234 protein-coding genes, 4 tRNA genes and 2 pseudogenes (2 of these 240 cut by a window edge) are annotated in these 219016 nt (G+C 73.0%); 116 read left to right on the top strand and 124 right to left on the bottom strand.

The window, feature by feature from the left end:
• The 3 genes in view from FGI33_RS13945 to FGI33_RS13935 are tightly spaced (each overlapping or abutting the next) and all read left to right on the top strand, a layout consistent with a single transcriptional unit that may run on beyond the window.
• Positions 1-462: the 3' portion of a DMT family transporter gene (locus tag FGI33_RS13945; protein ID WP_237582034.1), read on the top strand. The gene continues 516 nt to the left of window position 1, outside the view; the window shows 462 of its 978 coding nt (coding positions 517-978); its start codon lies off the left edge, out of view; its stop codon occupies positions 460-462.
• On the top strand, positions 459-848 hold the full coding sequence (locus FGI33_RS13940) for a YidH family protein (RefSeq protein ID WP_119435767.1): 390 nt from the start codon (positions 459-461) through the stop codon (positions 846-848). Before FGI33_RS13945 ends, FGI33_RS13940 begins: the two co-directional genes overlap by 4 nt.
• Positions 845-1201 (top strand): DUF202 domain-containing protein, encoded by a 357-nt coding sequence (locus FGI33_RS13935; protein ID WP_204585433.1) that lies wholly within the window; start codon positions 845-847, stop codon positions 1199-1201. The genes FGI33_RS13940 and FGI33_RS13935 overlap by 4 nt, the downstream gene beginning before the upstream one ends.
• 57 nt (positions 1202-1258) lie before the next feature.
• On the opposite strand, the gene FGI33_RS13930 is transcribed toward FGI33_RS13935, so the two are convergent.
• Entirely contained in the window at positions 1259-2149 is an 891-nt protein-coding gene (locus FGI33_RS13930) for a carbohydrate kinase family protein (protein ID WP_237582033.1), read from the bottom strand.
• Entirely contained in the window at positions 2142-3194 is a 1053-nt protein-coding gene (locus FGI33_RS13925) for a LacI family DNA-binding transcriptional regulator (RefSeq protein ID WP_119434861.1), read from the bottom strand. The genes FGI33_RS13930 and FGI33_RS13925 overlap by 8 nt, the downstream gene beginning before the upstream one ends.
• A gap of 113 nt (positions 3195-3307) precedes the next feature.
• On the opposite strand from FGI33_RS13925, the gene FGI33_RS13920 reads away from it, so the two are divergent.
• From FGI33_RS13920 to FGI33_RS13905, 4 genes are read left to right on the top strand one after another with little or no spacing between them, the layout of a single operon-like run.
• Positions 3308-4408, top strand: a complete 1101-nt coding sequence (locus FGI33_RS13920; RefSeq protein ID WP_119434860.1) for a substrate-binding domain-containing protein — start codon at positions 3308-3310, stop codon at positions 4406-4408.
• A gap of 2 nt (positions 4409-4410) precedes the next feature.
• Positions 4411-5457, top strand: a complete 1047-nt coding sequence (locus FGI33_RS13915) for an ABC transporter permease (RefSeq protein ID WP_119434863.1) — start codon at positions 4411-4413, stop codon at positions 5455-5457.
• On the top strand, positions 5454-6251 hold the full coding sequence (locus FGI33_RS13910) for an ATP-binding cassette domain-containing protein (RefSeq protein WP_119434859.1): 798 nt from the start codon (positions 5454-5456) through the stop codon (positions 6249-6251). Before FGI33_RS13915 ends, FGI33_RS13910 begins: the two co-directional genes overlap by 4 nt.
• Entirely contained in the window at positions 6248-6541 is a 294-nt protein-coding gene (locus FGI33_RS13905) for a putative quinol monooxygenase (RefSeq protein WP_012039533.1), read from the top strand. The genes FGI33_RS13910 and FGI33_RS13905 overlap by 4 nt, the downstream gene beginning before the upstream one ends.
• Before the next feature lie 96 nt (positions 6542-6637).
• On the opposite strand, the gene FGI33_RS13900 is transcribed toward FGI33_RS13905, so the two are convergent.
• Complete coding sequence (locus FGI33_RS13900) at positions 6638-7390, bottom strand: SDR family NAD(P)-dependent oxidoreductase (RefSeq protein WP_119435252.1); 753 nt, start codon at positions 7388-7390, stop codon at positions 6638-6640.
• Positions 7391-7582: 192 nt separating this feature from the next.
• Here FGI33_RS13900 and FGI33_RS13895 point away from each other — a divergent pair, with 192 nt between their 5' ends.
• The 4 genes from FGI33_RS13895 (at position 7583) to FGI33_RS13880 (ending at position 11599) form a co-directional block, all read left to right on the top strand.
• Positions 7583-9658, top strand: coding sequence for a PhoX family protein (locus tag FGI33_RS13895; RefSeq protein WP_119435253.1), 2076 nt, complete (start codon positions 7583-7585; stop codon positions 9656-9658).
• Between the two features lie 135 nt (positions 9659-9793).
• Positions 9794-10141 (top strand): biopolymer transporter Tol, encoded by a 348-nt coding sequence (locus tag FGI33_RS13890; protein WP_237582032.1) that lies wholly within the window; start codon positions 9794-9796, stop codon positions 10139-10141.
• Between the two features lie 58 nt (positions 10142-10199).
• Entirely contained in the window at positions 10200-10805 is a 606-nt protein-coding gene (locus FGI33_RS13885) for a hypothetical protein (RefSeq protein WP_119434465.1), read from the top strand.
• Between the two features lie 56 nt (positions 10806-10861).
• Positions 10862-11599, top strand: coding sequence for a ZIP family metal transporter (locus FGI33_RS13880; protein ID WP_119434464.1), 738 nt, complete (start codon positions 10862-10864; stop codon positions 11597-11599).
• A gap of 40 nt (positions 11600-11639) precedes the next feature.
• Here FGI33_RS13880 and FGI33_RS13875 read toward each other — a convergent pair whose 3' ends face one another.
• On the bottom strand, positions 11640-12128 hold the full coding sequence (locus FGI33_RS13875; RefSeq protein ID WP_119434463.1) for a MarR family winged helix-turn-helix transcriptional regulator: 489 nt from the start codon (positions 12126-12128) through the stop codon (positions 11640-11642).
• Positions 12129-12306: 178 nt separating this feature from the next.
• Between FGI33_RS13875 and FGI33_RS13870 the strand changes: the two genes are divergently transcribed.
• Complete coding sequence (locus tag FGI33_RS13870) at positions 12307-14139, top strand: ATPase (protein ID WP_237582031.1); 1833 nt, start codon at positions 12307-12309, stop codon at positions 14137-14139.
• An 80-nt stretch (positions 14140-14219) separates the two neighbouring features.
• Positions 14220-15548 (top strand): MATE family efflux transporter, encoded by a 1329-nt coding sequence (locus FGI33_RS13865; protein ID WP_237582030.1) that lies wholly within the window; start codon positions 14220-14222, stop codon positions 15546-15548.
• 19 nt (positions 15549-15567) lie between these two features.
• On the opposite strand, the gene FGI33_RS13860 is transcribed toward FGI33_RS13865, so the two are convergent.
• The 4 genes from FGI33_RS13860 to FGI33_RS13845 all read right to left on the bottom strand — a co-directional run bounded on the left by FGI33_RS13860 (position 15568) and on the right by FGI33_RS13845 (position 18692).
• The gene (locus FGI33_RS13860; RefSeq protein WP_119435177.1) at positions 15568-16419 is read right to left on the bottom strand and encodes an aldo/keto reductase; all 852 of its coding nucleotides are present in this window, start codon (positions 16417-16419) and stop codon (positions 15568-15570) included.
• Positions 16420-16450: 31 nt separating this feature from the next.
• Positions 16451-17392 (bottom strand): methyltransferase family protein, encoded by a 942-nt coding sequence (locus FGI33_RS13855; protein ID WP_119435176.1) that lies wholly within the window; start codon positions 17390-17392, stop codon positions 16451-16453.
• Positions 17389-17904 (bottom strand): ASCH domain-containing protein, encoded by a 516-nt coding sequence (locus tag FGI33_RS13850; protein ID WP_237582029.1) that lies wholly within the window; start codon positions 17902-17904, stop codon positions 17389-17391. Before FGI33_RS13850 ends, FGI33_RS13855 begins: the two co-directional genes overlap by 4 nt.
• 68 nt (positions 17905-17972) lie before the next feature.
• Positions 17973-18692: a class I SAM-dependent methyltransferase gene (locus FGI33_RS13845; RefSeq protein ID WP_119435226.1), complete on the bottom strand. Its 720-nt coding sequence runs from the start codon at positions 18690-18692 to the stop codon at positions 17973-17975.
• Between the two features lie 37 nt (positions 18693-18729).
• Here FGI33_RS13845 and FGI33_RS13840 point away from each other — a divergent pair, with 37 nt between their 5' ends.
• Positions 18730-19257, top strand: coding sequence for a hypothetical protein (locus FGI33_RS13840; protein WP_119435227.1), 528 nt, complete (start codon positions 18730-18732; stop codon positions 19255-19257).
• 54 nt (positions 19258-19311) lie between these two features.
• Positions 19312-19872, top strand: coding sequence for a GNAT family N-acetyltransferase (locus FGI33_RS13835; protein ID WP_119435228.1), 561 nt, complete (start codon positions 19312-19314; stop codon positions 19870-19872).
• Here FGI33_RS13835 and FGI33_RS13830 read toward each other — a convergent pair.
• On the bottom strand, positions 19869-20387 hold the full coding sequence (locus tag FGI33_RS13830) for a GNAT family N-acetyltransferase (protein WP_119435229.1): 519 nt from the start codon (positions 20385-20387) through the stop codon (positions 19869-19871). The two genes, FGI33_RS13835 and FGI33_RS13830, sit on opposite strands and share 4 nt — an antisense overlap.
• Positions 20388-20565: 178 nt before the next feature.
• Between FGI33_RS13830 and FGI33_RS13825 the strand changes: the two genes are divergently transcribed.
• The 7 genes from FGI33_RS13825 (at position 20566) to FGI33_RS13795 (ending at position 26566) form a co-directional block, all read left to right on the top strand.
• The gene (locus FGI33_RS13825; RefSeq protein WP_237582477.1) at positions 20566-21525 is read left to right on the top strand and encodes a DMT family transporter; all 960 of its coding nucleotides are present in this window, start codon (positions 20566-20568) and stop codon (positions 21523-21525) included.
• Between the two features lie 9 nt (positions 21526-21534).
• Entirely contained in the window at positions 21535-22230 is a 696-nt protein-coding gene (gene nucS, locus FGI33_RS13820; RefSeq protein WP_119435737.1) for an endonuclease NucS, read from the top strand.
• Between the two features lie 55 nt (positions 22231-22285).
• Positions 22286-23002, top strand: a complete 717-nt coding sequence (locus tag FGI33_RS13815) for an HAD family hydrolase (protein ID WP_119435516.1) — start codon at positions 22286-22288, stop codon at positions 23000-23002.
• 113 nt (positions 23003-23115) lie between these two features.
• The gene (locus FGI33_RS13810; RefSeq protein WP_012039555.1) at positions 23116-23577 is read left to right on the top strand and encodes a MarR family winged helix-turn-helix transcriptional regulator; all 462 of its coding nucleotides are present in this window, start codon (positions 23116-23118) and stop codon (positions 23575-23577) included.
• Between the two features lie 70 nt (positions 23578-23647).
• Positions 23648-24517, top strand: coding sequence for a M56 family metallopeptidase (locus FGI33_RS13805; RefSeq protein WP_194675200.1), 870 nt, complete (start codon positions 23648-23650; stop codon positions 24515-24517).
• Positions 24518-24765: 248 nt separating this feature from the next.
• Positions 24766-25875: a VIT1/CCC1 transporter family protein gene (locus FGI33_RS13800; RefSeq protein WP_119403145.1), complete on the top strand. Its 1110-nt coding sequence runs from the start codon at positions 24766-24768 to the stop codon at positions 25873-25875.
• 61 nt (positions 25876-25936) lie between these two features.
• The gene (locus FGI33_RS13795) at positions 25937-26566 is read left to right on the top strand and encodes a HEAT repeat domain-containing protein (protein WP_119434917.1); all 630 of its coding nucleotides are present in this window, start codon (positions 25937-25939) and stop codon (positions 26564-26566) included.
• Here the strand turns inward: FGI33_RS13795 and FGI33_RS13790 are convergent.
• Positions 26563-27450, bottom strand: a complete 888-nt coding sequence (locus FGI33_RS13790) for an alpha/beta fold hydrolase (RefSeq protein ID WP_119434918.1) — start codon at positions 27448-27450, stop codon at positions 26563-26565. The two genes, FGI33_RS13795 and FGI33_RS13790, sit on opposite strands and share 4 nt — an antisense overlap.
• A 148-nt stretch (positions 27451-27598) precedes the next feature.
• Between FGI33_RS13790 and ectB the strand changes: the two genes are divergently transcribed.
• Positions 27599-28930, top strand: coding sequence for a diaminobutyrate--2-oxoglutarate transaminase (gene ectB, locus FGI33_RS13785; protein ID WP_204585406.1), 1332 nt, complete (start codon positions 27599-27601; stop codon positions 28928-28930).
• A 60-nt stretch (positions 28931-28990) separates the two neighbouring features.
• Here the strand turns inward: ectB and FGI33_RS13780 are convergent, their stop codons facing one another.
• Entirely contained in the window at positions 28991-29653 is a 663-nt protein-coding gene (locus FGI33_RS13780; protein ID WP_119456494.1) for a response regulator transcription factor, read from the bottom strand.
• Positions 29650-31500 carry a sensor histidine kinase gene (locus FGI33_RS13775; protein ID WP_237582028.1) on the bottom strand — a complete coding sequence of 617 codons (1851 nt, stop codon included), beginning with the start codon at positions 31498-31500 and terminating at the stop codon, positions 29650-29652. The genes FGI33_RS13780 and FGI33_RS13775 overlap by 4 nt, the downstream gene beginning before the upstream one ends.
• 135 nt (positions 31501-31635) lie before the next feature.
• Between FGI33_RS13775 and FGI33_RS13770 the strand changes: the two genes are divergently transcribed.
• On the top strand, positions 31636-33081 hold the full coding sequence (locus tag FGI33_RS13770; protein ID WP_237582027.1) for a CitMHS family transporter: 1446 nt from the start codon (positions 31636-31638) through the stop codon (positions 33079-33081).
• Positions 33082-33182: 101 nt separating this feature from the next.
• Here the strand turns inward: FGI33_RS13770 and FGI33_RS13765 are convergent, their stop codons facing one another.
• The 4 genes from FGI33_RS13765 to FGI33_RS13750 all read right to left on the bottom strand — a co-directional run bounded on the left by FGI33_RS13765 (position 33183) and on the right by FGI33_RS13750 (position 36895).
• The gene (locus FGI33_RS13765; RefSeq protein WP_119434872.1) at positions 33183-34646 is read right to left on the bottom strand and encodes a DUF2079 domain-containing protein; all 1464 of its coding nucleotides are present in this window, start codon (positions 34644-34646) and stop codon (positions 33183-33185) included.
• 119 nt (positions 34647-34765) lie between these two features.
• The gene (locus FGI33_RS13760; protein WP_119434873.1) at positions 34766-35866 is read right to left on the bottom strand and encodes a DUF3039 domain-containing protein; all 1101 of its coding nucleotides are present in this window, start codon (positions 35864-35866) and stop codon (positions 34766-34768) included.
• Between the two features lie 36 nt (positions 35867-35902).
• The gene (locus FGI33_RS13755; RefSeq protein WP_119434874.1) at positions 35903-36301 is read right to left on the bottom strand and encodes a helix-turn-helix domain-containing protein; all 399 of its coding nucleotides are present in this window, start codon (positions 36299-36301) and stop codon (positions 35903-35905) included.
• 162 nt (positions 36302-36463) lie between these two features.
• Positions 36464-36895, bottom strand: coding sequence for a DUF5997 family protein (locus tag FGI33_RS13750; RefSeq protein WP_237582026.1), 432 nt, complete (start codon positions 36893-36895; stop codon positions 36464-36466).
• A gap of 103 nt (positions 36896-36998) precedes the next feature.
• Between FGI33_RS13750 and FGI33_RS13745 the strand changes: the two genes are divergently transcribed.
• A complete protein-coding gene (locus FGI33_RS13745; protein WP_237582025.1) occupies positions 36999-38024 on the top strand; it encodes a LysR family transcriptional regulator in 1026 nt (341 codons plus the stop codon).
• 59 nt (positions 38025-38083) lie between these two features.
• Here the strand turns inward: FGI33_RS13745 and FGI33_RS13740 are convergent, their stop codons facing one another.
• Positions 38084-38815: an SGNH/GDSL hydrolase family protein gene (locus FGI33_RS13740; protein WP_119435109.1), complete on the bottom strand. Its 732-nt coding sequence runs from the start codon at positions 38813-38815 to the stop codon at positions 38084-38086.
• 125 nt (positions 38816-38940) lie between these two features.
• Here FGI33_RS13740 and FGI33_RS13735 point away from each other — a divergent pair, with 125 nt between their 5' ends.
• Complete coding sequence (locus tag FGI33_RS13735; RefSeq protein WP_119435108.1) at positions 38941-39261, top strand: hypothetical protein; 321 nt, start codon at positions 38941-38943, stop codon at positions 39259-39261.
• A gap of 17 nt (positions 39262-39278) precedes the next feature.
• Here FGI33_RS13735 and FGI33_RS13730 read toward each other — a convergent pair whose 3' ends face one another.
• Genes FGI33_RS13730 through FGI33_RS13710 form a run of 5 tightly spaced genes read right to left on the bottom strand, consistent with a single transcriptional unit; the run spans position 39279 to position 44556 of the window.
• Positions 39279-40175 (bottom strand): prenyltransferase, encoded by an 897-nt coding sequence (locus FGI33_RS13730; RefSeq protein ID WP_119435107.1) that lies wholly within the window; start codon positions 40173-40175, stop codon positions 39279-39281.
• Positions 40168-40536: a lycopene cyclase domain-containing protein gene (locus tag FGI33_RS13725; RefSeq protein ID WP_119435106.1), complete on the bottom strand. Its 369-nt coding sequence runs from the start codon at positions 40534-40536 to the stop codon at positions 40168-40170. Before FGI33_RS13725 ends, FGI33_RS13730 begins: the two co-directional genes overlap by 8 nt.
• Positions 40533-40877, bottom strand: a complete 345-nt coding sequence (locus tag FGI33_RS13720; RefSeq protein ID WP_119435105.1) for a lycopene cyclase domain-containing protein — start codon at positions 40875-40877, stop codon at positions 40533-40535. Before FGI33_RS13720 ends, FGI33_RS13725 begins: the two co-directional genes overlap by 4 nt.
• Positions 40877-43489 carry a phytoene desaturase family protein gene (gene crtI / locus FGI33_RS13715; protein WP_237582024.1) on the bottom strand — a complete coding sequence of 871 codons (2613 nt, stop codon included), beginning with the start codon at positions 43487-43489 and terminating at the stop codon, positions 40877-40879. The genes FGI33_RS13720 and crtI overlap by 1 nt, the downstream gene beginning before the upstream one ends.
• Positions 43486-44556 (bottom strand): polyprenyl synthetase family protein, encoded by a 1071-nt coding sequence (locus tag FGI33_RS13710; RefSeq protein ID WP_237582023.1) that lies wholly within the window; start codon positions 44554-44556, stop codon positions 43486-43488. Before FGI33_RS13710 ends, crtI begins: the two co-directional genes overlap by 4 nt.
• Before the next feature lie 44 nt (positions 44557-44600).
• Here FGI33_RS13710 and idi point away from each other — a divergent pair, with 44 nt between their 5' ends.
• Positions 44601-45167: an isopentenyl-diphosphate Delta-isomerase gene (gene idi / locus FGI33_RS13705; RefSeq protein ID WP_119402603.1), complete on the top strand. Its 567-nt coding sequence runs from the start codon at positions 44601-44603 to the stop codon at positions 45165-45167.
• A gap of 70 nt (positions 45168-45237) precedes the next feature.
• On the opposite strand, the gene FGI33_RS13700 is transcribed toward idi, so the two are convergent.
• Together FGI33_RS13700 and FGI33_RS13695 are read right to left on the bottom strand one after the other, a co-directional pair.
• Positions 45238-46116: a patatin-like phospholipase family protein gene (locus FGI33_RS13700; RefSeq protein WP_119402602.1), complete on the bottom strand. Its 879-nt coding sequence runs from the start codon at positions 46114-46116 to the stop codon at positions 45238-45240.
• A 131-nt stretch (positions 46117-46247) separates the two neighbouring features.
• Complete coding sequence (locus FGI33_RS13695; protein WP_237582022.1) at positions 46248-46802, bottom strand: MarR family transcriptional regulator; 555 nt, start codon at positions 46800-46802, stop codon at positions 46248-46250.
• Between the two features lie 77 nt (positions 46803-46879).
• Here FGI33_RS13695 and FGI33_RS13690 point away from each other — a divergent pair, with 77 nt between their 5' ends.
• A complete protein-coding gene (locus FGI33_RS13690) occupies positions 46880-48964 on the top strand; it encodes an MMPL family transporter (protein ID WP_237582021.1) in 2085 nt (694 codons plus the stop codon).
• A gap of 76 nt (positions 48965-49040) precedes the next feature.
• A complete protein-coding gene (locus FGI33_RS13685) occupies positions 49041-49793 on the top strand; it encodes an SDR family NAD(P)-dependent oxidoreductase (protein WP_119435453.1) in 753 nt (250 codons plus the stop codon).
• On the opposite strand, the gene FGI33_RS13680 is transcribed toward FGI33_RS13685, so the two are convergent.
• A complete protein-coding gene (locus tag FGI33_RS13680) occupies positions 49790-50413 on the bottom strand; it encodes a TetR/AcrR family transcriptional regulator (protein WP_119435454.1) in 624 nt (207 codons plus the stop codon). The two genes, FGI33_RS13685 and FGI33_RS13680, sit on opposite strands and share 4 nt — an antisense overlap.
• Before the next feature lie 60 nt (positions 50414-50473).
• Between FGI33_RS13680 and FGI33_RS13675 the strand changes: the two genes are divergently transcribed.
• Positions 50474-50956, top strand: a complete 483-nt coding sequence (locus FGI33_RS13675) for a DIP1984 family protein (protein ID WP_237582020.1) — start codon at positions 50474-50476, stop codon at positions 50954-50956.
• 219 nt (positions 50957-51175) lie between these two features.
• Here FGI33_RS13675 and FGI33_RS13670 read toward each other — a convergent pair whose 3' ends face one another.
• From FGI33_RS13670 to ald, 3 genes are all read right to left on the bottom strand, one after another.
• Positions 51176-51835 carry a DUF4190 domain-containing protein gene (locus FGI33_RS13670; protein ID WP_119433803.1) on the bottom strand — a complete coding sequence of 220 codons (660 nt, stop codon included), beginning with the start codon at positions 51833-51835 and terminating at the stop codon, positions 51176-51178.
• Between the two features lie 136 nt (positions 51836-51971).
• Positions 51972-52667: a DUF4190 domain-containing protein gene (locus FGI33_RS13665; protein WP_119433802.1), complete on the bottom strand. Its 696-nt coding sequence runs from the start codon at positions 52665-52667 to the stop codon at positions 51972-51974.
• 77 nt (positions 52668-52744) lie between these two features.
• Positions 52745-53860, bottom strand: coding sequence for an alanine dehydrogenase (gene ald / locus FGI33_RS13660; protein WP_119433801.1), 1116 nt, complete (start codon positions 53858-53860; stop codon positions 52745-52747).
• Between the two features lie 164 nt (positions 53861-54024).
• Between ald and FGI33_RS13655 the strand changes: the two genes are divergently transcribed.
• Positions 54025-54516 (top strand): Lrp/AsnC family transcriptional regulator, encoded by a 492-nt coding sequence (locus tag FGI33_RS13655; RefSeq protein ID WP_119433800.1) that lies wholly within the window; start codon positions 54025-54027, stop codon positions 54514-54516.
• 51 nt (positions 54517-54567) lie between these two features.
• Here FGI33_RS13655 and FGI33_RS13650 read toward each other — a convergent pair whose 3' ends face one another.
• A complete protein-coding gene (locus FGI33_RS13650; RefSeq protein WP_119433799.1) occupies positions 54568-54975 on the bottom strand; it encodes a nuclear transport factor 2 family protein in 408 nt (135 codons plus the stop codon).
• Complete coding sequence (locus tag FGI33_RS13645) at positions 54966-55793, bottom strand: MBL fold metallo-hydrolase (protein ID WP_119433798.1); 828 nt, start codon at positions 55791-55793, stop codon at positions 54966-54968. The genes FGI33_RS13650 and FGI33_RS13645 overlap by 10 nt, the downstream gene beginning before the upstream one ends.
• Positions 55794-55880: 87 nt before the next feature.
• Between FGI33_RS13645 and FGI33_RS13640 the strand changes: the two genes are divergently transcribed.
• Positions 55881-56759 carry an AraC family transcriptional regulator gene (locus FGI33_RS13640; RefSeq protein ID WP_182623253.1) on the top strand — a complete coding sequence of 293 codons (879 nt, stop codon included), beginning with the start codon at positions 55881-55883 and terminating at the stop codon, positions 56757-56759.
• Between the two features lie 44 nt (positions 56760-56803).
• On the opposite strand, the gene FGI33_RS13635 is transcribed toward FGI33_RS13640, so the two are convergent.
• Positions 56804-57217 carry a winged helix-turn-helix transcriptional regulator gene (locus FGI33_RS13635; protein WP_119433796.1) on the bottom strand — a complete coding sequence of 138 codons (414 nt, stop codon included), beginning with the start codon at positions 57215-57217 and terminating at the stop codon, positions 56804-56806.
• Between the two features lie 78 nt (positions 57218-57295).
• Between FGI33_RS13635 and FGI33_RS13630 the strand changes: the two genes are divergently transcribed.
• Positions 57296-58102 (top strand): NAD-dependent epimerase/dehydratase family protein, encoded by an 807-nt coding sequence (locus FGI33_RS13630; protein ID WP_119433795.1) that lies wholly within the window; start codon positions 57296-57298, stop codon positions 58100-58102.
• A gap of 21 nt (positions 58103-58123) precedes the next feature.
• Here the strand turns inward: FGI33_RS13630 and dcd are convergent, their stop codons facing one another.
• Positions 58124-58729, bottom strand: coding sequence for a dCTP deaminase (gene dcd, locus FGI33_RS13625; protein WP_015491456.1), 606 nt, complete (start codon positions 58727-58729; stop codon positions 58124-58126).
• Between the two features lie 81 nt (positions 58730-58810).
• Between dcd and FGI33_RS13620 the strand changes: the two genes are divergently transcribed.
• From FGI33_RS13620 to FGI33_RS13610, 5 genes and pseudogenes are all read left to right on the top strand, one after another.
• Positions 58811-58884, top strand: a tRNA-Gly gene (locus FGI33_RS13620).
• 188 nt (positions 58885-59072) lie between these two features.
• Positions 59073-59147 (top strand): annotated as a pseudogene (locus FGI33_RS15525) (hypothetical protein); the annotation flags it as partial.
• A gap of 159 nt (positions 59148-59306) precedes the next feature.
• Positions 59307-60338 (top strand): AAA family ATPase, encoded by a 1032-nt coding sequence (locus tag FGI33_RS13615; RefSeq protein ID WP_237582019.1) that lies wholly within the window; start codon positions 59307-59309, stop codon positions 60336-60338.
• Positions 60335-60967, top strand: coding sequence for an HNH endonuclease (locus tag FGI33_RS15520; protein WP_119433793.1), 633 nt, complete (start codon positions 60335-60337; stop codon positions 60965-60967). Before FGI33_RS13615 ends, FGI33_RS15520 begins: the two co-directional genes overlap by 4 nt.
• 17 nt (positions 60968-60984) lie before the next feature.
• Positions 60985-61836, top strand: coding sequence for a hypothetical protein (locus FGI33_RS13610; protein WP_147359309.1), 852 nt, complete (start codon positions 60985-60987; stop codon positions 61834-61836).
• A 145-nt stretch (positions 61837-61981) separates the two neighbouring features.
• Here the strand turns inward: FGI33_RS13610 and FGI33_RS13605 are convergent, their stop codons facing one another.
• Complete coding sequence (locus FGI33_RS13605) at positions 61982-62710, bottom strand: FadR/GntR family transcriptional regulator (protein ID WP_220453056.1); 729 nt, start codon at positions 62708-62710, stop codon at positions 61982-61984.
• 153 nt (positions 62711-62863) lie between these two features.
• Here FGI33_RS13605 and FGI33_RS13600 point away from each other — a divergent pair, with 153 nt between their 5' ends.
• Together FGI33_RS13600 and FGI33_RS13595 are read left to right on the top strand one after the other, a co-directional pair.
• Positions 62864-63382: a gluconokinase gene (locus tag FGI33_RS13600; RefSeq protein ID WP_119433792.1), complete on the top strand. Its 519-nt coding sequence runs from the start codon at positions 62864-62866 to the stop codon at positions 63380-63382.
• Positions 63383-63441: 59 nt separating this feature from the next.
• A complete protein-coding gene (locus FGI33_RS13595) occupies positions 63442-64842 on the top strand; it encodes a GntP family permease (RefSeq protein WP_119433791.1) in 1401 nt (466 codons plus the stop codon).
• A gap of 88 nt (positions 64843-64930) precedes the next feature.
• Here FGI33_RS13595 and FGI33_RS13590 read toward each other — a convergent pair whose 3' ends face one another.
• From FGI33_RS13590 to FGI33_RS13580, 3 genes are all read right to left on the bottom strand, one after another.
• Entirely contained in the window at positions 64931-65134 is a 204-nt protein-coding gene (locus tag FGI33_RS13590) for a hypothetical protein (protein ID WP_119433790.1), read from the bottom strand.
• Between the two features lie 217 nt (positions 65135-65351).
• A complete protein-coding gene (locus FGI33_RS13585; protein WP_119433789.1) occupies positions 65352-66185 on the bottom strand; it encodes a DNA-formamidopyrimidine glycosylase family protein in 834 nt (277 codons plus the stop codon).
• Positions 66186-66229: 44 nt separating this feature from the next.
• A complete protein-coding gene (locus tag FGI33_RS13580; protein ID WP_119433788.1) occupies positions 66230-67255 on the bottom strand; it encodes a hypothetical protein in 1026 nt (341 codons plus the stop codon).
• 262 nt (positions 67256-67517) lie between these two features.
• On the opposite strand from FGI33_RS13580, the gene FGI33_RS13575 reads away from it, so the two are divergent.
• From FGI33_RS13575 to FGI33_RS13565, 3 genes are all read left to right on the top strand, one after another.
• Positions 67518-68264 carry an SDR family oxidoreductase gene (locus FGI33_RS13575; protein WP_119433787.1) on the top strand — a complete coding sequence of 249 codons (747 nt, stop codon included), beginning with the start codon at positions 67518-67520 and terminating at the stop codon, positions 68262-68264.
• 41 nt (positions 68265-68305) lie between these two features.
• A complete protein-coding gene (locus FGI33_RS13570; RefSeq protein WP_119433786.1) occupies positions 68306-69334 on the top strand; it encodes a Gfo/Idh/MocA family protein in 1029 nt (342 codons plus the stop codon).
• 127 nt (positions 69335-69461) lie between these two features.
• Positions 69462-70013, top strand: a complete 552-nt coding sequence (locus FGI33_RS13565; RefSeq protein ID WP_119433785.1) for an NAD(P)H-dependent oxidoreductase — start codon at positions 69462-69464, stop codon at positions 70011-70013.
• 88 nt (positions 70014-70101) lie between these two features.
• Here FGI33_RS13565 and FGI33_RS13560 read toward each other — a convergent pair whose 3' ends face one another.
• The 3 genes from FGI33_RS13560 to FGI33_RS13550 all read right to left on the bottom strand — a co-directional run bounded on the left by FGI33_RS13560 (position 70102) and on the right by FGI33_RS13550 (position 72442).
• Complete coding sequence (locus FGI33_RS13560) at positions 70102-71277, bottom strand: zinc-dependent alcohol dehydrogenase (RefSeq protein WP_119433784.1); 1176 nt, start codon at positions 71275-71277, stop codon at positions 70102-70104.
• A 375-nt stretch (positions 71278-71652) separates the two neighbouring features.
• Entirely contained in the window at positions 71653-71979 is a 327-nt protein-coding gene (locus FGI33_RS13555; protein WP_119401232.1) for a hypothetical protein, read from the bottom strand.
• A 139-nt stretch (positions 71980-72118) separates the two neighbouring features.
• The gene (locus FGI33_RS13550) at positions 72119-72442 is read right to left on the bottom strand and encodes a DUF7882 family protein (RefSeq protein WP_119433783.1); all 324 of its coding nucleotides are present in this window, start codon (positions 72440-72442) and stop codon (positions 72119-72121) included.
• Positions 72443-72696: 254 nt separating this feature from the next.
• Between FGI33_RS13550 and FGI33_RS13545 the strand changes: the two genes are divergently transcribed.
• Positions 72697-72900 carry a hypothetical protein gene (locus FGI33_RS13545; RefSeq protein ID WP_119433782.1) on the top strand — a complete coding sequence of 68 codons (204 nt, stop codon included), beginning with the start codon at positions 72697-72699 and terminating at the stop codon, positions 72898-72900.
• Positions 72901-72919: 19 nt separating this feature from the next.
• Here the strand turns inward: FGI33_RS13545 and FGI33_RS13540 are convergent, their stop codons facing one another.
• Positions 72920-73135, bottom strand: a complete 216-nt coding sequence (locus FGI33_RS13540; protein ID WP_119433781.1) for a hypothetical protein — start codon at positions 73133-73135, stop codon at positions 72920-72922.
• Positions 73136-73243: 108 nt separating this feature from the next.
• Here FGI33_RS13540 and deoC point away from each other — a divergent pair, with 108 nt between their 5' ends.
• The gene (gene deoC, locus FGI33_RS13535; protein WP_119433780.1) at positions 73244-73966 is read left to right on the top strand and encodes a deoxyribose-phosphate aldolase; all 723 of its coding nucleotides are present in this window, start codon (positions 73244-73246) and stop codon (positions 73964-73966) included.
• The gene (locus FGI33_RS13530) at positions 73966-75261 is read left to right on the top strand and encodes a M18 family aminopeptidase (RefSeq protein ID WP_237582018.1); all 1296 of its coding nucleotides are present in this window, start codon (positions 73966-73968) and stop codon (positions 75259-75261) included. The genes deoC and FGI33_RS13530 overlap by 1 nt, the downstream gene beginning before the upstream one ends.
• 85 nt (positions 75262-75346) lie before the next feature.
• Here the strand turns inward: FGI33_RS13530 and FGI33_RS13525 are convergent, their stop codons facing one another.
• Positions 75347-76048 carry a DUF305 domain-containing protein gene (locus FGI33_RS13525; RefSeq protein ID WP_119435170.1) on the bottom strand — a complete coding sequence of 234 codons (702 nt, stop codon included), beginning with the start codon at positions 76046-76048 and terminating at the stop codon, positions 75347-75349.
• A gap of 55 nt (positions 76049-76103) precedes the next feature.
• Here FGI33_RS13525 and FGI33_RS13520 point away from each other — a divergent pair, with 55 nt between their 5' ends.
• The 3 genes from FGI33_RS13520 (at position 76104) to FGI33_RS13510 (ending at position 78076) form a co-directional block, all read left to right on the top strand.
• Positions 76104-76754, top strand: a complete 651-nt coding sequence (locus tag FGI33_RS13520) for a dienelactone hydrolase family protein (protein ID WP_119402458.1) — start codon at positions 76104-76106, stop codon at positions 76752-76754.
• A gap of 100 nt (positions 76755-76854) precedes the next feature.
• Positions 76855-77274, top strand: a complete 420-nt coding sequence (locus FGI33_RS13515) for a DUF4383 domain-containing protein (RefSeq protein WP_119402459.1) — start codon at positions 76855-76857, stop codon at positions 77272-77274.
• A 130-nt stretch (positions 77275-77404) separates the two neighbouring features.
• Positions 77405-78076 (top strand): hypothetical protein, encoded by a 672-nt coding sequence (locus FGI33_RS13510; RefSeq protein ID WP_237582017.1) that lies wholly within the window; start codon positions 77405-77407, stop codon positions 78074-78076.
• A 31-nt stretch (positions 78077-78107) separates the two neighbouring features.
• On the opposite strand, the gene FGI33_RS13505 is transcribed toward FGI33_RS13510, so the two are convergent.
• Positions 78108-79409 carry an ATP-dependent DNA helicase gene (locus FGI33_RS13505; protein ID WP_119402493.1) on the bottom strand — a complete coding sequence of 434 codons (1302 nt, stop codon included), beginning with the start codon at positions 79407-79409 and terminating at the stop codon, positions 78108-78110.
• 131 nt (positions 79410-79540) lie between these two features.
• Here FGI33_RS13505 and FGI33_RS13500 point away from each other — a divergent pair, with 131 nt between their 5' ends.
• Positions 79541-80560, top strand: coding sequence for a hypothetical protein (locus FGI33_RS13500; protein WP_119435028.1), 1020 nt, complete (start codon positions 79541-79543; stop codon positions 80558-80560).
• Between the two features lie 120 nt (positions 80561-80680).
• Positions 80681-81100, top strand: a complete 420-nt coding sequence (locus FGI33_RS13495; RefSeq protein WP_119435027.1) for a VOC family protein — start codon at positions 80681-80683, stop codon at positions 81098-81100.
• A gap of 28 nt (positions 81101-81128) precedes the next feature.
• Here FGI33_RS13495 and FGI33_RS13490 read toward each other — a convergent pair whose 3' ends face one another.
• The 3 genes from FGI33_RS13490 to FGI33_RS13480 are packed head-to-tail and all read right to left on the bottom strand — an operon-like array spanning position 81129 to position 84122.
• Positions 81129-81971 carry an ABC transporter ATP-binding protein gene (locus tag FGI33_RS13490; RefSeq protein ID WP_119435026.1) on the bottom strand — a complete coding sequence of 281 codons (843 nt, stop codon included), beginning with the start codon at positions 81969-81971 and terminating at the stop codon, positions 81129-81131.
• Between the two features lie 4 nt (positions 81972-81975).
• Positions 81976-83067, bottom strand: coding sequence for a FecCD family ABC transporter permease (locus FGI33_RS13485; protein WP_237582016.1), 1092 nt, complete (start codon positions 83065-83067; stop codon positions 81976-81978).
• A complete protein-coding gene (locus FGI33_RS13480) occupies positions 83064-84122 on the bottom strand; it encodes a FecCD family ABC transporter permease (protein ID WP_119435510.1) in 1059 nt (352 codons plus the stop codon). The genes FGI33_RS13485 and FGI33_RS13480 overlap by 4 nt, the downstream gene beginning before the upstream one ends.
• A gap of 94 nt (positions 84123-84216) precedes the next feature.
• Here FGI33_RS13480 and FGI33_RS13475 point away from each other — a divergent pair, with 94 nt between their 5' ends.
• Positions 84217-85221: an iron-siderophore ABC transporter substrate-binding protein gene (locus FGI33_RS13475; protein ID WP_119435509.1), complete on the top strand. Its 1005-nt coding sequence runs from the start codon at positions 84217-84219 to the stop codon at positions 85219-85221.
• A gap of 64 nt (positions 85222-85285) precedes the next feature.
• Here the strand turns inward: FGI33_RS13475 and FGI33_RS13470 are convergent, their stop codons facing one another.
• Positions 85286-85576, bottom strand: coding sequence for a transcriptional regulator (locus tag FGI33_RS13470; RefSeq protein ID WP_119401628.1), 291 nt, complete (start codon positions 85574-85576; stop codon positions 85286-85288).
• A complete protein-coding gene (locus FGI33_RS13465) occupies positions 85569-86252 on the bottom strand; it encodes a hypothetical protein (RefSeq protein ID WP_119434284.1) in 684 nt (227 codons plus the stop codon). The genes FGI33_RS13470 and FGI33_RS13465 overlap by 8 nt, the downstream gene beginning before the upstream one ends.
• Positions 86253-86427: 175 nt before the next feature.
• Here FGI33_RS13465 and FGI33_RS13460 point away from each other — a divergent pair, with 175 nt between their 5' ends.
• Entirely contained in the window at positions 86428-87054 is a 627-nt protein-coding gene (locus FGI33_RS13460) for a hypothetical protein (RefSeq protein ID WP_119434285.1), read from the top strand.
• Positions 87033-87701 carry a DUF998 domain-containing protein gene (locus FGI33_RS13455; RefSeq protein ID WP_119434286.1) on the top strand — a complete coding sequence of 223 codons (669 nt, stop codon included), beginning with the start codon at positions 87033-87035 and terminating at the stop codon, positions 87699-87701. The genes FGI33_RS13460 and FGI33_RS13455 overlap by 22 nt, the downstream gene beginning before the upstream one ends.
• A gap of 27 nt (positions 87702-87728) precedes the next feature.
• Here FGI33_RS13455 and FGI33_RS13450 read toward each other — a convergent pair whose 3' ends face one another.
• The 13 genes from FGI33_RS13450 to FGI33_RS13390 form a co-directional block, all read right to left on the bottom strand.
• A complete protein-coding gene (locus FGI33_RS13450) occupies positions 87729-89708 on the bottom strand; it encodes a bifunctional copper resistance protein CopD/cytochrome c oxidase assembly protein (RefSeq protein ID WP_119434287.1) in 1980 nt (659 codons plus the stop codon).
• Between the two features lie 122 nt (positions 89709-89830).
• Complete coding sequence (locus FGI33_RS13445; RefSeq protein WP_012039622.1) at positions 89831-90118, bottom strand: HU family DNA-binding protein; 288 nt, start codon at positions 90116-90118, stop codon at positions 89831-89833.
• Between the two features lie 131 nt (positions 90119-90249).
• Positions 90250-90555, bottom strand: coding sequence for a 30S ribosomal protein S14 (gene rpsN, locus FGI33_RS13440; protein WP_015491493.1), 306 nt, complete (start codon positions 90553-90555; stop codon positions 90250-90252).
• A gap of 2 nt (positions 90556-90557) precedes the next feature.
• Complete coding sequence (gene rpmG / locus FGI33_RS13435; protein ID WP_011187086.1) at positions 90558-90725, bottom strand: 50S ribosomal protein L33; 168 nt, start codon at positions 90723-90725, stop codon at positions 90558-90560.
• The gene (gene rpmB, locus FGI33_RS13430) at positions 90725-90961 is read right to left on the bottom strand and encodes a 50S ribosomal protein L28 (protein ID WP_015491494.1); all 237 of its coding nucleotides are present in this window, start codon (positions 90959-90961) and stop codon (positions 90725-90727) included. Before rpmB ends, rpmG begins: the two co-directional genes overlap by 1 nt.
• Positions 90962-91135: 174 nt before the next feature.
• Positions 91136-91582, bottom strand: coding sequence for a Fur family transcriptional regulator (locus FGI33_RS13425; protein WP_119434288.1), 447 nt, complete (start codon positions 91580-91582; stop codon positions 91136-91138).
• Positions 91579-92505 (bottom strand): metal ABC transporter permease, encoded by a 927-nt coding sequence (locus tag FGI33_RS13420; protein WP_119434289.1) that lies wholly within the window; start codon positions 92503-92505, stop codon positions 91579-91581. Before FGI33_RS13420 ends, FGI33_RS13425 begins: the two co-directional genes overlap by 4 nt.
• Entirely contained in the window at positions 92502-93365 is an 864-nt protein-coding gene (locus FGI33_RS13415) for a metal ABC transporter ATP-binding protein (RefSeq protein WP_119434290.1), read from the bottom strand. The genes FGI33_RS13420 and FGI33_RS13415 overlap by 4 nt, the downstream gene beginning before the upstream one ends.
• On the bottom strand, positions 93362-94309 hold the full coding sequence (locus FGI33_RS13410; protein WP_119434291.1) for a metal ABC transporter substrate-binding protein: 948 nt from the start codon (positions 94307-94309) through the stop codon (positions 93362-93364). Before FGI33_RS13410 ends, FGI33_RS13415 begins: the two co-directional genes overlap by 4 nt.
• Positions 94310-94377: 68 nt before the next feature.
• Positions 94378-95778, bottom strand: coding sequence for a dihydrolipoamide acetyltransferase family protein (locus FGI33_RS13405; RefSeq protein WP_237582015.1), 1401 nt, complete (start codon positions 95776-95778; stop codon positions 94378-94380).
• A 57-nt stretch (positions 95779-95835) separates the two neighbouring features.
• A complete protein-coding gene (locus tag FGI33_RS13400; RefSeq protein ID WP_119401940.1) occupies positions 95836-96801 on the bottom strand; it encodes an alpha-ketoacid dehydrogenase subunit beta in 966 nt (321 codons plus the stop codon).
• Between the two features lie 86 nt (positions 96802-96887).
• A complete protein-coding gene (locus FGI33_RS13395; protein WP_119434801.1) occupies positions 96888-98000 on the bottom strand; it encodes a thiamine pyrophosphate-dependent dehydrogenase E1 component subunit alpha in 1113 nt (370 codons plus the stop codon).
• Between the two features lie 9 nt (positions 98001-98009).
• The gene (locus FGI33_RS13390; protein WP_391510287.1) at positions 98010-99059 is read right to left on the bottom strand and encodes a pyridoxal phosphate-dependent aminotransferase; all 1050 of its coding nucleotides are present in this window, start codon (positions 99057-99059) and stop codon (positions 98010-98012) included.
• 121 nt (positions 99060-99180) lie between these two features.
• Here FGI33_RS13390 and FGI33_RS13385 point away from each other — a divergent pair, with 121 nt between their 5' ends.
• Positions 99181-99576 carry a phage holin family protein gene (locus tag FGI33_RS13385; protein WP_119434799.1) on the top strand — a complete coding sequence of 132 codons (396 nt, stop codon included), beginning with the start codon at positions 99181-99183 and terminating at the stop codon, positions 99574-99576.
• 8 nt (positions 99577-99584) lie between these two features.
• Here FGI33_RS13385 and FGI33_RS13380 read toward each other — a convergent pair whose 3' ends face one another.
• Both FGI33_RS13380 and FGI33_RS13375 read right to left on the bottom strand, forming a co-directional pair.
• Complete coding sequence (locus FGI33_RS13380) at positions 99585-100949, bottom strand: hypothetical protein (RefSeq protein WP_237582014.1); 1365 nt, start codon at positions 100947-100949, stop codon at positions 99585-99587.
• Positions 100946-101263: a hypothetical protein gene (locus tag FGI33_RS13375; RefSeq protein WP_119435183.1), complete on the bottom strand. Its 318-nt coding sequence runs from the start codon at positions 101261-101263 to the stop codon at positions 100946-100948. Before FGI33_RS13375 ends, FGI33_RS13380 begins: the two co-directional genes overlap by 4 nt.
• Before the next feature lie 131 nt (positions 101264-101394).
• On the opposite strand from FGI33_RS13375, the gene FGI33_RS13370 reads away from it, so the two are divergent.
• Entirely contained in the window at positions 101395-101922 is a 528-nt protein-coding gene (locus FGI33_RS13370; RefSeq protein ID WP_119401934.1) for a low molecular weight protein-tyrosine-phosphatase, read from the top strand.
• 13 nt (positions 101923-101935) lie between these two features.
• Entirely contained in the window at positions 101936-103318 is a 1383-nt protein-coding gene (purB, locus tag FGI33_RS13365; protein ID WP_119435184.1) for an adenylosuccinate lyase, read from the top strand.
• 84 nt (positions 103319-103402) lie between these two features.
• Here purB and FGI33_RS13360 read toward each other — a convergent pair whose 3' ends face one another.
• Together FGI33_RS13360 and FGI33_RS13355 are read right to left on the bottom strand one after the other, a co-directional pair.
• Positions 103403-103672 (bottom strand): hypothetical protein, encoded by a 270-nt coding sequence (locus FGI33_RS13360; protein WP_119435186.1) that lies wholly within the window; start codon positions 103670-103672, stop codon positions 103403-103405.
• Between the two features lie 2 nt (positions 103673-103674).
• Positions 103675-104349 carry a DUF308 domain-containing protein gene (locus tag FGI33_RS13355; RefSeq protein WP_237582013.1) on the bottom strand — a complete coding sequence of 225 codons (675 nt, stop codon included), beginning with the start codon at positions 104347-104349 and terminating at the stop codon, positions 103675-103677.
• A gap of 318 nt (positions 104350-104667) precedes the next feature.
• Between FGI33_RS13355 and ppgK the strand changes: the two genes are divergently transcribed.
• Together ppgK and FGI33_RS13345 are read left to right on the top strand one after the other, a co-directional pair.
• Entirely contained in the window at positions 104668-105552 is an 885-nt protein-coding gene (gene ppgK / locus FGI33_RS13350; RefSeq protein WP_119435711.1) for a polyphosphate--glucose phosphotransferase, read from the top strand.
• A gap of 46 nt (positions 105553-105598) precedes the next feature.
• A complete protein-coding gene (locus FGI33_RS13345; protein WP_237582012.1) occupies positions 105599-106714 on the top strand; it encodes a glycerate kinase in 1116 nt (371 codons plus the stop codon).
• 34 nt (positions 106715-106748) lie between these two features.
• On the opposite strand, the gene FGI33_RS13340 is transcribed toward FGI33_RS13345, so the two are convergent.
• Positions 106749-107966: a glycosyltransferase gene (locus FGI33_RS13340; protein ID WP_237582011.1), complete on the bottom strand. Its 1218-nt coding sequence runs from the start codon at positions 107964-107966 to the stop codon at positions 106749-106751.
• 203 nt (positions 107967-108169) lie between these two features.
• Here FGI33_RS13340 and FGI33_RS13335 point away from each other — a divergent pair, with 203 nt between their 5' ends.
• The 3 genes from FGI33_RS13335 (at position 108170) to FGI33_RS13325 (ending at position 110741) form a co-directional block, all read left to right on the top strand.
• The gene (locus FGI33_RS13335; protein WP_119434264.1) at positions 108170-108559 is read left to right on the top strand and encodes a MerR family transcriptional regulator; all 390 of its coding nucleotides are present in this window, start codon (positions 108170-108172) and stop codon (positions 108557-108559) included.
• 54 nt (positions 108560-108613) lie between these two features.
• Positions 108614-110239 (top strand): peptide chain release factor 3, encoded by a 1626-nt coding sequence (locus FGI33_RS13330; protein ID WP_086506173.1) that lies wholly within the window; start codon positions 108614-108616, stop codon positions 110237-110239.
• Between the two features lie 190 nt (positions 110240-110429).
• A complete protein-coding gene (locus FGI33_RS13325) occupies positions 110430-110741 on the top strand; it encodes a CHY zinc finger protein (RefSeq protein WP_315850418.1) in 312 nt (103 codons plus the stop codon).
• Between the two features lie 146 nt (positions 110742-110887).
• Here FGI33_RS13325 and dnaB read toward each other — a convergent pair whose 3' ends face one another.
• The 6 genes and pseudogenes from dnaB to FGI33_RS13295 form a co-directional block, all read right to left on the bottom strand.
• Positions 110888-112267 carry a replicative DNA helicase gene (gene dnaB / locus FGI33_RS13320; RefSeq protein ID WP_012039646.1) on the bottom strand — a complete coding sequence of 460 codons (1380 nt, stop codon included), beginning with the start codon at positions 112265-112267 and terminating at the stop codon, positions 110888-110890.
• A 454-nt stretch (positions 112268-112721) separates the two neighbouring features.
• Positions 112722-113174, bottom strand: coding sequence for a 50S ribosomal protein L9 (gene rplI, locus FGI33_RS13315; RefSeq protein ID WP_012039647.1), 453 nt, complete (start codon positions 113172-113174; stop codon positions 112722-112724).
• A gap of 11 nt (positions 113175-113185) precedes the next feature.
• Positions 113186-113449, bottom strand: coding sequence for a 30S ribosomal protein S18 (gene rpsR / locus FGI33_RS13310; RefSeq protein WP_012039648.1), 264 nt, complete (start codon positions 113447-113449; stop codon positions 113186-113188).
• Between the two features lie 36 nt (positions 113450-113485).
• Positions 113486-114037, bottom strand: a complete 552-nt coding sequence (locus FGI33_RS13305) for a single-stranded DNA-binding protein (RefSeq protein ID WP_119434265.1) — start codon at positions 114035-114037, stop codon at positions 113486-113488.
• 102 nt (positions 114038-114139) lie between these two features.
• A pseudogene (rpsF, locus tag FGI33_RS13300) lies at positions 114140-114484 on the bottom strand (30S ribosomal protein S6); the annotation flags it as partial.
• A 193-nt stretch (positions 114485-114677) separates the two neighbouring features.
• Positions 114678-116108 carry a CCA tRNA nucleotidyltransferase gene (locus FGI33_RS13295; protein ID WP_119434266.1) on the bottom strand — a complete coding sequence of 477 codons (1431 nt, stop codon included), beginning with the start codon at positions 116106-116108 and terminating at the stop codon, positions 114678-114680.
• 148 nt (positions 116109-116256) lie between these two features.
• Between FGI33_RS13295 and FGI33_RS13290 the strand changes: the two genes are divergently transcribed.
• The 6 genes from FGI33_RS13290 to FGI33_RS13265 all read left to right on the top strand — a co-directional run bounded on the left by FGI33_RS13290 (position 116257) and on the right by FGI33_RS13265 (position 124241).
• Complete coding sequence (locus tag FGI33_RS13290) at positions 116257-118488, top strand: DUF6049 family protein (protein WP_237582010.1); 2232 nt, start codon at positions 116257-116259, stop codon at positions 118486-118488.
• Positions 118489-118524: 36 nt separating this feature from the next.
• A complete protein-coding gene (gene murJ, locus FGI33_RS13285; RefSeq protein ID WP_119433760.1) occupies positions 118525-120153 on the top strand; it encodes a murein biosynthesis integral membrane protein MurJ in 1629 nt (542 codons plus the stop codon).
• Positions 120154-120310: 157 nt separating this feature from the next.
• Complete coding sequence (trxB, locus tag FGI33_RS13280; protein ID WP_119433761.1) at positions 120311-121348, top strand: thioredoxin-disulfide reductase; 1038 nt, start codon at positions 120311-120313, stop codon at positions 121346-121348.
• A 76-nt stretch (positions 121349-121424) separates the two neighbouring features.
• Positions 121425-121748, top strand: coding sequence for a thioredoxin (gene trxA, locus FGI33_RS13275; protein WP_012039655.1), 324 nt, complete (start codon positions 121425-121427; stop codon positions 121746-121748).
• A 173-nt stretch (positions 121749-121921) separates the two neighbouring features.
• Positions 121922-123244, top strand: a complete 1323-nt coding sequence (locus FGI33_RS13270) for an aminotransferase-like domain-containing protein (protein ID WP_119433762.1) — start codon at positions 121922-121924, stop codon at positions 123242-123244.
• A 43-nt stretch (positions 123245-123287) separates the two neighbouring features.
• Positions 123288-124241, top strand: coding sequence for a D-alanine--D-alanine ligase family protein (locus FGI33_RS13265; RefSeq protein ID WP_119433763.1), 954 nt, complete (start codon positions 123288-123290; stop codon positions 124239-124241).
• Positions 124242-124296: 55 nt separating this feature from the next.
• Here the strand turns inward: FGI33_RS13265 and FGI33_RS13260 are convergent, their stop codons facing one another.
• The 8 genes from FGI33_RS13260 to rpmH form a co-directional block, all read right to left on the bottom strand.
• A complete protein-coding gene (locus FGI33_RS13260) occupies positions 124297-125298 on the bottom strand; it encodes a ParB/RepB/Spo0J family partition protein (RefSeq protein WP_119433764.1) in 1002 nt (333 codons plus the stop codon).
• Positions 125298-126179, bottom strand: a complete 882-nt coding sequence (locus tag FGI33_RS13255) for a ParA family protein (protein ID WP_119433765.1) — start codon at positions 126177-126179, stop codon at positions 125298-125300. Before FGI33_RS13255 ends, FGI33_RS13260 begins: the two co-directional genes overlap by 1 nt.
• 148 nt (positions 126180-126327) lie before the next feature.
• Positions 126328-126963 (bottom strand): 16S rRNA (guanine(527)-N(7))-methyltransferase RsmG, encoded by a 636-nt coding sequence (gene rsmG / locus FGI33_RS13250; RefSeq protein ID WP_119433777.1) that lies wholly within the window; start codon positions 126961-126963, stop codon positions 126328-126330.
• Between the two features lie 628 nt (positions 126964-127591).
• Complete coding sequence (locus FGI33_RS13245) at positions 127592-128152, bottom strand: Jag family protein (RefSeq protein WP_119401140.1); 561 nt, start codon at positions 128150-128152, stop codon at positions 127592-127594.
• Positions 128149-129111 carry a membrane protein insertase YidC gene (gene yidC, locus FGI33_RS13240; protein WP_119433766.1) on the bottom strand — a complete coding sequence of 321 codons (963 nt, stop codon included), beginning with the start codon at positions 129109-129111 and terminating at the stop codon, positions 128149-128151. The genes FGI33_RS13245 and yidC overlap by 4 nt, the downstream gene beginning before the upstream one ends.
• 10 nt (positions 129112-129121) lie before the next feature.
• Positions 129122-129433: a membrane protein insertion efficiency factor YidD gene (yidD, locus tag FGI33_RS13235; protein ID WP_119433767.1), complete on the bottom strand. Its 312-nt coding sequence runs from the start codon at positions 129431-129433 to the stop codon at positions 129122-129124.
• Complete coding sequence (gene rnpA, locus FGI33_RS13230; RefSeq protein WP_119433768.1) at positions 129430-129771, bottom strand: ribonuclease P protein component; 342 nt, start codon at positions 129769-129771, stop codon at positions 129430-129432. Before rnpA ends, yidD begins: the two co-directional genes overlap by 4 nt.
• 3 nt (positions 129772-129774) lie before the next feature.
• Positions 129775-129912, bottom strand: coding sequence for a 50S ribosomal protein L34 (gene rpmH, locus FGI33_RS13225; RefSeq protein WP_012039665.1), 138 nt, complete (start codon positions 129910-129912; stop codon positions 129775-129777).
• Positions 129913-130389: 477 nt separating this feature from the next.
• Here rpmH and dnaA point away from each other — a divergent pair, with 477 nt between their 5' ends.
• The 10 genes from dnaA to FGI33_RS13175 all read left to right on the top strand — a co-directional run bounded on the left by dnaA (position 130390) and on the right by FGI33_RS13175 (position 141832).
• Positions 130390-131823 (top strand): chromosomal replication initiator protein DnaA, encoded by a 1434-nt coding sequence (gene dnaA / locus FGI33_RS13220; RefSeq protein ID WP_119433769.1) that lies wholly within the window; start codon positions 130390-130392, stop codon positions 131821-131823.
• A 548-nt stretch (positions 131824-132371) separates the two neighbouring features.
• Entirely contained in the window at positions 132372-133523 is a 1152-nt protein-coding gene (dnaN, locus tag FGI33_RS13215) for a DNA polymerase III subunit beta (protein ID WP_119433770.1), read from the top strand.
• Between the two features lie 20 nt (positions 133524-133543).
• Positions 133544-134431, top strand: coding sequence for a phosphogluconate dehydrogenase (NAD(+)-dependent, decarboxylating) (gnd, locus tag FGI33_RS13210; RefSeq protein ID WP_119401145.1), 888 nt, complete (start codon positions 133544-133546; stop codon positions 134429-134431).
• A 7-nt stretch (positions 134432-134438) separates the two neighbouring features.
• Complete coding sequence (gene recF, locus FGI33_RS13205; RefSeq protein WP_119433771.1) at positions 134439-135641, top strand: DNA replication/repair protein RecF; 1203 nt, start codon at positions 134439-134441, stop codon at positions 135639-135641.
• Positions 135638-136150, top strand: a complete 513-nt coding sequence (locus tag FGI33_RS13200) for a DciA family protein (protein WP_063070915.1) — start codon at positions 135638-135640, stop codon at positions 136148-136150. The genes recF and FGI33_RS13200 overlap by 4 nt, the downstream gene beginning before the upstream one ends.
• Before the next feature lie 188 nt (positions 136151-136338).
• The gene (gene gyrB, locus FGI33_RS13195) at positions 136339-138384 is read left to right on the top strand and encodes a DNA topoisomerase (ATP-hydrolyzing) subunit B (protein ID WP_237582009.1); all 2046 of its coding nucleotides are present in this window, start codon (positions 136339-136341) and stop codon (positions 138382-138384) included.
• 82 nt (positions 138385-138466) lie between these two features.
• Positions 138467-141154 carry a DNA gyrase subunit A gene (gene gyrA, locus FGI33_RS13190; RefSeq protein WP_119433772.1) on the top strand — a complete coding sequence of 896 codons (2688 nt, stop codon included), beginning with the start codon at positions 138467-138469 and terminating at the stop codon, positions 141152-141154.
• Positions 141147-141554 (top strand): DUF3566 domain-containing protein, encoded by a 408-nt coding sequence (locus FGI33_RS13185; RefSeq protein WP_011931227.1) that lies wholly within the window; start codon positions 141147-141149, stop codon positions 141552-141554. Before gyrA ends, FGI33_RS13185 begins: the two co-directional genes overlap by 8 nt.
• Before the next feature lie 48 nt (positions 141555-141602).
• Positions 141603-141679 (top strand) — tRNA-Ile (locus FGI33_RS13180).
• An 80-nt stretch (positions 141680-141759) separates the two neighbouring features.
• Positions 141760-141832 (top strand) — tRNA-Ala (locus tag FGI33_RS13175).
• Between the two features lie 160 nt (positions 141833-141992).
• Here the strand turns inward: FGI33_RS13175 and FGI33_RS13170 are convergent.
• Positions 141993-142619, bottom strand: coding sequence for a hypothetical protein (locus tag FGI33_RS13170; RefSeq protein WP_228503616.1), 627 nt, complete (start codon positions 142617-142619; stop codon positions 141993-141995).
• A gap of 121 nt (positions 142620-142740) precedes the next feature.
• Between FGI33_RS13170 and FGI33_RS13165 the strand changes: the two genes are divergently transcribed.
• Positions 142741-143280 (top strand): peptidylprolyl isomerase, encoded by a 540-nt coding sequence (locus FGI33_RS13165; protein ID WP_015488823.1) that lies wholly within the window; start codon positions 142741-142743, stop codon positions 143278-143280.
• Positions 143280-144143, top strand: coding sequence for a rhomboid family intramembrane serine protease (locus FGI33_RS13160; RefSeq protein ID WP_119433773.1), 864 nt, complete (start codon positions 143280-143282; stop codon positions 144141-144143). Before FGI33_RS13165 ends, FGI33_RS13160 begins: the two co-directional genes overlap by 1 nt.
• Positions 144144-144538: 395 nt before the next feature.
• Here FGI33_RS13160 and FGI33_RS13155 read toward each other — a convergent pair whose 3' ends face one another.
• Complete coding sequence (locus FGI33_RS13155; RefSeq protein WP_015488825.1) at positions 144539-144778, bottom strand: cell division protein CrgA; 240 nt, start codon at positions 144776-144778, stop codon at positions 144539-144541.
• Positions 144779-144884: 106 nt separating this feature from the next.
• On the opposite strand from FGI33_RS13155, the gene FGI33_RS13150 reads away from it, so the two are divergent.
• Genes FGI33_RS13150 through FGI33_RS13140 form a run of 3 tightly spaced genes read left to right on the top strand, consistent with a single transcriptional unit; the run spans position 144885 to position 146481 of the window.
• Positions 144885-145685 (top strand): class E sortase, encoded by an 801-nt coding sequence (locus tag FGI33_RS13150; RefSeq protein ID WP_119433774.1) that lies wholly within the window; start codon positions 144885-144887, stop codon positions 145683-145685.
• A gap of 2 nt (positions 145686-145687) precedes the next feature.
• Positions 145688-145846, top strand: a complete 159-nt coding sequence (locus tag FGI33_RS13145; protein WP_182623251.1) for a hypothetical protein — start codon at positions 145688-145690, stop codon at positions 145844-145846.
• Positions 145843-146481 (top strand): anthranilate synthase component II, encoded by a 639-nt coding sequence (locus FGI33_RS13140; protein ID WP_119433775.1) that lies wholly within the window; start codon positions 145843-145845, stop codon positions 146479-146481. The genes FGI33_RS13145 and FGI33_RS13140 overlap by 4 nt, the downstream gene beginning before the upstream one ends.
• 122 nt (positions 146482-146603) lie before the next feature.
• Here FGI33_RS13140 and pknB read toward each other — a convergent pair whose 3' ends face one another.
• The 7 genes from pknB to FGI33_RS13105 form a co-directional block, all read right to left on the bottom strand.
• On the bottom strand, positions 146604-148346 hold the full coding sequence (gene pknB / locus FGI33_RS13135; RefSeq protein WP_119433776.1) for a Stk1 family PASTA domain-containing Ser/Thr kinase: 1743 nt from the start codon (positions 148344-148346) through the stop codon (positions 146604-146606).
• A 134-nt stretch (positions 148347-148480) separates the two neighbouring features.
• On the bottom strand, positions 148481-150379 hold the full coding sequence (locus FGI33_RS13130; protein ID WP_237582008.1) for a protein kinase domain-containing protein: 1899 nt from the start codon (positions 150377-150379) through the stop codon (positions 148481-148483).
• Positions 150376-151827 (bottom strand): peptidoglycan D,D-transpeptidase FtsI family protein, encoded by a 1452-nt coding sequence (locus tag FGI33_RS13125; RefSeq protein WP_119434558.1) that lies wholly within the window; start codon positions 151825-151827, stop codon positions 150376-150378. The genes FGI33_RS13130 and FGI33_RS13125 overlap by 4 nt, the downstream gene beginning before the upstream one ends.
• Positions 151824-153221: an FtsW/RodA/SpoVE family cell cycle protein gene (locus tag FGI33_RS13120; protein WP_119434557.1), complete on the bottom strand. Its 1398-nt coding sequence runs from the start codon at positions 153219-153221 to the stop codon at positions 151824-151826. Before FGI33_RS13120 ends, FGI33_RS13125 begins: the two co-directional genes overlap by 4 nt.
• Positions 153214-154476 (bottom strand): PP2C family protein-serine/threonine phosphatase, encoded by a 1263-nt coding sequence (locus FGI33_RS13115; RefSeq protein ID WP_119434556.1) that lies wholly within the window; start codon positions 154474-154476, stop codon positions 153214-153216. Before FGI33_RS13115 ends, FGI33_RS13120 begins: the two co-directional genes overlap by 8 nt.
• Positions 154477-154480: 4 nt before the next feature.
• Entirely contained in the window at positions 154481-155065 is a 585-nt protein-coding gene (locus FGI33_RS13110; RefSeq protein ID WP_119402840.1) for an FHA domain-containing protein FhaB/FipA, read from the bottom strand.
• Entirely contained in the window at positions 155062-155793 is a 732-nt protein-coding gene (locus tag FGI33_RS13105; protein ID WP_119434555.1) for an FhaA domain-containing protein, read from the bottom strand. Before FGI33_RS13105 ends, FGI33_RS13110 begins: the two co-directional genes overlap by 4 nt.
• A gap of 176 nt (positions 155794-155969) precedes the next feature.
• Here FGI33_RS13105 and FGI33_RS13100 point away from each other — a divergent pair.
• Positions 155970-156056: transfer RNA gene (locus FGI33_RS13100), tRNA-Leu, on the top strand.
• Positions 156057-156134: 78 nt separating this feature from the next.
• Here the strand turns inward: FGI33_RS13100 and FGI33_RS13095 are convergent.
• Both FGI33_RS13095 and ykgO read right to left on the bottom strand, forming a co-directional pair.
• Complete coding sequence (locus FGI33_RS13095; protein ID WP_237582007.1) at positions 156135-156716, bottom strand: hypothetical protein; 582 nt, start codon at positions 156714-156716, stop codon at positions 156135-156137.
• A gap of 103 nt (positions 156717-156819) precedes the next feature.
• Positions 156820-156942 carry a type B 50S ribosomal protein L36 gene (ykgO, locus tag FGI33_RS13090; protein ID WP_011931244.1) on the bottom strand — a complete coding sequence of 41 codons (123 nt, stop codon included), beginning with the start codon at positions 156940-156942 and terminating at the stop codon, positions 156820-156822.
• Between the two features lie 44 nt (positions 156943-156986).
• Between ykgO and FGI33_RS13085 the strand changes: the two genes are divergently transcribed.
• Positions 156987-158060 (top strand): GTP-binding protein, encoded by a 1074-nt coding sequence (locus FGI33_RS13085; protein ID WP_237582006.1) that lies wholly within the window; start codon positions 156987-156989, stop codon positions 158058-158060.
• A gap of 138 nt (positions 158061-158198) precedes the next feature.
• Positions 158199-160013 carry a RecQ family ATP-dependent DNA helicase gene (locus FGI33_RS13080; RefSeq protein ID WP_119434820.1) on the top strand — a complete coding sequence of 605 codons (1815 nt, stop codon included), beginning with the start codon at positions 158199-158201 and terminating at the stop codon, positions 160011-160013.
• Positions 160014-160068: 55 nt separating this feature from the next.
• On the opposite strand, the gene FGI33_RS13075 is transcribed toward FGI33_RS13080, so the two are convergent.
• Positions 160069-161157 carry a Gfo/Idh/MocA family protein gene (locus tag FGI33_RS13075; RefSeq protein ID WP_119434819.1) on the bottom strand — a complete coding sequence of 363 codons (1089 nt, stop codon included), beginning with the start codon at positions 161155-161157 and terminating at the stop codon, positions 160069-160071.
• Entirely contained in the window at positions 161154-162014 is an 861-nt protein-coding gene (locus FGI33_RS13070; RefSeq protein ID WP_182478428.1) for a sugar phosphate isomerase/epimerase family protein, read from the bottom strand. Before FGI33_RS13070 ends, FGI33_RS13075 begins: the two co-directional genes overlap by 4 nt.
• A gap of 222 nt (positions 162015-162236) precedes the next feature.
• On the opposite strand from FGI33_RS13070, the gene FGI33_RS13065 reads away from it, so the two are divergent.
• Positions 162237-163733, top strand: a complete 1497-nt coding sequence (locus FGI33_RS13065) for a M81 family metallopeptidase (RefSeq protein WP_237582005.1) — start codon at positions 162237-162239, stop codon at positions 163731-163733.
• Between the two features lie 34 nt (positions 163734-163767).
• On the opposite strand, the gene FGI33_RS13060 is transcribed toward FGI33_RS13065, so the two are convergent.
• Genes FGI33_RS13060 through FGI33_RS13040 form a run of 5 tightly spaced genes read right to left on the bottom strand, consistent with a single transcriptional unit; the run spans position 163768 to position 169246 of the window.
• Positions 163768-165045, bottom strand: a complete 1278-nt coding sequence (locus tag FGI33_RS13060; RefSeq protein ID WP_237582004.1) for an ROK family transcriptional regulator — start codon at positions 165043-165045, stop codon at positions 163768-163770.
• Positions 165042-166049: an ROK family protein gene (locus FGI33_RS13055; RefSeq protein WP_237582003.1), complete on the bottom strand. Its 1008-nt coding sequence runs from the start codon at positions 166047-166049 to the stop codon at positions 165042-165044. The genes FGI33_RS13060 and FGI33_RS13055 overlap by 4 nt, the downstream gene beginning before the upstream one ends.
• On the bottom strand, positions 166046-166993 hold the full coding sequence (locus tag FGI33_RS13050) for a carbohydrate ABC transporter permease (RefSeq protein ID WP_237582002.1): 948 nt from the start codon (positions 166991-166993) through the stop codon (positions 166046-166048). The genes FGI33_RS13055 and FGI33_RS13050 overlap by 4 nt, the downstream gene beginning before the upstream one ends.
• Complete coding sequence (locus FGI33_RS13045) at positions 166990-167952, bottom strand: carbohydrate ABC transporter permease (protein WP_119435386.1); 963 nt, start codon at positions 167950-167952, stop codon at positions 166990-166992. Before FGI33_RS13045 ends, FGI33_RS13050 begins: the two co-directional genes overlap by 4 nt.
• Before the next feature lie 7 nt (positions 167953-167959).
• Positions 167960-169246 (bottom strand): extracellular solute-binding protein, encoded by a 1287-nt coding sequence (locus tag FGI33_RS13040; protein WP_119435387.1) that lies wholly within the window; start codon positions 169244-169246, stop codon positions 167960-167962.
• A 158-nt stretch (positions 169247-169404) separates the two neighbouring features.
• Here FGI33_RS13040 and FGI33_RS13035 point away from each other — a divergent pair, with 158 nt between their 5' ends.
• From FGI33_RS13035 to FGI33_RS13025, 3 genes are all read left to right on the top strand, one after another.
• The gene (locus FGI33_RS13035; protein WP_420022553.1) at positions 169405-170214 is read left to right on the top strand and encodes a copper homeostasis protein CutC; all 810 of its coding nucleotides are present in this window, start codon (positions 169405-169407) and stop codon (positions 170212-170214) included.
• Positions 170215-170469: 255 nt separating this feature from the next.
• On the top strand, positions 170470-171441 hold the full coding sequence (gene glsA / locus FGI33_RS13030) for a glutaminase A (RefSeq protein ID WP_119435595.1): 972 nt from the start codon (positions 170470-170472) through the stop codon (positions 171439-171441).
• 150 nt (positions 171442-171591) lie between these two features.
• On the top strand, positions 171592-171828 hold the full coding sequence (locus FGI33_RS13025; RefSeq protein WP_119435594.1) for a hypothetical protein: 237 nt from the start codon (positions 171592-171594) through the stop codon (positions 171826-171828).
• Here FGI33_RS13025 and FGI33_RS13020 read toward each other — a convergent pair.
• The 4 genes from FGI33_RS13020 to FGI33_RS13005 form a co-directional block, all read right to left on the bottom strand.
• The gene (locus FGI33_RS13020; RefSeq protein ID WP_237582000.1) at positions 171825-172865 is read right to left on the bottom strand and encodes an alpha/beta fold hydrolase; all 1041 of its coding nucleotides are present in this window, start codon (positions 172863-172865) and stop codon (positions 171825-171827) included. The genes FGI33_RS13025 and FGI33_RS13020 overlap by 4 nt on opposite strands.
• A 95-nt stretch (positions 172866-172960) precedes the next feature.
• The gene (locus tag FGI33_RS13015; RefSeq protein WP_119435612.1) at positions 172961-173350 is read right to left on the bottom strand and encodes a VOC family protein; all 390 of its coding nucleotides are present in this window, start codon (positions 173348-173350) and stop codon (positions 172961-172963) included.
• Positions 173351-173384: 34 nt separating this feature from the next.
• Positions 173385-173651: a hypothetical protein gene (locus FGI33_RS13010; protein WP_237581999.1), complete on the bottom strand. Its 267-nt coding sequence runs from the start codon at positions 173649-173651 to the stop codon at positions 173385-173387.
• An 82-nt stretch (positions 173652-173733) separates the two neighbouring features.
• Positions 173734-174567 carry an alpha/beta fold hydrolase gene (locus FGI33_RS13005; RefSeq protein WP_237581998.1) on the bottom strand — a complete coding sequence of 278 codons (834 nt, stop codon included), beginning with the start codon at positions 174565-174567 and terminating at the stop codon, positions 173734-173736.
• 92 nt (positions 174568-174659) lie between these two features.
• Between FGI33_RS13005 and FGI33_RS13000 the strand changes: the two genes are divergently transcribed.
• The 7 genes from FGI33_RS13000 to FGI33_RS12970 all read left to right on the top strand — a co-directional run bounded on the left by FGI33_RS13000 (position 174660) and on the right by FGI33_RS12970 (position 180566).
• A complete protein-coding gene (locus tag FGI33_RS13000; protein ID WP_119435288.1) occupies positions 174660-175214 on the top strand; it encodes a TetR/AcrR family transcriptional regulator in 555 nt (184 codons plus the stop codon).
• A gap of 186 nt (positions 175215-175400) precedes the next feature.
• The gene (locus FGI33_RS12995; protein WP_119435289.1) at positions 175401-176207 is read left to right on the top strand and encodes a sugar phosphate isomerase/epimerase family protein; all 807 of its coding nucleotides are present in this window, start codon (positions 175401-175403) and stop codon (positions 176205-176207) included.
• Complete coding sequence (locus FGI33_RS12990) at positions 176204-177313, top strand: Gfo/Idh/MocA family protein (RefSeq protein ID WP_119435290.1); 1110 nt, start codon at positions 176204-176206, stop codon at positions 177311-177313. Before FGI33_RS12995 ends, FGI33_RS12990 begins: the two co-directional genes overlap by 4 nt.
• A 96-nt stretch (positions 177314-177409) precedes the next feature.
• On the top strand, positions 177410-178141 hold the full coding sequence (locus FGI33_RS12985; protein ID WP_237581997.1) for an alpha/beta fold hydrolase: 732 nt from the start codon (positions 177410-177412) through the stop codon (positions 178139-178141).
• The gene (locus FGI33_RS12980; protein WP_220453111.1) at positions 178138-178863 is read left to right on the top strand and encodes a HEAT repeat domain-containing protein; all 726 of its coding nucleotides are present in this window, start codon (positions 178138-178140) and stop codon (positions 178861-178863) included. Before FGI33_RS12985 ends, FGI33_RS12980 begins: the two co-directional genes overlap by 4 nt.
• Before the next feature lie 22 nt (positions 178864-178885).
• A complete protein-coding gene (locus tag FGI33_RS12975; protein ID WP_237581996.1) occupies positions 178886-179842 on the top strand; it encodes a MerR family transcriptional regulator in 957 nt (318 codons plus the stop codon).
• 133 nt (positions 179843-179975) lie between these two features.
• Positions 179976-180566 carry a dienelactone hydrolase family protein gene (locus tag FGI33_RS12970; protein WP_119435078.1) on the top strand — a complete coding sequence of 197 codons (591 nt, stop codon included), beginning with the start codon at positions 179976-179978 and terminating at the stop codon, positions 180564-180566.
• 9 nt (positions 180567-180575) lie between these two features.
• On the opposite strand, the gene FGI33_RS12965 is transcribed toward FGI33_RS12970, so the two are convergent.
• Positions 180576-182069, bottom strand: a complete 1494-nt coding sequence (locus FGI33_RS12965; RefSeq protein WP_119435079.1) for an MFS transporter — start codon at positions 182067-182069, stop codon at positions 180576-180578.
• 82 nt (positions 182070-182151) lie between these two features.
• On the opposite strand from FGI33_RS12965, the gene FGI33_RS12960 reads away from it, so the two are divergent.
• Entirely contained in the window at positions 182152-182895 is a 744-nt protein-coding gene (locus tag FGI33_RS12960; RefSeq protein WP_119435080.1) for a TetR/AcrR family transcriptional regulator, read from the top strand.
• Positions 182896-182931: 36 nt separating this feature from the next.
• Here FGI33_RS12960 and FGI33_RS12955 read toward each other — a convergent pair whose 3' ends face one another.
• Together FGI33_RS12955 and FGI33_RS12950 are read right to left on the bottom strand one after the other, a co-directional pair.
• Positions 182932-183744 carry a hypothetical protein gene (locus FGI33_RS12955; RefSeq protein WP_237581995.1) on the bottom strand — a complete coding sequence of 271 codons (813 nt, stop codon included), beginning with the start codon at positions 183742-183744 and terminating at the stop codon, positions 182932-182934.
• Positions 183741-184244: a sigma-70 family RNA polymerase sigma factor gene (locus FGI33_RS12950; protein WP_237581994.1), complete on the bottom strand. Its 504-nt coding sequence runs from the start codon at positions 184242-184244 to the stop codon at positions 183741-183743. The genes FGI33_RS12955 and FGI33_RS12950 overlap by 4 nt, the downstream gene beginning before the upstream one ends.
• A 256-nt stretch (positions 184245-184500) precedes the next feature.
• Here FGI33_RS12950 and FGI33_RS12945 point away from each other — a divergent pair, with 256 nt between their 5' ends.
• Positions 184501-185214 carry a CHRD domain-containing protein gene (locus FGI33_RS12945; protein WP_237581993.1) on the top strand — a complete coding sequence of 238 codons (714 nt, stop codon included), beginning with the start codon at positions 184501-184503 and terminating at the stop codon, positions 185212-185214.
• A 5-nt stretch (positions 185215-185219) separates the two neighbouring features.
• Complete coding sequence (locus tag FGI33_RS12940) at positions 185220-185876, top strand: class F sortase (RefSeq protein ID WP_237581992.1); 657 nt, start codon at positions 185220-185222, stop codon at positions 185874-185876.
• Positions 185877-185926: 50 nt separating this feature from the next.
• Here FGI33_RS12940 and FGI33_RS12935 read toward each other — a convergent pair whose 3' ends face one another.
• The 3 genes from FGI33_RS12935 to FGI33_RS12925 form a co-directional block, all read right to left on the bottom strand.
• Positions 185927-186166, bottom strand: a complete 240-nt coding sequence (locus tag FGI33_RS12935; RefSeq protein WP_237581991.1) for a hypothetical protein — start codon at positions 186164-186166, stop codon at positions 185927-185929.
• 29 nt (positions 186167-186195) lie between these two features.
• A complete protein-coding gene (locus tag FGI33_RS12930) occupies positions 186196-186456 on the bottom strand; it encodes a hypothetical protein (RefSeq protein ID WP_119434222.1) in 261 nt (86 codons plus the stop codon).
• A 117-nt stretch (positions 186457-186573) separates the two neighbouring features.
• A complete protein-coding gene (locus FGI33_RS12925; protein WP_119434223.1) occupies positions 186574-187842 on the bottom strand; it encodes a hypothetical protein in 1269 nt (422 codons plus the stop codon).
• A 144-nt stretch (positions 187843-187986) separates the two neighbouring features.
• On the opposite strand from FGI33_RS12925, the gene pcp reads away from it, so the two are divergent.
• The gene (pcp, locus tag FGI33_RS12920) at positions 187987-188628 is read left to right on the top strand and encodes a pyroglutamyl-peptidase I (RefSeq protein WP_119434224.1); all 642 of its coding nucleotides are present in this window, start codon (positions 187987-187989) and stop codon (positions 188626-188628) included.
• Positions 188629-188682: 54 nt separating this feature from the next.
• Positions 188683-189075: a VOC family protein gene (locus FGI33_RS12915; protein WP_119434225.1), complete on the top strand. Its 393-nt coding sequence runs from the start codon at positions 188683-188685 to the stop codon at positions 189073-189075.
• Between the two features lie 24 nt (positions 189076-189099).
• Here the strand turns inward: FGI33_RS12915 and FGI33_RS12910 are convergent, their stop codons facing one another.
• Positions 189100-190488 (bottom strand): MFS transporter, encoded by a 1389-nt coding sequence (locus FGI33_RS12910; protein ID WP_119434226.1) that lies wholly within the window; start codon positions 190486-190488, stop codon positions 189100-189102.
• 72 nt (positions 190489-190560) lie between these two features.
• On the opposite strand from FGI33_RS12910, the gene FGI33_RS12905 reads away from it, so the two are divergent.
• Complete coding sequence (locus tag FGI33_RS12905; protein WP_119434227.1) at positions 190561-191337, top strand: phosphotransferase; 777 nt, start codon at positions 190561-190563, stop codon at positions 191335-191337.
• Here FGI33_RS12905 and FGI33_RS12900 read toward each other — a convergent pair.
• Both FGI33_RS12900 and FGI33_RS12895 read right to left on the bottom strand, forming a co-directional pair.
• Entirely contained in the window at positions 191244-191684 is a 441-nt protein-coding gene (locus FGI33_RS12900) for an NUDIX hydrolase (protein ID WP_119434228.1), read from the bottom strand. The genes FGI33_RS12905 and FGI33_RS12900 overlap by 94 nt on opposite strands.
• Positions 191681-192172, bottom strand: coding sequence for a MarR family winged helix-turn-helix transcriptional regulator (locus tag FGI33_RS12895; RefSeq protein WP_119434229.1), 492 nt, complete (start codon positions 192170-192172; stop codon positions 191681-191683). The genes FGI33_RS12900 and FGI33_RS12895 overlap by 4 nt, the downstream gene beginning before the upstream one ends.
• 238 nt (positions 192173-192410) lie before the next feature.
• Here FGI33_RS12895 and FGI33_RS12890 point away from each other — a divergent pair, with 238 nt between their 5' ends.
• The 3 genes from FGI33_RS12890 (at position 192411) to FGI33_RS12880 (ending at position 195128) form a co-directional block, all read left to right on the top strand.
• Positions 192411-193079, top strand: coding sequence for a hypothetical protein (locus tag FGI33_RS12890; RefSeq protein ID WP_119434230.1), 669 nt, complete (start codon positions 192411-192413; stop codon positions 193077-193079).
• Between the two features lie 97 nt (positions 193080-193176).
• Positions 193177-194223 carry a S26 family signal peptidase gene (locus tag FGI33_RS12885; RefSeq protein ID WP_119434231.1) on the top strand — a complete coding sequence of 349 codons (1047 nt, stop codon included), beginning with the start codon at positions 193177-193179 and terminating at the stop codon, positions 194221-194223.
• On the top strand, positions 194220-195128 hold the full coding sequence (locus tag FGI33_RS12880; protein ID WP_237581990.1) for a LamG domain-containing protein: 909 nt from the start codon (positions 194220-194222) through the stop codon (positions 195126-195128). Before FGI33_RS12885 ends, FGI33_RS12880 begins: the two co-directional genes overlap by 4 nt.
• 57 nt (positions 195129-195185) lie before the next feature.
• Here FGI33_RS12880 and FGI33_RS12875 read toward each other — a convergent pair whose 3' ends face one another.
• The 7 genes from FGI33_RS12875 to FGI33_RS12845 form a co-directional block, all read right to left on the bottom strand.
• Positions 195186-196169, bottom strand: a complete 984-nt coding sequence (locus tag FGI33_RS12875; RefSeq protein WP_119434232.1) for a nuclear transport factor 2 family protein — start codon at positions 196167-196169, stop codon at positions 195186-195188.
• 334 nt (positions 196170-196503) lie between these two features.
• Positions 196504-197196: a hypothetical protein gene (locus FGI33_RS12870; protein ID WP_237581989.1), complete on the bottom strand. Its 693-nt coding sequence runs from the start codon at positions 197194-197196 to the stop codon at positions 196504-196506.
• A gap of 144 nt (positions 197197-197340) precedes the next feature.
• A complete protein-coding gene (locus FGI33_RS12865) occupies positions 197341-197982 on the bottom strand; it encodes a TasA family protein (protein WP_237581988.1) in 642 nt (213 codons plus the stop codon).
• Positions 197982-198599, bottom strand: coding sequence for a signal peptidase I (locus FGI33_RS12860; RefSeq protein ID WP_237581987.1), 618 nt, complete (start codon positions 198597-198599; stop codon positions 197982-197984). The genes FGI33_RS12865 and FGI33_RS12860 overlap by 1 nt, the downstream gene beginning before the upstream one ends.
• Complete coding sequence (locus FGI33_RS12855; protein ID WP_237581986.1) at positions 198596-199372, bottom strand: sortase; 777 nt, start codon at positions 199370-199372, stop codon at positions 198596-198598. Before FGI33_RS12855 ends, FGI33_RS12860 begins: the two co-directional genes overlap by 4 nt.
• Positions 199373-199496: 124 nt before the next feature.
• A complete protein-coding gene (locus FGI33_RS12850; protein ID WP_119435571.1) occupies positions 199497-200195 on the bottom strand; it encodes a TasA family protein in 699 nt (232 codons plus the stop codon).
• A 143-nt stretch (positions 200196-200338) separates the two neighbouring features.
• Positions 200339-203737, bottom strand: a complete 3399-nt coding sequence (locus FGI33_RS12845; protein WP_237581985.1) for a DUF7507 domain-containing protein — start codon at positions 203735-203737, stop codon at positions 200339-200341.
• A gap of 400 nt (positions 203738-204137) precedes the next feature.
• On the opposite strand from FGI33_RS12845, the gene dnaK reads away from it, so the two are divergent.
• The 5 genes from dnaK to FGI33_RS12820 all read left to right on the top strand — a co-directional run bounded on the left by dnaK (position 204138) and on the right by FGI33_RS12820 (position 209500).
• Positions 204138-206009, top strand: a complete 1872-nt coding sequence (gene dnaK / locus FGI33_RS12840; protein ID WP_119401795.1) for a molecular chaperone DnaK — start codon at positions 204138-204140, stop codon at positions 206007-206009.
• A complete protein-coding gene (locus FGI33_RS12835; RefSeq protein ID WP_119435166.1) occupies positions 206006-206659 on the top strand; it encodes a nucleotide exchange factor GrpE in 654 nt (217 codons plus the stop codon). Before dnaK ends, FGI33_RS12835 begins: the two co-directional genes overlap by 4 nt.
• 120 nt (positions 206660-206779) lie before the next feature.
• A complete protein-coding gene (locus FGI33_RS12830) occupies positions 206780-207793 on the top strand; it encodes a DnaJ C-terminal domain-containing protein (protein WP_119435165.1) in 1014 nt (337 codons plus the stop codon).
• A gap of 19 nt (positions 207794-207812) precedes the next feature.
• Entirely contained in the window at positions 207813-208268 is a 456-nt protein-coding gene (locus tag FGI33_RS12825; protein ID WP_182623338.1) for a heat shock protein transcriptional repressor HspR, read from the top strand.
• Positions 208265-209500, top strand: coding sequence for a class I SAM-dependent methyltransferase (locus tag FGI33_RS12820; RefSeq protein ID WP_237581984.1), 1236 nt, complete (start codon positions 208265-208267; stop codon positions 209498-209500). The genes FGI33_RS12825 and FGI33_RS12820 overlap by 4 nt, the downstream gene beginning before the upstream one ends.
• Here FGI33_RS12820 and FGI33_RS12815 read toward each other — a convergent pair.
• Positions 209454-210542: an acyltransferase family protein gene (locus FGI33_RS12815; RefSeq protein WP_182623301.1), complete on the bottom strand. Its 1089-nt coding sequence runs from the start codon at positions 210540-210542 to the stop codon at positions 209454-209456. The genes FGI33_RS12820 and FGI33_RS12815 overlap by 47 nt on opposite strands.
• A 435-nt stretch (positions 210543-210977) precedes the next feature.
• Between FGI33_RS12815 and FGI33_RS12810 the strand changes: the two genes are divergently transcribed.
• Positions 210978-211418 (top strand): DUF1905 domain-containing protein, encoded by a 441-nt coding sequence (locus FGI33_RS12810; protein ID WP_119434650.1) that lies wholly within the window; start codon positions 210978-210980, stop codon positions 211416-211418.
• Positions 211419-211444: 26 nt separating this feature from the next.
• Here the strand turns inward: FGI33_RS12810 and FGI33_RS12805 are convergent, their stop codons facing one another.
• The 6 genes from FGI33_RS12805 to FGI33_RS12780 form a co-directional block, all read right to left on the bottom strand.
• A complete protein-coding gene (locus tag FGI33_RS12805; protein ID WP_119456960.1) occupies positions 211445-211681 on the bottom strand; it encodes a helix-turn-helix domain-containing protein in 237 nt (78 codons plus the stop codon).
• Positions 211681-212319, bottom strand: coding sequence for a hypothetical protein (locus FGI33_RS12800; RefSeq protein WP_119434651.1), 639 nt, complete (start codon positions 212317-212319; stop codon positions 211681-211683). Before FGI33_RS12800 ends, FGI33_RS12805 begins: the two co-directional genes overlap by 1 nt.
• A 79-nt stretch (positions 212320-212398) precedes the next feature.
• Positions 212399-212818 carry a BLUF domain-containing protein gene (locus FGI33_RS12795; protein ID WP_119434652.1) on the bottom strand — a complete coding sequence of 140 codons (420 nt, stop codon included), beginning with the start codon at positions 212816-212818 and terminating at the stop codon, positions 212399-212401.
• Between the two features lie 413 nt (positions 212819-213231).
• A complete protein-coding gene (locus FGI33_RS12790; RefSeq protein ID WP_119434653.1) occupies positions 213232-213966 on the bottom strand; it encodes a 2'-5' RNA ligase family protein in 735 nt (244 codons plus the stop codon).
• A 162-nt stretch (positions 213967-214128) separates the two neighbouring features.
• Positions 214129-215157, bottom strand: coding sequence for a LacI family DNA-binding transcriptional regulator (locus FGI33_RS12785; RefSeq protein ID WP_237581983.1), 1029 nt, complete (start codon positions 215155-215157; stop codon positions 214129-214131).
• Positions 215158-215278: 121 nt separating this feature from the next.
• Positions 215279-215557 (bottom strand): hypothetical protein, encoded by a 279-nt coding sequence (locus tag FGI33_RS12780; protein ID WP_237581982.1) that lies wholly within the window; start codon positions 215555-215557, stop codon positions 215279-215281.
• A 244-nt stretch (positions 215558-215801) separates the two neighbouring features.
• Here FGI33_RS12780 and FGI33_RS12775 point away from each other — a divergent pair, with 244 nt between their 5' ends.
• The 4 genes from FGI33_RS12775 to FGI33_RS12760 all read left to right on the top strand — a co-directional run.
• Positions 215802-216854, top strand: coding sequence for an amidohydrolase family protein (locus FGI33_RS12775; RefSeq protein ID WP_237581981.1), 1053 nt, complete (start codon positions 215802-215804; stop codon positions 216852-216854).
• Positions 216855-217060: 206 nt separating this feature from the next.
• Complete coding sequence (locus FGI33_RS12770; protein WP_119435133.1) at positions 217061-217801, top strand: SGNH/GDSL hydrolase family protein; 741 nt, start codon at positions 217061-217063, stop codon at positions 217799-217801.
• A gap of 67 nt (positions 217802-217868) precedes the next feature.
• A complete protein-coding gene (locus tag FGI33_RS12765; RefSeq protein ID WP_119435134.1) occupies positions 217869-218771 on the top strand; it encodes an ABC transporter ATP-binding protein in 903 nt (300 codons plus the stop codon).
• Positions 218768-219016, top strand: the 5' portion of a protein-coding gene (locus FGI33_RS12760; RefSeq protein ID WP_119435135.1) for an iron-siderophore ABC transporter substrate-binding protein. It continues 741 nt past the right edge of the window; the window shows 249 of its 990 coding nt (coding positions 1-249); its start codon is at positions 218768-218770; the stop codon falls past the right edge of the window. Before FGI33_RS12765 ends, FGI33_RS12760 begins: the two co-directional genes overlap by 4 nt.

Below are 219016 nucleotides of genomic sequence, written 5' to 3'. Positions count from 1 at the left end.
CTCACGCGCGGGCGGAGCGAGGGATCCCTCGGGGTCGTCCTCGTGCAGATGGGCGTGTGCGCGGCCCTGTTCTCCGCGATGGCAGGGCCCGACCTGCCCGCGGCGGCAGCGGCGCTGGACGCCCGGGGCTGGGCGGGCGTCCTCTTCCTCGGGGTGCTGTGCTCGCTGTTCGCGTTCGCGGTGCAGCTCTGGGCCGTGCGGCGGACGTCGGCGTCGCGGGCCAGCATCCTCATGGGCACCGAGCCGGTGTGGGCGCTGCTGGTGGGCGTGGTGCTGGCCGGGGAGGCGATCGGGCCGGTCGGCGCGGGCGGCGCGGCGCTCATCGTCGCCGCGTCGTACGCGGGCCAGGCGATCGAGCGGCGGCACCGGGCGCGGATCGGCGCGGCCGTCGGCGCGGTCGGCCAGGATGGCGGCATGCCCTCGCGCGCCCCGGCCGACCGGTCCCTGGATCCCGCCGCATGACCGCCCCCGACCGCGGCGCGCCGCCGAGCGACCGCCGCTTCCCGCGGAGCGTCTACCGCGAGGGCGCCGAGCCCGACGTGCGGTTCACGCTCGCGAACGAGCGCACGTTCCTCGCCTGGATCCGCACCTCGCTCGCCCTGATCGCCGGCGGTGTAGCGCTCGAGGCGCTGGGGCTCGGGTTGCAGCCCGGGTTCCGGCTGGCGGCCTCGATCGCGCTGATCGTCACCGGCATCGCCTCGCCCGCCCAGGCGTGGATCGGCTGGATGCACACCGAGCGCGCCCTCCGCCGGGACCGCCCGCTGCCGTCCGCCGCGCTGTCGCTACCGCTCGGGATCGCCGTGGTCGTCGCCGGGGTGCTCGTGCTCCTGGGCGTGCTGACGGCGTGAGCGCCCCGGATCCGGCCGAGCGCCCGTCCGACCCCGGCCTCCAGCCCGAGCGCACGGCCCTCGCGTGGCGGCGCACGGCGCTGGCGCTCGTCGTCGGATCCCTGCTCGGGCTGCGCGTGCTCCCGACGCTCCTCGGATCCGCTGGCCTGGTCGTCGCCGCGGCCGGCGTGATCGCCGCCCTGGCCGTGCTCGCGACCGCGCACCGCCGCTACCGCCGCGTCCACCGGATCCTCGCCGCGGGATCCGCCGGGCCCGGCACCGCGGCGCTCCCCGGCGGCGCGCTCCCCGCGCTCGTGGCGGCGCTCACGGCGTGCGCCGGCCTGGCCGCGCTGGCCCTCGCGCTCGCCCGCTGAGCCGGGGGCGGATCCGCGGCCGCGCACGCGGTCTCGCCCGCGTCGACCGGCGACGCGTCAGGTCGTCGGCATCCGCAGCAGCGCGCCGTGCTCGCGACAGGTGGCCGCGGCGATCGCCATGCAGGTGCGGAGCATCGCCTCGCCCTCCGCGGGCGTGCGCGGCGCGCCCCGGCGCACGATGGCGTCGGCCGCGGCGGCGAGGCACGCGTCGCCGGCGCCCATGGTGTCGACGATCGGCCGCGGATCCGGCGCGATGCCCGCCGCCACGACCTCGCCGCCCTCGAGCTGCACGGACGCGCCGCGCGGGCCCTCGGTCGCGAGCACGAGTCGGCTGCCGGCCGCGTGCAGCGCGGACCGCGCGTCGGCCAGCGCGCCCAGGCCGAGCAGCGCGGTGTCGTCGTCGCCGATCTTCACGAGCAGCGACCGGGCGGCCGCGCGCGCGAACCCGGCGCGGAACCGACCGGCGTCGTGGAGCATGCCGGCACGGGGGTTCGGGTCGACGAGGAGGCGCTCTCGCGGATCCTGCACGGCCGCCAGCAGCTCGTCGGCCTGCTCGTGGTCGTCGTACGGGAAGCAGCTCACGACCACGAGCGACGCCGCGTCGAGCGCCGCGCGCTCCGCCTCGCCGATGCGGACGCGCCGGTTCCACGCGGCCTCGTTGAAGGAGTACCGCGGCTCGCCGTCCTCGCGCTCGCTGACCGCGACGGAGGATCCCGACGGCCCGACGGTGGCGATGAGCTCGACCCCGTGCGCGGCCAGCTCGGCGCGGATGCGGTCGCCGTGCGCGTCGTCGCCCACCATCGCGACGAGCTGCACGCGGTGCCCGAGGATCGCGAGGCCGACGGCGACGTTGAGCGCGGCCCCGCCGACGAACGCGGTCTCCTCGCCGTCCTCGCGGATGAGGTCGATGAGGGCGTCGCCGACGACGACGATGGGCTGGTCATGCATGGTGGGGGACCTCTCCTGAGCCGCGGACGATGAGCGTGGTGGGGACGACGACGGTCTGCGCGGGACCGGTGTCGCCGTCGAGCCGGGCGAAGACGCGCTCGGCGGCGGCGTGGCCGATGCCCGAGGGGTCCTGCGCGATCACGGTGACGGCCGGATCCAGCAGCTCGGCCATCGGCAGGTCGTCGAAGCCGACGAGCGCGATGCACCGGTGGGCGCCGTGCCGCCGGAGGGCCGCGATGACGCCGATGGTGATGAGGTTCTGCCCGCTGACGATCGCGGTCGGCGGCTCGGGCAGGGCGAGCAGGCGCTCGGCGAGCGCCTCGGCCACGCGCTCGTCGTACGCGCCCTCGAGGGCGTACCCCGGCGGCACCGGCAGCCCGCGCCGCGTCATCTCCTCGACGAAGCCGCGCTCGCGCTCCCGGGCCGTGAAGATCTCCGGCCGGTCGCCGAGGAACGCGATGCGGCGGTGCCCCTGGTCGGCGAGGTGCGCCACGGCCCTCGAGATGCCGGCCGCGTTGTCGACGATGACCGAGTCCGCCTCCAGCCCCGCGGGCACGCGGTCGACGAAGACCAGCGGCGTGCCGCGCGATGCCGCGACGCCGAGGTAGGCCTGGCTGGGCGCGATGGTCGTGAGGATGAGCCCGTCGACCCGGCGGGCGAGGAAGGCGTCGACGGAGGAGCGCTCGCGCTCGGGGTCGTCGTCGAGGCTCGAGGCGAAGACGGCGACGCGCCGCTCCTTCGCCACCTCCTCCACGGCGCGGTGCACGGCGCCCGAGAACGGGTTGGCGACGCTGCCGACGAGCAGGCCGAGCGTGTTGGTGCGCCGGTCGGCGCGGCGCAGGTTGCCGGCGTGCAGATCCGGCTGGTACTGCAGCTGCTCCACGGCCGCCCGCACCCGGGCGGTCATCTCCGCGGAGACGTTGGCCTCGCCGTTGACGACGCGCGACACGGTCTTGATGCCGACGCCGGCGAGCCGCGCCACGTGCTTCATCGTGGGGCGGCGCGCGGCCGACGCCGGACCAGGCGGTGATGACAACGGTGTCACGAATGGGTCTCGCTCTCTGCGGTATGGGTTGACCATAGCGGGTCGGACCCGGTAGACCTCTCCCTGACAACGTTGTCGGGAGTGCGCTCCCACCCGAAGGACAGGATCCATCAATGACGAACCGATCCCCGCGCCTCGTGCGCAGCATCGCACTCGGCTCCGCGGCCCTCATCGCCGCCGCCGGGCTCACCGCCTGCTCCAGCTCCAGCGGCGGCTCCGGATCCGGCGACAGCGGCGGCTCCGGAGACGTCGGCGTCTCGCTCATCGTGAAGACGACCACCAACCCGTTCTTCGTCGCGATGGAGGACGGCGCGAAGGACGCAGCGACGTCCGCCGGCATCGACCTCACGCTCGCCGCCGGCAAGGAGGACGGCGACGAGGACACCCAGATCCAGGCCATCGAGAACGCCATCTCCAAGGGCGACAAGGGCATCCTCATCACCCCGAACGGCCCGTCCGTGGTCGACGCGATCCAGAAGGCCCGCGACGCCGGCCTCTTCGTCATCGCGCTCGACACCGCGCCCGACCCGGCCGACTCCGTCGACATCACGTTCGCCACCGACAACTTCGCGGCGGGCGAGGCCATCGGCAAGTGGGCCGCGGCGCAGCTCGACGGCAAGAAGGCGACCATCGCCCTCCTCGACCTGTACGACGACAAGGCCGTCTCGGTCGACTACAACCGCGACCAGGGCTTCCTCACCGGCATGGGCATCGACGTCGGCGACAAGGCGAAGAACGGCGACGAGGCGAAGACCGGCGACTACAGCGGCGGCTCCTACGAGATCGTCGGCAACGAGGCCACGCAGGGCGCCGAGGACGGCGGCCGCACGGCCATGGAGACGCTGCTGTCGAAGGACCCCGACGTCAACGTCGTCTACACGATCAACGAGCCCGCCGCGTTCGGCGCGTACCAGGCGCTCCAGGCGGCCGGCAAGGAGAAGGACGTGATCCTCGTCTCGGTCGACGGCGGCTGCGCGGGCGTGAAGAACGTCAAGGAGGGCGTCATCGGCGCCACCGCGCAGCAGTACCCGGTGAAGATGGCGCAGCTCGGCGTCGAGGCCATCGCCCAGCTCGCGAAGGACGGCACGAAGCCGGCCACGAGCGCCGGGCTCGACTTCTTCGACACCGGATCCGCGCTCGTCACCGACACCCCCGTCGACGGCCTCGACAGCATCACGTCCGACGACGCCGCGACGAAGTGCTGGGGCGAGTGACCGTGAGCCAGCGGACCACCGACCCGAACCCGCCGACCTCGGCGCTCGACCTCGCGAACGAGTTCCTCGACCGGCGCTCGCCCGTCGACCGGATCCGCGGGGTGCTCCACCGCTACCCCGCCGTCAGCCCCGCCGTCGTGCTGGTCCTCGCGATCATCGTGTTCGGCCTGCTCAACGACCGCTTCCTCGATCCCGCCAACCTGTCGCTCGTGACGCAGCAGGTCGCCGTGGTCGGCACGCTCGCGGTGGCGCAGACGCTGATCATCCTCACCGCGGGCATCGACCTGTCGGTGGGCGCGGTCATGGTGCTCACCTCGATGGTGATCGCGCAGACCGCCAGCCAGAACGGCCTGCCGGCGCCCGCCGCGCTGGTCGCCGGGCTCGTCGTGGGCCTCGCGGCCGGCGCGTTCAACGGACTGCTCGTGACGCGGCTGCGGCTCCCCCCGTTCATCGTCACGCTCGGGACGCTGAACATCTTCGTGGCGCTCACGCTCCTCTACTCCAACGGCGCGACCGTCCGCGGCGTGGACATGCCGTCCGCGCTCTCGTGGACCGGGCGCACGTTCGACCTCGCCGGCGTGAAGATCAGCTTCGGCGTGGTGCTCATGCTCGTGCTGTACGTCGTCGTCGCGTTCATCCTCGGCAAGACGGCCTGGGGCCGGCACGTGTACGCGGTCGGCGACGACAAGGAGGCCGCGCGCCTCGCGGGCATCAGCGTCAACCGGGTGCTCATGAGCGTGTACCTCGCGGCCGGGGCGATCCTCGCGTTCGGCGCGTGGATCCAGATCGGCCGCAGCAACGCCGCCAGCCCGAACGCCGGCGCCGACCTCAACCTCGACTCGATCACCGCGGTGGTCATCGGCGGGACCAGCCTCTTCGGCGGCCGCGGCACCGTCTGGGGCACGCTCCTCGGCGCGCTCATCGTCGGCGTGTTCCGCAACGGGCTCTCGCTCGCGGGGCTGGACGTGCTGTACCAGACCCTCGCCGTGGGAGTCCTCATCATCGTGGCGGTCTCCGTCGACCAGTGGATCCGAAAGGTGCGCAAGTGACCCTCACCGACCCCGCGGGGAGCGCCCCCGCCCCGACCCGCGCGCCCGTGCTCGAGGCGAAGCGGCTCGTGAAGACCTTCGGCCGGGTGGTCGGACTCGACGGCGTCAGCCTCGAGCTCTACCCCGGCGAGGTGCTCGCGATCATCGGCGACAACGGCGCCGGCAAGTCGACGCTCATCAAGTGCCTCACGGGCGCGGAGACGCCCGACGAGGGCGAGCTGTTCCTCGACGGCAAGCCGGTGTCGTTCAAGCGGCCGCAGGACGCCCGGGCCGCGGGGATCGAGACGGTGTACCAGAACCTCGCCGTCTCGCCCGCTCTCGACGTGGCGTCGAACCTCTACCTCGGGCGGGAGAAGCGGAAGAAGGGGATCCTCGGATCCGTCTTCCGCATGCTCGACACGGCCGGCATGCGCCGCGATGCCAAGGCGGAGCTGACCGAGCTCGGCATCTCGACGCTGCAGGACGTGACCGTGCCCGTCGAGAACCTGTCCGGCGGGCAGCGGCAGGCCGTCGCCGTGGCGCGCGCCGCGGCGTTCGGGTCGAAGGTCGTGGTGCTCGACGAGCCCACCGCGGCGCTCGGCGTGCGCGAGTCGAACCAGGTGCTGGAGCTCGTGCGGAACCTGCGCGACCGCGGCATCCCGGTGATCCTCATCAGCCACAACATGCCGCAGGTGTTCGAGGTCGCCGACCGGATCCACATCCAGCGGCTCGGCAAGAAGGCCGCCACGATCACGCCGCAGTCGCACTCGATGACGGACGCCGTCGCGATCATGACGGGCGCGGCGACGGCATGACGGCCACGGTCCTCTCCGCGGAGTTCACGGCGCTGCCCGGGAACGAGGAGCAGGTGGCGCGCATGATCGCGGAGCTCGCCGAGCGCGTGCGCGCCGAGCCCGGGAATGTCGTCTTCGCGCCCTACCGGCGGGTGGAGGATCCGGCGCGGTTCGTCGTGCACGAGGTCTACCGCGACGAGGCCGCGTTCCAGGCGCACATCGGGGCGGACTACGGGGCCGCGTTCAACGCGGCGCTCGGGCCGCTGATCGTGGAGGACGGCTCGCAGCTCACGTTCCTCGCGCCCGTCTGACGGGCACGGCACCCCGCGGCCGCCCGGCGTCTCGACGCGCCGGGCGGCCGCGGTCGTGCGCGGTCGTGCGCCGCGGGTGCGCGCGCGGAACGTGGGTCAGCGCGCCGAGTACCCGCCGTCCACGAGGTGGTAGCTGCCCGAGATGAAGGACGCGTCGTCGCTGAGGAGGAAGAGCACGAGGGCGGCGACCTCCGTGTCGGTGCCGAGGCGGCCGGTCGCGTGCTTGCTCTCGAGGTACGCGAGCGCGTCCGCCGAGAGGGAGGAGCGCACGAGCGGGGTGTCGATGAAGCCGGGGCCGACCGCGTTGGTGCGCACGCCGCGAGCCGTGTACTCGAGCGCCGCGACCTTGGTGAGACCGACGAGGGCGTGCTTGCTCGCGACGTAGGCCGCGTTCTGGGCGAAGCCGACGGATCCGAGCACCGAGCTCATGTTGACGACCGCGCCGCCGCCCGCCTCCACCATCGCGGGCAGCTGGTAGCGGAGGCCGTAGAAGACGCCGTCGAGGTCGATGGCGCGCGTGCGGTCCCACGCGGAGATCTCGTAGTCGCCGATGTCGGCCGGCGGCGCGCTGACGCCCGCGTTGTTCACGGCGAGGTGGAGCGCGCCGTACGTGTCGACGGCGTGCGCGACGGCGGCCTCGGAGTCCGCCGCCTTCGCGGTGTCCTGCCGGAACGCGGTGGCGGTGCCGCCCGCGGCCTGGATCTCGGCGACGACGCGCTCGGCCGCCTCCAGCTGGATGTCGGTGACGACGACCGACGCGCCCTCCGCCGCGAGCGCGCGGGAGATCGCGGCGCCGATGCCGCTGCCTCCGCCTGTCACGAGAGCGGTCTTCGTGTCGAACCTGGCCATGGGGATCCTCCTCGGGTCGAGGCGACGCGGATCCGCGCCGCCCCTCGACGGTACGCCCGCACGACCCGGTCACCCGGGGTTCACCCGGCGTCCACCCGGGGGTCGGGGGCGCGCCCGGGGGCGCCAATACCTTTCGGGCGTGATGCGTCCGCCGTGCCCGGTGGAGACGCCCGAGATCGATGGAGACCCCACATGACCCTCACCCGTGAGACCCACCACCGGCTGCTGCCGATCCTGTCCCGCGACCCCCACGCCCGCGGCAAGCGCAGCACGGTCACCTGCCACCTCAAGTGCGACGACGCGTGCACGAAGCCCGTGCCGAACGTCACCGACAACTCCTACTTCCGCGACATCGCCGGCCGCGCCCTCTCGCGCCGCACGCTGCTCGGCGGCGCGGGCGCCGGTGCCCTCGCGATCCTCGTGGCGCAGAACGCCGCGGCCCCCGGCGCCGAGGCCGCCGCCGCGCAGGCCGCGTCGAACCTGCCCTTCACGGCGATCACGCCCGTCGACGCGTCCGTCGACCAGTTCACCGTGCCGACCGGGTACCGCTGGCAGCCGATCATCCGCTGGGGCGACCCGCTCTTCAGCTACGCCGACGACTTCGACGCCGAGAACCAGACCGCGAAGCTCGCCGCGCGCCAGTTCGGCTACAACAACGACTACCTCGACATCATCCCGGTCAACTCGCGGAACAAGGAGGCGCTCCTCGTCGCCAACCACGAGTACACGAACGAGAGCATCATGTTCCCGCCCGCGGCCGACGACGCCGAGCTCGCCGAGCAGCGCCGCATCGGGAAGGCCTCGCACGGCATGTCGGTCGTGGCGCTGCGCCGCAAGACGGTCGGCCAGCCGTGGACGTACACGATCGGCCACCACCGCAACCGCCGCATCACCGCGGACACCCCCTTCGCCGTCTCGGGCCCCGCCGCGGGATCCGCCTCGCTGCGCACCAAGGACGACCCGAAGGGCACGCGGATCCTCGGCACGCTCGGCAACTGCGCCGGCGGCACCACCCCGTGGGGCACCGTGCTGTCCGGCGAGGAGAACTTCAACGGCTACTTCCGCACCGCGGGCACCTCCGCCGCCGACAAGCGCTACGGCCTCGCCGACAAGGCGACGACCCGCGGCTGGGAGGCCATCGACCCCCGCTTCGACGCCCGCACCGCCGGCTACGAGAACGAGCCGAACCGCTTCGGCTGGATCGTCGAGGTCGACCCGTTCGAGCCCGGCGAGGCGCCCGTGAAGCACACCGCGCTCGGCCGCTTCAAGCACGAGGGCGCGAACGTGATCCTCGGGAAGAGCGGCCACGTCGCCGCGTACATGGGCGACGACGAGCGCTTCGACTACCTCTACAAGTTCGTGTCGCACGACACGATGGTCACCGGCACCACGCGCCAGGACCGCAAGCGGAACAAGGAGCTGCTCACGCGCGGCGCGCTCTACGTGGCGCGCTTCACGGGCGACTCGCCCGTCGCGGAGATCACCGGCACCGGCCAGCTCCCCTCCGACGGGCAGTTCGACGGCATCGGCGAGTGGATCCCGCTGGTGGTCGACGGCGTCTGCCAGGTCCCCGGGTTCACGACCGAGGAGGCGCTCGTGCACACGCGCCTCGTCGCGGACGCGGCTGGCGCCACGAAGATGGACCGCTGCGAGGACGTGCAGCCCAGCCCCGTCACCGGCAAGGTCTACGTCGCCTGCACCAACAACACCGATCGCGGCAAGGCGGGCAAGGAGGGCGCCACGGAGATGAACCCGCGGACGACCAACCGCGACGGCCACATCGTGGAGATCACCGAGGACGGCGGCGACGCCCGCTCCACCACCTTCACGTGGAACCTGCTGCTCGTCGCGGGCGACCCGGCGAAGAACGAGTCCACCTACTTCGCGGGGTTCCCGAAGGACAAGGTCTCGCCCATCAGCTGCCCGGACAACGTCGCGTTCGACTCCGAGGGCAACCTCTGGATCTCGACCGACGGCGCCCCGAGCACCATCGGACTCAACGACGGCCTGTTCAAGGTCCCCGTCGAGGGCGCCGAGCGCGGCCACGTGCAGCAGTTCCTCTCCGTGCCGACCGAGGCGGAGACCTGCGGGCCGGTCGTGCACGACACCGAGGGCATGGTGTTCGTCGCGGTGCAGCACCCGGGCGAGGACGGCTCGTTCGCCGAGCAGCACTCGTACTTCCCCGACTACGTGCCCGCCGGCGCCACCCCGCCGAAGGGCGCCTGGCGCGGACCGCGCCCGTCGGTGATCCAGGTGTGGCGGGGCTGATCCGCGGAGAGCCGCTCGGCGGGGTGACCCGCTGAGCTGATCGGGGGGCCGATCCTGGGGCCGGGGCGTGCGTGCGCCCCGGCCCTCGTGCGTGCGCGGGCGGTCGGCGGGATCCGGCCGGGCTAGCGTCGAGGGATGAGCGAGCGCGGGGGCGATGCCGACGGATCCACGGACGCCTCGACCGACGACGAGCGCTGGCTGGTCGTGGGCGGGCGGCGGTGGCCGCGCACGGATCCGTCGCTCCCGGCCGACCTCGTGGATGGACTGAAGTCGCACCTCGGCCGCGGCCGCTCGGGCGTGGGCGCCGCGAAGCGCCGGGGTGACGACGACGCGGTGGCCGCCGCCCGGAAGCGCGTCGGCCTCGCGAAGCACGGCCTCGGCGAGCGCGGCCCGCGCTGGTGGGACGAGCCCGAGGACGCGCGCCTCGAGCGGGCGCGCGAGGCGCTGCGGGAGCTGGACGCGCTGGACGAGCCCGCGAGCTGACGCGCTCTGCCCGTCCGCCCGTGCGCCGGCCCGTCCGCCCGCGGGCCAGGCTGGACGCATGCAGCTCTACTCCGCGCTCCCCCTCGTCCGCGCCCGGCAGATCGCGGCCGACACCGCGGCGCTCGCGGGCATCGTCGTGTCGGTGCTCGTGGGGATCGCCGTGGCCGCGCTCATCCGCCCGCTCGGCGACCTCGGCCGCAGCATGGAGGAGGCGGGCACGCGGCTCAGCGGATCCATGACCGACGCCGCCGACGCCCTCGGCCGCCTGCCGCTCGTGGGCGACGCCGCGCGCGGGCCGTTCGAGGACGCGAGCGGCATCGGATCCGGCCTCGTGCAGGCGGGGCGCGACCAGCAGTCGCTCGTCGGCACCATCGCGCTCGTGCTCGGCCTGCTGGTGGCGCTCGTGCCGATCGCGTTCATCGTGCGGCACTGGCTGCTGCGGCGCGTCTCGTTCGTGCGCCGCGCGGCCGCCGCCCGATCCCTCGCCGCGACGCCCGGCGGCACCGAGCTGCTCGCGCTCCGGGCGCTCTCGTCGCGGAAGCCGGCGGCGCTCCTCAAGGCGCACCCGGATCCCGTCGCCGCCTGGCGCGCGGGCGACCCGCGCGTGGTGCGCCAGCTCGCCGACCTGGCGCTGCGCGACGCGGGGGTGTCGTCGGGGCGGTGATCCGGCGAGCTCGCCCGATGTGACGGCGACAGCGCGCGAGGAGCATCCTCGGAGGCATGTCGCCTCTCCTCCTGGCCGGTCTCGCCGGCCTGCTCTCCGGCCTGTCGCTCGTGGTCGGATCCCTCGTCGCGTGGTTCGTGAAGGTGCCGCGCGAGGTGGTCGCGCTCGTGATGGCGTTCGGCGCCGGGGTGCTGATCTCGGCGCTGTCGTTCGACCTGGTCGACGAGGCGGCGGCGAGCGGCGGGGTGATCCCCACGCTCGGCGGCTTCGTCGCGGGCGCGGTCGTCTACGTGGTGCTCGACCAGATCCTCGAGCACGGTGGCTTCCGCCGGAAGCACCACGGGAGGTCGGGCGGCGGAGGCGGCACCGGGGTGGGGATCGCGCTCGGCGCCCTCCTCGACGGCGTGCCCGAGACGGCCGTGCAGGGCCTCAGCCTCACGGGCGGCGGGGCGCTGAGCATCGGCGTGCTGGTCGCGGTCGTCATCTCGAACTTCCCCGAGGGCATGTCGAGCACGGCCGACCTCAAGCAGTCCGGCCGCAGCGCGCGCTACGTGTTCGGGCTCTGGACCTCCATCGCCGTCGTCTGCGCGCTCTCGTCCCTCGGCGGGTACGCGCTGCTCGGCGGTCTGCCGGAGAGCGGGCAGTCGATCGTGATGGCGTTCGCGGCCGGCGCGATCCTCGCGATGATCTGCGACACGATGATCCCCGAGGCGTTCCGCAAGGCGCAGGCGCTCACCGGGCTCGTGACCGTGCTCGGCTTCGTGGCGAGCTACGCGGTGCACCAGGCGGGGTGAGGCGGCGGAGCGGTTCCGGCCGTCGCCGGCCGGCGGCGGATCAGGCCTCGGCGGGCCGGTCCCGCGGCGACACGTTGAAGCGGTGCAGCAGGCCCGCGAGCTGCTCGACCTCGTCGGTGTCCCACGCGGAGAGGCGGTTCTGCAGGCGCTCGCGCGTGCCCGCCCGCACCTGCTCGAGGCGCTCCTCGGCGAGCGGCGTGAGGGTGAGGATCGTGGAGCGGCGGTCCTCGGGATCCGGCTCGTCCTGCACGTAGCCGGCCTCGCGCAGGACGCGGAGGTGCCGGCTGACCGAGCTCTTGTCCATGAGGAGGCCCGTCGCGACGGCGCCGGCGGAGGACGGGCCGGCGGTGCGGATCCAGCGCGCGACCGCGAAGGCGCCCGGCTGGAGGCCGGGGTGGAAGACGGCCGCCTCCTCGATGCGCAGCGAGCGGATCGACATGAGGAGGGCCCCGAGCTCCGTCGCCACCGACGAGACGGCGGCCGAGCGGTCGTCGGCGGGCGCGGGCGCGTCGGCGGTTCCGGGGATCACGGGGAGACCCTAACCGACCCGGATCCGCGCATACGCCACGCGGGATGAGCGTCGCGTCGGGCGGGGGCGCGTCGGCGGAGGGGCGGGGGCGCCGTCGGCCGCCGCCCGCGCGGATCGGCCGCAGGACCGCCCCCTGGTAGCCTCGTCCGCGCAGGCGGGGACGACGAAGGCGAGCCACATGACCGACGACACGCACGACACCGGCCACCGCGACGGCGGGGCGGCCGAGCCTCCCCTCCTCAGCCGCCGGGAGCTGCGCCGCCGCCAGCAGGAGATGGAGCGCACCTCCGCCGAGTCGTCGGGCGACGCGCACCGCTGGGTGGATCCGTTCCCCGCCGTGCCGCGCACCTCCGAGGGCGGCCTGTTCGGACCCGACCGCGTGCGCCCCGGCGCCGCGCCCGTCGAGGCCATGGCTCCCGAGACCGAGGCTCCCGCGGATGACGCGACCGCGCCCGACACCGCGGACGCGCCCGACGCCGACGCGACGGACGCCGAGCCCGACGAGGAGGTCGTCGGCACGCACGCGTTCGACGAGCTGTTCGACGACGCCGAGGACGACGACGTGGATCCCGAGGACCGCGTGCCCGCCCCGGCGGCTGCCGCTCCCGAGCAGGACGACGACGCCGACGACGCGCGCCCCGCCGACGCGCCCACCCCCTTCGACGCGGTCGTCTCCCCCGAGGCCGGATCCGCGTGGACGGTCCCCGCGCCGCACGTCGTGAACGCGCACCCCTTCCGCATGCCGCTGCGCCCGAGCGCGGAGCCCTCCGCGCCCGAGCCGACCGACGCCGAGCCCGCGCGCGCCGCCGGGTCCGCATCCGAGCCCGTCGACGCACCCGCGCCCGCCGACGCCGTCCCCGTCGACGACGCGCCGCCCGCCCGCCCCGCCTCCGCGGTCGAGCCGCAGCCGACCCCGGTCGCGTCCCTCCCCGCCGCGCCGGATGACGTCGAGGAGCCCGCCGACGAGCGTCGCCCCGGCACCGACCTCACGGCGTTCCCCGACGCGGATCCGCAGCGCTACGTCATGCGCACCCCGCGCGCCGACGCCGCCACGAGCGCCCTCACCCTCTTCCCCGAGCAGACCGGCCAGCGCGCGCCGCGCGGTCCCGTCCTCGCGCGCACCGGCTTCCGCGGCTTCGTGAACAGCATCACGGGCGGCGTCCTCAAGATCGGCCCCGGCGCCGAGGAGGCCGCCGCGAACTCGGAGGTCGCCCGACGCCAGGGCGACGAGCGCGTGATCCGCCAGGCCACGTGGTCGCGCGCGGTCAGCGTGCTGGTCGCCAACCGCAAGGGCGGCGTGGGCAAGACGCCCACCTCCCTCATCCTCGGCGGCGTGCTCGGCTCCATCCGCGGCGGATCCGTCGCGGTGGTCGAGGTCACCGACGATCCCGGGGCGCTCGGCTACCGCGCCGAGGGCCAGCCGCAGCGCGGGCTCGGCGAGCTCGTGCGCGACCGCGACGAGATCCACAGCGCCGGCCAGCTCGCCGGCTACACGGCGCCGCAGACGAGCTTCGCCTCGGTCGTCGCGTCCGTCGGCCCGCGCCGCGAGCTCACGGGCGAGGACGTGGTCGGCGTCGCGCGCCTCATCGACGAGTACTACGCGGTGCGCGTGATGGACTCCGGCAACCAGCCGTCATCGTCCGCCTTCCGCGGCGCCATCGAGGTCACCGACGTGCTCGTCGTCCCCGTGCTCAACGCGGGCGACGCGGTGCTCGAGGCCGTGGCGCTGCTCGACTTCCTGCGCGAGCTCGGCGGCCACGCGGCGATGCTCGCCGACAACGCCGTCATCATCCGCCTGCACGACGGTCGCCCGGAGGACCCGGCGGTCGTCGCGCGCATCGACCGGATCCTCGACGACGCCCGCCCGGCGCAGATCTTCACGGTGCCGTACGACGCGCACATCGCGGAGCGCGGCCCGATCTCGCTCGCCTCGCTCGACCCCGAGGTCGCGCGCGCCTTCACGGCCGCGACCGCCGGCGTCGTGCAGCGGCTCGCGCACGCGGTCCGCTGACGGACGCGTCCGCGGGCGGATCCACCGGGCGGCGCCCGCGGATCCGCCGCCCGCTCGACCGCGAGATCCTCGCCCTGGCGGTGCCGGCGCTCGGCGCGCTCGTGGCCGAGCCGCTGTTCCTGCTCACCGACACCGCCCTCGTCGGGCACCTTGGCAGCGCGCCGCTCGCGGGACTCGGCATCGCGAGCGTGATCCTGCAGACGATCGTCGGCCTCCTCGTCTTCCTCGCCTACGCGACGACGCCCACGGTCGCGCGACGCCTCGGCGCGGGCGACCGGCCGGGCGCGATCCGCGCAGGCATCGACGGCCTGTGGCTCGCCCTCGCCCTCGGCGCGGTGGTGCTGGTCCTGGGCCTGCTCTTCGCGGATCCGCTCGTGCGCGCCCTCGCGGACACCGGCGGCGCCGAGGCGGACCCGGCCGCGACCTCCGCCGTGGTCGACGCCGCGCGCACCTACCTCGGCATCTCGCTCGCCGGGATCCCCGCGATGCTCCTCGTCATCGCCGCGACCGGCCTCCTCCGCGGCCTGCAGGACACGCGCACGCCGCTCGTCGTCGCCGTCTCGGGCTTCGCGGCGAACGCGGCCCTCAACGCGTCCCTCATCTACGGGCTCGGGTTCGGGATCGCCGGATCCGCGTGGGGCACCGTCATCGCGCAGTGGGGCATGGCCGCGGTCTTCGTCGTGATCGCCGTGCGCGCCGCCCGCGACACCGGCACGACGCTGCGGCCCGGGCTCCGCGGGGTCGCGCGCTCGGCGGCGTCCGGCGGCTGGCTGCTCGTGCGCACGGCGTCGCTCCGGGCGGCGATCCTCGCGACGGTCGCGGTGGGCGCGGGGCTCGGGGTCACCGGGCTCGCGACCCTGCAGATCGCGCTCACCCTCTTCTCGACCGTCGCGTTCGTGCTCGACGCGCTCGCGATCGCCGGCCAGGCCCTCGTCGGCCACGGCCTCGGCGCCGACGACGTGCCGCGCGTCCGGGCCGTCGCCCGCCGGCTGGTGCAGTGGGGCGTGGGCCTCGGCGCGATCCTCGGCCTCGTGCTCGCGGCCCTCTCGCCGCTGCTCGGGCCGGTCTTCACGGGCGATCCGGGGATCCACCGCATGCTCACCGCCGTGACGCTCGTGCTCGCCGTCGGCCTGCCCGTCGCCGGGTACGTGTTCGTGCTCGACGGCGTGCTCATCGGCGCCGGCGACGCCCGCTACCTCGCCCTCGCCGGCCTCGTGAACCTCGCGATCTACGCGCCCGCGCTGATCCTCGTGGCGTGGCTCACGGAGACCGGCCGCGTCGCCGGCACCCCCGCCCTCCTCGCGCTATGGGCGGCCTTCGGCCTCGTCTACATCGGCGCGCGGGCGCTCACGCTGGGTCTCCGGGCGCGCGGCGACCGGTGGATCGTGACGGGGGTCGCGCGGGCCTGACCCGGCGGCGGGTCCCGCGTCAGTACATCGCGAGCGGACCCCCGCCGCGCGGACCCGGGAACGCGCGGTCGAGCTCCGCGAGCGTCTCCTCGGGGATCACGAGGTCGAGCGCCGCGCGGTTGTCGGCGACGTGCGCGGGCGTCGCGGCCTTGGCGGTCGCGAAGACGTGCGGCGCTTGGCGGACGACCCACGCGAGCGCGAGCTGGCCCGCGCTGACGCCCAGCGGCTCGGCGAGGGCGGCGAGCGTCGGATCCGTCGCGAGCCGGCCCTGGTCGAGCGGCGAGTACGCCATCACGGGCATGCGGCGGGAGCGCGCCCACGGGATCACGTCGTGCTCCGGCCCGCGCTGGGCGAGGTTGTAGAGCACCTGGTCGGTCTGCGCGGCGTCGCCGCCGGGGATCGTGGCCAGCTCGTCGAGGTCGTCCGCGTCGAGGTTGCTGACGCCCCATGCGCGGATCAGCCCCTCCTCGACGAGCTCCTGCATCGCGGCGACCGTGTCGGCGAGGGGGTGGGATCCGCGCCAGTGCAGCAGGTAGAGGTCGAGCCGGTCGGTGCCGAGGCGCGCGAGGCTGCGGCGGGCGGCATCGCCCGTGCCGCGGCGGGACGCGTTCGACGGCAGGACCTTGCTGATGAGGAACACCTCGTCGCGACGTCCGGCGATCGCCTCGCCCACCAGCTCCTCGGATCGCCCGCTGCCGTACATCTCGGCGGTGTCGATCGCGGTGAGGCCCGCGTCGATCCCGGCGCGCAGGGCGTCGAGCTCGGTCGCGCGGGCGCCGCGGTCGTCGCCCATGTTCCAGGTGCCCTGCGCGAGGGCGACGGCGGTGCGGCCGTCGGGGAAGGTGGTCGTGGGGATCTCGGTGTCAGCCATCGTCCCATCCTGCGCCGGTCGGGCCGGGTCGTCAGCGCGGCGTCGCCTCGACGCCCGGGAACGTCGGCACCCAGCAGCGCACGGCGGCGCGGTAGCGGCGGAACGGGTCCCCGAAGCGGGCCTCGAGGTCGGCCTCCTCGCCCGGGCGCACGACGTGGTTCCAGAGCGACGAGCCGATGACGGCGTAGGCGACGACGAGCCAGGATCCGAGGATCAGCCCGACGGCCGCCGCCTGCGTGACGCCCGCGAGGGCCATGGGGTTGCGGACGAAGCGGTACGGACCGGCGATCACGAGGCGCGTGGCGGTCGCGGCCGGGAGCGGGGTCCCGGCGCCGCGGGTCGACATGGCGGCCGCCGACCAGATGCCCAGCGCGCTCGCGAGCACCAGCACGACGATCCCGACGGGCAGCGCGGCGGCCGGCAGCGGCACCGCGACCCGCCAGCGCAGCTCGAGCCAGCGGATCCCGAGCGGCGCGACGACGAGGAAGGAGCCCCAGAAGACGACGATCTGCGCGGCCGTGGCGACCACGTGCCGCGAGGTGGCGGCGCTCGCGTCGGCGGGGCGCGCGGCGAACGGGCCGATGAGCGCCCAGCGGGTCGGCAGCCGGCCGAGGAGCAGCAGGGCGCAGTCGACGAGCGATCCGAGGGCCGCGGCCGCCATGACCACGACGCCGATCCCGGCCTCGGTCGTCACGGTCGCGTAGCCGGCGAGCGCGACGGCGACCACGAGCGTCCACGCGGACGCGATGACGGCGGCCCACCGGATCCCGGCGGCCGCGAGCGCCGACCCGACCACGAACAGCGGGACGTCGAGCAGGGCGACGGGCAGCGGATCCAGCGAGCCGAGCGTCGCGACGCGCACCGCGGGGATCGTCGGCACGGCGATCCACAACGCGGCCCCGCCCGCCGCCTGCGCGGCGAACCACAGGCGGGCCGCCGTGCGCGCCGGGGGGAGGCGCGACGTCCGCCTCACCGCGGGTCCGCGTGCTCCGGCGGCCAGACCACGGCGAAGCGCTCGAACACGATCTCGTCGTCCTCCGACCAAGCGGCGCCGCGGGCCGCGCTGACGCGCTCCCAGTAGATGCGGTGCTGCGTGCGCCAGCTCTCGAGCGAGAGGTCGTCCTCGCCCTCGTCGCGCGCGAAGGCGGCGTCGGCGCTCGTGAAAGGGCCGACGCGGAGCTCGGTGCTGCGGATCACGATGCGCGGCGACCCGGTGCTGTCGCAGGCGATCCAGTGCGAGCCGATGCGCGGCACCTCGTCGCCGCGCGCGAGGAAGTCGGCGACCAGCTCGGCGGTGGCGCGCTTCCGGCCGGAGAGCACGATCCCGAGCAGCTCGTCCGCGAGCCGGGCGTGATCCCCGAAGTGCTCGACCGTGTGCTCGCGCCCGGCCGCGGCGGCCTGCGGGTGCGCCGCGGCGTACGCGGCCCACATGCGCGCGGCGGCCGCGAGGTCGGGCGGGGAGACGGGCGCGGGCGCATCGGGCATGGATCCGATGCTCCCACGGGCGTCGGCGCCGCCGGGCACGGGCGACGCGGTCAGCGCGGCCGGCGCGGTCAGCGCGCCCGCGCCACGAACACCATCACCCGCGACGCCTCCGTCAGCGGGCCGCGCGCGAAGTCGCCGTGCACCGCCTCCACGTCGAAGCCGGCCGCGTCGAGCTGCGCCGTGATCGTCGCCCGGTCGCGGAACGCGAACTCCTGCTCGTCGGGGACCAGCTCGCCCGTCGCGACGAACCGGCTGCGGAAGACGACCGTGACGCGGCCCGGTCCCGTCTCCTCGACCTCGGCCCACTCCTCGAGCGGGCCGTGCGCGGTGTCCCGGGTCGTGGCCGGGCCCGACCACCGCTCCCACGGGCGATCCGCCGGGTTCCGGCTCTCGAACGTGAGCGTGCCGCCCGCGCGGAGGGCGCCGCGCAGGTCGGCGAGGGTGCGGATCCAGTCGGCGTCGGGGATGTGCTGCACCACGTTGCCCGTGAGGAACGCGATGTCGAACGGGCCGGGCGGCAGCGCGCGGCTGTCGCCGTGGACCCACTCGACCGCGTCGCCGCCCGGCCGGTGCCGGGCGACGTCGAGCATCGCGGCCGACGGATCCACGCCCACGACCCGGCGCCCGGCCGTCGCGAGCGTGACGGTCAGCATGCCCGTGCCGCAGCCGAGGTCGAGCACGGACCGCGCGCCCACCTCCGCGGCGAGCGCCCGGTCGAAGTCGTGGTCGGGGCCGTCGGGGTTGTCGCCGTCGTAGAGCGCGACGAGGCGGGGATCGAGGTCGGGCATGCCCCGACGGTAGCGGGCGGGCGCCTAGCCTGATCCCGTGACGGATCCTGAACAGCAGCCCGCCCGCGGACGCCGCGCCCCTGACGCCGAGCAGCGCTCCGAGGCGCTGAAGGAGCGGATCTACGTCACCTTCACCGCGCTCGCGGTCACCATCGCGACCGTGCGCGAGGCCGAGCACGCGACGATCGGCGGCGCCGCGCTCACCCTCCTGCTGACGGTCGTCGGCACGCTGCTGGCCGTGGCGACCGCCGAGTACATCGCCCAGATGGTGCGCGACGGCGAGGTGCCGGACCGGCGCGACATCGGCCACATCCTCTACGTGTGCGGCAGCTCGCTGGGCGTCCTGCCCGCGCCGCTCGCGATCCTCGGGCTGTCCGCGCTCGGCGTGCTCGACCTCGCGGCCGCCCTGCGCATCATCGCGATCGTCCTCGTGGCGACGCTCGTGCTCGTGACGCTCGTCGCCGTCCGCCGCCTCCGCGTGGGCCTCGGCGTGAAGCTCCTCGTGCTCGCGGGCGTCGCGGTGCTGGGCGTCGCGGTGCTCGCGGTGGAGCTGGCCGTCCACTGATCCGCTCCGGATCCGATCCCGGCCACCCGCGGGCGATCGACGTAGCGTGAGGGGATGACCGCCTCCCCGCTCGTGCCTCTCCTGGAGACTGCGCGCCTGCGGATGCGTCCGCTGGGTCCCGCGGACGTCGACGTCGTCCACCGCCTCTGGGCCGAGCGCGACCCGCGCCATCCCCCGCGCCGTCGCGTCGACGACGAGGGGCACCCGTCGCGCGACGAGGTCCGCGACCGCCTGACGGTGCAGGCGGAGGAGTCGCTCCGCACGGGCATCGGGCTGCTCGCGATCGAGCGCCGGGACGAGCCGGGCGTCATCGGGTACTGCGGCCTCGTCGTCGGCAGCGCCTCCGTCGAGGAGCCGGAGATGGCGTTCGAGCTGCTGCGCGATCTGCACGGCCAGGGCATCGCGACGGAGGCGGCGCGCGCCGTGGTCGAGGCCGCCCGCGCGACGGGACGCGTCCGGCTCTGGTCGACGGTGCGCCGGTGGAACACCGCGTCGGCCCGCGTGCTGGTGAAGGCGGGCTTCAGGGAGAGCGGTCGCGTCACGCCGGATCCCGAGCACGGCGACACGATCTGGATGGTGCGCGACCTCGGCGACCCGTCGCCGGACGGCGTCTAGCCCGCCCGCAGCTCCCAGCGGACCTCGCCGTCGACGCGCTCGTCGGTCGGCGCGAGCCCGAGCCGCCGCGCGACGGCCTCCGACGCCGCGTGATCCGGGTGGATGGCCGCCCGCACGACCCCGACGCCGTCCTCCCGCAGCCACGCGACCATCGCGGCCGCGCACTCGGCCGCGGCGCCGGATCCCTGCGCCGCCGTCCCCACGAGCCACGCGACCTCCGCCACCCGCCCCGGCGCCTCGCCGGTCACGGTCGCCTGCACGAACCCCGCCGCGCGCCCCGACCCGCGGTCGCGCAGCACCCACACGAGCCACCGCGCGGATCCGTCCGGCGAGCGCCCCGCGGCCTGCCGCGCGAAGCGCACCTCGAGCGCGGCGGGCGACGGCGGCTCGCCCCCGGTGAAGCGGTACAGCGCCGGATCCGCCAGCACCTCGACCATCTCCCGCGCGTGCGCGACCACCAGCGGCTCGAGCGCGTACCGCGCCGTGACGAGCACGGGGGCGGGCGACGTCGTCATCGCCCGAGCCTCGCACGCTTCGGGCGCGCTGACCTCGGCGAGGCCTCGCGCCGTCGCACCCCGCCGATACGCTGACGACGTGACACCCCCCGGCGCACCGGCGCCCTCCGCATCCCCCGCCCCCGCCTCGCCGCTCGCGATCCCCGGCGGCCGCCGCATCGCCGTCCAGTTCGCCGCCATGGGCACGGTCTGGGGCGCGAGCTTCCTGTTCATGAAGGTCGCGCTCGAGGGCGTCTCGTTCGGCCAGGTCTCGTGGACGCGGCTGGTGCTCGGGGCCGTCGCGCTCGGCCTCATCGTCGCCGCGCGCCGCCTCCCGCTGCCGAAGGAGCGCGTCGTGTGGCTGCACTTCGCGGTCGTCGGCGTCGTCGGATCCGCCATCCCGTACTCGCTGTTCGCCTGGGCCGAGCAGCACGTCACGTCGGGCGTCGCGAGCATCTACAACGCGACCACGCCGATCATGACCGCCCTCCTCGCGACCCTCGCCTTCCGGGTCGAGAGGCTCGGCCGCCGGCAGCTCGCGGGCATCGCGCTGGGCATCGTCGGCGTCGTCGTGATCATCGGCCCCTGGCGCCTCACGCCGGACGCGGAGGCCGCCGCGTCCGGCCAGCCGCTGCTCGAGCTCGCCGGCCAGCTCGCGTGCCTCGGCGCGGCCCTCTGCTACGGGATCACCTTCGGCTACCTCCGCCGCTTCCTCACGCACCGCGGCATCCCCGGCGTCGTCACCGCGTTCATGCAGATCGGCATGGGCGCCGCCGCGATGGTCGCCGCCACCCCGTTCCTCGCGACCGGCCCGGTGTCGCTGGATCTCCCCGTCGTGCTCAGCCTCGTGGTGCTCGGCGTCGTCGGCACGGGCCTCGCGTACCTCTGGAACATGAACGTGCTCCTCGCCTGGGGCCCCACCGCCACCTCGACCGTCACGTACATCACGCCGGTCGTGGGCGTCGCGCTCGGGATCCTGGTGCTCGGCGAGACCCTGCACTGGAACGAGCCCGCGGGCGCCGTCCTCGTGCTCCTCGGCGTGCTCCTCTCCCAGGGCCGCCGCCGCGCCGGACGCGGATCCGCCACCTCGGCCTCCGCGACCGCCGCACCGGCCGCGGCCGCGCCCGCCGCGACGCGCACCCCTCCGACGCCCGGATAGGCTCGCCGGGTGCGTCTCGTCATCGCCCGCTGCTCCGTCGACTACGCCGGCCGCCTCAGCGCGCATCTCCCCCTCGCCACCCGCCTCCTCATGGTCAAGGCCGACGGGAGCCTCCTCGTCCACTCGGACGGCGGCTCCTACAAGCCGCTCAACTGGATGAGCCCGCCCTGCACCATCGTCGAGGTCGAGCCCGACGACGACCAGGCGCTCTCGGGCGTCCGCGAGATCTGGCGCGTGGTGCAGCCCAAGACGGCGGACATGCTCGTCGTCTCGATCCACGAGGTGCTGCACGACTCCGCGCACGACCTCGGCGTCGACCCGGGCCTCGTGAAGGACGGCGTGGAGGCCCACCTGCAGAAGCTGCTGGCGGAGCAGATCCACCTGCTGGGTGACGGCCACGAGCTCGTGCGCCGCGAGTACATGACGGCCATCGGGCCGGTCGACATCCTCGCCCGCGACGCTGCCGGGAAGTCGGTCGCGGTCGAGCTCAAGCGCCGCGGTGACATCGACGGCGTCGAGCAGCTCACGCGCTACCTCGAGCTGATGAACCGGGATCCGCACCTCGCGCCGGTCACGGGCGTCTACGCCGCGCAGGAGATCAAGCCGCAGGCCCGCACGCTCGCCGAGGACCGCGGCATCCGCTGCCTCCTCCTCGACTACGACGCCATGCGCGGGATGGACGACGGGCACTCGCGCCTGTTCTGACCCGGCCTCGGGGCGCTCCCGGCGGGCATCCGATCGACCCTCGTAGGGTGGGCGGGTGACCGCACCCGACACGTCCACGCCGTCCCCCGTCGCGGGCTCCGCGCCCTGGAGCTGCATCCTCTTCGACCTCGACGGCACCATCACCGACTCGGCCCCCGGCATCACCGCGCAGCTCGCGAAGACCCTCGTCTTCATGGGCCTGCCCGTGCCCGGCCCGGCCCAGCTGCTCGAGTACGTGGGCCCGCCCATCCTCGACTCGTTCCGCGACCTCGCCGGCATGGACGACGCCGCCCAGCAGCGCGCTCTCGCCCACTACCGCGCGGGCTACGCGGGCGGCGGCGTGTTCGACAGCTCGGTGTACGCGGGGGTCCCCGAGGTGCTGCGCGCGATCCACGCGGCCGGCGTCCCGCTCTCCCTCGCCACCAGCAAGCCCGAGTCGCAGGCCCGCCGCGTGCTCGACCACTACGGCCTCACCGACCTGTTCACCGAGATCTGCGGCGCGAGCGAGGACGAGGTGCGATCCGCGAAGGCCGACGTCATCGAGGAGGCGCTGCGCCGGCTGCGCGAGGCGGGCGTCGACCTCGAGAACGTCGTGATGGTGGGCGACCGCGAGCACGACGTGCAGGGCGCCGCGGCCCACGGGATCCCGACGGTCATGGTCGGCTGGGGCTACGGCTCCCCGGCGGAGGCCGTGGGCACCATCGCGGTGGTCGAGACGGCCGCCGAGCTCGAGGCCCGGCTGCTCCCGACGGCCGCCCGACCCGCCGCCTGAGGACGCCGCTCCGAATCCCTCACACGCAAGAGCCTTTCCACAGATCCGGCTGCCGGGGCGCCATCACCCCGGGGTTAGCAACACGGAGTGACAGAATGACCCGCGGAGGAACCATGTCAACACCGCAGGACCTGCAGGACCCGCTCGCGCTCGACAGGCAGGTCAGCTACTCGCTCGTCGTCGCCGCCCGCAGCGTGACCGCCCTCTACCGACCCATCCTCGACCCGCTGGGGCTCACCCACCCCCAGTACCTCGTGCTCCTCGCCCTGTGGGCCCGCGGACCGCGCTCGGTCAAGGACCTGAGCCACGAGCTCCAGCTCGACAGCGCCACGCTCTCCCCGCTCCTCAAGCGGCTGGAGGCCATGGGCCACGTCTGGCGCGTGCGCCGGGCCACCGACGAGCGCGTGCTGGAGATCGGGCTCACCGACCAGGGCCGCGAGCTCCGCGAGAAGGCCGTCGCCATCCCGCAGCAGATCCGCGACCGTCTCTCCATGACGGAGGAGCAGCTCGAGGGCCTGAAGACCGTGCTGAGCCAGGTCATCGACAACGCGAAGGCGCTCCCCGAGACCATCTGACCCGGCCGTCCCCGCATCCCGCGCCACCGGCTCCACCGCATCACCGCACCACCCGATCGGAGCGCGACCAGTGAGCGACACGGTCCGCGCGGTGCTCCTCCTCGAGTGCTACGTCACCGTCACGCTCCTGGCGCCGCTCCTCCTCGGCCGCCTCCCGCTCGTCGCGCAGCGACCCGTCGCGATGCTCGCGGCCTGGCACGGGTTCCTCGTCACGGCGGTGCTGAGCCTCGGATCCGGGCTCGGGCTCCTCATCCACCAGGGCATGGCGATGCAGGCGGGCGGCGGCTCGCCGGAGGACGCCGGCACCGCGCCCCTCGCCGCCATCCCGCTCGCCTACGTGGCCGCGGGCGTGCTGGGCGTGCTGCTCTTCCGCATCGTGGAGGAGGGCGGCCGGGTGGTGCGCGAGGCCAGGCAGCGGGCGGGCGAGGTCGCCACGCTGCTGCTGGCGTCGCGGCCGTACCGGGTGGCGGGGCGCGATGCGCGGATCGTCGAGTCCGACGTGCCGCTCGCGGCGCTCTCCCCCGCGACCGGCGTGATCCTCCTCACCACCGAGGCGCGCGCCCGCCTCGACGACGACGAGCTCGCGGCCGTCCTCGAGCACGAGACCGCGCACCTCGAGCAGCGGCACGCGCTCGCGGTGCGGATCGCCCAGGTCTCCCGCGCGATCCTCCCGGCCCTCCCCGCCAGCCAGCGCCTCGCGCTCTCCACCACCATCGCGATCGAGTTCATCGCCGACGACCACGCGGCCCGCGCCACCGGGCCGGCCACGGTCGCCGCGGCGCTCAGCAAGCTGGATCCCGACGGCGGCCTCTCCGCCCTCCGCGCCGACCGCATGCGCCACCCCCGCGGCGGGCACCGGGTCGCGCTGCGGCTGCTGTGCGCGGTCGCGTGCGCGCTGCCCGTGCTGCCGGTGGTCATCGTGCTGCTGCCGCCCGCCTGAGCGGACGGGCGCCGCGGGCCCGCCGGGACCCGTGGGGTAGGGTCTCCTCTCGAAGGGGAGTAGTCCCCCCGGCCTCCGCGCCGGACGGCGATGCGTCGACATGCTGGCCCCCGGGCCCGGTGCATCACCCGCCACGAGCACCACGGCGGGCGGACGAGACCTTCGGCCAGACGAACGACAGGCGCACGTCGCGCCGTCGCGTCGGCCGGAGACCCCGCGTCCCCGGTCGTCGCCCGACCGGAGGACCCATGACATCCATGCCCCCTGCCCGCACGCCCGATCCGACGCCCGCCCAGGTGCGCCGCTGGCGGCAGTACCTCGCCGACGAGCGCGCCGAGGCCGCCGTCTACCGCGACCTCGCCGGCCGCCGCACGGGCGAGGAGCGCGAGATCCTGCTCGCCCTCGCCGAGGCGGAGGGCCGCCACGCCGACCACTGGATCGAGCTGCTCGGCGACCGCGTCGGCAAGCCCGTGCGCGGCGACATCCGCACCCGCATCCTCGGCTTGCTCGCCCGCCGGTTCGGATCCGTCTTCGTGCTGGCGCTCGCGCAGCGCGCCGAGAGCCGCTCGCCGTACGCGGACGACGCCGACGCGACCGACGCCATGGCCGCCGACGAGCGCGTGCACGAGGAGGTCGTGCGCGGCCTCGCCACCCGCGGCCGCATGCGCCTCTCGGGCACCTTCCGCGCGGCCGTCTTCGGCGCCAACGACGGGCTCGTCAGCAACCTCGCGCTCGTGCTCGGCATCACGGCCACGGGCGTCGCGAACTCCGTGATCCTCGCGACGGGCCTCGCGGGCCTCCTCGCCGGCGCGCTCTCCATGGGCGCAGGCGAGTTCGTGTCGGTGCGCTCCCAGCGCGAGCTGCTCGAGGCCTCGGCCCCGGATCCGGGCACGCGCGACGCGCTCCCCCACCTCGACGTCGACGCCAACGAGCTCGCCCTCGTCTACCGCGCCCGCGGCATGACCGAGGAGGAGGCGCTGGCGCACGCCGACGAGGTGCTGCGCGACCTCGCGGCCGAGACCCGGCCGATCCCCGTCACCATCGCGGGCGTCGCCGCGCCGGAGGACGACCACGAGAGCGTCGGCACCGCGTGGGGCGCGGCCATCTCGAGCTTCTGCTTCTTCGCGTCGGGCGCCGTGATCCCCGTGCTCCCGTACCTCTTCGGCCTCCAGGGCCTCGCGGCGCTCGCGGTCGCGTGCGTGCTCGTGGCCATCGCGCTGTCGATCACGGGCGCGGTCACGGGCCTCCTCAGCGGGGGCCCGCCGCTGCGCCGCGCGGGACGCCAGCTGCTCATCGGCTTCGGCGCCGCCGGGGCCACGTACCTGCTGGGGCTGCTCTTCAACACGCAGGCCGGCTGATCCGCCGTCCCGCCCCTCCGGGCGGCGGGACGGGCCTGCCGCAGCCGATACGGTTGTCCGCATGGCTGACGGAGATGACCCCCGCCGTCGCGAGGACTCCCTCGCGACGCGCATGAGCGACGCGGTGTCGCGCACGAGCGAGCGGGAGGTCGCCCTGCGGGCGATGGGCCTGCTGGACGGGCTGTACGAGGGCGACGACTTCCTGCTGCTGGTCGGCGGACGCCACGCCCGCGGGATCCTCAACGGCGCCCCTCCCCTCTACTGGCCCGAGGCCTGGGGCGCCCGCGCGCTCCTCTACGCCTGGACGCCCGAGGCCGCGAAGGTCGTCGAGAAGAACCTCACGAACCGCGCCTGGCGCGTGCGCGAGGCCTGCGCGAAGGTCGTCGCGACCCGGCAGCTGCCGCTCGTGCGCGCGCTCACGGTGCTCGTCACCGACGAGAACGCCCGCGTCCGCGGCGCCGCCCTCCGCGCGCTCGGCGCCGTCGGCGGCCCGTCCGACGAGGACGTCATCCGCCGCGCGCTCACCGACCCCGACACCTCCGTCCGCGTCGCGGCCCACGACGGCCTCGAGGCCCTCGCCGCCCGCCACGACCAGGTGCTCTCCCCGGCCGGCCGGCACGCCGCCGCCGCGGCCGAGGCGAGCGCGCCCGCCGAGGATGACGCCGACGCCGAGGGCGACGACCGCTCCTAGCGCTCCGGCGCGTCCGGCGGCAGCGACGCGAGGAAGTCCTCGACCAGGCCCGCGAAGAGGTCGGGCCGCTCGATCTGGGGCATGTGGCCGCAGTCGGGGATGAGGCGCGTGCGCGCGTCGGGGAGCTCGCGCGCGACGGCCGCGAGGTGCGCGGGCGGGAGGATCCGGTCCCGGTCGCCCCACACGGCGAGCACCGGCAGGCCCGACTCCCGCACGCCCTCCACGAGCGGGCGACGCCATCGGGAGCTCACGCCGCGGACGGTGCCGAGGTCGCGCGCGATGTCGAGCATCGTCGCCGCGTGGGTCGGCCGGGCCGAGAGCTCCTGCGCGTGCCGCACGCGCGCGTCCGTCGTGAGGGCCGGGTCGTGGAAGATCGTGCGGGTCGAGCGGCGGGAGTTGCCGGGCGTCGGCCGCATGAGGAGGGTCGCGAGCGGGTCGAAGGCGAGCATCCGGAGGCCCACGGTCACCTGCCGGCCGAAGCCCGCGCTGTCCGCGAGCACGAGCGCCCGCACGCGGCCGGGGTGCCGGGTCGCGAGGGTCATCGCGACCGCGCCGCCGAGCGAGTTGCCGACCACCGTCACGGGACCGGCGACGCCGGCCGCGTCGAGGTACCCGGGCAGCGCGTCGGCGAGCGACTCCAGCGTGGTGGGCCCGGCGACGGGATCCGACCAGCCGAACCCCGGAAGGTCGAGGCTGTGCAGCGCGTGGCCGGCGGAGAGGCGATCGTGCTGCTCGTCCCAGTCCTCGAGGCTGCGGCCGATGCCGTGCAGGAGGAGGAGCGGGTCCCCGGATCCGGTGACGCGGTGCCGCACCTGCCGGCCGTCGACCTCGGTCATCGCGGTCCCCGGGGCCCGGAGCGGGTCGACGTCCCCGGGTGCGGCCATGTCGCGACCCTACCGAGATCCTCCGGGCGGGGGATTCCTGCGATGTCGGGAGGAGGTGCGACGATGGAGGGGCTGCGCATCGCAGCGCCTTCCCCGTCGCCCGGAGCCACGAGCCCGCCCGACGTGCGGCGATCGACCGAGGTCGCCGATGAGCATCAAGGAGCGACACGGCATGACGATCTTCGAGCAGATGGAGTCCGAGGTCCGGAGCTACAGCCGCGGCTGGCCGGTCGTGTTCGACCGCGCGGTGGGCAGCGAGATGTTCACGGCCGACGGCGACCGCTACCTCGACTTCTTCGCGGGCGCCGGCGCGCTCAACTACGGGCACAACAACGCAGGGCTCAAGCAGAAGCTGGTCGACTACATCCTCCGCGACGGGGTCACGCACTCCCTCGACATGTTCACGGAGGCCCGTCGCGACTTCCTGCAGACCTTCCAGGACGTCATCCTCCAGCCGCGCGGGCTCGACTACCGCATCATGTTCCCCGGCCCGGGCGGCGCCAACGCGGTCGAGGCCGCGCTGAAGCTCGCGCGCAAGGTCACCGGCCGCACCACGATCGTGCACTTCACGAACTCGTTCCACGGCATGACCGAGGGCGCGCTCGCGGTCACCGGCAACGCGCTCAAGCGCGGCGGCGCGGGCCACCCGCTGCACCACGCGGTCGCGGTGCCGTTCGACGGCTACCTCGGCGGCGAGACCGACAGCCTCGCGTACTTCGAGAAGCTGCTCGACGACTCGGGCTCGGGCTTCGACGCGCCCGCCGGCGTCATCGTCGAGACCGTGCAGGGCGAGGGCGGCATCAACGTCGCCACGCCCGAGTGGCTCCGGAAGCTGCGCGACCTGACCACGCGCCACGGCATCGTGCTCATCGTCGACGACGTGCAGATGGGCTGCGGCCGCACGGGCGGCTTCTTCAGCTTCGAGGAGTCCGGCATCGTCCCCGACATCGTCACGCTCTCCAAGTCCATCGGCGGCTACGGCCTGCCCATGGCCCTGACGCTCCTCAAGCCCGAGCTCGACCAGTGGAAGCCGGGCGAGCACAACGGCACCTTCCGCGGCATCGCGCCCGCGTTCCTCACGGGCGCCGAGGCCATCCGCCTGTACTGGGCCGACGGCGAGCTCGAGGCGTCCACGCTGCGCAAGGGCGAGCGGATCCACGAGGTCTTCACCGAGATCGCCGCGTCCGCCCCCGAGATGCAGCTGAAGGTGCGCGGCCGCGGCCTCGCGCGCGGCATCGAGTTCCCCTCGGGCGACCTGGCCGGCGCGGTCTGCCGGGCGGCGTTCGAGCGCGGCATGCTCATGGAGACGAGCGGCGCCGGCGGCACGGTCATGAAGGTGCTGCCCGCGCTCACCATCACCGACGAGCAGGTCGAGGAGGGGCTCGCCATCATCCGCGCGTCCGTCCGCGAGGTCCTCGGATCCACGAGCGAGGAGCTCGCGGCCGACGAGGTGCCGCTGCCGGTGGCCGTCGGGAGCTGATCTGCGCTCCTCATCCCCGACGGCCCGGCCCCGCACGCCCGGCGCCGGGCCGTCGTGCGCCTACCGCGGCCGCAGGATCCGGTAGCGGTGCTCCGGGCGGCCCGTGGATCCGTAGTTGAGCTGCACGTCGACCACGCGGTCGCGGGCGAGCGCGCCGAGGTAGCGCTGCGCGGTGGCGCGGGAGACGCCCACGCGCTCGGCGATCTCGGGCGCGCTGAGCTCCTCGTCGGACGCGGACAGGGCATCGAGCACGGCCTGCTCGGTCGCCGGCCGCTCGCGCGCGGAGACCCTGCCGGGCCGCAGCGCGTGGATGGCGCGGTCGATGCCGGCCTGGTCGAGCGGGCGGTCGCTCGCGAGCCCGGCGCGGAAGGCCGCGTACGCCGCGAGGCGCGCGGTGAGCAGCTCGGGCGCGAACGGCTTCACGAGGTAGGAGACGGCGCCGCCGCGGAGGGCGCGACGGACGGTGGCGGGGTCGTCGGCGGCCGTGACGAGGATCACGTCGGGCTCGATGCGCCGCACGAGATCTACGCCGCTGCCGTCGGGCAGGTACGCGTCGAGGAGCACGAGGTCGGGGCGCGACGTGTCGAGCACGGCGAGCGCCGCCCGCACGCTGCCCGCGGTGCCGACGGCGCGGAACCCGGGCGCCTGCTCCACGATGCCCTCGTGCAGGCGGGCGATGCGGAAGTCGTCGTCGACGACGAGGACGGTGAGGTCGTCGGTCATGCGCGGGCTCCGTCGTGGTCGGGGTCGGGGTCGTCGTCGGGGTCGGGGTCGTGGGGTCCGTCGTCGGGCGGCTCGACCACGCCCGCGAGGCGCGCGCAGAGCACCGCACCGGATTCGGCGTCGGCCGGCGGGCCGCCGGGATCCGCGACCCACACGTCGCCGCCGTCGCGCCGGGCGATGTCGCGCACGAGCGGCAGGCCGAAGCCGAGGCCGTGGGCGGGATCCGCTCCGCCGCCCGCCGCGAGCGCCTCCGCGGCCCCGTCCACGTCGTCGGGTCGGCGCTGGAACACGCGGCCGGCGTCGGACGCGGCCAGCCCGTCGCCCGAGTCGGACACCGCCAGGTGCAGGTCGGCGCCGTCGTCGAGGGCCTCCACCTCCACCCACCGGTCGGCGCGGGATCCGCGGACGGCCGCGTGCACCGCGTTGTCCACGAGGTTCCCGAGGACGGTCGTGACCTCCTCGGGCCGCACGAGGATCCCGCGGACGAGCGTGCCGGGCCCGACCCGCAGCGCCACGCCCCGCTCCTCCGCCTCCATCGCCTTCGCGCCGAGGAACGCCTGCAGGTAGGGCTCGTCGACGAGCCCCGCGTCCACCGTGGGGAACGCGACGGGACCCTGCTCGAGCACGCCCGCGAGGTAGCCGTCGGCCTCGTCCACCCGGCCGGTCGCGACGAGGCCGCGGACGACGTGGAGGCGGTTCGCGAACTCGTGCCGCTGCACGCGCAGCGCCGTGGACATCGCGGTGACGGCCGTGAGGCGGCGGCTCATCGCCTCGATGTCGGTCTCGTCGCGCAGCACCATCACCGTGCCGAGGTCGCGCCCGTCGCGGTCGACCCGGGCCACGTCGACGAACAGGAGCCGGTCGTCGACCACCGCGCGGAGCGACGCGGATCCGGCGGCGGGCGCCCCGGCCACCCCGGACGCGGATCCCGCGCCCGCGCCCGCGCGCGCCGCCGAGACCGCATCCCGCAGCACGGGCGCGACGCCGAGGTCCGCGAGCGTGCGGCCGACCGGATCCACGAGGCCGAGCAGCTCGGCAGCGCGCGGGTTGCAGACGGTCACCCGGCCGTCGGGGCCGATGCCGAGGACGCCCTCGCCGACGCCGGAGAGCACGGCCGCCTGGTCCTGCACGAGGCCCGCGAGCTCGGACGGCTGGAGGCCCAGGGTGAGGCGCGCGAGCCGCCGCGAGAGGATCCCGCTGGCCACCGCCCCGACGCCGAGCGCCAGCAGCGCCACGACCGCGATGGCCGCGACGTCGACGCCGATGGAGTCGCGCACGGTCGCCGCCGCGAAGCCGACGCTGACCTCGCCGACGACGCGGTCGTCCCCGGACGCACCGCCGCCGTCGGCGCTCGCGTCCGTCAGCGCCCGCACGGGCACCTTCGCCCGCGCCGACTCCCCGAGCGTGCCGGTCGCCCACGTCACCTCCTCGCGCCCCGCGAGCGCGACCGTCGGATCCGTGCTCACGCGCTGCCCCAGCTCGGACACGTCGGGGTGCGCGAGCCGCAGCCCCCGGTCGTCGGTGACCACGACGAAGAGCGCGCCGGTCCGCCCGCGCACCGCCTCGGCCGTGCGCTGCACCGGGCCGTCGGCGAGGTCGGCGGCGGAGGCGGTCGCGGGATCCGCGGTCTCGGCCGTCACGGCGCTCCGGAGCGCGGGGTCCTCGGCGGCCGTGCGCGCGATCGCGAGCGCCGTCGCCTGCGCCTCCTCGCGGTTCTCGGAGGAGCTCAGCAGGCCGTAGGCGACCGTCGCGATCCCCACCACCACGAGCACGACGAGCAGCTGGAGGACGAGGGTGCGGCGCGCGAAGTCGAGCCCCGCCCGTCGTCGCCCCGTCGCCCGATCCACTTGGTGAGCATAATGCGCAGAACGTCGTCTACGTGCACTATCGCGGCGAAGCGGCACAAGCGCGACGGACCGCGGACGCCCACCTAGCGTGTGGTGTTCAGCCGGGCGTCCCGCCCACCGACGAAGGAGTCACACGTGCTGGTATTCCTGGGCTTCGCCATGGTCCTCACCTTCATGGCCCTGATCATGACCAAGCGGCTGACGCCCATGGTCGCCCTCATCCTCGTCCCGACGATCTTCGGCCTCTTCGCGGGCGCCGGGCTCGGCATCGGCGACATGGTCATCGAGGCGCTCGGCGACCTGGCCCCCACGGCCGCGCTGCTGATGTTCGCCATCATCTACTTCGGCATCATGATCGACGTCGGCCTGTTCGACCCGCTGGTGCGCCTCATCCTCCGCGTCGCGGGCGGCGACCCGGCGAAGATCGTGCTCGGCACGGCGATCCTCGCGGCCGCGGTCTCCCTCGACGGCGACGGGTCCACGACCTTCATCGTCACCACGGCGGCCATGCTGCCCATCTACCGCAAGCTCGGGATGAGCCCGGTGGTCCTCACCTGCACTGCGGGCCTCGCGAACGGCACGCTCAACATCGTCCCGTGGGGCGGCCCGACCGTCCGCGCGGCGGCGGCCCTCAAGGTCTCGCCGACCGACATCTTCGTGCCGATGATCCCGTCGCTCCTCGTGGGCATCGCGCTCGTCATGATCTTCGCCTGGACGATGGGCCTCCGCGAGCGCAGCCGCCTGGCCGCGCTCGGCGAGGCGCGCGCCGAGGGCGGCCTCGACGCCGCGGGCGGCACCGGCTCCGGCGGATCCACGGGCGGCTCCGGCTGGTGGCGCGCCGGTCGCGGCGCGCCCGCGACCCCGCGCGGCGGCCTCATCACGATGGCCCCGGCCCTCGTCCGCGCCGAGACGGCCGCCGTCTCCACGCTCGGCACGACCATGCTCGACCCCGACCGCGAGACCCTGCGCCCCCGCATGATCTGGTTCAACCTGGGCCTCACGATCGTGGTGCTCGCGCTGCTGATCATGGACCAGCTGCCCCTCGCCTACGTCTTCATGGTCGGCGCCGCCATCGCGCTCATCGCCAACTTCCGCGACCTGAAGCACCAGGGCGAGCGCATCGCGGCGCACGCGCCCAGCGTGGTCGGCGTCGTGTCGATGGTGCTCGCGGCCGGCGTCCTCATCGGCGTGCTCAACGGGACCGGCATGGTCTCGGCGATGTCCGCGTGGCTCGTCACGATCATCCCGGACGCCCTCGGCCCCGGCCTCGCGGTCATCACGGGCGTGCTCAGCATCCCGATGACCTTCTTCATGAGCAACGACGCCTTCTACTACGGCATGCTCCCGGTGCTCGCGGAGAGCGCCGCGAACTACGGCATCGACCCCGTCGAGATGGCGCGCGCGTCGATCACCGGGCAGCCCGTGCACCTGCAGAGCCCGCTCGTGCCGGCGATCCTGCTGCTCGTGTCGCTCGCGGACGTGAACCTCGGCGACCACCACCGCAAGGTCCTGTGGCGCGCGGTGCTCGTGTCGCTCACGATGCTCGCCGTGGGCGTGCTCACGGCGGTGATCCCGATCTGATAGGGAGCGCTCCCCCGCGAGCGCACGGACGCGGAGGCCGGGCGGCTCGGGGGAGCGCCCGGCCTCCGCGCGTACGGGGTCGGCGGGATCCGGTGGTCGGGCTACGAGACCCGGCGCGCCACCTGGTACCCGGCGTCGGCGTAGACGATCTCGTAGACCGTGCCCGCCTGCGTCGCCTCGCCGTACTGGTCGGCGTTGAGGGCGCCCTGGCCGAGTCCGCCGCCGAGGGTGTCGATCACCACGTACTGCGGCGCCGGGTTGCCCGGGTTGCCGAGCCAGAAGACCTCGTGGTCGTCGACGAGGTACGACATGAGGCCGATGTCGCTGAGGACGCTCGCGCCCGCCGGCACCTGGTCGAGCGCGGCCTGCGCCTGCGCGGCCCGCGGCGACGGCTGCCACATGGCGGGCTTCGCGAGCTCGGCCATGGGCGACGACAGCGCGAGCACGACGGCGGCGGCCGCCATCACGGGCACGGTCGCGCGGGACGCGGCCGCGAACCACCGCTGCCGGCCCGCCCGCGCGCGGAGGACGCCGTCCATTGCGGCGGCGAAAACGATCGGCATGAGCACGGCGTCGTAGTGGTAGCCGGGCGCCCAGTACGCCTCGGTGGGCGAGAGGAAGCGCCAGGCGAGCGTCGGCACGATGAGCAGCATGAGCGGCGACCGCAGCGCGATGAGCGCGCCCGCGAGGATCAGGAAGGCGACCGTCTCGAGCTTCGGCGCGGCGAAGAGCCCCGCGACGGTGCCGAGCGGATCCGCGAGCGCCCCGCCCGCGTCGAGCTTGGACGCGTAGTCCCAGCGGGCCTCGCGGTTGAAGGCCGGCAGGATCACCGTGGTCGCGAGCACGAACCACGCGACGCCCCAGCCGGCGAGCGCGATGCCGACGCGGCGGTCGAGCGCGAGGGCGATGATCGCGCCGAGCACCGCGACCGTGAGGCCGAGGTCCTCCTTGACGAACACGAGCGGCACGGCCCACGCGGCGGCGGCGAGCGCGCGGCGGGCGATCACGGCGTCGAGCGCGAAGGCGAGCAGCGGCAGGGCGAACGCGATCTCGTGGAACTGGAACGCGACCGCGCCCTGGATCCCCCAGCTCAGCCCGTACGCGGCGGCGACGACGATCGCGCCCCACCGGCCGACGACGCGACCGGCCAGGCGGCCGACGCCGACCACCGAGATCCCGATGAGGACGGACTGCACCACGAGCAGCGCGAACGCATGCGGCCAGACGGCGTAGACCGGGCCGAGCAGCACGAGGATCGGGTGGAAGTGGTCGCCCATGAGGTTGAAGCCGTCGCCCTTGATGGAGACGATGGGCGCCTGCAGGCGCGCGTAGTCCTGCGCGAGCTGCGTGAAGATGCCCGTGTCCCAGGACTTCACGGTGAAGCGGCGCCACTCGAGCGCCGAGTAGAGCACGTAGACGGCCGTGACGAGAGCGGCGACGATCACGGAGCCGACCGTGCCGGGCACGCGGGATCCGGTGATCGGCGCGGGCAGGACGCCCGCGGGATCCGGCTCGGCCTCGTCGGCGGCGTGGCGGCGGCGGGCCGTGTCGTTCGTGCGGGTCACGGAGGACAGGGTCTCACGTTTGAGTCGGGTTGTGACCTAGATAGCCCTTATAGGAGGGAGCGAAAACGCGCCTCCTCTACCGAACCGCCTGAAGATAGCCTTAGGAATGGCGATTAAGCTCAAATTGGAAGTGCGGCGTGACGGTCTACGCACTTTGCGCATGTCTCCAATCCCGTGTGATCGGCCGTAGGGACAAACCAATACCCACAAAGCGCCCTAACGGCCGCTCCTTCAACTTGCGCATCCACGAGGCGCGACTCCGTCGCGTAGTGAGCGTGAACACCCAATAAAAGCCCGTCGGGTGACTCGTCTGGACTTAGTACTCCCGTCGAACGTAGTGTATTCGCCTTACTAAGAGTACTCTGATCTATTAGAGCCGAGTATGCGAAGGAATCGCCCACATAGGGAGTCTGGCGCCATTCCTCGGCGTGGGGCTGGAGGGCCGCCCTCGCCAGCTGTGACGCGAGGTCGGCCTCCAAAACATCGGCACGATCGACCACGGCAACTGTAAGGAAGGCCTCAATAAGGTCCTCATCTCCCACCGTTTCGCGGGAGATGCTGAGTTCCACGCGAGCGACTACATCATCAGGCCGCTCAGGATCACTACTAGGAATATCAACGGGACCCGCGCACGCATCGTACCCATGCGCTAAAGCGTCCACGCAGGTACTGAGAAGTACCAAAATGGCACCATGCAAAGAGACTTTCCACCCGTCGAGCGATGATACTTGCTTATCGATCTTCTGTAATAGCTTATCTTCAGCGTTTGGGAGGAAAGCCTCCGGTCCAGAACGGGTGATTGTCTGCATAAAACTTGAGTAGAAATCACGGTCTTCACCGGCTGCGCGAATGCCCGCGCCGCAAAGCCACACTTGATCCGTTCCGACCAAACTGTGATCTGTAGCTGCCCCGCGCCAGCGCGTACTTTTTTGCTTCCACCAGTGCGGGTTCTTTAGCCCGGAAACGCTTTCGCGAGCCACTTCGCTACCTTCAGCTGCAAAGGCAGAACTAAAGGACGAGATGATTGGATGGGCAAACAAATGCAATCGCGGTAAAGACCTGATTTGACGTGCCACATCCGAACGCCTGGCGCCGCCTTGCTGTGCCGCCTTTACGATTGCACGCAGATCCAGTGCGGCCCGATGATGCTCGATGGAAGCCCAGTCCGCGACAAGGTCTTCGGTCAAGCAACGGAGTGTAACGCGACGCTCGATTGACATCTCGTCATCATAGATGACGTTCCCTCGGGTGGGGAATCAGGTCATCGCATCGAGTATGTCGTCCTCCATCGCGGCACGGCGCGCAACAGACTCGGCGTCAGATCGCCCGAACGAGAGCACTTTCAAGTTGTACTCGTTAACGTCGCTCATGGAGATCCGACGGTCCCGCTCACCTACGACGTGGAAGGGCAACACCCCAGCGTCAAGGATCTTATAGAGGTGCGTGCGACTGATGCCCAAAATGGCTGCGGCCTTCGACGGAGTGAGCACGTCATCATCGCTTGCAACGGTCATGCTGACGCCGTGCGACAGCCCTTCGCTCAACTTTCCAAGTACCCGACCCAGCTCGGACTCTTCCGGCAGCGACTGCTGTAAGTGACGAAGAGCATCAATCTCCGAAGAGGGGACAGAGGAAGCGGAAAGAGTCGTGGGCATGTGGGTTGCCTTCTGAAGTGGAGTGTCATCACGTTGACCCACATGTCAATGTAGGTGTCACAAGTGTCACATCGGGGTTGAGTGCTGTCAAACCCTGATCGGATCGCGGCTACGTCCTGGCGGCCGGCGTCGCAGAAGGCGCCGCGGGCCCGGAGGCGGCGCTCAGCGGCGCGAGCCGTCCGTGCCCTCCTGGCGGTCGCGCTCGGCGGCCATCGCGGCGCGGCCGGCGTCGCGGTTCTTCACGCGGATCTGCTCCTCGCGCACCTCGGCCTGCGTCGCGCGCTCCTGCACGAGCCACTGCGGCGGGGCCTGCAGCAGCTCCTTGATCTGGGCGGTGGTGAGCGCCTCGTCGACGCCGCCGCGGGCGAGGCCGGCGATGGAGACGCCGAGCTTGCCGGCGATGACCTGGCGCGGGTGCGGGCCGTCGCGCAGCAGCGTGGCGAGCCACTCGGGCGGGTTCTCGTGCATCTCGGCGAGCTCGGCGCGGGACGGGGTCGACTCCTGGAACTCCACGGGGGTCGCCGGCAGGTGCACGCCCAGCTTCTTCGCCGCGGTGGCGGCCTTCATCGTCTGGCTGGATCCGGGGCTCGTCATGTGCCCAGGGTACCGTCGGGGCCCCGGGCGCCCTGCACTAGCCTGGATCGGACCCGCCGCCGCTCCGCGCGCCACCACCGAGCGGGCCATCGAGGGGACTCCCGTGGACGCCGACCCGACCGCCCTCCGGCACTTCGCCGCCGTCGCCGACGAGCTGCACTTCGCCCGCGCCGCGAAGGCCCTCAACGTCTCGCGCATCGCCGTGAGCCGGTCGATCCTCGACCTCGAGGCGCTCTGGGGCGTCGAGCTGTTCGTGCGCGACGACGGCCCCACGCGCCTCAGCCCCGCGGGCGAGGACCGGCTCGTCGCGGCCCGCGCCGCGATCGCCGCCGAGGACGCCCGCCTGGCCGCGGAGGCCGCCGCGCCGCCGCGCGGTCTCGTCGTCGCGATCGTGCCGGGCGTCACCGTCGCCAAGTGGACCCGCGCCTGGGACGAGCGCGTCGCCGACGTGCCGCTGCGGGTCGTGCCGCTCGCCGAGCCGGACGCGGCGCCCGCCCTGGTGGACGGATCCGCGGACGTCGCGTTCCTCCGCCTCCCCGTCGACGGGCGCGGCCTCACGATCGTGCCGCTCTACGGCGAGGTGCAGGTCGCGATCCTGCCCAAGGAGCACGCGCACGCCACGTCCGACGCGATCGCGATCGCCGACCTCGCCGAGGACCTGCTCCTGCAGCCGGCCGAGCAGGTGCCGGGCTGGCCCGGGCGCACGGCGGGCGCGGATCCCGTCCCCATGCCCGAGGACGTCGCCGCGGCCGTCGAGCTGGTCGCCGCGGGCGTCGGCTTCGTGGTGGTGCCGCACGCGCTCGGCCGGCTGCACGCGCGCAAGGACGTCGTCGCGGTGCCGGTGCACGACCTGCCGGAGACGCGGATCGCCGTGGCCTGGCGCGAGGGCGACGCCTCCCCCGACATCGAGGAGCTCGTGGGCATCGTCCGCGGGCGCACCGCCGCGAGCTCCCGGTCGCAGCGCGACGACGACGAGCGTGATCGCCGGAAGCCCACCGCCGCGCAGAAGACCGCGCGCAAGGCCGCGGGCAAGGCGGGCGCCCCGGGCGCGAAGGGCGGATCGAAGCCCGCGCCGAAGGGCGGCGGCAAGCGCACTCCCCCGCCGCGCGGCCAGCGGCGCGGGCGCTAGGGACGCGGGCGGGCGGATCCGCCGGGCCGGGTCACGCGGACCGGGTCACGCGGACCGGGTCACGCCGGGCCGCGCTCCGCCTGCAGGTCGGCGATCACGCGGCCCACGTGCTCGCCCCAGCGGCGGTACATGGACGCGTAGCGGAACTCGCCGCCCTCGAAGTCGACGGGGCCGGCGTCCGGCAGCTTCACCGACGCGACCTGCGGGAAGCGCGCGCACACCTCGGCCTTGCTCTGGGAGAGGTACGCGGCGTGGTCCCGGAACAGGCCCCGCACGAAGCCGCCCGCCTGCACGTACTGCGAGACCTGCGGCACGTCCGAGACGAGCACGGTCGAGTTGTCGGCGGTCTGCTCGACGAGGTGGTCGAGCAGGTCCTCGAGGTGGTGGACCCACGGGGTGATGCGCGTGAGCTCGAGCGCGTCGGCGACCCCGGGCATCACGAGCACGACGTCGTAGCGGTGCAGCTCGGTGATCTGCCGCACGGCCTCCTGCGTGGCCGTCAGATGCTGGTCGGCGAGCGGGACGGTGCGCCACTCGACGCCGCGGCCGGTGATCGCGGCGAGCGCCCGCGCCGACTGCGCGGCCACGCCCTCCGCGTGCGTGCGGAGGCCCACGCCGGATCCGCCGATCCCGCCGAGCGCGAGGATGCGGTCCGGATCCGGCCCCGGCACGACGCCGACGGGCGCGTCCGTGGGCACGGCCGCAGTCAGCGGGGTGGGGATGCCGCCGCGCAGGCTCGCCGCCACGAAGGGGCGTACGGCCTGGTGGAGGACGCGGATCGGCGGGGTCATGGGCTCCTGGGGTGGCGGGGGTCCGTCCATCTTGCCCCGACGGCCCCGGTGTCGGAGGCCGAGCCTATCGTCGTCCACGAGCACGGCCGGGTGCTCGCGACCGCGTCCCACCACCAGGAGCACCGATGACCCGCGAGCCCGAGCCCCTCGTCCACCACCCGCACGCCCGCTTCCACCAGGGCGCCTGGCGCGTGCAGGTCGCGTCGCAGCCCGTCCTCGGGTACGTCGTGCCCACCGTGCGCGCGCCCGGCGCGGATCCCGTGTTCGAGGTCTACGCCGACGCGGTCGACGACTCGGGCCGGCGGGTGTGGGTGTCCACCGCGGTCACGCTGGAGGCCGCCGTCGCGTGGATGCGGGAGCACGACATGGAGCTGCTCTCCTTCGCGGGCGAGCACGCGCGTCGCCGCCGCGAGATCGTCTCCGGCATGATGCCGACGCACTACTGAGGGCGCGCTGCGCGGCGTCAGGCGTTCGTGAGCCAGTACGCGATGAGGAGCATCGTCACCACGAAGCCGGAGAGGAAGTTGAGGCCGAGGAACCGGCGCCAGCCGCGGTTCGCGGCTCCCGCGTCCTCGTCCCGGATCGACCAGAACGGCGCGGTGCTGAGGATGTACGGGATCACGAGCACGGCCGCGATGATCCCCGGCAGCCCCGTGAAGAGCATCGCGACCCCGGCCGCGGCGTAGGCGAGCACGGCGATCCGCACGGTCACGGCCCCGCCGAGCACGGTCGCGATGGAGGAGATGCCGCCCTCGCGGTCGGCGACGATGTCCTGCACCGCGCCGAACGCGTGCGACGCGACCCCCCACAGGAAGAACGCGACGAGGATCGCCCACAGCGCGGGCGTGAACGCGCCGCCCGCGAGCACGATCCCGTAGACCGCGGGAGACGTGAAGTGCGTGCTGGACGTGAGCGAGTCGAGCACCGGCCGCTCCTTGAAGCGGAGGCCCTTGAGCGAGTACGCGATCACGGCGAAGACGCTCACGGCGAGCACCGCGATGCTGGCCGCGGATCCCACGGCCACGAGGTAGACGAGGAACGGCACGTTCGTGACGAGCACCGCGATGAGCACCGGCCGGTGCATGGCGCGCGCGAGCACCGCGCCCTCCACGCCGCCCTTGCGCGGGTTCCGCATGTCGGACTCGTAGTCGAAGACGTCGTTGATGCCGTACATCGCGAGGTTGTACGGGATGAGGAAGTAGATGATGCCGAGGATCGCCGTCAGGTCGACCTCGCGCGTCACCGTGAGGTACGCGGCCGCGAACGGGAACGCCGTGTTCACCCACGAGAGGGGTCGCGACGACAGCGCGATGGTGCGCAGCATCTCCGCGGCGCCCGGCCGCACGCGCACGTCACTCATGCGCTTCGATCCCGGAGACGGCGCGACGCCGGCGCAGCAGGTACCAGACCGCGGGCAGCAGCACGAGGGCGGCGATCGCGTACGCGAAGTCCTCGATGGGCGCGACGCCGAGGATCAGGCCCACGAGCTTGTCGGGGTCGTAGCCGACGAGGCCGACGCGGATCATGACGTTGTCGAAGATCAGCGTCATCACGAGCAGGATCGCGACGGGCATGCGCCGGTACCAGTAGTACTCGGGGTAGTCGAAGCGGCTGGATCCGTACGGCACCGCGTTCGCCTCGCGCAGCAGCAGGCGGCGGAACAGGAACCCGACGACCGCGACGGGGATCAGGAACAGCAGGTCGAGCACGAGGTAGCTCATCGGTTCGCGCGCTCCCTCGCCCGGGCGACGTGGTGGTCGGCGAGGCGGCTGAACCCGTTGACGAGGTTCATCGTGAGGTAGCAGAGCAGCGTGAGGAAGAAGACCTCCTCGAGCGGCAGCTCCGGGCCCACGAGGATCCCCGTCATGAACGACGTCTCGCCGCGGAAGAAGATGCCCTGCGAGATGCCGGCGACGTCCCACGCGAGGAAGAACGCGACGCCGATGAGGGTCGTGAGCGCCGCCGCCGTGCGGTCCCGCCAGAAGAACAGGCGCCAGCGCCGGTCGATGAGCATCATGCAGCCGATCGCGACGAGCAGCAGCACGAGGTAGACGAGCCCCATCAGACCACCGGGCGGCCGACCGTGCGCACGAGAGGCTCGGCGCCCGGCCCGGTCGACACGTCGCCGCGGAGGCGCTTCACGAGGATCTCCGCGCTGATGAGGCACATGGGCAGGCCGATGCCGGGGATGGTGGACCCGCCGGCGTAGTGCAGCCCGTCGACCTTCTTGCTCGTGTTGCCGGCGCGGAACATGGCCGACTGCGTGAGCGTGTGTGCGGGCCCGAGGATCGTGCCCTTCCAGGAGTGCAGGTCGGCGGCGAAGTCGCCGGGGCCCGAGGTGCGGCGGAGCACGATGCGGTCGGCGAGGTCGGGGATGCCGGCCCAGTCGCTGATCTGCTGGATGGCGCGGTCGGCGATCTCCTCGACGCGCGCGTCCCCGGCGCCGTCGATGCCGCCGCGGCCGATGGTCGGGTCGGCGGGGATCGGCACCAGGATGAAGACGTTCTCGTGGCCCTCGGGCGCGACCGACGGGTCGGTGGCACTGGGCTTGCAGACGTAGATGCTCGCGGGATCCGGCACCGAGGTCGTGCCGCCCTTCGGCGGGAAGATGCGGGAGAAGTTCTCGTCCCAGTCCTCCGTGAACAGCAGCGTGTGGTGGTGCAGCTCGGGCAGGCCGCCCTTCACCCCCAAGTACACGAGCACGGCGCCGGGGCCCGCGGTGGCCTTGTCCCAGTACGACTGCGGGTAGGTGCGGAACGCCTCGGGGATGAGCTCGGTCTCGGTGTGGTGCAGGTCGGCGGTGGAGACGACCACGTCGGCCTCGAGGGTCTCGGTGCCGGCGTCGGTCGTGATCTGCACGCCTCGCGCCCGGGCCCGCCCGGCCTTCGTCGGCTCGGTGAGGATGCGCGAGACGGGCGCGCCGGTGCGGATCTCGACGCCCTCGGCCCGCGCGACGCTCGCGATCGCGTCGATGACGGTGATGAGGCCGCCCTGCGGGTAGAGCACGCCGTCCTCGAGGTCGAGGTGGCTCATCAGGTGGTACATGCTCGGCGCGAGCTTGGGCGAGGAGCCGAGGAACACGGCCGGGTAGCCGAGGATCTGGCGGAGGCGGCGGTCCTTCACGTAGCGGGCCACGTGCGTCTCGAGCGGCGTGAGCAGCAGCTTCGCGAGCGTGCCCGTGCGGGTGACGACGTCGCGCTTCAGCAGCGGCCGGTAGTCGGAGAAGGTCGTGTAGAGGAAGCGCTTCTTCGCGACCTCGTAGACGTCCTTCGCGGAGTCGAGGTAGCGGGCCATCGCGGGGCGGGATCCGGGCTCGACGCTCTCGAACAGGTCGAGGTTCGCCTCGCGGGAGTCGCGGATGTCGATGGGCTCGCTCTCGCCCTCGAAGAGCACGCGGTAGCCGGGCAGGCGCACGAGGTCGAGCTGCTCGGCGGCGCTCGTGCCCATGAGCTTGAAGAAGTGGTCGAACACCTCGGGCATGAGGTACCAGCTGGGGCCGAGGTCGAAGCGGAAGCCGTCCTTGTCCCAGGAGCCCGCGCGGCCGCCGACCTCGTCGCGGCCCTCCACGAGGGTGACGCGGTAGCCGTCGCGGGCGAGGAGCGACGCGGAGGCGAGGCCGGCGATCCCGCCGCCGATCACGATGGCGGTGGGTGCGGTCATGGCGCTCTCCTGCTGCTCGGGGTCGGACGGGGCGGGCTGGGTCGGGGCGGGACGGACTGCGTGCACGCGGGGGGCGCGCGAGCGGCGGACGAGGCGGCCGTCGACGCCGGAGGGCTCGGCTCCCGCGGCGGCGGCGAGCGCGATGCGGGCCTTGACGGGATCCGGCACCCGCACGCGCGTGCGCACGAGCTCCGACGCGGGCGTGTCGCGCAGGCGCACGGTGAGCTCGGCGAACAGGCCCTGCGCGAGCGCGACGGCACGGCGGCTGGAGGCGGGGAGGTCGGGGATCACGGCGCCGGACATGCGCAGGTCGTGGTCGATGTCGTCGAGGATGCGCTCCTTGTCGGCCTCCGAGAAGGTCTGGACGTCGACGCCGGGGAAGTAGCTGCGGCCGAGCGCGCCGTGGTCGGCGGCGAGGTCGCGCAGGAAGTTGACCTTCTGGAATGCGGCGCCCAGGCGCTTGGCGCCCTCCTCGAAGCGGATCCGCTCGGGGCGCGTGGTCGCGTGGCCGACGAGGAACGCGCGCAGGCACATGAGGCCGACGACCTCGGCGGATCCGTAGACGTACTCGGTGAAGGACGCCGGGGTGTGCTCCATCCGCCGCAGGTCCATGCGCATGGAGGCGAAGAACGGCGCGGTGAGCTCGGCGCCGAATCCGGCGCGGCGGGCGGTGATCGCGAAGGCGTGCACCACGAGGTTCGTGCTGTAGCCGCGCAGCATCGCGTCCTCGGTCTCCTGCTCCAGCGCATCCAGCAGGGCCTCGACGTGCGCGGGATCCACGCCGGCGCCGGCCGCGGCGCCGTCGACGATCTCGTCGGCCACGCGCACGAGCGCGTAGACGTTCTCGATGTGCTGGCGGACGTCGGCGCCGAGCAGGCGCGACGCGAGCCCGAAGGAGGTGGAGTAGCGGCGGATCACGACGGAGGCCGTCTCCTGCGCCACGCGGTCGTACTTCTCGAGGCCCGTGGGTGCCTCGGGGGCGGCGGGCCGGCGGCCGGGGAGGCGACGCGTCATCGGATGCGCCCGAGCACGGACTCCGCGACGGGCGCGAGCTCCCGGCGGAGGGCCTCCGGCACCACCGGGTCGTCGAGGCGCGCCACGGCGGCGACCGCGAGGTCCCGCGCCACGCCCTCGGCGTAGGCGCGCGCGCCCGAGCTCTCCAGCACCGAGCGGACGAGCGCCGCCTCGCCACGGGAGAGGTCGTCCTTGCCGACGAGCGAGCTGATCTCGCCCCACTCCGACGAGCGGACGGCGTGCGCGATGAGCACGGTGCGCTTGCCCTCGCGCAGGTCGCCGAGGTTGGTCTTGCCGGTCTCCTGCTCGTCGCCGAAGACGCCGAGCACGTCGTCGACCACCTGGTAGGCGATGCCGATGTCGCGGCCGAAGTCGCCGAGCGCGGAGACGATCGCGGGGCTCGCGCCGGCGAGCACGGCGCCCGCCTGCAGCGGCGCCTCGAACGAGTACACGGCGGTCTTGAGGCGCTCCATGCGGAGGATCTCGTCGACGCTCGGCACGTCCGCGGTGAGGGAGAACTCGACGTCGATGAGCTCGCCCGCGGCGGACGCGAACACGGCGTCGTCGAGGATCTCCATCAGGTGCGACCGGGTGAGGTCGCGCACGCCGCTCGCGTCGATGAGGCGGTACGCGTTGACGAGCGCCAGGTCCCCCGCGATGACGGCGGCCGACATGCCGCGGTGCTCGGCGAGCGGCTGGGGCAGGCCCTGCGTGGTGGCGATGTCGCGGTAGGCGCCGGAGACGTTGGGGCCGCCGCGCCGGGTGAAGTCGCGGTCGATGACGTCGTCGTGGACGATGAGCGCGGTGTGGAGCATCTCGAACGCGGCGCCGACGTGGGCCGCGGCCTGCACGTCCTGGCCGCCGAGGCCGTCGTACGCGGCCATGACCATGCGGGGGCGGAAGCGCTTGCCGCCCGCGGTGTTCGACTCGAGCGTGCGCCACAGCTTCACGTACTCGGGGCCCATGACCTCGGCCCGGACGAGCGAGCGGGCGAAGAACGCGTCCAGCACGCCGTTCACATGGGCCTGCCTCGTCGTGGAGACGGCAGCGAGGTTGGTGGCGTCCACGGATGAAACCTAACATCGAGGGGGTAACGGAAAGCAGGGAGCGCATGTCACAGCACACCGAGCTCGTCGTCCTCCTGGACGACGACGGCGAGACCATCGGGACGGCGCCCAAGGCGACGGTCCACACCCGCGACACCGCGCTGCACCTCGCGTTCTCGTGCCACGTCTTCGACGCCGAGGGGCGGATCCTCGTCACGCGCCGCGCCATCGGCAAGCTCACCTGGCCGGGCGTCTGGACCAACTCCTTCTGCGGCCACCCCGCGCCCGGCGAGGACATGCTCGAGGCCGTGCACCGCCGCGCCGAGCAGGAGCTCGGGCTGACGCTCGCGTCGGTCGAGCTCGTGCTGCCGGACTTCCGCTACCGCGCCACCGACGCCGCGGGCGTCGTCGAGAACGAGATCTGCCCGGTCTTCCGCGCCGTGGCCGCGACGCCGGTGGACCCGCGGCCCGAGGAGGTGGGCGAGTTCCAGTGGGTGGATCCCGAGGAGCTCATCCCCGCGGTCGCCCACACGCCGTGGGCCTTCAGCCCGTGGCTCACGCTCCAGCTGCCGCTGCTCTACCCGGAGCACGCGGCGCACGCCGGGCTCGCGGACGCGGTGCCCGCCGCCTGATCCCCACCCCGCACCACGAGGGACCCGGCAGCGTTCGCGCGGCCGGGCCCCTCGACGTCGTGCGGGGGGATCAGCCCCAGAAGGCGCGGATCTCCTCGGCCAGGCGCTCGGCCTGGCGGCGGCCCGCCTCGGCGGACGCCTTCCGGGTCGAGAGCAGGAGCGAGTTCTCGCCGAAGGCGGCCGTGCTCTCGGCGTCGGCCTGGATCACGAGCACGTCGGCCCGGCCGCGGAGCTGCTGCACCACGGTGGAGAGCGTCGGGCCCATGCCGCTCTGCGGAGCCTCGGGGCCGCACGCGACGACGAGGATCCGCTCGTGGTCGGCGACGACGTCGGCGTTCGTGCCGGAGCGCATGCCGCCGTCCATGTAGGGGCGGCCGTCGATGGTGACGGGCGGGAAGACGCCGGGGACGGCGCAGCTCGCGGCGGACGCGCGCACGAGGTCGGCGCCGGACTCCTTGTCGAACACGGTGAAGCGGCCGGTGCCGGCGTCGACCGCGGTGATGCGGAGATCCTGCTCGGGCCAGTCGCGGATGGGCAGCAGCTGGCCGATGCGCTCGACGCTCGCCGCGTCGTCCACCTCGGGGTCGTACTCCTCGAGCGCGAACTCGCCGATGCGCTGGCGCGTGGGGATCTCGCCCTCGGTGCTCGCGACGCCCTCGCCGATGACCTCGACCGTGCGCGCGAGGTCGCGGCTGCCGGTCGGCTCGGCCATGCCGGCCACGTCGACGAAGTGCTCGTCGTAGGCGGCGTCGATGGCGCCCGCGCGCAGGTTGATCGCGACGACGGATCCGGCCGAGGTGCCGACGACCGTGTCGGCCGCGCCGAGGTCCACGCCCGCGGCGATGAGGCCCGAGAGCAGTCCCGTCTCCCACGCGATCCCGGCGACGCCGCCGCCGCCCAGCACCAGTCCCCGCGTCGGCGTGGTCGTGTCCCGCTCGGTCCCGCTCATGGTCCTCCTCTGCCGCGTGCCCGCAGGCCGCGTGCGCGTCGTGGTGGTGGTGGTTGATGCGGGTCCATCATCCCCGAACACGGTGGACGCCGCCCGAGCGCCGGGTGCACGCGCGGTGGACGGGGACGGGATCATCGAGCGGCGGGCGGCTCCGCGCCGACCCCGGATCCCGCGGGACCCGCGGCCGCCTCCCGGTAGACCTCGCGCACCTCGCCGAGGAACCGCATCACGGCGGCGCGCTCCTCGTCGGTCAGGGCGTCGGCGGCGCGCGCGACGCCGCCGATCATGGGCATCAGCTCCGCCATGGCACGGCCGACGGACGCGGGCCGCGGGACCACGACGACGCGGCGGCGGTCGTGCGGATGCGGGCGGCGGTCGACGTGGCCGACCTCGACGAGCCGGTCCACCACGAGCGTCGCGGCGGCGGTGGAGATCCCGAGGCGGCCCGCGAGCTCGGTGGGCGACAGCGACCCCTCCTGGATGAGGTGCTCCATCGCCTTCATGTCGGTGGCGTTGACCTCGAGCACGGCGCCGAGCCGGCGCTCGAACCCCGCGGCGAGGCCCAGCACGTCGCGCAGGATCCGGCCGAGCTCGCCGGCCTCGTGCGCCTCGGCCGGGACGCCCGTCCCCGGTGCCGGGACGGCGGCGGGCGCGTCCGGATCGGGGCGGGGACGGGCGCGGGGCATGGCGCCATCGTACGCCGGAGGTAGCTAAGGCGCTTGACCATCAGTAGGCTGACGATCAACGCACGTCTGGAGGACCCGTGAGATCCATCGCCCGCTTCGTCAGCTCCCGCCGCACCGCCTGGATGGCGCTCGTCGCGGCGGCCGTCGCCGTCGCCGCCCTGTTCGCCTTCCTGCCGAAGGGCGAGGCGGACGCGTTCCCGCCCTCGGGCCTGCCGGAGTCGAGCCAGGCGCGGCAGGTGAGCGAGCTGCTCGAGCGGTTCCCGAGCGCGGACACGACGGTCGGGATCCTCGTCTTCAGCCGCGACGGCGCCGCCCTCACCGACGCCGACACCGCCGCGATCGCGCAGCGCGCCCAGGCGCTGGCCACCGGATCCATCGCCCCGCGGGCCGTCGTGCCGCAGACCAGCGACGACGGACGCGCGGCGCTGGTCGCCGTGCCGCTCGACGCGTCCGTGGTCGCCGACGACGTCGCCGGGGCGGCCGAGGCCCTCCGCACCACGGCCGCGGACGGCCTCCCGGACGGGCTCGTCGCGCAGCTCACCGGCCCCGTCGGCTTCCAGGCCGACATCGCGAACGCGTTCGCGGGCGCCGACTTCCGGCTGCTGCTCGTGACGGTGCTCGTGGTCGCGGTCCTGCTCATCGTCACGTACCGCAGCCCCGTGCTCTGGATCGTCCCCCTCGTCGTGGTCGGCGTCGCCGACGGCCTCGCTCGCGTGGTCGTGACGGCCTTGGCGGAGCCGCTCGGGATCACGATCGACGCCTCGATCGGCGGGATCCTCTCGGTGCTGGTCTTCGGCGCCGGCACGAACTACGCGCTGCTGCTCGTGGCGCGCTACCGGGAGGAGCTGACGCGCCAGGAGGACCGCCACGCGGCCATGCTCACGGCGGTCACGAGCGCGGGACCCGCCATCGCGGCGAGCGGCGGGACGGTCGCGCTCAGCCTGGTGACCCTGCTGCTCGCCGAGCTCTCCGGCAACCGAGCGCTCGGCTTCGCATGCGCGATCGGCGTGCTCATCGCGATCGCCGCGGCCCTGCTCGTGCTGCCCGCCGCGCTCGTGGTCTGCGGCCGGGGCCTGTTCTGGCCGTTCATCCCGCGCGCCGGGACCGACGCCGACCACGGCGGGAAGCCCGGCGTGTGGCGGCGGCTCGGCCTCCGGGTCCGGCGCCGCCCCGCGGTCGTGGCCGTCGCGGCCCTCGCGGGCGTCGGCGTGCTCGCGCTCGGCCTCGTCGGCGCGCGCGTCGGTCTGTCGCAGACGGACCAGCTGCTCGGCGACCCCGAGTCGGTCGCGGCCCAGGAGGTCGTCGACGCCTCGTTCTCCGCCGGCCTCACGGCGCAGACCGTCGTGCTCGCGCCGGATGCGGTGGCCGCCGACGCGGTCGCCACCGCCCTGTCCGTCCCCGGCGTCGCGGGCGCCCGAGCCGGCGAGTCGGCGGAGGGCCGCGCCCGCATCGACGTGCAGCTCGACGCCGAGCCCGAGAGCGCGGCCGCCTTCGCGGCCGTGCAGGACCTCCGCGACGCCTACGCGGACGCGCCGGGCGCGGAGTCCACGACGCTCGTGGGCGGCAGCGACGCCACGGCCGCCGACACCGCCGCGTCGTCCGAGCGCGACCAGGGGCTGATCATCCCGATCATCCTGGCCATCGTCTTCGTGATCCTCGGCCTGCTGCTGCGCTCGCTGGTGGCCCCGGTGCTCCTCATCGCGAGCGTGCTGGCCACGTTCTTCGCGAGCCTCGGCGCGGCGAACGTCCTGTTCCAGCAGGTGCTCGGCTTCCCCGCGTTCGACGCGAACGTGGTGCTGTTCGCGTTCCTCTTCCTGGTGGCACTGGGGGTCGACTACAACATCTTCCTCGTCACCCGGGCGCGCGAGGAGCGGCGCCTGCACGGCACGCGCGAGGGCATGGTGCGGGCTCTCGCGTCGACGGGCGGCGTGATCACGAGCGCGGGCATCCTGCTCGCCGCGGTCTTCGCGGTGCTCGGCGTGCTGCCCGTGGTGGCGCTGACGCAGATCGGCGTCATCGTCTGCATCGGCGTGCTGCTCGACACGCTCGTGGTGCGGACGCTCCTCGTGCCGGCGCTGGTCTTCCTGCTGGGCGACCGGTTCTGGTGGCCGTCGGGCCGGGCAGGGCGGCACGCGGCCGAGGTCGAGGCCGTCGCGAGCTGACCCCCACCGCTATATGGCACCGCGTGCCATAATGATCGGGTCGGCGACGAGGCCGACCCGACAGCGGAGGAACGACATGACCCAGGACCAGCAGTTCGGCGGACGCACCGCCATCGTCACCGGAGCCGGCAGCGGCATCGGCCGCGCCTCGGCGCTGCGCTTCGCCCGGGAGGGCGCGCGCGTGATCGCCGCGGACGTCTCGGCCGAGCGGCTCGACGCGCTCGTCGCGGAGGAGCCCGACCTCGACCTCGTGCCCGTGGTGGGCGACATCACCACGGAGGACGGCGTGCGGGCGATCGTCGCCGCGGCCGACGGCCGGGTCGACGTGCTCGCGAACGTCGCCGGGATCATGGACGGCTTCCTGCCGGCCGCGGAGGTCGACGACCGCACGTGGGACCTCGTGTTCGCGGTGAACGTCACCGCCGTCATGCGCCTGACGCGCGCGGTGCTGCCGCTCATGGTCGAGGCCGGGAAGGGCGCGATCGTCAACATCGCCTCCGAGGCCGCGCTCCGCGGATCCGCCGCCGGGCTCGCGTACACCGCCTCGAAGCACGCGGTCGCCGGCATGACCAAGAACACGGCCGTCCTCTACGCGGGTCAGGGCATCCGCGTGAACGCGGTGGCGCCGGGCGCGACAAACACGGCGATCGAGGCGCCCATGCGCTCGGAGCTCACCGGCCGGGTCCTCGGGCCGATCATGCAGACGATCGTGCCGGCGCCGGTCGAGGCCGACGAGATGGCGAACTCGGTGATCTGGCTCGCGAGCGACCAGGCCAGCAACGTCAACGGCGTGATCCTCGCCTCCGACGGCGGCTGGTCCGCGATCTAGCGGGCGTCGATCTCGCGGGCGTCGCCGGGGAGCGCGAGCGCACGGACGGCCCGGCGGATCGCGTCGTCGGGCCGCTCGTCGTCGGATCGGGTCGCCCACCATCGCAGGGCCGTGTGGCTCGCCGACGCGAGCGCCTCGGCGACCACGGCCGCCTCGAGCGTGCCGCGGAGGTCGGGCAGGCCGCGCGCCACGAACTCGGCGAGCGCGGGCGACGCGGCCGTGATCCGCGGTGACGACCGGCTGTGCAGATCCGGGTGCGCGTCGATGATCCGCAGCCGCACCCGCGTCATGCCGAGGTCGAGGAAGCGCGGTCCGAGCGCGCCGACGAACGCGTCCGCGTACGCCTCCCCCAGCGGCCGGTCACCCGGGCCCTCGCCGAGGAGGCGCTCGAGCTCCGCGCCGACGACGTCGGCCCCCGCCCACACCAGGTCGGCCTTGGTCGGGAAGTAGCGGAAGAGGCTGCGGCGGCCGACGCCCGCGGCCTCGGCGATGTCGGCCATGCTCACGGCCTCGTAGCCGCGCTCGGCGAACAGGCCGATGGCCGCGCGGGCGAGCTCCTGCGGGTCGATCGCGGCGGGGCGGCCGAGGGCGGGCCGATCGCTCGGCGGGGTCGACGGCATGTCGGGAATGGTATCCCGGCGCCCGTCCCCGGACCGGCGGCGCTGTGGCACGGTGGACGCATGAGACTCGCCGAGGCGCTGATGGAACGGTCCGACCTGCAGAGGCGCGTCGAGTCGCTGCGGAGCAGGATCCAGGCGAGCGCCCGGTACCAGGAGGGCGAGGATCCGGCGGAGGACGCGGCCGCGCTGCTCGAGGAGGCCGTCGAGACGGTCGACCGGCTCGCGGGGCTCGTGACGCGGATCAACCTCACCAACACGGCGGCCCGCCTCGACGACGGCACGCCCCTCACGTCGGCGCTCGCCCGGCGGGACGCGCTGCGGACGCGGCACGGGATCCTCGTGGACGCGGCCGACGCCGCCTCCGGCCGGGGCGGCGGCGGCTCGTACGCGCCGCGGCAGATGCGGAGCGAGCTGCGGCAGATCGCGGCGCTGCCGATCCGCGAGGTGCGCGACCGGGCCGACGACACGGCGCGGGAGCTCCGCGAGCTCGACGCCCTGATCCAGCGCGCGAACTGGGAGGTGGAGGTGGTCGACGAGGCGTAGGGGCGAGTCGGTAGTCGTCCGGAGCGGGCACACCCCGACGGATCGGCGGGCAATCCGATCCACCTGTGGCGCGGAGGGCAGCGCACCCGGCGAGAGCCGAGCACGAGTCAGCCCCGCACCTCGCACCGGGGACGGTGCACGGGTACAGCTCACCACCACGTGCCGGTCGGACGACGAGGGAGGGTTCGGGGACCTCGCCCCCACGTCGGGCCGCCGGGGCTATCCCGCGCTGTGCCGGTAGTCGAGCATGTCGAACGCCGTCACCTGGCACGACGCCGCCTCGTCCCGTCCCGTCACGGTGTCCTCCGCCAGGATCCGGTCCGCCACCCGGAGCCGGCAGGAGACGGTGCCGCCCGTCTCGCCGAGCACGGCGGTGACGCTGAAGTAGTCGCCGGCGGAGTAGGCGGCGTCGGTGAGGTAGACGTCGTGCTCCTGGGTGAGGGGGAGGTCATCCGCCGGCTCGTCGCGGTACTCCTCGTTCAGGCCGCCCAGCCAGATCGTGCGCACCTGGGGCGCGCTGCCGCTCAGCTCCACGGTGAGCGTGACCGGGTAGACGACCTCGGGGGTGCCGGGCGTCGTCGGCACCGGGCTGGACGCGGTGTCCGGGGGCGACGGCGGGTACGTGTCGAGCACCAGGCCGACGATCGTCGTGATCGCGATCGCCCACGTCACGAGCGCCACGACGTTGAGCGCCAGCCCGGTGATCGCCAGGGGTCGGGAGTTCCGCTGCCGCTTGCGGGTGAGCGCGAGGATCCCGAACACCGCACCCACGACGGCGAGGAGCCCGGTGACGAGATCCAGCACCGGCACCAGGGCGCCGACGAGCGCCAGGACCGCGAGCACGACGGCGGTCCACGCCGCCTCGTTCCGTCCCCGCACCGGGGCGACCGGCGGAGAGGGCGATGCCGCTGGATCCCGCGGAGGCGTCGCCGGGCCGTAGGGGGTCGATCCCGTCACGCGCGGGCTCGCGACCGGGACGCGGTTCCGACGCCCGGACGACGCATCGGCCGGCGCATCACCCGGCGATGTCCCGCAGGTCCTCCGCCGTGGCGGTGCAGGTGACCGTGGCGCCGTCGCCCTCGGCCCGCTGCTCGGTGACGATGTGGTCGCCCACGAGGATCCGGCAGGTGATGTCGCCGTCCGCCGAGACCGCCGGGTCGACGCTCGCGACCGCGCTCACGGAGAACGCCGCCATGTCGAAGGCGGCGGTGTCGGGGATGACGACCTCGCGGCTGAACGGGAGCGGCTGGTCGGACGCCTGCTCGGAGCCGACGGAGCCGCCGACGGACGTGGTCCAGAGCACGCCCGCGGTGACCGTGCCGCCCGTGCCCTCAACTTGGTAGGTGACGTGCGGCTCGTCGGATGCCTCCGCCGACGACCGCGACTCGGACTCGCGCACCGCGCCCGTGATGGCCGTGACGATGCCCGCCGTGTAGACGATCGCGAGCACGATCGAGAGGATCAGCGCGATCGCGCTCAGGACGAGGCCGCCGAGCGCCATGCCCTTGGGCCGGTCCCTGAGGATCAGGCCGATGATCCCGAGCACGATGCCGACGACCGCGAGGAACCCGGACACGTAGTTCACGAGCGGGATGACCGAGCCGATGAGCGCGAGCCCGCCGACGATGAGCGCGGCGATGCCGACGCCGTTGACGGCCTTCCGCTCGCGGGGTGCGCTGGAGTCGGGTTCGGGCGCGTAGCGGAAGGTCATGCGTCGACCCTGCCAGGGATGCGGGCGGATCCGGCCGTCGCGGGGTCACGATCCCGCGACGGCCTCGGGCGCGTGGGCTAGGCGAGCACCTCGGCGACCGGCGTCAGCGGCATGTCGAGCGCCGCCGCGACGTGCGAGTTGGTCACGTGGCCGTCGTGCACGTTGAGGCCGAGGGCGAGCGCGGGATCCTCCGCGAGGGCCTTCTTCCACCCCTTCTCCGCGAGCGCGATCACGTACGGCAGCGTCGCGTTCGTCAGCGCGCGCGTCGAGGTCTCCGGCACCGCGCCCGGCATGTTGGCGACGCAGTAGTAGACGCTGTCGTGCACGTCGAAGGTGGGGTCGTCGTGCGTGGTGGGGCGGGAACCCTCGAAGCAGCCGCCCTGGTCGATGGCGATGTCGACGAGCACGGCGCCCTTCTTCATCGTCGCGACCATCTGGTCGGTCACGAGCTTCGGGGCCTGCGCGCCGGGGATGAGGACCGAGCCGATCACGAGGTCGGCGTCCTTCAGCTGCGCCGCGATCTCGTACGCCGAGGAGACGCGCGTCTGCACCTGCCCGCCGAAGCGGATCTCGAGCTCGCGGAGCCGGGGGATCGAGAGGTCGATGATCGTGACGTCGGCGCCCATGCCGAGCGCGTTCGCCGCCGCGTGCTCGCCCGCGACGCCGCCGCCGATCACGACGACGCGCGCCTTCGGGGTGCCGGGGACGCCGCCGAGGAGGATCCCGCGCCCGCCGGCCGCGCGCATCAGGTGGTACGCGCCGACCTGGGTGGAGAGCCGGCCGGCGACCTCGCTCATCGGCTGGAGGAGCGGCAGCTGGCGGTTCGGCAGCTGCACCGTCTCGTAGGCGATGGCCGTGGTGCCGGAGGCGACGAGCGCGTCCGTGCAGGGCCGCGACGCCGCGAGGTGCAGGTAGGTGAAGAGGGTCTGGCCGGGGCGCATGCGCGGGTACTCCTCCGCGATGGGCTCCTTCACCTTGAGCAGCAGGTCCGCGGCGCCCCACACCTCGTCGGCCGTAGCGACGATGGTCGCGCCCGCCTCGACGTAGTCGGCGTCGGTGATGCTGGATCCGAGTCCCGCGCCCTCCTGCACGAGCACCTCGTGGCCGCGGCGCACGAGCTCGTGCACGCCCGCGGGCGTGGCGGCGACCCTGTTCTCGTTGTTCTTGATCTCGGTGGGGATCCCGACCTTCATGCGTGCTCCGTCTCGTCTCCCCGCGAGGTGCGGCCGGCGGCAGCGATGCGGGAGGGCGAGACTCATGGTGGCCATCGTGCGTTTCAAACGCGTTAACTCCGTAGGATCGTCGGTGCGGATCGCCTCACCTGCGCGATCCTTCGCCCCGACAGCGAGAATGGCCGATGCCGACGAAGGAAATGCGGGCGCCCGAGCCGCTCGACGCGATCGACCGGAAGCTCGTCGCCCTCCTCCGGGCCGACGCGCGCACCCCGAACAGCCGCCTCGCCGAGCAGGCGGGCATCGCGCCGTCGACGTGCGTGACCCGGGTGCGCGGCCTCGTGGAGCGCGGCGTGATCACCGGATTCACCGCCACGATCGACGCGGACGCGGTGGGCGTGGGCCTGCAGGCGCTCATCAGCATCGCGATCCGCGCGGGCGCCCGCCACGAGATGGCCCGCTTCGCCGACGAGATGCGCGAGCTCGCCGACGTGGTGCAGCTCTTCTTCCTCGGCGGATCCGAGGACTTCATCGTCCACATCGCCGTCCGCGACAGCGACCACCTCCGCGACTTCGTCCTCCAGCACCTCTCGGCGCACCCGGCCGTGGCGTCGACCCGCACGAGCGTGGTGTTCGACCACCACTACTCGGGGCCGGCGGTGGGCGAGGGGCCGTAGCCTCCCGCCCGCCGCCGGACCAGCGCGACCCGACCGCGAGGCGGACCTCCGTCAGGATGCGGCGTCGCGCACGAGCGCCGTGTCGACGAACTGCTCGAAGCGCACGATGAGGCCGCCGCGCACGACGAAGTGGTGCGCGACCCGGGCGTCGAGCGCCTTGCCCGTGGTGCCGTGCGTCGCCGTGTAGCGCGCGAGCACCACCACGTCCTCGCCCTCGACCACGTACGTGTCGTCGTGGGCGGCCCAGCCGACCCACTCGGCGCCGAGCCGCTCCATCACCGCGGCGGTGACGCCCGTGGGGGTGCGGTAGGTGCCGGCCAGGGGGAAGCCGGCCATCTCGGTCCACTCCACGTCGGGAGCGAGGGTGGCGCGGAGGGCCTCGAGGTCGCCCGCGGCGGAGGCGAGGTACTGCCGGCGCACGACGGCGCGCGGCGAGTCGTCGGTCGGGGTCAGCCCCATGACATCTCGCCCTTCGCGACGCGGGTGCCGAGGTGCGCGGCCACGCCGAGGCCGGCGTCCGGGTACCGGGCCTGGAGGCTCTGCTCGGCCTCCTCCGCGGTGCCGCTGGCGGCGATCGCGGCCTCGAAGGCCGCGAGGTAGTCGCGGGTGTGGCGGATCGCGCGCACGTCGGCGGGGAACGCCGGGTCGCGGTGGCCGGCCACGACGAGCGTGGGATCGAGGGCCTCGAGCCCGTCGAGGGCCGCTGACCAGGCCGCGCGCTGCTCGGGAGCCGCGGTGTCGGCCGTCCAGACGTGCAGGCCGCCGAAGACGAGGATCCCGCCGAGGATGGTGCGGCTGGCCGGGTCGAAGAGGTACCAGCCGCGGTCGGCCGGGTCGACCTCCGCGTGGCGCACCTCGAGCACGGCGTCGTCGATGGCGATGCGGTCGCCGTCGAACGGCGTGAGCTCGACCTTGCGGGTGGGGAGGTTCGCGCCCAGGTGCGCCCAGGCCTCCAGCTTGCCTTCGTAGCTGTGGTCGATGTGCTCGATCACGGCGGCGGGGGCGACGAAGCGGGCCTCCGGGAACGCGTCCTGGATGACCTCCGCGCCGAAGTAGAAGTCGGGGTCGCCGGCGCCGATGAAGACGGTGGTGAGCTCCTTGCCGGAGTCGAGCACGGCCGCTACGGCGCGGTGGCCGGCGGAGCGGGTGAAGCCGGCGTCGACGAGCACGGCCTCCGTGCTGCCGGTCACGAGGGTGAGGGTCTTCTCGAGGGAGGAGGAGCCCGAGTCGAGGATGGTGTAGTCGAGACTGGCGGGAGTCTCCTGCGTGGTTGTCATGCCCCGATGTTGCCGCCGCGGTAAGGCGACGTCACGGTCGTCATGGCTGCCATCATGGTGGATATGGGACAACCGACGGTCAGGCGCGTGCAGTTCTCGCTTCCCGGACCCGGACCGGGGATCGAGCTGACGGGCCTCCGCGAGATCATCCGCCGGGGCGGCCGCCGGGAGTTCGCGAGCACGCAGCGCCTGGGCTTCGACATGGTCTACCTCCTCGAGCGCGGGAGCACCGTGCACGTGGTCGACCTCGTGCCGCATGAGCTCGGCATCGGCGAAGCGCTCTGGGTGCGGGCCGGGCAGGTGCACCGCTGGGGCGACATCTCCACCCTCGAGGGCCGGGTGGCGATGTTCCCCTCGCACGTCATCCCGCCCGAGGTGCAGCAGGCGCTCACCGCTGCGGGGTACTCCGGCTCGGCAGGCAGCATCCCCGCCTGGACCGCGGATCAGCTGCGGGAGTCGGGGGCCGCGGATGCGTGGCGGGCGCTGCACGCGGACGACGCGGGGATCCGGGATCCGGCCGCCCGGTCGTTGGCCCGCGAGGCGGCGCTGTCCGCCGTGCTCCTCCGCCTGGCTGCGGCGGCGCCCGATGCCGCGGATCGCGCGCAGCACGCGAGCGCCGGGGGCCCGAGCACGGATCGCCACCGCGTCTTCACGTCGTTCCAGGCCGAGGTGGATGCGCGCTTCCGCTCGGAGCGTCTGGTTGCCGACTACGCACGCCGCCTGGGCTGGTCGACCAAGACGCTGGTGCGCGCGGCCGCCGAGCACGGCACCACGCCGAAGGCGGTCATCGACGACCGGATCGTTCTGGAAGCTCGGCGCCTCCTCGTGCACACGCAGCAGCCGGTGGCGGACATCGCCGCCGAGCTGGGCTTCGACGACGCGTCGAACTTCTCCACGTCCTTCCGCCTGCGCACGGGCGAGACGCCGGGCGCGTTCCGGGCGGGGGCGGCGTTCGGCGGCAGGTGAGCGAGCGGCCGGTCGGCCGCCGTCGCCGGACGCATCCCGCTCGTCTACCGGATCCCGTGCCCGGGATGCCCCGCGTCGTACTCCTCGCGAGCCGCCGCGATGCCCGCGCGCTCCGCGAGCGCCCAGTCGCCGAGCGCCTTGATGAGGTGCGTGAGTCGGCTGCCCGACGGCGTGAGCGCATAGGAGACCTGCGCGGGCACCGTCGGGAACACCGTGCGGGTGACGAGGCCGTCGCGCTCGAGGCGGCGGAGGGTGAGGGTCAGCATGCGCTGCGAGATCCCGTCGATGGCGCGCTGCAGCTCGCGGAACCGCCGCTCGCCCGACGCCAGCTCGACGACGACGAGCACCGACCAGGTGTCGCCGAGGCGATCGAGCACGTCGCGGATCCCGCAGTCGGGGTGGTCCTCGCGGCCGCAGGGCTCGAGGTCCGCGGTCACCGCGGTGTGCGTGAGTGACACGGGAGTGCCTCCTTGTGAGGGGTCGGGGGTCGCAGCACGCTCGGAGACATCACCGATACGACCACGAGAGGTGGATCCATGATCCTCGTCACCGGCGCCACGGGCCAGCTCGGCTCCGCCATCCTCCAGCACCTCCGCGCGATGGGCGCCGATGCGATCGGCAGCAGCCGCTCCGGCGTCGACGGGATGCGGCGGATCGACCTCGACGACCCCGCGACCATCTCCTTCGCCGGCGTCGACACGCTGGTGCTCGTCTCGGCGGGCGAGGCCGAGGACGACGTGGTGACCGCGCGGCATGACGCCGCGATCACGGCGGCCGAGGGCGACGGGGTGGGGCACGTGATCTACACGAGCGTCGCGGCGGGAGGGGATCACCTCGCCTTCGCGCTCGCGCACCGCTGGACCGAGCGTCGCCTCGCCCGAAGCCGCGTGACATCGACCGTGCTGCGCAACGGCCTGTACGCGGAGCTGTTCGGCGCGCTGCTGACCTGGCGCGGATCCCGGCTGGAGTCGGCGTTCGGGGACGGCGCCCTCGCGGCCGTCGCGCGTGGGGACCTTGCGGAGGCGGCTGCGGTCGTCGCCCGTGCGCCGAAGGATCACGCCGGGCGGCGGTACGACCTGGTGGGGCCGGCGATCACGGCCGCCGAGGTGGCCGAGCGGCTGGGTGCGCCGCTCGACGGTCTCGATCTCGCCACTCGGCGGGCTTCCTACGAGGGGACCGGGATGAAGCCGTTCCAGCCCGCGATGCTGATGTCGATCCACACGGCCGTGCGGCACGGGTTCCTCGCCGAGACGAGCGGAGATCTGGCCATGCTGCTCGGGCGCGAGCCGGTGGTTGCGGTGCAGGTGGCGGCCGATGCAGCGTCGGCGGCCCACCCCGCGTGAGTGACCGGCGGGCCGGCCGGGCTACTCCCCCGGCTGCCCCGCGTCGGTCACCGTCACGTCGGTGTGCACGAAGTTGAGGTACGAGCGGGAGGCCGTCGGGCCGCGCTGGCCCTGGTAGCGGGAGGCGTACTCGCCGGATCCGTAGGGCTTCTCGGCGGGCGACGACAGGCGGAAGAAGCAGAGCTGGCCGATCTTCATCCCGGGCCAGAGCTTGATGGGCAGCGTCGCGACGTTCGACAGCTCGAGCGTGACGTGGCCGGAGAACCCGGGATCGATGAAGCCCGCGGTGGAGTGCGTGAGGAGGCCGAGGCGGCCGAGCGAGCTCTTGCCCTCGAGGCGCGCGGCGACGTCGTCGGGCAGCGTGACCAGCTCGAACGTGGACCCGAGGACGAACTCGCCCGGGTGCAGGATGAACGGCTCCCCCGGCTTCGACTCGATGAGGCGGGTCAGCTCGGGCTGGTCCTCGGCGGGGTCGATATAGGGGTACTTGTGGTTGTCGAACAGCCGGAAGAAGCGGTCGATGCGCACGTCGATGCTCGCGGGCTGCAGCATCCCGGGGTCGTACGGATCGAGGGCCACTCGTCCGGCGTCGAGCTCGGCGGTGATGTCACGGTCGGAGAGGAGCACGGCAGGAGCCTACCGGCGCTGGGTGGCGCCCGGCCGGACTCTTGCTAGGCTGTGGTCTCGACCCGGCTCCTGGCCGGTCGCGCGAGTGTAGTTCAATGGTAGAACTTCAGCTTCCCAAGCTGATAGCGCGGGTTCGATTCCCGTCACTCGCTCCACTCCCCCCAAACTGGGTTAGTTCGTCAGGCGTCCTTTCCGGCAAGGTTGAAGAAATTGCGTCCCTTGGCAACGCGCCCTGCTGAGACTTCGTTGTCTAAGATGGCCAGCGCAGTGCGTATGCCGCGTTTTCATTGGCTCCGGGCTGCTAGGCAAACCCGTGCCTACACCCATCGGCACGAGGATTTATATGTCAGACGCATTTAAGCGGCTAGTTGTCTCCGATTGGCGGCAGTTTGCAGAAGTTGACGTCACGTTTCATCCACGCTTGACAATTCTTACGGGCGCAAATGCAAGCGGGAAAAGTACGTTACTGGGGATCCTATCTCGCCATTTTAACTGGAGCCGGTCGTATTCTTCAGCTCCAGGACGGCGTAGTGAGGGGAGTGCCTGGGCAAGCTTAGGCCCTCGGCGACGAGCACGCATGCTACAGGAGGGCGGCGTTTGGGGTGACATCGGTGCGCTCACGTATGTTAACAACGTCGAAACTCGAATAAATGTTCCAGAAGTCGGCGCAGAAGTCCGTCAAGCATACGACATATATATGCCTTTACAGCAGCCCGTGACCGGACTATTTCTCAACTCGCATCGACCAGCTAATGGTAACTACACGACCGTGCCGTCCATCCCGACCATTTTTCCTCCCTCCGAACAGCTCTTTGAGCAATATGCGACAGAACGCCGAAATCAGTGGGCAGGACAGTGGACTGGGCGCACCTCCCAACTGGCGCTCAAGGAAACACTAATCTCAGCTGCGGTTTTCGGCAATAGAGGTAACGATCATGTCTCCTTCAACGCAGATGCGGCATCTATTTGGGATGGCTTCCAAAAAGTAGTTGCCGCCGTGCTTCCAGCCAGTCTTCGCTTTCGCCAGCTACGCGTCGAAGTGCCTGACATCATCATAGAAACTGATACTGGCGACTTTGTAATCGACGATGCGTCAGGCGGTATATCAGCTATAGTCGACGTTGCCTGGCAGATATTCCTAAGGTCAAGGGGGCACGCATCTTTCACCGCAATTTTAGATGAGCCCGAAAATCACTTGCACCCAAGCCTTCAACGGGAACTTTTACCGAGACTGTTAAGCGCATTTCCAGGGGTGCAGTTCATAGTTGCGACGCATAGCCCATTTGTCGTGACCGCTACTCCAGACTCAGCTGTTTACGCTCTCGAGTACAATGAGGGCAACAAAGTTGAATCCAGGCTCCTCGATTATTCTAATAAAGCTGCAGGTGCTGATGAAACGCTGAAGCGAGTTCTTGGAGTTCCGTCCATTATGCCAATCTGGGCAGAAGAGCGGTTCGACGAAATCGTCAACCGACATCTGCGTGGCTCGGTATCTACGGAGACGCTCCTCGCGCTACGTGCCGAATTAACAAACATGGGTCTTGAATCCGAATTTCCCTCCGCGGCGGTCCAGTTCCTGGACCGCTCAAGTGACTCGGACACTCAATGAAGCAATTGACTAAATTAAGTCAGCCCCGCGTGCTTGCTCAAAATGGTCCAGAATGGACACGGCAGTACGTGGAGGCACCAGCCGACACACGTCGTCATTACGAGCGGTGGCGCCATGCCGACATCAAGGCCCGCCTTCGCGATGAAACCGACTCGAAGTGCGCATATTGCGAGGGTTTTGTTGAGGACGTCGCGTATCCCCACGTTGAACATATAATACCAAAAAGCCATAGCCCCGAACTTGCCCATGAGTGGCAGAACTTGACTAGTGCTTGCGAGCGGTGCAACACGCGTAAGGGCAATTACTATGAGCCGGCAATGCAACTACTAAACCCATACAATGACGATGTGAGTGTTCACCTCAGACCGCAGGGCCCGTTGATGGACTGGACTCGAGGGGATACTCGTGCTGAACTTACAGTCCACAAGTTGGGACTAAATCGAATCGACCTAGTCGCTTCCCGCGCTAAGCGCTTACAACAGGTTCGCGAATTGATTGAACGATGGCACCTGAGTGACGCGCCGCTTAAATCCGTCTTGGCCGATGTAATCAAGGAGGATGCAAACAGTGGCGAATTTAGCGAAACGGTTGGCGCGTTACTTATCACTCACGGTCTTCTCGCGGAATAAAAACGGAGCATAAGCAGATGCACCCATTTAATAGAAGCGTCCCCTATGACTGGGTAAGTCTCAGCTTTGACTTTATATCGGCAATATCCTGGCCAACATTTGCCATTTTGGCACTGTTGATTTTGCGGCTTCCCTTGTCGGCCTTGCTCAGCAGCATTGAGGAAATTGACCTCTGGGGCGCCAAGGGCAGAACGCGAAAAGGGAACGAACGAGCTGCCGAGCTCAAAGCAAGTACCGCTGATAAGAAGGTGACAGCTTCGTCGGCATTCGCGTCTCCCGTTGATGATCACGGGGATGAGGACGACGAGTTAGGCGGTGACGATGAGGTCGAAGGTCAGAGCCACGAAAGTGGCGCCAGAGCCAATATCACCCAGCCGGAAAGGCCTGAGAATGGCAGTGAGGCTCGCGCAGGTCGTGATTTAGATACTGACGATAGTGGGTCTCTGCTTGAAAAGGCACCCACGCCTGGCACCCCCAATGAGATTTCTCGTGTCGAGATGCTGAACTTCTATGAACGGATAGTACGCGAGCGTTTGCGCAGGAGTACCTATAATACTGCCACGACATCCGCTAGGCTTGGTGCAGAAATCGTCGGAAGCAGTTACGCCGATCTCAAGCAAACTCTGCGAGTTATTCATTATCTACGATTTGGCATAGGCTCGCGAGGGAAGATTAGATCTATGCAACGCATGTACGCTGATTTGAAGTTACCCAGTGGCCTAGAGGAGGACATGCTTAAGGCGCGAGCGTTTGCTACAGATGTTCATGAACGAAAAGATGTCGTCGACGGCGTGGGGGCGGAAGCGTACATAAGGACTGTCGACACTCTTGTCGGTCGCTTATGCGAGTGGGCCCGGACTTCGTTATAAGTGAACTCTGAATAGTTGTTCACCTCGCTCCATGCAGTAGATGAATAGGCGCACTTCATGATATATGGCCAGTGCGTGATAATGTAGCTTTGGGGATCATCTGGAATAGGCGCCCGCGAGTGGTCATTGGTGCAAATATTTGGGATCACATTATTGCGCCGCTGACCTCCGCCAGCAACGACGCCATCCCCGCCTCCGCTGTCGCCGCATCCCCGTCGCGGATCGCATGCGCCACCTGCTCGTGGGTGTCGAGCGCATGCGGACGCGGCGTCCGCGGCATCAGCCCCTGGTGCGTGCGACCGCTGAGGACCTCCGTGATCACCTCGCGGAGGGCGCAGAACATGTCGTTGCCGCTGGCCTCGAGGATCAGGTGGTGGAACTCGATGTCGGCGGCGAGGAAGTCGACGAGGGCGCCGGCCTCGCCGAGGCGGCGGAGATCCACCGCGAGCTCGGCGATGCGGGTGCGCTGAGCGGCAGTGGCATTGCGTGCGGCCAGTGACGCCGCCACCGGCTCGACCGCGCGGCGCAGCTGGGTGAGGGAGCGGAACTGGTCGGAGCGGCCGGGGCCGGTGAGGCGCCAGCGGATGATGCGCGGGTCGTAGACGTTCCAGCGATCCGGGCCCTGCACGACAAGGCCCACGCGGCGCTTGGGCACGATCAGCGCCATCGCCTCGAGCACGCGCACGCAGTCGCGCACCACCGTGCGGGAGACGCCGAAGCGCTCCTGCACGCCGTCGATGGTGAGGCGGGTGCCCTCGGTGAGGCGACCGTCGACGATGTCGCGGCCGAGCTCCTCGATGATCCGCGTGGCCATCACCGTGGCGGCGGGGACCGCGCCGGCGGGCGCCGAGGGTGGGACTGACCGCGTCGTCATGGTCCTCTCCGGGTGCGCGTCGGCCGGCCGGCCGCCTCGATGAGCTTAGGTCGCCGTCCGCGGGGTGGTCGTCGATGCGCGCCGCAATGGTGTTACCTTTGGCCGGACGGCGGCCGACGACACGGCACCGCCCGCGTCGACGAAGGAGTCAGCATGGCCGCACAGCCCCGCCACGTCGTGGTGATGGGGATCTCCGGATCCGGTAAGACCACGATCGCCACCGCCCTCGCCGAACGGCTCGGCTGGACCTTCGCGGAGGCGGACGAGTTCCACCCCGAGGCGAACATCGCGAAGATGAGCGCCGGCACGCCCCTCACCGACGACGACCGCTGGCCGTGGCTCGAGGCCATGCGCGACTGGATGGGCGGCGAGGCCCGCGCCGGCCGCAGCACCGTCGTCACCTGCTCCGCTCTCAAGCGCTCCTACCGCGACCTCCTCGACGGCGCCGACGGCGACGTGCGCTTCGTGCACCTCTCCGGCGACACCGAGCTGATCCTCGAGCGCATGAAGACACGCAGCGGGCACTTCATGCCGGCCTCGCTGCTGCCGTCGCAGATCAGCACGCTCGAGCCGCTCGACGACGGCGAGCGCGGCCTGACGCTCGAGAACACCGGCACGCCCGACGAGGTCACGACCCGCATCGTCGACGAGCTCGGCCTCGTCGCGAGCTAGCGCGCTCTCGCCAGCCCGCACCCCACCAGCCCCCTGCACGGTTCATCAACGGAGAGAACATGACCATCGAAGACTGGACGCAGACCCTCACCGCGGGTCCGCTCCTCCTGATCGCCGCGGGCGCCATCGCCGTCCTGCTGTTCCTGATCATCACGCTGCGCGTCCACGCGTTCGTCGCCCTGATCCTCGTGAGCCTCGCGACCGCGTTCGCCACCGGGATCCCGACCTCGCAGATCGTGACCGTGCTCGTCGGCAGCTTCGGCTCCACGCTCGGCACGGTCGCGCTGCTCGTGGGCCTCGGCGCGATGCTCGGCCGCCTGGTCGAGACCAGCGGCGGCGCGAAGACGCTGGCCGACACCCTCATCCGGATCTTCGGCGAGAAGCGCGCGCCGTTCGCACTCGGCGTCGCGTCGCTGATCTTCGGCTTCCCGATCTTCTTCGACGCCGGGCTCGTCGTGATGCTGCCCATCGTCTTCTCGGTGGCGCGTCGCCTCGGCGGCGGCGTGCTCCGCTACGGCCTCCCCGCGGCCGGCGCCTTCTCGGTCATGCACATCTTCGTGCCGCCGCACCCCGGCCCCGTCGCGGCCAGCGAGTTCTTCGGCGCGAACGTCGGCATCGTGATCATCGTCGGCCTCGTCGCGGCGATCCCCACCTGGTACGTCACCGCGTACCTCTACGGCCTGTGGGTCGGCAAGAAGTTCGTGCTGCCGATCCCGTCGCTCATGGGCGAGGCCGACGCGCACGCCGAGTCGAACCCGCCCAAGTTCGGCACCGTCGTCGCCGTGCTGCTGCTCCCGCTGCTCCTCATCTTCATGAACACGGGCCTGAACGCGGCCTCGACCGGCGGGATCCTCCCCGAGGGCACGAGCGACCAGGCCTGGTACCAGGTGCTCCGCACCATCGGCGAGACGCCCGTCGCGCTCCTCATCGCGCTGCTGTTCGCCGCGTTCGTGCTCGGGCGGCGCCGCGGGATCGACAAGACCGCGCTCGAGAAGACGCTCGAGTCGGCGCTCGGCCCGGTCTGCTCGGTGATCCTCATCACCGGCGCCGGCGGCATGTTCGGCGGCGTCCTCCGCACCAGCGGCATCGGCGACGCCCTCGCGGACGTGCTGGGCGACCTCGGCATCCCGATCATCCTGGCCGGGTTCCTCATCGCGGCGATCCTCCGCATCGCGCAGGGATCCGCGACCGTCGCGCTCACCACGGCCGCGGGCCTCGTCTCCCCGGCGATCCTCGCGGGCGACTACAACGCGTTCCAGGTCGCGGCGCTCGTCGTGGCGGTGGCCGGTGGATCCGTGGTCGCGAGCCACGTGAACGACTCCGGCTTCTGGCTCGTCGGCCGGTTCTTCGAGATGGACGTGAAGACGACCCTGAAGACCTGGACCGTGATGGAGACCACCATCGGCGTCATGGGCTTCGCGATCGCGACGGCGGTGTTCGGGGTGGCGTCGCTGGCGTAGGGGCCGCATCCGTCGACGCCACGAGGCCCGTCCCGCTCTCCGCGGGGCGGACCTCTGTCCGTCCCCGATGCGGATCCGGCGCGGCGGCTCAGCCCTCCGGGCCGAACTCGACATGACCGGTGCCCACGTCGTAGCGGTAGCCGACCGGGAAGCGCGCCGTCATCGCGCCGTTCGGGAAGCGGTCGCTGACCTCCTCCGCGAACGCGTGCGCCTCCTCGGACGTCGCGAAGACGCCGAGGATCGTGTTGTCGGGACTCTCGTCGTGCTGGACGATCCACACCTCTGAAGCCATGCGCGACACGATAGGTCGAATGCCGTGAGCAGCGGCAGCGCCTTCCGCTCAGTTCGGCCACCAGGGGTGCCGGGCACTGTAGGCGGGTCGCATCTGCGCACTTGCGGCACGCTGTCTCCTACGCGGACTCGCTGCAAGCGCGCGTCATATCGATCGACGGACAAAGGCTCGTCGGCCTCATGATCGAGTATCGCGTCGGCGTGCAGGTGACCCGGACCTACTCCACCGTCGAGATCGACTCGGACTTCTTCGACTGATCTGGCTGGCACCGCGGGCACCACCACGCGCGCCGCCCGCGCTCGCTCGTGCTCCCGGGATCGTCGACGCCGATCACCGTCGTCCCGCAGCGCAGGCACGGCCGGCCCGCGCGGCCGACCACCCAGTGCGTGCGGCCGCGGCGGGGATCGCCCGTCGTGATCTGGTACGCCGCCGGCACCGTCGCCGAGCGGCGCAGCGAGCGGGCGGCGAGGTCGACGAGGGGCGGGAGGTCGACGTCCCGGACGCGGGTCGCCGGATGCACGCCGCGCAGGAAGCCGACCTCGTTGACCCAGAGGTTGCCGAGGCCCGCCATCGGGCGCTGGTCGAGGAGGGCGGCGCGGATCGCGTCGTCGGGGCGGGCAGAGAGGCGGGACACGGCGAGCGCCGGATCCCAGTCGTCGCGCAGCGGGTCGGGCCCGAGGTGGCCGATGGCCGCGCGCTCGTCGCGGGTGGGGATCAGCTCGACCACGGGCAGGTCGATGCCCCAGAGGGTGCGGTCGTCGTCGAGGCGGAGGCGCACGCGCACCTGGTGCTGGATCCGCTGCGGCACGCGCTTGCCGGGACCGGTCACCGTCCACGAGCCCTGCATGCGCAGGTGCGTGTGGAGGGTGGTGTCGTCGTCGAGCCGCATGAGCAGGTGCTTGCCGTGGGTGTCGAACCCGGTGATCCGCCGGCCGCCGAGCCGTGCGCCCGCCCTGGCGCCGGACCGCAGCTCCCCGTCGGCGACGAGCGCGCCGCCGACCTGGGCGCGGAGGCGCGCGGCGAGGACGAAGACGGAGTCACCCTCGGGCATGGGTCGACGGTAGTCCGGGCGGCCGACACCGTGCCGGCCGGCGGCTACCGGGGGGCCGTCTCCGACGCACCGACCGGATGCGGCGAGAGCGCGAGCTCGCGCGTCGCCTCTGCGAATCGCCGCAGACCGCGCTGCGACCGGACGATGTAGGGCGTCATGGCGAGCAGGAACACGCCCAGGGCGACGAAGACGAGGAGGAACCAGCCCTCGAAGATCCCCCGGAAGAGGCTCGGAACGACGACCCCGACGAACACGAGCCCGCTCTGCGCCATGAGGAACGGCTGCGAGGTGCGCGTCACCGCCGCCACCCGCGCGGCCCGCCACTCGAGATCCGGCGCGAGCGGGCCGCCCTTGCCGAAGACGCGCCGGTTGATCGCCTTGCGGTCCGGGATGCCGAGGGCACGCGTGATGGGCGCCGCGGCGAGCTGCGCCGGGAACGCGACGACGAGGGAGGTGATCCCAGCGGCGAGGAACGAGAGCTGCACGATGAACGCCCACGTCTCGTCGAGGCCCTCGTCGGTCGTGAGCGCGAGGACGCCGGCGAAGGCGGTCGTCGCGACGAGCCCGATCAGGAAGGCGAGGAGGACAGCCCGCCATTTCCTGCGGATGACCTCCGGGCTCCACCCGAGATCCGGCGAGGCGGCGGTCCCGGGCGCTGCACCGGCCCTGACCTGCTCCCTCGGGTACGAGGCGAGGCGCGCACGGTGGCCGAGGATCCCTCCCGCAGCGGCCATCCCGCCGAGACCGAGCAGGAACCCGACGACGACGAGGACGGGAGTCCCCACGATGAGCGCGGCGACCGCGTGCAGCACTCCCATCGCCGCCGCGACGCCGCCGAAGACGAGCAGTCGGACCGGGCGCGGGGTCGGACCGGCCTGCGCACGCGACGGGCTCTGGACGACGAGGAGCCCCACTCCAGCAGCCAGCGCGACGGCGATCGTGCCCGCCATCATCTGCACGACGAGGAGGACGAAGGGGGGATCCTCCTGCACGTCCACGAACGTCAGGAACATGCCGACGAAGAGGAGCACGAAGGTGCCGAGGCCCAGCAGGGCCAGCACCGTGATCAACAGAGCCTTGCCTTCCCGGGGTGCCGCCGAGCCGGATGGTGCCTCGTCGATGCCGCGTCCGCTCATCCCTCGAACGTATCGGCCCGACTTGCACCCGACCGACCCGCTGCCGGCCCCCGTTCGAGCCTCGCACCCCTCCCCACATGAACTCCCGCTGGATCCTCCCCGCATCGCCGCGCGCCCCGCACCGCCGCCCGCGCGACGGGCCACACTCGACCCACGCACCCGCACCCGTCAGCCGCGTCCGCGGCGGAGGAGACCCATGAAGATCACCGGCCGCACCGTCCTCATCACCGGCAGCACCTCGGGCATCGGCCGCGGGCTCGCCGAGCGGTTCCACGCCGCGGGCAACCGCGTCGTGATCGCGGGCCGCCGCCGCGAGCTGCTCGACGAGATCACCGCGCAGCACGACGGCATGGCCTCGGTCGTGCTCGACGTCGCGGATCCCGCCTCCATCACGGCTGCGCGCGACGAGCTCGCCGCGAGCCACCCCGACCTCGACGTCGTGATCACCATGGCCGGCATCATGCGCGCCGAGGACCTCCGCGATCCCGCGCACCAGGCCACAGCCGAGGCCATCGTCACGACGAACCTGCTCGGCACGATCCGCACGATCGACGCGTTCCTGCCCGGCCTCCTCGCGAGCGACGAGGCGACGCTCGTGACCGTCTCCTCGGGCCTCGCCTTCGTGCCGCTGCCGGCCACGCCCACCTACTCGGCCACGAAGGCGGCCGTGCACTCCTACACGCAGAGCCTCCGCGCGCAGCTCGTCGGCACGTCCGTCGAGGTCGTCGAGCTGGTGCCGCCCAAGGTGCAGACCGCGCTCATGCCCGGCCAGCAGGACGCGGGCGACGCCCTGCCGCTCGAGGACTTCCTCGACGAGGTGATGGGGATACTCCAGGCCCGCCCGGAGGACGAGGAGATCCTCGTGCAGGACGTCCACGGCCTCCGCTTCGCCGAGCGCGACAGCCGCCACGACGACATGCTCGCGCTGCTCAGCGGCCGCTGATCCGCCGGGCCGCCGCCCAACCGCGCGCCTAGGCTCGATCCATGTCGACGACGATGCCGCCCGCCCCCGCCCGCACGCCCGACCCCGAGGCGGGAGGCAGCGACGACGCCCGCCCGATCCGCTTCGGCGTGATCGGCGCCGCCGGCATCGCGACCTCTGTCGTCCCCGACATGCAGCTCGTCCCCGGCGTCGAGGTCGTGGCGGTGCACTCCCGCACCCGGGCCAGCTCCGAGGAGCTGGCGGCCGCGCACGGCATCGCGCGGATCCACGACACCCTCGAGGCGCTCCTCGCCGACCCCGAGGTGGACGCCGTCTACGTCGCCACCCCGCACACCCTCCACCGGTCGCAGGCCGAGGCCGCCCTCCGCGCCGGCAAGCACGTCGTCTGCGAGAAGCCCGCCACCACCACGGCCGCCGACACCCGCGCGCTCGTCGAGCTCGCGCGCGCGGAGGGCCTGCTGTTCCTCGAGGCGCTCTGGATGGCGTTCTCCCCCGGCTACCTCGCCGTGCGCCACGCGATCGCGGACGGCCGCATCGGGGATCCGCGCGCCATCTCCGTGGCCTTCGGCTTCGTCACCGACGGGACGGGCCGCCTCTGGGACCCGGAGGTCGGCGGCGGCACGCTCCTCGACATGGGCGTGTACCCGCTCGCCTTCGCGCACGGCCTGTTCGGCACGCCCTCGTCGGTGGCCGCGGTCGGGACCGTCATCGACGGCGGAGTCGACACCGAGGTCGCGATCCTGCTCGGCTGGCCCGACGGCCGTCACGCCACCCTCGCCTGCTCGCTCGTCGCGGCGCTCCCCACGGGCGCGACCGTCAGCGGCACGGCCGGCCGCATCGAGGTGGATCCGCTCTTCCTCGCCTCCCGCGCGCTCACGGTCGTGCCCGCCGAGGGGGATCCCGAGCGGCAGGAGCACGAGATCGAGGGCCGCGGCTACGTCCCCATGTTCCGGGCGGCCCGCGACGCGATCCGCGCGGGCGCCGTCGAGTGCGCCGAAATGCCGCACGCGGAGTCGGTCGCCCTCGCGGAGCTGATGGACGGGATCCTGGCCGACATCGGCGCGCGCTGACCGGCGCCCGGCGTCCGTCCGGGGAGCGGTCAGAAGTCGGTCGTTAGGGTCGAAGGCGAGGCACGCGCCTCCCCCTGCGGTACGTCGACGGAGACGATCCGACCGGAACGACCCGAAGGAGAACACCATGACGCACGTCCTCGTGCTCGTCGGCAGCCTGCGCGCCGGCTCCACCAACCAGCAGATCGCCGAAGCGGCGCTGCGCCACGCGCCGGACGGCGTGACCCTCGACATCCACGCCGGCCTCGACCGGCTCCCCTTCTACAACGAGGACGTCGACGTCGCGGGATCCGTCCCCGCCGAGGCCGTGGCCTTCCGCGACGCGATCGCCGCCGCGGACGCGCTCCTCGTCGTCACGCCCGAGTACAACGGCACGATGCCCGCGGTGCTCAAGAACGCGATCGACTGGGCCTCGCGCCCGTTCGGCGCCTCGGCCCTCGCGGGCACGCCGACGGCGGTGATCGGCAGCGCCTTCGGCCAGTACGGCGGCGTGTGGGCGCAGGACGAGGCCCGCAAGTCGCTCGGCATCGCCGGCGCGCACGTGCTCGAGGACGTGAGGATGGCCGTCCCCGAGTCGGTCGTCCGCTTCGCCGAGCGCCACCCGGCCGACGACGCCGAGGTCGTGGAGCAGCTCCGCGCGGTGCTCGACGCCGTGCGGACCTCGGCGACCGCCGCCTGACCCGGCCCGCCGGACCGGGGAGCACGCCCCGCGCACGACGACGGCCGCGCCCCCTCGGGGACGCGGCCGTCGTCGTGCGTGCGGGAGGCTACGGCTTCAGCACCACCTTGATGCAGCCGTCCTCCTTCTTCTGGAAGATCTCGTACATGTGCGCGGCCTCGCTGAGCGGCACGGAGTGCGTGACCAGGTCCAGGACGCCGAGCGGGTCGGACGGGTCCTCGACGAGGGGCAGCAGGTCCTCGATCCAGTGCTGGACGTTGCACTGGCCCATGCGAATCGCGATCTGCTTGTCGAAGAGCGACTTCATGGGCAGCGGGTCGGCCTCGCCGCCATAGACGCCCGAGATGGAGACGGTGCCGCCGCGGCGGACCGCGTCGAACGCCGTGTGCAGGGCCGCGAGGCGGTCGACGCTCGCGACGTCCATGACCTTCTTCGCGATGCCGTCGGGCAGGAGGCCCGCGGCCTTCTGCGCGAAGGACGCGGCGGGGCTGCCGTGCGCCTCCATGCCGACGGCCTCGACCATGGAATCGGGCCCGCGGCCGTCGACCATCTCGCGCAGCTTGTCGGCCACGTCGTCGGTGAGGTCGAGGGTCTCGACGCCGTGGCGCTCGGCCATGGCGCGGCGCTCGGGGACGGGATCCACCGCGATGACGCGGTAGCCGAGGTGCTTGCCGATCCGCGAGGCGAACTGGCCGACCGGACCGAGGCCCATGACGCCGAGCGTCCCGCCCTCGGGCACGTTCGCGTACTGCACGCCCTGCCAGGCGGTGGGGAGGATGTCGCTGAGGAAGAGGTAGCGCTCGTCGGGGAGCTCGCTGTTCACGACGATCGCGTTGACGTCGGCGAGCGGCATGCGGAGGCGCTCGGCCTGGCCGCCGGGGACGGATCCGTACATCTCGCTGAAGCCGTAGAGCGCGGCGCCGCTGCCCTGCGCCCGCACCTGCGTGGTCTCGCACTGCGTGAAGAGGCCCTTGTCGCACATGAAGCAGTCGTGGCACGCGATGACGAACGGGACGACGACGCGGTCGCCGACCTTGAGCTTCGTGACGGCGCTGCCGACCTGCTCGACGACGCCCATGTTCTCGTGCCCGAGGACGTCGTCCTTCTCGAGGAACGGGCCGAAGACCTCGTAGAGGTGGAGGTCGGATCCGCAGATCGCGGTCGACGTGATGCGGATCACCGCGTCGGTGTCCTGCTCGATCACGGGGTCGGCGACCTCCTTGACCTCGACGTCGTGGATGCCCTGCCAGGTGAGTGCCTTCATGGTGCTCCTTCTGCTCTCGGGCGCGGATCCTCGTGGGACGCGCGCTCATCCAGACAACGCCCTGCGGGGCTGTCCGCCAAGCGAACGCCAGAAGTCGCCCAGGGAGCGCGGACGCCCGGGCGCGGCGGAGGGGACGCGGGCGCCACGGCGGGCGGCGGCTCAGACGATCCGCCCCGGGGAGTCGGTCGTCCACGACACGACCGAACCGGGGCGGATCTGGAGGGCCGGTGACGACGGTCCGGACTGCATAGGAGGACTCTCGACAACCCTCAAGCGCCCGAGCCCGTGGCGGCCTCGTGGGCACAGTGTGCTCCTCAGCCGGGGAAAAGCCCATAGCAGCGATGTCGTTCCCGGCGGATCCACGGTGGGGCGGGCTCAGACGTCCCAGCCGTGCGCTCGCTGCACCTCGCGCAGCGCCTCGGCGGCTTCGTGCGCGACGAACGGCAGGCGCTCCCAGTGGATGCCCTCCGCGGAGATCCAGCCGAGCTCGCCGAGCGCGACCGCGAGGTCTTCCACGTAGAGGGCGACAGCCTGATGCGCGCCCAGGATCGCGTCGCCGGTGATGGACCAGCCGAAGTAGCCGGCCACGAACCGGGCCTGCTCGGTAGGGCTGCGGCCGGGCCCCTCGCGCCGTTCGGGGAGGGACTCGCTCGCCGACGACTGGACGGGATCGCCCACGTCGTCGGCGCCTACGTCCTGCATGGCGTCCCTCTCCCAGGCGACGCACCCGCGCGACCTGCGCGACCACGATGCCAGGAGCCCGGGCGCCGCCCCAATGGGGGCCAGGGGCTTGACATGCGCGGCCCTCGACGCGTAGTGGGAGGCGCGGACGCGCGCGGTATCAGCGCACGTCGTCGCGGGGCTCGTCCTCCAGGGGCTCGCGCATGATGAGCAGGCCGCCGGGGCTGTTCGCCGTGGTCATGAGCGCGTCGACCCACTTGCGGTTGATGGGCGGCACGCGGCTGCCGTGGTACTTGAACACCAGCGGCAGCGAGTTGTGCATCCAGATGGTCGTGCGTCCGTCGCCCACCTCCACGTCGTCGCGCCAGGAGAAGTAGAAGTTCTCCCCGCGGCGCAGCTTCGCGCCGATGACGAGCTGCAGGTGCGCCAGCAGGCGGTCGTCGAACTCCGCCGTCAGCGTCGAGTCGTACTTGAACGTCCCCATGATCGATCCCGTGTCCCCCTCATGAGCTCTCGGGCCCCGCGCCGACGGAGAGGGGGCCAGAGAGCGGCGCTGAGCTTCGGCCGTGCCCACCCACTATGCCAGCGTTGTCGGCGATTTCCGGCTCGTGCGGGAGACCCGTGCGCATGTGGTATTGGACGTCGGCGGAGGAGGGGGATCCCGCTCCCGGCCTGCGCGGCGGCTGTGCGGATCCGGCCCACCCGGTCGTCGCGCGCGGACGGTCGTAGGGTCGGAGCATGACTGATCCCACGTACACCGCACAGCTCGTCGGCCCCGATGGCACGGAGGAGACCGAGGTCGAGCTCATCAACGGCGAGCCCGTGAAGAGCTTCGTCCGCGCCACCTCGCTCGACGAGGAGGAGGTCGTGTGGGAGCTCGACGCCGACGCCGAAGGGTACGTCTACCGTCCCGCCGGCCGGCCGGGCGCCGACTACTCCTGATCCGCGGAGCCGACGCGCGCTAGACGAGCAGGATCGGCAGGCAGCAGAGGACGCTGACCGCCCCCGCACCGATGGCGGCGAGGGTCCAGGGCAGGGCGGGCGCCGAGAACAGCTGCGCGCGCCCCATGCCGCGCTCCCGCGCGCTCCGCGATCCACCCGTGCACAGCAGCACCGCGCTCAGGATGAGCGTGGCCGCCGCCACGTACAGGAGCGCGGTGGTCGTGCCGTCGGTCATCACACCCGTGACGCTACCGGCGCCCCCGCGCCGCGGCTGGCCCCGTCAGGCCGGGCCGATCCGAGCCCGCCGTAGGATCGAGGTCCCGCACGACGTGAGGATCCCCGCATGAGCACCAGCCCGTCCACGCCCCAGGCCGACACCACCGCGATCGCCCGCATCATCGACCACACGCTCCTGAAGCCCGAGGCCACGCGCGACGAGGTCGCCGCGCTCGTCGCCGAGGCCGTCGAGCTCGGCACCTACTCGGTGTGCGTCTCGCCGTCGATGCTCCCGCTCGAGCTGCCCGCGGGCGCCGACCTCAAGGTCGCCGTCGTCTGCGGCTTCCCGAGCGGCAAGCACCACAGCGAGGTCAAGGCCGCCGAGGCCGCGCTCTCGATCCGCCAGGGCGCCGACGAGGTCGACATGGTGATCGACGTGGGCGCCGCCCGCGAGGGCCGCTTCGACGACGTCGAGGCCGACATCCGCGCCGTGCGCGAGGCCGTGCCCGCGCCCGCCGTGCTCAAGGTGATCATCGAGTCCGCCGCGCTCGACGACGACCAGATCGTCGGCGTGTGCCGCGCGGCCGTCGCCGCCGGCGCCGACTTCGTGAAGACCTCCACGGGCTTCCACCCGACCGGCGGCGCCACCGTGCACGCGGTCGAGCTGATGAGCCGCACGGTCGACGGCAAGGCCGGCGTGAAGGCGTCCGGCGGGATCCGCACCTACGAGACCGCGGTGCAGATGATCGAGGCCGGCGCCACGCGCCTCGGCGTCTCGGGCAGCGCGGTCGTGCTCGCCGGGCCCGTGCAGACGCCCGAGGACGGCGCGCTCGGATCGAGCGGCTACTGATGCCGGCGGACCGCCGCGCGCACCTCGCGGACCTGGGCCGCTTCATCCAGGCCTCCCCCACCTCGTTCCACGCCGCCGAGGAGGGCGCCCGCCGCCTCGAGGCCGCGGGCTTCGCGCGCCTCGACGAGCGCGACGCGTGGCCCACCGGCGCCGGCCGGCGGTTCATCGTCCGCGACGGCGCGCTCCTCGCGTGGATCCAGCCCGCCGGCGCGCACGCCACCACGCCCTTCCGCGTGCTCGGCGCCCACACCGACTCGCCCGGCTTCAAGCTGAAGCCCAAGCCCACCATCGGATCCGACGGCTGGCTCCAGGCCGGCGTCGAGGTCTACGGCGGCCCGCTCCTCAACTCCTGGCTCGACCGCGACCTCGAGCTCGCCGGCCGCCTCGTCGCGCGCGACGGCCGGCGCCACCTCGTCCGCACCGGCCCGCTGCTGCGCTTCCCGCAGCTCGCGGTGCACCTCGACCGCGGGGTCAACACGGACGGCCTGCGGCTGGATCCGCAGCGGCACATGTCCCCGATCCTCGGCACCGGCTCCCCCGCCGAGGCGGACGTGCTCGGCCACCTGGCCGGCCTCGTGGGGCTGGCCGCGGACGACGTGCTCGGCTACGACGTGGGCGTCGCGGACACGCAGGCACCCGGATCCCTCGGCCTCGACGGCGAGCTCTTCGCCGCCGGCCGCATGGACAACCTCAGCTCGGTGCACGCGGGCCTCGTCGCCCTGCTCGAGCTCGCCGCCGCCGCGGACGAGGACCCGGACGCGCCCGTCGCGGTGCTCGCCGCCTTCGACCACGAGGAGGTCGGATCCGCGACCCCGTCGGGCGCCGCCGGCCCCATCCTCGAGGACGTGCTCGGTCGCATCTCCGCCGGGCTCGGCGCCGGATCCGAGGAGCGCCGCCGCGCGTTCGCCTCCTCCTGGTGCCTCTCCGCCGACGCCGGCCACGCCGTGCACCCGAACTACCCCGACCGCCACGACCCCGCCAACCGGCCGGTGCCCAACGGCGGCCCGCTGCTGAAGATCAACGCGAACCAGCGCTACGCCACCGACGGCGTGGGCGCGCGCGAGTGGGCCCTGGCCTGCGAGCGCGCGGGCGTGCCCTACCAGGAGTTCGTCTCCAGCAACGCGGTGCCGTGCGGCTCGACCATCGGCCCGATCACGGCGACGCGCCTCGGGATCCGCACGGTCGACGTCGGCATCCCGCTGCTCTCGATGCACTCGGCCCGCGAGCTGTGCGGCGCCGACGACCCGGGGCACCTCGCCGCCGCGGCCGCCGCGTTCCTCCGCCCGGCCGCCTGAGCCGGCCGCGCGGACCGGCAGGACCCGCCCGCACGACCGAGGGCCCGACGCGATGCGCGTCGGGCCCTCGGTCGTGCACCGGGGATCAGCCGCCGTACGACTCCAGCAGCGCGCGCATCTTGGTGAGCTGGTCGCCCTGCGACGCCGACATGGCGCCCGCGAGGTCGAGCGCCTCGGTCGACGTGCCGAGCTGCGCCTCGCCGTCGGCCAGCTCGATCGCGGCCTGGTGCCGGGCGATCATGCCCTGCAGGAACAGGCGGGCCGCGTCCGTGCCGGTCGCCGCCTTCAGCACCTGCAGCTCCGAGTCGAAGGCCGTGTCGCGCATCGCGTCGAGGTCGGCCTCGGACGCGGCGCCGCTCGCCGCGCCGTCCTCGGATCCGCCGCTGGCGGAGGTGCCGCCCGCCTCGTCGCGATCCTCGGTGCCGTTCGCGCCGGATCCGCCCTCCTCGCCCGACCACCCCTCGGCGAGCTGCGCGAGCTCCTCGGCCTGCGGGCCCTGCTCGTCGCGGATCTGCACGGCCAGCTCCTCCGCCCCCTGCGGGAGGTCGGCCACCGTGAGCGCGGCCACCGCGAGCTCCACGGAACCCGCGGCGTGGTCGCCCATCTCCTCGGCGAAGGAGAGGTCGGCGCGGTTCCATCCCTGCGACTCGGTCTCGGAGGGGGCGGCCGCGTCGGCGCTCGGGCTGGCGGCGTCCTCCGGTGTGCGCGGCGGCGTCGAGCAGCCGGCGAGCGCGACGGCGATGGCGAGGGCGGTCGTGGCGGCGGCGAGGCGGTTGCGGTATCCCATGCGTCGATCCTCCTCCACGGCGCGGCACGCGACAGCCCGACGATAGGTTCTCCCCATGCCCGAGATCGTCGACCTGCCGCATCCCGGCATCACCCTCGAGTTCGGCGAACCCGGCGGCCCCGTGGTGGTGCTCGTCCACGACGACCACGGCCGCCTCCCCTGGCTCGACCAGTACGCGCTCGCGCTCGCCCGCGCGGGCTTCCACGTGCTCGTGCCCGACCTCTACGACGGCCGTGCCACCCTCGACGACGGCCTCGCGGAGGGGCTCGCGGCGCAGCTGGACGTGGGGTTCGCCCTCGGCACGATCCGCGACGGCATCGACTCGGCGCGCGCCCGCGGATCCCGGCGGGTCGGCCTGGTCGGCTTCGCGCCCGGCGGCTGGCTCGCGCTCCTCGAGGCGCAGGACGGCGGCGCCGACGCGGTCGTCGCCTACTGCGCGAGCCTCGGCCCCCAGGAGCACGGCGTCATCCCGTGCGCGGTGCTCCTCCACCTCGCCGAGCACGACGACTGGATCGACGACCAGCGGCCCGAGGCCTTCATCGGCCGGCTCCGCGAGCACGGCACGCCCATCACCTCGCGCACCTACCCCGGCACGTCGCCCGTGTTCCCGAACGCGAGCCTCCGCGACCGCTTCGACCCCGACGCCGCGGCCCTCGCCTACCGGCGCACCGAGGCCTTCCTCCTGGAGCATCTCGGAAACCCGTGACCAATCAGTGTCGCGGTGTCACCAATCCACGCGCGTAGGCGGTACGAATGTAGGGAGCCTGGGAGATCCCCGGCTCTTCCCTACCAGTGGAGGCACCATCATGAGCTCATCCCCGAACCGCCTGCTCGGCACCGTCTTCGGCGCCGTCTACGTCCTCGTCGGCCTTCTCGGCTTCCTGTTCCCGCCGCAGAGCGGGGGCTTCTTCTCCTCCGACGGCGGCCTGCTGCTCGGGATCTTCATGGTGAACCCGTTCCACAACGTGGCCCACCTCCTCATCGGCGCGGCTCTGCTCATCGGCGGCCTCTCCAGCGTCGCGTCGGCCAAGGCCGTCAACTCCACCGTCGGGTTCGCGTACCTCGCGCTCGGCATCGTCGGCTTCTTCCTCGTGAGCACCGACTTCAACATCCTCGCGCTCAACACCGCGGACCACTTCCTGCACCTCGGCAGCGCCGTCGTGCTGCTGATCGTGGGCCTCGGCGCCGAGAAGGGCGTCCGCAACCGCGCCGCCCGCGCCGCCTAGGCAGCACCCGGCACCACAGCACCACCGCCGCGCCGCCGCACCGGGCGCGTCACGCACCACGGCACCACCCGCACGACAGCACGCAGCACCGCACCACCCGCGGCGCCCGGGACGACGAAGGGACCAGCACGTGTCACTGCTCATCCGCCACTGGCTGGCTCTCGCCGCCCTGGGCGCCGCGCTCATCCACCTGGCCGTCGGCGCGGGATCCCCGCCCGCGGCCATGGTGGCCCTGCTCGTCATCGGCGTCGCCGAGGGCGCCTGGGCCATCGCGGTCCTCCGCTCCGACCGCCTGCCGATCCCGGGCTGGGCCGCCGTCGGCGCTCTCGTCCCGGTCGCCGGCTGGGCGCTCCTCGTCACCGCCGCGGTCGTCATGTCCGCCCCCGGCATCACGAGCGACCTGCCCGCGATCCCCATGCTCGCCGCGACCCTGCTCGACCTCGTCGTCGCCGCGGTCGTCGGCCGCCACCTCCGCTCCCGCGCCGAGTCCGAGGCGAAGGCCGTGTGCACGGCCGTCGAGGCGACGTTCCCGGCCGACGCCGCGCTCATCGGATCCGGCGCCCCGCTCCCGGCCGCGCCGGCCTCCCCGGCGCCCGTCGCGACCGCCGCAGCCACCTCCGCGGCCGAGCCCGAGCGCACCGGCGGCCGCTACCTCGTGGGCGTGCTCATCGGCGCCTTCGTCGTCGCTGGCCTCGTCACGCCCGCCCTCTCGCTCACGCGCGCCGGCGAGTTCGCCGTCCCGCACGGCCAGCACAGCTCCATCGACCTCGACGGCATCCAGGGCGAGCACTCCGGCCACTGAGCCGGCGGGCGCGAGCCGTCGGACAGGCGCGTCAGCTCGCGGGCGCGACCGCCGGCGTCACCCGGATCCGGGTGGCCTCGCTCATGAACCGCCGCACGTTCTCGTCGACGATGATGTCGCCCGGGCGCAGCGGACGCGTGAGGTACAGGCCGCCGATGTCGGTGATCCGGCTGAGCGCCACGTACGTCTGACCCGGGCTGAAGACGCGCGCGCCGAGGTCGACGATCGCCCGGTCGTACGTCTTGCCCTGCGACTTGTGGATGGTGACCGCCCACGCGAGGCGCAGCGGGAACTGCGTGAAGTCGGCCACGACGTCACGCCGCAGCTGCTTGGTGGTGGGCGAGTACGAGTACTTGTGCTTCTCCCACGTGACGGGCTCGACCTCGTGCACGACGCCGTCGAGCTCGACGTACACGTTGGTGTCGATGCGCGTCACGACGCCGACGGATCCGTTCACCCAGCGCTGGTCGACGTCGTTGCGGAGGAACATCACCTGCGCGCCGATCTTGAGGTCGAGCTTCTCGTCGGCCGGGTAGGTGCGGCCGCCGAAGTCGCCCGTGACGTCGGCGGTGGCGGTGAGCGAGCGGCCGGGCAGGCGCTTGAGGGCCTCCGCGTTGATCCGGTTCACGGTGTCGTTGCGGGTGGCGAGCGTGATGGCGCCGTCGGTCGGGGCCGGCCGGGCGCCCGCCGCGTTGAGCACGCCCGCGATCTCCGCCGTGACGCGTCCGTGGCGCACGGCGTTGAGCATCTCCTTGAACGCCTCCTCGTGCTGCCGGTGGATCTCGGTGAGCTCGTAGATCCGCAGCTGCGCCTCCTCCCACACCTTCGCGTCGAAGAACCACATGGAGCGGTAGCGGTCGGCGAAGTAGGCGCGCTCGTCGCCGTCGCCCGGCACGGGGGCCAGCTGGTACGGATCCCCGAAGAGCACGACCTGCACGCCCCCGAACGGCACGTCCTTCTTGTGGCGGGCCTGGCGGAGGCTGCGGTCGATGGCGTCGACGAGGTCGGCGTTGACCATGGAGACCTCGTCGATGACGAGCGTGTCGATGGTGTTGAGGAGCTTCCGCAGCTCCCCGGTCTGCTCGATCTCCTCGTCGGCGATGACCCCGATGGGCAGCTTGAAGAGCGAGTGGATGGTCTGGCCGCCGACGTTGAGCGCCGCGACGCCCGTGGGCGCGCAGATGACGATCTGCTTCTCGGTGTTCCACGACAGGTGCGTGAGGAGGGTCGACTTGCCGGTGCCGGCGCGGCCCGTGACGAAGATGTGGTCGCGCGTCCCCTCGATGGCCTGGAAGACCGCGGCCTGCTCCGGGGAGAGGGGGACCGTGCTCACGCGGGGCTCCTGGCGGCTCGAGGGTGGATGCGGCGCGGATCGACGGCGGCGGCGCGGCGCGGATGCGCACTCGAATCTACCCCGGCCCCGCGGCGCGGAGGCGCGGATCCCCCGCCCGTAGGATGATCCGCATGCCGAGCCCCGCCGTCGACGCGCGCGGCGAGCTGCGTCGGGCGGTCGTCATCTGGTCCCTGCTCGCGGCGCTCCTGGTCGGGGCGTTCCTCGGCACCGTCGCCGCGCTCAACCAGGGCACCTTCAGCGCCCACGGCTTCGTGCGCTCCTACCTCGACGCGCTCGCCCGCGAGGACAGCCGCGACGCACTCGCCACCCCCGGCGTCGTGCTGCCGGACGACGGCAGCCGCGCCCTCCTCGACGCCCGCGCCCTGCCCGGCCTCGCCGACGTGGAGCTCGTGTCCGACGAGCCCGCGGGCGACGGCGAGCGCGCGGTCACGTACTCGTACACGCTGCCGTCGGGGCCGGGATCCACCGAGTTCCGCGTGCGCGAGACCCCCGCGGCCCTCGGCCTCTTCGCCCGGTGGGAGTTCGCGACGAGCCCGGTCGCGGCGATCGACCTCGAGCTCCGGCACGCGTCGACGTTCACGGCCAACGGGCTGGCCGTCTCCGCGACGCCCGGCGGCGACGCGGCCGCGGGCGCCGGATCCACGTACCTCGTGCTCGCGCCCGCGTCCCTCGCGCTCGACCACGCGTCCCGGTACCTCCAGGCGGAGGACGCCGAGGTCGCCGTCACCGAGCCCGGCAGCGTCGTGCCCGCGCGCGTCGACGCCGAGCCGACGGACGACCTCGTCGCGTCCGTGCGGTCCGAGGTCGAGGCGTACCTCACGGAGTGCACGACGCAGTCGGTGCTGTACCCGTCGGGCTGCCCGTTCGGGAAGACGATCCGCGACCGGATCACCGCGCCGCCCGTGTGGAGCATGACGGAGATGCCGGAGATCGCGCTGCAGCCCGCGAGCGACGACCCCGCCGACCTCGACTGGGTGGTGCCGTCGACCGTCGGCACCGCGCACATCCAGGTCCCCGTCCGTTCCCTCTACGACGGCAGCGTGAAGGACCTCGACGAGGACGTGCCGTTCAGCGTGAGCTGGCGCGTGAGCGTCGACGAGACGTCGGGCGTGCGGATCCAGGGGCTCTAGCCGCCGCCTCCGCGCACCCTCACGTGCGGTCACGGTGCGCCGCGCGTGCGGCAGGGCCAGGATCGGGTCCCACCAGGGTCGCCGCAGACCGCGGGGATCCGCCACCCGAGGAGCGCCCCCATGTCCGCGATCATGAACCCGTACCTGTCCTTCCGCGACCAGGCGGCCGACGCGCTCCGCTTCTACCAGGGGATCTTCGGCGGCGACGTCGAGACGACCACCTTCGGCGACGGCGGCATGTCCACGGACCCCGCTGAGGTCGACAAGGTGATGCACGGCCAGCTGACCTCCGGCGCGGGCTTCGTTCTCATGGCGTCGGACACCCCGGCGGCGATGGGCGTGCCGAGCGGATCCGCGATCACGCTCTCCCTCTCGGGCGACGACGAGACGGTGCTCACCGGATGGTGGGACGCGCTGACGGCCGACGGCACCGTCGTGCTCCCGCTCGACGTCGCGCCGTGGGGCGACCGGTTCGGCATGTGCACCGACCGCTACGGGATCGACTGGATGGTGTCGATCGCGCGGGCGGACGCGGCCTGATCCCCCGCCGCGGCGACGTCAGCCGGGCTCAGGTCCAGCGGCCGCCGCGCGGCACGATCAGGGGCGTGTGCGAGACGGGGTCGTCGATCACGAGGCACGGCAGCCCGAAGACCTCCTCGACGAGCTCGGCGGTGACGATGTCGCGCGGGGCTCCGGACGCGACCACCCGGCCGTCCTTCATCACGATGAGGTGGTCGGCGTAGCGCGCGGCGTGGTTGAGGTCGTGCAGCACGGCGACGATGGTGCTGCCGTCGCGGTGCAGGTCGGCGAGGAGGTCGAGCAGCTCGATCTGGTGGGCGATGTCGAGGAACGTGGTCGGCTCGTCGAGCAGCAGCACGGGCGTCTGCTGCGCGAGCGCCATCGCGACCCACACGCGCTGGCGCTGGCCGCCGGAGAGCTCGTCCACGTGCCGGGTGGCGAGGTCGGCGACGCCCGTAGCCGCCATCGCCTGCTGCACGGCGTCCTCGTCGGTCGGCGTCCACTGGCGGATGAGGTTCTGGTGCGGGAAGCGGCCGCGCGCCACGAGGTCGGCCACCGTGATCCCGTCGGGCGCGATGGCGCTCTGCGGCAGGAGGCCGACGATGCGCGCGACCTCCTTGGCGCGGTAGGAGCCGAGCGGCCGGTCGTCGAGGAGCACGCCGCCCGCGGTCGGCGCGAGCAGGCGCGACAGGGCGCGGAGCAGGGTCGACTTCCCACAGGCGTTCGGCCCGACGATCACGGTGAACGACCGGTCGGGCACGGAGACGTCGAGCTGCTCGGAGATCACCCGCCGGTCGTAGGAGAGCGTGACGCCTTCGGCCCGGAGGCGCGGGGCGGTGGTGGTCGCGGCGGTCGCGGCGGTCACGGTGTCGTCCACGGGTGGACCTCCCATCGGGTCAGGCACGGCGCCCCGCCTCGCGGACGAGCAGGGCGATCAGGTAGAGGCCGCCCACGACGACCGTGACGATGCCCACGGGCACCGTCCCCGGCAGCGCGTGCTGGGCGGCGAAGTCGGCGGCGAGCAGCAGCAGGCCGCCCGTGAGCCCGGCGGGCACGAGCGGCAGGCCGGCGCTCCGCGTGAGGCGGCGGGCGATCTGCGGGGCCGCGAGCGCGACGAACGCGATCGGCCCGGCGGCGGCGGTCACGACGGCCGTGAGGGCGACCCCGAGGACCAGCAGGGCGAGGCGCGTCGGCTCGGCCCGCACGCCGTGGGCGCGCGCCGCGTCGTCGCCCAGCTCGAGCTGCCGCAACGGCGCGGAGAGCAGCAGGATCGCGGGCGCGAGCACGAGGAGGGCGGCGAACGCCGGGAGCGCGCGGTCCCAGCCGACGAGGGCGAGGGATCCGGCGCCCCAGATGGACGCGGCCATCGCGACCTCGGTGCCGGCCTTCAGCAGCAGGAACGTGTTCACCCCGTGCAGGACGGCCGTGACGGCGATGCCCGTGATGATCAGCCGGAACCCCTGCACGCCGCCACGGTACGCGAGCAGGTAGACGAGGAGCGCCGTGCCGAGCCCGCCCGCGAGCGCCCCGACGGCCGTGGGCAGGAAGGTCGCGCCGGCGAGCGTCGTGACGACGAGCGCGCCCGTGTAGGAGCCCGTCGAGAAGCCGATGATGTCCGGCGAGCCGAGCGGGTTGCGCGTGAGCGACTGGAACACGGCGCCCGCGACCCCGAGCGCGGCGCCGAACGCGAGCGCGGCGAGCACGCGCGGGAGGCGCCACTCGAGCACGATGGTCGACGCGAACGAGCCGTCGGGGAGCGCCATCGCGCGGATCACCTCGGGCACGGTCAGGGGGAAGTCGCCCGTGCCCAGCGCCACGAGCGCGAGGACCACGATCACGACGGCGAGCGCCGCGCCCACGAGCGCCTCGCGCCGCTGCAACCGGATGCCGACGACGGGCAGGCGCACGGTGCCGGCCATCCGCGCGGGGCGGCCGGCGGCGGATCGGGTCGCGGCCGGGCGGCGGCCGGCGCGGGCGGGCGCGCTCACAGCGCCGACGCCCTCTGCCGGCGCACGAGCAGGATCAGCACGGGCGCGCCCAGCACGGCGGTGACGATCCCGGCGGGCAGCTCGGCCGGCCGCAGCACGATCCGGCCCACGATGTCGGCGGCGAGCAGCAGCACGGGCGCGAGCACGATCGTGTACGCGAGGATCCAGCGCTGGTCGGGCCCCACGATCCAGCGCGCGATGTGCGGGATCATCAACCCGACGAACGCGATCGGCCCCGCCATCGCGGTCGCGCCGCCCGCGAGCAGCGTCACGGCGACCACGGCCACGGTCCGCACCACCACCACGTTCGCCCCGAGGGAGCGCGCGAGGTCGTCGCCGAGCGCGACCGCGTCGAGGCTCCGGGCGATGAGCGCGGCGAGCAGCACGCCCGCCGCGAGGAAGGGCGCGACCGGCAGGAGGGCGTCCCAGCCGCGGTCCTGCAGCGAGCCCGACTCCCACGCGCGCATCGCGGTGAAGCCCTGCGGGTCGGCCAGCAGCATCCCCGAGGTGATGCCCGCGAGCACCGCGCCGAGGGCGACGCCGGCGAGGGTGAGGCGCACCGGATCCCCGCCGCCGCGCCCCGCGGATCCCACGACGTAGACCACGACGGCCGCCACGAGCGCCCCCGCGAAGGCGAACCAGAGGTAACCGCTCACGGCGGTCACGCCGAGGACGCCCGTCGCGATGGCGACCGCGAAGGCCGAGCCGGCGGTGACGCCGAGGATGCCGGGATCCGCCAGCGGGTTCCGCGTGACGGCCTGGATGAGAGCGCCCGCGACCCCGAGCGCGAGGCCCGCGGCGAGGCCGACGAGGGTGCGCGGGACGCGGAGGTCGAGGATCACGACGAGCTCGGCGGGATCGCGCGGGCGGCCCGCGAGCGCGTCGACGACGGCTCCCAACGGGATGTCGCGCGACCCGATCGCGATGCTGGCGAGCAGCGCGAGCACGAGCACGCCGAGCGCGACGAGGAGGCCCGCCGAGCGCGACAGCCCGCTCCGCGCCCGGCCCTCGGGGGCGTCGGGGGCGGAGGCGCGCGCGAGGACCCGGAGCGACATGGCCCGGTCAGCCTAGCGTGCCCTTAGGTTAGGCTGCCCTTGCCTGACGGGATCCACACCGGCCCGTCACCCCACACCCGAGAGGCCCCGCACCATGAGGTTCCCCACCACCGGCTCCGCCCTCGTCGCGCTCACCGTCGCGACGCTCGCCCTCACCGGATGCACCGCCTCGTCCGACCCGGGCGCCTCCGCCCCGCCCGCCTCGGGATCCGCCACCGGCGCCTTCCCCGTCACGGTCGACACCAAGTTCGGCGACGTCACCGTGCCGAGCGAGCCGAAGCGCGTCGTCGCCCTCGGCTGGGGCGACGCGGAGACCGCGCTCGCGCTCGGCGTGCAGCCCGTCGGCGCTTCGGACTGGCTCGGCTTCGGCGCCGACGCGGACGGCGTCGGCCCGTGGGCGCAGGGCCTCTACACGGAGAAGCCGCAGATCATCGAGACGCTCGAGCCCTCCTACGAGGCGATCGCGGCGCTGAAACCCGACCTCATCCTCGACACCAAGAGCTCGGGCGACCAGGCCCGCTACGACCGCCTGGCGCAGATCGCGCCCACCATCGGCGTGCCCGAGGGCGCCGACAGCTACCTCACCGACATGGAGGACCAGGTCGACATGATCGCCGAGGCCCTCGGCCGCGAGGACCAGGGCGACGCCCTCCTCGACGCGGTCGACCAGCGCTTCGAGCAGGTCGAGGCCGCGCACCCGGACTGGAAGGGCAAGACGGCCACCGCCGCCACCAAGACCAGCGAGGGCTGGGGCGCCTACGCCGAGGGCAGCGAGCGGGTCGCGTTCCTCGAGCGCCTCGGCTTCGAGCAGAGCCCGACCATCGCGGGGATCCCCGTCAACGCCGGCGGCTTCTCGGTCGACGTCTCCTCCGAGCAGCTCGACCTGCTCGATGCCGACGTGATCGTGGCGTTCCCGATCTTCATCGACAAGTCCGTCATCACCGACGACCCGCTGTGGCAGGCGATCCCCGCGGTCGCGGCCGGCCACTCCATCGTCCTCGACGGCGACGTCTCGTCCGCCTACTCGATCGGCACCACGCTCTCCACCGGCTACGCGCTCGACCAGCTCGTGCCGCTGCTGGAGACCGCCACGTCCTGATCCGGATCCGCATCACGAGGGCCCGTCGCGCACGCAGCGCGGCGGGCCCTCGTCGTCGCGGCGGCTACGTGTCGAGCATCGCCGTGAGCGCCCGCCGGTAGTCCTCGAACGCGCGGCGGCCGACGGTCGTGAGCGCGAGGTACGTCACGGGCTGCCGGCCCTCGTGCGTCTTCCGCACCTCGACGTAGCCGGGGTCCTCGAGCTTCCGGAGGTGCGTCGACAGGTTGCCGGCCGTCATGTCGAGGATCTCCTGCAGCCGCGGGAAGGACAGCGACTCCCCCGCGTCCAGCGTCGCGAGCGCCGCCACGATCCGCAGCCGGGCCTGCGCGTGGATGACGGGATCGAGGTCAGGCAAGGCGGGCTCGCAGCGAGCGGCGGGCACGGGCGGCGAGGACCGCTGCCGTGATCCCCGTCACGAGGTACGCGCCTCCGCCCAGCAAGGCCATCGCGAGGTAGTTGCCCGGGTAGCCGGCGAAGGGTGCCGCGAGCGCGGCCACCACGAGGATCGACCCGAGCAGCAGCGACGAGCGCGAGTGGAACAGCGCGGCGGTCGACAGCAGCATGAGCCCGGCGACGAACGAGAAGCCCGACGTGAAGTAGATCGAGAGCAGGCGGCTGGGGGCGTCGTTGAACGCCAGGCCGATGCCGAGCACGTAGACCGAGACCATCGCCACCGACCAGCTGATCCCGTAGACGCGGCCCTGCCAGCGCCCTTCGCCCGTGGTCGCGATGCCGGCGGTTCCGCGGACGCCGAGCACGACGCTCACGATGCTGGACGCGAGGATCAGCCCCGCGAAGATCCCGACCGCCACGAGCAGCGGCAGGCTCACCGCCTCCGACCCGTCGATGAGCCACAGGGCCGTGTACCCGAGGAGCCAGGCGGCGCCCCAGCAGATCTCCATGACCCAGACGAACGACGTCTGCGCGTCGACCGCGACGCGACGCTGCTCCTCCATGAGCGCGTGCATCTCCCGTGGGTCGGGCACGGGCCCGTCGTCGTCGACCTCGTCCTGATGCGTCGTCGTGTCCATCTCCGCCTCTCCGCGGACGACCCTCGTCCGCCGGGCTCCCGCCCTCGTTACTTTGTAAGGCAAAGCACTTTGTCGTGTCAACGCATTCGCTCGGATGATGCGGTCCCGGCCGTGCGCGACCATGATCGTCAGCAGCGTCGTCGGCTTCTCGTCACGGCGCCGGAACAGGAGCCCGATGCACGTCCGACTCCGCCGCCCCGCGCGGCGCTCGACGCCCGTCGCGGTGACCTCCGTCGCCGCAGCAGCGCTCGCGATCGGCGCGGTCCTCGCCGGATGCACGTCGACGCCGGCCGCTCCCGTCCCGACCACCACCCCGGTCGCCCGCCACACGCCCGCCGCGGCCTCCTCGCCCGACCCCGTCCCCACCCGACCGGTCGCGTCCGATCCCGTGGAGTTCGGCTCCGGCGAGGTGACGGTCCCGGGGATCGACGACGCCGTCGGGACGCTGACCTTCACCGACCTCGGCGCCGCGGGCATCGACATCCGCCTGACGGGCCTCGACGAGGTACCGGGCGCGATCAGCCTGGTGCTCCTCGACGAGTACGAGCCGAAGCGCGGCTGCCTCCCGGACGTGTTCCACATGAGCGCCTGGCAGCCCGACCTCGAGCCCGATGGCTCGGGTGCGCACGCCGTGCACGTCGATCGCTACCGTGACGCGTCGGGAGACCGCGCCGAGTTCCCGCACGCGATGATGATGGTCGCCGACACGTCGGGCGCCGACTTCGACGCCCAGGTGGCCGCCGGCTGCCTGTTCCCGGTCGTCGCCGAGTCGGAGGTGACATGGTCCCGCGTCACCCGGTGATCCCCACGGCCGCCGGCGTCGCCTGGATCGCGGCCGCCGTCGTCTACGTCGGCACCGAGGCGATCGCCGCGTCCGCCTTCCCCGGTTACAGCTACTCCGCCGACTACATCAGCGACCTCGGCGTGCCCGACGTCGCCCTGTACCAGGGCCGCGCCATCGACTCGCCGCTCCACGCGGTGATGAACGCGGGCTTCATCCTGCAGGGCGTCCTCTACCTCGCGGCCGCCGTGATCGCGACCCGCGCCCTCCGCGCCGGACCCCGCCGCGTCTTCCTCGCCCTCGCCGCCGTGCACGCCGTCGGGATCACGGTGGTCGGCATCATCCACGGCAGCGCCTCGAGCGCCGCCAGCGGCATCGGCTGGATGCACGTGGTCGGCGCGGGCATGGCCATCATCGCGGGCAACGCCGCCTCCATCACGGCGGGCCTCGGCTCCGGCCGCGTCGGCGCCGCGCGGCCCTTCCGCGTCGCGAGCGTCGCGCTGGGCGTCGTCGGCCTCGTCGCGCTCGCCCTGCTGCAGTCGCTCGGCGGCTCGACGATCGACGGCGTCTGGGAGCGCGGATCCGTCTACACGGTCACCGCGTGGGAGCTGATGGCGGGCGTCGCCGTGCTCGTGTCCGCTCGCCGCCGCGCGCACCCGCGCGACTGATCCGGGCAGCCCGGCCGGCGGCGCCCGCTAGCGCCGCTCGCTGGCCTGCAGCGCCTCGAGGTTGCGGTTGTACGCCTGGAGCTCGGCGTCGCCGTCGCGGTCGGCCTTCCGGTCGTACCGCACCGAGTCCCGCTTGTCGCTCTTGCTCCACATGATCGCCGTGACGATCGCGAGGATCACCGTCGGGATCTCGCCGATGCTCCACGCGATGCCACCGCCGGCCTGCTGATCGGCCAGCGCCGACTCGCCCCACGGCCGGCCCATCGCGCCGAACCAGTCCGCGAGCAGCAGCCCGGTGCCCGTCATGAGCGAGAGGCCGAAGAACGCGTGGAACGCCATGGTCGCGAGCAGCAGCAGCAGGCGCATCGGGTAGGCGATGCGCACCTTCATCGGGTCGACGCCGATGAGGTTCTGCGTGAAGAGGTACCCGACGATGAGGAAGTGCACGATCATCCACTGGTGCCCGATGTGGTCGGTCGTGGCCCAGCTGAACAGCGGCGAGTAGTAGAAGACGAGCAGCGAGCCGGCGAAGAGCACGGCCGCCACGATCGGGTGGCCCACGAACGACGCGAATCGGGAGTGCACGGCCATGAGGATCCACTCGCGCCCGCCGCGGCTGCCGTCCTGCCGCTTGCGGATGGCCCGCATGGCGAGCGTGACCGGGGCGCCCGGCACGAGCAGCAGCGGGATGACCATGGCGAGCACCATGTGCGCCAGCATGTGCGAGCTGAAGAGGTACTTCTGGTAGACGTTCACGCCGCCGTTGGTGATGTAGAAGAGGCCGACCATGCCCGCGACCCAGAGGATCGAGCGGTGGATGGGCCACGCGTCGCCGCGCGTGCGGAGGCGGTGCACGCCCGCCAGGTAGAAGAAGATCCCGAAGGCGCAGAGCAGGATCCAGAGCAGGTCGAAGTTCCACTCGGTGAGGTAGCGCATGGGCGTGAGCTCGGGCGGCAGGGGCTCGCCGGTGAGGATCTGCGCGGGCGTGGGATCCGGCAGCTGCGTCGCGACGACCTGGCTCACGGGCGGCGCCGTGCGGGCGAGCGCGGCGGCCACGCCGGACGCGACGCCCATGAACGCGAGCTCGGCGGTGACGAGCCACCAGAACGGGCCGCGCGCCGCGGATCCGCGCTCCTCGAGCTTCCCGATCAGCACGCGCCGGTACGCGGCGCCGAACAGGCCGAGCGCGAGGAGCGCCGCCACCTTGATCAGCACCAGCAGCCCGTAAGCGGTCAGCAGCCGGTCGAGCGTGCCCACGCGGATCTCCGCGCTCACGTACCCGGACGCCGCGACGACCACGAAGCACACGAGCGCGACCGCCGAGTAGCGCCGCAGCACCGGCACGAGCCGGTCGCCGTCGAGCTTCGACCGCAGCAGCACCATCGTGAGCAGCCCGCCCAGCCAGACGGCGGCGAACACGAGGTGCAGGCCGAGCGCGTTGACCGCGGCGTCGTGCCCCTCGGTGCCGCCCGCGTGGCCCTGCTGGGCCATGGGCACGAGGCCGCCGACCGCGATCACGAGCACGAAGGCGATGGCGGTGTGGTTGCGCACCGCGAAGCACAGCACCGTGACGGTCGCGGCGATGAGGGTGGTCGCGAGCCAGGCCTGGCCCACGGAGATCTGCGTGAGCACCAGGCCGAGGCTCGTCCCGAACTCGGAGCTGAAGGAGAACGGCGTGCCCGAGACGCTGAGGAAGGTGAAGAAGGCCGTGATCGCGGAGGCGACCGTCCAGAGGGCGGCGCCCGCGGCGGCGATGTCGAGAGCCCGGCCGTACTCGGGGCGCTGGCGCGAGAGGGCGAAGGCCGCGAGCAGCAGGGCGCCGATGGCCGTGGCCGCCGAGATGTTCACCATCATCTTCGCGGCGGGGAGGCCGTAGCGGACCACGGGACCCGCGTCCTCGAGCAGCTGCGGGGCGGCGCCTCCGCCGATGGCGAGCGCGGCCAGCAGCGAGAGGAACGCGACGATGACGAGGGCGGCGGGCCCCGCGACGCGGAGGAGTCTGGGCATGAGGGGATCAGCCTAACCTCCGCCCGCTGACGGCCGGCTGGCCGCCGGATCGCCTCCCGGGAACGCGACAGCGGGGGCGCCGACCGGAGTCGGCGCCCCCGCTGGGCGTGTGGTGAGGAGGACTACTTGACGGCGGCCTTGAGCTTGCTGCCGGCGGAGACCTTGACGCCCTTGGACGCCTTGATCTCGAGGGGCTCGCCCGTCTGCGGGTTGCGGCCCGTGCGCGCGGCGCGAGCCGTCTGCTCGAACGCGACCCAGCCCGGGATCGTGACCTTGACGCCATCGGCGACGTTGGTCGCGACGGTGGAGAAGAGCGCGTCCAGCACGCCGTTGACGGCGGCCTGGCTCTGGCCCGACTCCGCGGCGACGGCGGCAACGAGCTCGGTGCGGTTGAGTGACTTGTCAGCCATGGGTGTCCTCCTCGGACCTGGTGCCGTTCTTCGCGAGCGGCCGTGTGGTGGATGGTGTCTGTCTACGTCAGCGGACCGTGCGACCCGATCAGGCCATCAGCGGTCCGTTCGGCCGTACGGCCGCTTGGAACCTACCAGCTGGACTTCGTGATGCCCGGAAGCTCGCCGCGGTGGGCCATGTCCCGGAAGCGCACGCGGGAGATGCCGAACTTCGACAGGTTGCCGCGGGGGCGACCGTCGATGCCGTCGCGCTGGCGCACGCGGACGGGCGAGGCGTCGCGCGGGAGGCGCTGGATGCCGGCGCGGGCCGCCTCGCGGCTCTCGTCGGTGCCGTTCGGGTCCACGAGGGCCTTCTTCAGCTCGAGGCGCTTCGCGGCGTACCGCTCGACGATGACCTTGCGCTGCTCGTTGCGGGCGATCTTGCTCTTCTTGGCCATGGTTAGCGCTCCTCGCGGAAGTCGACGTGCTTGCGGACGACCGGGTCGTACTTCTTCAGCACGAGGCGGTCGGGGTTGTTGCGGCGGTTCTTGCGGGTCACGTACGTGTACCCGGTGCCAGCCGTCGAGCGGAGCTTGATGATCGGACGGACGTCCTGCTGCTTGGCCATTAGATCTTCACCCCACGACCGAGGAGGTCCTTGACGACGGACTCGATGCCGCGGGCGTCGATGACCTTGATGCCCTTCGCGGAGAGCGTGAGCTTGACGTTGCGACGCAGCGAGGGGACGTAGTACGTCTTCTTCTGCACGTTCGGGTCGAAGCGGCGCTTGGTGCGCCGGTGCGAGTGCGAGATGTTGTGTCCGAAGCCGGGGACGGCGCCGGTCACCTGGCAGGTTGCTGCCATGGTTTCCTCCGTAGGTACCGTAGGGCGAGACCGCCCTACCCAAGATTTCTTGTCGGCACGCCCGTCCCCTGTTCTCGAGAGAGGGGGATGGGCGCACATGCGAGCGGATGAGCCGCTCGGCCAAGGATCGAGGCTACGCGACGACACGCCCGGGCGCAAGCCGAGGGCCCGGGATCATGCGGATGCGGGGGCCTCGGCGGCGGTCGCCGACGCGTCCGCCGACGCCGCGTCGGCCGCGCGCCGCGTGCACTCGGCGCAGAGCCCGAACACGTCGACGACGTGGCTCGGCGCCGTGAAGCCGTTGCGCGCGGCGACGTCGTGCGCCCAGGACTCGACCTCGTCGGCCGCGATCTCGACGGTCTTCCCGCAGACGCGGCAGATGAGGTGGTGGTGGTGGCCGCCCGTGGCGCACGTGCGGTAGAGCGCCTCGCCGTCGGGCGACTGCAGCGAGTCGGCGTCGCCCTCCGCGGCGAGGTCGCCGAGCGCGCGGTAGACGGTGGCCAGGCCGATCGGGGATCCCGCGTCGTGCAGCCGCGCATGCAGCCGCTGCGCGCTCACGAACTCGGTCGAGGCGTCCAGCGCCTGCCTGACGGCCTCGCGCTGCCACGTGTTCCGCTTCATGCCCGTGCCCTCCCGGCGGGCGATCCTCCCCGCCCCGCCAGGGTACGCGTCCCGCCCGAGGCGCCGCTGCGCGCCCGGAGGGCGTCGATGCCGCGGCAGACCAGGTAGATCGTGAACGAGATGGTGGTGACGTACGGGCTGATGGGGATGCTGCTGCCGAGCGCGAGCATGATCCCGCCGACGATGCTCGCGAGCGCGAACAGCACGCTGAGCGAGACGACCACGCGGGGCGTCGACGAGACGCGCATCGCGGCGGCCGCGGGCGTCACCAGCAGCGAGAGCACGAGCAGCGCGCCGACGATCTGGATGGAGACCGCCGTGCCGAGCCCGAGCAGGATCATGAACACGATGGAGAGGGTCCGCACCGGCACGCCGCGGGCCGCCGCCACGTCGGGGTCGACGCTCGCGAACATGAGCGGCCGCCAGACGACCGCGAGGCCGACGATGACGACCGCGCTGATGGCGACGAGGTAGCCGAGCTGCGGGTTGTCGACCGAGACGATCTGGCCCGTGAGCAGGCCGAACTTGTTGCTTGCTCGGCCGTCGTAGAGGGCGAGGAACAGGATCCCGAGCCCCAGGCCGAACGGCATGATGACGGCGATGATCGAGTTGCGGTCCTTCGCGCGCGTGCCGAGCACGCCGATGGCGATCGCCGCGATGAGGGATCCCACGAGGGATCCGCCCACGACGTTGACGCCGAGCAGCAGGGCCGCCGCGGCACCCGCGAACGACAGCTCGCTCACGCCGTGCACCGCGAAGGCGAGGTCGCGCGTCATGACGAAGACGCCGATGAGGCCGCCGACGACGCCGAGCACGGCGCCCGCGATGATGCTGTTCCGCAGCAGCGCGACGAGCGCGCCGTAGTCGGAGAAGTCGAACAGGCGCGACCAGACGTCGCCCGCGTCCGCGATGAGGTGGATCACGCGGCCCTCCCGTCGGCGGGCGCGGCGTCGTGCACGCCGTGCGACCCGTGGTCGCCGTCCTCGTCGTCGTGCGAGTGGTGGCCGTGCAAGTCGTCGGTGGCGCCGACCACGACGACGCGGCCGCGCACGCGCACCACGTCGACGGGCGTGCCGTAGAGCGAGCTCAGCACCTCGGAGTCGAGGACCTCGTCGGGCGTGCCGATGCGGAACCGGCCACCCACGAGGTAGAGCACCCGGTCGACCATGTCGAGCACGGGGTTGACGTCGTGGGTGACGAAGACGACCGCCGCGCCGGTCTCCCTGCGGTGCCGGTCGATGAGCTCGCTGACCACGCGCTGGTGGCCGAGGTCGAGGCTGAGGAGCGGCTCGTCGCAGAGGAGGAGCCGCGGATCCGACGCCAGGGCCTGGGCCACGCGCAGCCGCTGCTGCTCGCCACCGGAGAGCGTCGCGACCGGCGCATCGGCGTAGGCGGTGGCTCCGACAGCGTCGAGCAGCTCGTCGACCCGGGCCCGCTCGGCGCGGCGGCTGATCGGCAGCCCCCAGCGGTGGCCGGTGACGCCGAAGCCGACGAGGTCGCGGGCCCGCACGGGCGTCGACGCGGTGATGAGCTTCTGCTGCGGGATGTAGCCGATGCGTCGCGCACCGCGGCGCACGGGCTCGTCGAGGAAGCGCATCTCCCCCGACGTGAGGTGCTGGGCGCCGAGGACGGACTTGAGGAAGCTGGTCTTGCCGGATCCGTTCGGACCGAGCACCGCGACGAACTCGCCGGGCGCCACGTCGAGGTCGAGTCCGCTCCAGAGGGTGCGCGCGCCGAACGCGAGCGTCGCGTCCCGGAGGCTCAGGACGGGTGCGCCGGTCACGATCCCCGGATCGCGGAGGCCACGGCGTCGACGTTCTCGGTCATCCACTCAACGTACCCGCTGCCCGCGGGCAGGTCGGCGGGCAGGGTCTCCGTGACCGGCACGACGGGGATGCCGGCGGCCTTCGCGGCGGCGACCACCTGGTCGGTCGTGGCGCCCGTGGTCTGCGAGTTGTAGACGAGCGCCGCGACCTGCTTCTCCGAGAAGAGGGCGAGCGTCTCCTTGAGCACGTCGGCGGGGACGTCGGTGCCCTCCTCGACGGCCTCGCTGAACTCGTCCGGCGTGCGGTTCTCGAGGCCCATGGCGCTCGTGAGGTACAGCGGCACGGGCTCGGTGATCGCGACGCCCTTGCCGGTGCCGGCCGACTTCGCGGCGGCCTCGGCCGCGGCGATCGTGTCGAGCTTCGCCGTGAAGGCCTGCTCGTTCGCCTCGAACGTGGCGGCGCCGGCGGGATCCGCCTTCGAGAACGCCTGCTCGATCTCCTCGGCGAGCTTCTTCATCGTGGGCATGTCGTACCAGACGTGCTCGTTGAACTCCCCCTCGGCCGGCTTCTGGTCGTAGCCCGAGATGTCGGCCGCATTGAGGAGGACCGGGCTCTTCCCGCCCGGGAGCGCGCTGATCATGGTGTCGACGAAGTCGTCGTAGCCGCCGCCGTTCTGGATCACGACGTCGGCCGTGGAGAGCGCCAGCTGGTCGCGGGAGGTGGCCTGGTACTCGTGCGGGTCCTTGTCGGGGCTGTCGATGATCGACGTCACCTTCACGTCGTCGCCGCCGATCTGCTGCGCGATGTCGCCGTAGACGTCCGTCGAGGCGACGACCTCGAGCGTCGCCCCGCCGGACGCGGACGCGTCGCCGGAGGGGGCCCCGGATCCGGAGGCGCAGCCCGCGAGCGGGACGGCGAGGAGCGAGACGGCGAGCAGGGCGGTGAGGGGGCGACGGTTCATGCGTCCGACGATACGCTATTGAGAACCGGTATCAGTACCATCGCGGCGCCGCTGTGGACGGCGGGGACTCACTCCAGGAGCAGCGCGGGCTCCTCGATGATGCTCGCGACGTCCGCCAGGAAGCGGCTCGCGACGTCGCCGTCGACCACGCGGTGGTCGAAGCTCGCGCCGATGGTCGTGACGAAGCGCGGGCGCACCTCGCCGTCGACGACCCACGGCCTCTGCTTGATCGTGCCGAGCGCGACGATCGCGACCTCGCCCGGGTTGAGGATCGGCGTGCCGGTGTCCATGCCGAAGACGCCGATGTTGGTGATCGTGATGGTGCCCTGGCTCATGTCCGCCGGGCTCGTCTTGCCGTCGCGCGCCGTCAGGGTCAGCTGCTCGAGCGAGCGGGCGAGCTCCAGCAGCGACATGGCCTGCGCCTCCTTGACGTTCGGGACCACGAGCCCGCGCGGCGTCGCGGCGGCGACGCCGAGGTTCACGTAGTGGCGGACGATGATCTCCTGGTCGGTCCACGAGGAGTTGACGGTGGGGTTCCGGCGCACGGCCCAGATCATCGCCTTCGCCATGATGAGCAGCGGCGAGACCTTGACGCCCGCGAAGTCGGTGGACGCCTTGAGGCGCTTGACGAACTCCATCGTGCGGGTGGCGTCGACGTCGACGAACAGGCTCACGTGGGGCGCCTGGAACGCGCTCTGCACCATGGCGGAGGCGATGACCTTTCGGACGCCCTTGACGGGGATCCGCTCCTCGCGCGCGTCCGGCCACTCCGGCGTCTCGATGTTCTTGAAGACGCTCGCCTGCTGCGCCGTGCGGATGACGTCCTCGCGCGTGATCTCGCCCACCAGCCCGGTGGCCTCGACCTCGGCCAGGTCGACCTCGAGGTCCTTGGCGAGCTTGCGGATGGGGGGCTTGGCGATGATCGGCACGGCGGAGGCGGCGGGCACCGAGTCGGGACGCGGGGCGCGGGAGGCTGCCGCTCCGGCCGAGGCGCCCGGACGCGCGGCGTGGCGGGCGGCCGGGGCGGCGTCGCCCGGCTCGGCGCGACGACGGCGGCTGGCGACCTTGCCGACCGTGCCGTAGCCCACGAGCACGGCCCCCGATGCCTCCTCGGCGGCGGGCGCAGGCGCCGGCTCGCGGTTCTCGATGGCGGTGTCGTCCTCGATCACCGTCTCTCCCGGGAGGGCCATCTGCGCCGGCGTCTCGGCGGGCGCGGAGACGCTCGGCGAGCCCTGCGCGATGGCGATGATGGGCGTGCCCACCTCGACCGTCTGGCCCTCCTGCACGAGCAACCCCGAGACCGTGCCCTCGAACGGGCTCGGCAGCTCGACGAGCGACTTCGCCGTCTCGATCTCGACGATCACCTGGTTGAGCGCCACCTGGTCGCCCGGCTGCACGCGCCACGAGACGATCTCGGCGTCGATGAGGCCCTCGCCCACGTCGGGCAGGGTGAACTCGGAATCAGCCATCGTGCGGTCCTCTTCTTCGTGCCGCGCGGGCGGCGGGCGTCGTGACGGGTGCGGCGTCTAGTAGGCGAGCGAGCGGTCGACGGCCTCGAGGATGCGGTCGGCATCCGGGAGGTACAGCGTCTCGAGCTTCGCGGGAGGGAACGGGGCGTCGAAGCCGGAGACGCGGATCACCGGCGCCTCGAGCGAGTAGAACGCGCGCTCGGTGACGGTCGCCGCGATCTCGGAGCCGACCGACACGTGGCCGGGCGCCTCCTGCGCGACGACCAGGCGGCCGGTGCGCTGGACCGACTCGAGGATGGGGCCGTAGTCGACGGGCGACAGCGAGCGCAGGTCGACGACCTCGACGCTCGTGCCCTCCTCGGCGGCGAGCTCGGCCGCCTGCAGCAGCATCGCGACCATGGCGCCGTGCCCGACGAGCGTGACGTCGGTGCCGGAGCGGACGACGCGGCTCTCGTGCAGGCCGATGCCGGGGGCGGAGAAGTCGACCTCGCCCTTCGGCCGGTAGCGCGCCTTGGGCTCGAAGAACATGACCGGGTCGTCGCTCTTGATGGCCTCCTGGATCATCCAGTAGGCGTCGTGCGGGGTGCTCGGGCTGACGACGCGGAGGCCGGGGGTGTGCGCGAAGTACGCCTCGGGGCTCTCCTGGTGGTGCTCGATGGCGCCGATGTGGCCGCCGTACGGCACGCGGATCACGACGGGCATGCGCATCGCGCCCTCGTGCCGGTTGGTGATCTTGGCGAGCTGGCTCGTGATCTGGTCGAAGGCCGGGTAGATGAAGCCGTCGAACTGGATCTCGCACACGGGCCGGTAGCCGCGCATCGCGAGTCCGATGGCCGTGCCGACGATGCCGGACTCGGCGAGCGGCGTGTCGATGACGCGGCGGTCGCCGAAGTCGCGCTGCAGGTGCTCGGTGATGCGGAAGACGCCGCCGAGCGGGCCGATGTCCTCGCCCATGAGCAGGACCTTGTCGTCCTCCTCGAGCGCGCGGCGGAGGCCGGCGTTGAGCGCCTTGGCCATGGGCATACTCTCGATGCCGGCGGGGGCTCCCGTGCCGCGCGTCGCGGCGTCGTCGGATCCCGCGGGGGTCGCGGCGCGATCGATGGTGTCGGTCATCGGTTCCCTCCCAGGGAGGCCTCGTAGCGCTCGAGCCACTCGCGCTGCTCCGTCGTGACGGGGTGCGGCTCCGAGTAGACGTGGTCGAAGATGCCGGGCAGCGCCGGGCTCGTGAGCTCGATGGTGCGGCGGCGGACGTCGGCGGCGAGGTCCTTGGCCTCCTCGTCGATGCCGTCGAAGAGCGACTGCGGCGCGCCCTGGGCGCGCAGGTACGCCTCGAGCCGGGCGATGGGGTCCTTCGCGACCCAGCCCTGCAGCTCCTCGTCGGTGCGGTACTTCGTGGGGTCGTCGCTCGAGGTGTGCGCGCCGACGCGGTACGTGAGCGCCTCGATGAAGGAGGGGCCCCCGCCGTTCCGCGCGTCGTCGAGGTGCTTGGCCGTGACGGCGTAGCTCGCGAAGACGTCGTTGCCGTCGACCTGCGTGCTCGGCACCCCGAAGCCCCGCGACCGCAGGTAGAGGGGCGTGCGCGACTGCGTGGAGACCGGGACGGAGATCGCCCAGTGGTTGTTCTGGAGGAAGAAGACCTGCGGGGTCTGGAAGCTCGCGGCGAAGACGAACGCCTCGCTCACGTCGCCCTGGCTGGTGGCGCCGTCGCCGTAGTAGGCGATGACCGCGGTGTCCCGGTCCGGGTCGCCGGTGGCGACGTCGCCGTCGAACGCGACGCCCATCGCGTAGCCCGTGGCGTGCAGCGCCTGCGAGCCGATGACCAGCGTGTAGAGGTGGAAGTTCGCCACCGCCGGATCCCAGCCGCCGTGGGTGACGCCGCGCATGAGCCGCACGATGTCGACCGGGTCGACGCCGCGGATGAGCGCGACGCCGTGCTCGCGGTACGCGGGGAACACGTGGTCCTGCGGGCGGGTGGCCCGGCCGGATCCGACCTGCGCCGCCTCCTGGCCGGTGCTCGGCGCCCAGAGGCCGAGGTGGCCCTGGCGCTGGAGGTTCGTGGCCTCGAGGTCGAACGCCCGCGTGAGGCGCATGTCGCGGAGGAAGCCGCGGTGGTCGTCCTCCGTGAGTCGCTCGAAGTACGGGAGGAACTCCTCGGCGGAGTCGCTCGGTGCGAGCTCGCCCGCGGGGGTCAGGAGCTGGACCGTCACATCGCTTTCCGGCATCGTCCCAACCTACCGGCGCGCCGGGTGGCCCTCCGGCAGCCCCCGGACAATTCCCGCCGAGGCGTTCAGTAGCTTCCGGACAGAGGCGGGCTCCCCGATGGTGACGCGGATCCCCTCGGACCCGAACGCGCGCACCACGAGCCCGGCGGCCGCGAGCCGCGCCTCCACCTCCGCGGTCTCGGCGCCCGTCGCCAGCCAGACGAAGTTGCCATGCGGTCGCGGCACGTCCCAGCCCTGCTCGGTGAGCGCGCGCCACGCCTCGTCGCGATCGCGCGCGAGCACGGCCACGCGCTCCAGGAGCTCGTCCTCGTGCTCGAGCGAGGCCAGCGCCGCGTGCTGCGCGTGGCCCGTGACGGACAGCGGGATGGCGGCGGAGCGGGCCGCGTCGAGGATGCGCGGGTGGCCGACGGCGTAGCCGATGCGGAGGCCGGCGAGCCCGTACGCCTTGGAGAACGTGCGGAGGACGACGAGGTTCGGGTGGTCGGCGAGGAGGCGCATGCCGTCGAGGGCATGCTCCGGGCCGACGAACTCGCCGTACGCCTCGTCGAGGAGCACGAGGACGTCGCGGGGGACGGCCGCGAGCAGGCGCTCGAGGTCGGCCTCCGTGACGAGCGTGCCGGTGGGGTTGTTCGGCGTGCAGACGATCACGACGCGCGTGCGGTCGGTGAGGGCGGCGATCATGCCGTCGACGTCGTGCGAGTGGTCCGGCAGGTTCGGGACGGGGACGCCCGTGGCGCCCGCGACCGTGATGAGGGTGGGGTACGCCTCGAAGGAGCGCCACGCGTGGACGACCTCGTCGCCGGGGCCCGCGGCCGCCGTGATGAGCTGCGAGAGGATCGCCACGGATCCGGCGCCGGCGTGGACGTGGTCGACCGTGACGCCGAAGCGCTCGGCGAGCGCGGTGCGCAGCAGGGTCGCGCCGGCGTCGGGGTAGCGGTTCACGTCGCGCACCTGGTCGATGCGCGCGAGCACCGAGGGCAGCGGGTCGAACGGGTTCTCGTTGCTGGAGAGCTTGAAGTCGTCCTCGCCGGCCGGCTTGCCCTGGCGGTAGGCGACCATGGCCGCGATGGCGGGGCGGAGCCGGACGGGGGCGGCGGGTTCGGGGATCACCGGGCGATTCTACGGGCGGGCCGCCGCGGCGCCCATGGTCCGCCGGGGCGGCGTCTGCGAGGATCGGCGCATGCCCCGATTCCTCGTCCGCGTGGTCGTCAACGCCGTCGCGCTCTGGCTCACCACGCTCATCGTCTCCGGCACCGTCGTGACCGCCTACGAACGGGGCGACACCACGGCCACCGTGCTCACCTACCTGCTGCTCGGCGCGATCTTCGGCGTCGTGAACGGCGTGATCGGCACCGCCATCCGCATCGTGGCGTTCCCCCTCTACGTCCTCACGCTCGGTCTCATCGCGCTCATCGTCAACGGGCTGCTCTTCCTCCTCGTGGCCGCGATCTCCGACGCGCTCGGCTTCGGCCTCACGGTCGAGGGCTTCTGGTGGGGCGTGCTCGGCGCCCTGCTCATGGCGCTCTTCAGCTGGCTGGTGGGCCTCGTGCTCCGACCGGTGACCTCGAGGGCCTGACCCGCGCGTCACATCCCACCGCCCGAGGAGCTGGACGTGGCGTGGATCGGCCGCTCGGCCCGGTAGAGGTGGGACGCGACCGGCGTCGCCCCGTCGAGGAACCCGTGGAGCTCGTCCCTCGCCCGCTCCAGGAGCGGGGAGCGCGAGGCGTCCATCTCGGCCGCCGTCGCCCGGTAGGTGCCCAGATCGTGCGCGTCCAGCGGGCCCGCCGGTGCCGTCGCGTCGAAGGCCGGGGACCGCACCACGACGTCGTCGCCCGCGTCGCCGTCCGACGGGCGCGCGCCGCCGAGCGCGGGGACGAGGTCGTCCGTGTGCTCCACCGCCACGCCGTCGATCCCCTGGCGGATCGGCAGCTGCCCGACCGGGGAGCCGAACGCGAGCTCGTGGGTGACGTGGAAGCCCGGGGCGTCGCCCACCGACCGGGCGAGGATCCCGCCCATCGAGTAGCCGACGACGTAGACCTCGTCCTCGGCGGTCGCGCCCGCCTCGCGGAGCGCCGTCTCGGCCGCGCGGACGGCGGATCCGCCCTCGGTCGCGAGCGCCTCGGCCGCCGACGCCGGTCCGAAGTCCTCGCGCCCGGTGCGCGGATCCAGCGTCACCATGCCGCCGAGGTACGCGACGAAGCGGCGGCGCCCGTCCGGCGCCCGGTACTCCTCGACGCGCATCTGCGGGGCGCCGGGGACCGGGTCGGGGATCCGGTCGGCGAGGTCCCCCAGGCTCGACGGCGCCGGGCGGATCGCGTCACGGCGGACGTGGACGGTCGCCGGCGCGTCCCGCAGGAGGCCGACGGCACCCAGCGCGGCGAGGAGGCCCGCGGTCGTCTCGCGCACGCCGTCGTCGACGGCCGGGCGACCCGGGAGGAAGCGCGTGGCCGAGGCCGCGGCGTCCGAGACGGCGTCGCGGAGGACGCCGGGGAGCATGACCCGGCCGGGCCCGTCGGGGTGGAGGGCGAGCAGGACGCCGACACCCAGCAGCCGTAGCCCGTCGGTCCCCACGCGGACGAGCTCCTCGCCGAGGCCATGCGGGGACGGGCGGGCCGCATCCGTCGCACCGTCGCCCGACGCGGATCGCACGCAGCGGTCGACGTCCCGCTCCCCGTCGGCGTACTCGGCGGCGACGCGACGCAGGTCGGCGGCGAGCGCCCGCGCGTCGTGGGCGGCGGACGAGAGGAGGCCCCGCGGCGGATCGAGCGCGGCGTCGTGGTCGCCCGTCACCGTGGTCACGAGCGGCGGCAGCGCGAGCGCGCGGGCGTGGTCGTCCAGGCGCCCACCCGCGTCGTCGAGCCGCGCGGCGATGCGCGCGAGGTCGTCCGTCTCCACCGCGGTGCCGCCTCCCACGGTGACGGTGAGACCCGGGATCGCCGGCCCGCTCACGGGTGCGCTCCGGAGCAGCCGGGCGTGGATCCCGCTGCCCGCTGGGCGTCGTGGAGCAGGGTCCCGGCGAGCGCCACGCGGCCAGCGAGGTCGTCCAGCGCGCGGACGAACGCGTCGTGCGCCCGGCCGGACCACGACGGATCGTCCCGGCAGGTCGCGATGCCGCGATGCGTCTCCGCCACCGCGTCCGCGAGGACGGCGAGCGCGTGCGCCCGCGACTGCGCCTCGGCGCGCAGCTGCCCGGGAGCGCTGTCGCTCCCACGCCCCGCCCCCGCGAGCGGATCGCCGCCCCAACCGCTCACCTGCTCCTGCATCGCGTCCCGTCCTCTCCCGTCGCCCCGCATCGTGCGACGCGGCGGAGCGGGATGACCGGTGGACGCCGGATCCGGGGGACGGGGCCGAGTACGGGGGTGTGGGGAGGGACCGCAGCCGACAGAATGAGCGCATGGGAGCCCCCGACTCTCCGGACCCGACGGCCCCACCCGTCTTCCGGATCGCCTTCGTCTGCACCGGCAACATCTGCCGCTCCCCGATGGCGGAGGTCGTCTTCCGCGACCTCGTGCAGCGCGCCGGGCACGCGGATCGCGTCTCCGTGACGAGCGCCGGCACGGGCGACTGGCACGTGGGCGAGCAGGCGGACGCGCGCACGCTCGCGGCGCTCGAGCGGCACGGCCTGTCGGGATCCGCGCACCGCGCCAAGCAGTTCGACCCGGACACGCTGCCCGACCTCGACCTGGTGGTCGTGTTCGACCGCGGCCAGGAGCGGACCCTGCGCCAGTGGGCCCGGACGGAGGCGGACCGGGCGAAGATCCACCTGCTGCTGTCGTTCGATCCTCCACAGGCCCACCTGCGGGACGTGCCCGACCCGTACTACACGGACGCGGCGATGTTCGATCGGGTTCTTGGGATGATAGACCGTGCCGCCCGGGCCCTCCTCGCGCAGGTGGAGCCCGGCATCCGTCCCCCCAGCTAGGAGATCCCCCCGCATGAGCCCGTTGCCCCCGCAGGTGCTGAGCCCCCTCGACGGCCGCTACGCCCCCGTCGTCACCGAGCTCGGCGAGCACCTCTCGGAGGCGGGCCTCAACCGGGCGCGCATCCACGTCGAGATCGAGTGGCTCATCCACCTCACCGACCGGTCGCTCCTCTCCTCCTCGCCGTTCACGGACGCGCAGAAGGCGGCGCTGCGCGAGGTCGTCGCGGGCTTCGGGCAGGAGCAGATCGACGCGCTCGCCCGCGTCGAGGCCGTCACCCGGCACGACGTGAAGGCCGTCGAGTACTTCGTGCGCGACCGCCTGGAGGAGCTCGGCCTCGGGCACGTCGCCGAGCTCACGCACTTCGCGTGCACGAGCGAGGACATCAACAACCTCTCCTACGCGCTCGTCATCGACCGGGCCGTGCGCGAGGTCTGGCTCCCCAAGCTCGTCTCCGTCATCGGCGCGCTCCGCGAGCGGGCCCTCCTCTTCCGCGACGACGCCATGCTGTCGCGCACGCACGGGCAGCCGGCCACGCCCAGCACGCTCGGCAAGGAGCTCGCGGTGTTCGTGCACCGGCTCGAGCGCCTGCGGGCCGACGTGGAGGACGTCGAGGTCCTCGGCAAGTTCAGCGGCGCGACGGGCACGTTCGCGGCGCACCTCGCCGCCGACGCCGCCGTCGACTGGCCCGCCGAGTCGCGCGCCTTCGTGACGGGCCTGGGCCTCGTGTGGAACCCGCTCACCACGCAGATCGAGTCGCACGACTGGCAGGCGGAGCTCTACACGCGCATCGCGCACGTCAACCGGGTGCTGCACAACCTCTGCACCGACGTGTGGACCTACATCTCCATGGGCTACTTCCGGCAGATCCCGCAGGCGGGCGCGACCGGGTCGTCGACGATGCCGCACAAGATCAACCCCATCCGGTTCGAGAACGCCGAGGCGAACCTCGAGCTGTCCGACGCGCTGCTCGACTCGCTCGCGTCCACGCTCGTCACCTCGCGCCTCCAGCGCGACCTCACCGACTCCACGACGCAGCGCAACGTCGGCGTCGCCCTCGGGCACTCGCTGCTCGCGCTCGACAACATCGGACGCGGGCTCCTCGAGATCGACGTCGACCGGGCGCTGCTCGCGGCCGACCTCGACGCGAACTGGGAGATCCTCGGCGAGGCGATCCAGACGGTCATCCGCGCGGAGATCGTCGCCGGGCGCAGCTCCATCAGCGACCCGTACGCGGTCCTCAAGGAGCTCACGCGCGGCAAGCGCGTCGGGCGCGACGAGATGCGGGCGTTCGTGTCCGGGCTCGACATCGGGGACGAGGCGAAGGCGCGGCTGCTCGAACTGACCCCTGCCGGGTACGCGGGGCTCGCCTCGCAGCTGGTCGACCACATCCTCTGAGGTCCGTCCGGGATCCCCGTCGAGGCGGGGGACCCGGCGCCGTCAGCGGAACGGTCTGACGCGGAACGGTCCGATCCAGGCGGCTCAGTGCCGCGTGGGCCGATCCGGGTAGTCCTGCTCGTCCATGTCCTGCAGCTCGTCGCGGTTCGGCTTGAACGACAGCGCGAGCATGGCGAGCATCACGAGGGCGCCGATGAACGCGACGCCCGTGAAGACGACCACGACCGTCCACGACTGCGCGTCGCCCGGCCGGGTGCTGAGCGCCACGATCAGGCCGACGAACGCGGCGAGCGCCGCCGCGATGCCGAGCAGCTCGGCGGGGCGCATGCGGTCCTTGCGGATGTTGGAAGTCACGGTCAGCTCGCGCTCTCGGTGGTCCGGGGGGCGTCCGCCGCGGAGGTCGCGGTGGGCGTGGAGGTGCCCCATTTCATGCTCAGGGCGGCGATGACCAGGAAGACCCCGACGATCGCCGCGTAGGCGCCCAGGAGGCCGACGGCCACGACGGGCGCGGTGAGCTGGCCCTCGCGCTGCTCGACCCCGCCGTACTGGACGACGAGGTCCGGCGGCACGAGGAGGAACGCGACGGCGAGGACGACGGTGAGCGCGCCGACGGTGATCGCGTCGGTGGCGCCCGGCACGCGGCCGCGCGAGCGCAGGCCGGCGACGAGCTCCAGGAATCCGGTGACGACGGCCCAGACGCTGACGACGTAGAGGAGGACGAGGACGCCCCCGTCCCGGGCGAGCAGCGCGGCGACGCCGGCCACGACCGTCAGGGCGCCCTGCGCGACGGCGCTCGTGCGCAGGCGCGCGGCCGGACCGCGGAGGGCCCGGCTGCCGAGGCCCGCGGTGATCAGGCCGGAGAGGATCGCGAAGAGCCCGAACGCCACGAGGCCGAGGGCCGGGGAGTGGTCGCTGGAGAAGGTGATGAACGCGGCGAGCGCGAGGGCGGGCAGTGCGCGCAGGAGGAGCACGGGCCAGTACGCCGCCCGGAACGTCAGCTCGTCCTCGGACACGGCAGCCTCTCTCTCCATCCGGGCCAGCCTACTCGGTGGGTTCCTGGGCGGATGCTCGGCCGGGCGCCACGGCGACGGTCCCCCCGGGCTGGCCTAGGCTCGACGCGTGACGAGTCCCCTCCCCCGTCTGGCCGCCGCGGCGGCCGGTGCGGTCGTCGGGCTCGCGGTCGTCTGCGCCGTGGGCGTGGCCTGCGGGATCGTCTACGCGAACCGGGCGTTCTGAGGCGCGGCGGCCCCGCGGCCGACGGCCCCGGGTCCGCGGGCCGGGTCCGCCCGATCCGCCGCCCCGTCCGCCGCGCATCCGCGCCCCGCAAACCGCAACCGAGAGGCCCCGCCGTGCCCCAGCCCGAGACCGCGCCGCGGCCCGCCTCCGACGACGGCCGGGCGGCCCTCGGCTTCATCCCCGTCGACCGCGCCGTCGTCGCCGCCCCCGACGGCGCCGAGGCCGCCCTCGCCCGCCGTGACCGGCTGGCGCTCGGCATCGACATCGGCGGCACGACGCTCAAGGCGGGCATCGTCGACGTCACGACGGGGATCCGGCTCACCGAGCGCATGACCGTCGCGAAGCCCGTCGGCGGCGAGCCCGAGGACATCGCGGACGTGATCGCCGAGATCGTGCTGGAGCTCACGCCGGACGAGGACCTGCCCGTGGGCGTCGGCGTCCCCGGCATCGTGCGGAAGGGGATCGTGCGCTCCTCCGCCCACATCTCCGACCGCTGGCTCGGCATGGACGCGCGCACCGCGATCCGCGAGCGCAGCGGGATCGACGTGCTCACCGTCAACGACGCCGACGCCGCCGGGGTGGCGGAGCTCGAGTACGGCGTGCTGCAGGGCCGCGGCGGCCTCGTGATCCTCACCACGCTCGGCACCGGCATCGGCACGGCGCTGCTCCACGACGGCACGCTGATCCCGAACAGCGAGCTCGGCCACGTCCACATCGACGGCGGCGACTACGAGATGCAGGCGGCGTTCTCCGCCGTGCGCCGCGAGGGGCTGACGTTCGAGGAGTGGGCCGCCCGGCTGGAGCGGTACTACCGGCACCTCGAGTCCATCATGTCGCCCGACCTCATCGTGGTGGGCGGCGCCGCCGCCCACGAGTTCGCGCGCTTCTCCGGGTTCCTGCACCTCGACACCGAGATCATCGCGGCGAGCCGGGGAAACGACGCCGGGCTGGTCGGCGCGGCGCTGCTCGCGCACCGGGCGGGCGTCGCGCCCGACTGATCCGGCGACGCCCTCCGGGCACGACCCCGTCCGGCAGACTGGCAGCATGAGCACCGCCGCTCCCCACCCGCTGCGCGTCGTCATGGCGCCCGACTCCCTCACCGGATCCGCGACCGCCGTCGAGGCCGCCCGGGCCCTCCGCCGCGGCTGGCTCCGCGCCCGACCCGGCGACCACGTGGTGGTCGCGCCCATGGCCGACGGCGGGCAGGGCACGCTCGACGTGCTCGCGGCGGCCGTCCCGGGCGCCCGACGCGTCCCCGTCCGCGTCACCGGGCCCGACGACCGGCCGGTGGACGCGCACTGGCTCCTGCTGCCCGACGGCACGGGCGTCGTGGAGGTCGCGTCGACGAGCGGGATCACGCTGCTGGATCCGCTCCGCCCGCTCACCGCGCACACCCGCGGCTTCGGCCAGGCGATCCGCGCGGCGGTCGACTCCGGCGTCCCGCGGCTGCTGCTCGCGCTCGGCGGCAGCTCGTCGACGGACGGCGGCGTCGGCGCGCTCCGGGAGCTGGGCGCCCGAGCTGTGCGCGCCGACGGCTCCCCGGCCGGCGACGGCGGCGGCGCGCTCGCGGGCATCGCCTCGCTGGACCTCGCCGGGCTCCTGCCGCTGCCGGCGGGCGGTGCGGTGATCCTCGGCGACGTCTCCGCGCCCCTCACCGGGCCCGCGGGCGCCGCCGCCGTCTACGGTCCGCAGAAGGGCGCGACCCCGGCGGACGTCCGCGCGCTCGACGCCGGCCTCGCCCACCTCGCCGGGCTGCTCGGCGTGGATCCGGCCGCCCCGGGCGCAGGCGCGGCGGGCGGCACCGCGGCAGGCCTCGTCGCGTGGGGCGCCGTCGTGGGATCCGGATCCGCCGGCGTAGCCGACGCGATCGGTCTGGCCGGCCTCGTCGCGGGCACCGACGTCGTCATCACGGGCGAGGGCCGCTTCGACGCGCAGTCGCGGACGGGCAAGGTCGCCTCGCACGTGCTCGACCTCGCCCGGGCGCACGCGACCGCGGCGATCCTCGTGGCCGGTGCCGTCGCGGCCCCCACCGACGGGTTCGCGGCCGCGCGCTCCCTCACCGACCTCGCCGGATCCACGGACGCCGCGCGCGCGGACGCCGTCACCTGGCTCGAGCGCGCCGCGGAGGACGTGGCGCGCGGGCGCGAGTGGGTGGGCTGAGGGAGGCAGGCCGGCACGCGCCCGCCGCCCGGCCTCAGTCCCGAGCGCCCGCGCCCTGTTCCGCGCGCCCCGCGGCGCCGCGCTCCCGCAGCGCCCGGTACTCCTCCGCCACGTCCGCCGCCGCGACGTCCCACGTGTGCCGCGCCGCGTGCGCCCGCGCGGAGGCCGAGAGCCGCGCGAGGGCGGGCCGGTCGGCGAGCAGCTCGCGGATCGCCCGGGCCCAGTCGGCGGGATCCCGCGTCGGCACGAACACGCCGCTCACGCCCTCGCGCACGGAGTCCACGAGCCCCTCCGTCCGCGACGCGACGACGGGCGTGCCGCACGCCGCCGCCTCGAGCGCCACTAGCCCGTAGGTCTCCGCGGCCGACGGCATGAGCGCGAGGTGCGCGCCGGCGAGCGTCCGCGCTGTCGCGGCCCGGTCGAGCGCGCCCGCGAAGACGACGTCGTCCTCGAGGCCGAGCGAGCGCACGAGCGCGTGCAGGCTCGCCGCGTACGCGTCCCGCCCGGGTGAGACCCCGCCGGCGATCACGAGCAGGGGCCTGGTCGCGGGATCCAGCAGGGCGAGGGCCCGCAGCGCGACGTCCTGCCCCTTGAGCGGCTGGATCCGCCCGAGCAGGACGATCCGCACCCGCCCGCCACCGTCGCGCCGCGACGGCTCCCGCAGGAACGCCTCCTCCACGCCCGGCGCCACGACGTGCACGGCCGCGGGATCCGCGTCGTACGCCTCCACGAGCAGCCGCCTCTCCGACTCCGCCGACGAGATCACGAGGTCGGACGCGCGCACGAGCCGCCCCTCGTCGGCGAGCCGCGACTCCGGCTCCGGGGTGTCCCCCGCCACGAGCCGGCGGTTCTTGCCCGCGGAGACCGAATGCAGCGTCAGCACGTGCGGCACGCCCCACGCGCGCGCGACCGGCAGCGCCGCGACGGCCGACAGCCAGTAGTGCGCGTGCACGACGTCCGCCGGCGGCAGCGCGGCGAGCGCGTCGGCGAAGGCACCCGTGATCCCGGGCAGCTCCTCCTTGGCGAGCGGCCCGACCGGCCCCGCCCGCAGCGAGCGCAGCTCGACGCCCGGCGCGACGGGGAGCACGGCGGGGTCCGCCGGATCCGTGGCGCGCGTGATCAGCTGCACCTCGTGCCCCTGCCGGCCGAGGCTCCGCGCGAGCTCCAGCAGGTAGACGTTGAGCCCGCCGGCGTCGCCCGTGCTGGGCTTCTGGATCGGCGACGTGTGCAGCGAGACGAACGCGATCCTCATGCGCCGATCCTACGAGCGGGGGCCCGCGCCGCCCCGAGAGCGCGACGCCCGGCCGGGCCCGCGCGACGCCCGTCCCCTCCGCGACGCCGCCCGGACGGGGGCGGTGCCCCGCGCCCCCGATCGGGGAGAATGGGCGGATGCGGTCGCCCGTCCGCAACCCGCCCACACCTCCCCTGCCCGGGAGAGCCCGTCTGGAGGCCCGCATGACGCGACCTGCCGGCCCCGCGACCATGCAGATCGGCGAGCTCGCCGAGCGCACCGGCATGTCGCACCGCACGCTCCGCCACTACGACGAGACCGGCCTGCTCCGCCCGTCCGGCCGCTCCGAGGGCGGCTTCCGCCTCTACACCGACGAGGACCTCGAGCGCCTCCTCCTCATCCGCCGGATGAAGCCGCTCGGCTTCTCGCTCGAGGAGATGATGCGCCTGCTCGAGGTCACGAACGCCCTCGACGCCGCCGGCCCGGACGACGACACCGCGTCCCTGCGGGCGGATCTCGCGGCCTTCGTCGCCGACGCGGAGGAGCGCCGCCGCCGCCTCGCCGAGCACCTCGCCATGGCCGACGAGTTCCTCGACCGCCTCCGGGCCCGCTGACCACCGGCCGACCCCGCGGATCCCCCGCTCGACACCGCCTCGTACCATGGGGAGGTGTCGACCATCACCCCTCCCCGCGCGCCCGCCTCGGCCTCCGCCTCCCCCGTGCTGCGCGAGGCGTCCCGCCGTCGCACCTTCGCCGTCATCTCCCACCCCGACGCGGGCAAGTCCACGCTCACCGAGGCGCTGCTGCTGCACGCGCACGCCATCGGGTCCGCGGGCGCCGTGCACGGCAAGCAGGGCCGCAAGTCCACGGTCTCCGACTGGATGGACATGGAGAAGGAGCGCGGCATCTCCGTGAGCTCCGCGGCGATCCAGTTCACCCACCGCGACACCGTCATGAACGTCGTCGACACCCCCGGCCACGCCGACTTCTCCGAGGACACCTACCGCGTGCTCTCCGCGGTGGACGCCGCGATCATGCTCGTCGACGCCTCCCGCGGCCTCGAGACCCAGACCATGAAGCTCTTCGAGGTGTGCCGCCAGCGCCGCATCCCGATCATCACCGTCATCAACAAGTGGGACCGCCCGGGCCGCGAGCCGCTCGACCTCATGGACGAGATCAAGGAGCGCACGGGCCTCCTGCCCACCCCGCTCACGTGGCCGGTCGGCGAGTCGGGCGCGTTCTTCGGCGTCGTCGACCGCTCGAGCGGCGAGTGCGTGCACTTCACCCGCACGGCCGGCGGCGCGAGCATCGCCCCGGAGACGCGCATGTCGCCCGACGAGGCGCTGGCCGCGGCCGGATCCGCGTGGACGAACGCCGTCGAGGAGAGCGAGCTCCTGCACGAGGAGGGCCAGGACCACGACGAGGAGTCGTTCCTCGCCCGCCGCACCACGCCGGTGCTCTTCGCGGCCGCCGTCCTCAACTTCGGCGTGACCCACATCCTCGACGCGCTCGACGCCATCGCCCCGGCCGCGCAGCCGCGTCCCGACGAGCAGGACCGCACGCGCCCCGTCGAGGAGGACTTCTCCGGCTTCGTCTTCAAGGTGCAGTCGGGCATGAACACCGCGCACCGCGACCGCCTGGCCTTCATGCGGATCTGCTCGGGCGTCTTCCACCGCGGCATGACGGTCACGCACGCCCAGACGGGCCGCCCCTTCGTCACCAAGTACGCGCAGCAGCTCTTCGGCCGCGAGCGCTCCACCGTCGACGACGCCTACCCCGGCGACGTCGTCGGTCTCGTCAACGCGTCCAACATCCGCGTCGGCGACACGCTCTTCGACGGCGCGCCCGTCACGTTCCCGCGTCTCCCCCAGTTCGCGCCCGAGCTCTTCCGCGTCGTCCGCTCCAAGGACACGAGCACGCACAAGCAGTTCCGCAAGGGCATCGAGCAGCTGGACCACGAGGGCGTCATCCAGGTGATGCGGTCCGACCTCCGCGGCGACCAGGCGCCGGTCCTCGGCGCGGTCGGCCCCATGCAGTTCGAGGTCGTCGTCGAGCGCATGACGAACGAGTTCCGCGCGCCGCTGCGCATGGAGCCGCTCGAGTACCAGGTGGCCCGGATCACCGACGCGGCCTCGGCTCCCGCCCTGGCGAAGACCATCGGCGTCGAGGTGCTCGTCCGCTCGGACGGCACGCACATCGCCCTGATCACCACCCCGTGGCGCCTCAAGGCGATCCAGCGCGACAGCCCCGAGCTCACGCTGGTCGACGCCGCGACGGCCCTCCCGGACGCCTGATGCGGCGCCCGCGCGCGTGACCCCTCCACCCGGTCACCCCTCCATGCCCGCCGAGCAGCCGGATCGAGACGTGACCCCCTCAGCCGGTCACACGGCACCGGGCCGCGTCGAGTCGCGGGGCAGCGCGGTGGTCGGGAACGCTGACGTCCTCCGGGGCACGAATGCGGGCGTCGGTGTCGATGCCGGTCCCGTGATCATCCGCGGCCCGGCGATCGACGCCGAGACCCGTTGCGTCCACTACGGATCCGCGCTCGACGTCGTCGCCCTCCGCGCCCCCTGCTGCGACGCGTGGTACCCATGCCACCTCTGCCACGCGGCCGTCGCGGACCACCCGCTCGAGGTGATCCCCCGCGCCGTCCAGCACCTGCCGGCGGCCCTGTGCGGCGTCTGCCGCGCGACGATGAGCGTGCCCGAGTACCTCGCGGCCGACTCCTGCCCGAGCTGCGGCGCAGCGTTCAACCCCGGCTGCGCCGCGCACGCGCATCTCTACTTCGCGCCCTGACGCGGACCCGCCCATGAGGCGCGCCTCGATCCGTCGGCCCGTTCGGCCGCTCGCCGGGACCGTCGGGTGCGCCGCACGAGACGGGACCGCGGCGCCGGAGGAGCGGCACCTCCGCGGGCGTCTCCGCCCGACGTCGTGACCTCCGGCTACCCGCCCGCCGGCATGTCCGCGAAGCGCGAGAAGTGCCCGTGGAAGCCGACCGTGATGGTGCCGGTCGGTCCGTTGCGGTGCTTGGCCACGATGAAGTCGGCCTCGCCCGCGCGCGGGTTGTCCTTCTCGTAGGCGCTCTCGCGGTGCAGCAGGATGACCATGTCGGCGTCCTGCTCGAGCGACCCGGACTCGCGGAGGTCGGAGATGGCCGGCATCTTGTCGGCGCGCTGCTCGGGGCCGCGGTTCAGCTGCGAGAGCGCGATGACGGGGACCTGCAGCTCCTTCGCCATGAGCTTCAGCGCACGCGAGAACTCCGAGACCTCCTGCTGGCGCGACTCGACCTTCTTGCCGCTCGTCATGAGCTGCAGGTAGTCGATGACGACGAGCTTCAGCCCGACCTTCTGCTTGAGGCGACGGCACTTGGCCCGGATCTCGACGAGCGTCATGTTGGGGCTGTCGTCGATGTAGAGCGGGGCGTCGTTGATGCGCCCGCGGGTCTGCGCGATGGTCGTCCAGTCCCGCGCGTCCACCGTGCCCTTGCGCATGCTCTGCAGCGGCACGGACGCCTCGGCGGACAGGAGGCGCATCGCGATCTCGCTGCGCCCCATCTCGAGGCTGAAGAAGATGGAGGGCATGTCGTACTTGATGCTCGCCGCGCGCGCGAAGTCGAGCGCGAGCGTGGACTTGCCGAGCGCCGGGCGCGCGGCGACGATGATGAGCTGGCCGGGGTGCAGGCCGTTGGTGAGCGCGTCGAGGTCGGCGAAGCCGGTGGGCACGCCGGTCATCTGGCCGTCCTTGCCCTTGGCGGCCTCGATCTCGTCGATGGCGACCGTGACGGCGTCCGTGAGCGGCACGTAGTCCTCGGCCTCCACGCCGCCCGTGACGCCGTAGATCTCCGCCTGGGCGTTGTTGACGAGGTCCACGACCTCGCCCTCGCTGGCGTAGCCCATCTGGACGATGCGGGTGCCCGCCTCGACCAGCCGCCGCAGCACCGCCTTCTCGGCGACGATGGAGGCGTAGAAGCCGGCGTTGGCGGCCGTGGGCACGACGCTCGTGAGCGTGTGGAGGTAGTCGGCCCCGCCCGCCCGGCTGAGCTCGCCGAGCTTCGTGAGCTCGTCGGTGACCGCGATGACGTCCGTCGGCTCGCCGTGCGAGTACAGCGAGAGGATCGCGTCGAAGATGATCTCGTGCTTCGGGATGTAGAAGTCGATCGCCCGCACCTGCTCGACCGCGTCGGCCACGGCGTCCTTGCTGAGGAGCATGCCGCCGATGGCGCTCTGCTCGGCGAGGAGGTCGTGCGGCGGGGTGCGCTCGTGACCGGCGCGCTTGTCGCGCTCGTCACGCTCGCCGGCGAGACCCAGATGGGCGATGGACACGTGCGGCTCCCCTCGGTCGGCTGGGCGGATGCGCCCGCACGACCGTTCTAGCTCGGACCTCCGACACCGTCCGGGACGGCGTCGACCGGACCGCTCACGGGTCCTCCGCGACCCGTTCGACGGGCGCTGCCCCACGATATGGATCCGGTCCCGCCGGGACCAAATGCCCCTGTGGACGAGGCTGTGGACAAAGTGGGCGAAACGCCGGGGATCGTGTGGAGTACCTGGGGACAGACCTGTGCACTACGGACTTTTTTTCGACCTGAATAGCCATCTGACCAGGGCCTCAGTTCTCCCCCAACGGTGTGGGGAAAGTAGTCTGCACCAGGGCTTGAGAGTTCTTCTGCTAGGGACTCGCCTGTGGATGGAGCTGGGGATCCAGGGGCCTCTGACCGGCTGGTTAACCGCCGATGGCGGCGGGCTCAGGGAGCCCGCCGCCATCGTCTGCGCTGCGTTACTTCGCGGCGACGACCTGGAGGCTGATCGTGGCGACGATGTCGTCACGGAGCCGGATCGTGGCCTCGTGGTTCCCCGTGGCCTTGATGGCGTTGGGGATCTCGATCTTGCGCTTGTCGACCTGGCCGATGCCGGACTCCTCGACCGCCTTGGCGATGTCGGACGTCTTGACGGAGCCGAAGAGGCGCCCGCCCTGGCCGGCCTTGACGGTCAGCTTGACGATCTTGGCCTCGAGGCGGCTCTTGAGGTCCTGCGCCTCCTCGATGGTCGCGTGCTCGCGAGCGGCACGCGCGGCCTTGATCTGCTCGATCTGCTTCTCGCCGCCGCGGCTCCAGATGACCGCGAAGCCCTGGGGCACGAGGTAGTTGCGGGAGAACCCGTTCTTGACCTCGACGACGTCTCCGGGGGAACCGAGGCCGGAGACCTCGGTCGTGAGGATCACTTTCGACATTCCATTACCCCTTAACGGCCAGAGCCGGCGTAGGGGAGAAGTGCCATCTCGCGCGCGTTCTTGACTGCGCGCGCGATGAGGCGCTGCTCCTGCACCGAGACACCGGTGATGCGACGAGCGCGGATCTTTCCCCGCTCGGAAATGAACTTGCGGAGGGTGGCGACATCCTTGTAGTCGATGACGCCGACGCGGATGGACTTCGCCGGGGCGGCGTTCTTGCCGCCCTTGGCTCCGCGGAGAGGCTTGCGGCGGTCGCCGCTGCTCTTTCCAGCCATGATTCTTCCTGTCTTTCGTACGTAGTGCGACGAGCCCTAGAAGGGCGTCTCGTCGTTGAAGTTGCCGGGGTTGGACCAGCCGCCGTCGCCGCCGCCGGAGTTGCCGCCGGAGCTCGCGGGGGTGCCCCACGGCTCCTCGGCCACCTGCTGCTGCTGGGGCTGCCCGCCGCCGAACTGGCCGCGGCCGCCGCCGGAGTTGCCCCCGCCGCCGTTGCCGCCGCCGCCGGCCGCGCGCGTGACCTGAGCGGTCGCGTAGCGGAGCGAGGGGCCGATCTCGTCGACCTCGAGCTCGATGGAGGTGCGCTTCTCGCCCTCCTTCGTCTCGTACGACCGCTGCTTGAGGCGGCCGGTCGCGACGACACGCGAGCCCTTGGTGAGCGAGGACGCCACGTGCTCGGCGAACTCGCGCCACACGCTCGCACGGAGGAAGAGGGCGTCGCCGTCCTTCCAGTCGTTGCTCGCGCGGTCGAAGGACCTCGGCGTGGAGGCGATGGTGAAGTTGGCTACCGCCAGCCCGTTCTGCGTGTACCGCAGCTCCGGATCACTGGTGAGGTTGCCCACGACCGTGATGATGGTTTCGCCGGCCATCGACTACTCCCCGGTCTTCTCGCTGGAAGCAGCCTGCGCTGCCGGCTTGCCGGGCGTCGCCGGGGCGGCGTCCGTGGCGGGAGCCTGGGGGGCGGCGTCTGCGGCCTTGGACGTGGCGGCTGCCTTGCGGGCGGCCTTCTCGTCGGCGAGCTTCGCAGCGGAGGCGACCATGGCCATGGCCTCCTCGGCACGCAGCACCTTGGTGCGCATGACGGCCTCGGACAGACCCAGCTGGCGGTCGAGCTCCTGCGTGGCCTCGCTCGTGGCGGTGAGCTGGACGACGGCGTAGATGCCCTCGTTCTTCTTGTTGATCTCGTACGCCAGTCGACGACGGCCCCAGACGTCGACGTTGTCGACGGTGCCACCGCTGGTGCGGATGACGTTGAGGAACTTGTCGAGACTGGGAGCGACGGTGCGCTCATCGATCTCGGGATCCAGGATCACCATGAGTTCGTACTGATGCGTCACTAACCCACCTCCTTCGGACTTGAACGGTCGCAGACGATCTGCGACAGGAGGGTATGTGCATCTGTCCGCGCGGGGCAGGGGAATCCCGTTGCCGGGCGGACAACCTCGCAAGACTACCGGATGGGGAGGAGTCGCACCAGGCCGGCCGCGGCGGAGGCCCAGGCGGAGCGGATCAGCCCTGCTCGGCCGCCCACCACGCGACGAGGCGGCGCTCGGCCTCCTCCGCGGGGAGCGGGCCCTCGTCGAGGCGCAGCTCGAGCAGGAAGCGGTAGGCGCGGCCGACCAGCGGCCCGGGCGGCACGTCCAGGATCCGCATGATCGCCTCGCCGTCGAGGTCCGGGCGGACGGCCGCCATCTCCTCCTGCTCGGCGAGCTCGGCGATGCGCGCCTCGAGGTCGTCGTAGGCGAAGCCGAGGCGGTCGGCCTTCCGGCGGTTCTGCGTGGTGACGTCGGCGCGCGTGAGCATGTGCAGGCGCTCGAGCTCGGGGCCGGCGTCGCGCACGTAGCGGCGGACGGCCGAGTCGGTCCAGCCGCCCTCGGTGTAGCCGAAGAAGCGGAGGTGCAGCTCGACGAGGCGCGCGACCGACGCGATCGTGTCGTTGTCGAAGCGGAGGGCACGGAGCCGGCGCTTGGCCATCTTGGATCCGACGACGTCGTGGTGGTGGAAGGTGACGACCCCGCCGGGCTCGAGCCGGCGCGTGGACGGCTTGCCGATGTCGTGCAGGAGCGCGGCCAGGCGGAGGACGAGGTCCGGTGCCTCGCCCGGGTGGCGGGAGCGCTCGTGGTCGATCGCCTGGTCGAGCACCTGGAGGGAGTGCTGGTAGACGTCCTTGTGCCGGTGGTGCTCGTCGGCCTCGAGCTTCATGGCGGGGAGCTCCGGCAGCACGTGGTCCGCGAGGCCCCCCTCCACGAGCAGGTCGAGGCCGGCGCGCGGCTCCGGGGTGCGCAGGAGCTTGGAGAGCTCGTCGCTCACGCGCTCGACGGAGATGTCGAGGATCCGCGGGGCCATGTCGCGGATGGCGGCGAGCGCCGCGTCGTCGAGGAGGAAGCCGAGCTGGGAGGCGAAGCGGACGGCGCGCATCATGCGGAGCGGGTCGTCGCCGAACGAGACCTCGGGAGCCACGGGCGTGCGGAGCACCTGGGCGAGGAGGTCGTCGATGCCGCCGGACGGATCCACCAGCACCACCTGCGGCAGGCGCACGGCCAGCGCGTTGACCGTGAAGTCGCGGCGCACGAGGTCCTCCTCGAGCGACGATCCGAACTCGACCTCGGGCTTGCGGGAGACGCCGTCGTACTGGTCGGTGCGGTAGGTCGTGATCTCGACCTGCTCCCCCTTCACGCGGGCGCCGATGGTGCCGAACGCGCGGCCGATGTCCCAGTGGGCGTCCGCGACGGGCTTCACGATCTCGAGGATGCGGTCGGGACGGGCGTCGGTGGTGAGGTCGAGGTCGGTGGCGGCGCGGCCGAGGAAGGCGTCGCGGACCGGGCCGCCGACGAGGGCAAGCTCGTGGCCCGCTTCGTGGAACGCCCGCGCGAGGACGGCGACCGGGGGCGATGCTGCCAGCTCGCGGAGACGCTCGAGGGCCTGTGCGACGCTGTGCATGGTCGGACAGTCTACGGCGGGCGGCGACCGGCATCCGCGTCCACGGCGAGCGCACACGGGCCGCGCGGGGCCAGCCATTTAGAATCGCCAGATGCACGCCGCGCCTCGACACGACGCCGGCCCCACCCGCACGGACAGAGCCCTCCGCTTGATCCGGCGATCCGCTCGACGCACGATCTCCACCCTCGTGTGCGTCACGGTCGCCGCCGGGACGCTCGCCGCCGGGACGGTCGCCGGTCCGTCGACCCCGGCGCACGCGGCCACCGACGGCGTGACGCTCACCGTCACGCCCGCGGCCGAGGGGATCCTCACCCCCGACCAGGACCTCGCCGTCACCGTCTCCGTGGTCAACGCGACGGAGGCCGCCGTGCCGGCGGGGCGCATCGACCTCGACCTGAACCGCACGGTCCTCGACACCCGCGCCAAGGTCGACGGCTGGCTCGACACGGCGTCCACCGACGCGAACACGCGCACGGGCCCGCGCATCGGCCGCATCGACACCCCGGAGGTGCCCGCGGGCGGCACGGTCGACGTGGCCATCACGGTGCCGTCGGCGACCGTGGCGCTGCAGGGCAGCCGCGGCGGGTTCGGACCGCGCGGGCTCACGGCCGAGCTCGAGGCCGGCGGCGCGGACGTCGCGACCGGGCGCGGGGCCGTCGTCTGGAGCCCCGGCGCGGATCCGGCGCCCACGCCCGTCGCCGCCGTCATGCCCCTCACCGTCCCGCCGAGCGCCTCGGACTTCGTCGACGCCGAGGCCCTCGCGACCTACACGGCGGCGGGGGGCACGCTCACGCGGCAGCTCGACGCGGTGTACGGCCGGCCCGTCGCCGTGGGCATCGACCCGCGGATCATCGCGTCCATCCGGATCCTCGGCGCCGACGCCCCCGCGTCCGCCGTCGAGTGGCTGCAGCGCCTCCGCGAGATGCCGAACGAGACCTTCGCGCTGGCCTGGGCGGACGCCGACGTCGCCGTGCAGGCGCAGGCCGGTGCGACGAGCCTCCTCGCGCCCACGGACGCCACGTATGCCGTGCAGGCGAGCCGGTTCGCGGCACCGGGCTCGACGCCCGCCCCGAGCTCCACGCCCTCCGGGACGCCCGCGCCGACGGAGTCCCCCGCCGCGAGCGGCACGCGCGGCGGGTCCGCCGTGGCCGAGGCCGCGACCTCCGCCCCCGAGGAGACGTCCACCCCCTCCGAGCCCGATCCGAGTCCCACGCCCACCGCGCCGGCGCTCGCCCCCGTGCCGAGCCTCGCCGACCTGACCGCCTGGGACTACACGATCTCCGGCGTCTCCTGGCCGGCCGCAGGCACCGTCACGTCGGGCGACCTCGGCGTCCTGGCGGCCAGCGGCACGACGACCGCGATCCTCGCGAGCGGCGACGTGCAGTCCACGGGCTCCGCGGCCGTCGGCGCGACCGGGACCATCGGCGACACGACCGTCCTCGTGACGGACGCCCGGGTCTCCGCGCTCGTCGACCGCGCGCTCTCCGCGGAGACGGACGAGGCGTTCGGCATCGCGCTGGCCCAGCTCTCGGCGACCCTCGCAGCGGATGCGCGCGCGGCCGACGGCCACGTCGTGGTCGCCGGCCTGGAGCGCGGCTGGGCGGCCTCCGGCGGGCGCCTGGGGCAGCTGCTCGACGCGATCCAGGGCCTCCCCTTCAGCGACACAGCGGAGCTCGGCGCGGCGCTCGCGAGCGCGCCCGTGCCCCTGCAGGTCGTCGACCACCCGGAGGACGCCACCCGGGTCCAGCGGGTCGCCGACGCGATGGCGCTCGAGGCCCAGGTGGACGCCTTCGCGAAGGCGGTCGAGAGCCCCGAGCTCATCACCGGCCAGCAGCGCATGCTGCTGCTCGCCACGCTCGCCAACCGCTGGAGCGACGACCCGGACGGGCTCGTGACCGTCCAGGACGGTTACACCGCCCAGGCCGACGCGCTGCTCGGATCCGTCGCCATCACGACACGGCAGAACACCGTCATCAGCGACACGACGAGCCTCCTCATCAACGTCAGCAACGAGCTCGACCAGCCCGTCACGGTGCGGCTGTCGATCATCGCGGGCAGCGGCCGGATCCGCGTCGACGACTCCGCGCTCGTCACGGTCCCCGCGCACGGCAGCGCGTCGGCCCGCCCGCCCATCACCTCCATCTCGAACGGCGACGTCGTCGTCACCGCGCGGCTCACCACCGAGGACGGCACCGTCCAGATCGGCGACAGCGCGCCCGTCGAGCTCTTCATCCGCGCCGGGTTCGAGGCCATCGTCACGACGCTGTTCGTCGCGGCCGTCGCCCTCCTGTTCGGCTTCGGCCTGTTCCGCAGCATCCGCAAGCGCCGCCGCGCCCGCGCCCGGCAGCTCGCCGGCCTGCCCGAGGAGATCGATGACTGACCGGATCGCGCCGCCCACCCCCGCGCAGGACGCGTCGTGACCGCCGCCCCCGCTCCCCGTGGCGGCATCGGCCGCGCATCCGCCCTGCTCGCCTCCGGCACCTTCGTCTCGCGCATCCTCGGCTTCGTCAAGGCCATCGTGCTGCTGCAGACCATCGGCGCGACCCTCGGCAGCTCCAACGCGTTCTCGAACGCCAACCAGCTGCCCAACAACATCTACGTGATCATCGCGGGCGGCGTCCTCAACGCCGTCCTGGTGCCGCAGGTCGTGCGGGCCGCGAAGCACGCGGACGGCGGCGCCGGCTACATCAACAAGCTCGTCACCATCGCGATCGTCGTGCTCGGCGGCGTCACGATCCTCGCGACCGTCGGGGCTCCCGTCGTCTCCCGCCTCTACGCCGCCACCCTGCCGCCGGACGTCTTCGCGCTCGTCGTCGCGTTCGCGTACTGGTGCCTCCCGCAGATCCTCTTCTACGGCCTCTACGCCGTGCTCGGCGAGGTGCTGAACGCCCGCGGGTCCTTCGGACCCTTCACGTGGGCGCCGGTCCTCAACAACGTGGTCGCCATCGCCGGCCTGCTCGTCTTCCAGGCGATGTTCGGGTCGGGCAGCCGCCCCGTGGACGACTGGAGCCTCGACAAGATCGTCGTGCTGGCCGGATCCGCGACCCTCGGCGTCGTCGCCCAGGCGCTCATCCTCTTCGTCTTCTGGCGCCGCGTGGGCCTCCGGTTCCGCTTCGACTTCGCGTGGCGGGGCGTGGGCCTCGGCACCGCCGGCCGCCTCGCCGGCTGGACCTTCGGCATGCTCGTCGTCACGCAGCTGGCCGGCATCGCGCAGTCGAACGTGGCGAACATCGCGGCCACCTCGGACAGCCCCTCGAGCACGATCCTGCTCAACGCCTGGCTCTTCTTCATGCTGCCGCACTCGATCTTCGCGGTCTCCATCGCCACCGCCTACTTCACGCGCATGAGCACGCACGCGGGCGAGGGCGACCACGACAGCATGCGGGCGGACCTCTCCTCGGCCGTCCGGCTCGTCGGCCTCATGACCGTGCTGTCCACGGCTCTCATCGCCGTCCTGGCCGGACCCGTGGCGCGCGTGATGGTCTCGGGCGACATCGGCGAGGTCCGCGGATACGGGGTGGTCCTCATCGCGTTCATCCTCGGCCTGCCGGCGTTCAGCACCCTGTTCGTGCTGCAGCGCGCCTTCTACGCCCTCTCGGACACGCGCACCCCGTTCGTCATCCAGTGCGCGCAGGTCGTGCTGTTCATCGCGGGCGCCCTCGTCATCTCGCAGCAGCCCGTCGAGCTGATCGGCGTGGGGCTCGCCGTGCTGCAGACCGTCACGGTCACCGGGCAGGCCGTCCTGGCCGCGGTGCTCCTCCGCCGGCGCATCGGCCGGATCGACGGGCGCCGGATCCTCCGCAGCGCCGTCCGCTTCGTCGTCGCCGCCGTGCCGACCGCGCTCGTCGGCATCGCGCTGCTCACCCTGGTCTCGGGCGGGGCGTTCGCGGGCGTCGGCGTCGCGTCGAAGGGCCAGGCGCTCCTCGTCGGGATCCCCCTGGCCGCCGTCATGACCGCCGTCTACCTCGGCGCCCTGGCCGCCATGCGCTCCTCCGAGCTGCAGCAGCTGGCCGGCCCCGTGATGCGCCGCATCCGCCGCCGCTGACCCCCTCGCGCGATCGCCGACGCGGCGCCCGATGGTGCCTGTCCGCCCCCGCGCCCCCGCCCGGTGGAGGCAGAGGAATAGCCGCTACCGTGGGTCTGTTGCAGAGGTGAGCGGGCGCCGGCGAGGCGCCCCGCCGAGCAGTGGAGGAGAAGCCGTCGTGCGTCAGATCATCATCATCGGTTCGGGTCCCGCGGGATACACGGCCGCCATCTACGCCGCGCGCGCGAACCTCACGCCCCTCCTCATCGCGAGCTCGGTCGAGGCGGGCGGCGAGCTCATGAACACCACCGAGGTGGAGAACTACCCCGGCTTCACCGACGGCATCCAGGGCCCCGACCTGATGATGGCGATGCAGGCGCAGGCCGAGCGCTTCGGCACCGAGGTCGTCCTCGACGACGTCACGTCGGTCGAGCTCACGGGCGACGTCAAGCGCGTCACCCTCGGCAACGGCGACGTGCACGAGGCCCTCGCGGTCATCGCCGCCACCGGATCCGCCTACCGCAAGCTGGGCCTCCCCGCGGAGGACCGCTTCAGCGGCCACGGCGTCTCCTGGTGCGCCACGTGCGACGGCTTCTTCTTCCGCCAGAAGACCATCGCGGTCGTCGGCGGCGGCGACAGCGCGATGGAGGAGGCCACCTTCCTCACGCGCTTCGCGGAGAAGGTCTACGTGATCCACCGCAAGGACTCGCTGCGCGCCTCCAAGATCATGCAGGAGCGCGCGTTCGAGAACCCCAAGATCGAGTTCGTCTGGAACGCACAGGTCGTCGACATCACGGGCGGCGAGAAGGTCGAGGGCGTCGTCCTCGAGGACACCGTCACCGGCGAGCGGCGCCCGCTGGCGCTCGAGGGCCTCTTCATCGCCATCGGCAACGACCCGCGCACGCACCTCTTCCACCAGCAGCTGGAGCTCACCACCGAGGGCACCATCGCCGTCGACGGCCGCTCCTCGCGCACGAACCTGCCGGGCGTCTTCGCCGCGGGCGACGTGATCGACCCCACGTACCGCCAGGCCGTCACCGCCGCCGCCTCGGGCACCGTCGCGGCGCTCGACGCGGAGCACTTCCTCGCGTCCCTGCCCGACGCGCTGCTCGACGCGGCCTCGGACGGTCCGGAGGGCCCCGCGGGCCACGGCGCGCCGGCTGCCGGCAGCGCGGTGGATCCCGACGGCGAGCTCGTCGGCGCCGAGCAGCGGTAGTCCTCGGCGCTCCGGCGCCCGAACATCAGGATCCGGGAACCGCCCGAATCCACCCGAACCACACGAAGGAGCACTCATGTCCCACTCCCGCGACGTCACCGACGCCAGCTTCCAGGCCGACGTCCTCGATGCCGAGAAGACCGTCATCGTCGACTTCTGGGCCCCCTGGTGCGGCCCGTGCAAGGCCGTCTCCCCCGTCCTCGACCAGATCGCGGCCGAGAACCCCGGCATCGAGCTCGTCAAGATCGACGTCGACGACAACCCCGAGATCGCCATGAAGTACAAGATCACCTCCATCCCCGCGATGAAGGTCTTCCAGAAGGGCGAGGTCGTCAAGACCGTCATCGGCGCCAAGCCGAAGCCCGCCCTCGAGCAGGAGTTCGCCGACTTCCTCAAGTAGGCCGCCTGCGCCGAGCAGGCGACGAGCACCACCCGGAGGGCCCGGCACCACGAGGTGCCGGGCCCTCCGTCGTCCCCGCGATCCGAGCCGCGCCGTCCGTGCGCGGCCACCGACGGGGATCCCCCACGGCCTCCCGTTAGGCTGATCGGCAATCGGACAGTGAGAGACGTGACGTGACACCTGCAGGCAGCCCCCGCGAATCCGCGGGCACCAACCTCGACCCCTGGTTCCCCCACTACGCGGAGAGGACCTCCGGCCTCAGCGCCTCCGAGGTCCGCGCCCTCTTCGCCGTGGCCAGCCGACCCGAGGTCGTCTCGCTCGCCGGCGGCATGCCGTTCGTCTCGGCCCTCCCCCAGGAACTCATCGTCACGGCCATGGAGAAGGTCATGCGCGAGCGCGGCCCCGTAGCTCTCCAGTACGGCGGCGGCCAGGGCACCCCGGAGCTGCGCGAGGACATCCTCGAGATCATGGCCCTCGAGGGCATCCGCGGCAGCGTCGACGACATCGTCACCACCACGGGCTCGCAGCAGGCGCTCGACCTCGTCACGAAGCTCTTCATCGACCCGGGCGACGTGATCCTCGCCGAGGCCCCCAGCTACGTCGGCGCCATCGGCGTCTTCCGCAGCTACCAGGCGGTCGTCGAGCACGTCGTCATGGACGACGACGGCCTCGTCCCCGAGGCGCTGCGCGAGGCCATCGCGCGGATCCGCGCCGAGGGCCGCACCATCAAGTTCCTGTACACGGTCCCCAACTTCCACAACCCGGCCGGCGTGACGATGTCCGCCGACCGACGTCCCGAGATCCTCGAGATCTGCCGGTCGAACGACATCCTCGTGCTCGAGGACAACCCCTACGGCCTCCTCTGGTTCGACCGCCCCGCGCCGGACGCCATGCGCAGCCTCGACGACGAGGGCGTCATCTACCTCGGCTCCTTCTCCAAGACGCTCGCCCCCGGGTTCCGGGTCGGCTGGGCGCTCGCCCCCCATGCCATCCGCGAGAAGCTCATCCTCGCCCAGGAGTCGGCGGTCCTCTCCCCCAGCTCCTTCAGCCAGCTCATCATCTCCGAGTACCTGCACGCCTCGGACTGGAAGGGCCAGATCGACACCTTCCGCGGCGTGTACCGCGAGCGTCGCGACGCCACGCTCTCCGCGCTCCAGGAGCACCTGCCGAACCTGTCCTGGACCGTCCCCAACGGCGGCTTCTACGTCTGGCTGAAGCTCCCGGAGCAGCTCGACTCCAAGCAGATGCTCCCCCGCGCCGTCACCGCCCTCGTCGCCTACACACCCGGCACGGCGTTCTACGCCGACGGCCGGGGCCGCGACGCCATCCGCCTGTCGTTCTGCTATCCGACGCCGGAGCGCATCCGCGAGGGCGTCCGCCGCATGGCCGGGGTGATCGACGACGAGATGGATCTGCTCACCACCTTCTCGGGCACGGGCGCGCTCGCGTCGCGCCCCACGACGTCGGTCGTCACGCCGCCGCCGGACCTCGACTGACCCTCCGCGTCCACGTACACCGACCGAAACCGGATCGAGCATCATGACCGCACACGAGCCCCTCTCCGTCCTCGTCCTCGCCGGCGGCATCTCCCACGAGCGCGACGTGTCGCTCCGCAGCGGCCGCCGCGTCGCGGACGCCCTCCGTGAGGCCGGTGTCGTCGCGTCCCTGCGCGATCCCGACGCCACTCTCCTCGACTTCCTCCGCGACACGCCTCCGGCCGTCGTCTGGCCCGTCCTGCACGGCGCGAGCGGCGAGGACGGCGCGCTGCTCGGCCTGCTCGAGCTCGCCGGCGTCCCGTACGTGGGATCCTCGGCGCGCGCCGCCCGACTCGCGTGGGACAAGCCCACCGCGAAGGCCCTCGCGGAGTCCGCGGGGATCCGGACGCCGCGATCCGTGACCCTCCCGAAGGACACGTTCCGTGAGCTCGGGGCCGCCGCCGTCCTCCGGCTCGTGACCGAGGCCGTGCCCGCGCCATACGCCGTGAAGCCGGCACGCGGCGGGTCGGCCCAGGGCGTCACGATCGTGCAGGACGCCGACGCCCTCCCGCGGGCGATGGTGGACGCGTACACCTACGGCGACGTCGCCCTCATCGAGCAGCTCGTCGAGGGCACCGAGGTCGCCATAGGCGTCCTCGACACCGGTGACGGCCCCGAGGCGCTGCCGGCGACCGAGATCGTCCCCACCTCGGGCGTGTACGGCTACGAGGCGCGCTACAACGCGGGGCTCACGCGCTTCTTCACGCCGGCGCGCATCTCCCCCGAGGCGGCCTCCGCGGCCTCCGAAGCAGCCGTCGGCATCCACCGCGCTCTCGGCATCGGGCAGATGTCGCGTGTCGACGTCATCATCGATGCCGCAGGCGAGCCCTGGTTCCTCGAGGTCAACGTCATCCCCGGCCTGACGGAGACCTCGTTGCTCCCTCAAGGGCTGGCGGCTGCGGGCGTCGAGGTCGGCGACCTCTATCGGCGTCTCGCCGAGGCGGCACAGGCGGCCTGAGCCGATCGCTGACGCCGCTGCGCGCCCCGGACGGAGTCCCGGTACCCGGACCTCGTCAGCTCGCGTCAGCGTCCGGCACGCCCATCTCCTGGGCGATCCGGGTCAGGTCCCCGAGCGTCGCGAAGTCGATGACGATCTGGCCCTTCTGCGCTGACATCGTGACACGCACGCTCGTGTTGAGGTGATCCCCGATGCGCTGGGCCGTCTCGTCGAGGTGGGCGTTGCGCGCCGAGCTCGCGCTCTTGCGCGGCTTCGCCGTCCGCTGGCCGCGCTGCGCCGCGGCCTCCGCTGCCCGGACGGACAGGTCCTCGTTCACGATCTTGTCGGCGAGGTGGCGCATCGCGTCGTCATCCCCGGAGGACAGGATCGCGCGAGCGTGACCCGCGGAGAGGACGCCCGCGGCGACGCGATGCTGCACGTCCTCGGGTAGGCGCAGCAGGCGGATCGTGTTCGTGATCTGCGGCCGCGACCGTCCCAGCCGCTGCGCGAGCTCGTCCTGCGTGATCGCGAAGTCGGAGAGGAGCTGCTGGTAGGCGCTCGCCTCCTCCAGCGGGTTCAGCTCCGAGCGGTGCAGGTTCTCGAGCAGCGCGTCGCGGAGCATGGACTCATCGGCGGTGTCCTTGATGACGGCCGGGATGGTGTCCAGGCCCAGCTCCTTGGTGGCTCGAAGGCGTCGCTCCCCCATCACGAGCTCGTAGCGGGCCCGACCATCCGCTTCCGTTCCCAGCGGGCGCACGACGATCGGCTGGAGCACGCCGTACTCCCGGATCGATACGACGAGCTCCTGCAGCTCGTCCGGCCGGAAGTCGGTCCGCGGCTGCTGCGCGTTCGGCACGATGTCCGACGGGTCCAGGTTCGCGAGGCGGGCCCCGGGCACGGCCACGAGGGTCGGCTCGCCCTTCCCGCCGGTGTCGCCCTGCGATCCGCCGTGGACACCGCTCGGCGCTCCGGCGCCGACGCTGTCCGGGAAGAAGACGTCGACGGGGCGGCTTCGCTCGTCCGAGGTGGGGATGAGGGCGCCGATTCCGCGACCCAAGCCGGTTCTCTTCGTTGCCATTACTTCTGGGCTCCTCGATGTGCGATCTCGGCTGCCGCCTCCAGGTAGGAGAGCGCGCCAGGTGAATGGGGGTCGTAGCTGATGACGCTCTGTCCGTAGCTGGGCGCCTCGCTGATGCGGACCGAGCGCGGTATGAGCGTCGTGAGGGTCTGCTGCGGGAAGTGCTCCCGCACCTCCGCCGCGACCTGCTGAGCGAGGTTCGTGCGTCCGTCGTACATGGTCAGCAGGATCGTGGACATCGTCAGCTCAGGATTCAGGTGCTGCGCGATGAGGTCGATGTTGGAGAGCAGTTGACTCAGCCCTTCGAGCGCGTAGTACTCGCACTGGATGGGGATCAGCACCTCCCTGGCCGCGCTGAACGCGTTGATCGTGAGCAGCCCCAGCGACGGAGGGCAGTCGATCAGCACGTAGTCGAAGTCGCGACCGCTCTCCGACGTCAGGAAGGCGTCGAGGGCGGTCCGCAGTCGGCGTTCGCGATGCGGGAGACTGACGAGCTCGATCTCCGCGCCCGCCAGGTGGATCGTGGCGGGTACGCAGAAGAGAGTCTCGAATTCGGGGCTCCGCTGCACAGCCTGTTCGACGGGTTCGTCATTGACGAGCACGTCGTAGACGCTCATCAGCTCACTGGACCGGTCGGCACCCAAGGCCGTAGACGCATTGCCCTGCGGGTCGAGATCGATGACCAGCGTCCGCGATCCTGACTTCGCCAGCGCGGCGGCGAGATTCACGGTGGACGTCGTCTTGCCGACCCCGCCCTTCTGGTTGGCGATGGTGAAGACGCGTGTGCGAACGGGACGCGGCAAGACGAGCCCTGCCAGAGCCTTGCGACGTCGGCTGGTCTCGGAGAGCTCGCGAGCGATGGGACTCAGATCATCATCCATGTGCAGCCCTCTATCGGTGGTCGTGTGCGGTGAATGCGGGAGGCGAGCATCGATGTTTCACGTGGAACATCTCCTCCGGCCTCGACGGGAAGGTCGCGCCAAATAGCTGCTTGATCAGCAATTCAATCCTACTTGCATGTCATGTCGATCATGCCAGGCGGGCCCGGATCACACGAGTCACCTCGTCGACCACGCCGGAACCGAGGGTGAGCACTTCGACATCCTCCAGGTGGTGCTTCCGAATGGCCTTGCTGGCCGCCTCGACTTCGCGCTCGGCATTCATGCCCTTCATGAGGACGAGTTCACCGCCCGTCCTCACCAGTGGCACAGTGAGGGGAATGAGCTTCGCGAATGCGCTCACAGCACGAGCCGTCACCTGATCGAGGACGAACTCCTGCGCGACATCCTCAGCTCGAGCGCGCCGAACAGTCACGTTATCGAGGGTCAGGTTCATCACCTGCTCCTCCAACCATGCGACCCGTCGCTCCATGGGTTCGATCAAGACGAATTCGACGTCCGGTCGCGCCATGGCGAGCACGAGGCCCGGCAGCCCCGCACCGGTTCCGATGTCACCTACCAGACCGGGTCGCAGAAGCGGGGCGACCAGTACGGAGTTGACGATATGCCGAGACCACAGACGCGGGGGCTCGAGTGGCCCGATGAGCCCGAGCTCCTCTCCCCTCTCTCCGAGCTGCGTCGCGAATTCGCGCGCGACATGGATGCGGTCACCGAACAGCGCTTCAGCGACCGCCGGTTCGGGCTCGATCGTGACCTGATCAGGCATCACGCGTCCATCCTGTGAGCATTGGTACTTCTACCCTGAAACTGCGCATCATCGCTGCGGCAAGCGTCCCGCGGTGCGGGAGCGAATATGACGCCTGGGAGAGCTTAGCGTCCCTCCTCTGTCCTCTGGCGTCGTCTGAGTAGGTGTCGCGCAGTGACGCCACCTACCCTAAGTGTGGAGGCAGGCGTGGGGCGGCGATGTTTCACGTGAAACACCACCACGCACGATGACCTCGTACGATCGCAGAGCTTCACATCTGACGACTTAACACGCTGGAGGTGCAAAGTTGAGAGTGAAGTTTCACGTGAAACGTCAGAGCCCTTCGGAGAGCAGTTCACCAACCGGAGACCGTGGCTCAATCATGTGACCGCGCCCAGTTTGGTCTACGACCGCCACGCTGCCGCGGCCAACCGGCTGAATCCTGATACCGCCGACGAGGAAAGCTGTCATCCCGTGGTCTTCGCATCGAATCCGAGGCGTCCACCAGGTTGACGGCGGCTAAGCCTCATTTTTGCTGGTACGTATGTACTAAATAAGAACAGTCCGTCCAGGAATCCCGAGCATGAGAAAGGCCCGATCCATAGGACCGGGCCTGCTCGCTGACGCGACTGCTGTCACATGTCTGCGTTCACGCTTTACTGATCACCGTGTGACGGTCACGTCCCTCACCCTCGGACTCCGACGTGTACCCGCGCTCCGCCACGATGTCGTGCACGAGCTTCCGTTCGTACGACGACATAGGAGGAAGCGAGGCACTCGCGGATCCGGCCGCGATGCGTTCGATGGCCCGGTCGACCAGCTGAGCGAGCTCCACCTGCCGTGCGTCGCGCGAGCCGCCGACGTCGAGGATGAGACGGCTGAAAGCACCCGTCTTGTTCTGCACGGCCAGGCGCGTCAGCTCCTGCAAGGCGGTGACGGTCTCCGGGTTCGACAGCAGGCGCAGATCCTCTGAGTCAGCCGCATCGACCGACACGTACGCGCGCCCACCGCGCTGGTCGATGTCGATGTCCCCGTCCAGGTCGCAGATGTCGAGGAGCTCCTCGATGTAGTCCGCGGCGATGTCGCCCTCGTCGCCCGCATCGACACCGGTAGCCGTCGAGTCCTGCTCGGGTGCGGCCGTCTCTGATGCCTCGTCTCGGGGATCCGTGACCCCAGGCGCGCTCACCGCCTCGTTCGCGACGTCGCTCATCGGCTCTTGGATCCCGCCTGCTTCTTGGCACGGTTCTTGCTCACCGGCTGCTGGCGCTGGGCCGGCTTGCGCTCCTCCACGACGATGGTCGACGCCTCCGCCGACGCCTCCGGAGCCACCAGCTTGCCCTTCTTGGCAAGACGGGCTTCGCGCGCACGCGCGGCCTCGCTCCCCGGTGTGGGCATGTTGCGGATCACGAGGAACTGCTGCCCCATCGTCCAGAAGTTCGAGACCAGCCAATAGAACATGACGCCGAGCGGGAAGGCGATCCCGGACACCGCGAACACCAGCGGGAGGATGTACAGCAGGATGCGCTGCTGCTTGAACATCGGGCTGGCCTTGGTCTCCTCGGACATGTTCTTGGCCATGATCTGCAGCTGCGTGATGAACTGCGAGGCGCTCATCAGGATGACCATCGTGGTCGCGATGACGATGACGGTGACGTTGCCGTTGGCCGTGGAGATGGCCGACTGCAGGGGAGCGCCGAGGAACGACGACTCTCCGAAGGACCGGGAGAGCTGCTCGTTCAGCAGGCCGATGCCCGGCAGCTCCTCCACCGCGGCACGGTGGAGCACCGAGTAGAGGGAGAAGAAGATCGGCATCTGCAGGAGCAGCGGCAGGCAGCTGCTCAGCGGGTTGGTACCGGTGTCCTTGTACAGGGCCATCGTCTCGCGGGACATCGCCTCGCGGGAGAACTGGTCGCGCTTGCCCTTGTACTTGTCCTGGATCTTCTTGAGCTGAGGAGCGACCTCCATCATGCGGCGCTGGTTCTTGATCTGCCGCACGAAGATCGGGATGAGCGCCGCGCGGACCACGAGCACCAGGCCCACGATCGACAGCACCCAGGTGGCGCCGTTGTCGGGATCCAGCCCGAGCGTCGTCCAGAGCGTGTGGAAGCCGACCAGGATGAGTTCGATGACCCACTTGATCGGCCACAGGATCGTTCCGAGGAAGTCCATGAGGTGGTCGTTAGCCCTTTCCGTGGCTGGGTGCGACGACGAATCCGAGCCTCGTGCGTCGGTAGTGCTGGACCCGGCGAGCGGGGACGTCGTCGATGCCGCCCTCCGCCCAGGGGTGGCACCGGCACACGCGCCACGCGGCGAGGAGGCCACCGTGGACGAGGCCGTGCTCCTGAACGGCCTCGAGGCCGTACGCGGAGCAGGACGGGTAGTACCTGCAGACATCCCCGTAGAGAGGGGAGACCACGCGCCGATAGAGGCTGATCATGGCGATGGCGGCGTTCCGAGGCGCCAGGACGACGGAGGTCAGTGCCCTCTTCATATCGTCCTCACGGCCCGCGTCACGGCTGACGCCATCTCCTCCTGCAGGGTATCCCACGCTGTCCGCTCCATGCCTGGCAGTACGCGGATCACGATGGATGTCCCCGGGGGGAGGGAGTCGAGGAGACCGGCCGATACCGCCTTCAGGCGCCTTCGGACCAGGTTCCGGGTCACCGCGTTGCCGACCTTCTTCGACACGATGAACCCGAAGCGGGTCGGTGCGTCGGCAGGACCGGCGAGGGCGGAGACGACCGCCGTCCCTGTGGTCGTCCGACGGCCCCGCCTGACGATGGTGCGGTAGTCCGCACCGCTCGTCACGCGGTTCCGTCGCGCGAGCACGTGCTACGCGGAGAGCTCGGTACGCCCCTTGCCACGGCGGGCAGCGAGGATGGCACGGCCGGCACGGGTGCGCATGCGGAGGCGGAAGCCGTGCTTCTTGGCCTTCTTGCGGTTGTTCGGCTGGAAGGTGCGCTTGCTCACGGTGAGTCTCCACTCAGGTTGGTCCACGGGGCCGACGAGTGCGGCTGGGAAGATGGGGCAGCCTCGAGGGGCTGGGTCAACTGCCTAAATCTACGGGCCGGGCGGCCTCCGGTCAAACCCGGGAGCGGGATCGTGATTATCCACACACATCGGCCATCCGCCGGTATCGACATGCCGCCGTCGATAGGGTCGATTTGTCCTGATCTCCGACAGTGGCTACCGTGTGGCGTGGCCGCGACGCGTCGGGGATCGCCCGCGCGGTGCTGACGGCCCGTTCGCACACAGGGTGGATAACCCTGTGAGTAACTATGCTGTCCGCGGTCGCGGTACCCGGATGGTCCGCACCCTCGGAGCCTCCGGGGACGGACGCCGCACAACGACCGCGACGCCCTTCCAGCGTCGACAGCAGTCCGCGCACCGCGTGGCGGCCCCGGCATCAGCCGTGGGACCGAGCCTGGTGACGGCAGATGGGGAAACATGTCCGACCGCTCCGACCCGACGCACGCGATCTGGCAGAAGGTGCTCGCCGCCCTCAGCGCGGACGATCGGATCACCCCGCAGCTGCACGGCTTCATCAGCCTGGTGGAGCCCAAGGGCGTGATGACCGGCACCCTCTACCTGGAGGTGCCCAACGACCTCACCAGGGGGATGCTCGAGCAGCGCATCCGCGTGCCCCTCCTCAACGCCATCGGCTCGCTCGACGAGGCGGCCGGGGTCAGCAACTTCGCCATCGTGGTCAACCCCGAGATCGCGCAGGACGCATTCGCCCAGCACCCCGAGCCGGCGACGGAGCAGCCGTACATCGAGACCCCGACCATCACGGCGCCCACGGACAACCCGGGGCTGCCGGCCTCTCCCTCCCGCGGCGACTCGCGGCTCAACCCGAAGTACGGCTTCGACACCTTCGTCATCGGCGGGTCAAACCGCTTCGCCCACGCCGCGGCCGTCGCCGTGGCCGAGGCGCCGGCCAAGGCGTACAACCCCCTCTTCATCTACGGGGACTCGGGCCTCGGCAAGACCCACCTCCTGCACGCCATCGGCCACTACGCCATCAGCCTGTACCCCGGGATCCGCGTGCGTTACGTGAGCTCGGAGGAGTTCACCAACGACTTCATCAACTCCATCGCGAACAACCGCTCGTCGCTGTTCCAGTCGCGCTACCGGGACAACGACATCCTGCTGATCGACGACATCCAGTTCCTCCAGGGCAAGGACTCCACCCAGGAGGCCTTCTTCCACACCTTCAACACGCTCCACGACCACAACAAGCAGGTGGTCATCACGAGCGACCTGCCGCCGAAGCACCTGACGGGCTTCGAGGACCGGATGCGCTCGCGCTTCGAGTGGGGCCTCATCACGGACGTGCAGGCGCCCGACCTCGAGACGCGCATCGCGATCCTCCGCAAGAAGGCGCAGAGCGAGAAGCTGCAGGTGCCGGACGACATCCTCGAGTACATGGCCACCAAGGTCACCTCGAACATCCGCGAGCTCGAGGGCACCCTCATCCGCGTCACCGCGTTCGCGAGCCTCAACAAGACGCCGGTCGACCTGGCGCTCGTGCAGACGGTGCTGAAGGACCTCATCACGCTGGACGAGGACAACGTCATCGCGCCCGTCGACATCATCAACCACACCGCGGCCTACTTCAAGCTCACGGTCGACGACCTCTACGGCTCGTCCCGCTCGCAGGCCGTGGCAACCGCCCGCCAGATCGCGATGTACCTGTGCCGTGAGCTGACCAACCTCTCGCTGCCCAAGATCGGGCAGCTCTTCGGCAACCGCGACCACACGACGGTCATGTACGCCAACAAGAAGATCACCGAGCTCATGAAGGAGCGGCGCTCCATCTACAACCAGGTGACCGAGCTCACCAGCCGGATCAAGCAGAACCACCGCTACGGCAAGATGTGACGCCCGCCGCACGCGCCGCAGGGCCGCGTGCAGGAGGTGACGCATGAGGAGGGGTCGGACCACGAGGTCCGACCCCTCCTCCGCGTCCGGCGGGCGGGTGTCCCTCCTCGACGGCGCTCGTGCGTCGACGGCCTCTTCGTGCATGCGCGGAGGAGGGGTCAGGCGCGAGGCGGGGCTGCGATGAGTCCAGATCCGCCGTTCCCCACAGTGTGCACAGACTGTGGATAACTGTGGAGAACCGCCGGAGCCGATGTGGGTTCGAGGACCCGGCCTGTGGAACCGACGTCGTCACGTCGTCGCCGTTCCGTCGAGTCCCCAGGCCGCTCCACACCCGTCCCACAACTTCCAGACGTGTAGTTCCCTCTCGGTGACGGGGACTCCGGGAGTTGTCCACAGATTCCACAGCGGTTAAGACTATTGATCCTTAAACCCTTCAATGGATGTCGCCCAAGAACCTCAGGGTGTGGAGGGATCGGAGGTCTCGGGTGCCCCCCGCGGCACGGCTAGCATTGACCGACAAATCTTCCGCTCATCGAGGGGTCCACAACGTGAAGTTCCAAGTCAACAGGGACGTCTTCAGCGAGGCGGTGTCCTTCGCCGTCAAGCTCCTGCCGCAGCGCACGACCCTCCCGATCCTGAGCGGGGTGCTCATCGAGGCGACCGAGGACGGACTGACGCTGTCGTCGTTCGACTACGAGGTCTCCGCCCGCACCCAGATCCAGGCGGACATCGAGGAGTCCGGCCGCGTGCTGGTCTCCGGCCGCCTGCTCGCCGACATCGCCAACCGGCTCCCCAACGCTCCGGTGCGGTTCACCACCGAGGAGTCGAAGATCACCGTCTCGTGCGGATCCGCGCACTTCACGCTGCTGAGCATGCCCGTCGAGGAGTACCCGACGCTGCCGCAGATCTCGGAGCAGTCCGGCCTCCTGCCGGCGGAGCAGTTCGCGGCCGCGGTCTCGCAGGTCGCCGTGGCCGCGTCCCGTGACGACGTCACGCCCGTGATCACCGGCGTGCAGCTCGAGGTGGGGGAGACCAGCCTCGGCCTCATCGCGACCGACCGCTACCGCGTGGCCGTGCGCGAGATCGACTGGGACGGCGGCGACTCCTCGACCGACGGCACCAGCCGCACCGCCCTCGTGCCCGCTCGCACCCTGCAGGAGATCGGCAAGACCTTCGGCCACAGCGGCACCATCTCGGTCGCCATCACGGACACCGACGACCGTCAGCTCATCGCGTTCAGCGCCGACAGGAAGACCGTCACGTCCCTGCTGATCCGCGGGAACTTCCCGCCGGTCAAGCGCCTCTTCCCCGAGACGGTCGACAACTACGCCGTCATCAACACCGCCGACCTCATCGAGGCGACGCGCCGCGTCCAGCTGGTGCTGGAGCGCGAGGCGGCCCTCCGCTTCACCTTCACCATCGACGGCCTCACCCTCGAGGCCATCGGGTCCGAGCACGCGCAGGCATCGGAGAGCATCGACGCCCTCCTGACGGGCGTCGACACCGTGGTGTCGCTGAAGCCCCAGTTCCTGCTGGACGGCCTCGGGGCCGTCCACTCCGAGTTCGTCCGCCTCTCGTTCACGAAGACGGACAACCCCAACAAGCCCGGCCCCGTGCTCATCACGAGCCAGTCCTCCAAGGACCAGGCCGGCGCTGACAACTACCGGTACCTGCTGCAGCCGAACCTGCTGCTGCGCTAGACCGCGATCAAGGAGAGAACATGCACATCGGACTCGTCGGACTCGGCAAGATGGGCGCCCGCATGCGCGCGCGCCTCGAGGCGAACGGCATCGAGGTGACCGGCTACGACACCAACCCCGACGTCTCCGACGTGGCCACCCTCGACGACCTCGCCGCCGCACTGCCCACCCCCCGCCTCGTCTGGGTCATGGTCCCGGCCGGCACGGTCACGCAGAACGTCGTGGGCGACCTCGCCCGCATCCTGGAGCCCGGCGACCTCGTGATCGACGGCGGCAACTCCAAGTTCACCGACGACTTCGCGCACGCGGGCCTGCTCAAGGACAAGGGCATCGACTTCGTCGACGCCGGCGTCTCGGGCGGCGTGTGGGGCCTCGAGAACGGCTACGGCCTGATGGTCGGCGGCCCGGCAGAGCAGGTCCAGCGCGCGATGCCGGTCTTCGACGCGCTGCGCCCCGAGGGTCCGCGCGAGGAGGGCTTCGTCCACGTCGGCGACTCCGGCGCCGGTCACTACGCGAAGATGGTCCACAACGGCATCGAGTACGCGATGATGCAGTCGTTCGCCGAGGGCTACGAGCTCCTCGCGGCGCGCACGGACATCATCAAGGACGTCACGGGCACGTTCGAGGCGTGGCAGCGCGGCACGGTCGTCCGCTCCTGGCTGCTCGAGCTCCTGGTCAAGGCGCTCAAGGAGGACCCGGGCTTCGAGGACATCGAGGGCTTCGTGCAGGACTCCGGCGAGGGTCGCTGGACCATCGAGGAGGCGCTCGACAACGCGGTCCCCATGCCCGCCATCAGCGCGTCGATCTTCGCGCGCTTCTCCTCCCGCCAGGAGGACTCCCCGGCCATGAAGGCCGTCGCGGCGCTGCGCAACCAGTTCGGTGGCCACTCGGTGCAGAAGAAGTCCTGAGCACGGGATGATCGTCCGTCACCTCTCCCTGGGTGACTTCCGCAACTACACCCGCGCGGACGTCGCGCTCCTGCCCGGTGCCACCCTCTTCGTGGGGAGCAACGGGCAAGGCAAGACGAACCTGGTGGAGGCGTTGGGCTTCCTGAGCACGCTCGGGTCGCACCGCGTCTCCACCGACCAGGCGCTCATCCGCCAGGGAGCGGAGTCGGCCGTGATCCGGGCCCTCCTGCAGCACGCGGGCCGGGAGCTCCGGGTCGAGGTGCAGATCAACCGCTCGGCGGCCAACCGCGCGCAGGTGAACGGCACGCCGACCAAGCCGCGCGAGCTGCCGCGGTACTTCTCGAGCGTGCTGTTCGCACCCGAGGACCTGGCGCTCGTCCGGGGCGATCCCTCCGGGCGTCGTCGGCTGCTCGACCAGCTGCTCGTCCTCCGCACCCCGCGGCTGGCGGGCGTCCTGTCCGACTACGACCGGGCTCTGAAGCAGCGCAACACGCTGCTCAAGTCGGCACGGGCGCGGGGGATGAAGGCCGACCAGCTGGGAACGCTCGACATCTGGGACGAGCGCCTCGTCGCGATCGGCTCGCAGATCATCGCGGCGCGCGGCGCCCTCGTCGAGGCGCTCCAGCCGGAGCTGGCGCGCGCGTACCTGGCCGTCGCGGGATCCGACCACGGCCCGTCGGCGCGTCCGGAGTTGAGCATCCTCGCCGACGACCCGGGGGAGGACGAGGTCGCGGACGAGTCGGGCGCGCGCGACGGCGGGCGCTTCACGCGGACAGAGGACGTCGTGCCCGTCTTCACCGCCGCCATCGCGCGGATGCGACCCCGCGAGCTCGAGCGGGGGCTGACCCTGGTGGGCCCGCACCGCGACGACGTCCTGTTCCGGCTGAACGGGTTACCCGCGAAGGGCTACGCCAGCCACGGGGAGTCGTGGTCGTTCGCCCTCGCGCTGAAGCTCGCGTCGGCCGAGCTGCTGCGGCGCGACTCGCAGACGGGGGACCCCGTGCTGATCCTCGACGACGTGTTCGCCGAGCTCGACCAGGCCAGGCGAGGGCGCCTCGCGGAGGCCGTCACCGGATTCGAGCAGGTGCTCATCACGGCGGCCGTGTTCGAGGACGTGCCCGAGCACCTCGCGGCGAACGCGGTGCACATCCGCGCGGGCGAGATCGTGGACGCGCCTGCGCCGGCCGACGCGGATGGGGGAGCGGCGTGATCCCCCGCGCCGCCGACGGCGGACCGCTGCCCGAATCCGAGGCGGTCGCCGTCTACCGCCGCTTCCGCCGGGTGTTCGGCGACGCGTCCGTGCGATCGCCGTCCGCCCGGAAGCGCCGCGAGCAGAAGGCGGGCAGCTCGCCGTTCCAGCCCGGACGGGATCCCGACTCCCTCGGGAACGTCATGGACTCGCTCACCTCCCGCATGGGCTGGACGTCCTCGCTCTCGCAGGCCGAGCTCATGGCCGCGTGGACGACGATCGCCGGCGAGGAGACCGCCGTGCACTCCTCCCCGGTGGGCATCGAGGACGGCCTCCTCACGGTCGAGTGCGAGTCGACGGCATGGGCGACGCAGCTGCGTCTCATGCGCGTGGAGATCACGACGCGCATCGCCGAGCGCTTCCCCGACGCCGGCATCCGCTCGATCCGCTTCCAGGGGCCGAACGCCCCGTCCTGGAAAAAGGGTCCCAGGTCGATCCCAGGGCGGGGCCCGCGCGATACCTACGGCTAGGGAGGCGAATCAGGTCACCCCCGCCACGAAAACGCGTCAGCGGGCCGGATAGGCGGTGCGAAGCGTACTCCTGCGATAGAATGAGGGGTCGCCCGCAGTCCAGGGACGACGGTCCCCGGATCACCTCGTGATCCGCGCGCGTCCGCCGTCGGGCAGGGGCGCGTCGACGCGGCAGGAGCCACCACTTCATGACATCGGATGCCTCACAGGACCTCCCCGACGACTCCACCCCCGACGAGGTGGAGGTCGAGGAGACGCACAACGACTCCGACCACATCACCCGCCAGCAGGTGAGCAACGACTACGGCGCCAACGAGATCCAGGTGCTCGAGGGCCTCGAGGCCGTGCGCAAGCGGCCGGGCATGTACATCGGATCCACCGGCCCGCGCGGTCTGCACCACCTGGTGAGCGAGATCGTCGACAACTCCGTCGACGAGGCCCTCGCCGGGTTCGCCAGCGACATCCAGATCACCATGCGGAAGGACGGCGGCATCCGCGTCGTCGACGACGGCCGCGGCATCCCGGTGGACATCCACCCGGTCGAGGGGATCTCCACGGTCGAGCTCGTCCTCACCAAACTGCACGCGGGCGGCAAGTTCGGCGGCGGCGGCTACGCGGTGTCCGGCGGCCTGCACGGCGTCGGCAGCTCCGTCGTGAACGCGCTGTCGGAGCGCCTCGACGTCGAGGTCCGCCGCCAGGGCGCGGTGTGGCGCCAGAGCTTCACCATCGGGGTGCCGGACGCGCCGCTGGAGAAGGGCGAGGGATCCACGGAGACCGGCACGACCATCACCTTCTGGCCGAGCCGCGAGATCTTCGAGACCGTCGAGTTCGACTACGACACGCTCCGCGCGCGCTTCCAGCAGATGGCGTTCCTCAACAAGGGCCTCGCCCTCACGCTGCACGACGAGCGCGAGGCGGACGGCGCCGAGCACCGCACCGAGAAGTTCCTCTACGAGCGCGGCCTCGTCGACTACGTCGAGCACCTCGTCAAGGCGAAGAAGACCGAGGTCGTCAACGCCGACGTCATCGCCTTCGAGTCCGAGGACACGGTCAAGAAGATCAGCCTCGAGGTCGCGATGCAGTGGACCACCTCCTACACGGAGAGCGTCCACACGTACGCGAACACCATCAACACGCACGAGGGCGGCACGCACGAGGAGGGCTTCCGCGCGGCGCTCACCACGCTCGTCAACCGCTACGCGCGCGAGAACAAGCTGCTCCGCGAGAAGGACGAGAACCTCACGGGCGACGACGTGCGCGAGGGCCTCACGGCCGTCATCTCCGTGAAGCTCGGCGAGCCTCAGTTCGAGGGCCAGACCAAGACCAAGCTCGGCAACACCGAGGCGAAGGCCTACGTGCAGCGCATCGTCGGCCAGCAGCTCGGCGACTGGCTCGAGAAGAACCCGGCGCAGGCGAAGGACATCATCCGCAAGGGGATGCAGGCGTCGCAGGCACGGCTGGCGGCCCGCAAGGCGCGCGAGCAGACCCGGCGCAAGGGCCTGCTCGAGTCGGGCGGCATGCCCGGCAAGCTCAAGGACTGCCAGAGCAAGGACCCGGCGCTCAGCGAGGTGTTCCTCGTCGAGGGCGACTCGGCCGGCGGATCCGCGGTGCAGGGCCGCAACCCCACGACGCAGGCGATCCTGCCGCTGCGGGGCAAGATCCTCAACGTGGAGAAGGCCCGCCTCGACCGCGCGCTGCAGAACAACGAGGTGCAGTCGATGATCACCGCGTTCGGCGCGGGCATCGGCGAGGACTTCAACGCCGAGAAGGTCAGGTACCACAAGATCGTGCTGATGGCCGACGCGGACGTCGACGGCCAGCACATCACGACCCTGCTTCTCACGCTGCTGTTCCGGTACATGCGCCCGCTCATCGAGCTGGGCTACGTGTACCTCGCGCAGCCGCCGCTGTACCGGCTCAAGTGGTCGAACGCGGAGCACCAGTACGTCTACACGGACGCGGAGCGCGACGCGCTGCTCGCGCACGGGCAGGCGAACGGGAAGCGCATCCCGAAGGACAACGGCATCCAGCGCTACAAGGGCCTCGGCGAGATGGACTACAAGGAGCTGTGGGAGACCACCATGGATCCGGCCACCCGCACGCTCATGCAGGTGACGCTCGACGACGCCGCGGGCGCCGACGAGGTCTTCTCGACGCTGATGGGCGAGGACGTCGAGTCCCGCCGCAGCTTCATCCAGCGCAACGCCAAGGACGTCAGGTTCCTCGACATCTGATCGACCGGGCGGTGGCACGGCCCGATGCCGACCGCCGCCCCACGCCGACCCCACGATCCACCGACCTCTGAACGGGACCTCCATGGCCGACGACAACACTCCGGACGACGAGCAGGGCACGGGGGCGACCCCGGACGACGAGCAGGCGGCGTCGACCGACGACGCCCTGCCCCAGGAGGGCGTGACGCCGGCGTCCTCCGCCGCTGCCGCCTCCGACTCGCTGCCCGGCGCGATCGTGGACCCCGACGCCACGGTCGTCGTCACGCACGACCGCATCGAGCAGGTCGACCTCCAGCTCGAGATGCAGCGCTCGTTCCTCGACTACGCGATGAGCGTCATCGTGCAGCGCGCGCTCCCCGAGGTGCGCGACGGCCTCAAGCCCGTGCACCGTCGCGTGATCTACGCCATGTACGACGGCGGCTACCGCCCCGACCGCTCCTTCTTCAAGTCGGCCCGCGTGGTCGGCGAGGTGATGGGCCAGTTCCACCCGCACGGCGACTCGTCGATCTACGACGCGCTGGTGCGTCTCGTCCAGCCGTGGAGCCTGCGGTACCCGCTCGCGCTCGGCCAGGGCAACTTCGGCTCCGCCGGCAACGACGGCGCCGCGGCCCCCCGGTACACCGAGACCAAGATGGCCCCGCTCGCCATGGAGATGGTCCGGGACATCACCGAGGACACGGTCGACTTCCAGGACAACTACGACGGGCGCACGCTCGAGCCGAAGATCCTCCCGTCGCGCTTCCCGAACCTGCTGGTCAACGGATCCGTCGGCATCGCGGTCGGCATGGCCACCAACATCCCGCCGCACAACCTCCGCGAGGTCGCGGCCGGCGCGCAGTGGCTGCTCGCCCACCCCGACGCGAACCGCGAGGAGCTCCTCGAGGCGCTGCTCGAGCGGATCAAGGGACCCGACTTCCCGACCGGCGCCCAGGTGCTCGGCACCAAGGGGATCATCGACGCCTACCGCACGGGCCGTGGATCCATCACCATGCGCGCGGTCGTGGCGGTCGAGGAGATCCAGGGCCGCGTCTGCCTGGTCGTCACCGAGCTGCCATACCAGGTGAACCCCGACAACCTGGCGATCAAGATCGCCGAGCTCGTGAAGGACGGCAAGCTCGGCGGCGTCGCCGACATCCGCGACGAGACCTCGGGCCGCACCGGCCAGCGCCTCGTCATCGTGCTGAAGCGCGACGCGGTCGCGAAGGTCGTGCTGAACAACCTCTACAAGCACACGCAGCTGCAGGAGAACTTCGGCGCGAACATGCTCGCGATCGTCGACGGGATCCCGCGCACGCTCGCGCTCGACGGCTTCATCTCCGCGTGGGTCGACCACCAGATCGACGTCATCGTCCGCCGCACGCAGTACCGGCTCAACGAGGCCGAGGCCCGCGCCCACATCCTGCGCGGCTACCTCAAGGCGCTCGACGCGCTCGACGAGGTCATCGCCCTGATCCGCCGGTCCGAGACGGTCGAGGTCGCCCGCAGCGGCCTGATGAAGCTGCTCGACATCGACGAGCTGCAGGCCAACGCCATCCTCGAGATGCAGCTGCGCCGGCTCGCCGCCCTCGAGCGCCAGAAGATCCAGGACCAGGCGGCCGAGCTCGAGGAGCGCATCGCCGAGTACAAGCACATCCTGGCGACGCCCACCGTGCAGCGGGAGATCATCAGCACCGAGCTGCAGGAGATCACCGACAAGTACGGCGACGACCGACGCACGGAGATCATGCTCGGCTTCGACGGCGACATGAGCATGGAGGACCTCATCCCCGAGGAGGAGATGGTGGTCACGGTCACGCGCGGCGGGTACATCAAGCGCACGCGCATCGACAACTACCGCAGCCAGCACCGCGGCGGCAAGGGCGTGCGCGGCGCGCAGCTGCGTGCCGACGACGTGGTGGAGCACTTCTTCGTCACGACCACGCACCACTGGCTCCTGTTCCTCACGGACAAGGGCCGCGTCTACCGCGCCAAGGCGTACGAGCTGCAGGAGGCCGGCCGCGACGCCAAGGGCCAGCACGTCGCGAACCTGCTCGCCATGCAGCCGGACGAGGAGATCCAGCAGGTCCTCGACATCCGGGACTACCAGGTGGCGCAGTACCTCGTGCTCGCCACCCGCGACGGCCTCATGAAGAAGACGGCCCTCACGGAGTACGACACGAACCGCACCGGCGGCATCATCGCGATCAACCTCCGCGACGGCGACGCGCTCGTGTCCGCGCTCCTGGTGGACGAGGACGACGACCTGCTCCTGGTCTCGCGCAAGGGCATGTCGCTGCGGTTCTCCGCCGACAACTCCGCGCTCCGTCCGATGGGCCGCTCCACCTCCGGCGTGAAGGGCATGACGTTCCGCGGGGACGACACGCTGCTCAGCGCGTCCGTCGTCGGCGAGCAGGGCTACGTGTTCGTCGTCACCGAGGGAGGCTTCGCCAAGCGCACCGCCGCGGACCAGTACCGCGTGCAGAACCGCGGCGGCATGGGCATCAAGGTGGCCAAGCTCCAGGACGCCCGGGGCGACCTCGCGGGCGCCCTCATCGTCGGCGAGGAGGACGAGATCCTCGTCGTGCTCGCCAGCGGCAAGGTGGTACGGTCTGTCGTGGCCGAGGTCCCGGCGAAGGGCAGAGACACCATGGGTGTCGTGTTCGCCCGGTTCGCGGACGACGACAGGATCATCTCACTGGCCAAGAACTCCGAACGCAACCTGGTGGTCCCCGAAGCTGCGCCCGACGCGTCCGACGGTACCGCTGCTGGAAAGGGAACACCCGATGAGTAGTGTCGCCGAGAAGCTCGCGAAGAAGTCGTCGCGAGCCACCACCACCAAGCAGGTGCGTCTCAAGCTCGTGTACGTCGACTTCTGGTCGGCTCTGAAGCTCGCGTTCCTCTTCTCCGTGGTGCTCGGCATCATCACCGTGGTGGCGACGTTCCTCATCTACGTCGTCCTGCAGACCACGAACGTGTTCGGCACCGTCGACCAGCTGTTCCAGGAGGTCTCCGGATCCGCGGACTTCTCCCTCCAGGACGTCTTCGGCCTGGGCCAGGTCCTCGGGTTCGCGATCGTCGTCGCCGTCCTCAACATCGTCGTCGGCACCGTGCTCGGCGCCGTGGCCGCGCTGCTCTACAACCTGAGCGTGCGCATCACGGGCGGCGTCCTCGTCGGCTTCACCAACGCGTAGCCGATTGGGAGAAACGGGCAGGCGTACGGTAACGTGTACCTGCCCGATGGGGATATAGCTCAGTTGGTTAGAGCGCTTCACTGATAATGAAGAGGTCCCAGGTTCAAATCCTGGTATCCCCACCAACACCCCCGGATCCGCATGATCCGGGGGCATGGCGGGCACCGAGTCGGTCGATCGCAGCGCGATCCGAGGCTCGCCGATCGGGGTCATAGCTCAATTGGTAGAGCGCCTGCTTTGCAAGCAGGAGGTCCGGGGTTCGATTCCCCGTGACTCCACATCCCGCCCGCCCTCGGGCTCCTCTTCGCTCGCCGGCATCCTGTGGTGCCGGATCGCCGCGGATGCACGTCCACCCGCCTTCGGCATCATCCCGACCGTCGCATGACGAAGGCCCGGACACCTGTCGGTGTCCGGGCCTCTGTCAGAGCGAGACGGGGATCAGCTCGCGGGCTGGTCCTTCGTGGTCGCGTCGACGGCCTCGGGCTCGTCGTCGGCGATCCACAGGTCGTCGTCCGCGCGGAACGTCTGGTACAGCGCGTAGCCGACGCCGCCGACCACCACGACGCCGAGCGCGATGAGGGCGACGCCGCCGAAGCCGAGGCCCTTCTTCGCCGGAGCGACCTGCGGGACGTAGCGGCCCACGTAGGAGCGGCCGTTGTCGACGTAGTGCTTGCCGAACTCCTGCGCCTTGGAGGAGACCTTGCCGGCCTTCTTGACCGCGTCCTTGACCTGCTTGCTGTTGCGGATGCCCTCGGTCGCGGCGACAGCGGACCCCGCTGCGCCGGCGACGGCCGGGAGGACCGTGTGCGTGAAGCCCTTGTAGGCGGAGTCGGCCGCGGTGCGGACGCGCTCGGCGCCGGCCTCGTAGCCAGGACGGATGTGGTCGTCGACGCCGCGCTTAACGGCGGGGACGACGTGCTGGTCGGAGAGCTTGCGCGCGGTGTGCGCGGCCTCGGCCACGACGACGTTGGCCCGGTCGAGGACCTCGCGCTGCTCCTTGAGGACGGCGGCCGCGTGGGTGCGGAGCTTCGCCAACTCCTTCTTGTTCTTGCGTGACAGACCCAAGGGGACCTCCATCGGTGTGATTTCGCCAGGATCTTCAGTCTGGCACGGGTGCCTCTGCGGGCAAACACGACGGACCCTGTGCGTCCGCCGAGTCCCAGCTCCGCCGTGAGACCATTGCTCCATGTCTGCGCACACTCACGTCGCCACCATGACGACCAACCACGGCACCATCGTCCTCAACCTCTTCGGGTCGCACGCGCCCCAGACCGTCGAGAACTTCGTCGGCCTCGCCACCGGCGAGAAGGAGTGGACCCACCCCCAGACCGGCAAGAAGTCGACCGACCCGCTCTACGACGGCGTCGTCTTCCACCGCATCATCAAGGACTTCATGCTCCAGGGCGGCGACCCGCTCGGCCAGGGCACCGGCGGCCCGGGCTACCAGTTCGACGACGAGATCAGCCGCGACCTCGACTTCTCGAAGCCCTACATCCTCGCCATGGCGAACGCCGGCACCCAGGGCGGCCGCGGCACGAACGGCTCGCAGTTCTTCATCACCACGGCACCCACCACCTGGCTCCAGGGCAAGCACACGATCTTCGGCGAGGTCGCCGACGACGCGTCCAAGAAGGTCGTCGACGCGCTCAACGCCGTCCCGACCGACGGCCGCGACCGTCCCCGCGAGGACGTCGTGATCGAGAGCGTCACCGTCGAGAAGGTCTGATGACCGACTCACCCCGTACGGCGGCCGACCGCTGCTACCGGCACCCCGACCGGCAGAGCTTCGTGCTGTGCCAGCGATGCGGGCGGACCATCTGCCCCGAGTGCCAGACGCCGGCCGCCGTCGGGGTGATCTGCCCGGAGGACATGAAGGAGCAGCGTCGTACCGCTCCCCGTTCCCGAGCCCCGTTCGTCACGCGGATGACGCGGAGCTCCGCGCCCGTCGTGACGTACGCGATCATGGCTGTCTGCGCCGTGGTATGGATCCTGCAGGTGCTGCCCGTCGTCGGGGACTACGTGACCACGTCGCTGTGGTTCGCACCCGTCTACGGCAGCGTCGCTTCCGGTGACTACGAGCCGTGGCGGATGCTCACGAGCGCGTTCACGCACTCGCCGTCGAGCATCTTCCACATCCTGCTCAACATGCTGTCGGTCTTCGTCTTCGGCCGCGTGCTCGAGCCCATGCTCGGACGCGCCCGCTTCCTCGCCCTGTTCCTGATCTCGGCGCTCGGCGGATCCCTCGGCGTCGAGCTCATCGGCGCCGCCATGGGCGAGCCCCTGCAGGCCGTGGTCGGCGCATCCGGCGCGATCTTCGGGCTCATGGGCGGCTACTTCGTCCTCGCCCGCAAGCTCGGCGGGAACGTCGGCCCGCTCCTCGGCATCATCGTGCTCAACCTGCTGCTCGGCTTCGTCGTGCAGGGCGTCTCCTGGCAGGCCCATGTCGGCGGCCTCGTCACCGGCGCCCTCGTGGCCCTCGTGCTCCTTCGGACGCGGGACGCCCGCCAGCGCGGCGCGCAGATCGGCTCGCTCGTGGGCCTCGCGGCGGCGATCCTGATCGCGGCCGCCGTCTTCCCCGTCACCCTCTGACCGATCCGCACGTGCACGCGCCGTCCTCTCGGGGGCGGCGCGTTCGTCGTACCCGAGGCGATCGATCCGCGTGCGCGATGGGCATGGCGAGGTTATCCACAGGCCACTCCACAGTGGGGATAGTTACACGCGTGTGATTAGCGCCCGACGGGGGAGTGCCCCCGAGGGCGTGGGACGGTGTCGAGCACGACCAGATCGCCACGCACGTGGGCTTCCGCGGGTAACCCGCCGTGCTGGCGGGATCCGGCGGAACGCTCAGCGCGGTTCTCCACATGTGTGGAGGGTTGTGCACAGGACCTCTGTGGACAACGTCGAACCTCGGGGCGGGCACTGCCGGAGATGCAGGAGAGCCCGTCACCAGCGAGTGGTGACGGGCTCTCCTGTCGGCGCTGGGGTCAGCGCCACCTGGTGGTCATCAGGAAGCCGACCAGGATGAGGCCGAATCCGATGAGGATGTTGCCGACGCCGAGGTCCGGGATGGGGAAGGCGTTGAGGCTGACGTAGTACACGATGAGCCACGCGAGGCCGACGAGCATGAAGCCGAACATGATGGGCTTGAACCACACGGGGTTCGGGGCGTCCTCGTCGCGCACGCGTTCCTGGCGGGAGGGTCTCGTCGTCTTGTCGCGGGCCATGCGGCGATTCTAGCCGTACCCTCCTCCACCGGGCCGGGAGGATGCCCCGGCCCACGGCGCGCTCCTGGCGGGCGTCCCCTGCAGGCGCGCCGCCTACAATCGGCACATGAGCGCTCAGGATCCCGCCCCCTCTCGCCGCGCGACGCGGCGCCGCGGCAGGCGGGGGGATGCGCTGCTCGGCACAGTCGGCGTCCTCGGCGAGCTGCTCCTCACGGCCGGCGTGCTGATCATGCTGTTCCTGGGGTGGCAGCTGTGGTTCAACGACATCGTGGTCAGCAGCGGCCAGCGCGACCAGGCCCTGGAGAACAGCCGGAGCTGGGCCACGGCCGCGCCGGACGCGGCGACCACCCCCGACCCGTCCGCGTCGCCCGCGGCGCCGGGGGATCCGGTCATCACCCAGGCGCCCTTCACCGATGCCACGGACTTCGGCAACATCTACATCCCGCGATTCGGGCCCGACTACGTCGTGCCGGTCGCGACGGGGGTCGGCCTCTCGAGCGTGCTCAACCACGGCAAGATCGGCCACTACCGCGAGACGCAGATGCCCGGGCAGGTCGGGAACTTCGCCGTCGCGGCGCACCGCACCACCTACGGCAAGCCCTTCAACCAGATCACCGACCTGCGGGTGGGCGACGCCATCGTGGTCGAGACGCAGGACGGCTGGTACACGTACCGCTTCCGTACACTCGAGTACGTGAAGCCCACCGGAGTCGACGTGCTCGACGAGGTGCCCCAGGCACCGGACGCGCAGCCCGGTGACCGCATCCTCACGATGACGAGCTGCAACCCGCTCTTCTCCGCCGCCGAGCGCGTCATCGCGTACAGCGTCTTCGAGTCCTGGCAGCCCCGCTCCGATGCGTCCACGCCCGCCGCATTGGCCGGCACGTCGTTCGCGAAGGCGGGCTGAGCGTGTACGCGGCCTTCTGGCGCGTCCTCCCCGGGCCGGTGTGGGTTCGGCTGATCATCGTGCTCGTGCTGCTCGCGGCGATCCTCTTCTGCCTCGTCGTCTGGGTCTTCCCCTGGGTCGACTCCATCGTCAACACCCAGGAAGTCACGGTGCATCAGTGACACGCGTCCTCGTCATCGACAACTACGACAGCTTCGTCTACACGCTGAACGGCTACCTGCAGCAGCTGGGCGCCGAGACCGTGGTCATGCGCAACGACGACCACGCCGACTCCGACATGGCCGGGGTCATCTCGGATTACGACGCGGTGCTCGTGTCCCCGGGACCGGGCAAGCCGTCGGAGGCGGGCGTCTCGATCCCCACGGTGACAGCTGCCCTCGCATCCGGCACCCCTTTGCTCGGCGTCTGCCTGGGGCACCAGGCCATCGCGGAGGCGTTCGGCGCCACGGTCACGAACGCCGAGGAGCTCATGCACGGCAAGACCTCGCTGGTCACGCACGACGACGGGGAGTTCTACCTGGGTGTGCCGCAGCCGTTCACGGCCACGCGGTACCACTCGCTGGCCGTCGTCGACGGCACCGTCCCGTCGGACCTGGTGGTCACGTCCCGCACCGAGGGCGGGGTCATCATGGGCCTGCGTCACGAGGCGGCGCCCATCGTCGGCGTGCAGTTCCACCCGGAGTCCGTCCTGACGGAGGGCGGCTACCGCATGCTGGGCAACTGGCTCGAGGGGGCCGGGCTCACCGGAGCGCGCGACACGTCCTCGCGGCTCTCGCCCCTGGTGCGCGTGGCCTGAGCCAGCCGCGTGGCCCGGGCCGTCGGCTCGTCGCGCTCTCGGTCGCGCCCTCCGCCGAGGCCTCCCACCGGCCGGGGGTGAAGGCCGTCCCCGCTACCGTGACCCGGGCGGGAGGCTGCGGATCAGCCCTGCGTGGGAGCCGGGGACGTCGTGCTCGGCGCCGGCGTGCTGCGGACCGTGCCCGTGCAGTAGGTCAGGGCGACCGTCGAGCGCTGGGGGACGTCGCCCGGCGGGACCGACTGCTGGATCACGGGGGATCCGTCGACTCGGCCGCAGGAGGGGTCGCGGCGCGTGGTCACGACCAGGTCGGATGCCTCGAGCAGCTTCTGGGCGTCGGCCAGGGGCTGCCCGAGCACGTCGGGCAGGGAGACCTTGCCGTTGGAGAGGATGAGCTGGACCGCGGAACCCTGGTCGACCTGCTGCGAGGACGCCGGATCCGTCTGCATGACGACCCCGTCGGGCACCGTCGGCGAGGGTTGCCGGACGACCTCGCCCACCTTCAGCCCCGCGGCCTCCAGGGCCGCGGTCGCCGTGCCCTCGTCCATGTTCATGACGTTCGGTACCTGCACCTCCGGCGGACCGGAGGACACGAACACGTCGATCTCGGTCTTGGAGGCGACGTTCTCGCCCGCGTCCGGGTTGGTGCGCAGCACGACGCCCTCCGCGACGGAGGTGCTGGCCTCCTCGCGCTCCAGCGGCACGAGGTCGGCCTCCTCGAGCGCGGCGGCCGCGCTGGAGTAGGTGGATCCCGTGACGTCCGGGACGGTGGGGCTGATGTCCGGCGGTCCGATGCTGCTCAGGTTCGTGACCCAGATGACCACGGCGATGAGGATCACGACGACGACGGTGACGCCCGCCCAGATCCACGGCACCGGCGGACGGCTCTGCGTGCGCACCGTGCGGTCGTCGTCGACGCCGAGCTGGCGGAGCGCCTGCTGGGAGGAGGTGGGGCCGGCCGGAGCGCCGAAGAGGGTGGCGCCGACGTCGTTGGTCGGCGCCTCGCGGGGCGCGAGCGTGCCCGCGGCGGCGCGATCGAGGTCGGTGCGGAAGTCGCCGGCCGTCTGGAAGCGGGCGTAGCGGTCCTTCGCCATGGCGTGCAGCACGACCTGGTCGAGCTGGGGGGAGACCGCCTCCTGGACGGAGCTCGGGGCGACCGGGGTCTCGCTGACGTGCTGGTACGCGACGGCGACGGCGGTGTCGGCGCGGAACGGCGCCTGGCCCGTGAGCATCTCGAAGAGGACGACGCCGGCCGAGTAGAGGTCGGTGCGCGCGTCGACGGACTCGCCCTTGGCCTGCTCGGGGGAGAAGTAGCGGGCGGTGCCGAGGATGGCGGTGGTCTGCGCGATGGTAGCCGAGGTGTCGGACACGGCGCGGGCGATGCCGAAGTCCATGACCTTCACCTGGCCGGTGGGCGTGACCATGATGTTGCCCGGCTTGATGTCGCGGTGGACGACGCCGGCGCGGTGCGAGTACTCGAGGGCCGTGAGGACCTGGCCCATGATGCGGACCGCCTCGTCGGGGTCGACCGGCCCGTCGGTGATCACGTCCTTCAGGAGGCGACCCTCGACCCGCTCCATGACGATGAAGGGGACCGTGTGCGACGCGCCGTCCTGGTCCGTGACGACGTCCTCGCCGGCGTCGAACACCCGCACGATGGTGGGGTGCGACATGCGCGCGGCCGCCTGGGCCTCCTGGCGGAAGCGGCTGCGGAAGGACGGATCCTCGGCGAGGCCACGGCGGAGGACCTTGACGGCGACGCGACGACCGAGGCGGGAGTCGACGCCCTCGAAGACGTCGGCCATGCCCCCGCGACCCAGCAGCGCCCCGACCTCGTAGCGGCCGCCCAGCACACGGGTGTCGGTCACGGACTGCCTCTCGTCGGGATCGGGATTCGGACGGGGACGAGCTTACCGGGGGTCGGCTGGGGATCCGGGCGGCTCCGCGAGGCGTGGACGGGGGCGGGCGACGCGTCCTCGTCCGCCCCCTCGGAAGGCTCCGGTCAGGGGTTCCGGCGGGAGCTGGAGACGAGCGAGCGCTCGTCGGCGCGGCCCGGCGCGGGGGTCGGCGCCATGCCGGTCGTGCCGCCGCCGGCTCCTCCGCCCGTGCCCGTGTCCCCGCCGGTGCCGCCGCCGGTGCCGGCTCCGCCGGGAGCGGCCTCGACGGTGACGGTGACCGTGCTGCTGTAGGGCGACTCGTTGGTGCCGCAGATGGCCAGGTACTTGACGGTGAACGTGCCCGGGTTCGTGCCCGCCTTGATCTCGCCCGACGTGGTCTGCGCGTTCGTCGGGTTCGTGCTGCCGCTCCAGGTTCCGGTGGCGCCCTGCGAGACGGTATCCGTCTGGATCTGGTACCCGTTCAGCGTCTGGCCGGCGGGGCAGGAGTACGCGGGCCAGGAGATGTCGACCGACTGGCCGACGCGGACGCTCGTGGGGTCGACGGTGGGCGTGCCCGGCGCCGTCGTGGGCAGGGTGGGCGCCCCGAAGGCCGTGATCTGGATGGTGGCGCCCTTGGCGACGCTGCCGGTCGGGGTGATGGCCGTGACGTTGCCCTCCTCCTCGCCGGACGGCGCGGCGCTGCCCGTGATGACGGTGACCTTGAGGCCGAGGGCGGTGAGCTCCTCCGTGACCGTCTTCTGGTCGCGGCCGAGGTAGTCGTCGCGGTTGACGTCCACGGTGCTGGCGGTGGGCGACGGGGTGGGGGACGGGGACGGCGACGCGCTCGGAGAGGGGGACGCGCTCGTCTCGGTGGGTGCCGGTGCGGCGTCGTCGTTGCGCTGGCCCGCCGTGAGGGCGATGACGCCCGCCACGATGGCGCCGACCACCAGGAGCGCGACGACGACGAAGATCCAGATGGCGCGCTTGCGGGCGCGCGGCTCCTCGGGCTCGTCGTCGTCCGCGCCGTCGAGCAGGAAGGGATCCGCCGCGCCGGCGCGCGGCGCGGCGGAGGCGAGGACCGTGGTCGCGCCCGTGTCGGCGGCGCGGCGGCCGGACGGCATGAGCTGGGTGGCCTGCGTGGGCGCGGGATCCGCCAGCGCGGCGGCACCGGCGACGGCCGCGACCGCGATGGTTGCGGTGGCGACGTCGCCACGGCGGAGCGCCTGCGCGGCGCGCGCGAGGTGCGCGGCGCTCTGCGGACGGTCGGCCGGCTTCTTCGCGATGCACGACATGACGAGGTTGCGCACGGGCTCGGCGACCGTGACGGGGAGCTCGGGCGGCTGCTCGTTGATCTGGGCCATGGCGATGGCGACCTGCGACTCGCCCGTGAAGGGGCGACGGCCCGCCAGGCATTCGTACGCCACGATGCCCATCGAGTAGACGTCGGTGGAGGGCGACGCGGGGTGGCCGCTCGCCTGCTCGGGCGAGAGGTACTGCACGGTGCCCATCACCTGGCCGGTGGCGGTGAGCGGCACCTGGTCGGCGATGCGCGCGATGCCGAAGTCGGTGATCTTCACGCGGCCGTCGGGCGTGATGAGCAGGTTGCCGGGCTTGATGTCGCGGTGGACGAGCCCGGCCTGGTGCGCGGCGTGGAGGGCCAGCGCGGTCTGGGCGATGATGTCGAGCACCTTGTCGGTGGACAGCACGCGCTCGCGCTCGAGGATGGTGGAGAGCGCCTCGCCGGGCACGAGCTCCATCACGAGGAAGGCGCTGCCGTCCTCCTCGCCGTAGTCGAAGACGTTGGCAATGCCCTCGTGGTTGACGAGCGCGGCGTGGCGGGCCTCGGCGCGGAAGCGCTCCAGGAATCCGGGGTCGCCGAGGTACTCGTCCTTGAGGATCTTGATGGCGACCTTGCGTCCGATGACGAGGTCGGTGGCCTCCCACACCTCGCCCATGCCGCCGATGGCGATGCGATCGCCCAGCTGGTAACGCCCTCCGAAGGTCAGTCCGCTCGTGGGTCTCATCTGTCCAGCACCGCCTCAATCACTTTCTTCGCCACGGGGGCGGCGAGGGTGTTCCCCGAGCCCGATCGTCCTCGTCCGCCGCCGTCCTCGACCAGGACCGCGACCGCCACCTTCGGCGACTCCGCCGGCGCGAAGCCGGTGAACCACAGCGTGTACGGGTCGTCGGCGCCGTTCTGGGCGGTGCCCGTCTTCCCGGCCACGTCGACGCCACTGATTCTCGCATTCGACGCGACGCCGCTCTGGACGTCGTCGATCATCATCCGGGTCATGGTGTCGGCGGTCTCCTTCGAGATCGGGTCGGCGAAGCGGCTGGCCGAGAAGCCGGAGAGCTCGCTCAGGTCGGGGTTGAGCACGCTGTCGACGACGGTCGGCTTCATGACCTCGCCGCCGTTCGCGATGCCGGCCGTGACCATGGCGGTCTGCAGCGGCGTGGCGCGCACGTCGAGCTGCCCGAACGCGGACTGGGCGGTCTGGGCGTCGTCGAGGTCGGGGGAGAAGACGCTCTTGGCGCTGGCCATGGGGACGTCGATCGACTTCCCGTAGCCGAAGGCGTCGGCCATCGCCGCGATCCGCTCGGAGCCGAGCGCGATGCCCAGCTGCGCGAACGGGATGTTGCAGCTGAGGCGCAGCGCGGTCGCGATGGACACCTCGGGCTCGGAGCCGCACGCGCCCTCGCCGGCGTTGGTGATGACCGTGCCCGTGCCGGGCAGCGTGAAGGTCGCGGGGTTCGGCAGCAGGGAGTCGGGCGTGTACTGGCCCGACTCGATGGCGGCGGCCGCGGTGATGAGCTTGAACGTGGATCCGGGCGGGTTGAGGCTGTTGACCGCGCGGTTGATGAGCGGGTTCGACGGGTCGGCGAGGAGCGACGAGTAGCTCTGCTGCACGGCCTCGCGGTCGTGCGACGCCAGCGCGTTGGGGTCGTAGCCGGGCTTGGAGACCATCGCGAGGATGCGGCCGGTGGACGGCTCGATCGCGACCACGGAGCCCTGCAGGGACCCGAGCGCGTCGTACGCCGCCTGCTGCACCGCCGGGTCGATCGTCAGCTCGACCGACGCGCCCTTCGGGTCCTGCCCGGTGAAGGTGCGCGTGAGGCTGTCGAAGAACTGCGTCCCGCTCGTGCCGCTCAGGACGTCGTTCATGGAGTCCTCGAGGCCCGTGGATCCCTGGCCGAGCGTGTAGTAGCCGGTGACCGCGCTGTAGAGGTCGGGCTGCGCGTAGGTGCGGAGGAACTTGTAGCGGTCGTCGACCGGGACGGAGGAGGCGATGGGCGTGCCGTCGACGAGGATCGAGCCGCGCTCGGCCGAGTAGCTCGCGATGATGGTGCGGCTGTTGCGCGGATCCGCCTGCAGCGTGGGCGCCTGGATGACCTGGATGACCGATGCCGCGACGAACAGGGCCACGAACATGGCCAGGACGAACACGGAGACGCGCTTCAGCTCGCGGTTCACGACTCGACCACCAATCGGGGCTGGTTGCGGACGGTGTCGGAGAGGCGGAGGAGCAGGGCCGCGATGATCCAGTTGGCCAGCAGCGAGGATCCGCCCGCCGCCATGAACGGCGTCGTGAGGCCCGTGAGCGGGATGACGCGCGTGACGCCGCCGATGACGATGAAGACCTGCAGCGCGATGACGAACGACAGACCGATGCCGAGGAGCTTGCCGAAGTCGTCCTGCCCGGCGAAGCCGATGCGGAAGCCGCGCGAGACGAGGAGCAGGTAGAGCGCGAGGATCGCGAAGACGCCCGTGAGGCCGAGCTCCTCGCCGAGGCTCGCGAGGATGAAGTCGCTGTTGGCGAGCGGCGTGAGGTTGGGCATGCCGCTGCCGAGCCCCCGACCGAACAGGCCGCCGTCGGCCATGCCGAACAGGCCCGTGACGAGCTGGTAGCTGCCGCCCTGCGCGTCGTACACGGCCGGGTCGAACGGCTTCAGCCACGCGTCGACGCGGCCGCCGACGTAGCCGAGGGTGCTCGCGCCGTACGCGCCGCCGAGGAACAGGACGAGGCCGAGCACGACCCAGCCGATGCGGCCCGTGCTCACGTAGGTCATGACGATGAAGAGGCCGAAGTAGAGGAGCGACGTGCCGAGGTCGCGCTGGAAGACGAGCACGCTCATCGAGACCGCCCACACCAGGAGGATCGGGCCGAGGTCGCGGACGCGCGGGAAGCGCATCCCGAGCACCTTCACGCCCACCATGGAGAGGCTGTCGCGCGCGGTGACGAGGTAGCCCGCGAAGAAGACCGCGAGGCAGATCTTCGCGATCTCGCCGGGCTGGAACGAGAAGCCGCCGATGTGGATCCAGACGCGCGCGCCGTTGATGTTCTGGCCGATGACGGGGAGCATCGGCAGGAGCAGCAGGATGAGGCCGACGAACATGGCGATGTAGCGGTAGCGCTGCAGCACGCGGTGGTTCTTCAGCAGCACGATGACCGCGAGCGCGCACACGATGGCGAGGCCCGACCAGACGATCTGCCGGACGGCCACGCTGTCCCAGCCGGAGTACCCGCCGGCGAGGTCGAGGCGGTAGATGGCGGCGATCCCCAGGCCGTTGAGCACGGTGGCGATGGGGAGGATGAACGGATCCGCGTCGGGCGCGAGCCACCGCAGCGCCACGTGCATGCCGAGCACCAGGACCGCGAGGCCGGTGGCGGGGAGGAAGAAGCTCCGGTCGAACGCGCCGAGCGCGCCGAGCTGCACGAGGTACAGGGCACCGCCGTTGATGACGGAGGCCAGCACGACGAGCGCGAGCTCGAGGTCGCGGAGCCGGCGGGGCACGCGGATCCGCGGCACCTTGGGCGCGCGCTCGCGGCCGCGCGCGGGGGCGGCCGTCACGCCGGCGCTAGCCACGCGCGGCCTCCTGCAGCCGGTTGACGATCTCCTGGGCACCCGCGAGCGAGTCGGCGTTGATGGTCTGCTCCACCTGCTGCCGGTAGAAGGGCTGGAGGTCGTCGACCCGCACCTCGGTGCGCGCGTAGACGTGCGAGAGCTCGATCGGGCCGATGGTCTGCTGCACGCCGTTGTAGACCGCGACCGTGCCCTCGGACTCGCCCACGTAGTAGCGCGACTGGGTCCAGCGGTAGCCGAGGAAGCACGCGAGCACGAGGCCCGCGAGGATCAGCGCGACGCCGACCAGCCAGGTGACGCGGCGGCGGAGGGCGCGACGTTTGTCCTCGGCGATGAGGGCCTCGAGGTACTGGTCCGACTCCGGCTCGAACTGCGCGTCGCGCGCGGCCGTCGTGGCGCGCAGCGGGTGCAGCAGGAGCGAGGGGATGCGGACGGCGCGCTTCGCGGGCTCGTCGCCGAACGCGAGGGGCTGCGACGCGGATCCGACCAGCACCGGCTCCGGCTCGGGCCGGGAGGCGGCGGTGGCGTCGTCCTCGTCGAGCACGTCGACCACCACGACCGTGACGTTGTCGGGGGCGCCGTGGTCGAGCGACTCCTTCACGAGGGCGTCGGCGACGGTGTCGGGCGTGCCCGCGGTCGCGAGGATCTCGGTGATCCGCTCCTCGGACACGTAGCTGCTGAGGCCGTCCGAGCAGAGCAGCCAGCGGTCGCCCGTGTGCGTGTCGAGCACCTGCGTGTCGACCTCGGGCGCGGCGTCGACGTCGCCGAGCACGCGCATCAGCACGGAGCGGCGCGGGTGGACGAGCGCCTCCTCCGGGGTGATGCGGCCGCTGTCGACGAGGCGCTGCACGAAGGTGTGGTCGGCGGAGATCTGGCTGAGCTCCCCGCGGCGGAAGAGGTAGATGCGCGAGTCGCCGATGTGGGCGATGGCGACGTGGCGGTCGACGCGGGCGAGCGCGCTGACGGTGGTGCCCATCCCGGTGAGCTCGGAGTGCTCGAACACGGTCTCGGCGAGGAGCTGGTTGGCGGCGACGAGGCCGGCCTGGAGCGCGAACTCGGCGTCGTGGGCGGAGGCGTACGGCTTGTCGGCCTCGACGATACGGGTGAGGGCGACCGCGGAGGCGACGTCGCCGCCCGCGTGCCCGCCCATGCCGTCGGCGACGACGAAGAGGTTCCGCCCCGCGTAGCCCGAGTCCTGGTTGTTCGACCGGACCTTGCCCACGTGGGAGACGGCAGCGGCCTGCGTCACTGTCGCCACGCCGCTACCGCCTGAGCTCGAAGCTGGTCGCGCCGATGCGGATCGGCGTGTCGAGCGGCACCTGCGTCGGCACGCTCACGCGCTTGCCGTCGAGGAAGGTGCCGTTGGTCGAGTCGAGGTCCTGGATCATCCACTCGTCGTTCCAGAGCAGCAGGCGCGCGTGGTGGGTGGACGTGTAGTCGTCGCGGATCATGAGGCCCGACTCGCTCGAGCGCCCGATCGTGAGCGGCTCGGTGCCGAGCGGTATCTCGGTGCCGGCCTTGGCGCCCGACGTGATGACGAGGTGCCGCGCGGTGGACGTGGTGGCCTTCGCGCGGGACGGGACGGCGCCCGAGTTGGCTCCGGACGGCATCGTCGAGATGGGCGGCGGCTGCACGTTCGGCTGCGGGGACCTGGGCGGAGCCGCCGCCGACGCGGAGTAGGGGGACTGCGGGAACGGGGATCCACCGGCCGAGCCCGTCTCCTCGCGCAGCTTCCGCACGCGCTGGCCGAAGAGGTCGGAGCGCAGCGCGTAGACGATGCCGAAGATGAACAGCCACAGCACCGCGAGGAACGCGAGGCGGAGGACGAGGAGGGTCAGCTCGGTCACGACGCTCCCCAGAACCCGTCGTCGTGGCGCGGGCTCCGGGCGTCGCGCCCGCCGCGCTCCTCGGTGGCGTGCGGCACGACGCGGAAGGTGATGGTGGTGCGGCCGATGCGGATGACGGACTCGGGCGGGAGCGGCGCCTTGGTGACGGGCGCCCCGTTCAACTCGGAGCCGTTCGTGGAGCCGAGGTCGCGGACCTGGGCGCGGGATCCGTCCCACGCGATCTCGACGTGGCGGCGGGACGTGCCCGGGTCGTCGACCGTGATGTCGGCGTCGCTGCCGCGGCCGATGACCGTGCGGCCGACCGCGAGCGGGTGGCGGGTGCCCGCGACGTCGACCACGGGCATCCACGTGACGCTGCCCTCGACCGTGCGGCTGTCGATCTCGAGCACGCCCTCGGACAGCTGGTCGTCGCGGCGGAACCCGACCTGCACGACGCCGGCGAACTGGTAGCCCTGCGTGGACGCGTGGCGCTCGACGGCCTGGCGCAGCTCGTCGGTGAGCGTGGACCCGATGGACTCCATGCGCTCGTGGTCGGCGCGGGAGACGCGGAGGGTGAAGGAGTTGGGGACGAGGATGAGGTCGCGGTCGACGATGGCGGCGTGCGTGTCGAGCTCGCGGCGCAGCTGCGCGACGATCTCCACGGGCTGCAGGCCGGACTTGAAGGTCTTCACGAAGGCGCCGTTGACGGCGCGCTCGAGGCCCTTCTCGAAGTTGTCCAGGATTCCCACGTGTGATCCGTCCTCGCGCGGTCCTTCCGCGGATGAATAGTGCGATGTTAGCCAACTCGCGGGGCGGCGCCCTGGACACGGCCCCGGCGGCGGGTGCGGATCGCCCGCGGGGAGGCGCCGATGCGGGCCCCCGCGGCGCGGGATCGGCTCCGCGGCGTGATAATGTCGTCCGGTTGGCGCGAGTGGCGGAATTGGTAGACGCGCACGGTTCAGGTCCGTGTGTCCGTGAGGACGTGGGGGTTCAAGTCCCCCCTCGCGCACCAGCAGAGCAGAAGGCCCCCGGATGATCCGGGGGCCTTCTCGCATGTCCGGGTGGCGCGGCCCGCCGCTCGGCGCGCGGTTCAGCGGCCGGCCGCCGAGGAGGGGACCGTGGCCGGCTCGGCGCCGGCCGTGGGCTCCGGGCCGGGCCATGTGGTCCACGCGATCGCCCAGATCGTGCAGATGCCGAGGAGCACCGTGAGGCGGGCGATCCAGTCCTCGAGCGCCTGGGTGCGCGCGGCGTCGCCGACGGACGCGATGGCGGCGAGGAGCAGGGCGCAGGCGATCGCGTAGGCGACGACCGTGAGGACCCAGAGCCGCCACTCGTGGCGCACCCTGGCGCGGCCGGACCGGGGCGGGCGCACGGGCGCGGGGCCGCCGGCGAACCGGTGGGCGAAGCGCACGTCGAGCCAGCGCACCATCGAGTGGCCGAACGCAACGGATCCTCCGAGGTAGGCGGCGGCGAGGCCGTGGGTCCAGTCCGCGGTGGCCCCGCCGCGGAGGTCGATGGTCACGGCGACGAGGAGCACGAGATCCACGAGGGGCACGCACGCGAGCAGCACGGCGCCGATGCGCGGGCGGCGGAGGGCGTAGCGGACGGCGAGGCCGGCGGCGAGCACGGCCCAGAAGCCGATCTCGCAGGCGATGATGACGGCGACGATCATGCGGCGACCCCCCGACGCTCGGCTGGTCTCCACGGTATCTATTGGCCGGCCGGAGCCCGCGCCCCAGATGAGGGGCGCCGGACAGGCCGGCCGGCGCCGCGGCTCAGCCCTGCCGCGCCTTGTTCCGCGGGTTCTGCTTGTTGATGACGAAGACGCGGCCGCGGCGGCGCACGACCTGCGCGCCGGGCAGCTTCTTCAGGGCCTTGATCGAGTTGCGCACCTTCATGGGGATGGTCCTTTCGTGAGAACAGTTCTCAATAGACTAGGCCCATGCCCGCTCGCGACCACCTGCCCCTGCCCGCGTACCCGCAGCCGCCGTCGGGCGTCGTCCTCGTGGTGGGCGGGGGATCCGGTCTCCGCGCCGTGCTGCGCGACGCCGTCGACGACGTGGCGGCGAGCGTGCTCGTGGTGCCGCCCGAGGAGGCGGATCCGGTCGAGCCCATCGCGCGGTTCCTCGACGAGCTCGCGGCGCGCGGGCCGGGCGCCGAGGCCGTGGTGGGGATCCCCGCGACCGCCGACGCGCGCGCGACCGGGATGCAGCTCGACCTGCTGCTGCGCCGCGAGCACGAGCTGCAGCGCGCCTTCGGCGGGACGGGATCCGGCTTCGGGCTCCGCCACGTCGTCTCGGTGGTGGCCGCCGACCGGCTGCACGCGATCGCCTTCGGGCGCGTGGAGGACGCCTTCGACGAGGCCGAGACGCTGGCCGACCTCGTCGAGTACGCGACCGTGGTGGTGCTGACCGGGATGGCGCGCGTGCCGCTCGAGTCGCGCGGCACGCTGCTCGCGCTCGTGCGCCGGCTCGCGCCGCGCGCGGCCGTGCTCGACGCCCGCCGGCCCCTCGCGCTCGACCGGCTGCCGCGCTGGGGCGACGTGGCGGGCCTCGCGGCCTCGGCCGGGTGGATGCGCGAGCTCACGGCGGCCGGCGTCGCGTCACGGCCCGCGGACGTCGACCGGCTGGACGGGCCGGTGGGATCCGTCGTCGTGGGCGATCCGCGGCCGCTGCACCCCGAGCGGCTCGCGCGGGTCGTGGAGGAGGAGCTGCGGCCCGACCGCGCGGGGCTCGTGCTGCGCTCCAAGGGGTTCGTGTCGCTCGCGTCGCGGCCCGGCGAGGTGGGCGGGTGGTCGAGCGTGGGATCCATGCTGACGCTGCAGCCGACCGGGATCGACCCGTGGGAGGAGGGCGCTCCGCACGGCACGGAGATCGTCTTCTTCGGCGTGGGGCTCCGGCCGGCCGTGCTGCGGCGGGCGATCGGGCGGGCCGTGCTGACGGGCGCGGAGCTCGCGGCGGGGCCGGCGGCGTGGGCCGGGTACGCGGATCCGTTCCCCCGGGTGGACGCGGACTGACGGGTCAGGGCGGCGGGCGGCGGGCCGGCGTCAGGCCGGCGCGCGCGCGGCGCGCCCGGCGGCCGGGGAGGGTGACGGTCCGCCGAGAGGGGATGCGCGCGCCTGGTCACTGCTCGGCGCCCGGCGTTCAGTGGGGAGGTGAAGCAGAACCGCACCGCGGCGGGAACGACCCGCACCACCCGCACGACCACCCGCACAGCGCACGACCGCACGGCCGAGGACCGGCCCGTCGAGGAGCGGCCCGCCGCCGAGGATCCGGCCATCGTCCCGGAGCCCGCGCCGGGCCCGGAGCCCGAGGACGCGCTCCGCGTCGCCCGCGAGTCCTTCGGCTGGGACGAGCTGCACGACGGCCAGGTACGCACGATCGGCCCGCTCGTCCGCGGGCGCGACGCGCTCGTCGTGATGCCCACGGGCTACGGCAAGTCCGCCATCTACCAGGTCGCGACCGTGCTGATGGAGGGCCTCACCGTCGTCGTGTCCCCGCTCATCGCGCTGCAGGCCGACCAGGTGCAGAACCTCGAGGACGCGCCCGCCGCGCCGCCCGCGCGCGTCATCAACAGCACGATCCGCGGGAAGGCGCTCGACGAGGCGTGGGCGACCGTGGAGGAGCCGGGCGCGCGGATCGTGTTCCTCACGCCCGAGCAGCTGGCCCGCGACGCGGTCGTCGAGCGGCTCGTGGCGCGCGGGGTGTCGCTCGTGGTGATCGACGAGGCGCACTGCGTCGCATCGTGGGGCCACGACTTCCGGCCCGACTACCTGGGGCTCGGCGGCGTGATCGACGCGCTCGGGCACCCGCCGACCGTCGCGATGACGGCGACGGGATCCACGCCCATCCGCGTCGAGATCGAGGAGCGGCTGGGGCTGCGCGACCCGTTCGTGCTGTCCTCGGGCTTCGACCGGCCGAACATCCGGCTCGAGGTGCGCCGGCACACCGAGGAGTCCGAGAAGCGTCGCGCGATCGTCGCGCACGTGGTGGAGCAGACGCAGCCGGGCCTCGTCTACGTCGCGACGCGCAAGGACGCCGAGGACTACGCCGACGAGATCCGCGCGGCCGGCCTCCGCGTCGACGCCTACCACGCGGGCCTGCCGGCGGCCGAGCGCGAGCGCGTGCAGACCGCGTTCCACGAGGACGACGTGGACGTGGTCGTCGCGACGAGCGCGTTCGGCATGGGCATCGACAAGCCGACCGTGCGCTACGTGATCCACGCGGCGCCGCCCGAGTCGGTCGACGCGTACTACCAGGAGGTCGGGCGCGCGGGGCGCGACGGGGAGCCGGCGGTCGGGATCCTGCACTACCGCGCCGAGGACCTCGGCCTCCGCCGCTTCTTCGCGGCGCGCACGCCCCGGCCGGCGAGCCTCCGCGACGTGTACGCGGCGGTCGCGGTGGCGGGCGTCGACGGACCCGTGCGGCCCGCCGCGGTCGCCGAGCGCGCCGGGATGTCGGCGCGCACGGTGGGCGGCGTGCTCAACCTGCTCGTGGACGCGGGCGTGCTCGGATCCGATCGCGACGGCGCCTTCGTGCGCGAGGAGCTGGATCCGCGCGAGGCCGCGTCCCGCGCGAAGGAGGTCGCGCAGGAGCGCGAGCGCATCGAGGTGTCGCGGCTCGACATGATGCGCGGCTACGCCGAGACGCAGCAGTGCCGCCGCCAGTACCTGCTCGGCTACTTCGGCGAGGAGTCGCCGGAGCGCTGCGGCAACTGCGACGCGTGCGACCGGCTCGACCAGGACGATGCGCACGACGAGGCGATGGGCGCGACGGACGACGGCGACGCGACCGCTGCCGCGTCCGACGAGATGTTCCCCGCGCAGTCGCAGGTCACCCACGCCGAGTGGGGGCCGGGCACCGTGATGAGCACGGAGGAGGACCGGATCACCGTCTTCTTCGAGAAGGAGGGGTACCGCGTGCTGTCGCGGAAGCTCGTGGAGGAGGGGTCGCTGCTGCAGCCGGCGTGAGTCGCGGGCGGCGGCGCGGACATGCGTCGCGCCACCCGCCCGGGCGCCCGTCGCCTCAGTCCAGCCGCACCTCGCGCCCGCTCGCGGCCGACGCGTAGACGGCCTCGAGGATCCGGGCGAGGTGCAGCCCGTGGGCCGCGGGCGCGACGGGTTCGACCTCGCCGCGCACCATGCGCACGAAGGTGTCGATCTCCACCTGGAAGCCCTCCGCGAGGTCGAAGGACAGGGCGTCGATGTTCGGCGTGATCTCGACCGCCGTGTCGTGCAGCTCCGTCGTGATCCGCAGCGCGGGCTCCAGCGTCGCGCCGCCCTTCTCGCCGAACACCTCGAACGACTGGCTGTCGCGGCCGTGCAGGGAGTACGAGGTCTCGATCGCGAGCACGGCGCCGGAGGCGAAGCGCACCACCGCGCCCGCGAGGTCCTCGACCGGGTCGTCCGACGGCGTCTGGTCGGCGCTGAGGTAGCGGGTGAGGCCGCGGAGGTTCGTGCGGCTGCCGAGGCGCGAGAACGTGTAGCCCGTGACCGCGACGGGCTCGGGGAAGTCCATGAGCCAGAGCGCCATGTCGAGGAAGTGCACGCCGAGGTCGATGAGCGGGCCGCCGCCCGAGACCGAGCGGTTCGAGAACCAGCCGCCCGGATCCCCCGCCTGGCGGAGGAACACGGCCTTCGCGTAGTAGAGGGGACCGAGGTCGCCCGCGTCCACGAAGCGCTTGAGGGTGACCGCGTTCGAGGAGTGGCGGCGCACGTAGCCGACCTGCACGGATCCGGCGCTCGCCGCCTCGGCCGCCACGATGGCCTCGGCCTGCGCGACCGTGACGGCCATGGGCTTCTCGAGCAGGACGCTCTTGCCCGCCTCGAGCGCGGCGATCGCGACCTCCGCGTGCGTGTCGTTGCGGGTGCATACGCTCACGGCGTCGATGCCGGGATCGGCGACGAAGGCGCGGAAGTCGGTCGAGACGATGCCGGCGCCGTGCTCGGCCGCGCGCGACGCGGCGCGCTCGCCGTCGATGTCGCAGATGCCGGAGACGACCACGTCGGGGTTCTGGGCGTAGGCGGCGAGGTGGAGGCCGGCGATGGTGCCGGCGCCGACGACGCCGATGCGGACGGGCGCGGCGGGGGCGGCGGGCGCGGTGATCTCGCTCATCGGGTGGCCTCCGCGGCGAGGCGGCGGGCGGCGGCGAGGCCCTGCGTGAAGCCCGTGATCGGATCCTCGAGCCCCTCGAACTCGATGGACACCGGGCCGTCGAAGCCCGAGTCCGCCACGAGCGCGAGGAGGCGGCCGATGGGCAGGTCGCCGGAGCCGACGACGGCGCCGCGGATCCCGCGCCCGCCGAGCGTCGTCATCCACGTGCCGTCCGGCGGCACGTCGCGCACGTCGAAGTCCTTGAGGTGCACCACGGCGGCGTGGGGGAGGAGGCGCGGCACGGCGGCGAGCGGATCCTCGTCGACGCACAAGGAGTTGCCCACGTCGAGCGTGACGCGGAAGGCGGGCCGGTCGACGGCCTCGACGAGGCGCAGGATCCGGTCGCTCGCGTTCATGCTCATGCCGTGGTTCTCGACCGTGGTGGCGATGCCGAGGGTCGCGGCGTGGTCGGCGAGGTCACGGCAGACGGGCACGATCGTCGCGAAGGCGCGCTCGAACGCGTCGTCGTCGGCCTCGCGCCAGGGCCAGGCGAACACGTCGTGCCGGAGCAGCGGGATCCCGAGCTCGTGCGCGACCCGGATGTGCTCGTGCAGCCGGGCGACCTGGCCGTCGAGGTCGGGGTCGAGGAGGTCGGCGCCGACCGCGTAGTTGGCGAGCCCGACGCCGCGCGCGTCGGCGCGGGCGCGGATCGCGTCGACCAGGTCGGGGTCGTCGACGAGCTCGCTGCCGAGGCCGGCGATCGAGATCTCCAGGTGGGTGGCGTCGGAGTCGGCCACGAGGTCGACCACGTCGGGGACGGTCAGGGTGCCGGCCTCGAGGGCCGGGGCGAACGTGTAGGAGCTGACGCCGATGCGCATGGGCGGCCTTTCCGGATCCGGCGGCCGCGCGGTCGGCCGTGACCCCACGCTAGGCGCGGCGCGCGTCGGCGTCCCGGGGCCGCGGTTCGGACGCGACCGGTTTAACGGAGCCGTAACGGCCCGCCGGCGGGACGCGTCGGGCGCGTCCATATGGTGGGAGCACCCGGCAGGAGGGCGGCGCTCGCCGACCCGACCCGACCCGCGCCGGACGGAAGGGATCCCATGCCGCACCGCCCCCGGATCGTCTCGCTCGGCATGTCGCTCGAGGCGAGCGTGTACTCGCCCGCCGTGACCCGCGTCGACCAGTTCGTGCGCACCGAGGGCGACGCCTACCTCGCCGGCCGCCCGTTCCTCGCGCCCGGCTCGCCGCTGCGGGAGCGCACGGAGTGGACCGCGCTGCCGCACTTCCGCGCGATCCCCGGCGGGCCCGTCCCGGCCGACGACCACCGCGCGATCGTCGACGACATGCTGGGCGCGCTCGAGCGCGCGCTCGCGGAGGGCGGCCCGGTCGACGGCGTGCTGTACGACGTGCACGGCGCCATGAGCGTCATCGGCACGGACGACCCCGAGGGCGCGCTCGCCGCCCGCATCCGCGAGCTCGTCGGCCCCGACGCGATCGTCTCGGCGACCATGGACCTGCACGGCAACGTCACGCCGCTGCTCGCGACGTCCGTCGACCTCATCACCTGCTACCGCCTCGCCCCGCACGAGGACGCGCTCGAGACCGTCGAGCGCGCGGTGCAGAATCTCGTCGACCGGCTCACGGGGCCGCGGCGCCGGGATCCGGTGGCGACCGCGTGGGTGCCCGTGCCGATCCTGCTGCCGGGCGAGAAGACGAGCACGCGCGACGAGCCGGCGAAGGGCCTGTACGGCCGCATCCCGGGGATCACGGCGCGCGACGGCGTGATCGACGCCGGGATCTGGATCGGCTACGCCTGGGCCGACGAGCCGCGCAACCACGCGGCCGTCGTCGTCACGGGCGACGACGCGGCCGTGGTCGCGGGGTCGGCCGAGGAGCTGGCCGCCGAGCTCTGGCGGGTGCGCGACGACTTCGCGTTCGTGGCGCCCGTGGGCACGCTCGACGAGTGCCTGGACCGCGCGGTCGCGAGCGACGCGCGGCCCTTCTTCCTCAGCGACTCGGGCGACAACCCCACGGCCGGCGGCGCGGGCGACGCCACGGGCACCCTGCGCGCGCTGCTCGCGCGGCCCGAGATCGCGTCGGGCGCCGTCGAGGCCGTGTACGCGTCGATCCCGGATCCGGGCGCCGTCGCCGCGTGCGTCGCGGCGGGCGTGGGCGGCGAGGTCGACGTGCGGGCCGGCGCGCTCGTGGACGACACGGTCGCGCCGCCGGCGGAGATCCGCGGCACGGTCGAGCACATCGCGCACGGGGATCCCGCCGCCGACGTCGAGGCGGTCGTGCGCGTGGGCGGGCTGCGCGTGATCCTCACGGCCCGCCGGAAGCCGTACCACCTGGAGCGGGACTTCCAGCGGAACGGCATCGACGCGCGGGCCGCCGACATCGTGGTGGTGAAGATCGGCTACCTCGAGCCCGAGCTGCACGCGATGGCGGCGGACTGGATGATGGCGCTCACGCCGGGCGGGGTCGACCAGGACCTCGCGCGGCTGCCGCACCACCGGATCATCCGGCCGATGGTGCCGTTCGACGAGGTGACGGAGACGCCCGACCTGTCGGCCCGCATGATGACGCGCGAGTCCTGAGGGCGGCGCCGGCCGGGAGCGCGCGCGCGTCCGCTCAGTACAGCCGCGCCAGCGCCCGCCGCAGGCACAGCTGCCCGATGCCGAGCACGCCCGCGTCGACGCCCGCCTCGGTCTGCTGGATCCGCAGCGTCGTCGTCGCGAGCGGGTGGCAGCTCTCGTAGAGCTGCGAGCGGATGGCGGCGACGAACGGCTCGACCGTCGAGAGCATCCCGCCGATGACCACGACCTCCGGGTTGAAGAAGTTGACGACGGCCGCGAGCGTGTCGCCGACCGTGCGCCCCGCTTGGCGGAGCTGCGTGGTGGCGCGCGCGTCGCCGTCGTGGGCGAGCCGCACGGCGTCCGGCAGGTCGCGCACGGGGGCACCGGCGGCGCGCAGGCCGGCGACGATGCCGGTGGCGCCGACCACCGTCTCCAGGCAGCCGCTGTTGCCGCAGTTGCACGGGATCCCCGCGGCCGCCGCGACCCGGACGTGCGCGATGTCGCCCGCCAGCGCGGTGGCGCCGCGGTACACGTGCCCGTTGATGACGATGCCGCAGCCGACGGACGCGCCCGCCTTGAGGAAGAGCATGCTGCCGACCCGCACGCGTGATCCGGCCGCCCGGCGGTCGAGCGTGGCGTGCTCGCCGAGGCCCATCATGTTGGCGTCGTTGTCGACCACGGCGACGGCGTCGAACTCGTCCGCGAGCCAGCCGACGACGTCGAAGCGGTGCCAGCCGGGCATCGACGCGGGCGACTCGACCATGCCGCGCGCGGTGTCGACCGGGCCGGGCAGGCACATGCCCACGCCGCGGACGACGGGATCCCCGGACTCCGCGACGAGCGTCCGCAGCGCCGTGGCGACCAGCGCGAGCACGCCGAGCGGCCCAGCGCCGATGTCGATGGGGATGGTGCGCGCGTCGACGATGGTGCCGGACATGCTGAGGAGCGCGAGCCGGGCGTGGCTGCGCCCGAGGTCGGCCGCGAGCATCACGCCCGCGTCGTCGCGGAGGTGCAGCACGCGCGGGCGGCGGCCGCCCGTCGGGTCGCCGGACCCGCGCTCCTCGACGAGGCCGGCGTGCAGCAGCTGCGTGATCTTGCCCGTGATGGTCGACGGCGGCAGGCCGAGCGTGCGGGCGAGGTCGGCGCGGTTCGTGGCCGAGCCCGTGGCGATCATGTACAGCAGCGCCGACGCGGTCTCGCCGGCGATCTCGCTGTCGGGGACCTGGCGGCGGATCCGCGGGGTCGGCGGGGGCAGGCGGCCCCCGCCGAGCAGGCGCTCGGGCGGGCGCGCCGCGGGCGGGCCGGGCGGACCCGCCGGCGGGAGGACGGTCACGCGCCCACGGCCCCGGCGGTGGACCGCGCGGGATCGACGGCGGCGGGCCGGTCCGCCTCCGGCAGGCGCCCGGCGATGAGCGCCGACGCGATCACCCCGGCCTGCCCGCCGAAGCGCGCCGCCACCACGAGCGGACGGCGCTGGAAGGTGAGGAGGGAGTCGAGGCGCTCGCGCAGCGGCCCGAGGAGCTGCTCGCCCGCGCGGGACAGCCCGCCGGCGACCACCACGACCTCGGGGGAGAGGATCGCCGTCAGCTGCGCGAAGGCGAGCGCCAGCGCGTCGATGCACGCGTCGACGACCCGCTGCGCGACCGGATCCCCGGCGGCCGCGGCCCGGAACACGCGCGCGGATCCGCCCTCGGCGCTCGGGCTCCCGGTCGCCCGGGCGTAGGCGTCGGCCACACCCTGGGCCGACGCGACGGTCTCGAGGCAGCCGGATCCGCCGCACGCGCAGCGGACGCCGGCATCGGATCCCACGGGCGTCGTGCGAAGGTGCCCGAGCTCGGCGCCGCGCCCGCCCGCGGTGTAGAGGCGGCCGTCCACGAAGACGGCCGCGCCGATGCCCGTGCCGATGGTGACCACGACCGCGTCGCGGGCGCCGCGGGCGGCGCCCATCTCGAACTCGGCGACCCCGGCGCCGCGCGCGTCGTTGCCGAACGCGACGGGCAGCCCGGTGGCCTCGGCCAGCAGGTCGCGCATGGGCACGTCGCGGAGGCCCACGTGCTCGGCCAGCACGACCACGCCGCGGTCGTCGTCGACGACGCCGGCCACGTGCACGCCGACGGCCTCGGGCGCGGCGTGCGGGTGGTCGCGCGCGGCGTCCGCGACGGCGGAGGCGAGCGCGGCGACCAAGGCGACGGCGTCGTGGGTGGGCGTCGGCATCGAGCGGGCCTCGACGACCTCGCCGCGCGCGTCCACGACGGCGATCTTGACGTCCGTGCCGCCGATGTCGAACGCGATGACCGGCCGCGGGACCCGCAGCTCGAGCCGCGGGAGGTCCGTCACTTGACCGCGCCCGCGGTGAGGCCCGTCGCCATGCGCTTCTGCACGATGAGGAAGAGGATCACCACGGGGAGCGCCATGAGCGTCGATCCTGCCATGATGCCGCCCCAGTCGGTCTCCTGCATCTGGCCGCGGAACCCCTGCAGCCAGAGCGGGAGCGTGCTGCTGCCGTCGGCGGAGAGGGTCACGAGCGCGAGCGTGTACTCGTTCCAGGCGGCCAGGAAGCTGAAGATGCTGGACGCGACGAGGCCGGATCCGAGCAGCGGCAGGGTCACCCGGCGGAACGCGCCGACGCGGCTGCAGCCGTCGAGCATGGCGGCCTCCTCGAGCTCCACGGGGATCCCGTCGACGAAGCCCTTGAGCACCCAGATCGTGAACGGCACGTTGGCGGCCAGGTACAGCACGCTCAGACCGAGCACGGAGTTGAGCAGGCCCCAGCCGTCGAGCATGCGGTACTGCGAGATGAAGAGGGCCTCGGCCGGGATCATCTGGATCACGAGCACGGCCACGATCATCGACGTGCGCCCTCGGAACCGGAACCGGCTGAGCGCGAAGGCGGCGACGACGCCGAACGCGAGCGACCCGGCCACCACGACGAGCGCGATGAGCGTGCTCATGCGCAGCGCCGACCAGAACCCGGCGTCGCCTAGGACGCGCGCGAAGTGCTCGACGGTGCCGCCGACGGGGAACCACGTGGGCGTGCGCGACGACAGCTGGTCGGAGGTGAGGAACGCGGCGTCCACCATCCAGTAGACGGGGAAGAGCCAGACGAGGCCGAACGCGATCGCCACCAGGTCGAGCGCGATGCGCCCGGGCGAGCGGCGGCGGCGGGCGCGGGGCGCGCGGGCGGCGGGGCGCGCGTCGCCCGGCGCCGTGGCGGGCGAACCGGGGGCCGGGGCGGAGCCGGACGCGGGCGTCGTCGCGGAGCGTGCGATGGTCGCGGTCATCGGCCGTCCCCCTCGGTCAGGAGCGCCCGGATGTAGCGCCAGGTGAGCACCAGGCTGACCGCGAGCATCACCATGGCGGCCGCCGAGGCGACGCCGTAGTTCCCGCCGGAGAGCCCGATCTGGTAGACGAACGTGCCGAGCACGTTGGTCTGGTCGGTGATGCCGCTGCTCTGCTGCAGGATGTGGATCTGCGTGAAGACCCGCAGGTCCCAGATCACCTGCAGCAGGCTCACGAGCAGGAGCACCGGGGCGACCGACGGCGCCACGATGTGCACGAAGCGCTGCCGGGCGTCGGCGCCGTCGAGCTGGGCCGCCTCCATCATCGACTCGTCGAGCTGCGTCACCGACGCGTAGACCATGAAGACCACGAGCGGCACGCTCATCCACGTGATGAGGAGGCCGGCCACCGCGAAGAACGTGAGCGGATCCGACAGCCAGTTGTAGCCGACCATCCCCTCGGCGCCGAGCTGGCCGAGGGTCCAGCCGACCACGCCGCTGCGCGGGTCGAACAGCAGCTGGAACACCTGCAGCGAGCTGAGCACGGGCATCGCCCACGCCACGAGCATCACGATCTGCACGGCCACCGCGATGGACCGGCGCACCTGCGTCAGGAGCATCGCGCCCGCCGTGCCGACCACCACGGTCGCCGCCGCGCACGCCAGGCAGAAGCCCACCGACCGGCCGAGCGACGCCCAGAAGGCCGGGTCGCCGAGCACCTGCGCGTAGTTGTCGAACCACACGAGCTCCGGCGCCTGCCCGAACTGCTGGGCGAGGCCGAAGCGCTGGAACGACATGATCACCTGCCGCGCCAGCGGGTAGCCGAGGCCGACCGCGACGATCGCGACGGCCGGCAGGACCAGCACCAGCGCGAGGCGGCGCTCGGCCCTCGGGCTCCGCGGCGCCTCGAGCGCCGGCGCGGGCGACGGCGTCGAGGTGGACGTGCTGAGGACGGCGCTCATCGGCGGATCACGACGGGCCGAGCAGGCTCGTGAGCTTGGCGTCGGCGGCGGACGCCAGCGCGACGGGGTCGCCGCCGGCCGCGATCGCGACGTAGAAGTCGTCGATCACGCGCGCGCCCTCCACGAGCGCCCAGTTCTGCGCCGCCGGGGTGCCGACCGAGTTGCGCACGGCCTCCGTGGTGAGGGTCGCGAGCTCGTCGCTGCCGAGCGCGGCGGCGTAGTCGAGGTTGCCGGGGACCCAGCCGCCCACCGTGGCGAAGTACTCCTGGAAGGGCTGCGAGAAGATCAGCTTCATGGCCTCCTTGGCGAGGTCCTGGTTCTTCGAGCGGCCCGAGATGGCGACGTTGGACCCGCCGGCGAACGGGTGGCCGGCGTCGCCGCCCGCGGCGGCCGGGAAGCCGAAGTAGCCGACGTTGCCGGCGTCGACGAGCGCCTGGTCGATGTTGGCCAGGTGCCAGTTGAAGCCGAAGAACATCGCGGTCTCGCCCGCGTTGAACGGCACCCACGGCTTCTCGGCGACCTCGCTGTCGGTGACGCCGCCCGCGGTGGATCCGGTCGTCCAGATCTCCTGCAGCGCCTGGAACGCCTTCTGGCTCTCGGGGCTGGAGAGCGTGCCCTTCCAGGTGTCGCCGTCCTGCTCGGCGAGGAGGCCGCCCTCGGTGAACTGCCACGCGAGCGCCGACTGCCACGAGATGCCGGGGAGGTAGAGGCCCGAGAACGAGGGGTCGCCGGCGTGCGCGGCCTGCAGCTTCGCGGCGGCGGCGGTGAGCTCGTCGACGCTCGTCGGGATCTCGACGCCCGCCTCCTGGAACATGTCCTTGCGGTAGAAGAAGAGGCGGCTGCCCGCGTAGAACGGGGCGGCGTACATCTGGCCGTCGTGCGAGCCGAGCTCCACGAGCGACTGCGTGAGGCTGGATCCGCCGAGCTCCTCCTTCATGTCCTCGAGGCTGGTGAGCGCCCCGACCGCGCAGAACGTGGGGGCCTGCGTGTTGCCGAGCTCGATGATGTCGGGGGTGGAGTCGGCGCTCGCGAGCGAGGTCTGCAGCTTGGAGACGATGCCGTCCCACACCTGCAGCTCGATCGTGAGGGTGGATCCGGGGTGCTGCTCCTCGAACGTCTTCTTCAGCCAGTCGCGCGCCTCCTGCGAGACCGAGTCGGTCATCATCCAGACGCGGAGGTCGGCGGTGGCGGGGCCGCCGCCGCCGCTGGATCCGGAGGCGCAGGCGGCGAGGAGCGCGGTGAGGCCGAAGGCCCCTCCCAGCCCGATGGCGGTGCGGCGGGTGATGTCGGCCATGACGGTGTCTCCTGGTCTCGCGGTGCGGGTGGCGGCTGGCACCCATGCTCCGAGCGCCGGGGCCCGCGCAGGCACGCGGCGTGTTAAATCGCGCCTGCATAAACATGTTCTTCATCTGCGGCGCGGGCGGATCCGGGTGGGGGTGCTTCCATGGGGCCATGACGCGCCCCGCCGAACCGTCCCCCGATCGACGCGTGGCCGTGGAGATCGCCGTGCAGGACGCGGCCTCCGCGCGCACCGCCCGGGCCTCCGGCGCCGACCGCGTCGAGCTGTGCTCCGCGCTCGCCGCGACGGGCGGGGTGACCCCGAGCGTCGGGCTCGTGGAGGCCGTGGTCGCCGTGGGGCTACCCGTGCACGTGCTGATCCGGCCGCGTCCGGGCGGGTTCGTGCACGACGCCGACGAGCGCGCGGTCATGCTCCGCGACGTGCGGGCGGCGCTCGCCGCGGGAGCCGCGGGCGTCGTCTCCGGCGGCCTCACGGAGGACGGGCGGGTGGATCAGGACCTCCTCGCCCGGCTCGTCGACGCGACCGGCGACGCCGTCTTCACCTTCCACCGGGCGATCGACGCCGTCGACGACCGGCTCGCCGCGCTCGACGCGCTGCTCGCCGCCGGGGTCGGGCGCGTGCTCACGTCCGGCGGCGCCGCGCGCGCGGGCGACGGGGTGGCGGCGCTCGCGGAGCTGGTGGCGAGCGCGGACGGGCGGCTCGAGATCCAGGCCGGCGGGGGAGTGACGGTCGAGGCGATCCCGGGGCTCGTGCGCGCGGGCGTCGACGCGATCCACCTATCGGCGCGGCGGCGCGTGGTCGCGACGCGCGTGGGTCCGGGTGGCGGCGAGGCGGCGCACGACGTGGCCGACGGGGAGGTCGTCGCGGCTGCGGTCGCGGCGGCGCGCGAGGCGGGCGGGCGCGTACGGCGCGGGGCGCTACCGGACGGCGAGGGCACGGATCCGCGCGACACCGTCGGCTGACCGGGTGGACTAGCCGCGGAACGTCGATGCACATGCATGGACCGGGGGCGGGGCCTACGTGTCAACCAGCGGGATGAGCCCTTCGGGTGGGCAGTCCTCGCGTCGGGTCGGCGTCTCGGGGGAGACGTCCCGACCGCCCGGTCCTCCGTGCACGGAGGCCGGGCCACACCCCCTTCCGCGGCGTCGCGGGCACAGCAAGATGACCGTCCACGGCCCGCTCGGGTCGCCCGCCGCCCGCGCTGGCAGGCTCGGGGGATGACCGCTCCCGGATCCACCCCGCACGACACGGCGCACGACGCCGCCCACGCGCTCGACCTCGACCGGCTGCTCGCGTCCGTGGCCGAAGATGGCGGCGGGCAGGTCGACGACAGCATCCCGCAGCTCGCGGAGACGGATCCGTCGCTCGCCGGCATCGCGCTCGTCACGCCCGACGGCCGCACGCACGCGGCGGGGGACAGCACGCACCCCTTCTCCATCCAGTCGGCGGTGAAGCCGTTCCTCTTCGCGCTGGCGCTCGCCGACACCGACGGCGCCGCGCTCGACGCGGTCGGCATCGAGCCGACGGGCGAGGCCTTCGACGCCATCAAGCTCGAGAGCGGCACGGGCCGGCCGCCGAACCCGATGGTGAACGCGGGGGCGATCCTCACGGCGAGCCTGGTGCGCGGATCCTCCCTCGAGGAGCGCACCGACCGGATCCTCGCGGGGCTCGGCGCGTTCGCCGGGCGCGACCTCGAGGTCGACGAGGACGTCGCCGAGTGCGAGCAGCTCCTCGGCGACCGCAACCACGCGCTCGCCCACCTCATGCGTTCCGAGGGCACGCTGCATGTCTCGGCCGACGACGCGGTGGCCGCCTACGCGCGGGCGTGCGCGGTGCTCGTGACGCCCGAGGTCCTCGCGGCGATGGGTGCGACGCTCGCCGCCGGGGGACGTAACCCTCTGACGGGGTTACGCGTGGTCTCCCGCGAGGTGGCGCGCGACGTCGTCTCCGTGATGGCCACGTGCGGCGTCTACGACGGATCCGGCCGGTGGATGCGGCGGGTCGGCGTGCCCGCGAAGTCGAGCGTCTCCGGCGCCATCGTGCTCTCCGCGCCCGGCCGCCTGGGCGCCGCCGTCTTCAGCCCGCCGCTCGACGACCAGGGCACGAGCGTGCGCGGCGCGAGGCTCGCGCAGGAGCTCGCGGACGAGCTCGGGCTGCACGCGTTCGGCGGCGCGGACGGGCGCGGCTGACGGATCCGTCGCCGGTCCCGTCGCACGGACCGCGCGCTCCCGCCGGCCCCTTCCGGCTGCGCCGGTGCGCGGGTAGCGTCGCCCGGACGCGCACGACGACCGCCGGAGGACCCCATCACCGCACTCGACCTCATCGCCGTCCCGGCCTTCGTGGCCCCGACCCTGCCCGGGGCGGGATGGCCGCTCCTCCTCGCGGCGCTGCTGTCGAGGCTGATGCCGCTCGTCTACGTCGTGCTCGGCGTCGTGATCGCGGTGTCCGTCGTGCGGACGCGGCGGGCGACGCAGCGCATCGAGAGGCGGCTGGAGGCGCTGGAGCATGCGTCGCGCGACGCGTCGACGGCCGGCCGCGAGGAGACGGGCGCGCGCCCGGACGCGACCCCGCGCTAGCCGCGGGAGCGTACGGCGCGGCCACGGGTGCGGCGCCGCCGGGCCCGCTCCGCCGCGTCCGCCATCGCCTCCGCGTGGGCGGTCTTGGCGCGGCCGATCGCGGCGTCGTCGCCGCTGAGGATCGCGACGCCCTCGGCGACCTGCGCCCGGAGCGCCCGGATCGAGTCGCCGACCGTGGGCGCGAAGTCGGCGTGCTCCTCGTCGGGGTGCTCCTCGCCCTCCGGGAAGCGGCGCAGCTCGGCGGACGCGTCCTCGGTCGACGAGTCCTCGCCCGGCGGGTGCTCGAGGTGCGCGAGGCAGAGGCGGGCGACCTCGTCGGCGTGGTCGTGCATCACCGAGTGCGCGGCGCCGGGGATCTCCCACAGCCGCGCCCGCGGCAGCAGCCGGCCCATCTCCTCGACCCACGCGCGCGGGGCGACGGCGTCGTGCTCGCCGCGGATCACGAGGGCGCTCGCGCGGATCGCCGGCAGCCGGGCCTCGATCGGGTACCGCATCATGCGCGGCAGCACGCGGAGGAACCAGCGCACGCCGCACACGAGGTACGCGCGGACGGCGAGCACCTGGATCCGCCGGGGCTCGTGCCACGACGACCGCAGGAACCGCAGGGCCGCCACCGGCACGGATCGAGCCGACGGGTCGACGACGGGCCCGATGAGCACGAGCGCGCTGATCCCCGGCCGCCTCGCCGCGAGGTCCGCCACGACCTGCGTGCCCATGGAGTGGCCGACGAGCACCGGGTCGTCGAGGCCGAGCTCGTCGATCGCGGCGCCCACGAGGTCGGCGTACTCGCGGATCTCGAGCGCCCGTCCGGGGTGCCGCACGCCCGCGAACCCCGGGAGGTCGAGCGCGTGCACGGTGCCGTGCGCGTCGAGGCGCGGCGCGAGGCGCTCGAAGTAGTCGGAGGAGACGCCGATGCCGGGCACGAGCACGAACGCGCGGTCGCCGGGGGTGCCGAGGGTGCTGATCCGCACGGTGAGGCCGCGGTGCACGAGGCGCGTGACGCGGACCGTCGTCGCGGGGCGGCCGTGCTCGGTCATGCGGTGCCTCCTGCGGCGGGCGGGTCGTCGGGCGCGATCCGCGAGGCGTCCACGCTAGGGCACGGCGCCTGCGCGCCGGCCGACCCGGCGCGCGGTCAGGCCCGCGCGTCCTCGCTCGAGATGCACAGGCAGAACGGGTGGCCCGCCGGATCCGCGTACACGTCGAAGCGGTCGGGCGCCGTCGGGTCCGCCGCGGGCTGGATCAGGCGGCCGCCGAGGGCGAGCACGCGCTCGCGGCCCTCGTCGAGGTCGTCGACGTAGAGGTCGAGATGCAGCTGCATCTGCTGGCGCGGGCCCTCGCCCGGCCACACCGGCGGCACGAAGTCGGGCGCGAGCTGGAACCCGAGGCGCCACTCGCCGTCCACGCGGACGCTGTGCCAGTCGTCCTCCGCGTCGACCTCTCCGCCGAGGAGGCCGGCCCAGAAGGCGCTCTCCGCGGCGAGGTCCGGTGCGTCGAACACGGTGATGGTGCGGCGGATCCTCATGGACAGCTCCTTCTCTCGTCGTCGAGCGGTGCTGTCAGCCTGCCACGGGGAGGCGGACGGGGGACGTCGCGGGGCGTCCGCCGACGGCGCTTCGGAGCGTCGCCCGGCGGCCGGCGCGGAGGGCGCGGTGCGCGCGCAGGGGCGCGAGCGCGCTCGCGGTGTACGTGCCTGCGGCGGCGGGGGCCCGGCCGGCGTAGGAGCCGGGGAGCGGCATCCCGGGCTCAGTGCCGGTGTAGGTGCCGGGCGCGCGGCGGGCGGTGGGGGAGCTCACGTAGGAGCCGGCGGTGCGTGCGGTGGTCATGGCGGTTCTCTCCGGTGCGGGTGGTGCGGGCGGGCGGTGCGGAAGGGGAGGGCGGCCCGACGCGGGTCGGGCCGCCCGGGGATCAGCGGCGGAGGAAGCCGAGGATCGCGTCGTTGACCTCGTCGGCGTGGGTCCAGAGCATGCCGTGGGGCGCGCCCTCGATCTCGACGTACTCGGCGGCGGGCAGCGCCTTGTGGAACTCGCGGCCCGTGGAGTCGATGGGGAGGATGTTGTCCGCCGTGCCGTGCACGATGAGCGACGGGACGTCGATCCGCGCCACGTCGGCCCGGAAGTCGGTGAGCCAGGTGGGCTGGGCCCAGACGGACGCGTACGGCGACGCCGCGTAGGCGAGCGCCTTGTTCGCCTCGAGGGCCTCGGGGCTGAGGCGCGTGCCGAGGTTCTCGTCGGTGTTGAAGAAGCCGTCGAAGAAGCTCGTGAAGAACGCGTAGCGGTCGGCGACGACGGACTCGCGGAGGCCGTCGAACACCGACTGGGGCACGCCGGCCGGGTTGTCGTCGTCCTGCAGCAGGAACGGCTCGAGCGATCCGAGGAAGACGGCCTTGGCGATGCGGTCGGAGCCGTAGGTGCCGAGGTAGCGGCCGACCTCGCCCGTGCCCATCGAGAAGCCGGCGAGCACGACGTCGTGGAGGTCCAGGGCCTCGAGCACGGCCTTCAGGTCCGCCGCGTACGTGTCGTAGTCGTGGCCGACGGTGGGCTTCGAGGAGCGCCCGAAGCCGCGGCGGTCGTAGGTCACGACGCGGTACCCGGCGTCGAGGAGCGCGGCGGTCTGCTTCTCCCACGAGGATCCGTCGAGCGGGTAGCCGTGGATCAGCACGACCGGCTGCCCCTGGCCGTGGTCCTCGACGTACAGCTCGATGTCGGTGGCGTTCTCGGTGCCGACGGTGACGAATGACATGGATCCTCCTGGTCGCGATGAGGGAGAACGTGCGTTCTCCCGTGGTGGCCACGCTATGGGAACGATCGTTCTCTGTCAATTAGGATGGGTCCATGGACGCCGACGCGACGCGGGACCTCATCATCGGGACGGCGGACGGCCTCTACTACTCCCGGGGCATCCAGGCCGTGGGGATGGACGACCTCCGTGCGACCTCCGGCGTCTCGCTCAAGCGGCTCTACGCCCTGTTCCCCTCGAAGGAGGCCATCGTGCTGGCGGTGCTCGAGCACCGGCACGCGATGTGGACTACGGGGGTCGAGGCCCAGGTCGCCGCGGCGTCCGGTCCGGTCGAGCGCCTGCTCGCGCTGTACGACTACCTCTCCGAGTGGTTCGACACCGACAGCTTCCGCGGCTGCGGCTTCATCAACGCGTTCGGCGAGCTCGGGGCCGTGTCGCCGCGGGTCGCGGACGCCGCCCGCGCTCACAAGGCGTCGTTCCAGGAGTACGTGGCCGAGCTGGTCGCGGACGCCGGCGGCACCCCGGACCTCGCGGCGCAGCTCGCGATCCTCGCGGAGGGCGCCCAGACCACGGCGGCCATCAGCGGCTCGAGCGCGCCCGCCGCGCAGGCCAGGCGGGCGGCCTCGCTCCTCATCGCCGCGCAGACCTGATCGCCCGGTCGCGGATCCGTCGCCCGCGCCCCTGGGATCCGGACCCCGACCGACGGTAGGTTTGGTGGCACGGCGCCTCTCGCGCCGGTCGAACCCTGCGGGCATCGTGGCTCAGCCGTCCAGACGCGACGGCGGGAGCGTGCGGTGGCCGTCGGGCCACCAGTCACCCTCCTGAAAGGAGCGACCATGACCGCCCCCTCCGTCCAGCTCTACACGGTCCGCGACGCTGTCTCCGCGGACCTGCAGGGCGCCGTCGCCCGCGTCGCCGAGATCGGCTACACGCAGGTCGAGCCGTACGCGTTCGTCGAGCGCGCCGACGAGTTCGCCACCGCGTTCGCGGCGTCCGGCGTCACCGCGCCCTCCGGCCACGCGCCCGTCATCGACGGTGACGACGACCAGGCCTCCCGCACCTTCGACGCCGCCGCGAAGCTCGGGATCCAGACGGTCATCGACCCGTTCATCCCCTCGGAGCGCTGGCAGACCGCCGACGACGCGCACCGCATCGCCGACCGCGTCAACGAGCTGCAGGTGCAGGCCGCCGCGCGCGGGCTCGCCTTCGGGTACCACAACCACCAGTGGGAGTTCGCGAACAAGGTCGACGGGCGCCCCGTCTACGAGCTCTTCGTCGAGCGCCTCGACGCCGACGTCGTGCTCGAGCTCGACACCTTCTGGTCGACCGTCGGCGGCATGGACACGCCCGCCCTCCTCCGCCAGCTCGGCGACCGCGTGCAGTTCCTGCACGTGAAGGACGGCAAGATCTCCGACGCCATCGCGAACGTGCTGCCGAGCGCCGAGTCCGCGCTCGTCGTGCCCCCGGAGCTCGCGCAGGCCTTCAAGATGCAGGAGCCCGCCGGGCAGGGCGACGTCGACGTCGCCGCCGTGCTGGCCGCCGCACCGCACGCGCTGCGCGTCGTCGAGTTCGACGACTACGCCGGCGACGTCTTCGACGGCATCGCGGCGTCCTTCGCCTGGCTGCAGGAGAACGACAAGTGACCGGCGGCACCGGCCGCGTCGGCGTCGGCGTCATCGGCGCGGGCGTCATCTCGGGCACCTACCTGGAGAACATGACGGCGTTCCCCGACCTCGAGGTCCTGTTCGTCGCCGACATCGACCTCGATCGCGCCCGCTCGCGCGCCGAGGAGCACGGCGTGCCGAACCACGGCACCGTCGACGAGCTCCTCGCCATGGACGAGATCGAGATCGTCGTGAACCTCACGCTGCCCGCCACGCACGCGGAGGTCGGCCGCCGGATCGTCGCGGCCGGCAAGCACGTGTGGAGCGAGAAGCCGCTGGCGCTGGACCACGAGTCCGGCCAGGACCTGCTCGAGGCGGCCCGCGCCGCCGGCGTGCAGGTCGCGTGCGCGCCCGACACCGTGCTCGGCGCGGGGATCCAGTCGGCCATGCGCGCCATCGCCCGCGGCGACATCGGCGAGCCGCTCACCGCGACGACGCTCTTCCACGTGCCCGGCCCCGACGCCTGGCACCCGAACCCCGAGTTCCTGTTCGCGCGCGGCGCCGGACCCCTGTTCGACATGGGCCCGTACTACGTCACCACGCTCGTGCACGCGTTCGGCGCGGCGGAGACGGTGAGCGCGGTCTCCTCGACCTCGCGCACGACGCGCACCATCGGCAGCGGACCCCGTGCGGGCACCGACTTCCCGGTGGAGGTGCCGACGCACCACGCGGCGCTCATCTCGTTCGCGGGCGGGCAGTCGGCGCAGTCGACGTTCAGCTTCCAGAACGCGCTGCCGCGCATGGGCTTCGTCGAGATCTCGGGCAGCGAGGGCACCATCGTGCTCCCCGACCCGAACACCTTCGAGGGCGACAGTCAGCTGTGGCGCTTCGGGCAGCAGGAGCCGGAGACGCTGGCGGCTCACGGGTCCACGTACGGCCGCGGATCCGGCGTGCTGGACCTCGCGCGCAGCATCCGCGGCGGCGACCCGGTGCGCGCCTCCGGCGAGGTCGCGGCGCACGTGCTCGACGTGCTGCTCGCGATCCGCGACGCGGCCGACAGCCGCGACGTGGTGGAGGTCGCCTCGAGCGTCGAGAAGCCGACGCCGCTCGCGGAGGACTGGGACCCGGCGGCCGCGACGCTCTAGCGCCGCATCCGCTCGACCTGACGGCCCCGCATCCGGTGACGGATGCGGGGCCGTCCCGCGCTCGGCAGGCGGCGGCCCGCGGAGGAGACTGGACCCATGCAGCTGCATCGCGTCACCACCGGATCCGGCGCGCGCCACGTCGGCCTCGTGCATGGGCTCGGCGCGGAGGGGGCGACGTGGGCGCCCGTCGTCGACCGGCTCGTCGCCACCGGCCGCGTCACCGTCACGACCGTCGACCTCCGTGGGCACGGCGCGAGCGACCGGGCCGGCTCCTACGGGATCGAGGACATGGCCGACGACCTCGTCGCGTCCCTGCCGCGCGGCCTCGACGCGGTCGTCGGCCACTCGCTCGGCGGATCGGTGCTGGTGCGCGCCGTCGCCCGCCTGGAGCCCGCGCGCGCGATCTACCTCGACCCCGGGTTCCGGCTCGCGCTGCCGACCACGGGGATCCGCGGCCGCCTGTTCTGGGCCGCGCCGCTCGTGGGGCTCGCCGCCGCGCAGATCCCGCGCGCCCGCGCCGCCGCCCGCGTGCGCGCCGCCTACCCGGCCGCCGTCCGCGCGTCGCTCGACGCGGCGCAGCAGCGGTTCGACCGAGGCATGGCGGTCGGCGTGTTCCGCGACGTGGCCTTCCACCCGCTCGCGGTGAGCGCGCCCGCCGTTCCGTCGACGGTCGTGCTCTCCGACGACGCGCCCGCCGTGCTGCCGGACGCGTACTCGGCCGAGCTCGCGGGCGCCGGGTGGGACGTCCGGCGGCTGCCGGGGATCCACCACGACATGCAGCTCGAGGACCCCGACCGGGTGCTCGCCGCGATCGAGGACCTGCTGTGACGGACGCGCCGCGCGAGCCCGGACGCCAGGAGCGCCCCGCCGACGCCGAGATCGCCGCCCGGCTGGCCGCGGCCCTCCGCGCGCCCGACGCGTCCTCCCGGCTGCAGGCCGCGCTCACCGCGGGCACCCGGCCGGATCCCGCGCTCGTCGAGGGCCTCATCCACCGCTGCCGCGTCGAGCCCGACCTCAACGTGCGCGAGATGCTCACGTGGGCGCTGATCCGGCACGACCCGGAGCTGACGATCCCGCCGCTCATCGCCGAGCTGACGTCGCCCATCCCGCAGGCGCGCAGCCAGGCGCTGCACACGCTCTCCAAGATCGGCGACCGGCGCGCCCTGCCCGCCATCACGCCGGCGCTGCTGCGGGATCCCGACGACCACGTCGCCCGCACCGCGTGGCGCACGTCGTCGGGCCTCGTCGACGGCGACCGCGATCCGGCCGGCGCCCGCTGGCTCTCGCAGCAGCTCGCGTCGCAGCTCGGCCGCGGCGGCCGCGACACGCAGGCCAGCCTCGCGCGCGCCTTCGCGAGCGTCGGCCGGGCCGCGTTGCCGGTCCTCGAGCGGTCGCGGCGCGCGGCGGACGCCCGGGTGCGGATCCACGCGCTCGCCGTCATCGCCCAGCTCGCCGACCCGGAGCTCCGCTTCGACGACGCGGTGGACGAGGCCCGGCGCGCCTCCTTCGGCGCGCACCTCGCCCGCCGGCCGGGCTTGCACCTCCCGTAGCGTCATGTGGTCGGGTGGTCCCATGACCCACCCCGCCGAGGAAGGCCCCGCCATGCACCCGTCCCTGATCCCGCCCCGCCAGGTCCGGATCGGCGACGCGGCCGCGTTCGTCGGCACCACCCCGCGGGCCATCCGGCACTACCACCAGATCGGCCTGCTCCCCGAGCCCGAACGGGGCGCCGACGACCGCCGCCGGTACGGCTACGCGGAGATGATCCGGCTGCTGTGGATCCGGCGGATGGCCGACGCCGGGATCGCCCTCGACGACATCCGCGACGCCTTCGCCGACCCGGCGCCCGCGGGTGCGGATGCGGACGCGGACGATCGCGGGACCCCGGGCGCCGACGCGGACGTCGCCGGCATCCTCGCCCGGCTCGAGGCGACCCTCGACGCCCAGGAGGCGGAGCTGCGCCGCCAGCGCGCGGCCGTCCGGCGCATGCGCGCCCGGGGCAGCCGCCTGGGCCTGCTCTCCGACTCCGTCGCCACCCGCCTCGAGGGCCTGCCCGCCGGATCCCTCCGCCCGGCCGACCTCGACGACCTGCTGGTCGTGGAGCGCGTCCTCGGGCCGCTCGGCGCGGCGCTCAACGCCACCCGGCACATCGCCATCGCCACCCTCCCGGGCCTGCGCGCGGCGTCCGACCGCGTCGAGGCCGCCGAGGAGGCGCTCGACGACACGGTCGCCGTCGACGACCCGCGCGTAGCGGAGGTCGCGGCCGAGCGACGCGCCTTCGAGACGATGCTGCACGCGGCGATCGACGGATCCGACCTCCCGCGCCTCGACGACGAGCTCGTCGACGCCTGGGATGCGCTGCACCCCGAGGGCGCCGACGCCGCGGACGAGGTCGGCTCCCGCCGGCCCGCCCCGTCGATGAGCGCGATGGAGGCCATCGCGAGGATGCCCTACGACCTCTCCCCGGCGCGGCTGCGGTGCATGGAGCTGGCCGCGGAGTCCTACGTGAGCGAGACGCCGGCTCCCTGAGGGGTCGGCGGGCCCGCGGATCCGGGCATCGGGGCTGTCCCCGGCGCGGACCCGCGAGTAGGTTCGCGGCACGGCGCCCCGCGACGGGAGCGCCCGGATCCGTGCCCGCGCGCGGACGACGAGAGGTGCGCCCATGGCCGAGATCGTGCTGTTCCACCACGTGCAGGGCGCGAGCCCCGGCGTGCACGCGTTCGCCGACGCGCTGCGGGACGGCGGGCACACCGTGCACGTGCCCGACCTGTTCGACGGCGCGCTGCCGGAGTCCATCGAGGCCGGCCTCGCGCTGATGGCGGGCCTCGCCGACCACGTGGTCGCCGAGCGCACCGACCGCGCCCTCGACGGGCTGCCCGCCGAGCTCGTCTACGCCGGCTTCTCGTGGGGCGGATCCATCGCGCAGCGCCTCGCCCAGACCCGGCCGGGCGCCCGAGGCGCGCTCCTCTACGAGTCGTTCGTGTCGCTCTCGGCGGAGTGGTCCTTCGGGCCGTGGCCGGCCGGCGTGCCCGCGCAGGTGCACGGCATGGCGCGGGATCCGTTCTTCGCCGGCGAGGGCGACCTCGACGGCGCCCGCGAGCTGGTCGACCTCGTGGGCCCGGAGCTCGCCGAGGTGTTCGTCTACGACGGCGACGCGCACCTGTTCACGGACGCGTCGCTGCCGTCGTCGGATCCCGTCGCCACCGCGCTCGTGCTCGAGCGGTCGCTCGAGCTGCTGGCCCGCCTCGGCTGAGCCGCCCGCTCACGCCGCGACGCGGTCGGGCTCGGGCTCGTCGGCCGCCGCCGGCTCCTCCGTCGTGCGGGAGTCCGTGAGCGAGAGCGCGCCGACGGTGGCGATCACACCGGTGAGGACGGCGACGACGAGGTAGACGGTCCGCTCGCCGGCGAAGAACGAGTGGATCAGGTCGGCGCTCCACGCGCCCGCCGGCAGCGCGGTCGTGACGAGCGCCGCGATGAGCGTGCCGACGACCGCGGTGCCGAGGCTCGTGCCGAGCTCCTGCGCGGTGTCGTTGAGCGCGGCGCCGATCGAGGTGCGGTTCCGGGGCATCGACTCGACGAGGGCGACCGCGCAGATGGTCATGATCGTGCGCAGCCCGACGGTGAACAGGATCATCGCCGCCATCATGAAGGGGTAGCCGCGGTCCACGGCCCAGGCCAGGCCGACCAGCCCGCCCACCAGGAAGCCGGTGCCGACGAGGCACGCCATGCGGTGGCCGAGGCGCGTGGCGAGCCGCTCGGCGATGGGGCTCGCGGCGATCATCGTGACGATGATGGGCAGGTTCGCGAGGCCGGCCCGCATCGGGCTCCAGCCGTAGGCGTACTGGAAGTGCAGGATCAGCCCGAACAGGATGCTGGCGAACGCGACCGATGCCCCGAGCTGCGTGAGCGCGGCGCCGCGGACGGGGCCGGCGCGGAAGATCGCGAGGTCGATCATGGGCGAGGCCGCGCGGCGCTCGCGGGCGATGAAGCCCGCGACGGCGGCGACGGCGCCGAGCGCGCAGGCGATCGTGACGGGCGCGAGCCAGCCGCGCTCGACGCCGCTCGTGAGCGTGTAGCAGCCGAGCCCGATCGCGGCGACGGTGAGCACCGTGCCGGGCAGGTCGAGGCGCTCGGAGGTGAGGTCGTCGCGGCGGTCGGCGGGGACCCCGGCGCGCACGCCGCTCCAGACGAGCAGCGCGAGGGGCGCGTTGACGACCAGCAGCCACTGCCAGCTGACGGCGCCGAGGATCGAGCCGCCGAGGAGCGGGCCGAGGACGAAGCCGGACATGCCGACGACCATGACGATCGTGATCGAGCGCATGCGCAGCTTGTCGTCCTCGAAGAGGCGGAAGATCAGCGACATCGTGACGGGCGCCATGGCCGCGGCGGCGGCTCCGAGCGCCGCGCGCAGGGCGATGAGCTGGCCGATGTCGGTGACGAGGACGACGGCGAGGCTGATGAGGCCGAACGCCGCGAGGCCGATCAGGAGGACGCGGCGGCGGCCGAACCGGTCGGCGGCGGATCCCGCGGTCAGCAGCAGGCCGCCGAAGGTGAGCGAGTAGGCGCCCGTCACCCACTGGAGGCCGGTCGTGCCGCTGTCGAGCGCGCGACCGATCGTCGGCAGGGCGATGGAGAGCAGCGTGTTGTCGACCATCTCGACGAAGAAGGCCAGGCAGAGCGCGGCGAGCGGGATGGCCGCGGCGCGGAGGGACGGGTAGCCGCGGGGTGGCGCGGAGGCGATCGTGGGGGTGCTCATCGGGATCCTCTTCCTCTCGAACGCCGTACGAGAACCGTACGACGTTCGATAGTATGGAACGCCGTTCGGTAGGATGCAAGCCATGGCGGCAGATGGATCCACGAAGGAGGGCGGCGGCACCGCCGCGCCCGCACGCGCTCGGGGACGCCAGCGCGCGTCGCACTCGCTCGACACGGTGCTCGCCGAGGCCCTCGCGATCCTCGACGAGTCGGGGGAGAGGGCGCTCACCTTCCGCGCGCTCGCCGCTCGGCTCGGCGGGGGCGTCGCGAGCATCTACTGGTACGTCGCGAGCCGCGACGAGCTGCTCGAGAAGGTGACCGAGGAGGTGATGGGCCGGGTGCTGGCGGACACCGAGCCGCTGACCCACGGATCCGACCCGATCGGCAACGTGCGCGCCGTCGCCCTCGCGCTCTTCGACGAGCTCGTGCGCCGGCCGTGGTTCGGGCAGTACATGCTCCGCAACAACGGGCTGCAGCCCAACTCGATGGCGATGTACGAGCGGATCGGCCAGCAGCTGCTCGGGCTCGACCTTACGCCGCGGCAGCGCTTCCACGCGGTGTCGTCGATCGTCAGCTACGTCGTCGGGGTCGCGGCCGACCTCGCCGAGCCGCCGCCGCAGGAGTTCCTGGACAGCGGGATGGACCGGGAGGGGTTCCTGGGGGTGCTCGCCGACCGCTGGCGGGAGCTCGATCCGGCGGAGTTCCCGTTCGCGCACGACGCCGCGGGCGAGATGGCGACGCACGACGACCTCGACGTGTTCCGCTCCGGGCTCGACCTGCTCCTCGCGGGCGTGCGCCAGCAGGCGGGGCTGCCGCCGGCGTCGTGATGCCGGCGGATCCGCGGATCGGGTGGCTCAGGCCGATCAGGCGGTGACGGGCGGCAGCTCCGCGACGGCGACCCGGTCGCCCGCGGCGTCGCGGATCTCCACGGACGCCGCGTCCTGGCGCAGCACGTCGGCGTTGAGGCGGCAGTCGATGCGCACGGCGGACCCGAGCATCGTGCCGGAGGGGTGCTCGCCGCCCGCGGCGTCGACCACGACCACGGAGAAGGAGTCGCCCGCGGGGAGGCCGTCGACCGACAGGACGGTCTCGGTGCCCCAGGTGTGCGCGACGACGTCGCCCTCCACGTCGACGCCCGCCGGCGCGCCCTGGAAGGTCACGTCCTCGACGGCGCCGAGCGTGCCGGCCGGGCCGGTCGCGACGTCGGCGCGCGGGGTGGCGAGGAACGCGCCGCCGACGGCGCCGAGGACGAGGCAGGCGGCGGCGCCGGCGATGAGCAGGGCCGTGCGGCGGCGGTGCGGAGGCGTCCCGCGGGTCGCGCGGTGGGCGTCGAGGTCGGCGGGCCGGTCGGCGTCCGCCGGCGGCGCGGTGTCGGTCGGCGTCACGGCATCCGCTGCGCTGGCCGCCTCGCCGCGGCCGTCCGCGATCCGCTCGATCCGCCGCGCCAGCTCCGCGCTCGGCTCGGCCCGCTGCCAGGATCCGACCCCGCGGATCGCCCCGGGCAGCCCGCCGAGCAGCGCGATCTCCTCGTCGATCGTCGGGTCGGCGGCGCGCATCGCCGCGAGCTCTGCGGACTCGGCGGGCGAGAGGTCGTCGGCCAGGGCCGCCGCGATGAGCTCGCCGCGGCGGTCGTCGGGCTCGGCGGCGTGCGGATCGGGGATGCGGTCGTCGGTCATGCGGGATCCACTTCGTCGAGATGCGTGCGGAGGGCGCGGAGCGCGTGGAAGACGCGCGTGCGCAGGGTGGCGACGGGGACGCCCGTCGCGGTGGAGAGCTCCTGGTAGCTGAGCCCGGTGAGGTGGACCGCGACGACGGCCTCGCGGTGCGCGTCGCTCAGGCGCGCGAGGCCCTCGACGATGCCGAGCCGCTCGAGCGGATCCGCCTCCCGCGTCGCCTGCTCGGGCGCCTCCTCCTCGGCGACGATGCGCGGCGTGCGGGCCCGGGCGCGGTGCACGTCGAGGATCACCCGCCGCTCGATCGCGAACAGCCACGTGCGCGCGCTGCCGCGCTCGCCGTCGAAGGAGTCGCGCGCCCGCCAGGCGCGGAGGAACGTCTCCTGCACGCAGTCCTCGGCGAGCTGGCGATCCTGCAGGGCGTTGACCGCGAAGCCGAGCAGCGCGCCGCCGTGCTCCGCGAACGCGGCGCGCACGTCGAGGCCGGGCGTGGACGCGCTCATCGTGCTCCGCTCGGGTGCAGGTGCCGGACGCGTCAGGACGAGCGCCATCGTGATCCCCTCAGCCTAGGCGGCGGGTGCGCGCCCTCACCGGGGGATACGTCGGGGGAGGGCGCGGCGTTCACCGACCGGGCCGCGGAGGGATGGCGACCGGATCCGATGGATCTCCGGCATCCGATGAACGCCCGCCGCCCGCCGTGCGTATGCCCTGTCAGAAGCGGTGCCCGTCCGGGCGCCCCACCACGAGAGGCTGCACGCGATGACGCACACGAGACTCGTCCGGAACACGACCATCGGGGGCGCCGCCGCGGCCGCCCTCACCCTCCTCGTCGCGACGCCCGCGTCCGCCGAGACGACCGTCCCCGAGCCGGAGCGCTTCACGAGCGCGTTCACCGTCATGGCGACGCCCGACCAGGTGCTCAACGCCGACGGCGTCGCGACGCCCGGCGAGCCCGGCGCGACCGGCCGGTTCGACCTCCGCCTCGACTCCGCGTCGAACACCATCTGCTACGACATCACCCTCACGGGCGTCACCGGCGAGTACCAGAGCCCGGCGAAGACGGCCACGCACATCCACCAGGCCGCCGTCGGCAAGGCCGGCCCGCCCCGCATCGCGTTCCCCAACCCGGTCGACGCCGGGAACGGTACCCGCACCAGCTCCGGCTGCATGCAGGGACCCTTCACCACCGGGATCATGAGCGCCGAGGACCAGGACACCGGCACGGGCTTCACGGTCGCGCAGATCGAGGCCGACCCGTCCGCCTTCGCGGCCGACACCCACACGGCGTCGTTCACCGCGGGCGCCGTCCGCGGCCAGCTGACGCAGGTGCCGGTCGGCGGCGTCGACACGGGCGCCGGGGGATCCGCCACCTCCACCTCGTCCGCGCTCCCGCTCGTCGCGGGCGGCGGTGCCGTCGCGCTCGCCGCGGCCGGCGTCGTGCTGATGCGCCGCCACCGCGCGCAGGAGTCCTGATCCGCATGCACCGCTCCCCGGCGGACGCGTCGCCCGCGCGGCGCGCCCGCCGGGCCGCGGTGCTCGCGGGCGCGCTGATCCCGCTGGCCGTCCTCGCGGGATGCGCGCCCGCGGATCCGGTGCCGGGCGCCGACTCCGCGAGGCCGCCCGCGTCCGCCGCCCCGGTCCCGACCGCGAGCCCGGCCCCCACGACCTCGCCGCAGGTCGTGCAGGGGATCGGCGCGACCCCGTCGCGCGTGGCCATCCCCGCCATCGACCTCGACCGGCCGCTCATCGACCTCGGCATCGCCCCCGACGGCCGCATGGAGGTGCCCGTCGACTTCGACGACGTCGGCTGGTTCACGGGCGGCGGGCGCCCCGGCGGACGCGGTCCGACCGTGATCGCCGCCCACGTCGACTCCCGCGTGGGACCGGCCGCGTTCGCCCGGCTCGCCGAGCTCGGCGTGGGCGACGAGGTGGCCGTGCAGGACGTCGACGGCGGCACCACGCGCTACGCCGTGACCGAGGTCGCGGACTTCGCCAAGGCCGACTTCCCGACCGCGCGCGTGTTCGGCGCGCAGCCCACCGACCAGCTCCGCCTCATCACCTGCGGCGGGGTCTTCGACCGCAGCGTGGGCCACTACGAGGACAACCGCGTCGTGTTCGCGGAGCCCGTGGGCTGATCCGCGCGGCGCACGGCGCCCGGCGCCCGGCGCCCGGCGCCCGGTACGCGTCAGGCGGCCGGATCCTCGGGGTCCATGCCGCCGGCCTCCGGCAGCCCCGCCCGCAGCCGCGCCGTGCGCTCGCGCACCAGCTCGAGCCGCGCCTCGTCGAGCGCGGCGGTGGCGGCCAGCGCGCCCCGACCGGCCAGAGCGACCCGCACCACCACGACGAGCGCCACCGCCACGAGGGCGACGAGCGCGATGGCCGCGAGCAGCGCGATCGACCAGACGACGTCGAAGGCGGTCGGCACCAGGACGCTGTCGGACGTGCCGCCCACGTTCAGGCCGCCGGACCGACGGGACCGGCGCCCGGCGCGTACGGCCCGCTCGCGTCCCCGTCGTCGGCCTGCAGCCGCGCGGTCTGCTCGCGGATGAGCTCGAGCCGCGCCTCCTGCAGCTCGGTCGTGACGAGCAGCGTCGTGCGGGCCGTGAGGGCGAGCCGGATGAGCACCACGAGCGCGAGCACCCCCAGGGCGATGAGCGCGAGGATCACGAGGATGTAGAGGGCGATGCCGATGCTGGCGCCGGGGGAGGAGATCATCCCCCGACGCTAGCGGCGGGGGATCCGGCCGGTCGGGAGCGCCACCCGCACCGGGGTGGACGCCGACGGGCCCGGCCCCGTGGAGGAGCCGGGCCCGTCGGGCGGGGGATGCGCGGGTCAGCGCACCTTCACGCCCGCGCTCGCCACGGCGGCCTGGTCGTACAGGTAGATGACGCCGCTGACCACGACGGTCACGGTGTGCCCGCGGTCGGCTGCCGTCAGCGTGTACGTCTTCGCGGTCGCGCCGGCGATCGCCTTCCCGTCGCGCTTCCACTGGTACCCGAGCTCGAGCGACGCGGGCTTCCAGATGCCGGGCTGCGCGGTGAGCGTGCGGCCGACGACCGGGTTGCCGGTGATGCGGGGCGTGCCGGCGGTGATGACCGGCGCGGCGACCTTCTTCGTCTGCCCCGAGGTCCGGGTCTGGGCGACGTAGCCGTCGCGCGATCCGCGCACGGCGACCGTGATGCGGTGCCCGGCGTCGTACGCGTCGATCGTGTACGTGGGATCGGTCGCCCCGCCGATGCGCTCGCCGTCGCGGAACCACTGGTACCCGAGCGTCACGGGCGCGGGCTGCCACAGACCGGTGCGCACGGAGAGCGTGGATCCGAACTCGACCGTCCCGACGATGGCCGGCACGGGCGCCGACACGAGCGGCAGGGCGCCGGGCGCGCTGGCCGTGGCGCCGTCCGCGTGCGCGTAGCCCCAGGTGTCGGGGATGTAGCCGTAGACCAGGTCGAACGCGACCACCTGGCCGTAGCCGGGCGTGACGGTCACCGAACCGACGCCTCCGGCGTCCACGTAGGCGCCGCCGTCGATCTGGTAGAAGATGTCGCTCTCCTCGGGCGTGAACCCGTTGAGGGCCGCGCGCACGTCCCAGCGGAAGGTGACGGAGGGGCCGTCCACGACCACCTCGGGCGTGTAGGGCAGGGATCCGCCGACGGACCTGACCTGCTGCGGTGCCGACGCCGCGCCCTCGACCGGGACGCCGTCCACGGTGCCGGCGACGCGCACGCTCAGCTGGTGGTAGCCGGCCGCCGCGGGGATGTAGACCTCGTCCTCGTCGCCCGAGACGCCGCCCGTGCCGTCGGAGAGCCACGGCCCGGCGCCGTCGAGCTGGTACTCGTAGCGGAGCCCCGAGCGGTCGGCGATGTCGTCGACATCCACCGAGATCACACCGTGGAAGTTCGGCTGGCGGCTGAAGTCGTAGCCGTAGCCGCGGAAGGTGGGGGCGCCGATGCTGATCGCGGCAGCGGTCGACGAGTCGGCGGCGGGCGCGGGCGCGGTCGCGGCCTGCGCGGGCGCGACCCCCGCGAACGCGGTGCCAGCGGCGACCACGACGGCCAGGGCGGTGAGCGGGAGTCGTCGTCCCCCGGTGGTGCGGATCATGCGGTCCTTCCTCCTGGGGCGTCCTCGTCCCCGCGTCGATGCTCCTCCGGGCGCGGCCGCGGCCGCATCCCCCCGTCCGGGTCCGCCCCGAGCGGGGCGTACCGTGGATCACGCCCCCCGAATCGCACCGACAGGAGCCCCCGCATGCCCACCGTCCTCCTCACCGGATTCGAGCCCTTCGACGGCGACACCAGCAACCCGTCGTGGACGGCCGTGCAGGAGGTGCGCGACCGCTGGGACGGCGACGCCGAGATCCAGGTGCGGCAGCTGCCGGTCGACTTCGCCAAGGTCGACGACGCGCTGCGGGCGGCGCTCGCCGAGGTGGACCCGGATGTCGTGATCTCCGTGGGCCTCGCCGGCGGCATCGAGACGCTCGAGGTGGAGCGCGTCGCGATCAACGTCGACGACGCCCGCATCCCCGACAACACCGGCTTCCAGCCCATCGACGAGCCGGTGGTCGACGGCGGCCCGGCTGCCTACTTCAGCACCCTGCCGATCAAGGCGGCGGTCGCGGCCGTGCGCACGAAGGGGATCGCCGCGGTCGTCTCGCAGACCGCCGGCACCTACACCTGCAACCACGTCTTCTACCTGCTGATGCACGAGCTGCGCGAGCGCCCGGGCACGCGCGGCGGCTTCGTCCACATCCCGTACTCGACGGAGGAGGCGATCGGCACCGACCGCCCCTACATGCGCATGGACCAGCTGGCGACGGCCCTCACGGCCGTGGTGAAGGCGACCCTCGCGAACGCGACGGACGTGAAGGTGGGCGGCGGGTCGCTCGACTGATCCCGGTGGCACGCCGGCCTGGTGGATCCCCACGGCCGGGGCTACCGTGACCGGATGAGCACGGTGCGCGAGGTCCAGGTCACCTTCGACTGCGCGGATCCCGTGCGCCTGGCGGCGTTCTGGTGCGAGGCGCTGGGCTACGAGTCGCCGCCCGGCGACGCCGAGCCCGGTTCCGCGTGGGCGGCGTGCGTCGACCCGTCGGGCCGCGGCCCGCGTCTGTTCTTCCAGCGCGTGCCGGAGGGCAAGGTCGTGAAGAACCGCGTGCACCTCGACGTGCGCGCGGTGAGGGGTCGTGTCGGGGAGGAGCGCCTCGCCGCGCTCCGGGCGGAGTCGGCCCGGCTCGTGGCCCTCGGCGCATCGGAGCTGCGCCTCCTCCCCGCCGACGGCGAGGACGAGTCCTGCCAGGTCATGCGGGACCCGGAGGGCAACGAGTTCTGCCTCGACTGACCCGCCCGCGGACAGGTCGCCGGGTCAGGCCGCCCGCGCGTCCGCCCCGCGCACCCGCAGCATCAGCAGCAGCCCCGCCAGCAGCACGATCACGATCCCGACGATCCCGAAGCGCGTGTCGCCCGTGATCGCCACCGCGATCCCGAAGAGGCCCGGCGCGAGGAAGCTCACCGCGCGGCCCGTCGTCGTGTAGAGCCCGAACATCTCGCCCTCGCGGCCGGCGGGGGAGATCCGCGCGAGGAAGGTGCGGCTCGACGACTGCACGGGTCCCACGAAGAGGCACAGGAACAGGCCCGTCGCCCAGAACCCGGCCTTGGCGTCGCCGACGGCGAGCACCGCGGATCCGCCGAGGATGAGGCAGACGAGCGAGACGAGGATGACGGGCTTCGCGCCGAACCGGTCGTCGAACCAGCCGGCCGCGAAGGTGCCGATGCCGGCGACCACGTTCGCCGCGACCCCGAACAGCAGCACCTCGGTGGTCGAGAACCCGAAGACCTGGGCCGCGATGATCGCCCCGAAGGTGAACACCGCCGCGAGCCCGTCGCGGAACACGGCGCTCGCGAGCAGGAACACGAGCACGCGCGGCGACTCCCGGTACAGCTCGGCGATCCGGCGGAACAGCGTGCGGTACGACGCGACGATGCCCTGCCGCGCGCGCCCGGCCGCGGCGGGGATCTCGGGCACGCCCACCAGCACGGGGATCGAGAACACGGCGCACCAGATGGCGGCCACGAGGATCGCGATGCGCACGTCGAGCGCGCCGCCCTCCGCCCCCGACGGCAAGCCGAGGAGGCCGGACGCGCCGGGCGTCCCGAAGTCGAAGAGGAACAGGCCGAGCAGCAGGGCCAGCAGCACGATGCCGCCCACGTAGCCCATGCCCCAGCCGAGGCCCGACACGCGGCCGACCGTCCGCGGTGTGCTCACCTGCACGAGCATCGCGTTGTAGTTCACGCTCGCGAACTCGAAGAACACGTTGCCGGTGGCGAGCAGCACGGCCCCGAGCCAGAGGTAGGAGGGCACGGGCTCGACGAACACCATGCCGAGCATCGCGAGCACGACGATCCCGGTGTTGATCCCGAGCCAGAGGCGACGGCGCCCGGACCCGTCGGAGCGCTGCCCGAGCACGGGCGCGAGCACGGCGATCAGGAGTCCGGCGATGGTGAGCGCGAGCGAGATCACGCCCGAGGTGTCGGCCTTCGCGGCGACGAGCGCCGGGTTCCGCGCGTCGTCGCCCGCGGCCGCGACGATCGCGGGATCCACGAACAGGCTGCTCGCGAGGTACGTGCTGAAGACGAAGGTGGTGACGACCGCGTTGAAGGCCGCGGATCCCCAGTCCCACAGCGCCCACGCGGCGACCCGTCGGCGGGGAGGGGCGGCGGGCTCGTCGATGCGTCCGGGCGCGGCGGTGCTCATGCTCGCAACCTAGTCGGTGGACGTGTCGCGGCGGGGTCGCCGGGCGGACGGGCCCGCCCCTACGCTGGCCCGATGGACGGACCCCTCGACGGCGGCGACATGAACCGCGTCGAGCGCGAGGGGGACACCGTCACCCGCGACGCCGGCCCGTGGACGCCCACCGTGCACCGCTGGCTGCGGCACCTCGCGCTCGCCGGCGTCGAGGGGATCCCGCGGCCGCTCGGCATCGAGGGCGGCCGCGAGCGGCTGACGTACATGCACGGCGACGTGCCCGTGTACCCGCTCCCGCCCTGGGTCTGGGCCGACGACGTGCTCGCGCAGGCCGGTCGCCGCCTCCGCGAGCTGCACGACGCGAGCGTCGGCTTCGCGCTCGCCGACGCGGTCTGGCAGTCGGCGACCAAGGTGCCGAGCGAGGTGATCTGCCACAACGACTTCGCGCCGCACAACCTCGTCTTCGCCGACGGCCGGCTCACGGGCGTGATCGACATGGACATGGCCTCGCCCGGCCCGCGCATCTGGGACATCGCGTACCTCGCCACGCGCGCGGTGCCGCTCACCGGATCGACCCCGGAGGGAGCGCCCGGCATGGACGACGCCCGCCGCCGCGTCGCGCTGCTCCTCGACGCCTACGGATCCGACGCCACCTGGGCCGACGTCCTCCGCGTCGCGATCCTGCGCCTGCACGACCTCGCCGCGATCTCGCTCGCCAAGGCCGACGAGCTCGGCAAGCCGCGCCTCCGCGACGAGGCCGCGCACTACTCGGCCGACGCCGCGTCCCTCCGCGGGGTCCTCGACGCCGAGCGCGCGATCCGCCCCGCCACCTCACGGAGCACGTCCGCGTCCTCGTAGGCGAGCCCCATCCCGATCGCCTCGGCCACCGGGAACCACGCGACGCGCTGCCCCTCGGTGAGCCGGATGTCCTCCGCCGCCACGTCGAGCGGCGCGGTGAACGTGTGCTCGATCCCGTAGGAGCGCGTGCGCGTCATGAGGTGCGCGACCTCGGCCGGCGGGATCCGCGCGCCCAGCTCCTCCTCGACCTCCCGCACGATGCACGCGAGCGGCGTCTCGCCCGGCTCGAGCATCCCGCCGGGGATCGCCCACATGCCGGGGAAGGGGATGGTCGGGATGTCGTCCCGCAGCTGGAGCAGGATCCGCCCGGCCGCGTCGACGAGCACGACCTGGCAGCCCTCGCTCACGCGGATGCGCCCGCGTCCGGCCCGTCGATGGTGTGCGCCGTCATCGCGATCGCGGCGCGCGCGATGTCCTCGGCCGTCTCCTCGGTGCCGAGCGCGGGGGACGCCCGCAGCGCGACGGCCGCCGCCGTCCGGTAGTCGGCGGTGATGCGCGCGAGCGTGGCGCGTCCCGCATCCGTGAGCTCGACGAAGACGCTGCGACGGTCCTTCGGGTTGGGCACGCGGTCGAGGTGCCCGGCGCCGACCAGCCGGTCGATCACGGCGGTCACCGCGCCCGTGCCCATCGAGATCTCGGAGGCGAGCAGCTTGGGGGTCATGCGGCCGAGGTCGCCGACCACGCTGATCACCGTGAGGTCGGTCACGTTGACGCCGATGTCCTGCGCGATGCGCGTGCGCAGGTGGCGCTGCGCGGTCTCGACCATGTGCAGCGCGTTCGCGAGGGCCTCCACCGCGGTGTCGTCGCGGCGGGGAGCTGTTCTCTCCGGGGTCATCGTCGGGCGTCCCTGTGTCGGTGGGCCCGGGGATCCGGCGGGATCCGTGGGCGGTCCAGCGACTGTAACGCGCCGCCGGGGCCCCGATCCCCTCGGCGAACGCATGCCCCCCGCAGTGGGGGGATTGCGCGCAATCCGAGTAGCTGTATATTCGAGTTACTTGCAAAGCGAGTCACAGAGCTTCCTCCCCAGGGGGCTCACCCAGCCCCTTCCTCCCCGAGACACCCGGAGTCAGATCATGTCGAACCACATCGCCCCCGCCGCCAAGACCAAGCGCGTCCGCTTCGCGCCCCTCGCGATCGCCACCGGCGTCGCCGCCGCCGTCCTCCTCTCCGTCTCGATGTCCGGCACGCTGTCGGGCTTCGTGGCCTCCATCACCAACGACACGAACACGGCGGCCTCCGGCTCGCTCGTCATGCAGGAGTCGCAGGCCGGCGCCAACGGCGCCGCGACCGTCACCTGCCTCAGCACGAGCGCGACCGGCGGGGTCGACTCCAACGCCGCCACCTGCTCCACGATCAACAAGTTCGGCGGCTCGACCACGATGATCCCCGGCCAGACGGTCACCAGCGTCGTCAACATCAAGAACGTCGGCACCTCGAAGGCCTCGACCTTCACGCTGACCCCGGGCGCCACCTGCACCCAGAGCAAGAACGGCACCGTCAACGGCTCGGCCACGGACTTCTGCTCCAAGCTCAACGTCGTGATCACCGCCGCCGGCAGCACCACGCCCGTCTACTCCGGCACCGCCGCCGCCCTCGCCGGCTCCTCCGCCAAGACGCTGACGGCCCTCGCCGCCAACGCGAGCACCGACTTCACCTTCGCGGTCACGCTCGACTCCTCCGCCGGCAACACGTACCAGGGCCTCGGCGCCTCGCTGCCCCTCACCTGGACCTTCGCCAGCTAGTCCTCCCCCTCCAGTCCCCCGCTGGATCCCCCGCGGGGCCGCCGAGAGGCGGCCCCGCACCCCATCCCCTCGAAGCCCCTGACCCGGGAGGTGCGCCATGACCGACATCCAGGACCGCTCGACCGCCCCCAAGGCCGACGCCACGACGATCGCCACCACGGCCATCGACGCCCTCGAGCTCGACCTCGAGCTCGACCTCGAGCTGGAGCTCCTCCCCGAGCTGGAGGTCCTCCCGGATGACCGGCACCTCGACCCGGCCGCCCCGGTCCTCCCCGCGCTCCCCGCGCGGGGTGCGAGCCGCCGCGCCGCGCGCACCTCCCGCTCGATCCGCCGTCGCACCGTCGTCATGTGGGCCGCGACCGTCCTCCTCACCGCCCTCGTCGCGGCGACGCTCCTCTTCCAGGCGTCCGGCGGCCGCTGGTTCGTCGTGCAGACGCCGTCGATGGGCACCACGGCCCCCGTCGGCACGCTGCTGCTCACGACCCCCGTCCTCCTCGAGGACCTGCACGTCGGCGACGTCGTCAGCTTCCACCCCTCCACCACCCCGGACGAGACCTACACGCACCGCGTCATCGCGGTCGACGCGGATGGGATCACCACCCAGGGCGACATCAACGGCGCGGTCGACCCGTGGAAGACCGACCAGGCGCACCTCGTCGGCCAGGCCACCACGATCCTCCCCGGCTTCGGCTGGCTGGCGAAGGGCGTGCCGCTGATGCTCGCCGGCCTCGTCATCGTCATGATCCTGACCCGCCTCATCGGCTCGCCCACGCACCGCGCCTCCATGCGCATGCTCGGCGGCGCGCTCGTCGCCGCGTTCACGGTCTTCCTGCTCAAGCCCTTCGTCGGCCTCGTCGTCCTCGACGCCGTGACCCGCGGCAGCGACGTGGAGGCGACCGTCGTCTCGACCGGCATGCTCCCCATCCGCATCGCGGCCGAGGGCGGCACGCACGTCACGCTCGCCGCCGGCCAGGTCGGCACGATCACGGCCCCCGCGGGCGATGCCGGCCAGTTCCACGACATCTCCTCCACGCTGGACCTGCCGCTCTGGGGCTGGATCCTCTTCTACGGCTGCTGCGCCGTCCCCCTCCTCTACACGCTGGTCGTCGGCCTGCCCGCCGAGAAGGAGGAGCGCCGCGCATGAGCGTCGTCGCCCGCCTCCTCGGCCGCCGCGCCGGCGCCTCCGCCCCCGCCGCCGACGCGGCCGCGCGCCGCGCGCCCCGCCTCGCCGGGATCGCCGCCTCGGTCGCCGCGGCCGCCCTCGGCGCCGTGCTCCTCCTCGCGCCCGGCACGAACGGCGCGTACACGGCCGCGATCCAGAACACCAACAACACCGCCGCGTCGTCCGCCGCGTTCTTCACCTGCTCGAGCGCCTTCGCGGCCGACAAGGCCAACGCGCTCTTCGCGTACCCCCTCAACGAGGCGACGGGGTCCACGACCGCCGTCGACGCCGCCACAGGCTCCTACCCCGGCACGTACCGCGGCGGCATGACGAGCGACACGACGAGCAGCCGGGCCTGCGCGCGCGACGCCGGCGGCGCGTACGTCCTCGACGGCAGCGACTTCGTCACGAACGCGCTGCAGGCCCAGGGCCCGGCGACGTTCAGCACCGAGGTGTGGTTCAAGACGACCGTCAAGGGCGGCAAGCTCATCGGCTTCGGCAACTCGCAGTCCGGATCCTCGTCGGCCTACGACCGCCACACCTACATCTCGACGACGGGCCAGCTGGCCTTCGGCACCTACAACGGCGGGTACCAGACCATCACGAGCTCGGCCAACGTGGCCGACGGCGCCTGGCACCACGTCGTGGCGACGATGTCGCCCAGCACGGGCATGACCCTCTACCTCGACGGCGCGCGCGTGGCCGGCAACACGGCGTTCACGGCGCCGGAGAGCAACACGGGCTACTGGCGCATCGGCTACGACAACACGTCGGGGTGGCCGAACGCCGGATCCAACTACTTCGTCGGCAGCATGCGCTTCGCGGCCGTGTACAAGACGGCGCTCACCGCGACGCAGGTGACGAACCACTACAACGCCGGCCGCTGACGCGACGACGGGACGGCCGCGTGGCCGTCCCGTCGTCGCGTCCGTGCGCGCGCCCGGTCAGCTCGCGGGCACCACGTCCCAGTGCTCGCGGATGAGGCCGCCGTCGACCCGGAAGATGTCGGCCGCGAGGAACGGGTCGTCCGCCTTCGCGCCCACGGGCTGCGAGAAGGTCCAGACGAGGTCGTCGTCGGCGATCGAGATCACGGACTGCTGCGCCGGGAAGCGCGCGCCGCCGGAGAAGAACACCTTGAGCGCCGCCGTGCCGTTCGCGGCGACCGTGTTGTGCTGCAGGTACGCCGGGTCGAAGGAGCGGTCGAGCACGCTCGCGTCGTGATCCCGGAAGAGCGTGTCGTAGGCGCCCACGGCCAGCTGCCGGTTCGCCTCCTCCTGCTGCTCGGTCAGCTCGGGCGCGTCGGGCGCGCCCTGGTAGAGGTCGCTGAACATGGTGTTCGTGTTGCCGCTGGCGGGCGTCCCCTGGGGGATGTCCTGCTCGAACGACCAGCGGGCGGTGACCTTGCCGTCCGCGAGGCGGAAGAGGTCGACCGCGGCCTCGCCGGTGCGCTCGTCGTCCGGGTCCGCCGCGACCTGCCAGTGCACGGCCACGAGGTCGCCGTCGGCGGCGATGTGCTTGATCACGGCCTGCGCGCCGGGGACGCGCTGGTGGGCGGCGGCGAACTCGTCGAGGAGCCCGCTGGGTCCGGCCTTCGCGCCGACCCCGTCCGCGGTGGAGTCGGGGGCGACGACCGCCTGCACGGCGGCCTGCGCTCCGGCGGAGGCGGGATCCGGGAACGCGGCGGTGAACAGCGTCGAGATGGTGTCCGCGTTCCGGTCCTCGGCGTCGGAGTCGGTGCGGTCGGCCGTGGTGCCGCCGTCGCCCGACGCGGCGGGCGCGGTCGTGGCGACGGCGGTGGTCGCGTCGGGGGCGCCGTCGGAGGCGGGCGAGGCCTGGCCGGGGGTCGAGCATCCGGCGAGCACGACCACGCCGGCGAGGGTGGCGGTGCAGCGGGCGAGCAGGGAGACGGGGATTCGTTGAACGCTCATGCACGTACGATGCGACCCGCGGCTGGGAGCCTCCGATGTGCATGGATGCGGCGCTCACCGGGCCTTCCTGGTAGTGCTCGCGCGCGGGGCCCGACCCGATCGTCCACCCGATCGGCTGCCCGCCCGCCCGATCGCCCCTCCGTTCCGAAGGCCATGCACCGGGACCCGAGTCGCCCGGCAGGGGCCCCCTCGCTGCGCATGCGAGGGGGCTTCCCTGCGTCCGGGTCCGGGAGCCCGATCGGCCGCGTCCGCCGCGCGCACGACGAACGGCCCGGCGTCGTGGGCCGGGCCGTTCGCGGTGGTGCTGTGCCGGGGGTCGAGCCCCGGGTGGGTGCTACTTGGTGTTGACGGTGATCTTGGCGATGCCGACGACGAGCTCGTCGGTGACCGCGTCGGTGCCGAAGGTGCTGTTGAGCAGGGCGGCGGCGTCGGGGCTGACCTTGACGGTGGTGCCCTCGAGGACGGCGTTGTCGCCCTCCATCTGGAGGGGCTTCAGGGTCGTGCCGTCGAGGTTGAAGATGTAGACGTCGTTCATGACCGCGCCGTCGCCGACCTGGACGGAGCCGGTGAGGCGGCTGGTGCCGGGGTCGATGACGAAGTCGGTGAGCTTCACGACGGTGTCGCCGGCGGTGAGGCTGATGCCGGAGCCGGCGTGGTCGATCTCGCCCTGGACGTAGGGGCGGTAGGACTGCTCGGGGTCGAAGTACTTCACGTTGCCGCCGGTGATGGGGAACGCGAGGGTGCCGGTGGCGCCGTCGAGGGTCGCGCCGCCGATGACGCCGGGGGTCAGGCCGAGGGTCGTGAGGGCGCCGGTGAAGCCGGAGTCGAGGGTGACCTGCGTGTTGACGCCGGTGAGGGTGGGGATCGTCGCGAGCGGCGTCGGGTTGGCCTCGGTCGTGGCGGTCGCGGACGGGGCGGAGGACGCGGAGGACGAGGGGGTCTCGGCGGGGGTCGAGCAGGCCGCGAGGCCGACGACGAGGAAGCCCGCGGTGGCGAGGCCGAAGACGGACTTGGTGAGGTTGCGCATGATGGATCCTTCTGGTCAGGGCGGCCGACGTGGTCGCCGGTTGGAGTCGCAAGGTCCTTCGGCGCCCCTCGTCGGACCGATGGGTCCCGTGATGCTTTCGTGACCCTGGGGGTCCGATCCGGTGCCCATGGGTCCCGGGGAGGGTCAGCGCTGCGTGCCCGGGCGCTGGTTCCCGTCGACCCGCAGGGTCACGGATCCGGTCGCGCCCTGGGCGGTCGCGGGCGCCGACGCGGCCAGGCGCACCGTGATGCGCAGGTGGTCGCGTCCGCCGACCGCGCGGGCGGGGGAGTCCGGCAGCGCGACGCGGCCCGCGGCGGGGCGGTCGGCCACGACGGAGGTCGTCGTGCCCGCGCAGACCGCGGTGCCGGGCGCGCCGGTCCACGCCACCGGGCAGCGGTCGAACGCCACCTGGAGGCCGTCGGACGTGCTCGCCACGGCCGTGCCGCCGAGCGTGACGACGAGCTCCGACACCGCGACGGTGCCGGTGTTCGCGAGGTCCACGAGCCGCACCTGGGCCTCGCCCGGCCGCAGCCCGGTGATCGGCACGGCGAGCTGATCCGCTCCGCCCCCGCCCCAGTCGAGCTCCACGGCGCCGGCGCGCACGGTGACCCGCGACGTGGCGCGGTCGGTGAGGACGGCGTAGGCGGTGCCGGCGCCCGCCAGCGCCAGGATCACGGCGATGGCGGGCACGAGCAGGGGCCGGGCACGGCGGCCCCGCCGAGGGGCGGCGCGGCGGCCGTGCGGCGCGGCGGCGGGGGCGACGGGGGCGGCGCGATGTCGGGGCATCAGGTCGGCCCCTCGGTCGGTCGCGGCGGGCGACGCCAGATGACCGTCAGCAGCCAGATGGTGCCGGCCGCGCCGACGACCGCGAACGCGATCGCGCGGGTGATGGGGTCGCCGAGCCAGACGAACGGCCAGCCGAGGAGCGGGACGACCGACGTGCGCTCCCACACGGCGTCGTCGCCGATGGTGACGATCCACGGATCGCCCGAGGGGTTGTTGTCGCCCTTCGTCTGGATCGCGAGGCGGTCGGCCGACCAGCCGTCGAGGTTCGCGGCGTCCTCCGCGCCGAAGACGTGCGTGACGCGGTGGATCACCCGCACGCGCGGGCCCATGGGCGCCGTGAAGACGACGACGTCGCCGGTCGTCACCTCCGCGCGGGGCGTGGGGGCGGTGATCGCGAGGGAGCCGACCGGCATGCCGGGCGCCATCGAGTTCGAGAGGACGGGGACGAAGCGGGTGAGGCCGAGCGCGGAGAGCGCGACGACGGCGATCACGGCCAGCGCGACGGCGGCCGTGAGGAGCCCGCCGAGGAGGCCGAGCGCGCGGCGGGCGTGGCTCCGGCGGGGCTGCGCTCCGGCCGGGCCGGCATCGGCGGTGCGCGCGGCGCGGACGCGGGTCACGACGCGGCCTCGGCGGTGCGGCGTCGACGGCGTCCGGCGAGCAGCAGGATCCCGCCTCCGAGGAGCGCGAGGAGGGCGCCGGCGAGGGCCGACGCGATGTCGCGGCCGGTCACGGGGAGCAGGTCGCGCGGGGCGTCGGCGGCGGGGGCGGATCCGGCGGGCGAGGCGCCCGTGCCGCTCCCCGTGCCCGTGCCGCTCCCCGTGCCCGTGCCGCCGCCGGTGGACGGATCCGCGCCGGCGCCCGCGTCGTCGACGAGGGCGAAGCCGATGCGGACCATTCCGGCGGTGGACTCCATCCCGTTGTCGGCGCCGGCCGGGAACCGCACGCGCACGGCGACGCCCACGGTCTGGCCCGCGTCGAGCGGGGTGCGCGTGACGACGCGGTCGAGGGTCGCGGCGGGTCCGGATCCGAGGCGCTCGACGGGTCCGCGGCACCGCAGGGGCGCCGTGAGGGTCGCGAAGCCGTCCTCGCAGAGTCGGACGCTCAGCTGGATGCCGCCCTCGGGATCGCCGGTGAGGGCCATCGAGCGCACGGCGTCGAGGCGGATGGAGAGCGGCGACGCCCCTCCGGAGACGTTGGTGACGTCGGCGGCCCAGTCGACGGTGTCGCCGGGGGCCAGGTCGTCGAGCGGGATGTCGGGGCCGGTGAGCTCGCGGACCTCGAGGTCGGCCGGGTCCACGGCCGCGGCGGCCGGGCCGGCCGGGCCCGCGGCGACCAGCGCCAGGCACAGCGCGGCGGCGGCGATGCTGCCGGTGCGGCGGTGTGCGCGCATGGTCGGGTCCTCCGGGGGCGGGACGGATGTGGGGTGGTGCGGTCGTGCGGTGATGCGGGGCGGCGCGCGGACGCGACGCCGGACGACCGGGCCCCGGCGCGTGCCGGGACCCGGTCGGAGGCGATCAGCGCTGCAGGCCGCCGCGCTGGATGGCCGACGCCGTGAACGTCAGCGACGCGGCCGCGTTCTCGTAGTCGTTGTCCGCGGTGGTGGGCAGCTGCAGGACCATCAGGGTGTTGAGCGTCACGTCGGCGGTGTCGCTCGGGAAGGTGCCGTCGGCCGACGGCGCCACGCCGAAGTTCGCGGGCGTGAACGTCGTCCCCGCGCCCGTGAGCGACGCGAGGGTGCCGGTTCCCGTGGTGGTCGTGGTGCCGCCGCATGTGTACGGGCCCGCGGGGTCCGCGGCCGAGGGCGTCCACGCCGTGGAGCAGGTCTGCAGGGTGTAGCGCAGCCCGTCCGTCCCCGTCACGAGCGACTCGCCCGGCCCGTCGAGCGCCGCGTCGTCGGTCCCGAGCGTCTGGCCGCTCACCGCGTACGCGAAGGTGACCGCCGTGACCAGGTTCCCGTCGTTGGTCGCGTTCGGCAGCGAGAGCACGATCGGCCGCTGGACGGTGTCGCCCGGCGCGATGTCGGCGACCGTGTAGTCGCCGGTGGCCAGCTCGATGTCGAGCTGACCCGCGTCGGCCTGGAGGGTCGCCGTGTCGGAGTCGGTGAAGATGGCGAACGCGCCGCCGGTGATGATCGTGCCCACGGCGACGACCGCGCCAGTGGCGACGATCTTCTTCCAGGGGCGACGACGCTGGGGTGCTGTGGTGGTGCTCATGGTGCTTCCTCTCGATGGGTCTCGCGGTGCGCGGTGTGCGCGGGTGCTGCTGGTGTTCCTGCTGGTGCGGTGATGGGCGTGCCGGTCGGGGCGGGTCGCCGCATCCGGGGGCGGATGCGGCCTGGGGGGTCGGAGGGCGGGCATCAGCAGCCCGCCGCGGAGACGGCCGCCGGCTGGGCGACCGCGGTGGAGGGCGCGCTCGGGATGCCGACCCAGCGCTGCAGGTCGGGCCGGACGCGCCACTGGTAGGAGCGGGACTCGCCGAGCCGGTCGTCCGAGAACGCGGTGACGGTCCCGGCGACGCGGGCGACGGTGATCCACGCGCCGGGCGTCGTGCCCGCCAGGCGCCGCTCGACGAGCTGGTCGGTGGCGTCGGGGACGGCGGTCCAGGCGAGCGCCGTGACCGGGCGGCCGGCGACGCAGCTCGCGGTCGCGGCGGTGACGGTCGTCGTGCTCGTCCAGGTGCCGGTGGACGCGCCGAGGGTCGCGTCGTCCCGATGCGTGAAGCCGCGCGGCACGAGCGGCGCGGGGTCGAGGTAGACGGTGATGGTGGAGGACGCGGCCATCCCGGTGCCGGGCGCCGCCGGGCGGTCGGTGATGGCGTACGCGACGACGGTGGATCCGGGCGACCCGACGGCCGGCGGCCGGTACGTGCAGAGGGCGGCCGTGCAGCTGAACGACCCGGGCAGCGCGGCGGGCGGGGTGGCGCCCGTGATCGCGAGCGCGTCGCCGTCCACGTCGGTGTCGTTCGCGCGCGGGTCGATCGTCACGTCCGGCCCGCCGACCGTCGCGACCAGCCGGTCGGGCCGCGCCACGGCGGTGCGGTTGACGGGCGTGACCGTGATCGTGACCCGGACGTTCCACGTGCCCGCGGCGCCCTGCAGCGCGTAGTCGAAGACGTCGACGCCCGTGAAGCCGGCGGCCGAGCGGTACGTGCAGCGCCCGCGGTCCGTGCCGCTCGCGACGCACGTGGCGCTGCCGGCGGTAGGCGAGGCGGGGACGGGACCCGCGGCGCCGCCCACGAGCGTCGGCGTCGCGGAGAGCTGGGCGCGGCTGAGCGTCGCGCCCGTCGCGGCGGGGCCGTCGTTGGCGAGCACGTCGACCACCACGGGCACGCCCTGCGGCGTCGTCGCGGCGTCGGGCAGCGGGTCGGGCACGGCCAGCACGGTCGCCGTCGCGGTGCGGCTGACCGTCCCGGTCGGCCCGGTCGCGGTGGCGGTCGCGGTGTTGACGATGGATCCAGCCGTCACGTCCGCGGTCGTGGCCGTGTACGTGGCGGTCGCGGTCACGACCTGGCCCGGCGCGAGCGTGCCCGCGGTGCCCGGCCACGTGTACGTCAGGGCGGAGACGCCGGTGCGCGGATCCGCGATGGAGACGCCCGTGAGCGTGGTCGACCCGGTGTTCTGCAGCCGGAACGCGTAGGTCACGACGCCGCCCGCCGCCGGCACGTTGCCGGGCGTCGCGGTCTTCGTGAAGGCCATGGTCGCCGTGCGGTCGAGGGTCACCGTGCGGGTCGCGGTGGCCTGCGCCTGCACGCCGCCGGAGCTCGCGCCGCGCACGGTCGCGGTGTTCGCGATCTGCCCCGCGTCGACGTCGGCCTGCCGCACCGTGTAGCTCGCGGTGGCGGTCGCGGTCGCGCCCGCCGCGAGGGTGCCCGCGGTGCCCGGCCACGTGTAGGTCACAGCCGACAGCCCGGGCAGCGGATCCGTGAGCGCGACCCCGGTCAGCGGCACCGTGCCGGTGTTCTTGACGGAGAAGGAGTACGCGACGGTCGCGCCCGGCACCGACCCGCCCGTGAGCGTCGCGCCCTTGGTGAGCGTGAGCGCCGCGGATCCGCTGACCGGCGTGCTCGTCGACGAGGTCGCGGTCGGGGCGGCCACGCCGGCGAGGGTCTGGCCGGAGACGGTGGCGGTGTTCACGATCGGCGTCGCGGCGTCCACGTCGGCCTGGGTCACGGTGTACGCCGCGGACGTGAAGGTCTGCGCGGCGCCGGGCGCGAGAGTGACGGAGGTCGGGCTGATGCCGGTGACGCGCGGATCCGCGACCGCCACCTGCCGCAGCGACACGTTCCCGGCGTTGCTCGCCACGAAGGAGTACGCGATCCGCTCCCCGACGTCTGCGCGGCCGTTGCCGTTGGAGTCCGTGAGCGTGCCGGTCTTGGTGAGCGCGAGCGCGGGGGCGGGCGTCACGATCGGCACCGTGACGGAGCTCGTGCTCGTCACGGTCTGCAGCAGCGTGTTGACGCCCGTGGCCGTCGCGGTGTTCGTGAGCGTGCCGACCACGGCCTCCGCGGGCGTGACGACGTGGGTCCCGCTGCAGGTGATCGACCTGCTGCCGAGGAACAGGCCCAACCCGAGCAGGCCGCCCGGGCACGAGATCGACGGCACCAGCGGGTCGCTCACAGCCAGGTTCGAGAGCGTGAGCCCGCCGGTCTTGGTGACCACGAACTGGTACGGGATCGTCTGGCCCTCGGCGTACGCGGCCGGCTGGGCGGTCGTCCGGTCGACCTGCTTCACCAGGGTGAGGGTGCCGAGGTCGTCGACGCTCGAGACGCTCACCTCGCGGATCAGGTGCGTGTCGGTGAAGCCGCCCGTGGAGGCGAGGTAGCCGAGCTTGTAGGAGGAGGGGGCGGGGGTCGTCATCGTGTACTGCACCACCCGCGTGAGCGAGGCGGTGGACGCCCCTGCCGTCGCACCCACGTAGACGGTGACGACGGGGAGCCGCGCGGACGAGACCGTGATGCGGATCGTGCGGCCGAGGTCGGTGGTCGGCGTGCTCAGGGTGGTCGTCGCGCGGAGGCTCGACGCCGGCGATGCACCGGTCAGGTAGCAGTAGCCCGTCGTGCCCTGGCCGGGTCCGCGCAGCGCGATCGTGTTGGGACGCTGGCCGACCCCGGCGTTGACGCAGCCGGTGCCGCGACCCTCCGTGGCGCTCGAGAAGTTGCCGAACGCGTCGAGGCCGACGCCGAGGTAGCCGCCCGCGACGCCCGGCAAGCTGGTCTGGGCGTACCCGAGGGATCCGCCGTCCGGGCCCGCCGCCGTCAGCGGCACGGATCCGTCGGTGAGGAAGAAGCCGATGCCGTCCGCGCCGCCGGACGACGTGCCGTACTGGTACTGGTCGAACTTGATGTCGAGCCCGCCGGTCGCCGGGATCGCGTTGTCGTACACGACGCCGCCGACCGCGCTGCCGCGGTTGTCGGTGAGCTGGAGGGCGCCCGGGTTCGCGCTCGCCGGGAGCGACTGGTTCCGGCTCGAGCACACGCCGAGGGTCGAGCTCCCGCTCGCCGGGGCGGAGGTGGCGCGGGTCAGGCACGCGCTGCCGAGCGGCTTCCACGCGGCGTCCGCCACGCTGGTCCCGGTGAACGACTCGGCGATCAGCTGCGACGCCGCGCCCGCGGTCTGGGCGGGCAGGGTCACGAGGAGCGCGGCCCCGACGGCGGCGGCGACGAGCGCGGCCAGGCGGCGGATCCCGGGGCGGGAGCGCGCGCCGGATGCGTCGGGACGCGGCTCGGCGGCATGGCGCGCACGCGTACCCACCACCACGACCACCCCCTGGAGATCACGTCCTCCGAGAGGGCGACACGAGGCCCCCCGGCCTCGCGTCGGCAACGCTAAATCGGCCGGTCTGCGCAGGAAAAGGGGCTCAGTAGCGATCTAGGTGAACCAGTAGCCCCCGTCTCGCCCCTCCGGCCCCCCGGCCGGGGCACATCGCGCCCGCGGAGGCCGATCGCCGGGCGGGGATCCTGTGAGTTGAGCCGACGTCGCTCAACTTCCGCGACCGCGACTTGACGCTCGCCGAGCCGTGAGTAGAGTTGAGTCATCGCGGCTCAAGTAGCACGCCGCTGACGAAGCGGCACCGCGAGACAGACTCCGCGGGACTCCCGCGTCACCCACGAAGCGACCCCGTGATCCGGGGCCCGCGGCAATAGAAGGAGAACACCCCATGGCTCGTGCAGTAGGAATCGACCTGGGTACCACCAACTCGGTGGTCTCGGTCCTGGAGGGCGGAGAGCCCACCGTCATCGCCAACGCCGAGGGCGCGCGCACCACGCCGTCCGTCGTCGCGTTCACTAAGGACGGCGAGGTGCTGGTCGGCGAGACCGCCAAGCGCCAGAACGTCACCAACGTCGACCGCACCATCTCGTCCGTCAAGCGCCACATGGGCACCGACTGGACCGTCGGCATCGACGACAAGAAGTACACGTCGCAGGAGCTGTCCGCCCGCATCCTCGGCAAGCTCAAGCGCGACGCCGAGCAGTACCTGGGCGATTCCGTGACCGACGCGGTCATCACCGTCCCCGCGTACTTCAACGACGCCGAGCGCCAGGCCACGAAGGAGGCCGGCGAGATCGCGGGCCTCAACGTGCTCCGCATCATCAACGAGCCCACCGCGGCGGCCCTCGCCTACGGCCTCGACCGGGGCAAGGAGGACGAGCTCATCCTCGTCTTCGACCTCGGCGGCGGCACGTTCGACGTCTCCCTCCTCGAGGTGGGCAAGGACGACGACTTCAGCACCATCCAGGTCCGCTCCACCGCGGGCGACAACCGCCTCGGCGGCGACGACTGGGACCAGCGCATCGTCGACCACCTCGTCAAGCGCTTCAAGGAGTCCACGGGCGTCGACGTCTCGAACGACAAGATCGCCAAGCAGCGCCTCAAGGAGGCCGCGGAGCAGGCGAAGAAGGAGCTCAGCTCCTCCACCAGCACGAGCATCCAGCTGCCCTACCTCTCCCTCACGGAGAACGGCCCGGCCAACCTCGACGAGACGCTCACCCGCGCCAAGTTCGAGGAGCTGACGAACGACCTGCTCGAGCGCACCCGCAAGCCCTTCGAGGACGTCATCCGCGAGGCCGGCGTCTCGGTCGGCGACGTGGCCCACGTGGTCCTCGTCGGCGGATCCACCCGCATGCCCGCCGTCGTCGACCTCGTGAAGAAGCTCACGGGCGGCAAGGAGCCCAACAAGGGCGTCAACCCGGACGAGGTCGTCGCCGTCGGCGCCGCGCTCCAGGCCGGCGTGCTGAAGGGCGAGCGCAAGGACGTCCTGCTCATCGACGTCACCCCCCTGAGCCTCGGCATCGAGACCAAGGGCGGCATCATGACCAAGCTCATCGAGCGCAACACGGCCATCCCGACCAAGCGCAGCGAGACCTTCACCACGGCCGACGACAACCAGCCGTCCGTCGCGATCCAGGTCTTCCAGGGCGAGCGCGAGTTCACCCGCGACAACAAGAACCTGGGCACCTTCGAGCTCACCGGCATCGCGCCGGCGCCCCGCGGGATCCCGCAGGTCGAGGTCACCTTCGACATCGACGCCAACGGCATCGTGCACGTGTCCGCCAAGGACAAGGGCACCGGCAAGGAGCAGTCGATGACCATCACGGGCGGATCCTCGCTCGGCAAGGAGGACATCGAGCGCATGGTGCGCGAGGCCGAGGAGCACGCGGCGGAGGACAAGACGCGCCGCGAGCAGGCCGAGGTCCGCAACAACGCGGAGCAGCTCGCCTACTCGATCGACAAGCTCATCAAGGAGAACGACGACAAGCTCCCCGAGGACGTCAAGTCCGAGGTCCAGGGCGACGTCGACGGCCTGAAGAGCGCCCTCGCGGGCGACGACGAGGCCGCGGTGAAGACCGCGTTCGACAAGCTCTCCGCGAGCCAGACCAAGCTCGGCGAGGCCATCTACGCGCAGGGCCAGCAGGAGCAGGCCGCGGGTGAGACCCCCGAGGGCGCATCCGAGGCGAAGAAGGACGACGAGGACATCGTCGACGCCGAGGTCGTGGACGAGGACGACGAGGACAAGAAGACGGACCGATGACCGAGGACACCGCGAACGGCGAGGGCCGCGGGCCCGAGGACGAGGGAGCCGAGCAGTCGGCCCCCGCGTCCCCGGCCGGGCCCGACGCGCAGGCGGCGGGCGCCGCTGACGCGGCGTCCGTCCCGGGCCAGGACGGCGCGTTCGTCGAGGCCGAGGGCCCCGACGTCGAGACGACCGATCCCATGGACGAGGAGCTCCAGGATCTCATCGAGCAGACCCGGGCGGAGCCCGTCGAGGGCGACTCCGAGCACCTCGCGGACCTGAAGCGCGTCACCGCGGAGTACGCCAACTACCGCAAGCGCACCGAGGCCAACCGCGAGATCGAGCGCCAGCGCGCGGTCGGCGACGTGGTCAAGGGCATCCTCCCGGTGCTCGACGACCTCGACCGGGCCGAGAAGCACGGCGACCTCGCGGAGGGCGGACCGCTCACCGCGATCGTCGCCAAGCTGCGGACGAACGTCGAGCGCATCGGGCTGGTCAAGGTCGGCGCCGTCGGCGACGCCTTCGACCCGCAGGTGCACGAGGCGATCTTCCAGAAGCCGAACCCCGAGGTCCAGGTGGACACCGTCGCGGACGTCGTCGAGAGTGGCTACTACATCGGCGAGACGCTGCTTCGGGCCGCGAAGGTCGTCGTCGACAAGCCGGAGTAGCGCCATCAACCGCAGCATCGATCCGGCTGCACCCACCCCGGTCCGGGCGTCCGCACGCGCGGGCGCCCGGACCGGGTCGTGCGGCCCCCACCACGAGACGAAGAAGAAGGGAGGCGTCTGATGGCCAGCCAGGACTGGTTCGACAAGGACTTCTACAAGGTCCTCGGAGTGTCCAAGGACGTCTCGGAGGCCGACCTGAAGAAGGCCTACCGCAAGCTCGCCCGGCAGTACCACCCGGACAGCAACCCGGATCCGTCGGCCGAGGCGCGCTTCAAGGAGATCAGCGAGGCGCACGCCGTGCTCGCCGACAAGGAGCAGCGCAAGGAGTACGACCAGATCCGCGCGATGGGATCCGGCGCGCGCTTCAGCGCGCCCGGCGCCGGCGCGCCGGGCGGCGGCTTCGAGGACGTGTTCGGCGGCATGTTCGGCCAGCAGGCCGGTGGCCGCGGCCGGCGGGCGGCCGGGTTCGGATCCGGCCAGCCGCAGTACAGCCAGGGCGGCTTCGAGGACATCCTCGGCGGCATGTTCGGCAACGGCGGCTTCGGCCAGTCGTCCGGCGGCTATCGGGGCTACGGCGCGCCCACCAAGGGCCGCGACGTCACGGCGTCCACCACGATCGACTTCCTCACCGCGGTGCAGGGCGACGTCGTGCGCCTGCAGGACTCGGACGGCCGCCCCCTCACGGTGCGCGTGCCGGCCGGCGTCTCCGACGGGCAGAAGATCCGGCTCGCCGGCAAGGGCGAGCCGTCGGGCGACGGCGGCGCGTCGGGCGACATCATCCTCACGGTGCACGTGCGACCGCACCCCGTGTTCGAGCGCGACGGGCTGAACCTCCGGGTCAACGTGCCCGTCACGTTCCCCGAGGCCGCGCTCGGCGCGACCATCGAGGTGCCCACGCTCGGCGGCGACCCGGTGCGGCTGAAGGTCGCGCCCGGCACGTCCAGCGGCAAGGTGCTGCGCGTCAAGGGCCGCGGCGTCACGACCCCGAAGGGCACGGGCGACCTGCTCGCGCGCATCGAGGTCGCGGTGCCGTCCCGCCTCAGCGACGCCCAGCGCGTGGCGCTCGACGCGTTCGCCAGCTCGGGACCCGACGAGGACCCGCGCCGCGAGCTCATCGAGCGGGCCAGGAGCTGACGTGGATCCGCGCGACACGATGGACGAGGACGCCCCCGTCTTCGTGATCTCCGTGGCGGCCGAGCTGTCGGGCATGCACCCGCAGACGCTCCGGCAGTACGACCGCCTCGGGCTCGTGTCGCCCACCCGCACGGCCGGGCGCTCCCGCCGCTACTCGATGCGCGACGTCGTGCAGCTGCGTGAGGTCGCCCGGCTGGGCGCCGAGGGCGTGAGCCTGGAGGGCATCGCGAGGATCCTCGAGCTCGAGAACCAGGTGGCCGAGCTCCGCGGACGCGTCCGCCAGCTGGAGTCGGCGCTCGCCGACGAGCTGCTGTCGCGCCCCGGCCGCCGCGTCTTCGCGGCCCGCGGCGACGGCGACGTGGTGTCGCTGCGCGCGGGCGTGCGGCCCTCGCGGCCCACCGAGGTCGTGCTGTACCGGGCGGCGCTCTCCATGCCGGACCCCGACCGCGACGGCTCCGGGCGCGACGCGCGGTGAGCGACGCCACCGCCACAGCATCCGTCGCCGACGACCTGCTCGACCTCGGCGCGCTCCGCCGCCGGCCCGACGTCGAGGCCGAGAACCTCTTCGCCGTGGACGCGGCCGACCGGCTGCTCCTCGACGAGCTGGTCGCGCTGCTCGACGCCGCGGCAGCCGACGGGCGTCCCGTCCGTCCCGAGGAGCTCGTCGTCGTCGGCGACCAGTACGGCGCCCTCGCGCTCGGGGCCGTGGCGGCGCTGCGTCGCGTCGGGGCGGCGGATCCCGTGCGCATCCGCGTGCACCAGGACGCACTCGCCTCCGAGACCGCGCTCGACCTCAACGCGGAGCTGATCGGCGAGACCGCGGAGATCGCCCACCACGGGCTCGACGACGCGCTGGCCGACGGCGCCCGCGTCGTGGTCGCGCGCCTGCCCCGCAGCCTCGACGCGCTCGACGAGTGGGCCGGCGTCGTCGCGCGCGCGGCCGCCGACGACGTGACCGTGCTCGCCGGCGGCCGCGTGAAGCACATGACGCCCGCGATGACCGAGGTGCTCGCCCGCCGCTTCGGCGACGTGCGGGCGACGCTCGCGCGGCAGAAGTCGCGGATCCTCGTGGCGCGCCGACCCCTGCGCGACGGCGATCTGGACGGCTCCGGCGAGCTCTACCCGCGTGCCGCCTCCCACCCCGACCTGGGCCTCGAGGTGCGCGCGCACGGCGCCGCCTTCGCGGGCGCCCGCGTCGACATCGGCACGCGCTTCCTCCTCTCCTTCCTCGCCGACCTGCCCGCCGACGCCCGCGTCGCGGTCGACCTCGGCTGCGGCACCGGCGTCATCGCGGCGGCCGTCGCGCTCGCCCGGCCGGACCTGCGCGTCGTCGCGACCGACCAGTCGTGGGCGGCCGTCGACTCGGCGCGCGCGACCGTCGCCGCCAACGGGGTCGCCGAGCGGGTGACCGTGGTGCGCGACGACGCGGGATCCACCGTCCCCGACGGATCCGCCGACCTCGTGCTCCTGAACCCGCCCTTCCACACGGGCGCGACCGTGCACGCGGGCCTCGCGCCGCGCCTGTTCGCCGCCGCGGCCCGCATGCTGCGCCCCGGCGGCGAGCTGTGGACCGTCTACAACAGCCCCCTCGGCTACCGGCCGCAGCTGACGCGCATCGTCGGCCCCACCCGCGAGGCGGGCCGGAACGCGAAGTTCACGGTCACGGTCTCGACGAAGCCGGGGCCGGATCCGGATCCGCGGGCCTAGCCGGCGGCCGGCGCTTGCCCGCCAGCGCGCGCTGCGCCGGCACCTCGACGAGGCGGTGCAGCGCTGCCGCGACGAGCGTCGCGATCACGAGCGATGCGAGCGCGAGCACCACGCCCGCGGCCGTCGACCGCGGCAGCGCGTCCGGCCACAGCGCGACGACCGACTGCATCACGAGGACGTGCACGAGGTAGAAGGCGAACGAGATCTCGCCGAGGAAGACCCAGCGCCTCGAGGCGAGGAACGTGGGGCGGCCCTCGATGTCGCGGCGGGCGAGCGCGGCCAGCAGGAGTGCGAACCCCAGCGCCGTGAACCCGGTGAGGGCGAAGCGCGAGTCCTGGTTCGCGGTGGAGACGACGTACCCGGCGACGGCCAGGGCGGCCGGCAGCGCGAGGCGCGGTCCGCGCCAGGCACCCCGGCGCATCAGCATCGCCACGAGGACCCCGAGGACGAACTCCGGGAGGCGGGCGGGCGGCCAGACGTCGGTGCGCAACCCGCCGGGGAACAGCGGCAGCAGGTACGGCATGGCCAGGAGGATCGCGAGGGCGATGGCGGACAGGGCCCACAGCACGGCCGCGGACGCCCGTCGCAGCGGGAGGATCAGCAGCGGGAAGACGAGGTAGAAGAAGGCCTCGTTGACGAGCGACCAGGAGACCGGGTTGCCGGCCTGCCACCAGGGCGAGTGCCACGTGCTCACGAGCAGCGCGTTCGCGACCACGGCCTTCCCGCTCCCGGTGCGGATCTGCGGCAGGAGGGTGGCCGCGAGCAGCAGGGCCACCAGGAGCGTCACGGCGTGCAGCGGGTAGACCCGCGCGAAGCGGCGCCGCCAGAACGCCAGGGCGCTGCCGCCCGGTCGGTCGGCCCACGCGAGCACGAAGCCCGAGAGCATGAAGAAGAGGGACACGCCCACGCCTCCCGCCGCCACCAGCGACGAGTACTGGATCTGCCGATCGCCCTCGAGGAACCCGAGCCGCGACACGTGGTACGCGAACACGACGAACGCGGCGATCCAGCGGAGGCCCGTCAGGGACGGGAGGTTCCGCACCCGCAGCGCGGGGTCGGCGACGCCGGCGGCGAGGGGGTTCGTGGCGACGATGATGGGGTTCCCTCCAGGGGCTGCGGTGGATCCCGGTCCCGATCGCGCCGGGACGGCGGGGATGGCTCTAGCCGTCGAGGTCCCGTGCCGTCCGGATGCGCGGCGCCCGGACCGGTGGGCGGGCGTCCGGCGCCCGCGCGCATCTGGACAACCTACCTGCTCGCCTGTCGCGCGCGCGTCAGGACCCGTCGCGGCCGGGCGCCTCGTCCCGTGCGGCGGCGCCGTCGAGGGAGGCGCCGGGAGGGGGCCGCCCGGCGGGGTCCGGCGATGAGGCGGGCCGGAACGCGAAGTCCACGGTCGCCGTCTCGACGGAGCCGGATGCCCGGGCCTAGCCTCGGGTCCATCGCGACGACCCGCGCCGCGCCCGCTCGCCGAGGAGCAGCCATGCCCACCTTCCGCACCCGCGTCATGCAGGCCCGCGTCAACGCGACCGGCCTCCCCGTGCCTGCGGAGGCCCTCGACGAGCTGGGCGCCGGGAAGCGCCCCGCCGTCGTCGTGACCGTCGCGGGCTACACGTACCGCACGAGCGTCGGCACGATGGGCGGCGAGCACCTGATCCCGCTCAGCGCCGCGCACCGCGCCGCGTCGGGCGTCGCCGCCGACGACGAGGTGGAGGTCACCATCGAGCTCGACGCCGCGCCGCGCGAGGCCGTGGTCCCGGAGGAGGTCGCGGCCGCGCTCGCCGCGGAGCCGGCCCTCGCGGAGGCGTTCCACGCGTTGTCGTCGAGCCGGCAGCGCGCCCTCGTGGATCCGATCGCCGAGGCCAAGACCGACGAGACCCGCGCGCGCCGGGTCGAGAAGGCGCTCGCGGCGCTGCGCGGCTGAGTCCGACGGCCGACGGGTCGCGCGCGTCAAGCCGTCGGCGGATCCAGCACCAGCAGGTCGCCGATCTCGCACTCGAGCGCACGGCAGACCGCGACGAGCGTCGAGTAGCGGATCGCCCGGGCGCGGTCGTTCTTCAGCACCGAGAGGTTGACCTGGCTCACGCCCACGATCGCGCTCAGCCGCGTCAGCGTCATGCCGCGCGCGGCGAGCAGCTCGTCGAGGCGGCAGTGGACGCCGGTGGGGGCGTCGTCGTCGGCGCCCATCAGACGAGGCCGCGGGTGTCGCGCTGCAGGGTCTCGCCGTGCTCCACCACGAGGCCCACGATCATCAGGGCGAAGCCGAGCGCGATGGTCGACGCGTCGACCTCCGCGACCACCGGCCAGAAGCCCTCGAGCCCCGCGGCCGGGTCGTTGAGCGCGTCGCCGACCATCCAGGCCACGCCGGTGCGCGCGGCGAGCGAGAGTAGCGCCGCGATCATGACGGTGCCGCCCGCGAGCGTCACCACGAGGCTGAGACGGCGGGCGAGCGGATCCGGTCGGAGCAGCCGGCGGGCGAGGATCGCGACCGTGCCCGCGAGCGCGATGCCCACGGAGGCGTCGAGCGCGATGCGGACGACGTGCAGCGCGACGATCCCGCCGGGCAGAGCGCCCACCGCGACCTCGGCCGTGCGGTAGGCGCCCGATCGGAGGTCGGCGGGGCCGGCGTCGGCCTCGGCCGGCAGGGATCCGCGCATCTCGAGCGACGTGTGCACGACCCCCGTCCGCACGGTCTCCACCGCGCTCGCGACGGCGGCCGCGGCCACCAGGATCAGCACGAGCACGGCGATCGCGAGGGCCGCCCACAGGACGCCGCGGGTGAGGCGCGCGGACGATCCGGTGCCGGCGAGAGGCGAGCGTCCCATGTCATGTCCCATCGATCATCGTTACAACGAATGTCGATATGGTCGCACGCGCGCGGCCCCGTGTCGAGGCCCGCGGGGATCACGCCGGGTGCGTGCGGAACCACTCCAGCAGCCAGCGGGCGCGGGACGGCGCGTCGGGGCGCTCGGCGGCGGACGCCGGCTTGTCGAGGAAGTCGTCGTAGCCGTGCAGCTCGCGCACGGTCGCGTCGTCGACCGTGCGGAAGCCCATCGACCAGGCGGGGAACTGCCGGGCGGGGATCTGCTCGTCGAGCAGCAGGCGCACCTCGCCGTGGCGCGGATCCGCCGCGATGGTGGCGAAGACGTCCTGCACCGCGTCGTCCGGGCCCTCGAGCACCTGCATGAAGCGGCCGTCGCGATGGAGGAGCAGCCCGGTGAGGCCCGTCCTGTCGTTGTTCCGCGCGCACTGCCGCAGCAGCTCCGCGAGGTCGTCGTCGGTCAGGTGCCGCGTGGCGGTGCTCGTGTAGACGGTCGTGCGCATGGATCCCCCTCAGGCCGTCCTCCCATCCTGGCGCGTCGCGGCGGTCGTCGGGAGACGGGACGCGCGCGGACGGCGGGAGCCGGACATCGACGACCGTCCGGCATCCCGTCCGTCGCGGGGGTGAGCGCACAAGAGCCCGACGCGTCCGCGGGTACGGCGCGCGCCGGGCTCCTGCTGCTGCCGCGTCCGTTCGGGTCGGGTCGCGGAGGGATCTGATGAGCTGCCCCGCGGGCGGGGGGACGCGGCGGGGAGCTCCTCGGGTATCCATTCGCACGGCGGCATCGGGGGGAACCCGCTGTGCTGAGATGACTCTACGACGCCGGTCCTCATTTAGGGGGACATGTCGCGCACGAATTGCGGGTGATCCGAGGGTGAGGCGAGGGTGAGAAGCGCGGGCCGCCGTGGATCCGGGGTCAGCGGGCGGTGCCGCCGAGGGTCCAGGTGCGCACGTGCTCCCAGGTGAGCGTCGTCCACCAGCGGCCGGACCAGTCCGGGCTGGCCGTGCGGTACATGACGACCGTGTCGCCGACGAAGCCGGTGGGCACGGGCTCGTCGAGCTCGCGGATGAAGGCGCCCACCTCGTCGTGCAGGTCGGGGCGCACGTAGAGGTCGTGCGAGGCGAGCGAGAGGTGGGCGCGGAAGCGCTCGGGGTCGAACTCGTGCAGCTCGGGCGACGACATGGGCCGGCGGAAGGGCGCGACGACGCGGTCGATGTCGGCCGCGAGCGCGAGGAGGTCGGCGTTCCGCGACCCGTCGGGGGTCCCGTCGACGTCGTAGACGAAGCCGACGCCCTGCTCGCGGACGCCGGCGTTGTGCACGGGGAAGGCGGGGCGGCCGGCCAGCAGCTCCGTCACGGCGTCGATGACGAGGTCCTCGTCGCGGCCGAGCGGCTGGCTGCCGACCAGGGTCGCGTGGGGCGGGAACGCGCCGGCGGAGACGAGCCCGTACTGCGCCCGGAGCTGGTCGGTGACCACGGTGACGGCGCGGCAGGTGCGGGGGTCCGGGCGCAGGAAGATCCCGTAGCGGAACGGGTCGCTGTCGTCGCGGGGGAGCGCGGAGGGGTGCGCGCGGCCGTCGACCCGGGCGGCCGACGCGGGCGCGGTGTCGGGGGCGGCGAGCGCGTAGGCGGTGGGGTCGTCGTGGTCCATGCGGGATCCTCCAGGGCGTCGATCGGGCGCAGGGAACGTTCCCTACGATGCGACGACCACGGTGGCACACCACGGGTGGGTGGGAGCGGCCGCGGGGTGAACGGCGGGTGGACGGGTGGTGCGTGCGGGATCGACGCCCGTCCGGCGGCCGCGTGGCGGCCGTCAGGCGCGGAGGGGCACGGCCGTGCGGCCCGGGATCAGCTCGCCGTCGACCGCGGTGTGGCGGGTGCCCGTGACGGTGCCGTCGATGCGGGAGACCACGGCGTCGACGGCGAGGGCGCCGATCACGGGGATCGGCTGGCGCCAGGTGGTGAAGCCGAGGAGCTCGCTCGTGAAGGGCGGCAGTCCGTCGTAGCCGGTGATGGAGACGTCCGCCGGGGCGGTGATGCCGCGGCGGCCTAGGCCGTCGAGGATCGCGAGGGCCCAGATGTCGCTCGGGGCCATGATCGCGGTCACGCCGCCCGCGTCGACGATCGCCTGCGCGATGCCGTCGGCGCCGTCGATGTGCCCGTCCGCGTGCTCCTCGCCGCGCACGTGCACCACGTCGAGGTCGAGGTCGCGGAGGCGGTCGAGCATCGCGAAGGTGCGGGCGGAGATCGTGAGGGAGAGGACGGGCGCGAGCGTGACGACGGCGACGCGGCGGTGGCCGAGCGACGCCACGTGATCGGCGAGGCCGCGGCCGCCCGTCGTCTCGTCGCAGTAGACGCTGCTGAGCGACGCGTCGACCTCGGGGCGGCCGGCGACGACCGTGGGGATCCGCCGCGCGGACGGCAGGATGTCGGCGACCGGGAGCGCGCCGCTGCACACGACGAGCCCCTCGACCTGCAGCGAGACGAGCGTCTCGAGGGCCTTGCGCTCCTCCTCGACGTCGAACGCGCCGAAGCCCGTGGCGGTCACGACCCGGTAGCCGCGCTCGGAGGCCCGCTGCTGGAGCGCCGTGAGCAGGTGCCCGTAGAAGGGCGTGGACGCGTCGCGCACGAGCACGCCGAGCGTGTGGGTGCGGTGCGCGGACATCCCGCGGGCGTGGGCGTTGGCGACGTAGCCGATGGCGGCGGCGGCGTCGCGGACCGCCCGCTCCGTGGCGGCGGCGACGCCCGGCGCGCCGGAGAGGGCGCGCGAGACGACGGACTTGGAGACGCCCGCGCGCGCGGCGACGTCGTGGATGGTGGGGGCGGCGCCGGGGCGGCTCATGCGGGGATCCGCGCGGGGGAGGACCCGGGGGCGGCTGCGGAGCGCGGGTCGGGCGCGGGGCGGCGGGCGGCGGAGGGCACGTGTCCACGCTAGCGATGCGGGGGCGCCGTGCGGGGGAGGGTCAGGGGCGCGCGGCCGGCGGGTCCTCGTCGGGCGGGAGCCGGCGCGGGAGCGGGAGGCCGGACGCGCTGGATCCGAGGCGGCGGAGCACCGCGCGCCCGGCCAGGCGGAGGAGGACGGGCGGCCGCGCCGCGGTGGTCCCGCCGGAGTCCGCGGCGGCCGTCGCACGTCGGGTCGCGCGGAGCGGGTCGTCGTCGGCCGGATCCCCGGGCCAGACGTCGTGGAGGGCGCGCAGCCGCTCCTGCAGGAGGTCGTCGTCGCGGTCGGGGCTGCTCAGCACGCGCGGCCTCCCCGAGGGGCGCGGCGCGGACGGCCGCGGCGTGACGGGCCGACGCCGGGCGGCGTGCGCGGGTGCGGGGCGTGCGGCATGGGACCTCGGGCTGCGGCTCGGACGGGAGGGGCACGAGGCTACGGGCCGCGCGGATAGGCCGTCGCGGCCCCTGCACATGCCGCGGCGCGGACCGGGATCCGCAGCACGGCTCGGCCGACCCGGTCCGGACGTCGGCGCGGCCTACGCTCGGCCCATGACCTCGATCCGCCGACCCGCGCGGACGGCTGACGCCATGACGGGTGGGGATGCGGTGCCCGGCGGCGTCTGGCGGGTGCGGGAGCTGCGGCTCGATCGGATCCACCGCGAGGTCGCCGTGCGGATCGCCGGCGGTCGCGTCGCGCTGGCCGACCCGGCCGAGGACGCGCTCGGGCGGCTCGACCTGTCGGTGAGCGGCGGCGTCGTGGATCGGCACGTGCACCTGGGGCTCGTGGACCACGCGGCGCTCGCCGGCTCGCCCGTCACGGCCGTGGTCGATCTCGGGTGGGATCCGGCGGAGATCGCGCGCATCGCCGCCCGGCCGCCTACCGGGGTGGACGTCCGCTACGCGGGTCCGTTCCACACCGCCCCGGGCGGCTACCCCTCGGACCGGCCGTGGGCGCCGGCCGCCGCGGTGCGCGAGGTGGCGCGGGCGGAGGACGCGGCGGCGGCCGTCACCGCGGCGCGGGCGGGTGGATCCGTCGCGGTGAAGATCGTGCTGCACGACGGCGGTCCGCTCCTCGCCGACGACGTCCTGGCCGCGCTGGTCGACGCCGCGCACGACGCCGGGCTGCCCGCGGCCGTGCACGCGGAGGGCGCGGGGCAGGCGGCGCGCGCGATCCGGGCGGGCGCCGACGCGCTCGTGCACGTGCCGTGGACCGAGCGGCTCGACGACGCCACGCTGCGGGCATCCGCGGCGCAGGGCGCGCTCTGGATCTCGACCCTGGCGATCCACGAGGGCGCCGACCTCGCGACGGCCCTCGACAACGCGCGCCGCTACGTCGCGCTCGGCGGCCGGGTCGCCCACGGCACCGACCTCGGCAACGGCGACCTCCCGGTCGGCCTGAACGCGCGCGAGGTCGAGCTGCTGGGCGAGGTCGGGCTGCGGGGCGCTGCGCTCCTCGACGCCGTGCTGGGCAGCGCGCCGGGCGGCATCGCGCACGCGCTGGCGAGCGCGGATCCGCTGCCGTCGTCCCCGGACGCCACGGCGGGGGAGCTCGTCGCCTGGCTGCGTGGGGCGCACCGGCTCGGGCCCGCCGATCTCCGCTGAGCGACGGACCTCCGCGGAGCGGGTCGGTGCCCAGGACGCGCGTCTAGGGTGGAGCATCCCCTGGACCCCGGGCCGCATGGATCCACCACCCGTGCGCACGACGGAGAGCGCGCTCTCCGCGACCCTCCCGCCCCTCCGCGCGGGCCGCCGCACGACGGCGTCCCGGGAGCGGAGCGCGCCGGATCCGCCCGCTGCCCAGGACCCCCATGCCCCGAATCCCCGCCCTCCTCCTGCCCGTCCTCGCCCTCCCCGGCATCGCCGCCCGGGTGGGGGAGTTCCTCTACCGCCGCTCGGACGCGTCCGGCGACATCCACCCGGACGACGCCGCGCACGGCACCGTCGCGGGCCCGGACCCCGACCGGATCGCGGTGGTCGGCGAGATGGGCATGATCAGCCTCGGCGTGCGCACCCACGAGATCGCCCTCCCCGCGTTCCTCGCCCGGCACCACGCGACGCGCACGGGACGTGGCGTCGCCTGGTCGATCGCGCCCCTGCCGCGCTCGTGCCTCCGCGAGGCGCCCGCCGTGATCGCGACCGTCGAGGGCGAGCTCGCGCGGGCGGACGCGGTCGTGCTGCTCGCCGGGATCACCGACGTGCTGCGCGTCACCTCCACCCGCGCATGGAGCCGGCAGATGCGGAGCGCCATCGAGGCGCTGCGGGCGCACCTGCCGCGGGACGCGTGGATCCTCGTCGCCGACATCCCGCCGCTCGACAACGCCGGGAGCCTCTCGCAGCCGGCGCGCCTCGCGGCGGGCCTCCACGCGCAGGCCCTGAACCGGCACACGCGCGAGGCCATCGCCGGCCTCCCGTGCACGCGCGCCGTCCCGTTTCCCGAGGAGCTCACGCGCGCGCTGTGGCGGCCGGAGTCGGAGGAGCGCCGGTACCAGCGCACCTACCGCTCGTGGGGCGCGCACCTCTCGGAGGCGCTCGTCGCGGCGCGGGCCTGAGCACCGACGGCGGCCGGACCCTCGCCCGGCTTGTCCCGGATGGTGAGGTTAGGCTAACCTCACCTGCGTGACCCTCCCCGCCTCCACCGCTCCGCTCGCGCGCGCCGCGGACCCGGATCCGACGCCCGAGTCACCCGCCGCCTCCGCCCTCGAGGCCCGCGACATCACGGTCGCGTACGGCGACGCGGAGGTCGTGCACGGCGCGGGGCTCGAGATCCGGCCCGGCTGCGTCACCGCGCTCGTCGGCCCGAACGGCAGCGGCAAGTCGACGCTGCTGCGCACGATGGCCCGGCTCCAGGCGGCGCGCTCCGGATCGCTCGTGCTGCGCGAGGACGGCGGCGAGGCTCGCGAGTCCGACGCCCTCGACCTCTCCCTCCGCCGCTTCGCCCGCCGCGTCGCGCTCCTCACGCAGGGACGCCCGACGCCCGGCGGCCTGAGCGTCCGCGACGTCGTCGAGTTCGGCCGCTACCCGCACCGCGGGCGCTTCGGCGGGGCGGATCCCGAGGGCCGCACGGCCGTGGATCGCGCGCTCGACCTCACCGGCCTCGCCGCCCTCGCCGACCGCGGCGTCGACCAGCTCTCCGGCGGCCAGCTCCAGCGCGTGTGGCTCGCGAGCTGCCTCGCCCAGGAGACGGGGGTGCTCCTCCTCGACGAGCCCACCACGTACCTCGACCTCCGCTACCAGGTCGAGCTCCTCGACCTGGTGCGCGACCTCGCCGACGACGGGCGCATCGCCGTCGGCGTCGTCCTCCACGACCTCGATCAGGCCGCCGCGCTCGCCGACACCGTCGCGCTGCTCTCGGACGGCCGGATCGTCAAGACCGGCACCCCATCCGAGGTGCTCACCCCCGACCTCCTCACGGAGGTCTACGGCATCCCCGTCGAGGTCCACGCGGACCCGACGACGGGCAGCCTGCGCACCCGCGCGGTCGCCCGCCACCACCACAGGAACGAGAGGCTCCACCCGTGATCACGAGACGACGAACCCTGGCGATGACCGCCCTCGCCGCCGCGACAGCGCTCACGCTGACCGCATGCGGCACCACCGAGGAGGCATCCACGGGCGCCGGATCCACCCCGAGCGGCGAGCAGGTCACGCTCACCGACGGTACCGGCGCGGAGGTGACGCTCGACGGGCCCGCGACCAAGGTCGTCGGCACCGAGTGGAACGTCGTGGAGAACCTCGTGTCGCTGGGCGTGGACCCCGTCGGCGTC

This window comes from Clavibacter phaseoli, assembly GCF_021922925.1.
In the GTDB taxonomy this organism is placed as follows: domain Bacteria; phylum Actinomycetota; class Actinomycetes; order Actinomycetales; family Microbacteriaceae; genus Clavibacter; species Clavibacter phaseoli.
Note: the sequence above shows the minus strand (reverse complement) of the source record. Positions and strands in the feature narration are given on the sequence as shown.

Excerpts from the sequence above, each read along its gene's own strand:
- FGI33_RS12795 (WP_119434652.1), bottom strand. The coding sequence starts at position 212,818 with ATGCGCACGACCGTCTACACGAGCACCGCCACGCGGCACCTGACCGAC.
- FGI33_RS12830 (WP_119435165.1), top strand. The coding sequence starts at position 206,780 with ATGGCCAGCCAGGACTGGTTCGACAAGGACTTCTACAAGGTCCTCGGA.
- ectB (WP_204585406.1), top strand. The coding sequence starts at position 27,599 with ATGAGCATCAAGGAGCGACACGGCATGACGATCTTCGAGCAGATGGAG.
- FGI33_RS13810 (WP_012039555.1), top strand. The coding sequence starts at position 23,116 with ATGTCAACACCGCAGGACCTGCAGGACCCGCTCGCGCTCGACAGGCAG.
- FGI33_RS13725 (WP_119435106.1), bottom strand. The coding sequence starts at position 40,536 with ATGAGCTACCTCGTGCTCGACCTGCTGTTCCTGATCCCCGTCGCGGTC.
- FGI33_RS13375 (WP_119435183.1), bottom strand. The coding sequence starts at position 101,263 with ATGCAGGAGCAGGTGAGCGGTTGGGGCGGCGATCCGCTCGCGGGGGCG.
- FGI33_RS13545 (WP_119433782.1), top strand. The coding sequence starts at position 72,697 with ATGACTGATCCCACGTACACCGCACAGCTCGTCGGCCCCGATGGCACG.
- FGI33_RS13010 (WP_237581999.1), bottom strand. The coding sequence starts at position 173,651 with ATGACCACCGCACGCACCGCCGGCTCCTACGTGAGCTCCCCCACCGCC.
- FGI33_RS13405 (WP_237582015.1), bottom strand. The coding sequence starts at position 95,778 with ATGGCTGATTCCGAGTTCACCCTGCCCGACGTGGGCGAGGGCCTCATC.
- FGI33_RS13895 (WP_119435253.1), top strand. The coding sequence starts at position 7,583 with ATGACCCTCACCCGTGAGACCCACCACCGGCTGCTGCCGATCCTGTCC.
- FGI33_RS13730 (WP_119435107.1), bottom strand. The coding sequence starts at position 40,175 with ATGAGTGACGTGCGCGTGCGGCCGGGCGCCGCGGAGATGCTGCGCACC.
- FGI33_RS13150 (WP_119433774.1), top strand. The coding sequence starts at position 144,885 with ATGAGCGCTCAGGATCCCGCCCCCTCTCGCCGCGCGACGCGGCGCCGC.
- FGI33_RS13615 (WP_237582019.1), top strand. The coding sequence starts at position 59,307 with ATGCTACAGGAGGGCGGCGTTTGGGGTGACATCGGTGCGCTCACGTAT.
- yidC (WP_119433766.1), bottom strand. The coding sequence starts at position 129,111 with ATGGACTTCCTCGGAACGATCCTGTGGCCGATCAAGTGGGTCATCGAA.
- FGI33_RS12950 (WP_237581994.1), bottom strand. The coding sequence starts at position 184,244 with ATGAGCGCGTCCACGCCCGGCCTCGACGTGCGCGCCGCGTTCGCGGAG.
- FGI33_RS12945 (WP_237581993.1), top strand. The coding sequence starts at position 184,501 with ATGACGCACACGAGACTCGTCCGGAACACGACCATCGGGGGCGCCGCC.
- FGI33_RS13800 (WP_119403145.1), top strand. The coding sequence starts at position 24,766 with ATGACATCCATGCCCCCTGCCCGCACGCCCGATCCGACGCCCGCCCAG.
- FGI33_RS13870 (WP_237582031.1), top strand. The coding sequence starts at position 12,307 with ATGACCGACGACACGCACGACACCGGCCACCGCGACGGCGGGGCGGCC.
- FGI33_RS13165 (WP_015488823.1), top strand. The coding sequence starts at position 142,741 with ATGTCTGCGCACACTCACGTCGCCACCATGACGACCAACCACGGCACC.
- FGI33_RS13385 (WP_119434799.1), top strand. The coding sequence starts at position 99,181 with ATGCCCCGATTCCTCGTCCGCGTGGTCGTCAACGCCGTCGCGCTCTGG.
- FGI33_RS13460 (WP_119434285.1), top strand. The coding sequence starts at position 86,428 with ATGCACGTCCGACTCCGCCGCCCCGCGCGGCGCTCGACGCCCGTCGCG.
- FGI33_RS13605 (WP_220453056.1), bottom strand. The coding sequence starts at position 62,710 with ATGACGACGCGGTCAGTCCCACCCTCGGCGCCCGCCGGCGCGGTCCCC.
- FGI33_RS12970 (WP_119435078.1), top strand. The coding sequence starts at position 179,976 with ATGGCCGAGATCGTGCTGTTCCACCACGTGCAGGGCGCGAGCCCCGGC.
- FGI33_RS12910 (WP_119434226.1), bottom strand. The coding sequence starts at position 190,488 with ATGAGCACCGCCGCGCCCGGACGCATCGACGAGCCCGCCGCCCCTCCC.
- trxA (WP_012039655.1), top strand. The coding sequence starts at position 121,425 with ATGTCCCACTCCCGCGACGTCACCGACGCCAGCTTCCAGGCCGACGTC.
- FGI33_RS13520 (WP_119402458.1), top strand. The coding sequence starts at position 76,104 with ATGCCCGAGATCGTCGACCTGCCGCATCCCGGCATCACCCTCGAGTTC.
- FGI33_RS12880 (WP_237581990.1), top strand. The coding sequence starts at position 194,220 with ATGAGCGTCGTCGCCCGCCTCCTCGGCCGCCGCGCCGGCGCCTCCGCC.
- FGI33_RS13065 (WP_237582005.1), top strand. The coding sequence starts at position 162,237 with ATGCCGCACCGCCCCCGGATCGTCTCGCTCGGCATGTCGCTCGAGGCG.
- FGI33_RS13570 (WP_119433786.1), top strand. The coding sequence starts at position 68,306 with ATGTCGACGACGATGCCGCCCGCCCCCGCCCGCACGCCCGACCCCGAG.
- FGI33_RS12985 (WP_237581997.1), top strand. The coding sequence starts at position 177,410 with ATGCAGCTGCATCGCGTCACCACCGGATCCGGCGCGCGCCACGTCGGC.
- FGI33_RS13040 (WP_119435387.1), bottom strand. The coding sequence starts at position 169,246 with ATGGCCGACATCACCCGCCGCACCGCCATCGGGCTGGGAGGGGCCTTC.
- FGI33_RS13575 (WP_119433787.1), top strand. The coding sequence starts at position 67,518 with ATGAAGATCACCGGCCGCACCGTCCTCATCACCGGCAGCACCTCGGGC.
- FGI33_RS13940 (WP_119435767.1), top strand. The coding sequence starts at position 459 with ATGACCGCCCCCGACCGCGGCGCGCCGCCGAGCGACCGCCGCTTCCCG.
- FGI33_RS13585 (WP_119433789.1), bottom strand. The coding sequence starts at position 66,185 with ATGCCCGAGGGTGACTCCGTCTTCGTCCTCGCCGCGCGCCTCCGCGCC.
- FGI33_RS13390 (WP_391510287.1), bottom strand. The coding sequence starts at position 99,059 with ATGGTCGCCTACCGCCAGGGCAAGCCGGCCGGCGAGGACGACTTCAAG.
- FGI33_RS13860 (WP_119435177.1), bottom strand. The coding sequence starts at position 16,419 with ATGGCTGACACCGAGATCCCCACGACCACCTTCCCCGACGGCCGCACC.
- recF (WP_119433771.1), top strand. The coding sequence starts at position 134,439 with ATGATCGTCCGTCACCTCTCCCTGGGTGACTTCCGCAACTACACCCGC.
- FGI33_RS12800 (WP_119434651.1), bottom strand. The coding sequence starts at position 212,319 with ATGGGACGCTCGCCTCTCGCCGGCACCGGATCGTCCGCGCGCCTCACC.
- FGI33_RS12890 (WP_119434230.1), top strand. The coding sequence starts at position 192,411 with ATGTCGAACCACATCGCCCCCGCCGCCAAGACCAAGCGCGTCCGCTTC.
- FGI33_RS13825 (WP_237582477.1), top strand. The coding sequence starts at position 20,566 with ATGGGCACGGTCTGGGGCGCGAGCTTCCTGTTCATGAAGGTCGCGCTC.
- FGI33_RS13255 (WP_119433765.1), bottom strand. The coding sequence starts at position 126,179 with ATGGATGATGATCTGAGTCCCATCGCTCGCGAGCTCTCCGAGACCAGC.
- FGI33_RS12865 (WP_237581988.1), bottom strand. The coding sequence starts at position 197,982 with ATGCCCCGACATCGCGCCGCCCCCGTCGCCCCCGCCGCCGCGCCGCAC.
- idi (WP_119402603.1), top strand. The coding sequence starts at position 44,601 with ATGTCACAGCACACCGAGCTCGTCGTCCTCCTGGACGACGACGGCGAG.
- FGI33_RS13245 (WP_119401140.1), bottom strand. The coding sequence starts at position 128,152 with ATGAGCGACGTCGCGAACGAGGCGGTGAGCGCGCCTGGGGTCACGGAT.
- FGI33_RS13340 (WP_237582011.1), bottom strand. The coding sequence starts at position 107,966 with ATGAGGATCGCGTTCGTCTCGCTGCACACGTCGCCGATCCAGAAGCCC.
- FGI33_RS13495 (WP_119435027.1), top strand. The coding sequence starts at position 80,681 with ATGTCCGCGATCATGAACCCGTACCTGTCCTTCCGCGACCAGGCGGCC.
- yidD (WP_119433767.1), bottom strand. The coding sequence starts at position 129,433 with ATGAAGAGGGCACTGACCTCCGTCGTCCTGGCGCCTCGGAACGCCGCC.
- FGI33_RS12875 (WP_119434232.1), bottom strand. The coding sequence starts at position 196,169 with ATGAGCGTTCAACGAATCCCCGTCTCCCTGCTCGCCCGCTGCACCGCC.
- FGI33_RS13265 (WP_119433763.1), top strand. The coding sequence starts at position 123,288 with ATGACCGCACACGAGCCCCTCTCCGTCCTCGTCCTCGCCGGCGGCATC.
- FGI33_RS13555 (WP_119401232.1), bottom strand. The coding sequence starts at position 71,979 with ATGCAGGACGTAGGCGCCGACGACGTGGGCGATCCCGTCCAGTCGTCG.
- FGI33_RS13905 (WP_012039533.1), top strand. The coding sequence starts at position 6,248 with ATGACGGCCACGGTCCTCTCCGCGGAGTTCACGGCGCTGCCCGGGAAC.
- FGI33_RS12850 (WP_119435571.1), bottom strand. The coding sequence starts at position 200,195 with ATGAGCACCACCACAGCACCCCAGCGTCGTCGCCCCTGGAAGAAGATC.
- rpmB (WP_015491494.1), bottom strand. The coding sequence starts at position 90,961 with ATGGCAGCAACCTGCCAGGTGACCGGCGCCGTCCCCGGCTTCGGACAC.
- FGI33_RS13160 (WP_119433773.1), top strand. The coding sequence starts at position 143,280 with ATGACCGACTCACCCCGTACGGCGGCCGACCGCTGCTACCGGCACCCC.
- crtI (WP_237582024.1), bottom strand. The coding sequence starts at position 43,489 with ATGACGCGTCGCCTCCCCGGCCGCCGGCCCGCCGCCCCCGAGGCACCC.
- FGI33_RS13700 (WP_119402602.1), bottom strand. The coding sequence starts at position 46,116 with ATGAGCGGGACCGAGCGGGACACGACCACGCCGACGCGGGGACTGGTG.
- FGI33_RS13035 (WP_420022553.1), top strand. The coding sequence starts at position 169,405 with ATGACGCGCCCCGCCGAACCGTCCCCCGATCGACGCGTGGCCGTGGAG.
- FGI33_RS13655 (WP_119433800.1), top strand. The coding sequence starts at position 54,025 with ATGCCGACGAAGGAAATGCGGGCGCCCGAGCCGCTCGACGCGATCGAC.
- FGI33_RS12930 (WP_119434222.1), bottom strand. The coding sequence starts at position 186,456 with ATGATCTCCTCCCCCGGCGCCAGCATCGGCATCGCCCTCTACATCCTC.
- FGI33_RS13920 (WP_119434860.1), top strand. The coding sequence starts at position 3,308 with ATGACGAACCGATCCCCGCGCCTCGTGCGCAGCATCGCACTCGGCTCC.
- FGI33_RS13000 (WP_119435288.1), top strand. The coding sequence starts at position 174,660 with ATGGACGCCGACGCGACGCGGGACCTCATCATCGGGACGGCGGACGGC.
- FGI33_RS13475 (WP_119435509.1), top strand. The coding sequence starts at position 84,217 with ATGAGGTTCCCCACCACCGGCTCCGCCCTCGTCGCGCTCACCGTCGCG.
- FGI33_RS13130 (WP_237582008.1), bottom strand. The coding sequence starts at position 150,379 with ATGAGACCCACGAGCGGACTGACCTTCGGAGGGCGTTACCAGCTGGGC.
- FGI33_RS13370 (WP_119401934.1), top strand. The coding sequence starts at position 101,395 with ATGGGAGCCCCCGACTCTCCGGACCCGACGGCCCCACCCGTCTTCCGG.
- FGI33_RS13735 (WP_119435108.1), top strand. The coding sequence starts at position 38,941 with ATGACCCGCGAGCCCGAGCCCCTCGTCCACCACCCGCACGCCCGCTTC.
- FGI33_RS13550 (WP_119433783.1), bottom strand. The coding sequence starts at position 72,442 with ATGGGGACGTTCAAGTACGACTCGACGCTGACGGCGGAGTTCGACGAC.
- FGI33_RS13050 (WP_237582002.1), bottom strand. The coding sequence starts at position 166,993 with ATGACCGCGACCATCGCACGCTCCGCGACGACGCCCGCGTCCGGCTCC.
- FGI33_RS12785 (WP_237581983.1), bottom strand. The coding sequence starts at position 215,157 with ATGAGCCGCCCCGGCGCCGCCCCCACCATCCACGACGTCGCCGCGCGC.
- FGI33_RS13645 (WP_119433798.1), bottom strand. The coding sequence starts at position 55,793 with ATGACAACCACGCAGGAGACTCCCGCCAGTCTCGACTACACCATCCTC.
- rsmG (WP_119433777.1), bottom strand. The coding sequence starts at position 126,963 with ATGCCTGATCAGGTCACGATCGAGCCCGAACCGGCGGTCGCTGAAGCG.
- FGI33_RS13425 (WP_119434288.1), bottom strand. The coding sequence starts at position 91,582 with ATGAAGCGGAACACGTGGCAGCGCGAGGCCGTCAGGCAGGCGCTGGAC.
- FGI33_RS13560 (WP_119433784.1), bottom strand. The coding sequence starts at position 71,277 with ATGAAGGCACTCACCTGGCAGGGCATCCACGACGTCGAGGTCAAGGAG.
- FGI33_RS12975 (WP_237581996.1), top strand. The coding sequence starts at position 178,886 with ATGACCCACCCCGCCGAGGAAGGCCCCGCCATGCACCCGTCCCTGATC.
- FGI33_RS13930 (WP_237582033.1), bottom strand. The coding sequence starts at position 2,149 with ATGCATGACCAGCCCATCGTCGTCGTCGGCGACGCCCTCATCGACCTC.
- FGI33_RS13790 (WP_119434918.1), bottom strand. The coding sequence starts at position 27,450 with ATGGCCGCACCCGGGGACGTCGACCCGCTCCGGGCCCCGGGGACCGCG.
- FGI33_RS13020 (WP_237582000.1), bottom strand. The coding sequence starts at position 172,865 with ATGACCGAGCACGGCCGCCCCGCGACGACGGTCCGCGTCACGCGCCTC.
- FGI33_RS13565 (WP_119433785.1), top strand. The coding sequence starts at position 69,462 with ATGACGCACGTCCTCGTGCTCGTCGGCAGCCTGCGCGCCGGCTCCACC.
- FGI33_RS13345 (WP_237582012.1), top strand. The coding sequence starts at position 105,599 with ATGAGCACCGCCGCTCCCCACCCGCTGCGCGTCGTCATGGCGCCCGAC.
- FGI33_RS12835 (WP_119435166.1), top strand. The coding sequence starts at position 206,006 with ATGACCGAGGACACCGCGAACGGCGAGGGCCGCGGGCCCGAGGACGAG.
- FGI33_RS13070 (WP_182478428.1), bottom strand. The coding sequence starts at position 162,014 with ATGCGCATCGGCGTCAGCTCCTACACGTTCGCCCCGGCCCTCGAGGCC.
- FGI33_RS13675 (WP_237582020.1), top strand. The coding sequence starts at position 50,474 with ATGAGACTCGCCGAGGCGCTGATGGAACGGTCCGACCTGCAGAGGCGC.
- FGI33_RS12770 (WP_119435133.1), top strand. The coding sequence starts at position 217,061 with ATGCCCCGAATCCCCGCCCTCCTCCTGCCCGTCCTCGCCCTCCCCGGC.
- FGI33_RS13685 (WP_119435453.1), top strand. The coding sequence starts at position 49,041 with ATGACCCAGGACCAGCAGTTCGGCGGACGCACCGCCATCGTCACCGGA.
- FGI33_RS13355 (WP_237582013.1), bottom strand. The coding sequence starts at position 104,349 with ATGGAGAGAGAGGCTGCCGTGTCCGAGGACGAGCTGACGTTCCGGGCG.
- FGI33_RS15520 (WP_119433793.1), top strand. The coding sequence starts at position 60,335 with ATGAAGCAATTGACTAAATTAAGTCAGCCCCGCGTGCTTGCTCAAAAT.
- FGI33_RS13445 (WP_012039622.1), bottom strand. The coding sequence starts at position 90,118 with ATGGCTGACAAGTCACTCAACCGCACCGAGCTCGTTGCCGCCGTCGCC.
- FGI33_RS13900 (WP_119435252.1), bottom strand. The coding sequence starts at position 7,390 with ATGGCCAGGTTCGACACGAAGACCGCTCTCGTGACAGGCGGAGGCAGC.
- FGI33_RS13260 (WP_119433764.1), bottom strand. The coding sequence starts at position 125,298 with ATGGCAACGAAGAGAACCGGCTTGGGTCGCGGAATCGGCGCCCTCATC.
- FGI33_RS13590 (WP_119433790.1), bottom strand. The coding sequence starts at position 65,134 with ATGGCTTCAGAGGTGTGGATCGTCCAGCACGACGAGAGTCCCGACAAC.
- FGI33_RS13295 (WP_119434266.1), bottom strand. The coding sequence starts at position 116,108 with ATGCACAGCGTCGCACAGGCCCTCGAGCGTCTCCGCGAGCTGGCAGCA.
- FGI33_RS13845 (WP_119435226.1), bottom strand. The coding sequence starts at position 18,692 with ATGCCCGACCTCGATCCCCGCCTCGTCGCGCTCTACGACGGCGACAAC.
- FGI33_RS12775 (WP_237581981.1), top strand. The coding sequence starts at position 215,802 with ATGACCTCGATCCGCCGACCCGCGCGGACGGCTGACGCCATGACGGGT.
- FGI33_RS12915 (WP_119434225.1), top strand. The coding sequence starts at position 188,683 with ATGAGCACGGTGCGCGAGGTCCAGGTCACCTTCGACTGCGCGGATCCC.
- FGI33_RS12790 (WP_119434653.1), bottom strand. The coding sequence starts at position 213,966 with ATGGACCACGACGACCCCACCGCCTACGCGCTCGCCGCCCCCGACACC.
- FGI33_RS13410 (WP_119434291.1), bottom strand. The coding sequence starts at position 94,309 with ATGAACCGTCGCCCCCTCACCGCCCTGCTCGCCGTCTCGCTCCTCGCC.
- deoC (WP_119433780.1), top strand. The coding sequence starts at position 73,244 with ATGAGCACCAGCCCGTCCACGCCCCAGGCCGACACCACCGCGATCGCC.
- FGI33_RS13305 (WP_119434265.1), bottom strand. The coding sequence starts at position 114,037 with ATGGCCGGCGAAACCATCATCACGGTCGTGGGCAACCTCACCAGTGAT.
- gyrB (WP_237582009.1), top strand. The coding sequence starts at position 136,339 with ATGACATCGGATGCCTCACAGGACCTCCCCGACGACTCCACCCCCGAC.
- gnd (WP_119401145.1), top strand. The coding sequence starts at position 133,544 with ATGCACATCGGACTCGTCGGACTCGGCAAGATGGGCGCCCGCATGCGC.
- ald (WP_119433801.1), bottom strand. The coding sequence starts at position 53,860 with ATGAAGGTCGGGATCCCCACCGAGATCAAGAACAACGAGAACAGGGTC.
- FGI33_RS13045 (WP_119435386.1), bottom strand. The coding sequence starts at position 167,952 with ATGAGCGCCGTCCTCAGCACGTCCACCTCGACGCCGTCGCCCGCGCCG.
- FGI33_RS13095 (WP_237582007.1), bottom strand. The coding sequence starts at position 156,716 with ATGATCGTCGCCGTCATCATCGCCTGCGAGATCGGCTTCTGGGCCGTG.
- FGI33_RS13185 (WP_011931227.1), top strand. The coding sequence starts at position 141,147 with ATGAGTAGTGTCGCCGAGAAGCTCGCGAAGAAGTCGTCGCGAGCCACC.
- FGI33_RS13650 (WP_119433799.1), bottom strand. The coding sequence starts at position 54,975 with ATGGGGCTGACCCCGACCGACGACTCGCCGCGCGCCGTCGTGCGCCGG.
- dnaK (WP_119401795.1), top strand. The coding sequence starts at position 204,138 with ATGGCTCGTGCAGTAGGAATCGACCTGGGTACCACCAACTCGGTGGTC.
- FGI33_RS13830 (WP_119435229.1), bottom strand. The coding sequence starts at position 20,387 with ATGACGACGTCGCCCGCCCCCGTGCTCGTCACGGCGCGGTACGCGCTC.
- FGI33_RS12995 (WP_119435289.1), top strand. The coding sequence starts at position 175,401 with ATGACCGCCCCCTCCGTCCAGCTCTACACGGTCCGCGACGCTGTCTCC.
- rpmG (WP_011187086.1), bottom strand. The coding sequence starts at position 90,725 with ATGGCCAAGCAGCAGGACGTCCGTCCGATCATCAAGCTCCGCTCGACG.
- rpsR (WP_012039648.1), bottom strand. The coding sequence starts at position 113,449 with ATGGCTGGAAAGAGCAGCGGCGACCGCCGCAAGCCTCTCCGCGGAGCC.
- ykgO (WP_011931244.1), bottom strand. The coding sequence starts at position 156,942 with ATGAAGGTGCGCAACTCGATCAAGGCCCTGAAGAAGCTGCCCGGCGCG.
- purB (WP_119435184.1), top strand. The coding sequence starts at position 101,936 with ATGAGCCCGTTGCCCCCGCAGGTGCTGAGCCCCCTCGACGGCCGCTAC.
- FGI33_RS13890 (WP_237582032.1), top strand. The coding sequence starts at position 9,794 with ATGAGCGAGCGCGGGGGCGATGCCGACGGATCCACGGACGCCTCGACC.
- FGI33_RS13015 (WP_119435612.1), bottom strand. The coding sequence starts at position 173,350 with ATGAGGATCCGCCGCACCATCACCGTGTTCGACGCACCGGACCTCGCC.
- FGI33_RS13720 (WP_119435105.1), bottom strand. The coding sequence starts at position 40,877 with ATGGGGCTCGTCTACCTCGTGCTGCTGCTCGTCGCGATCGGCTGCATG.
- FGI33_RS13400 (WP_119401940.1), bottom strand. The coding sequence starts at position 96,801 with ATGCCCATGGCCAAGGCGCTCAACGCCGGCCTCCGCCGCGCGCTCGAG.
- FGI33_RS13515 (WP_119402459.1), top strand. The coding sequence starts at position 76,855 with ATGAGCTCATCCCCGAACCGCCTGCTCGGCACCGTCTTCGGCGCCGTC.
- FGI33_RS12805 (WP_119456960.1), bottom strand. The coding sequence starts at position 211,681 with ATGGGCGCCGACGACGACGCCCCCACCGGCGTCCACTGCCGCCTCGAC.
- FGI33_RS13335 (WP_119434264.1), top strand. The coding sequence starts at position 108,170 with ATGACGCGACCTGCCGGCCCCGCGACCATGCAGATCGGCGAGCTCGCC.
- FGI33_RS13085 (WP_237582006.1), top strand. The coding sequence starts at position 156,987 with ATGCCCGCTCGCGACCACCTGCCCCTGCCCGCGTACCCGCAGCCGCCG.
- FGI33_RS13450 (WP_119434287.1), bottom strand. The coding sequence starts at position 89,708 with ATGCCCAGACTCCTCCGCGTCGCGGGGCCCGCCGCCCTCGTCATCGTC.
- FGI33_RS13630 (WP_119433795.1), top strand. The coding sequence starts at position 57,296 with ATGATCCTCGTCACCGGCGCCACGGGCCAGCTCGGCTCCGCCATCCTC.
- FGI33_RS13465 (WP_119434284.1), bottom strand. The coding sequence starts at position 86,252 with ATGGACACGACGACGCATCAGGACGAGGTCGACGACGACGGGCCCGTG.
- FGI33_RS13755 (WP_119434874.1), bottom strand. The coding sequence starts at position 36,301 with ATGCCCACGACTCTTTCCGCTTCCTCTGTCCCCTCTTCGGAGATTGAT.
- FGI33_RS13880 (WP_119434464.1), top strand. The coding sequence starts at position 10,862 with ATGTCGCCTCTCCTCCTGGCCGGTCTCGCCGGCCTGCTCTCCGGCCTG.
- FGI33_RS13395 (WP_119434801.1), bottom strand. The coding sequence starts at position 98,000 with ATGCCGGAAAGCGATGTGACGGTCCAGCTCCTGACCCCCGCGGGCGAG.
- FGI33_RS13480 (WP_119435510.1), bottom strand. The coding sequence starts at position 84,122 with ATGTCGCTCCGGGTCCTCGCGCGCGCCTCCGCCCCCGACGCCCCCGAG.
- FGI33_RS13500 (WP_119435028.1), top strand. The coding sequence starts at position 79,541 with ATGCCGAGCCCCGCCGTCGACGCGCGCGGCGAGCTGCGTCGGGCGGTC.
- FGI33_RS12955 (WP_237581995.1), bottom strand. The coding sequence starts at position 183,744 with ATGACCGACGACCGCATCCCCGATCCGCACGCCGCCGAGCCCGACGAC.
- FGI33_RS13525 (WP_119435170.1), bottom strand. The coding sequence starts at position 76,048 with ATGGGATACCGCAACCGCCTCGCCGCCGCCACGACCGCCCTCGCCATC.
- FGI33_RS13665 (WP_119433802.1), bottom strand. The coding sequence starts at position 52,667 with ATGACCTTCCGCTACGCGCCCGAACCCGACTCCAGCGCACCCCGCGAG.
- rplI (WP_012039647.1), bottom strand. The coding sequence starts at position 113,174 with ATGTCGAAAGTGATCCTCACGACCGAGGTCTCCGGCCTCGGTTCCCCC.
- glsA (WP_119435595.1), top strand. The coding sequence starts at position 170,470 with ATGACCGCTCCCGGATCCACCCCGCACGACACGGCGCACGACGCCGCC.
- FGI33_RS13455 (WP_119434286.1), top strand. The coding sequence starts at position 87,033 with ATGGTCCCGCGTCACCCGGTGATCCCCACGGCCGCCGGCGTCGCCTGG.
- FGI33_RS12825 (WP_182623338.1), top strand. The coding sequence starts at position 207,813 with ATGGACGAGGACGCCCCCGTCTTCGTGATCTCCGTGGCGGCCGAGCTG.
- FGI33_RS13005 (WP_237581998.1), bottom strand. The coding sequence starts at position 174,567 with ATGTCATTCGTCACCGTCGGCACCGAGAACGCCACCGACATCGAGCTG.
- FGI33_RS13835 (WP_119435228.1), top strand. The coding sequence starts at position 19,312 with ATGACCGCCTCCCCGCTCGTGCCTCTCCTGGAGACTGCGCGCCTGCGG.
- FGI33_RS13740 (WP_119435109.1), bottom strand. The coding sequence starts at position 38,815 with ATGACCCCGCCGATCCGCGTCCTCCACCAGGCCGTACGCCCCTTCGTG.
- FGI33_RS12925 (WP_119434223.1), bottom strand. The coding sequence starts at position 187,842 with ATGATCCGCACCACCGGGGGACGACGACTCCCGCTCACCGCCCTGGCC.
- FGI33_RS13780 (WP_119456494.1), bottom strand. The coding sequence starts at position 29,653 with ATGACCGACGACCTCACCGTCCTCGTCGTCGACGACGACTTCCGCATC.
- FGI33_RS13490 (WP_119435026.1), bottom strand. The coding sequence starts at position 81,971 with ATGGGAGGTCCACCCGTGGACGACACCGTGACCGCCGCGACCGCCGCG.
- FGI33_RS13155 (WP_015488825.1), bottom strand. The coding sequence starts at position 144,778 with ATGGCCCGCGACAAGACGACGAGACCCTCCCGCCAGGAACGCGTGCGC.
- FGI33_RS12905 (WP_119434227.1), top strand. The coding sequence starts at position 190,561 with ATGGACGGACCCCTCGACGGCGGCGACATGAACCGCGTCGAGCGCGAG.
- FGI33_RS13600 (WP_119433792.1), top strand. The coding sequence starts at position 62,864 with ATGGCCGCACAGCCCCGCCACGTCGTGGTGATGGGGATCTCCGGATCC.
- FGI33_RS12965 (WP_119435079.1), bottom strand. The coding sequence starts at position 182,069 with ATGAGCACCCCCACGATCGCCTCCGCGCCACCCCGCGGCTACCCGTCC.
- FGI33_RS13885 (WP_119434465.1), top strand. The coding sequence starts at position 10,200 with ATGCAGCTCTACTCCGCGCTCCCCCTCGTCCGCGCCCGGCAGATCGCG.
- FGI33_RS13850 (WP_237582029.1), bottom strand. The coding sequence starts at position 17,904 with ATGCCCGATGCGCCCGCGCCCGTCTCCCCGCCCGACCTCGCGGCCGCC.
- FGI33_RS13680 (WP_119435454.1), bottom strand. The coding sequence starts at position 50,413 with ATGCCGTCGACCCCGCCGAGCGATCGGCCCGCCCTCGGCCGCCCCGCC.
- FGI33_RS13795 (WP_119434917.1), top strand. The coding sequence starts at position 25,937 with ATGGCTGACGGAGATGACCCCCGCCGTCGCGAGGACTCCCTCGCGACG.
- FGI33_RS12895 (WP_119434229.1), bottom strand. The coding sequence starts at position 192,172 with ATGACCCCGGAGAGAACAGCTCCCCGCCGCGACGACACCGCGGTGGAG.
- FGI33_RS12960 (WP_119435080.1), top strand. The coding sequence starts at position 182,152 with ATGGCGGCAGATGGATCCACGAAGGAGGGCGGCGGCACCGCCGCGCCC.
- FGI33_RS13610 (WP_147359309.1), top strand. The coding sequence starts at position 60,985 with ATGCACCCATTTAATAGAAGCGTCCCCTATGACTGGGTAAGTCTCAGC.
- FGI33_RS13530 (WP_237582018.1), top strand. The coding sequence starts at position 73,966 with ATGCCGGCGGACCGCCGCGCGCACCTCGCGGACCTGGGCCGCTTCATC.
- FGI33_RS12940 (WP_237581992.1), top strand. The coding sequence starts at position 185,220 with ATGCACCGCTCCCCGGCGGACGCGTCGCCCGCGCGGCGCGCCCGCCGG.
- pcp (WP_119434224.1), top strand. The coding sequence starts at position 187,987 with ATGCCCACCGTCCTCCTCACCGGATTCGAGCCCTTCGACGGCGACACC.
- FGI33_RS12870 (WP_237581989.1), bottom strand. The coding sequence starts at position 197,196 with ATGCGCAACCTCACCAAGTCCGTCTTCGGCCTCGCCACCGCGGGCTTC.
- rpsN (WP_015491493.1), bottom strand. The coding sequence starts at position 90,555 with ATGGCCAAGAAGAGCAAGATCGCCCGCAACGAGCAGCGCAAGGTCATC.
- FGI33_RS13595 (WP_119433791.1), top strand. The coding sequence starts at position 63,442 with ATGACCATCGAAGACTGGACGCAGACCCTCACCGCGGGTCCGCTCCTC.
- FGI33_RS13075 (WP_119434819.1), bottom strand. The coding sequence starts at position 161,157 with ATGAGCGAGATCACCGCGCCCGCCGCCCCCGCCGCGCCCGTCCGCATC.
- FGI33_RS12810 (WP_119434650.1), top strand. The coding sequence starts at position 210,978 with ATGCCCACCTTCCGCACCCGCGTCATGCAGGCCCGCGTCAACGCGACC.
- FGI33_RS13750 (WP_237582026.1), bottom strand. The coding sequence starts at position 36,895 with ATGACGAGCCCCGGATCCAGCCAGACGATGAAGGCCGCCACCGCGGCG.
- FGI33_RS12885 (WP_119434231.1), top strand. The coding sequence starts at position 193,177 with ATGACCGACATCCAGGACCGCTCGACCGCCCCCAAGGCCGACGCCACG.
- dnaA (WP_119433769.1), top strand. The coding sequence starts at position 130,390 with ATGTCCGACCGCTCCGACCCGACGCACGCGATCTGGCAGAAGGTGCTC.
- FGI33_RS13540 (WP_119433781.1), bottom strand. The coding sequence starts at position 73,135 with ATGACCGACGGCACGACCACCGCGCTCCTGTACGTGGCGGCGGCCACG.
- FGI33_RS12855 (WP_237581986.1), bottom strand. The coding sequence starts at position 199,372 with ATGCGCGCACACCGCCGCACCGGCAGCATCGCCGCCGCCGCGCTGTGC.
- FGI33_RS13695 (WP_237582022.1), bottom strand. The coding sequence starts at position 46,802 with ATGCCCCGCGCCCGTCCCCGCCCCGATCCGGACGCGCCCGCCGCCGTC.
- FGI33_RS13760 (WP_119434873.1), bottom strand. The coding sequence starts at position 35,866 with ATGTCAATCGAGCGTCGCGTTACACTCCGTTGCTTGACCGAAGACCTT.
- gyrA (WP_119433772.1), top strand. The coding sequence starts at position 138,467 with ATGGCCGACGACAACACTCCGGACGACGAGCAGGGCACGGGGGCGACC.